Origin of the sequence: Pseudomonas sp. 102515, assembly GCF_031085165.1 — a bacterium.
In the GTDB taxonomy this organism is placed as follows: Bacteria; Pseudomonadota; Gammaproteobacteria; order Pseudomonadales; family Pseudomonadaceae; genus Chryseomonas.
The window spans coordinates 505,630-729,456 of the sequence record NZ_JAVHTY010000003.1; the positions used below are offsets into that span (position 1 = coordinate 505,630).

General features: G+C 63.4%; 207 protein-coding genes, 1 tRNA gene and 4 pseudogenes (2 of these 212 cut by a window edge). 102 read left to right on the forward strand and 110 right to left on the reverse strand.

The window, feature by feature from the left end:
* From RCF34_RS13700 to aspA, 6 genes are all read right to left on the reverse strand, one after another.
* Nucleotides 1–362 carry the 5' portion of a GGDEF domain-containing protein gene (locus RCF34_RS13700; RefSeq protein WP_308708654.1) on the reverse strand. It extends 844 nt beyond the left edge of the window, so only the first 362 of its 1,206 coding nucleotides appear in the window; the start codon lies at nt 360–362; the stop codon falls past the left edge of the window.
* A 143-nt stretch (nt 363–505) separates the two neighbouring features.
* Nucleotides 506–1,606 (reverse strand): polyamine ABC transporter substrate-binding protein, encoded by a 1,101-nt coding sequence (locus RCF34_RS13705; protein WP_308708655.1) that lies wholly within the window; start codon nt 1,604–1,606, stop codon nt 506–508.
* Between the two features lie 23 nt (nt 1,607–1,629).
* Nucleotides 1,630–2,661 (reverse strand): histone deacetylase family protein, encoded by a 1,032-nt coding sequence (locus RCF34_RS13710; RefSeq protein ID WP_308708656.1) that lies wholly within the window; start codon nt 2,659–2,661, stop codon nt 1,630–1,632.
* A gap of 114 nt (nt 2,662–2,775) precedes the next feature.
* Nucleotides 2,776–3,135 carry a cupin domain-containing protein gene (locus tag RCF34_RS13715; protein WP_308708657.1) on the reverse strand — a complete coding sequence of 120 codons (360 nt, stop codon included), beginning with the start codon at nt 3,133–3,135 and terminating at the stop codon, nt 2,776–2,778.
* Nucleotides 3,136–3,180: 45 nt separating this feature from the next.
* Nucleotides 3,181–4,182 (reverse strand): AraC family transcriptional regulator, encoded by a 1,002-nt coding sequence (locus RCF34_RS13720; RefSeq protein ID WP_308708658.1) that lies wholly within the window; start codon nt 4,180–4,182, stop codon nt 3,181–3,183.
* Nucleotides 4,183–4,281: 99 nt separating this feature from the next.
* Nucleotides 4,282–5,715, reverse strand: a complete 1,434-nt coding sequence (aspA, locus tag RCF34_RS13725) for an aspartate ammonia-lyase (RefSeq protein ID WP_308708659.1) — start codon at nt 5,713–5,715, stop codon at nt 4,282–4,284.
* A gap of 154 nt (nt 5,716–5,869) precedes the next feature.
* Here aspA and RCF34_RS13730 point away from each other — a divergent pair, with 154 nt between their 5' ends.
* The 11 genes from RCF34_RS13730 to RCF34_RS13780 all read left to right on the forward strand — a co-directional run bounded on the left by RCF34_RS13730 (nt 5,870) and on the right by RCF34_RS13780 (nt 15,045).
* Entirely contained in the window at nt 5,870–6,775 is a 906-nt protein-coding gene (locus RCF34_RS13730; protein ID WP_184289401.1) for a LysR substrate-binding domain-containing protein, read from the forward strand.
* A 106-nt stretch (nt 6,776–6,881) separates the two neighbouring features.
* Entirely contained in the window at nt 6,882–7,820 is a 939-nt protein-coding gene (locus tag RCF34_RS13735) for a 4-hydroxyproline epimerase (RefSeq protein WP_308708660.1), read from the forward strand.
* Complete coding sequence (locus tag RCF34_RS13740) at nt 7,817–8,932, forward strand: FAD-binding oxidoreductase (RefSeq protein ID WP_308708661.1); 1,116 nt, start codon at nt 7,817–7,819, stop codon at nt 8,930–8,932. The genes RCF34_RS13735 and RCF34_RS13740 overlap by 4 nt, the downstream gene beginning before the upstream one ends.
* Nucleotides 8,926–9,162, forward strand: coding sequence for a (2Fe-2S)-binding protein (locus tag RCF34_RS13745; protein WP_308708662.1), 237 nt, complete (start codon nt 8,926–8,928; stop codon nt 9,160–9,162). Before RCF34_RS13740 ends, RCF34_RS13745 begins: the two co-directional genes overlap by 7 nt.
* On the forward strand, nt 9,159–10,394 hold the full coding sequence (locus RCF34_RS13750) for an FAD/NAD(P)-binding oxidoreductase (protein ID WP_308708663.1): 1,236 nt from the start codon (nt 9,159–9,161) through the stop codon (nt 10,392–10,394). The genes RCF34_RS13745 and RCF34_RS13750 overlap by 4 nt, the downstream gene beginning before the upstream one ends.
* Nucleotides 10,391–11,182: an AraC family transcriptional regulator gene (locus tag RCF34_RS13755; RefSeq protein WP_133860158.1), complete on the forward strand. Its 792-nt coding sequence runs from the start codon at nt 10,391–10,393 to the stop codon at nt 11,180–11,182. The genes RCF34_RS13750 and RCF34_RS13755 overlap by 4 nt, the downstream gene beginning before the upstream one ends.
* Nucleotides 11,179–12,099: a dihydrodipicolinate synthase family protein gene (locus tag RCF34_RS13760; protein ID WP_308708664.1), complete on the forward strand. Its 921-nt coding sequence runs from the start codon at nt 11,179–11,181 to the stop codon at nt 12,097–12,099. Before RCF34_RS13755 ends, RCF34_RS13760 begins: the two co-directional genes overlap by 4 nt.
* Before the next feature lie 279 nt (nt 12,100–12,378).
* Complete coding sequence (gene purE, locus RCF34_RS13765) at nt 12,379–12,873, forward strand: 5-(carboxyamino)imidazole ribonucleotide mutase (RefSeq protein WP_007160060.1); 495 nt, start codon at nt 12,379–12,381, stop codon at nt 12,871–12,873.
* Entirely contained in the window at nt 12,870–13,952 is a 1,083-nt protein-coding gene (locus tag RCF34_RS13770) for a 5-(carboxyamino)imidazole ribonucleotide synthase (RefSeq protein WP_308708665.1), read from the forward strand. Before purE ends, RCF34_RS13770 begins: the two co-directional genes overlap by 4 nt.
* A 128-nt stretch (nt 13,953–14,080) precedes the next feature.
* A complete protein-coding gene (locus RCF34_RS13775; protein WP_308708666.1) occupies nt 14,081–14,329 on the forward strand; it encodes a GlsB/YeaQ/YmgE family stress response membrane protein in 249 nt (82 codons plus the stop codon).
* A gap of 167 nt (nt 14,330–14,496) precedes the next feature.
* Nucleotides 14,497–15,045 (forward strand): DUF3299 domain-containing protein, encoded by a 549-nt coding sequence (locus RCF34_RS13780; RefSeq protein WP_308708667.1) that lies wholly within the window; start codon nt 14,497–14,499, stop codon nt 15,043–15,045.
* A gap of 106 nt (nt 15,046–15,151) precedes the next feature.
* Here the strand turns inward: RCF34_RS13780 and RCF34_RS13785 are convergent, their stop codons facing one another.
* Nucleotides 15,152–15,529, reverse strand: a complete 378-nt coding sequence (locus RCF34_RS13785) for a glutathione S-transferase N-terminal domain-containing protein (protein WP_308708669.1) — start codon at nt 15,527–15,529, stop codon at nt 15,152–15,154.
* A 140-nt stretch (nt 15,530–15,669) separates the two neighbouring features.
* On the opposite strand from RCF34_RS13785, the gene RCF34_RS13790 reads away from it, so the two are divergent.
* Nucleotides 15,670–16,338: a uracil-DNA glycosylase family protein gene (locus tag RCF34_RS13790; RefSeq protein ID WP_308708670.1), complete on the forward strand. Its 669-nt coding sequence runs from the start codon at nt 15,670–15,672 to the stop codon at nt 16,336–16,338.
* Nucleotides 16,339–16,908: 570 nt separating this feature from the next.
* On the opposite strand, the gene radC is transcribed toward RCF34_RS13790, so the two are convergent.
* Nucleotides 16,909–17,583: a DNA repair protein RadC gene (gene radC, locus RCF34_RS13795; protein WP_308708671.1), complete on the reverse strand. Its 675-nt coding sequence runs from the start codon at nt 17,581–17,583 to the stop codon at nt 16,909–16,911.
* A 135-nt stretch (nt 17,584–17,718) separates the two neighbouring features.
* Here radC and coaBC point away from each other — a divergent pair, with 135 nt between their 5' ends.
* From coaBC to argB, 4 genes are all read left to right on the forward strand, one after another.
* A complete protein-coding gene (gene coaBC, locus RCF34_RS13800) occupies nt 17,719–18,942 on the forward strand; it encodes a bifunctional phosphopantothenoylcysteine decarboxylase/phosphopantothenate--cysteine ligase CoaBC (protein ID WP_308708672.1) in 1,224 nt (407 codons plus the stop codon).
* Complete coding sequence (gene dut, locus RCF34_RS13805) at nt 18,935–19,390, forward strand: dUTP diphosphatase (RefSeq protein WP_308708673.1); 456 nt, start codon at nt 18,935–18,937, stop codon at nt 19,388–19,390. The genes coaBC and dut overlap by 8 nt, the downstream gene beginning before the upstream one ends.
* A gap of 1,212 nt (nt 19,391–20,602) precedes the next feature.
* A complete protein-coding gene (gene algC / locus RCF34_RS13810) occupies nt 20,603–21,997 on the forward strand; it encodes a phosphomannomutase/phosphoglucomutase (RefSeq protein WP_218568701.1) in 1,395 nt (464 codons plus the stop codon).
* Between the two features lie 74 nt (nt 21,998–22,071).
* Nucleotides 22,072–22,974 carry an acetylglutamate kinase gene (gene argB, locus RCF34_RS13815; protein WP_017639223.1) on the forward strand — a complete coding sequence of 301 codons (903 nt, stop codon included), beginning with the start codon at nt 22,072–22,074 and terminating at the stop codon, nt 22,972–22,974.
* Between the two features lie 60 nt (nt 22,975–23,034).
* Here the strand turns inward: argB and RCF34_RS13820 are convergent, their stop codons facing one another.
* From RCF34_RS13820 to pyrE, 4 genes are all read right to left on the reverse strand, one after another.
* A complete protein-coding gene (locus RCF34_RS13820) occupies nt 23,035–23,886 on the reverse strand; it encodes a DUF1989 domain-containing protein (protein WP_308708674.1) in 852 nt (283 codons plus the stop codon).
* 15 nt (nt 23,887–23,901) lie between these two features.
* On the reverse strand, nt 23,902–24,567 hold the full coding sequence (locus RCF34_RS13825; protein WP_308708675.1) for a GntR family transcriptional regulator: 666 nt from the start codon (nt 24,565–24,567) through the stop codon (nt 23,902–23,904).
* Between the two features lie 145 nt (nt 24,568–24,712).
* Nucleotides 24,713–25,309 (reverse strand): DUF4124 domain-containing protein, encoded by a 597-nt coding sequence (locus RCF34_RS13830; protein ID WP_308708676.1) that lies wholly within the window; start codon nt 25,307–25,309, stop codon nt 24,713–24,715.
* Nucleotides 25,310–25,332: 23 nt separating this feature from the next.
* Nucleotides 25,333–25,974 (reverse strand): orotate phosphoribosyltransferase, encoded by a 642-nt coding sequence (pyrE, locus tag RCF34_RS13835; RefSeq protein WP_308708677.1) that lies wholly within the window; start codon nt 25,972–25,974, stop codon nt 25,333–25,335.
* 80 nt (nt 25,975–26,054) lie between these two features.
* Between pyrE and RCF34_RS13840 the strand changes: the two genes are divergently transcribed.
* On the forward strand, nt 26,055–26,834 hold the full coding sequence (locus RCF34_RS13840) for an exodeoxyribonuclease III (protein ID WP_027598631.1): 780 nt from the start codon (nt 26,055–26,057) through the stop codon (nt 26,832–26,834).
* Between the two features lie 58 nt (nt 26,835–26,892).
* On the opposite strand, the gene RCF34_RS13845 is transcribed toward RCF34_RS13840, so the two are convergent.
* The 3 genes and pseudogenes from RCF34_RS13845 to RCF34_RS23080 all read right to left on the reverse strand — a co-directional run.
* Nucleotides 26,893–27,321 (reverse strand): universal stress protein, encoded by a 429-nt coding sequence (locus tag RCF34_RS13845; protein WP_308708678.1) that lies wholly within the window; start codon nt 27,319–27,321, stop codon nt 26,893–26,895.
* 81 nt (nt 27,322–27,402) lie between these two features.
* Nucleotides 27,403–27,990, reverse strand: a complete 588-nt coding sequence (locus RCF34_RS23075) for a methyl-accepting chemotaxis protein (RefSeq protein WP_374941194.1) — start codon at nt 27,988–27,990, stop codon at nt 27,403–27,405.
* Nucleotides 27,991–29,064: pseudogene (locus RCF34_RS23080) on the reverse strand (PAS domain-containing protein); the annotation flags it as partial.
* Here RCF34_RS23080 and glyA point away from each other — a divergent pair.
* From glyA to purU, 6 genes are all read left to right on the forward strand, one after another.
* A complete protein-coding gene (glyA, locus tag RCF34_RS13855; RefSeq protein WP_308708680.1) occupies nt 28,978–30,231 on the forward strand; it encodes a serine hydroxymethyltransferase in 1,254 nt (417 codons plus the stop codon). The pseudogene RCF34_RS23080 and the gene glyA overlap by 87 nt on opposite strands.
* Before the next feature lie 78 nt (nt 30,232–30,309).
* The gene (locus RCF34_RS13860) at nt 30,310–31,560 is read left to right on the forward strand and encodes a sarcosine oxidase subunit beta family protein (RefSeq protein WP_017639231.1); all 1,251 of its coding nucleotides are present in this window, start codon (nt 30,310–30,312) and stop codon (nt 31,558–31,560) included.
* Between the two features lie 11 nt (nt 31,561–31,571).
* On the forward strand, nt 31,572–31,871 hold the full coding sequence (locus tag RCF34_RS13865) for a sarcosine oxidase subunit delta (RefSeq protein WP_308708681.1): 300 nt from the start codon (nt 31,572–31,574) through the stop codon (nt 31,869–31,871).
* Complete coding sequence (locus tag RCF34_RS13870; protein WP_308708682.1) at nt 31,868–34,888, forward strand: sarcosine oxidase subunit alpha; 3,021 nt, start codon at nt 31,868–31,870, stop codon at nt 34,886–34,888. The genes RCF34_RS13865 and RCF34_RS13870 overlap by 4 nt, the downstream gene beginning before the upstream one ends.
* 14 nt (nt 34,889–34,902) lie before the next feature.
* The gene (locus RCF34_RS13875; RefSeq protein ID WP_308708683.1) at nt 34,903–35,532 is read left to right on the forward strand and encodes a sarcosine oxidase subunit gamma family protein; all 630 of its coding nucleotides are present in this window, start codon (nt 34,903–34,905) and stop codon (nt 35,530–35,532) included.
* 98 nt (nt 35,533–35,630) lie between these two features.
* Nucleotides 35,631–36,488, forward strand: coding sequence for a formyltetrahydrofolate deformylase (gene purU / locus RCF34_RS13880; RefSeq protein WP_308708684.1), 858 nt, complete (start codon nt 35,631–35,633; stop codon nt 36,486–36,488).
* 280 nt (nt 36,489–36,768) lie between these two features.
* Here the strand turns inward: purU and choV are convergent, their stop codons facing one another.
* The 4 genes from choV to choX form a co-directional block, all read right to left on the reverse strand.
* Entirely contained in the window at nt 36,769–38,001 is a 1,233-nt protein-coding gene (gene choV / locus RCF34_RS13885) for a choline ABC transporter ATP-binding protein (protein WP_308708685.1), read from the reverse strand.
* 3 nt (nt 38,002–38,004) lie between these two features.
* Entirely contained in the window at nt 38,005–38,847 is an 843-nt protein-coding gene (gene choW, locus RCF34_RS13890; protein WP_308708686.1) for a choline ABC transporter permease subunit, read from the reverse strand.
* Between the two features lie 116 nt (nt 38,848–38,963).
* Nucleotides 38,964–39,902, reverse strand: a complete 939-nt coding sequence (locus tag RCF34_RS13895) for a choline ABC transporter substrate-binding protein (RefSeq protein ID WP_308708687.1) — start codon at nt 39,900–39,902, stop codon at nt 38,964–38,966.
* A 270-nt stretch (nt 39,903–40,172) separates the two neighbouring features.
* Nucleotides 40,173–41,111 (reverse strand): choline ABC transporter substrate-binding protein, encoded by a 939-nt coding sequence (gene choX / locus RCF34_RS13900; protein ID WP_308708688.1) that lies wholly within the window; start codon nt 41,109–41,111, stop codon nt 40,173–40,175.
* A 463-nt stretch (nt 41,112–41,574) separates the two neighbouring features.
* On the opposite strand from choX, the gene RCF34_RS13905 reads away from it, so the two are divergent.
* Entirely contained in the window at nt 41,575–42,672 is a 1,098-nt protein-coding gene (locus RCF34_RS13905; protein WP_308708689.1) for a GlxA family transcriptional regulator, read from the forward strand.
* 15 nt (nt 42,673–42,687) lie between these two features.
* On the opposite strand, the gene RCF34_RS13910 is transcribed toward RCF34_RS13905, so the two are convergent.
* The 3 genes from RCF34_RS13910 to RCF34_RS13920 form a co-directional block, all read right to left on the reverse strand.
* Complete coding sequence (locus RCF34_RS13910) at nt 42,688–43,473, reverse strand: N-acetylmuramoyl-L-alanine amidase (protein ID WP_308708690.1); 786 nt, start codon at nt 43,471–43,473, stop codon at nt 42,688–42,690.
* Between the two features lie 25 nt (nt 43,474–43,498).
* Nucleotides 43,499–45,286, reverse strand: coding sequence for a GGDEF domain-containing protein (locus tag RCF34_RS13915; RefSeq protein WP_308708691.1), 1,788 nt, complete (start codon nt 45,284–45,286; stop codon nt 43,499–43,501).
* A gap of 177 nt (nt 45,287–45,463) precedes the next feature.
* Nucleotides 45,464–46,093, reverse strand: coding sequence for a thiol:disulfide interchange protein DsbA/DsbL (locus tag RCF34_RS13920; protein ID WP_308708692.1), 630 nt, complete (start codon nt 46,091–46,093; stop codon nt 45,464–45,466).
* 201 nt (nt 46,094–46,294) lie between these two features.
* Here RCF34_RS13920 and yihA point away from each other — a divergent pair, with 201 nt between their 5' ends.
* Nucleotides 46,295–46,921, forward strand: coding sequence for a ribosome biogenesis GTP-binding protein YihA/YsxC (yihA, locus tag RCF34_RS13925; protein ID WP_308708693.1), 627 nt, complete (start codon nt 46,295–46,297; stop codon nt 46,919–46,921).
* Nucleotides 46,922–47,110: 189 nt separating this feature from the next.
* On the opposite strand, the gene argC is transcribed toward yihA, so the two are convergent.
* On the reverse strand, nt 47,111–48,064 hold the full coding sequence (gene argC, locus RCF34_RS13930) for an N-acetyl-gamma-glutamyl-phosphate reductase (RefSeq protein WP_308708694.1): 954 nt from the start codon (nt 48,062–48,064) through the stop codon (nt 47,111–47,113).
* A gap of 328 nt (nt 48,065–48,392) precedes the next feature.
* Here argC and RCF34_RS13935 point away from each other — a divergent pair, with 328 nt between their 5' ends.
* The 5 genes from RCF34_RS13935 (at nt 48,393) to RCF34_RS13955 (ending at nt 51,642) form a co-directional block, all read left to right on the forward strand.
* Nucleotides 48,393–48,536 (forward strand): DUF1127 domain-containing protein, encoded by a 144-nt coding sequence (locus tag RCF34_RS13935; RefSeq protein ID WP_308708695.1) that lies wholly within the window; start codon nt 48,393–48,395, stop codon nt 48,534–48,536.
* Nucleotides 48,537–48,609: 73 nt separating this feature from the next.
* Entirely contained in the window at nt 48,610–48,930 is a 321-nt protein-coding gene (locus tag RCF34_RS13940) for a DUF2388 domain-containing protein (protein WP_133860128.1), read from the forward strand.
* A 99-nt stretch (nt 48,931–49,029) separates the two neighbouring features.
* On the forward strand, nt 49,030–49,329 hold the full coding sequence (locus RCF34_RS13945; RefSeq protein ID WP_308708696.1) for a DUF2388 domain-containing protein: 300 nt from the start codon (nt 49,030–49,032) through the stop codon (nt 49,327–49,329).
* Nucleotides 49,330–49,363: 34 nt separating this feature from the next.
* A complete protein-coding gene (locus RCF34_RS13950; protein WP_308708697.1) occupies nt 49,364–49,684 on the forward strand; it encodes a DUF2388 domain-containing protein in 321 nt (106 codons plus the stop codon).
* Entirely contained in the window at nt 49,681–51,642 is a 1,962-nt protein-coding gene (locus tag RCF34_RS13955) for a DUF4105 domain-containing protein (RefSeq protein WP_374941185.1), read from the forward strand. Before RCF34_RS13950 ends, RCF34_RS13955 begins: the two co-directional genes overlap by 4 nt.
* A gap of 105 nt (nt 51,643–51,747) precedes the next feature.
* Here RCF34_RS13955 and RCF34_RS13960 read toward each other — a convergent pair whose 3' ends face one another.
* Complete coding sequence (locus RCF34_RS13960; RefSeq protein ID WP_308708698.1) at nt 51,748–53,208, reverse strand: YdgA family protein; 1,461 nt, start codon at nt 53,206–53,208, stop codon at nt 51,748–51,750.
* A 272-nt stretch (nt 53,209–53,480) separates the two neighbouring features.
* Here RCF34_RS13960 and RCF34_RS13965 point away from each other — a divergent pair, with 272 nt between their 5' ends.
* On the forward strand, nt 53,481–54,152 hold the full coding sequence (locus RCF34_RS13965; protein WP_308708699.1) for a nucleoside/nucleotide kinase family protein: 672 nt from the start codon (nt 53,481–53,483) through the stop codon (nt 54,150–54,152).
* Here RCF34_RS13965 and RCF34_RS13970 read toward each other — a convergent pair.
* Nucleotides 54,149–54,970, reverse strand: coding sequence for an AraC family transcriptional regulator (locus RCF34_RS13970; RefSeq protein ID WP_308708700.1), 822 nt, complete (start codon nt 54,968–54,970; stop codon nt 54,149–54,151). The two genes, RCF34_RS13965 and RCF34_RS13970, sit on opposite strands and share 4 nt — an antisense overlap.
* A gap of 123 nt (nt 54,971–55,093) precedes the next feature.
* Here RCF34_RS13970 and RCF34_RS13975 point away from each other — a divergent pair, with 123 nt between their 5' ends.
* Nucleotides 55,094–55,609: a peroxidase-related enzyme gene (locus RCF34_RS13975; RefSeq protein WP_308708701.1), complete on the forward strand. Its 516-nt coding sequence runs from the start codon at nt 55,094–55,096 to the stop codon at nt 55,607–55,609.
* Nucleotides 55,610–55,707: 98 nt separating this feature from the next.
* Here RCF34_RS13975 and RCF34_RS13980 read toward each other — a convergent pair whose 3' ends face one another.
* From RCF34_RS13980 to RCF34_RS13990, 3 genes and pseudogenes are all read right to left on the reverse strand, one after another.
* The gene (locus RCF34_RS13980) at nt 55,708–56,283 is read right to left on the reverse strand and encodes a PIN domain-containing protein (protein WP_042134822.1); all 576 of its coding nucleotides are present in this window, start codon (nt 56,281–56,283) and stop codon (nt 55,708–55,710) included.
* Nucleotides 56,283–56,747 carry a helix-turn-helix domain-containing protein gene (locus RCF34_RS13985; RefSeq protein ID WP_288355792.1) on the reverse strand — a complete coding sequence of 155 codons (465 nt, stop codon included), beginning with the start codon at nt 56,745–56,747 and terminating at the stop codon, nt 56,283–56,285. Before RCF34_RS13985 ends, RCF34_RS13980 begins: the two co-directional genes overlap by 1 nt.
* A gap of 194 nt (nt 56,748–56,941) precedes the next feature.
* A pseudogene (locus RCF34_RS13990) lies at nt 56,942–57,373 on the reverse strand (SDR family NAD(P)-dependent oxidoreductase); the annotation flags it as partial.
* A 97-nt stretch (nt 57,374–57,470) separates the two neighbouring features.
* Here RCF34_RS13990 and RCF34_RS13995 point away from each other — a divergent pair.
* Nucleotides 57,471–58,418, forward strand: coding sequence for a GlxA family transcriptional regulator (locus tag RCF34_RS13995; RefSeq protein WP_308708702.1), 948 nt, complete (start codon nt 57,471–57,473; stop codon nt 58,416–58,418).
* A gap of 105 nt (nt 58,419–58,523) precedes the next feature.
* Here RCF34_RS13995 and RCF34_RS14000 read toward each other — a convergent pair whose 3' ends face one another.
* From RCF34_RS14000 to RCF34_RS14025, 6 genes are all read right to left on the reverse strand, one after another.
* Nucleotides 58,524–59,282, reverse strand: coding sequence for a TraI domain-containing protein (locus RCF34_RS14000; RefSeq protein ID WP_308708982.1), 759 nt, complete (start codon nt 59,280–59,282; stop codon nt 58,524–58,526).
* A 64-nt stretch (nt 59,283–59,346) separates the two neighbouring features.
* Nucleotides 59,347–60,864, reverse strand: coding sequence for a conjugal transfer protein TraG N-terminal domain-containing protein (locus RCF34_RS14005; protein ID WP_308708703.1), 1,518 nt, complete (start codon nt 60,862–60,864; stop codon nt 59,347–59,349).
* A gap of 15 nt (nt 60,865–60,879) precedes the next feature.
* Nucleotides 60,880–61,224 (reverse strand): hypothetical protein, encoded by a 345-nt coding sequence (locus tag RCF34_RS14010; protein ID WP_308708704.1) that lies wholly within the window; start codon nt 61,222–61,224, stop codon nt 60,880–60,882.
* The gene (locus RCF34_RS14015) at nt 61,221–62,609 is read right to left on the reverse strand and encodes an integrating conjugative element protein (protein ID WP_374941186.1); all 1,389 of its coding nucleotides are present in this window, start codon (nt 62,607–62,609) and stop codon (nt 61,221–61,223) included. The genes RCF34_RS14010 and RCF34_RS14015 overlap by 4 nt, the downstream gene beginning before the upstream one ends.
* A complete protein-coding gene (locus RCF34_RS14020) occupies nt 62,606–63,565 on the reverse strand; it encodes a TIGR03756 family integrating conjugative element protein (protein ID WP_308708705.1) in 960 nt (319 codons plus the stop codon). Before RCF34_RS14020 ends, RCF34_RS14015 begins: the two co-directional genes overlap by 4 nt.
* Nucleotides 63,562–63,984, reverse strand: a complete 423-nt coding sequence (locus RCF34_RS14025; RefSeq protein ID WP_308708706.1) for a TIGR03757 family integrating conjugative element protein — start codon at nt 63,982–63,984, stop codon at nt 63,562–63,564. The genes RCF34_RS14020 and RCF34_RS14025 overlap by 4 nt, the downstream gene beginning before the upstream one ends.
* 332 nt (nt 63,985–64,316) lie before the next feature.
* Between RCF34_RS14025 and RCF34_RS14030 the strand changes: the two genes are divergently transcribed.
* Both RCF34_RS14030 and RCF34_RS14035 read left to right on the forward strand, forming a co-directional pair.
* The gene (locus RCF34_RS14030; protein ID WP_178118369.1) at nt 64,317–64,787 is read left to right on the forward strand and encodes an antitoxin Xre/MbcA/ParS toxin-binding domain-containing protein; all 471 of its coding nucleotides are present in this window, start codon (nt 64,317–64,319) and stop codon (nt 64,785–64,787) included.
* A complete protein-coding gene (locus RCF34_RS14035; protein ID WP_308708707.1) occupies nt 64,784–65,287 on the forward strand; it encodes an RES domain-containing protein in 504 nt (167 codons plus the stop codon). Before RCF34_RS14030 ends, RCF34_RS14035 begins: the two co-directional genes overlap by 4 nt.
* 271 nt (nt 65,288–65,558) lie before the next feature.
* On the opposite strand, the gene RCF34_RS14040 is transcribed toward RCF34_RS14035, so the two are convergent.
* The 10 genes and pseudogenes from RCF34_RS14040 to RCF34_RS14080 all read right to left on the reverse strand — a co-directional run bounded on the left by RCF34_RS14040 (nt 65,559) and on the right by RCF34_RS14080 (nt 73,179).
* Nucleotides 65,559–68,417 (reverse strand): conjugative transfer ATPase, encoded by a 2,859-nt coding sequence (locus tag RCF34_RS14040; RefSeq protein ID WP_308708709.1) that lies wholly within the window; start codon nt 68,415–68,417, stop codon nt 65,559–65,561.
* Complete coding sequence (locus RCF34_RS14045; RefSeq protein WP_308708710.1) at nt 68,417–68,845, reverse strand: TIGR03751 family conjugal transfer lipoprotein; 429 nt, start codon at nt 68,843–68,845, stop codon at nt 68,417–68,419. Before RCF34_RS14045 ends, RCF34_RS14040 begins: the two co-directional genes overlap by 1 nt.
* Nucleotides 68,826–70,220, reverse strand: a complete 1,395-nt coding sequence (locus RCF34_RS14050) for a TIGR03752 family integrating conjugative element protein (protein ID WP_308708711.1) — start codon at nt 70,218–70,220, stop codon at nt 68,826–68,828. The genes RCF34_RS14045 and RCF34_RS14050 overlap by 20 nt, the downstream gene beginning before the upstream one ends.
* Nucleotides 70,207–71,097 (reverse strand): TIGR03749 family integrating conjugative element protein, encoded by an 891-nt coding sequence (locus RCF34_RS14055; protein ID WP_308708712.1) that lies wholly within the window; start codon nt 71,095–71,097, stop codon nt 70,207–70,209. Before RCF34_RS14055 ends, RCF34_RS14050 begins: the two co-directional genes overlap by 14 nt.
* Nucleotides 71,094–71,762, reverse strand: a complete 669-nt coding sequence (locus tag RCF34_RS14060) for a PFL_4703 family integrating conjugative element protein (RefSeq protein WP_308708713.1) — start codon at nt 71,760–71,762, stop codon at nt 71,094–71,096. The genes RCF34_RS14055 and RCF34_RS14060 overlap by 4 nt, the downstream gene beginning before the upstream one ends.
* Nucleotides 71,759–72,097: a TIGR03750 family conjugal transfer protein gene (locus RCF34_RS14065; protein WP_374941195.1), complete on the reverse strand. Its 339-nt coding sequence runs from the start codon at nt 72,095–72,097 to the stop codon at nt 71,759–71,761. Before RCF34_RS14065 ends, RCF34_RS14060 begins: the two co-directional genes overlap by 4 nt.
* A pseudogene (locus RCF34_RS23085) lies at nt 72,070–72,178 on the reverse strand (DUF3487 family protein); the annotation flags it as partial. The pseudogene RCF34_RS23085 and the gene RCF34_RS14065, both read right to left, overlap by 28 nt.
* Nucleotides 72,179–72,199: 21 nt before the next feature.
* Nucleotides 72,200–72,571 (reverse strand): TIGR03745 family integrating conjugative element membrane protein, encoded by a 372-nt coding sequence (locus RCF34_RS14070; protein WP_374941196.1) that lies wholly within the window; start codon nt 72,569–72,571, stop codon nt 72,200–72,202.
* Between the two features lie 12 nt (nt 72,572–72,583).
* Entirely contained in the window at nt 72,584–72,823 is a 240-nt protein-coding gene (locus RCF34_RS14075) for a TIGR03758 family integrating conjugative element protein (RefSeq protein ID WP_308708716.1), read from the reverse strand.
* Entirely contained in the window at nt 72,820–73,179 is a 360-nt protein-coding gene (locus RCF34_RS14080; RefSeq protein WP_308708717.1) for an RAQPRD family integrative conjugative element protein, read from the reverse strand. Before RCF34_RS14080 ends, RCF34_RS14075 begins: the two co-directional genes overlap by 4 nt.
* A gap of 502 nt (nt 73,180–73,681) precedes the next feature.
* Here RCF34_RS14080 and RCF34_RS14085 point away from each other — a divergent pair.
* Nucleotides 73,682–73,939, forward strand: a complete 258-nt coding sequence (locus RCF34_RS14085; protein WP_308708718.1) for a hypothetical protein — start codon at nt 73,682–73,684, stop codon at nt 73,937–73,939.
* Between the two features lie 134 nt (nt 73,940–74,073).
* Here the strand turns inward: RCF34_RS14085 and RCF34_RS14090 are convergent, their stop codons facing one another.
* Nucleotides 74,074–74,961, reverse strand: coding sequence for an NAD(P)/FAD-dependent oxidoreductase (locus RCF34_RS14090; protein WP_308708719.1), 888 nt, complete (start codon nt 74,959–74,961; stop codon nt 74,074–74,076).
* 118 nt (nt 74,962–75,079) lie between these two features.
* Here RCF34_RS14090 and RCF34_RS14095 point away from each other — a divergent pair, with 118 nt between their 5' ends.
* Nucleotides 75,080–75,523, forward strand: coding sequence for an Rrf2 family transcriptional regulator (locus tag RCF34_RS14095; RefSeq protein ID WP_282280848.1), 444 nt, complete (start codon nt 75,080–75,082; stop codon nt 75,521–75,523).
* Between the two features lie 259 nt (nt 75,524–75,782).
* Here the strand turns inward: RCF34_RS14095 and RCF34_RS14100 are convergent, their stop codons facing one another.
* From RCF34_RS14100 to RCF34_RS14130, 7 genes are all read right to left on the reverse strand, one after another.
* On the reverse strand, nt 75,783–76,505 hold the full coding sequence (locus RCF34_RS14100; protein ID WP_308708720.1) for a DUF4400 domain-containing protein: 723 nt from the start codon (nt 76,503–76,505) through the stop codon (nt 75,783–75,785).
* The gene (gene traD / locus RCF34_RS14105) at nt 76,498–78,588 is read right to left on the reverse strand and encodes a type IV conjugative transfer system coupling protein TraD (protein WP_308708721.1); all 2,091 of its coding nucleotides are present in this window, start codon (nt 78,586–78,588) and stop codon (nt 76,498–76,500) included. Before traD ends, RCF34_RS14100 begins: the two co-directional genes overlap by 8 nt.
* Nucleotides 78,589–78,596: 8 nt before the next feature.
* Entirely contained in the window at nt 78,597–79,055 is a 459-nt protein-coding gene (locus RCF34_RS14110; protein ID WP_308708722.1) for an integrating conjugative element protein, read from the reverse strand.
* Nucleotides 79,056–79,117: 62 nt separating this feature from the next.
* Nucleotides 79,118–79,717: a transglycosylase SLT domain-containing protein gene (locus tag RCF34_RS14115; protein ID WP_308708723.1), complete on the reverse strand. Its 600-nt coding sequence runs from the start codon at nt 79,715–79,717 to the stop codon at nt 79,118–79,120.
* Nucleotides 79,702–80,415: a TIGR03759 family integrating conjugative element protein gene (locus RCF34_RS14120; RefSeq protein ID WP_308708724.1), complete on the reverse strand. Its 714-nt coding sequence runs from the start codon at nt 80,413–80,415 to the stop codon at nt 79,702–79,704. Before RCF34_RS14120 ends, RCF34_RS14115 begins: the two co-directional genes overlap by 16 nt.
* Nucleotides 80,412–81,056, reverse strand: coding sequence for a hypothetical protein (locus RCF34_RS14125; protein ID WP_308708725.1), 645 nt, complete (start codon nt 81,054–81,056; stop codon nt 80,412–80,414). Before RCF34_RS14125 ends, RCF34_RS14120 begins: the two co-directional genes overlap by 4 nt.
* 23 nt (nt 81,057–81,079) lie before the next feature.
* On the reverse strand, nt 81,080–81,598 hold the full coding sequence (locus RCF34_RS14130; protein ID WP_308708726.1) for a PilL N-terminal domain-containing protein: 519 nt from the start codon (nt 81,596–81,598) through the stop codon (nt 81,080–81,082).
* A gap of 444 nt (nt 81,599–82,042) precedes the next feature.
* Between RCF34_RS14130 and RCF34_RS14135 the strand changes: the two genes are divergently transcribed.
* The gene (locus RCF34_RS14135; RefSeq protein ID WP_308708727.1) at nt 82,043–82,279 is read left to right on the forward strand and encodes a type II toxin-antitoxin system Phd/YefM family antitoxin; all 237 of its coding nucleotides are present in this window, start codon (nt 82,043–82,045) and stop codon (nt 82,277–82,279) included.
* A gap of 418 nt (nt 82,280–82,697) precedes the next feature.
* On the opposite strand, the gene RCF34_RS14140 is transcribed toward RCF34_RS14135, so the two are convergent.
* The 9 genes and pseudogenes from RCF34_RS14140 to hemA form a co-directional block, all read right to left on the reverse strand.
* A complete protein-coding gene (locus RCF34_RS14140) occupies nt 82,698–83,909 on the reverse strand; it encodes an STY4528 family pathogenicity island replication protein (RefSeq protein ID WP_308708728.1) in 1,212 nt (403 codons plus the stop codon).
* A 2-nt stretch (nt 83,910–83,911) separates the two neighbouring features.
* Nucleotides 83,912–84,472 (reverse strand): DUF2857 domain-containing protein, encoded by a 561-nt coding sequence (locus RCF34_RS14145; protein WP_308708729.1) that lies wholly within the window; start codon nt 84,470–84,472, stop codon nt 83,912–83,914.
* Nucleotides 84,473–84,501: 29 nt separating this feature from the next.
* Entirely contained in the window at nt 84,502–86,070 is a 1,569-nt protein-coding gene (locus RCF34_RS14150; protein ID WP_308708730.1) for a ParB family protein, read from the reverse strand.
* 147 nt (nt 86,071–86,217) lie between these two features.
* Nucleotides 86,218–86,307 (reverse strand): annotated as a pseudogene (locus tag RCF34_RS14155) (LysR family transcriptional regulator); the annotation flags it as partial.
* A 14-nt stretch (nt 86,308–86,321) separates the two neighbouring features.
* Complete coding sequence (locus tag RCF34_RS14160; protein WP_077171168.1) at nt 86,322–87,521, reverse strand: MFS transporter; 1,200 nt, start codon at nt 87,519–87,521, stop codon at nt 86,322–86,324.
* A 69-nt stretch (nt 87,522–87,590) separates the two neighbouring features.
* Nucleotides 87,591–89,447, reverse strand: coding sequence for an asparagine synthase (glutamine-hydrolyzing) (asnB, locus tag RCF34_RS14165; RefSeq protein WP_308708731.1), 1,857 nt, complete (start codon nt 89,445–89,447; stop codon nt 87,591–87,593).
* An 18-nt stretch (nt 89,448–89,465) separates the two neighbouring features.
* The gene (locus RCF34_RS14170; protein ID WP_308708732.1) at nt 89,466–90,536 is read right to left on the reverse strand and encodes a Gfo/Idh/MocA family oxidoreductase; all 1,071 of its coding nucleotides are present in this window, start codon (nt 90,534–90,536) and stop codon (nt 89,466–89,468) included.
* Nucleotides 90,533–91,033, reverse strand: a complete 501-nt coding sequence (locus RCF34_RS14175) for a GNAT family N-acetyltransferase (RefSeq protein WP_308708733.1) — start codon at nt 91,031–91,033, stop codon at nt 90,533–90,535. The genes RCF34_RS14170 and RCF34_RS14175 overlap by 4 nt, the downstream gene beginning before the upstream one ends.
* Entirely contained in the window at nt 91,033–92,265 is a 1,233-nt protein-coding gene (hemA, locus tag RCF34_RS14180) for a 5-aminolevulinate synthase (protein ID WP_308708734.1), read from the reverse strand. Before hemA ends, RCF34_RS14175 begins: the two co-directional genes overlap by 1 nt.
* Nucleotides 92,266–92,418: 153 nt before the next feature.
* Here hemA and RCF34_RS14185 point away from each other — a divergent pair, with 153 nt between their 5' ends.
* From RCF34_RS14185 to RCF34_RS14195, 3 genes are all read left to right on the forward strand, one after another.
* Entirely contained in the window at nt 92,419–93,261 is an 843-nt protein-coding gene (locus tag RCF34_RS14185; RefSeq protein ID WP_308708735.1) for a helix-turn-helix transcriptional regulator, read from the forward strand.
* 1,110 nt (nt 93,262–94,371) lie between these two features.
* Nucleotides 94,372–94,506: an Lrp/AsnC family transcriptional regulator gene (locus RCF34_RS14190; protein ID WP_308708736.1), complete on the forward strand. Its 135-nt coding sequence runs from the start codon at nt 94,372–94,374 to the stop codon at nt 94,504–94,506.
* Nucleotides 94,493–94,816 (forward strand): Lrp/AsnC ligand binding domain-containing protein, encoded by a 324-nt coding sequence (locus tag RCF34_RS14195; RefSeq protein ID WP_308708738.1) that lies wholly within the window; start codon nt 94,493–94,495, stop codon nt 94,814–94,816. Before RCF34_RS14190 ends, RCF34_RS14195 begins: the two co-directional genes overlap by 14 nt.
* A 10-nt stretch (nt 94,817–94,826) precedes the next feature.
* On the opposite strand, the gene RCF34_RS14200 is transcribed toward RCF34_RS14195, so the two are convergent.
* Complete coding sequence (locus tag RCF34_RS14200) at nt 94,827–96,485, reverse strand: DUF4214 domain-containing protein (protein ID WP_374941197.1); 1,659 nt, start codon at nt 96,483–96,485, stop codon at nt 94,827–94,829.
* 682 nt (nt 96,486–97,167) lie between these two features.
* On the opposite strand from RCF34_RS14200, the gene RCF34_RS14205 reads away from it, so the two are divergent.
* From RCF34_RS14205 to RCF34_RS14270, 14 genes are all read left to right on the forward strand, one after another.
* Entirely contained in the window at nt 97,168–97,962 is a 795-nt protein-coding gene (locus RCF34_RS14205) for an ABC transporter permease (protein ID WP_308708740.1), read from the forward strand.
* Nucleotides 97,959–99,179, forward strand: coding sequence for an ABC transporter ATP-binding protein (locus RCF34_RS14210; protein ID WP_308708741.1), 1,221 nt, complete (start codon nt 97,959–97,961; stop codon nt 99,177–99,179). The genes RCF34_RS14205 and RCF34_RS14210 overlap by 4 nt, the downstream gene beginning before the upstream one ends.
* Nucleotides 99,176–100,711, forward strand: a complete 1,536-nt coding sequence (locus RCF34_RS14215; protein WP_308708742.1) for an FkbM family methyltransferase — start codon at nt 99,176–99,178, stop codon at nt 100,709–100,711. The genes RCF34_RS14210 and RCF34_RS14215 overlap by 4 nt, the downstream gene beginning before the upstream one ends.
* Nucleotides 100,711–103,248: a glycosyltransferase family 1 protein gene (locus tag RCF34_RS14220; protein WP_308708743.1), complete on the forward strand. Its 2,538-nt coding sequence runs from the start codon at nt 100,711–100,713 to the stop codon at nt 103,246–103,248. Before RCF34_RS14215 ends, RCF34_RS14220 begins: the two co-directional genes overlap by 1 nt.
* Nucleotides 103,249–103,296: 48 nt before the next feature.
* Nucleotides 103,297–105,348, forward strand: coding sequence for a hypothetical protein (locus RCF34_RS14225; protein WP_308708744.1), 2,052 nt, complete (start codon nt 103,297–103,299; stop codon nt 105,346–105,348).
* Nucleotides 105,349–105,437: 89 nt separating this feature from the next.
* A complete protein-coding gene (locus tag RCF34_RS14230; protein WP_308708745.1) occupies nt 105,438–105,803 on the forward strand; it encodes a hypothetical protein in 366 nt (121 codons plus the stop codon).
* 9 nt (nt 105,804–105,812) lie between these two features.
* Complete coding sequence (locus RCF34_RS14235; RefSeq protein WP_308708984.1) at nt 105,813–106,622, forward strand: glycosyltransferase family 2 protein; 810 nt, start codon at nt 105,813–105,815, stop codon at nt 106,620–106,622.
* Nucleotides 106,615–107,511 (forward strand): hypothetical protein, encoded by an 897-nt coding sequence (locus RCF34_RS14240; protein ID WP_308708746.1) that lies wholly within the window; start codon nt 106,615–106,617, stop codon nt 107,509–107,511. Before RCF34_RS14235 ends, RCF34_RS14240 begins: the two co-directional genes overlap by 8 nt.
* Nucleotides 107,501–108,964 carry a hypothetical protein gene (locus tag RCF34_RS14245; RefSeq protein WP_308708747.1) on the forward strand — a complete coding sequence of 488 codons (1,464 nt, stop codon included), beginning with the start codon at nt 107,501–107,503 and terminating at the stop codon, nt 108,962–108,964. The genes RCF34_RS14240 and RCF34_RS14245 overlap by 11 nt, the downstream gene beginning before the upstream one ends.
* On the forward strand, nt 108,957–109,355 hold the full coding sequence (locus RCF34_RS14250) for a capsular biosynthesis protein (protein WP_308708748.1): 399 nt from the start codon (nt 108,957–108,959) through the stop codon (nt 109,353–109,355). The genes RCF34_RS14245 and RCF34_RS14250 overlap by 8 nt, the downstream gene beginning before the upstream one ends.
* An 11-nt stretch (nt 109,356–109,366) precedes the next feature.
* Nucleotides 109,367–110,128, forward strand: coding sequence for a glycosyltransferase family 2 protein (locus RCF34_RS14255; protein ID WP_308708749.1), 762 nt, complete (start codon nt 109,367–109,369; stop codon nt 110,126–110,128).
* 97 nt (nt 110,129–110,225) lie between these two features.
* Nucleotides 110,226–111,257: a GDP-mannose 4,6-dehydratase gene (gmd, locus tag RCF34_RS14260; RefSeq protein WP_308708750.1), complete on the forward strand. Its 1,032-nt coding sequence runs from the start codon at nt 110,226–110,228 to the stop codon at nt 111,255–111,257.
* Nucleotides 111,258–111,271: 14 nt separating this feature from the next.
* Nucleotides 111,272–112,168 (forward strand): NAD-dependent epimerase/dehydratase family protein, encoded by an 897-nt coding sequence (locus RCF34_RS14265; RefSeq protein WP_308708751.1) that lies wholly within the window; start codon nt 111,272–111,274, stop codon nt 112,166–112,168.
* A 5-nt stretch (nt 112,169–112,173) separates the two neighbouring features.
* Nucleotides 112,174–113,310 (forward strand): glycosyltransferase family 1 protein, encoded by a 1,137-nt coding sequence (locus RCF34_RS14270; protein ID WP_308708985.1) that lies wholly within the window; start codon nt 112,174–112,176, stop codon nt 113,308–113,310.
* A 7-nt stretch (nt 113,311–113,317) separates the two neighbouring features.
* Here RCF34_RS14270 and RCF34_RS14275 read toward each other — a convergent pair whose 3' ends face one another.
* Entirely contained in the window at nt 113,318–114,424 is a 1,107-nt protein-coding gene (locus RCF34_RS14275) for a glycosyltransferase (protein WP_308708986.1), read from the reverse strand.
* Nucleotides 114,425–114,694: 270 nt separating this feature from the next.
* Here RCF34_RS14275 and RCF34_RS14280 point away from each other — a divergent pair, with 270 nt between their 5' ends.
* The 10 genes from RCF34_RS14280 (at nt 114,695) to RCF34_RS14325 (ending at nt 131,501) form a co-directional block, all read left to right on the forward strand.
* The gene (locus RCF34_RS14280; protein ID WP_308708752.1) at nt 114,695–115,627 is read left to right on the forward strand and encodes a cell wall-binding repeat 2 family protein; all 933 of its coding nucleotides are present in this window, start codon (nt 114,695–114,697) and stop codon (nt 115,625–115,627) included.
* A 24-nt stretch (nt 115,628–115,651) separates the two neighbouring features.
* Nucleotides 115,652–116,755, forward strand: a complete 1,104-nt coding sequence (locus RCF34_RS14285; RefSeq protein WP_308708753.1) for a DUF4214 domain-containing protein — start codon at nt 115,652–115,654, stop codon at nt 116,753–116,755.
* 105 nt (nt 116,756–116,860) lie between these two features.
* Entirely contained in the window at nt 116,861–119,365 is a 2,505-nt protein-coding gene (locus RCF34_RS14290) for a glycosyltransferase family 2 protein (RefSeq protein ID WP_308708754.1), read from the forward strand.
* Nucleotides 119,358–121,715, forward strand: coding sequence for a glycosyltransferase (locus RCF34_RS14295; RefSeq protein ID WP_308708755.1), 2,358 nt, complete (start codon nt 119,358–119,360; stop codon nt 121,713–121,715). Before RCF34_RS14290 ends, RCF34_RS14295 begins: the two co-directional genes overlap by 8 nt.
* A 117-nt stretch (nt 121,716–121,832) precedes the next feature.
* The gene (locus RCF34_RS14300) at nt 121,833–122,768 is read left to right on the forward strand and encodes a hypothetical protein (RefSeq protein ID WP_308708756.1); all 936 of its coding nucleotides are present in this window, start codon (nt 121,833–121,835) and stop codon (nt 122,766–122,768) included.
* Nucleotides 122,765–125,440 carry a rhamnan synthesis F family protein gene (locus tag RCF34_RS14305; RefSeq protein ID WP_308708757.1) on the forward strand — a complete coding sequence of 892 codons (2,676 nt, stop codon included), beginning with the start codon at nt 122,765–122,767 and terminating at the stop codon, nt 125,438–125,440. The genes RCF34_RS14300 and RCF34_RS14305 overlap by 4 nt, the downstream gene beginning before the upstream one ends.
* Nucleotides 125,441–125,567: 127 nt before the next feature.
* Nucleotides 125,568–126,884 carry a hypothetical protein gene (locus tag RCF34_RS14310; RefSeq protein WP_308708758.1) on the forward strand — a complete coding sequence of 439 codons (1,317 nt, stop codon included), beginning with the start codon at nt 125,568–125,570 and terminating at the stop codon, nt 126,882–126,884.
* A 138-nt stretch (nt 126,885–127,022) separates the two neighbouring features.
* A complete protein-coding gene (locus RCF34_RS14315; protein ID WP_308708759.1) occupies nt 127,023–128,786 on the forward strand; it encodes a type I secretion system permease/ATPase in 1,764 nt (587 codons plus the stop codon).
* A complete protein-coding gene (locus RCF34_RS14320; protein ID WP_308708760.1) occupies nt 128,783–130,102 on the forward strand; it encodes an HlyD family type I secretion periplasmic adaptor subunit in 1,320 nt (439 codons plus the stop codon). The genes RCF34_RS14315 and RCF34_RS14320 overlap by 4 nt, the downstream gene beginning before the upstream one ends.
* A 7-nt stretch (nt 130,103–130,109) precedes the next feature.
* Complete coding sequence (locus RCF34_RS14325) at nt 130,110–131,501, forward strand: TolC family outer membrane protein (protein ID WP_308708761.1); 1,392 nt, start codon at nt 130,110–130,112, stop codon at nt 131,499–131,501.
* A gap of 57 nt (nt 131,502–131,558) precedes the next feature.
* Here RCF34_RS14325 and RCF34_RS14330 read toward each other — a convergent pair whose 3' ends face one another.
* Both RCF34_RS14330 and RCF34_RS14335 read right to left on the reverse strand, forming a co-directional pair.
* Complete coding sequence (locus RCF34_RS14330) at nt 131,559–133,547, reverse strand: DUF4214 domain-containing protein (RefSeq protein WP_308708762.1); 1,989 nt, start codon at nt 133,545–133,547, stop codon at nt 131,559–131,561.
* A gap of 122 nt (nt 133,548–133,669) precedes the next feature.
* Nucleotides 133,670–133,745, reverse strand: a tRNA-Thr gene (locus RCF34_RS14335).
* A gap of 118 nt (nt 133,746–133,863) precedes the next feature.
* Between RCF34_RS14335 and RCF34_RS14340 the strand changes: the two genes are divergently transcribed.
* Nucleotides 133,864–134,208, forward strand: coding sequence for a hypothetical protein (locus tag RCF34_RS14340; RefSeq protein ID WP_308708763.1), 345 nt, complete (start codon nt 133,864–133,866; stop codon nt 134,206–134,208).
* Nucleotides 134,209–134,364: 156 nt separating this feature from the next.
* Here the strand turns inward: RCF34_RS14340 and betA are convergent, their stop codons facing one another.
* From betA to betI, 3 genes are all read right to left on the reverse strand, one after another.
* A complete protein-coding gene (betA, locus tag RCF34_RS14345; RefSeq protein ID WP_308708764.1) occupies nt 134,365–136,107 on the reverse strand; it encodes a choline dehydrogenase in 1,743 nt (580 codons plus the stop codon).
* A gap of 90 nt (nt 136,108–136,197) precedes the next feature.
* Nucleotides 136,198–137,670, reverse strand: coding sequence for a betaine-aldehyde dehydrogenase (gene betB / locus RCF34_RS14350; protein ID WP_308708765.1), 1,473 nt, complete (start codon nt 137,668–137,670; stop codon nt 136,198–136,200).
* Nucleotides 137,671–137,932: 262 nt separating this feature from the next.
* The gene (gene betI, locus RCF34_RS14355) at nt 137,933–138,520 is read right to left on the reverse strand and encodes a transcriptional regulator BetI (protein ID WP_007159951.1); all 588 of its coding nucleotides are present in this window, start codon (nt 138,518–138,520) and stop codon (nt 137,933–137,935) included.
* Nucleotides 138,521–138,714: 194 nt separating this feature from the next.
* Here betI and RCF34_RS14360 point away from each other — a divergent pair, with 194 nt between their 5' ends.
* Both RCF34_RS14360 and RCF34_RS14365 read left to right on the forward strand, forming a co-directional pair.
* Nucleotides 138,715–139,125: a helix-turn-helix domain-containing protein gene (locus RCF34_RS14360; RefSeq protein WP_133860060.1), complete on the forward strand. Its 411-nt coding sequence runs from the start codon at nt 138,715–138,717 to the stop codon at nt 139,123–139,125.
* On the forward strand, nt 139,109–140,110 hold the full coding sequence (locus RCF34_RS14365; protein ID WP_308708766.1) for an LLM class flavin-dependent oxidoreductase: 1,002 nt from the start codon (nt 139,109–139,111) through the stop codon (nt 140,108–140,110). The genes RCF34_RS14360 and RCF34_RS14365 overlap by 17 nt, the downstream gene beginning before the upstream one ends.
* Nucleotides 140,111–140,349: 239 nt before the next feature.
* On the opposite strand, the gene nfsB is transcribed toward RCF34_RS14365, so the two are convergent.
* The 3 genes from nfsB to RCF34_RS14380 are packed head-to-tail and all read right to left on the reverse strand — an operon-like array spanning nt 140,350 to nt 143,171.
* Entirely contained in the window at nt 140,350–140,997 is a 648-nt protein-coding gene (gene nfsB / locus RCF34_RS14370; RefSeq protein WP_308708767.1) for an oxygen-insensitive NAD(P)H nitroreductase, read from the reverse strand.
* Nucleotides 140,998–141,015: 18 nt separating this feature from the next.
* The gene (locus RCF34_RS14375) at nt 141,016–142,164 is read right to left on the reverse strand and encodes an L-dopachrome tautomerase-related protein (protein WP_308708768.1); all 1,149 of its coding nucleotides are present in this window, start codon (nt 142,162–142,164) and stop codon (nt 141,016–141,018) included.
* Complete coding sequence (locus RCF34_RS14380) at nt 142,164–143,171, reverse strand: zinc-binding alcohol dehydrogenase family protein (protein WP_263258638.1); 1,008 nt, start codon at nt 143,169–143,171, stop codon at nt 142,164–142,166. The genes RCF34_RS14375 and RCF34_RS14380 overlap by 1 nt, the downstream gene beginning before the upstream one ends.
* A gap of 104 nt (nt 143,172–143,275) precedes the next feature.
* Here RCF34_RS14380 and RCF34_RS14385 point away from each other — a divergent pair, with 104 nt between their 5' ends.
* On the forward strand, nt 143,276–144,184 hold the full coding sequence (locus tag RCF34_RS14385) for a LysR substrate-binding domain-containing protein (protein ID WP_308708769.1): 909 nt from the start codon (nt 143,276–143,278) through the stop codon (nt 144,182–144,184).
* 57 nt (nt 144,185–144,241) lie between these two features.
* On the opposite strand, the gene RCF34_RS14390 is transcribed toward RCF34_RS14385, so the two are convergent.
* The 3 genes from RCF34_RS14390 to RCF34_RS14400 form a co-directional block, all read right to left on the reverse strand.
* On the reverse strand, nt 144,242–145,267 hold the full coding sequence (locus tag RCF34_RS14390; protein WP_308708770.1) for an alpha/beta hydrolase: 1,026 nt from the start codon (nt 145,265–145,267) through the stop codon (nt 144,242–144,244).
* Between the two features lie 66 nt (nt 145,268–145,333).
* Nucleotides 145,334–145,750 carry an organic hydroperoxide resistance protein gene (locus tag RCF34_RS14395; protein WP_263258641.1) on the reverse strand — a complete coding sequence of 139 codons (417 nt, stop codon included), beginning with the start codon at nt 145,748–145,750 and terminating at the stop codon, nt 145,334–145,336.
* A 150-nt stretch (nt 145,751–145,900) separates the two neighbouring features.
* Nucleotides 145,901–146,335, reverse strand: coding sequence for a MarR family winged helix-turn-helix transcriptional regulator (locus tag RCF34_RS14400; protein ID WP_133860052.1), 435 nt, complete (start codon nt 146,333–146,335; stop codon nt 145,901–145,903).
* Nucleotides 146,336–146,422: 87 nt separating this feature from the next.
* Between RCF34_RS14400 and RCF34_RS14405 the strand changes: the two genes are divergently transcribed.
* Nucleotides 146,423–147,940: a sigma-54-dependent transcriptional regulator gene (locus RCF34_RS14405; RefSeq protein ID WP_133860051.1), complete on the forward strand. Its 1,518-nt coding sequence runs from the start codon at nt 146,423–146,425 to the stop codon at nt 147,938–147,940.
* An 18-nt stretch (nt 147,941–147,958) separates the two neighbouring features.
* Here RCF34_RS14405 and poxB read toward each other — a convergent pair whose 3' ends face one another.
* On the reverse strand, nt 147,959–149,683 hold the full coding sequence (poxB, locus tag RCF34_RS14410; protein ID WP_308708771.1) for a ubiquinone-dependent pyruvate dehydrogenase: 1,725 nt from the start codon (nt 149,681–149,683) through the stop codon (nt 147,959–147,961).
* 297 nt (nt 149,684–149,980) lie between these two features.
* On the opposite strand from poxB, the gene vapB reads away from it, so the two are divergent.
* The 5 genes from vapB (at nt 149,981) to gcvT (ending at nt 155,401) form a co-directional block, all read left to right on the forward strand.
* Complete coding sequence (gene vapB, locus RCF34_RS14415; RefSeq protein WP_007159939.1) at nt 149,981–150,211, forward strand: type II toxin-antitoxin system VapB family antitoxin; 231 nt, start codon at nt 149,981–149,983, stop codon at nt 150,209–150,211.
* Complete coding sequence (gene vapC / locus RCF34_RS14420) at nt 150,211–150,624, forward strand: tRNA(fMet)-specific endonuclease VapC (protein ID WP_263258644.1); 414 nt, start codon at nt 150,211–150,213, stop codon at nt 150,622–150,624. The genes vapB and vapC overlap by 1 nt, the downstream gene beginning before the upstream one ends.
* A 298-nt stretch (nt 150,625–150,922) precedes the next feature.
* Nucleotides 150,923–151,291, forward strand: coding sequence for a glycine cleavage system protein GcvH (gcvH, locus tag RCF34_RS14425; RefSeq protein WP_133860047.1), 369 nt, complete (start codon nt 150,923–150,925; stop codon nt 151,289–151,291).
* Between the two features lie 7 nt (nt 151,292–151,298).
* On the forward strand, nt 151,299–154,154 hold the full coding sequence (gcvP, locus tag RCF34_RS14430; protein WP_308708772.1) for an aminomethyl-transferring glycine dehydrogenase: 2,856 nt from the start codon (nt 151,299–151,301) through the stop codon (nt 154,152–154,154).
* A 137-nt stretch (nt 154,155–154,291) separates the two neighbouring features.
* Nucleotides 154,292–155,401 carry a glycine cleavage system aminomethyltransferase GcvT gene (gene gcvT, locus RCF34_RS14435; RefSeq protein ID WP_133860045.1) on the forward strand — a complete coding sequence of 370 codons (1,110 nt, stop codon included), beginning with the start codon at nt 154,292–154,294 and terminating at the stop codon, nt 155,399–155,401.
* A gap of 87 nt (nt 155,402–155,488) precedes the next feature.
* On the opposite strand, the gene RCF34_RS14440 is transcribed toward gcvT, so the two are convergent.
* A complete protein-coding gene (locus RCF34_RS14440; protein WP_133860044.1) occupies nt 155,489–156,103 on the reverse strand; it encodes a glutathione S-transferase in 615 nt (204 codons plus the stop codon).
* A 155-nt stretch (nt 156,104–156,258) separates the two neighbouring features.
* Between RCF34_RS14440 and RCF34_RS14445 the strand changes: the two genes are divergently transcribed.
* Nucleotides 156,259–157,164 (forward strand): LysR substrate-binding domain-containing protein, encoded by a 906-nt coding sequence (locus tag RCF34_RS14445; protein WP_308708773.1) that lies wholly within the window; start codon nt 156,259–156,261, stop codon nt 157,162–157,164.
* 18 nt (nt 157,165–157,182) lie between these two features.
* On the opposite strand, the gene RCF34_RS14450 is transcribed toward RCF34_RS14445, so the two are convergent.
* Nucleotides 157,183–157,374, reverse strand: coding sequence for a hypothetical protein (locus RCF34_RS14450; protein WP_133860042.1), 192 nt, complete (start codon nt 157,372–157,374; stop codon nt 157,183–157,185).
* Nucleotides 157,375–157,617: 243 nt separating this feature from the next.
* On the opposite strand from RCF34_RS14450, the gene RCF34_RS14455 reads away from it, so the two are divergent.
* Nucleotides 157,618–159,573: a DNA topoisomerase III gene (locus RCF34_RS14455; protein WP_308708774.1), complete on the forward strand. Its 1,956-nt coding sequence runs from the start codon at nt 157,618–157,620 to the stop codon at nt 159,571–159,573.
* Nucleotides 159,574–159,760: 187 nt separating this feature from the next.
* Here RCF34_RS14455 and RCF34_RS14460 read toward each other — a convergent pair whose 3' ends face one another.
* From RCF34_RS14460 to phoB, 6 genes are all read right to left on the reverse strand, one after another.
* Nucleotides 159,761–160,069 carry a hypothetical protein gene (locus RCF34_RS14460; protein ID WP_017642364.1) on the reverse strand — a complete coding sequence of 103 codons (309 nt, stop codon included), beginning with the start codon at nt 160,067–160,069 and terminating at the stop codon, nt 159,761–159,763.
* 175 nt (nt 160,070–160,244) lie between these two features.
* Nucleotides 160,245–161,552: an MFS transporter gene (locus RCF34_RS14465; protein ID WP_133860040.1), complete on the reverse strand. Its 1,308-nt coding sequence runs from the start codon at nt 161,550–161,552 to the stop codon at nt 160,245–160,247.
* 169 nt (nt 161,553–161,721) lie between these two features.
* On the reverse strand, nt 161,722–163,047 hold the full coding sequence (locus tag RCF34_RS14470) for a sigma-54 dependent transcriptional regulator (RefSeq protein ID WP_308708775.1): 1,326 nt from the start codon (nt 163,045–163,047) through the stop codon (nt 161,722–161,724).
* Nucleotides 163,048–163,153: 106 nt separating this feature from the next.
* On the reverse strand, nt 163,154–164,902 hold the full coding sequence (locus RCF34_RS14475; protein ID WP_308708776.1) for an ATP-binding protein: 1,749 nt from the start codon (nt 164,900–164,902) through the stop codon (nt 163,154–163,156).
* 54 nt (nt 164,903–164,956) lie between these two features.
* Nucleotides 164,957–166,270 (reverse strand): phosphate regulon sensor histidine kinase PhoR, encoded by a 1,314-nt coding sequence (gene phoR, locus RCF34_RS14480; protein ID WP_308708777.1) that lies wholly within the window; start codon nt 166,268–166,270, stop codon nt 164,957–164,959.
* Nucleotides 166,271–166,288: 18 nt separating this feature from the next.
* Nucleotides 166,289–166,978 carry a phosphate regulon transcriptional regulator PhoB gene (gene phoB / locus RCF34_RS14485; RefSeq protein ID WP_308708778.1) on the reverse strand — a complete coding sequence of 230 codons (690 nt, stop codon included), beginning with the start codon at nt 166,976–166,978 and terminating at the stop codon, nt 166,289–166,291.
* 159 nt (nt 166,979–167,137) lie between these two features.
* On the opposite strand from phoB, the gene RCF34_RS14490 reads away from it, so the two are divergent.
* The 7 genes from RCF34_RS14490 (at nt 167,138) to RCF34_RS14520 (ending at nt 175,009) form a co-directional block, all read left to right on the forward strand.
* Entirely contained in the window at nt 167,138–167,932 is a 795-nt protein-coding gene (locus tag RCF34_RS14490; RefSeq protein ID WP_208693493.1) for an IclR family transcriptional regulator, read from the forward strand.
* Nucleotides 167,929–168,882: a 2-dehydro-3-deoxygalactonokinase gene (locus tag RCF34_RS14495; protein WP_308708779.1), complete on the forward strand. Its 954-nt coding sequence runs from the start codon at nt 167,929–167,931 to the stop codon at nt 168,880–168,882. The genes RCF34_RS14490 and RCF34_RS14495 overlap by 4 nt, the downstream gene beginning before the upstream one ends.
* Nucleotides 168,875–169,501 carry a 2-dehydro-3-deoxy-6-phosphogalactonate aldolase gene (locus tag RCF34_RS14500; protein ID WP_308708780.1) on the forward strand — a complete coding sequence of 209 codons (627 nt, stop codon included), beginning with the start codon at nt 168,875–168,877 and terminating at the stop codon, nt 169,499–169,501. The genes RCF34_RS14495 and RCF34_RS14500 overlap by 8 nt, the downstream gene beginning before the upstream one ends.
* Before the next feature lie 38 nt (nt 169,502–169,539).
* On the forward strand, nt 169,540–170,688 hold the full coding sequence (gene dgoD, locus RCF34_RS14505; protein WP_017642356.1) for a galactonate dehydratase: 1,149 nt from the start codon (nt 169,540–169,542) through the stop codon (nt 170,686–170,688).
* Between the two features lie 325 nt (nt 170,689–171,013).
* Entirely contained in the window at nt 171,014–172,339 is a 1,326-nt protein-coding gene (locus RCF34_RS14510) for an MFS transporter (RefSeq protein ID WP_308708781.1), read from the forward strand.
* A gap of 107 nt (nt 172,340–172,446) precedes the next feature.
* Nucleotides 172,447–173,499, forward strand: a complete 1,053-nt coding sequence (locus tag RCF34_RS14515) for an SMP-30/gluconolactonase/LRE family protein (protein ID WP_308708782.1) — start codon at nt 172,447–172,449, stop codon at nt 173,497–173,499.
* A gap of 109 nt (nt 173,500–173,608) precedes the next feature.
* Nucleotides 173,609–175,009 (forward strand): sugar porter family MFS transporter, encoded by a 1,401-nt coding sequence (locus RCF34_RS14520; protein ID WP_308708783.1) that lies wholly within the window; start codon nt 173,609–173,611, stop codon nt 175,007–175,009.
* 44 nt (nt 175,010–175,053) lie between these two features.
* Here RCF34_RS14520 and RCF34_RS14525 read toward each other — a convergent pair whose 3' ends face one another.
* Nucleotides 175,054–175,491, reverse strand: coding sequence for a hypothetical protein (locus tag RCF34_RS14525; RefSeq protein WP_308708784.1), 438 nt, complete (start codon nt 175,489–175,491; stop codon nt 175,054–175,056).
* Nucleotides 175,492–175,723: 232 nt separating this feature from the next.
* On the opposite strand from RCF34_RS14525, the gene RCF34_RS14530 reads away from it, so the two are divergent.
* Nucleotides 175,724–176,932: an aldose 1-epimerase family protein gene (locus RCF34_RS14530; RefSeq protein WP_308708785.1), complete on the forward strand. Its 1,209-nt coding sequence runs from the start codon at nt 175,724–175,726 to the stop codon at nt 176,930–176,932.
* Nucleotides 176,933–176,950: 18 nt separating this feature from the next.
* On the opposite strand, the gene RCF34_RS14535 is transcribed toward RCF34_RS14530, so the two are convergent.
* Nucleotides 176,951–177,352 (reverse strand): acyl-CoA thioesterase, encoded by a 402-nt coding sequence (locus RCF34_RS14535; protein ID WP_026083995.1) that lies wholly within the window; start codon nt 177,350–177,352, stop codon nt 176,951–176,953.
* A gap of 481 nt (nt 177,353–177,833) precedes the next feature.
* Between RCF34_RS14535 and RCF34_RS14540 the strand changes: the two genes are divergently transcribed.
* The 5 genes from RCF34_RS14540 to gltP all read left to right on the forward strand — a co-directional run bounded on the left by RCF34_RS14540 (nt 177,834) and on the right by gltP (nt 183,721).
* On the forward strand, nt 177,834–179,147 hold the full coding sequence (locus RCF34_RS14540) for an MFS transporter (RefSeq protein WP_160924260.1): 1,314 nt from the start codon (nt 177,834–177,836) through the stop codon (nt 179,145–179,147).
* 311 nt (nt 179,148–179,458) lie between these two features.
* Entirely contained in the window at nt 179,459–180,658 is a 1,200-nt protein-coding gene (fdhA, locus tag RCF34_RS14545) for a formaldehyde dehydrogenase, glutathione-independent (protein ID WP_308708786.1), read from the forward strand.
* A gap of 144 nt (nt 180,659–180,802) precedes the next feature.
* Nucleotides 180,803–181,162, forward strand: a complete 360-nt coding sequence (locus RCF34_RS14550; RefSeq protein ID WP_308708787.1) for a hypothetical protein — start codon at nt 180,803–180,805, stop codon at nt 181,160–181,162.
* 67 nt (nt 181,163–181,229) lie between these two features.
* A complete protein-coding gene (locus RCF34_RS14555; protein ID WP_308708788.1) occupies nt 181,230–182,060 on the forward strand; it encodes an aldo/keto reductase in 831 nt (276 codons plus the stop codon).
* 311 nt (nt 182,061–182,371) lie between these two features.
* Nucleotides 182,372–183,721, forward strand: coding sequence for a glutamate/aspartate:proton symporter GltP (gltP, locus tag RCF34_RS14560; protein WP_308708789.1), 1,350 nt, complete (start codon nt 182,372–182,374; stop codon nt 183,719–183,721).
* A gap of 50 nt (nt 183,722–183,771) precedes the next feature.
* Here the strand turns inward: gltP and RCF34_RS14565 are convergent, their stop codons facing one another.
* Nucleotides 183,772–184,617 (reverse strand): NAD-dependent epimerase/dehydratase family protein, encoded by an 846-nt coding sequence (locus RCF34_RS14565; RefSeq protein ID WP_308708790.1) that lies wholly within the window; start codon nt 184,615–184,617, stop codon nt 183,772–183,774.
* Between the two features lie 151 nt (nt 184,618–184,768).
* On the opposite strand from RCF34_RS14565, the gene RCF34_RS14570 reads away from it, so the two are divergent.
* The 3 genes from RCF34_RS14570 (at nt 184,769) to RCF34_RS14580 (ending at nt 189,243) form a co-directional block, all read left to right on the forward strand.
* Nucleotides 184,769–185,701: a hydrogen peroxide-inducible genes activator gene (locus tag RCF34_RS14570; protein WP_007159908.1), complete on the forward strand. Its 933-nt coding sequence runs from the start codon at nt 184,769–184,771 to the stop codon at nt 185,699–185,701.
* Nucleotides 185,698–187,773, forward strand: coding sequence for an ATP-dependent DNA helicase RecG (gene recG / locus RCF34_RS14575; protein WP_308708791.1), 2,076 nt, complete (start codon nt 185,698–185,700; stop codon nt 187,771–187,773). The genes RCF34_RS14570 and recG overlap by 4 nt, the downstream gene beginning before the upstream one ends.
* Before the next feature lie 75 nt (nt 187,774–187,848).
* A complete protein-coding gene (locus tag RCF34_RS14580) occupies nt 187,849–189,243 on the forward strand; it encodes an HDOD domain-containing protein (protein WP_308708792.1) in 1,395 nt (464 codons plus the stop codon).
* A 95-nt stretch (nt 189,244–189,338) separates the two neighbouring features.
* Here RCF34_RS14580 and rpmG read toward each other — a convergent pair whose 3' ends face one another.
* Both rpmG and rpmB read right to left on the reverse strand, forming a co-directional pair.
* Complete coding sequence (gene rpmG / locus RCF34_RS14585) at nt 189,339–189,494, reverse strand: 50S ribosomal protein L33 (RefSeq protein ID WP_007159904.1); 156 nt, start codon at nt 189,492–189,494, stop codon at nt 189,339–189,341.
* Nucleotides 189,495–189,505: 11 nt separating this feature from the next.
* Complete coding sequence (gene rpmB / locus RCF34_RS14590; protein WP_007159903.1) at nt 189,506–189,742, reverse strand: 50S ribosomal protein L28; 237 nt, start codon at nt 189,740–189,742, stop codon at nt 189,506–189,508.
* Nucleotides 189,743–190,133: 391 nt separating this feature from the next.
* Here rpmB and RCF34_RS14595 point away from each other — a divergent pair, with 391 nt between their 5' ends.
* Complete coding sequence (locus tag RCF34_RS14595) at nt 190,134–191,711, forward strand: ABC transporter substrate-binding protein (protein WP_308708793.1); 1,578 nt, start codon at nt 190,134–190,136, stop codon at nt 191,709–191,711.
* A 51-nt stretch (nt 191,712–191,762) separates the two neighbouring features.
* Here the strand turns inward: RCF34_RS14595 and RCF34_RS14600 are convergent, their stop codons facing one another.
* From RCF34_RS14600 to RCF34_RS14645, 10 genes are all read right to left on the reverse strand, one after another.
* Nucleotides 191,763–192,092, reverse strand: a complete 330-nt coding sequence (locus RCF34_RS14600; RefSeq protein ID WP_308708794.1) for a Na+/H+ antiporter subunit G — start codon at nt 192,090–192,092, stop codon at nt 191,763–191,765.
* A gap of 14 nt (nt 192,093–192,106) precedes the next feature.
* Entirely contained in the window at nt 192,107–192,376 is a 270-nt protein-coding gene (locus RCF34_RS14605) for a K+/H+ antiporter subunit F (protein WP_308708795.1), read from the reverse strand.
* Complete coding sequence (locus tag RCF34_RS14610) at nt 192,361–192,864, reverse strand: Na+/H+ antiporter subunit E (protein WP_308708796.1); 504 nt, start codon at nt 192,862–192,864, stop codon at nt 192,361–192,363. The genes RCF34_RS14605 and RCF34_RS14610 overlap by 16 nt, the downstream gene beginning before the upstream one ends.
* Nucleotides 192,861–194,360 (reverse strand): monovalent cation/H+ antiporter subunit D, encoded by a 1,500-nt coding sequence (locus tag RCF34_RS14615; protein ID WP_308708797.1) that lies wholly within the window; start codon nt 194,358–194,360, stop codon nt 192,861–192,863. The genes RCF34_RS14610 and RCF34_RS14615 overlap by 4 nt, the downstream gene beginning before the upstream one ends.
* Complete coding sequence (locus tag RCF34_RS14620; protein WP_017642337.1) at nt 194,357–194,686, reverse strand: Na+/H+ antiporter subunit C; 330 nt, start codon at nt 194,684–194,686, stop codon at nt 194,357–194,359. Before RCF34_RS14620 ends, RCF34_RS14615 begins: the two co-directional genes overlap by 4 nt.
* A 1-nt stretch (nt 194,687) precedes the next feature.
* Nucleotides 194,688–197,495, reverse strand: coding sequence for a monovalent cation/H+ antiporter subunit A (locus RCF34_RS14625; RefSeq protein WP_308708798.1), 2,808 nt, complete (start codon nt 197,493–197,495; stop codon nt 194,688–194,690).
* A 433-nt stretch (nt 197,496–197,928) separates the two neighbouring features.
* Nucleotides 197,929–199,362, reverse strand: a complete 1,434-nt coding sequence (locus RCF34_RS14630; protein WP_308708799.1) for a TolC family protein — start codon at nt 199,360–199,362, stop codon at nt 197,929–197,931.
* Nucleotides 199,359–202,535, reverse strand: coding sequence for an efflux RND transporter permease subunit (locus RCF34_RS14635; RefSeq protein WP_308708800.1), 3,177 nt, complete (start codon nt 202,533–202,535; stop codon nt 199,359–199,361). The genes RCF34_RS14630 and RCF34_RS14635 overlap by 4 nt, the downstream gene beginning before the upstream one ends.
* A gap of 129 nt (nt 202,536–202,664) precedes the next feature.
* Nucleotides 202,665–203,882 carry an efflux RND transporter periplasmic adaptor subunit gene (locus RCF34_RS14640; protein ID WP_308708801.1) on the reverse strand — a complete coding sequence of 406 codons (1,218 nt, stop codon included), beginning with the start codon at nt 203,880–203,882 and terminating at the stop codon, nt 202,665–202,667.
* A gap of 197 nt (nt 203,883–204,079) precedes the next feature.
* The gene (locus RCF34_RS14645) at nt 204,080–205,000 is read right to left on the reverse strand and encodes a LysR family transcriptional regulator (protein ID WP_027597405.1); all 921 of its coding nucleotides are present in this window, start codon (nt 204,998–205,000) and stop codon (nt 204,080–204,082) included.
* Between the two features lie 149 nt (nt 205,001–205,149).
* On the opposite strand from RCF34_RS14645, the gene RCF34_RS14650 reads away from it, so the two are divergent.
* Nucleotides 205,150–206,166: a zinc-dependent alcohol dehydrogenase family protein gene (locus RCF34_RS14650; protein WP_308708802.1), complete on the forward strand. Its 1,017-nt coding sequence runs from the start codon at nt 205,150–205,152 to the stop codon at nt 206,164–206,166.
* 84 nt (nt 206,167–206,250) lie between these two features.
* Here the strand turns inward: RCF34_RS14650 and RCF34_RS14655 are convergent, their stop codons facing one another.
* Both RCF34_RS14655 and RCF34_RS14660 read right to left on the reverse strand, forming a co-directional pair.
* The gene (locus RCF34_RS14655; RefSeq protein WP_308708803.1) at nt 206,251–207,312 is read right to left on the reverse strand and encodes an acyltransferase; all 1,062 of its coding nucleotides are present in this window, start codon (nt 207,310–207,312) and stop codon (nt 206,251–206,253) included.
* Between the two features lie 302 nt (nt 207,313–207,614).
* Nucleotides 207,615–207,911 (reverse strand): YciI family protein, encoded by a 297-nt coding sequence (locus tag RCF34_RS14660; protein ID WP_027600646.1) that lies wholly within the window; start codon nt 207,909–207,911, stop codon nt 207,615–207,617.
* Between the two features lie 197 nt (nt 207,912–208,108).
* Between RCF34_RS14660 and RCF34_RS14665 the strand changes: the two genes are divergently transcribed.
* Complete coding sequence (locus RCF34_RS14665; protein ID WP_308708804.1) at nt 208,109–209,065, forward strand: sulfonate ABC transporter substrate-binding protein; 957 nt, start codon at nt 208,109–208,111, stop codon at nt 209,063–209,065.
* Between the two features lie 5 nt (nt 209,066–209,070).
* On the opposite strand, the gene znuB is transcribed toward RCF34_RS14665, so the two are convergent.
* From znuB to RCF34_RS14680, 3 genes are read right to left on the reverse strand one after another with little or no spacing between them, the layout of a single operon-like run.
* Entirely contained in the window at nt 209,071–209,856 is a 786-nt protein-coding gene (znuB, locus tag RCF34_RS14670; RefSeq protein ID WP_308708805.1) for a zinc ABC transporter permease subunit ZnuB, read from the reverse strand.
* Nucleotides 209,849–210,619 carry a zinc ABC transporter ATP-binding protein ZnuC gene (znuC, locus tag RCF34_RS14675; protein ID WP_308708806.1) on the reverse strand — a complete coding sequence of 257 codons (771 nt, stop codon included), beginning with the start codon at nt 210,617–210,619 and terminating at the stop codon, nt 209,849–209,851. The genes znuB and znuC overlap by 8 nt, the downstream gene beginning before the upstream one ends.
* Nucleotides 210,616–211,101: a Fur family transcriptional regulator gene (locus RCF34_RS14680; protein WP_308708807.1), complete on the reverse strand. Its 486-nt coding sequence runs from the start codon at nt 211,099–211,101 to the stop codon at nt 210,616–210,618. Before RCF34_RS14680 ends, znuC begins: the two co-directional genes overlap by 4 nt.
* Nucleotides 211,102–211,166: 65 nt before the next feature.
* Here RCF34_RS14680 and znuA point away from each other — a divergent pair, with 65 nt between their 5' ends.
* From znuA to RCF34_RS14700, 4 genes are all read left to right on the forward strand, one after another.
* Complete coding sequence (gene znuA / locus RCF34_RS14685) at nt 211,167–212,150, forward strand: zinc ABC transporter substrate-binding protein ZnuA (protein ID WP_308708808.1); 984 nt, start codon at nt 211,167–211,169, stop codon at nt 212,148–212,150.
* Between the two features lie 518 nt (nt 212,151–212,668).
* Entirely contained in the window at nt 212,669–213,346 is a 678-nt protein-coding gene (locus RCF34_RS14690; RefSeq protein ID WP_007159882.1) for a response regulator transcription factor, read from the forward strand.
* Nucleotides 213,343–214,737 carry an ATP-binding protein gene (locus RCF34_RS14695; RefSeq protein WP_273805656.1) on the forward strand — a complete coding sequence of 465 codons (1,395 nt, stop codon included), beginning with the start codon at nt 213,343–213,345 and terminating at the stop codon, nt 214,735–214,737. Before RCF34_RS14690 ends, RCF34_RS14695 begins: the two co-directional genes overlap by 4 nt.
* Nucleotides 214,738–214,798: 61 nt before the next feature.
* Nucleotides 214,799–215,251 carry a thioesterase domain-containing protein gene (locus RCF34_RS14700; protein ID WP_308708809.1) on the forward strand — a complete coding sequence of 151 codons (453 nt, stop codon included), beginning with the start codon at nt 214,799–214,801 and terminating at the stop codon, nt 215,249–215,251.
* A gap of 62 nt (nt 215,252–215,313) precedes the next feature.
* Here RCF34_RS14700 and RCF34_RS14705 read toward each other — a convergent pair whose 3' ends face one another.
* Nucleotides 215,314–217,017 carry a penicillin-binding protein 2 gene (locus tag RCF34_RS14705; protein ID WP_308708810.1) on the reverse strand — a complete coding sequence of 568 codons (1,704 nt, stop codon included), beginning with the start codon at nt 217,015–217,017 and terminating at the stop codon, nt 215,314–215,316.
* Nucleotides 217,018–217,146: 129 nt separating this feature from the next.
* Between RCF34_RS14705 and RCF34_RS14710 the strand changes: the two genes are divergently transcribed.
* Complete coding sequence (locus RCF34_RS14710; protein ID WP_158890356.1) at nt 217,147–217,461, forward strand: YkgJ family cysteine cluster protein; 315 nt, start codon at nt 217,147–217,149, stop codon at nt 217,459–217,461.
* Nucleotides 217,462–217,696: 235 nt separating this feature from the next.
* Here RCF34_RS14710 and RCF34_RS14715 read toward each other — a convergent pair whose 3' ends face one another.
* Together RCF34_RS14715 and RCF34_RS14720 are read right to left on the reverse strand one after the other, a co-directional pair.
* On the reverse strand, nt 217,697–218,101 hold the full coding sequence (locus tag RCF34_RS14715; RefSeq protein ID WP_093255091.1) for a YkgJ family cysteine cluster protein: 405 nt from the start codon (nt 218,099–218,101) through the stop codon (nt 217,697–217,699).
* Nucleotides 218,102–218,104: 3 nt separating this feature from the next.
* The gene (locus tag RCF34_RS14720; protein WP_308708811.1) at nt 218,105–218,677 is read right to left on the reverse strand and encodes a xanthine phosphoribosyltransferase; all 573 of its coding nucleotides are present in this window, start codon (nt 218,675–218,677) and stop codon (nt 218,105–218,107) included.
* A 1,593-nt stretch (nt 218,678–220,270) separates the two neighbouring features.
* On the opposite strand from RCF34_RS14720, the gene RCF34_RS23090 reads away from it, so the two are divergent.
* Nucleotides 220,271–220,915, forward strand: coding sequence for a methyl-accepting chemotaxis protein (locus RCF34_RS23090; protein ID WP_374941198.1), 645 nt, complete (start codon nt 220,271–220,273; stop codon nt 220,913–220,915).
* Nucleotides 220,916–220,967: 52 nt separating this feature from the next.
* Here the strand turns inward: RCF34_RS23090 and RCF34_RS14730 are convergent, their stop codons facing one another.
* The 4 genes from RCF34_RS14730 to bioC form a co-directional block, all read right to left on the reverse strand.
* On the reverse strand, nt 220,968–221,234 hold the full coding sequence (locus tag RCF34_RS14730) for a hypothetical protein (protein WP_058791715.1): 267 nt from the start codon (nt 221,232–221,234) through the stop codon (nt 220,968–220,970).
* 89 nt (nt 221,235–221,323) lie between these two features.
* On the reverse strand, nt 221,324–222,430 hold the full coding sequence (locus RCF34_RS14735; protein ID WP_308708813.1) for a hypothetical protein: 1,107 nt from the start codon (nt 222,428–222,430) through the stop codon (nt 221,324–221,326).
* Nucleotides 222,431–222,506: 76 nt separating this feature from the next.
* Entirely contained in the window at nt 222,507–223,178 is a 672-nt protein-coding gene (gene bioD, locus RCF34_RS14740) for a dethiobiotin synthase (RefSeq protein ID WP_308708814.1), read from the reverse strand.
* A gap of 5 nt (nt 223,179–223,183) precedes the next feature.
* Nucleotides 223,184–223,827 carry the 3' portion of a malonyl-ACP O-methyltransferase BioC gene (gene bioC / locus RCF34_RS14745; RefSeq protein WP_308708987.1) on the reverse strand. Its footprint extends 154 nt past the window's final position, so only the last 644 of its 798 coding nucleotides appear in the window; its start codon lies beyond the right edge, outside the window — the gene reads right to left on this strand; it ends in the stop codon at nt 223,184–223,186.

Genomic DNA, 223,827 nt, shown 5'->3' on the forward strand with positions numbered 1-223,827 from the left:
GTATCGGAAGCCTCGACCTCGAACAGCGGCGGGGCGTAGGCCAGCAGGCTGGGCAGGATGCCCAGCCACTCACGCGAGGGGTGTTCGGCCGGCATCAGCTTGAGGGCCAGCAGCACGGCGCCGCCACCCACCACGACCAGGGCGCTGAGCAGACTGATGAGCCAGAAGGCCTCGGTCATCAGGATCCAGTCCCAGACCGAGAAGCTGGCATAGGCCAGGATGGCCACGGTCAGGCTGATGCGCAGGTGCTGCCGCCGCGAATGGGCGATGTCGTGCTGGTAGTGCCGTTCCAATTCCGGCTCGAAGCGCAGGGCCCAAAAAGGGCGAGCCAGCGCTCGGGCGCGGGCGAGACCGAGGGACATGGTGCCGTACCTGGCGGGAAAATCCGATTGATCACTTCAGCACAATAAGTCCCTTAGCGCGATAGAGGGTTCCCGGATCGGGAGGGCAGCCGCCGAATGGTAGCCATTGGCTACCATGTGGTCCGTTGTGGACGCCTTGGCCTTCAACCACCGGACTTGATGCGGCTCCAGGCGCGCGTCCGCACCCGCTCGATGGGCTGTGGCAGCGGCTGCACCACATAGAGCTTCTTGAGCATGTCCGGAGTAGGCACCAGGTCGTGGTTGTCGCGGATGGCGGCGGTCACCAGCGGCATGCCGGGCTTGTTGGCGTTGGGATAGCCGAGGTAGTCGCTGATCCCGGCGATCACCTTGGGTTCGAGCAGGTAGTTGATGAAGGCATGGGCCTGGTCGACGTTGGCGGCGCTGGCCGGAATGGCCCAGGTGTCGAACCAGATCGGCGCACCCTCGCGTGGCAGGCGCCAGTCCACCACCACGCCGTTGCCGGCTTCCTTGGCGCGATTGCCGAACTGGTAGAAGCTGCCCGAATAACCCACCGCCACGCAGATGTCGCCATTGGCGATGTCGGTCATGTACTTGGTGGAGTTGAAGTAGGCCATGTAGGGGCGGATCTTGAGCATCAGCGCCGTGGCCTTTTCGTAGTCCTTGGCGTTGGCGCTGTTGGGGTCCAGGCCCAGGTAGTGCAGCACCACCGGCAGGATGTCCGAGGGCGAGTCCAGCATGGCCACGCCACAGCTCTCGAGCTTGGCCATGTTCTCCGGCTTGAACACCAGGTCCCAGCTGTCCACCGGTGCGTCCGCACCCAGCGCCGCCTTGACCTTGGCCGGGTTGAAGCCGATGAGGATGGTGCCGTACATGTAGGGCACGCCGTACTGGTTACCCGGATCGTTGACCTCCAGCAGCTTGAGCAACCCGGGATCGAGATTCTGCCAGTTGGGCAGCTTGCGCTTGTCCAGCTTCTGGAAGACCCCGGCCTTGATCTGGGTTTCCAGGAACTGGTTGGAGGGAATCACCAGGTCATAGCCGGAGCGACCGGTGAGCAGCTTGGCCTCCAGCGACTCGTTGCTGTCGAAGGTGTCCCAGGTGACGCGGATGCCGGTCTGCTTGGCGAAGTCCCTGGGCGTCTCGGGCAGGATGTAGTCGGCCCAGTTGTAGACCCGCAGCTCGCCGGGATCGGCGGCCTGGACGGCGGTGGCGAGCAGGGCGCCACCGAGCAGGGCGGTGAGCGGATGCAGGAGGCTGTGCATGGTCGGATTCCTCGCGATAGGGATCAGGCGCCGTCGAAGGCGGCCAGGACGTTCACCGTGTTGATGCCGATTTCCGCCACGGCGTAACCGCCTTCCATGACGAACAGGGTCGGCAGGCCGAGCCGCCCCAGGCGTTCGCCCAGGCGCAGGTAGTCGTCGCTCTCCAGCCTGAACTGGGAAATGGGATCGGCCTTGAAGGTATCCACGCCCAGGGAGACCAGCAGCAGGTCCGGGGCATAGTCCCGGAGTCGCGTCAGGGCCACCTCCAGCGCGGTGCTCCAGCTGTCCCAGGCGCTGCCGGCGGGCAGCGGCAGATTGAGGTTGAAGCCCTGGCCCGCCCCGCTGCCGGTCTCGTCGGCATAGCCGAGGAAGAAGGGGAATTCGAAACCGGGATCACCGTGCAGCGAGAGGAACAGCACATCGTCGCGCGTATAGAAGATGTCCTGGGTGCCGTTGCCGTGGTGGTAGTCGACATCGAGGATGGCTACCCGCCGGGCGCCACCGTCGAGGGCGGCCTGGGCGGCGATGGCGGCGTTGTTCAGATAGCAGTAGCCGCCCATGACATCGGCGGCCGCGTGGTGGCCCGGCGGGCGGCAGAGGGCGAAGGCGCTGCGGGCGCCTGCCGCGATCTCGGCCCCGGCGCTCAAGGCCACCTGGGCGGCGCTGTAGGCGGCCTGCCAGGTGCCGGCGGTGATGGGCGCGCCGCCGTCGAAGCTGTAGTAGCCCAGGCGTCCGTGCAGGCTGGTGGGCGGCAGCACCTGGCGCAGGGTACGCGCTGGCCAGGTATAGGGCAGCAGGTCCACGGTCTCGCCGCGGGCCGCCCATTCGTCCCAGGCGCCGGCGAGAAAGTCGAGATAGGCCGCGCTATGGATGCGTGCCAGGGGCGCCCGGCCGAAGTCCCGCGGTGCCACCACCTCGCCGAGCTGCCGGCGGTGACACTCGGCGAGGATGAATTCGACGCGCTGGGGTTTTTCGAAACAGGGCTGCAACTGGCCATCGATCAATTCGCAGCGACCGTGGTGCAGGGCGTGATCGGGACTGTGGTGGATGCGCATGGCGACTCCGGGCGGCGGGCTCTCCCCTGATTCTTGCCAGCCCGGCGCCCCTGGACGAGAGGCGCAGCGGCCAAAAGGGGATAGATCCGGCCAGATTGCGCCCGGCGTCGGCCATCAGCCGCCCTTGGCTTCGTAGACTACGAACCGCTTCAGGGTCGGCTCCAGCACCTCCCAGGTGCCCTGGAAGCCGCGCGGCACGACGAAGCTGCTGCCGGGGCCGAGACGGGTGGCGTGGCCCTGGTCATTGGTGACCAGACTCACGCCTTCGAGGATCTGGCAGTACTCCTCCTCGGTGTAGTTCACCCGCCAGGCGTCCACCTCGCTGTGCCAGTGGCCGACGGCGAAGACGCCACTGCCATCCTCGTAGTCGAGCCAGAGGCTCTGCAGCGGATCGCCTGCCAGGCGCTTTTCCGCCGGCAGGCGGTATTGATCGGTGGGTTGGCCGCGGTCCGCGAGCAGGTGCAGGGCTGGCATGGCAGAGCCTCTCATTGTGCAGGAGTCGCCAGCATACGCCAGCCGCTAGAGCCGATAACCCCGCGGCGATTGTCCGCTCCAGCGGCGAAAGGCATGACGGAAGCTGGCCGTCTCGCTGAAGCCCATCACTTCGGCGATGCGATAGATGGGCAGCCGCTCCTGGGCCAGCAGATCACGTGCCCGCGCGAAGCGCAGCTCGTCGAGCAGTTGCTGATAGCCGCTGCCACCCGCCTGCAGGTGGCGACGCAGGCTGCGCGGGGCCATGCCGAGGTGGCCGGCCAGGGCCGCGAAGGAGGGCGGTGCCGCGAGATCGGCGCCCAGCAGGGTGCGGATGCGGGCGAGCAGGGCGCGCTGGCGATCCTGTTCGGGAGCCAGGCGACCACACTGCTCCAGGGCGTCGCGATGGGTCACCGGATCGGCCAGCGGCAGCCCGCGTTCCAGCCAGGCGGCGGGAAAGGCCAGGCCATTGAAGGCGGCGGTGAAGGCCAGGGGCGTGGCGCCGAAGCAGTCGCCATAGCGCTCGCGATAGGCCGGCTCGGGGTGCCGAAAGACCACCTGCACCAGGGGCAGGGGCGTACCCAGCAGGTCGCAGCAGATCGCCCGCAGCGAGGCCAGGCAGCACTCGGCGTTGCAGCGCTCCAGGTCTGGCGCGAAGGGGTGGTCATCCGCCCTGAGCCAGGCCAGCTCGCCGTGGCGTTCCAGGCGCAGGGTGAAATAGGCACCGAGCAGGCCCTGGTGGGCCAGCGCCGCCTGCAGTGCCACGCCCAGGGTCGGGGCACTGAGCAGGGCATAGCCGAGCAGCCCATAGCCGGAGACCCGCAGCCGCCAGCCCAGCAGCAACCCCAGTTCGGGCGGCGCGACGGGCAGGGCGTTGGCGATGACCCGCTGTTCCTGGGCCAGGGTGATGAGCCGATGCGGCTGTTCGAGGTCGTCCAGCCGCAGGCCGCTGCCGGCCAGCAGGGGCGCCGCCCGGGCGGGCGTGTCGGCCGCCAGTTGCTGGAGCACCAGGGACACCAGGTTGAGATTGATCAGACCGGACTGACGCATGGGCAAACTCCCCGGGGCGGTGGCAGCCTTCCAAGCAAGAAGGATACCGCGCCCACGGGGAGTTGCCGTCGGTTGCCGCTCAGGTCTGGCGTGCGGGACTCAGACCTTGGCTTTGAGCGGTACCAGCCTTGGCGCGATCATGTTTTCCGGGCGCAGGATGTCGTCCAGGGTCGCCTCGTCCAGCAGGTTCTCCTCGCGCACCAGTTCCAGCACGCCGCGACCGGTTTCCAGCGCCGTCTTGGCGATGCGGGTGGAGGTCTCGTAGCCCAGGTAGGGGTTGAGCGCGGTGACCAGGCCGATGGAGTGCTCCACCTGGCGGCGGCAGTGCTCGACGTTGGCGGTGATACCGGTGATGCAGTGTTCGCGCAGCATGTCCATGGCGCGCTGCAAGAGGCGGATGGAGTCGAAGATCTTGTAGGCGATCAAGGGCTCCATGACGTTGAGCTGCAGCTGGCCGCCCTCGGCCGCCAGGGTCAGCGCCAGGTCGTTGCCGATGATCTCGAAGGCCACCTGGTTGACCGCCTCGGGGATCACCGGATTGACCTTGCCCGGCATGATGGAGCTGCCCGGCTGGCGCGGCGGCAGGTTGATCTCGTTGATGCCGGTGCGCGGACCGCTGGAGAGCAGGCGCAGGTCGTTGCAGATCTTCGACAGCTTCACCGCGGTGCGCTTGAGCATGCCGGAGAACAGCACGAAGGCGCCCATGTCCGAGGTGGCTTCGATCAGGTCGGCGGCCGGGGTCAGCGGCTGGCCGCTGATGTCCGCCAGGCGTTGCACGGCCAGGAGCTGATAGCCGGGGTCGGCGTTGATGCCGGTGCCGATGGCGGTACCACCCAGGTTGACCTCGGTGAGCAGTTCCGGCGCCAGGGTCTTCAGCCGCGCCAGGTCCTCGCCCAGGGTGGTGGCGAAGGCATGGAATTCCTGGCCGAGGGTCATGGGCACCGCGTCCTGTAGCTGGGTGCGCCCCATCTTCAGCACCTCGGCGAATTCCACGCCCTTGGCGGCGAAGGCGGTGATCAGGCTGTCCAGGCTGGCGAGCAGGGCGTCATGACCGAGCAGCAGGCCCAGGCGGATGGCGGTGGGGTAGGCGTCGTTGGTCGACTGCGCCATGTTGACGTCGTTGTTCGGGTGTAGGTGGCGATACTCGCCCTTGGCGTGGCCGAGCAGCTCCAGCGCCACGTTGGCGATCACCTCGTTGGCATTCATGTTGGTCGAGGTGCCGGCCCCGCCCTGGATCATGTCCACCACGAACTGGTCGTGGAATTCGCCACGAATGATGCGCGAGCAGGCGTCAACGATCGCCTGGTGCTTTTCCGTCGGCAGGTGGCCGAGCCGGTGGTTGGCGTCGGCCGCGGCCTGCTTGACCATGGCCAGGGCCACCACCAGCTTGGGGTAGTGACCGAGGGGCACGCCGGAGAGGCGGAAGTTCTGCACGGCGCGCAGGGTCTGGATGCCGTAGTAGGCATCGGCGGGGACATCGAGGGTACCAAGGAGATCTTTTTCGAGGCGGACGGATGATGCAGAGTCGGACATGATAGCGTTAGGCTTCGATCGAGCGGCGGGCGCCGCGATACCTTAGAATCTAGGCCTGCCAGCCGATCCCGGCCAATGCCGATCCGCCAAGCCTCATGCCGGATCGGCATAACTCTGGTTGTGACCTCACGAGATCCGACGACGTATGGGCGCCATGAACATCGAATTCAAATGGCTGGAAGACTTCGTGGCCCTGGCGGCCACCTACAGTTTTTCCCAGGCCGCCGAAAAGCGTTTCGTCACCCAGCCCGCCTTCAGCCGGCGCATCCGCGCCTTGGAAGAAAGCGTTGGCCTGACCCTGGTGGACCGATCCCACACCCCGATCAGCCTTACCGAGGCCGGTCAGCTGTTCCTGGTCACGGCGCGCAGCGTGGTGGAGCAACTGGGCGAGACGGTACGGCACCTGCACCACCTCGAAGGCGGGCAGGGCGAGGTGCTGCAGTTCGCCGCCGCCCACTCCCTGGCCCTGGGCTTCTTTCCGCAATGGATCGCCGGCCTGCGCGGCCAGGGCCTGGCGCTGGCCAGCCGGCTGGTGGCCACCAACGTCGGCGATGCCATCCACGCCCTGCGCGACGGTGCCTGCGACCTGATGCTGGCCTTCCACGATCCCGACGCGGCTCTGCAGATGGACCCGGAGCTCTTTCCTTCGCTGCACCTGGCGCACACCGCCATGCTGCCGGTCTGCGCCACCGATGGCGAAGGGCGGCCCATGTTCCAGCTGGACGGGCAGAGCAGCGTCCCCCTGCTGGCCTACAGCGCCGGCGCCTTCCTCGGCCGTTCGGTGAATCTGCTCTTGCGCCAGCGCAAGCTGCGCGCCGTGACCCTCTACGAAACCGCCATGGCCGACAGCCTCAAGACCATGGCGCTGCAGGGCCTGGGCGTGGCCTGGGTGCCGCAGCTGTCGGTGGCGGCGGAACTGGCTCGTGGCGAACTGGCCATCTGTGGCGACGCCGCCTGGCAGGTCGGCCTGGAGATCCGCCTCTACCGCTGTGCCCTGTTGCGCAAGCGCCTGGTGCAACAGGTCTGGCGGCATCTGGAAAGCCAGAGCCACGGCGGCTGATCGACGCTATTGAATTGTGCTGATTTCGGCATTCGGCTAGCCGACGTCCTGCAAGCCTTTTGCCGTTATCTGCGCGACACTGGCACCTCTCTCACGGAGGTCAGCCATGCAGCGCATCCGCGTCATCGACTCCCATACCGGTGGTGAACCCACCCGCCTGGTGCTGGACGGTTTTCCCGATCTCGGCCAGGGCAGCATGGCCGAGCGCCGCAGTCGCCTGGCCGGGCAGCATGACGCCTTTCGCCGGGCCTGCATGCGCGAACCGCGTGGCAACGAGGTGCTGGTCGGGGCGTTGCTCTGCGCGCCGGTATCGCCCGAGGCTAGCGCTGGGGTGGTGTTCTTCAACGAGGTCGGCTACCTGGGCATGTGCGGCCACGGTACCATTGGCCTGGTGGTCTCCCTGGCCCATCTCGGTCGCATCGGCCCCGGCGATCACCTGATCGAGACCCCGGTGGGCGACGTCACCGCCACCCTGCATGACGACGGCAGCGTCAGCGTGCGCAACGTCCCGGCCTATCGCCATCGCCATGCCGTCCAGGTGGAGGTCCCCGGCCATGGCCCGGTCAGCGGCGACATCGCCTGGGGCGGCAACTGGTTCTTCCTCTGTGCCGATCACGGCCAGCGCATCGCCGCCGACAACCTCGACGGTCTGCTCACCTTCAGCCTGGCCCTGCGTGGCGCGCTGGAGGCCGCCGGTATCACCGGCGACCAGGGCGGCCACATCGACCATATCGAACTCTTCGCCGAGGATCCGGACGGCGCCGACAGTCGCAGCTATGTGCTCTGCCCGGGCCGCGCCTACGACCGCTCGCCCTGCGGTACCGGCACCAGCGCCAAGCTGGCGTGCCTCGCGGCCGACGGTGACCTGGCACCCGGCGCCGTCTGGCAGCAGGCCAGTGTCATCGGCAGTCGCTTCGAAGCGCATTATCAGCCCGGCGACGAGGGCCGTATCCTGCCGGTGATCCGCGGCCGCGCCCACGTCATGGCCGAAGCGACCCTGCTGCTGGCCGCCGACGATCCATTCGCCTGGGGTATCCCGGGGTGAAGGCCGTGGCGGAGGTCCTCGTCGTCGGCGGCGGCATCGTCGGTGCCAGCTGCGCCGCGGCCCTGGCCGCGCGCGGCTGTCGCGTGCGGGTGCTGGACGCCGGCCTGCCCGGCGCCTCCGCCGCCGGCATGGGCCACCTGGTGGTAATGGACGACGACCCCGCCGAACTGACCTTGAGCGCCCGCTCCCTGGCACTCTGGCGTGAGCTGGTGCCCCAATTGCCCAGCGCCGCCGACTACCGCAACTGCGGCACCCTCTGGCTGGCCCGCGACGCCGCCGAACTGGATCTTCTCGAAGAGAAACGTCAGCGCCTGGACGCCCAGGGCGTCGCCAACCAGCCGCTCGACGCCGCGGCGACCGCCGCTGCCGAACCGGCGCTGACTGCCCTGGCCGGCAGCCTGGAGGTGCCCGGCGATGGCCTGCTCTATGCCCCGGTGGTGGCCGCCTGGCTGCTGCAACGCTCGCCGCTGATCGAATTCCAACGCGTCCGGGTGAGCGCCGTCGAAGGCCAGCGCGTACGCCTGGACGACGGGCGCTGGCTGACCGCGGATGCCGTGGTACTCGCCGCCGGCCTGCAGGCCGCCAGTCTCTGCCCGGACCTGCCCCTGGTGCCCAAGAAGGGCCATCTGCTGATCACCGACCGCTATCCCGAGCGGGTCCGCCATCAGTTGGTGGAGATCGGTTATGGCGCCAGCGCCCACGCCAGCAGCGGCGCCTCGGTGGCCTTCAATGTCCAGCCGCGACCCACCGGCCAGTTGCTGATCGGTTCGTCGCGGCAATTCGAGCGTCCGGATATGGCCGTGGAACCTGCGGTGGTCGGCCAGCTGCTGCGTCGTGCCCTGGACTTCCTGCCGGGCCTGACCCATACCTCGCTGATCCGTGGCTGGACCGGCCAGCGCGCCGCCAGTCCCGATGGCCTGCCGCTGATCGGCGCACACCCCGACCAGCCCGGTCTGTGGCTGGCGGTCGGTCACGAAGGCCTGGGCGTCACCACCGCTCCGGCCACCGCCGAAGCCATCGCCAACGGGTTGTTCGGTGAGCGCTCGACGTTCCACGTGGAACCCTTCGCACCTACACGCTTCACGCTCGCGCCGAGGAGCCAGGCATGCTGACCCTGTTCATCGATGGCGAACGCCTGGAGATCCGTCCCGGCAGTCTGCTCTCCGCCGCCCTGGCCAAGAGCGGCAATCCCGCCGCGCGCCGTTCGGTAGGCGGTGAAGCCCGGGCGCCTTTCTGCGGCATGGGCATCTGCCAGGAGTGCCGGGTGCAGGTCGACGGCGTGCGCCGCCTGGCCTGCCAGACGCCGTGCCAGGACGGCATGCAGGTGGAGCGCCTGTCATGAATGCCACGTGCTGTGATCTGCTCATCATCGGCGCCGGCCCGGCCGGTCTCGCCGCCGCCCGCGCGGCCAGTGGTCGGGGCCTGAGCCTGGTGCTGCTGGACGACAATCCCTTGCCCGGCGGCCAGATCTGGCGCGCCCGGGTGGGCCAGGTCGCCGCCGAAGTCGGTCAGCTGCCGGCCGATGTCACCCTGCTCACCCAGACCCGGGTCGCTGCGGTTCTGGGTTCACACCAGCTGCTGCTGGAGGACGCCACGGGCAGCCGAACGCTGGCCTTCGACACCCTCATCCTCTGCACCGGTGCCCGCGAACTGCTGCTGCCGTTTCCCGGCTGGACCCTGCCCGGGGTGACCGGTGCTGGCGGCCTGCAGGCGTTGATCAAGGGGGGCGTGGAAGTCGCCGCTGAACGCATCGTCGTCGCCGGCACCGGTCCGCTGCTGCTGGCCAGCGCCGCCACTGCGCGCCAGGCGGGTGCCCGGGTCGCCCTGGTCGCCGAGCAGGCCGCGCGCCGCGCCGTGCTCGAGTTCGGCCTGGGGCTCTGGCGCTGGCCGAACAAGTTGCGCCAGGCGCTGAGCTTGGCCACCCCCCGCTATAGCCCGGGCACCTGGGTCGAGGCGGCGCTCGGCAGTGATCGTCTCGAAGCCGTGCGCCTGCGCCAGGGCGACCGTCGCTGGGAGATCGCCTGCGACCGCCTGGCCTGTGGCTACGGCCTGGTACCCAATGTCGAATTGGCCCAGAGCCTGGGCTGCGCGACCCTGGACGGCGCCGTGGCGGTGGATGACCACCAGCGCACCAGCCAGCCGCACATCCTGGCCGCCGGTGAATGCACCGGCATCGGCGGCAACGAACTGGCCCAGGTCACTGGGCGGATCGCCGGCCTGGTCGCCAGTGACCGGCTCGACGCCATCGCTAGCGTGCAGACCGAGGCCCGTGCCTGGCGCCGCTTCGCCGCCCAGCTGGCGCGCACCTTCGCCCTGCATCCGGCCATTGCCCGTCTCGCCCAGCCGGATACCCTGGTCTGCCGTTGCGAGGACGTCGCCCTCGGCGCCCTGGTCGGTCATGCCGATTGGACCCAGGCGAAGCTGCGCAGTCGTTGTGGCATGGGCGCCTGCCAGGGCCGCGTCTGTGGCCAGGCCACTCGCGTCTTGCTGGGCTGGACGCCGCCGGCGCCGCGCTTTCCCCTGCAACCCACCCGTATCGACAGCCTGCTGGCCCTGACCGAGGACGAGAGATGAATGCCGCCGCCCACCTGGACGCCCTGAGCCGCGCCCGGCCCGCCGACCTGCCCGCGCTGCTCGCCAGCCTGAGCCTGGTGGCACCGCTGCTCGATGCCATCCCCGGCGTGGTGTTCTTCGTCAAGGACCTGGACGCGCGCTATGTGCTGGTCAACCTGACCCTGGCCCAGCGCTGCGGCTATGAAGACGTCAGCGAATTGCTCGGCAAGACCGCCGAGGAAGTCTTCCCGGCGCCTCTGGGTGGCGCCTACGCCGAACAGGATCGCCGCGTGCTGCGCGAAGGCCTGGCACTGGACGACCAGCTGGAATTGCACCTCTATGCCGGCCGTACCCCGGGCTGGTGCCTGACCCGCAAGCTGCCGCTGCATGACGCCCAGGGCCAACTGATGGGCATGGCCGGCATCTCCCACGATCTGCAGGCGCCCGCCGCCGATCATCCGGCCCACGCCAAGGTGGCCGAGGTCGATCGCTATCTGCGCGAGCACTATGCCCAGCCGCTCTCGGTGGGCGAGCTGAGCCAGCGGGTGGGCCTGTCGGTTTCCCAGCTCGAACGCCAGTGCAAGCGCATCCTGCGCCTCACGCCCCAGCAGTTGCTGCACAAGGCCCGGCTCGACGCCGCCTCGCGCCTGCTGGCCCGCGATCTGCCCGTCACCGAAGTGGCCCTGGCCTGTGGCTACACCGACCACAGCGCCTTCAGCCGCCAGTTCCGCCGTCTCACCGGCCTGTCGCCCCGGCAATACCGCGACTCTCTCAAGCCCCGTTCCCGTCTGGAGGAAACCCCCGCATGAGCACTCCCCGCGTTAACTGGAGCGGCGTCTTTCCCGCCGTCACCACCCAATTCAACGATGACTTCTCGGTGAACCTGGAAAAGACCCATGGCGTGATCAGCAACCTGGTGCGCGATGGCGTCTCCGGTCTGGTGATGTGCGGCACCGTGGGTGAGAACACCTCCCTGACCCTGGAAGAAAAGATCTCCCTGGTAGAGGTCGCCAAGGACGCCGCCGGCGGTCGCGTACCGGTGATCTGCGGCGTGGCCGAATTCACCAGCCTCAATGCCACCCGCACCGCCCAGGCGGTGGGTCGCGCCGGCGCCGACGGCATCATGCTCATGCCGGCGCTGGTCTACTCGGCCAAGCCCCACGAGACCGCTGCCCACTTCCGCAGCGTGGCCAGCGCCCTCGACCTGCCGCTGATGGTCTACAACAACCCGCCGATCTACAAGAACGACGTCACCCCGGACATCCTCATCTCCCTGGCCGACGTCGACAACATCGTCTGCTTCAAGGATTCCTCCGGTGACACCCGCCGCTTCATCGACGTGCGCAACGAGGTAGGCGATCGCTTCGTGCTCTTCGCCGGTCTCGACGACGTGGTGCTGGAAAGCATCGCCGTAGGCGCCGAGGGTTGGGTCTCGGGCATGTCCAACATCTTCCCCACCGAAGGCGAAACCATCTTCCGCCTGGCCAAGGCCGGCCGCTTCGCCGAAGCCATGCCGCTCTACGAGTGGTTCATGCCGCTGCTGCACCTGGACGCCCGTCCGGACCTGGTGCAGTGCATCAAGCTCTGCGAAGAACTCGCCGGCCGCGGCAGCGCCCTGACCCGTCCGCCCCGTCTGGCCCTGCCCGACGTGGACCGCGCCTTCGTCGAACGGCTGATGGCCAAGGCCCTGGAAACCCGCCCGCAACTGCCGGATGTGGGGATCTGAGGCCGACTTCCACCTGAGCCGATCCGCCCCCTCTCCCGCTTGCGGGAGAGGGCTGGGGTGAGGGCGCTCTTCAGGGCGATCCCACCCGAATCACCCAGGGCTCTAGCCCGCACCTCTCACCCTACGCCACCACCCATCCCATGGGCGCCACATCCTGGCCTGCAACCGACAAGCGATACCCGGCGCAGGAGCACGCTCCGCCCCGCTTTCGTCTATACTGTCCCGCTCATTTCCCAAGCCACGTCCACCGCGTGGCTTCTTCATTTCAGAGGCACGACGATGAGCGCACTCGTAGGCGTGATCATGGGCTCCAAGTCCGACTGGTCCACCCTGAGCCACACCGCCGACATGCTGGACAAGCTGGGCATTCCCCACGAAGTGAAGGTGGTCTCCGCCCACCGCACCCCCGACCTGCTGTTCCAGTACGCCGAAGAGGCCGCTGGCCGCGGTATCGAGGTGATCATCGCCGGTGCCGGTGGCGCGGCTCACCTGCCGGGCATGTGCGCCGCCAAGACCCACCTGCCGGTGCTGGGCGTGCCGGTGCAGTCGTCCATGCTTTCGGGCGTCGACTCCCTGCTGTCCATCGTCCAGATGCCGGCCGGTGTACCGGTCGCTACCCTGGCCATCGGCAAGGCTGGTGCCATCAACGCCGCGCTGCTGTCCGCCAGCATCCTCGGCGGCAAGTACCCCGAGTACCACGAGCGGCTGAACGCCTTCCGCGACGAGCAGACCCGCACCGTGCTGGACAACCCTGATCCGAGGGAGCAGGCATGAAGATCGGCGTCATCGGGGGCGGCCAGCTGGGCCGCATGCTCGCCCTGGCCGGCACGCCGCTGGGCATGAGCTTCGCCTTTCTCGATCCGGCGCCGGACGCCTGTGCCGCCGCCCTGGGTGAGCACCTGCGCGCTGACTACGGCGACCAGGACCACCTGCGCCAGCTGGCCGACGAGGTCGATCTGGTGACCTTCGAGTTCGAGAGCGTCCCGGCTGAGACCGTGGCCTTTCTCTCGCAATTCGTGCCGGTCTATCCGTCCGCCGAAGCCCTGCGCATCGCCCGCGATCGCCTGTTCGAGAAGTCCATGTTCCGCGACCTGGGCATTCCCACCCCGGCCTTCGCCGACGTGCTCTCCCAGGCCGACCTGGACGCTGGCGTGGCTCGTATCGGCCTGCCGGCGGTGCTCAAGACCCGCACCCTGGGCTACGACGGCAAGGGCCAGAAGGTCCTGCGCCAGCTGGAAGACGTCACCGGCGCCTTCGCCGAACTGGGCAGCGTACCGCTGCTATTGGAAGGCTTCGTGCCCTTTACCGGCGAGGTCTCCCTGGTCAGCGTGCGTGGTCGCGACGGCGAGGTGGCCTGCTATCCGCTGGTGCATAACACCCATGAGAGCGGCATCCTGCGCCTGTCGGTGGCCAGCTCCGATCATCCGCTGCAGGCCTTGGCCGAAGACTATGCACGCCGCGTGCTGGAACAGCTCGACTACGTCGGCGTACTGGCCTTCGAATTCTTCGAGGTCGAGGGTGGCCTCAAGGCCAATGAGATCGCTCCGCGTGTGCACAACTCCGGGCACTGGACCATCGAAGGCGCGGAGTGCAGCCAGTTCGAGAACCACCTGCGCGCCGTGGCCGGCCTGCCGCTGGGTTCTACCGCTAAGGTCGGCGAGAGCGCCATGGTCAACTTCATCGGCTCGGTGCCGCCGGTGGCCGCCGTCACCGCCCTGGAAGACTGCCACCTGCACCACTATGGCAAGGCCTTCAAGACCGGACGCAAGGTCGGTCACGCCACCCTGCGCAGCGCCGACGCCGCGACCCTGCAGACCCGCATCGCTGCCCTGGAAGCCCTGATCCAGGACTGATGCCAGACGGCTTCCGCACACGGAAGCCGTTTTCCCCTGAACCTCGGCGGATTACCGATGGTCGGAGAGTACAACGACGCCTGCTGACCGGCGTTGTCTTACCAGCACTCAAAAAGGGGATTTTTCACATGGGCATCATCGCAACCATCATCATTGGTCTCATCGTCGGCTTGATTGCCCGCTTCCTCAAGCCGGGCGACGACAGCATGGGCTGGATCATGACCATCATCCTGGGCATCGTCGGCTCCGTGGTCGCCACCTACCTGGGCCAGGCACTGGGCATCTACCGTGCCGGTGAAGGCGCAGGTTTCATCGGTGCCGTGGTCGGCGCCATCATCGTGCTGTTCATCTACGGCATGGTGACCAAGCGTCGCTAAGACGCCGCTTCGCCTCGGCGAAGCCAAGTAGCACAGCGTTTCCGCCCCTGGTGTCGCCCGTCGACCCAGGGGCTTTTTCATGGGCGAGGCTCGGCTTTGCCGCCTAGCGACTGGACCCCTGGCCTGGCGCGCCGCACACTCGGCCTTTTACCTCCGACCTGCCGACCATGCCCAGACTGCTCATCACCCTGCTGCTCGCCAGCCTGCCGCTGCTGACCCACGCCGCCCAGGGCGAACCGCCGGAAACCAACTGGCTCGACCTGCTCACCGCAGAAGATCGCCACGCCTTGGAAACCATGCCCGAGATCAGCCACAACAGCCCTGAGGCTCCAGGCGGCTTCGGCGCGCCCGGCGGACTTAAACAGAAGGACAGTGGGCTGCCCGAGGTGATGCACTCCACCCGCACCGTGGCCGCCCTGAATGGCAAGAACGTGCGTCTGGGTGGTTTCCCCGTGCCCCTTGAGACCGACGCCAAGGGCAATTTCCGCGAATTCTTCCTGGTGCCCTATCCGGGCGCCTGCATCCACGTGCCGCCGCCACCGCCGAATCAGATCGTCCTGGTGCGCTACCCGAAGGGCGTGCCGCTACCCGACATCTACGAGCCCTACTGGGTCATCGGTACCCTGCACACCGAGGCGGTCGACAACGCCCTGGCCGAAGCCTCCTATACCCTGGACGCCAGCAAGGTCCGCAAGGTCGAAGAAAGCGATCTCTAACGCCGTAGGTTGGATTGAGACGGCTCCACCGTCGAAGCCCGACAAGCACACCGCCGTAACCTGGACAACGACGCAGCCTTGTCCACCATCCCTCACCTGCTAAACCCTAGGCCGGCTGCCGCTCGCCGTAGCGCTGCTCCAGATAGGCGATGATGTCGTCCGACTCGTACATCCACACGCTCTGGCTGCCTTCGTCGATCCGCAGGCAAGGCACCTTCACCCGGCCACCCCCCTGTTCCAGCTCGGCGCGCAGTTGCGGCTCCTTCTTGATGTCCTTGAGGCGGACCGGCAGGTTCAGCCGATGCAGAGCCCGCCGCGTCTTCACGCAAAAGGGGCAGGCCTGGAACTGATAGAGCGACAGATTCGCCAGCTCCGCCTCGATGGCAGCCTGGGCCTGCTCGGTGCGCTTGAGCTTGCGCGGCCGGGTCACCAGATCCAGGCCGACGATCACCTGGCCGAGGCCGTTGCGTAGCAGATTGATCAACGGGATTCACCTTGAGGGTCGGTCGAGCCGGGCAGTTTACCCTATCGCCCCAGGGCTGCCGCTCCGCCAGTCGTTACGGAACGTCACCCGCAGGGCAGGGCTCTACTAGAGGGATTAATTCCTCGATGGAGACCTGTTGCATGCCGCTGTCTTCCGCAGAGCGCGAAGCCTTTCGCCAGCTCGCTGCCGATCTTCCAGGTGTCGATCTTCCGGTCTATGAACAGTTCGCCAAGGACCCGCTGGATCCCATCATCGGTCTGGGCGATCCCGAGGCGCCCCTGGGCTTCTTCGGTCGTGATCCGGGGCGGGAGGAAGTGAAGTACGGCGAGCCCTTCATCGGCAGTGGCGGCCAGATCGCCCGCAAGGTCCTCTACAAGCATCTGCACGGCCAGCCCCCGGCTGACTTCGATGCCACCCGCAGCCTGAGCCGGCAATTCTTCTGGGCCAACACCGTGCCCTACAAGCCGCTCGGTAACAAAGCCTGGTCGGAACGGGTGAAAAAGACCTTCCACCCCCTGATGCGCCGCCTGCTGGTGGAGCGCTGGCACGGCACCCAGCTCATCACCCTGGGCCGCGAAGCCTTCCTCTGGTTCGGCATCGGCCAATCCAAGGAAGAACGCGCCCGCCTGGAAGCCTTCTGGAAGAGCGAAGAGCGTTTCGACAGCAGCATCGAGGTCACGCTGGAAACGGAGGAGGGCACGTGCAAGACGCTGACCCTTTATCCACTGCCACATCCGTCGCCGCTGAATCAGACGTGGTATACGAGGTTTCCGGGGTTGTTGGAAAGCAGAATAAAAAAACTCGTATAGGCTTATCAGGAAGTTCTTAAGCCATCTTGGATGCCGCAATGGAAGGGTGCTGGTCTTTTGTATACTCCTTGTTGGGGCAGGTCTAGGTGCCTTACTTATAGGGCTTTTAGGAAAGGCCTGGATCGAAAATCGCTTGAGGACGAGTATAGATCACGAGTATTAAAGGATTTGGAGTGCATCAAGGGCGAGATAATTAGAGATCAAGCCAAGGCCATCGAAGAGCAAGAATTCAAATCAAGCATAGGGCCGCAAGGATTGCTGAAATCCTATTGGAGTGGTGCTCATGGCTGGAAAATCGAAAGCAGCTGAATGTTCTGGCTTTCGAAGCTTTTCCATGGCTGTCTGATGAAATTCTTGAAGAACTTTCCGCAATGCTTTTACATTCTCCAGATGCGCCTGATGTCAGACGGCTCTTGAGCAGTAAGAAAGCATTTGCTAGGGACTACAAGACTAGGTCCAGAAATCTATGGTTTTCAAGGACGACGCCAGTAAGTTTTCCAACGAGAGTGATCCGAAATAAAAAAATCAAAATGGCGCCCTGACTCGTTTTAACGACAGTAGATCCAATAGCTAAAGCCAACCATATTCGACCATTGACAGTGGCTCCCCATCCCCGACGATGAAATGATCCAGCACCCGTACATCGACCAGTGCCAGCGCCTCCTTCAAGCGGGTGGTGAGCAGGCGATCGGCGTGGCTGGGTTCGGCGATGCCGGAAGGGTGGTTGTGGGTGAGGATGACGGCGGCGGCGTTGTGGGCGAGGGCGCGCTTGACCACCTGGCGAGGGTAGACGCTGGCGCCGTCGATGGTGCCGTGGAACAGGGCTTCGAAGGCCAGCACCCGGTGGCGGGTATCGAGGAACAGGCAGCCAAAGATCTCGTGGGGTTCGTGGCGCAAGCGGGCCTTGAGATAGTCGCGGACCTGCTGGGGGCTTTCCAGGGCCGAGTCGCGCCTGAGGCCCTCGGCCAGGTGGCGGCGGCCCATTTCCAGCACGGCCTGCAACTGGCTGAACTTGGCCGGGCCGAGGCCGAGGTGGGTGCTGAAGGCGGCGAGATCGGCCTCCAGCAGGGCCCTGAGGCTGCCGAATTCCCCGAGCAGCTGGCGGGCGAGGTCCACGGCGCTTTTGCCGGCCACGCCGGTGCGCAAGAAGATCGCCAGCAACTCGGCGTCGGTGAGGGCCTGGGCGCCCTGTTCCAGCAGTTTCTCCCGCGGCCGTTCCTGGGCCGGCCAATCCTTGATGCTCATGGGCGCTCCTTGTCTGGCGGGGCGTCTGCGTCCTGCAGGCGCTGTGCTATCTTAACCGGATCATTCACGGGTGCGCACGGGCCTCGATTGGCCGTGCGATGCCCGTTCTAGACGCTTCGAGAACGGAAAGGCTATATGCAGCGGCTCCATCGTAAACGCATCGTGCTGGGCGTCGGAGGTGGCATCGCCGCTTACAAGAGCGCCGAGCTGGTGCGCCGCCTCAAGGATCAGGGCGCCGAGGTGCGGGTGGTACTGACCCGCGGCGGGCGCGAATTCATCACGCCGCTGACCCTCCAGGCGCTGTCCGGGCTGCCGGTGCACCTGGACCTCTTGGATCCGGCCGCCGAAGCGGCCATGGGTCATATCGAGCTGGCCCGCTGGGCCGATCTGGTGCTGGTCGCACCGGCCACCGCCGATGTGATGGCGCGCCTGGCCCAGGGCGTGGCGGACGATCTGCTCACCACCCTGGTGCTGGCCACCGATGCCCGGGTCGCTTTGGCACCGGCCATGAACCAGGCCATGTGGCGCGATCCGGCCACCCAGGCCAACGCCGAACTGCTGCGTAGCCGTGGCATCAAGCTATTCGGCCCGGCCAGTGGCAGCCAGGCCTGTGGCGACGTCGGCCCCGGCCGGATGCTGGAGGCCACCGACCTCGCCCAGCTCGCCGCCGACTGCTTCCAGCGCCTGGACCTGACCGGTCGCCACGTGGTCATCACCGCGGGCCCGACCCAGGAAAACATCGACCCGGTGCGCTACATCACCAACCACAGCTCCGGCCGCATGGGCTTCGCCCTGGCGGAAGCGGCGGCGGAGGCGGGCGCGCGCGTCAGCCTGGTGAGCGGTCCGGTACATCTGCCGACCCCCGATCGCGTCGAGCGCATCGATGTGATCAGCGCCCGCGACATGCTGGCCGCCTGCGAGGCGTTGATGCCCTGCGACGTGCTCATCGCCTCGGCGGCGGTGGCGGACTATCGCCCCGAGGTCATCGCGCCGCACAAGCTGAAGAAGGACCCCACCCGTGGTGACGGTCTCCTGCTGGAGCTGGTGCGCAACCCGGACATCCTCGCCACCCTGGCGGGGCGCCCGGATCGGCCCTTCAGCGTCGGCTTCGCCGCGGAAACCCAGAATCTGCTGGAGTACGCCCAGCGCAAGCTGCGTGACAAGAACCTCGACCTCATCGTCGCCAATGACGTGGCCAATCCAGCCATCGGCTTCAACAGCGAAGACAACGCGGTCACCGTGATCGACCGTGGCCTGCACGAGATCCGCTTCGCGCAGACCAGCAAGGGCAAGATCGCCCGGCAGCTCATCGCCCTGATTTCCACCCATCTCAAAGATACCGCCCAGAACCATGCATAGCCTTCAAGCCAAGATCCTCGACCCGCGCCTGGGGCGCGATTTCCCGCTGCCGTCCTACGCCACCCCTGGTTCGGCCGGCCTCGACCTGCGCGCCATGCTGCAGGAGGATCTGGTGCTGGAGCCGGGCCAGACCGCGCTGATCCCCACCGGGCTCGCCATCCACGTGGCCGATCCGTCCCTAGCGGCGCTGATCCTGCCGCGCTCGGGGCTCGGCCATAAGCACGGCATCGTGCTGGGCAACCTGGTCGGCCTGATCGACTCCGACTACCAGGGCGAGCTGATGGTCTCCTGCTGGAATCGCGGCCAGACCACCTTCACCGTGAGCATCGGCGAACGTATCGCCCAACTGATGCTCGTACCTGTGGTCCAGGCACACTTCGACATCGTCGAGAGCTTTACCGAGACCGAGCGGGGCGCCGGCGGCTTCGGGCATTCCGGTACCCGCTGACGCCAGACACGCAAGGCGCGCCGTGACATAAAGGAGAAGAACGGCATGGCAAGGGGCAAGAACGGCAAGGATGTGCGCAAGGCGGCCCCGCGGGGCGCGGCTTTGCCCGGCATGGGCGCGGGGCTGCTGCTGGCGCTCGCCGGCCTGCTGCTGGCCGCGCTGCTGCTGTGGTTCCTGGTGTTGCAGCCGCAGGGCGCGCGCAACCAGCAGCAGCAGGCGGATCAGGCGCTGCAGGCCCAGGCCACCTCCCTCAATCAGCTGCTGGTCGGCCTGACCCGGCGCCTGCAAGGCGTCGCCGGGGATGCCCTGGTGCTGCAGGCCCTGCAGGGCGACGACCCCACGGCGCGCGCGGCGGCAGAACGCCAGCTGCGCGAGCGCCTCGGCGTGGTCGATGTCCTGGTGGTACCGGCCGGCATGCGCCAGATCGAAGACGATCGCCCCGGTCCCCTCAACTATGCCGCCCTCGATCTGCTCAAGCGCCTGGAAGGCGGCCAGCGGACCCCGCCGGAAGCCTACCGGCTGGGCGATCGCTGGTTGGTCTACAGCGCCCAGCCCATCCGCCGCGGCGATCAGCTGCTGGGCAGTGCCGTATTGGTGGAAGAGCTGCCCGCCGTGCTGCAGGGCTGGGCCACGCCACCGGCGAATGTCGGCCAGTGGCGCCTACTGCAGCAGTTCCCCGGCGGCAGTGTGCAGGTGCTGGCCAATGGCGGCACCCCGGGTGATCCGTCTCTGATGCGGCGGCTCGCCACCGGCAGCCCGCTCTGGACGCTGGAGCTGGCACCTGCTGCCGAGGCCGGCGCCGATACACCCATCGGCATTCCCCTGGTGGCGCTGCTGCTGGCGCTGTTTGGCGTGCTGACGGGCTTTTGGCTGTTTTCCCGGGAGCTGTCACGCCGGCTCCGTGACGACGTCCGCAGTCTGACGGCCTATGCCGAGGAACTTGAATCCAATCAGATAGCCAAAAGCCCGACTTTGCGCCTGGCGGTAATGGAACCCGTGGCCAAGTCGACGGCCCGATTGGCCAGCCGATCGGCCGGGTCGTCGCCGGACCTGTACGCCACCGCTCCGAGCGATGCAGTGGCCAAGACCCTGGCGGAGTTTGCCGACAGAGGCCGCACCCAACAGAGCGAGCCGCTGTTCCAGACCACCGACATCCTCGATATCAGTATCCTCGACGAAGACCAGGATCTCCTGGGATTGGAGAAACCCCCGATGAGCACTACCCCGCAAGCCCCCCAACTCAACGCCAGCATCTTCCGCGCCTACGACATCCGTGGCGTGGTGGGTGACTCCCTGACCGCCGAAGCCGCCTACTGGATCGGGCGCGCCATCGGCTCGGAGAGCCTGGCACGTGGCGAGCCCAACGTGGCCGTCGGCCGTGACGGCCGCCTGTCCGGCCCCGAGCTGGTCGCCCAACTGATCAAGGGCGTGGCCGACAGCGGCGCCAATGTCAGCGATGTCGGCATGGTGCCGACCCCGGTGCTCTACTACGCCGCCAACGTGCTCGAAGGCAAGTCCGGCGTCATGCTGACGGGCAGCCACAACCCGCCGGACTACAACGGCTTCAAGATCGTCATCGCCGGCGAGACCCTGGCCAACGAATCCATCCAGCGTCTGCGCGAGCGCATCGAGACCGGCGACGTGGCCAGCGGCCAGGGCCAGATCAAGCAGGTCGACGTGCTCAAGAGCTACGCCGACTACATCCGCAACGACGTGGTGCTGGCCAAGAAGCTCAAGGTGGTGGTGGACGCCGGTAACGGCGTGGCCGCGGTCAACGCGCCCCAGCTGATCGAATCCCTGGGCTGCGAGGTCATCCCGCTGTTCTGCGAGGTGGACGGCAACTTCCCCAACCACCATCCGGATCCGGGCAAGCCCGAGAACCTGGAAGACCTGATCGCCAAGGTCAAGGAAACCGGTGCCGACCTGGGTCTGGCCTTTGACGGCGACGGCGACCGCGTCGGTGTGGTGACCAACGAAGGCAAGATCATCTATCCCGACCAGCTGCTGATGCTGTTCGCCAAGGACGTGGTCTCCCGTAACCCGGGCGCCGACATCATCTTCGACGTCAAATGCACCCGTCGCCTGAACAACCTCATCGCCGGCTACGGCGGTCGTCCTATCATGTGGAAGACCGGCCACTCGCTGATCAAGAAGAAGATGAAGGAAACCGGCGCCCTGCTGGCCGGCGAGATGAGCGGCCACGTGTTCTTCAAGGAACGCTGGTTCGGTTTCGACGACGGCATCTACAGCGCCGTGCGCCTGCTGGAGATCCTCAGCCAGGAGAAGAACAGCGCCCAACAGGTGTTCGATACCTTCCCGGTAGACATCTCCACCCCGGAGATCAATATCCAGGTGACCGAAGAGAGCAAGTTCGGCATCATCGAGACCCTGCAGCGCGACGCCCAGTGGGGCGATGCCCAGATCACCACCCTGGACGGCGTTCGCGTCGATTACCAGAACGGTTGGGGCCTGGTGCGTGCGTCCAACACCACGCCGGTGCTGGTGCTGCGCTTCGAGGCGGAAACCCTCGAGGAGCTGGAGCGTATCAAGACGGTGTTCCGCAAGCAGCTGCTGGCGGTGGAGCCGGATCTGAACCTGCCGTTCTGACCTCGGGTCAGCGGTAGCACAGAGGGCGCCTAGGCGCCCTTTGTCTTTTCTTAGTCGACCTTGAGAGGTGAGCCATGACCCTGAGCCGCGAGGATGCCTCGCACGTCGCCGAGGTGCTGTCCGAGGCGCTGCCCTATATCCGCCGGTTCGTCGGCAAGACGCTGGTGATCAAGTACGGCGGCAACGCCATGGAGAGCGACGAGCTCAAGGCCGGTTTCGCCCGTGACATCGTGCTGATGAAGGCGGTGGGCATCAACCCGGTGGTGGTGCACGGCGGCGGTCCGCAGATCGGCGACCTGCTCAAGCGGCTGTCCATCGAGAGCCACTTCATCGACGGCATGCGCGTCACCGACGCCCAGACCATGGACGTGGTGGAGATGGTGCTGGGCGGCCAGGTCAACAAGGACATCGTCAACCTGATCAACCGTCATGGCGGCAAGGCCATCGGCCTGACCGGCAAGGACGCGGGCCTGATCCGCGCCACCAAGCTCAAGGTCAGCCGGCAGACGCCGGAGATGACCAAGCCGGAGATCATCGACATCGGCCATGTCGGCGAGGTCACCGGGGTCAACATCGACCTGATCAACATGCTGGTGCGCGGCGACTTCATCCCGGTCATCGCACCCATTGGCGTGGGTCCGGACGGCGAGTCCTACAACATCAACGCCGACCTAGTGGCGGGCAAGGTGGCCGAGGCGCTCAAGGCCGAGAAGCTGATGCTGCTGACCAACATCGCCGGTCTGATGGACAAGCAGGGCCAGGTGCTCACCGGGCTGTCCACCGAGCAGGTCAATTCGCTGATCGCCGACGGCACCATCTACGGCGGCATGCTGCCGAAGATCCGCTGCGCGCTGGAAGCGGTGCAGGGTGGGGTGCAGAGCGCCCACATCATCGATGGCCGGGTGCCCAACGCGGTGCTGCTGGAAATCTTCACCGACGTCGGCGTCGGTACGCTGATCTCCAACCGCAAGCGCTGAGCGCTTGCGGTCGGACCAAAAACGGCGCCCCAGGGCGCCGTTTTCATTGCTGGCCCGGACTCACTGCTCCCAGCTGGGCCTGGGCAGCGTCAGGCCGTGCTGGCCGTTGTAGGCCGCCCGCCTGGGCGACTCCCAGCCCTGCAGCAGCTCCTCCTCGACCTGGTAGATCTCCACCCCCAGCGGACGGCAGACCTTGAGCGGGTCCTCGGCCTCCGGGCCCCACATCGCCAGGGACAGGTCGCCGCCCGGGCAGGTGGACAGGGCGCAGAGCACGTCGATCTCGGCGAAGAATTCCAGGTAGTCGCCGGGCTTGGCCGGGCAGGCCTTCATGAAGTACAGGTCGTCGTGGTTGAGGCCGGTGCACTGGAAGATGTTCAGGACATCGTGGACATCGAATTCGGTGAGGCCGTGGGGCAGCACCGCGCGGGTCAGGTTCGAGTGGCAGTGGTGGTGGAAGTCCTCGCCGGTGAGCATCTTGTTGACGTAGGGATCGCAGCGGGTGCCGAGCAGATCGTGCAGGCGGCCGCCGTGCTCGTCGATGCCATAGCCGGCCAGGCTGTCGTCGGTGATGGTCAGCAGCGGACGCAGGAAGGGCAGGTTCGACCAGAGGCGGTCATGGGTGCTGACATGGGCGCCCTGCAGTTGCCGCGTGCGCGCGGCCCACATGCGTTCGCGCGGATCCTCGGCGTTCCAGACGTTGAAGTCGCCGACCTGAGGCCCGTGCGGGGTGGTGACGCGGAACAGATGGCCCGCCGGGACCTTCCAGGCGCGACCGGTACGGATCGGGATCTCGAATTGCTCGATCAGGGTGCGCCCGTCCTTGCGTTCGCGCAGCCGATCGTAGAAGGCCTGATCGACCTGCAGGGCCGAGCCCTGGGTGGACTGGTAGGCGGCAGGGTAGTCCTTGTACATGGGAGGTCTCCTCGGTCAGAGCGGCCTGGCTGTGCTCAGCAGATCCAGCAGCCGGTTTTCGGAATCGTCGAGATAGCTGGTCATGGCCTCGGCCGCCGCCTGGCGGTGCCCGGCGGCGAGCAGGTCGTGGATCTGGCGGTCGCGGCTTATCCAGGGCCGCTGGAAATGTTCCTCGTCGGGTGCGAGGGAAAACAGCAGGCGCATCTGGGCGGCGACGGTGGCGAAGAATTCATCGAACAGCGGACTGCGCAGCAGGCCGACGATGTGCTGATGGAAGTGCAGGCTATGGGTCCCAAGGGCGCGCCAGTCCTCGCGCGACTGCGCCAGTTCTGCGGCCTCCAGGGCGTCCAGCATTCGATCGGACTGGTATTCGCGCAGCGGGCGGCTGGTGAGGATGGCCTGCAATTCCAGGGCGCGGCGCACGGTGAAGAGGTCGCGTACCTCGGCCAGGCCCAGGCGCCGCACCATCACCCCCTTGTGTCGCACGTAGGTGGCCAGGCCCTCGCGATCCAGCTGGTGCAGGGCTTCGCGGATGGTGTTGCGCGAGGCGTTGTAGGCCTTGACCAGCTCACCCTCGACCAGCGCCGTACCGGGTAGCAGGCGACCGCCGATGATGTCTTCGCGCATTTCCAGCAGCAGCTGAGCCCCTAGGGACAGCGCGCCTGCGTCTTTGCCACTCATGAGTCTTCACGCCCGATTGTTCAACAATGCGTTGAAAATCGGTTTGCACGGTGCGTGCCAGAATCTGACGCGAAAAGGCGGGCCTTTGTCGTGCTGCCCAGGAGGCAATCGGCGGAGGCAAGCGCTGGCAGCGCGCTCTGAATGACTAGTGATCCGCGGCCTGGGCTGCTTCCAGTCGCTGCATGCGCGCACGATCGGCGTCGAAGGCCGCGCTGGTACTGGTGCGCAGCTCGTCAAAGCGCTGCAGATCGGCCTGCAGACGCACCTGATCGGCCGCTGCGGCGTCGAGCCGAGACTGCAGATCCGCCGGGAGCGCCTGGCCATTGCGCTGCTGAACGGCCGCCTGTTCCATGAGTTGGCTCTGCAGCTGGCGCGTGGCCTCCAGATTGGCCTTCTTGATCTGCAGCAGGCCGTCGAGCTCGGCCAGCTTGCGCGCCTTGGCGCGGTCGACGTCCTCGACATTGCTGTAGAGCTTGCGCAACTGGCCATCGACCACGGCCTGCTGGCGCTCGCGTGCCTGGCGGTCGAGTTCGGCGGCGGGCAGGGCCGGGGCGACTTTGCGGATCACCCGGCCCTGCTCGTTGAGCACCTCGTAGCCCTTGCCGGCGTATTCCGGCGGCACGCCCTGGCGATCAATGACCAGGGTGCCGTTGCGGTCCAGATAGCGATACAGCTCGGCCGCCTGGCCGGCCAGCGGCAGGGCGATGAGCAACAGGCTGGCAGCGGCGCGACGTACGACCATGGCCAACTCTCCTGGGCGAACGGCTAGATGCCGTATTGAGCGCGATAGTCCTGGACGGCGGGCAGGTGACGCTTGAGCTCGGCGTCCTCGGCCAGGTATTCGAGCACCTGATCCAGGGCGACGATGCTGAGCACCGGGATGCCGTAGTCGCGCTCGACTTCCTGGATGGCCGACAATTCGCCGCGGCCACGCTCCTGGCGATTCAGGGCGATGAGCACCCCGGCCGCGCTGGCGCCCTGGCCTTCGATGATCTGCATGACCTCGCGGATGGCGGTGCCGGCGGTGATGACGTCATCGATGATCAGTGCCCGGCCGGTCAGGGGCGCGCCCACCAGCAGGCCGCCTTCGCCGTGATCCTTGGCTTCCTTGCGGTTGAAGCACCAGGGCACGTCGCGGCCGTGATGTTCGACCAGGGCCACCGCCGTGGCCGCAGCCAGGGGGATGCCCTTGTAGGCCGGACCGAAGAGGACGTCGAAGGGCAGGTTGGCCTGGACCAGCGCATCGGCGTAGCACCGGCCGAGCTGGGCCAGCGCCGTACCGCTGTGGAACAGGCCGGCGTTGAAGAAATAGGGGCTGATGCGTCCCGATTTCAGGGTGAATTCACCAAAGCGCAGAACTCCGCGCTCGATGGCGAAACGAATGAAATTACGCTGGTACGCCTGCATATAAGTCCTTGCGCGGCTTGTATTTAGCTAAACCGGTTTAGCTCGGGTATCATACATCCACGATTTTTTGGGGGCCATTTATGCGGATCATCAGCTTGAACGTCAATGGTATTCAGGACGCTGTGGAGCGGGGCCTGTTGCCTTGGCTCAAGGCGCAGAATGCCGACGTGATCTGCTTGCAGGATACCCGCGCCTCTTCTTACGACATGGACGACCCGGCCTATGCGCTGGAGGGCTACATCCTCTATGCCTGCGACGCCGAAGTGCCGTCCCAGGGCGGGGTCGCGCTCTATACGCGGGTCCAGCCGAAGGCGGTGATCAGTGGCCTGGGCTTCGAGTCCTGCGATCGTTTCGGTCGCTATCTGCAGGCGGACTTCGACAAGGTCAGCATCGCCACCCTGCTGCTGCCTTCGGGCAAGCGCGGCGATGAAGACCTGAACATGAAATTCAAGTTCATGGACGACTTCACCCACTACCTGAACAAGCAGCGTCGCAAGCGCCGCGAGTACATCTATTGTGGCTCGCTGTACGTGGCGCACCAGAAGCAGGACGTGAAGAACTGGCGCGACTGCCAGCAGATCCCCGGTTTCCTCGCCCCCGAGCGGGCCTGGATGGACGAGGTGATCGGCAACATGGGCTATGTGGATGCCCTGCGCGAAGTGAGCCGCGAAGGCGACCAGTTCAGCTGGTGGCCGGACAGCGACCAGGCCGAGCACCTGAATCTGGGCTGGCGCTTCGACTACAACATCCTCACCCCGGGTCTGCGCCGCTTCGTCCGCTCGGCGCGCCTGCCGCGGCAACCGCGCTTCTCCGAGCATGCGCCGCTGATCGTCGACTACGACTGGACCCTGAGCATCTGATCCAAGCGGCGCCCGGAAACGAAAAAACCAGCCCACGGGCTGGTTTTTTGTTGGGCGGCTATTTCACCAGGATCACCGGCAAGGGCACCTGGTGCACCACGCGATGGGCCACCGAGCCGAGCAGCAGGCCACTGAGCGATCCCAGGCCACGGGTGCCCATCACCACGGTGTCCACCTCCAGGCGCCGTGCCGTCTCGCCGATGGTCTCGGCGATGCCGCCGAAGCCGACGTGGGTCTGGGCCTCGATACCGGCTTCGAGCAGGGCCGGGCGCGCCCGGACCAGGATGTCTTCGGCCTTGTCCTGCAGGCTGCCGCGCCATTCGCGCAGGATGCGATCGTCGAAGGGCGCGCCGTAGATCTCCGGCTCGTTCTGGACGTTGAGCAGGTGCAATTGCAGCGACAGCCCGGCCTTCACCAGGTCGAGGATATAGCGCAGGGCGTTGTCGGCGCTGGGGGAACCGTCGTAGGCGACCAGGACAGTGTGCATGGGGCATCTCCACGAGAGGGGTATGCCTTCATGCTAGACCCTGGCTGTCAGGGTCGCTTGATCCCGATCAAGCCTGCGGCCTCAATGCCCCACCCAGTTGCGCGCGCCCTTGGGAATCACCTCGGATTCGTCCAGCTTGCTGGCGAACATGCTTACGGCTTCCACGGCGTCGCTGGCGCCATCGCGGATCTGCACGATCACCGCGCCGGCCTGGTCCGCCAGTTCGACGCCCTTGGCCGCCCGGCCCTGGGTGCTTTCCATGCTGGCGACCGCCTGCTGGGTTTCGTTGAGAATCCGGCCGATCATCTCGGCAATCTCGGCCGTGGCGCTGCTGGTGCGCCCCGCCAGCTGACGAACCTCGTCGGCGACCACGGCGAAGCCACGGCCCTGATCACCGGCGCGGGCCGCTTCGATGGCGGCGTTGAGCGCCAGCAGGTTGGTCTGGTCGGCGATGCCGCGGATGGTGTTGACGATGGCGGTGATCTGCTCGGAACGCTGGCCCAGCTGGCCGATCACCTCGGCGGATTGACTGACGTTGTGCGCGATCTCGCGCATCTCGCCGGCCGCCGCCTGGATGATCCGGGTGCCGTGCTCGGCGACCTTCTCGGTCTCGGCGGAGATGTGATAGGCCCGCGAGGCGCTGCGGCCGTCGCTTTCGTGCTTTTCCACCCGCTCGCTGATGTCGCTGGCGTACTTCACCACCTTGTACAGCCGGCCGGTGGCGTCGTACACCGGGTTGTAGCTCGCCTCCAGCCAGATCACCCGGCCGTGCTTGCCCAGGCGCTTGAACTGGCCGCGAAAGAATTCGCCGGCATTGAGGCGGCGCCAGAAGTCGGTGTATTCGCTGCTGTTGACCAGGGCCGGCTCGCAGAACAGTCGATGCGGCTGGCCCTGGATCTCCTTCAGGCCGTAGCCGAGGGTGGCCAGGAAGTTGTCGTTGGCGTCCAGGATGCGCCCGTCCAGGTCGAATTCGATCCGCGCCAGGGCGCGGTCCAGCGCCTTGAGCTTGCTCTGGGCTTCGCTGTCGCGCTCGACCTGGGCGGTGACGTCGAGGGCGTACTTCACCACCTTGGCGATCTTGCCGGTGCTATCAGGTACCGGGTTGTAGCTGGCTTCCAGCCAGAGCGTACGGCCCTGGGCGTCCAGGCGCTGGAAGGTGCCGGAAACGAAGTCGCCGCGCTTCAAGCGCGTCCAGAAATCGCCATAGTCGCGACCCTGGACCACGCTGGCGGGGCAGAGACGGCGATGGTGCTGGCCGACCAGGGCGTCGGCGCGGTAGCCGGTCAGCCGGAGGAAGTTGTCGTTGGCGCGCAGGATGGTGCCATCGGGATCGAACTCGATCACCGCCATGGAACGCTCCAGTGCCTGGGTCAGGCCCTGGTTGGCGTGCAGCTCGGCTTCCAGCCGAGCGATGGTCTTCTTTAGATGCGCATTGAACATGGCAGAACTCGCTGGCTGGGATAAAGACGTAGCCAGCCTATCGGCGCCAAGCGAGCCGACTTGACGGGACCCGGCGAACGGCAGAACCCGGCCGTTGAGTGGCTGTCGCAAACGCGCCGGCCCGGGGCGTAAACAGGCATCTTGGGGGTTGGGGCCGGGCCTACCATCGCGGCCAAGGGGGTGGTTTTCACCGCCACAGACTTTAGGAGCGCCGCGATGTTCAGCAAGCAGGACCAAATCCAGGGCTACGATGATGCGCTGTTCGCCGCCATGGGCGAGGAAGCGCGGCGCCAGGAGCATCATCTGGAACTGATCGCGTCCGAAAACTACACCAGCCAGCGCGTCATGGAAGCCCAGGGCAGCGTGCTGACCAACAAGTACGCCGAAGGCTATCCGGGCAAGCGCTACTACGGTGGCTGCGAGCATGTCGACAAGGTCGAGCAACTGGCCATCGAGCGCGCCAAGCAGCTGTTCGGCGCCGACTACGCCAACGTCCAGCCGCACTCCGGCTCCCAGGCCAACTCGGCGGTTTACCTGGCGCTGCTGCAGCCCGGCGACACCCTCCTGGGCATGAGCCTGGCCCATGGCGGTCACCTGACCCACGGCGCCAAGGTCAGCTCCTCCGGCAAGCTCTACAACGCCGTGCAGTACGGTATCAACACCGACACCGGGCTGATCGACTACGACGAGGTCGAGCGCCTGGCCCAGGAGCACAAGCCCAAGATGATCGTGGCGGGCTTCTCCGCCTATTCCAAGACCCTGGATTTCCCGCGCTTCCGCGCCATCGCCGACAGCGTGGGTGCCCTGCTGTTCGTCGACATGGCCCACGTGGCCGGTCTGGTCGCCGCCGGTGTCTATCCCAATCCGGTGCCCTTCGCCGACGTGGTGACCACCACCACCCACAAGACCCTGCGCGGCCCCCGTGGCGGCCTGATCCTGTGCAAGGCCAACGCCGACATCGAGAAGAAGCTCAACGCCGCGGTGTTCCCGGGTGCCCAGGGCGGCCCGCTGATGCACGTCATCGCCGGCAAGGCCGTGTGCTTCAAGGAGGCCCTGGAGCCGGGCTTCAAGACCTACCAGCAGCAGGTGATCAGGAACGCCCAGGCCATGGCCGGCGTGTTCAAGGCGCGCGGCTACGACGTGGTCTCCGGCGGTACCGACAACCACCTGTTCCTGGTCAGCCTGATCAAGCAGGGCATCACCGGCAAGGATGCGGACGCCGCCCTGGGTCGCGCCTGCATCACCGTGAACAAGAACGCCGTGCCCAACGATCCCCAGTCGCCCTTCGTAACCTCGGGTCTGCGCATCGGCACCCCGGCCCTGACCACCCGTGGCCTGGGCGTCAGCGAAAGCGAACGCGTCGCCGGCTGGATCTGCGACATCCTCGACCACCTCGGCGATGCCGATGTGGAAGCCCAGGTGGCGCGCCAGGTGGCCGCGCTGTGCCGCGACTACCCGGTTTACCGCTAGTCGCCGCGCGCCTGACGCAACCCCTATCCAACCCCTTTCCCCGCAGTGGCAAGGGGCGTCGTCTGCAGGAGTCTCCAGATGCAACGCTATTCCGGCTTCGGCCTCTTCAAGCACTCTCTGAGCCATCACGAGAACTGGCAGCGGATGTGGCGCACCCCGACGCCCAAGCCGGTGTACGACGTGGTCATCGTCGGCGGTGGCGGTCACGGCCTGGCCACCGCCTACTACCTCGCCAAGCAGTTCGGCGTGAAGAACGTCGCGGTGATCGAGAAAGGCTGGCTGGGCGGCGGCAACACCGCACGCAACACCACCATCGTCCGCTCCAATTACCTGTGGGACGAGTCGGCGCATCTCTATGAGCACGCCATGAAGCTGTGGGAAGGCCTGTCCCAGGACCTCAACTACAACGTCATGTTCTCCCAGCGCGGCGTCTACAACCTCTGCCATACCCTGCAGGACATGCGCGATTCCGAGCGCCGGGTCAGCGCCAACCGTCTCAACGGCGTGGACGGCGAGCTGCTCGACACCCGCCAGGTGGCCGAGGAGATTCCCTACCTGGACTGCAGCAAGAACACCCGCTATCCGATCTTCGGCGCCACCGTGCAACGCCGTGGCGGCGTGGCCCGCCACGACGCCGTGGCCTGGGGCTTCGCCCGCGCCGCCGACGCCCTGGGCGTGGACCTGATCCAGCAGACCGAGGTCACCGGCTTCCGCAAGCAGGACGGCAAGGTGATCGGCGTGGAAACCAATCGCGGCTTCATCGGCGCCCGGCGCGTCGGGGTGGTCACCGCCGGCAACTCCGGACACATGGCCAAGCTGGCCGGCTTCCGCCTGCCGCTGGAATCCCACCCGCTGCAGGCGCTGGTGTCCGAGCCGATCAAGCCCATCATCGACAGCGTCATCATGTCCAACGCGGTACATGGCTATATCAGCCAGTCCGACAAGGGCGACCTGGTGATCGGTGCCGGTATCGACAGCTGGGTCGGCTACGGCCAGCGCGGCTCCTACCCGGTGATCGAGCACACCCTGCAGGCCATCGTCGAGATGTTTCCGATCCTCTCGCGGGTGCGCATGAACCGCCAGTGGGGCGGCATCGTCGACACCTCGCCCGACGCCTGCCCGATCATTTCCAAGACTCCGGTGGAAAACCTGTTCTTCAACTGCGGCTGGGGTACCGGCGGCTTCAAGGCCACCCCTGGCTCGGGCAACGTCTTCGCGGCGTCCCTGGCCTCCGGCGAGATGCATCCGCTGGCCAAGCCCTTTTCCATCGACCGTTTCCACACCGGCGCGCTGATCGACGAACACGGCGCAGCGGCCGTCGCGCACTAAGGAGCCCGAGCATGTTGTACATCCACTGCCCCCACTGCGGGGAATTGCGCTCCGAAGAAGAATTCCACGCCGCCGGCGAGGCGCATATCCCGCGTCCGCTGGATCCCGAGGCCTGCAGCGACGCGGAGTGGGGCGATTACCTGTTCTTCCGTGACAACCCCCGCGGCCTGCGTCACGAGCTGTGGGTCCATGCGTCGGGCTGCCGCCAGTACTTCAATGCGACCCGTAACACCGAGACCTACGAAATTCTCGAAACCTATCCGATCGGCGAGCGACCCCGCTTCACCGCCGAGCGAGGAGAGCGCACATGAGCCAGGTCCATCGACTCACCCAGGGCGGTCGCCTGGACCGCAGCCAGGCCATCAGCTTCACCTTCAACGGTCAGACCTACCAGGGCTTCAAGGGTGACACCCTGGCCTCGGCGCTGCTGGCCAACGGCGTGGACGTGATCGGGCGCAGCTTCAAGTACTCCCGGCCGCGCGGCATCGTCGCCGCCGGTGCCGAAGAGCCCAACGCCATCATGCAGATCGGCGCCACCGAGGCCACCCAGGTGCCCAACGTGCGGGCCACCCAGCAGGCGCTGTACCAGGGCCTGGTCTCCGCCAGCACCAACGGCTGGCCGAGCGTCAACAACGACCTCATGGGCATCCTCGGCAAGGTCGGCGGCAAGATGATGCCGCCCGGGTTCTACTACAAGACCTTCATGTATCCGCAGAATCTGTGGATGACCTACGAGAAGTACATCCGCAAGGCCGCTGGCCTCGGCCGTGCGCCGACCCAGGTCGATCCGGATACCTACGACAACTTCAACCAGCACTGCGACGTACTGGTGGTGGGCGGTGGCGCTGCCGGTCTGGCCGCGGCCCTGGCCGCCGGTCGCAGCGGCGCCCGGGTGATCCTGGCCGACGAACAGGAAGAATTTGGAGGCAGCCTGCTGGACAGCCGCGAGCGCCTCGATGGCGCCCCGGCCGCCGACTGGGCCGCCAAGGCCGTGGCCGAGCTGCAGGGTCTGGACAACGTGGTGCTGCTGCCGCGCGCCACGGTCAACGGCTACCACGACCACAACTTCCTCACCATCCACGAGCGGCTCACCGATCACCTGGGTGATCGCGCGCCCCATGGCCAGGTGCGTCAGCGCCTGCACCGCGTCCGTGCCACCCGCGTGGTACTGGCCACCGGCGCCCACGAGCGGCCGCTGGTGTACGCCAACAACGACCTGCCGGGCAACATGGTGGCCGGTGCCGTGTCCACCTACATCCGCCGCTATGCCGTGGCTCCTGGTCAGCGCCTGGTGCTGTCCACCAACAACGATTACGCCTACCGCGTGGCCCTGGACTGGCTCGAAGCCGGTCGCCAGGTGGTGGCCGTGGCCGATGCGCGGCCCAATCCCCGCGGCGCCTGGGTCGAGGAAGTGCGCAAGCGTGGCGTACGCGTCATGGGCGGTACCGCCGTCAGCGAAGCCCGCGGCAACACCCGGGTGACCGGGGCCAAGATCGCCACCATCGACCTGACCGCCTTCCGCACCCTGGGTGGCGGCGAGTGGGTGGACTGCGACCTCATCGCCACCTCCGGCGGCTACAGCCCGGTGGTCCACCTGGCCTCGCACCTGGGCGGTCGCCCGCAGTGGCGTGATGACATCCAGGCCTTCGTGCCCGGCCCGGCACCGCAGAAGCGCGTCTGCGCTGGCGGCGTGAATGGCGTGTTCGCCCTGGGCGATGTCCTGGCCGACGGTTTCGAGGCGGGCGCCACTGCCGCGGCCGAAGCCGGCGCCAAGGTGGTCAGCGGTGAGCTGCCCCAGGTCGAATTCCGTCAGGAAGAACCGAGTCTGGCGCTGTTCCAGGTGCCCCACGACAAGCCCTCGTCGCGGGCCCCCAAGCAGTTCGTCGACCTGCAGAACGATGTGACCGCTGCCGGCATCGAACTGGCCTGCCGCGAGGGCTTCGAGTCCATCGAGCACGTCAAGCGCTACACCGCCATGGGCTTCGGTACCGACCAGGGCAAGCTGGGCAACATCAACGGTCTGGCCATCGCCGCCCGCGTGCAGAGCAAGGCGATCCCGGAGGTCGGCACCACCATGTTCCGCCCGAACTACACGCCCATCACCTTCGGCGCCATCGCCGGACGGCATTGCGGCCACCTGTTCGAGCCCAAGCGCTACACCGCGCTGCACGCCTGGCACCTCAAGCAGGGCGCCCTGTTCGAGGACGTCGGCCAGTGGAAGCGCCCCTGGTACTTCCCCAAGGCGGGCGAGGACCTGCACGCCGCGGTCAACCGCGAGTGCCTGGCCGTGCGCCGCAGCGTCGGCCTGCTCGACGCCTCCACCCTGGGCAAGATCGACATCCAGGGCAAGGACGCGCGGGAATTCCTCAACCGCGTCTACACCAACGCCTGGACCAAGCTGGACATCGGCAAGGCCCGCTATGGCCTGATGTGCAAGGAAGACGGCATGGTCTTCGACGACGGCGTCACCGCCTGTCTCGCCGACAACCACTTCCTGATGACCACCACCACCGGCGGCGCCGCGCGCGTCTTCGAATGGCTGGAGCTCTACCACCAGACCGAATGGCCGGAACTGGAGGTGTACTTCACCTCGGTCACCGACCACTGGGCGACCCTGACCCTGTCCGGCCCCAACAGCCGCAAGCTGCTGGCCAAGTTGACCGACATCGATCTGGACAACGCCGCCTTCCCCTTCATGGCCTGGAAGGAAGGCCAGGTGGGCGGGGTGCCGGCGCGGGTGTTCCGCATCTCCTTCACCGGCGAGCTCTCCTACGAGATCAACGTACCGGCCAACTACGCCATGGGCGTGCTGGAGCAGGTGGTCGCCGCGGGCAAGGAATTCGACCTGACCCCCTATGGCACCGAGACCATGCACGTGCTGCGGGCGGAGAAGGGCTTCATCATCATCGGTCAGGACACCGATGGTTCGGTCACGCCCCAGGACCTGGGCATGGGCTGGGCGGTGAGCCTGAACAAGAGCTTCTCCTTCATCGGCAAGCGCGGCATGCATCGCGTGGACTGCGTCCGCGAGAATCGCAAGCAACTGGTCGGCCTCAAGCCCCTGGATGCTCGCGACGTCCTGCCGGAAGGCGCGCAGCTGGTGTTCGAGCGCAACCAGCCGATCCCCATGGACATGGTCGGTCACGTGACCTCCAGCTACCACAGCGCGACCCTGGGCTACGGCTTCGCCATGGCCATGGTCAAGGGTGGGCTGGGCCGCATGGGGCAGACCGTCTACGCCCCGCTGGCCGATGGCCGCTACATCGCTGCCGAGATCGTCTCGCCGGTGTTCTACGACCCCAAGGGTGAGCGGCAGAACGTCGCCTAACGAGGATAGCGCCCATGAACAACATCAATGTGTACGACCAATACTCCGCCACGGCGCGCGCCGAATCCCCGCTGTTCCACGCCGAGCTGAACAAGCTCGTCGGTCGCGGCCCGGCCACCGCCGGGGTGACCCTGCGCGAGCGGGCCCTGCTGGGGCACCTGGTGCTGCGTGGCGACGCCCATGACGAAGGCTTCACCGGCGCCGTGCAGAGCGTGGTCGGCCTGGAAGTACCCGGTCCGCTGGCGATCACCCAGAAGGGCGAGAGCTCGCTGCAGTGGCTCGGCCCGGACGAGTGGCTGCTGGTGGTGCCCGGTGGCAGCGAGTTCGCCACCGAGCAGGCCCTGCGCCAGGCCCTGGGCGAGCGCCATGTCGCCATCATCAATGTCGGTGGCGGCCAGACGCTGGTCGAGCTCAAGGGGCCCAAGGTGCGTGAAGTGCTGATGAAGTCCACCTCCTACGACGTCCATCCGGACAACTTCCCGGTGGGCAAGGCCGTCGGGACGGTGTTCGCCAAGTCCCAGCTGATGATCCGCCACACGGCGCCGGACACCTGGGAGCTGGTGGTGCGCCGCAGCTTCGCCGACTACGTCTGGCTGTGGCTGCAGGACGCGAGCGCCGAGTACGGACTGCGCATCGAGGCCTGATCGGTCGCTGCGTTCAGTCGCTCTTTCGAACCCGACCTGCGTTGCGCGCAGGTCGGGTTTTGTGATTCTGGCTTCATCTCCATGCAAAGGAATTCATCATGAGCCGCACGCCCGATACCTGGATCCTCACCGCCCAGAGCCCGAGTCGCCTCGGCACCGTGGACGTGGTCACGCGCTACCTCTTCGAGCAGGGCTGCTATGTCACCCAGCACCACAGCTTCGACGATCGCGAGGCCCAGCGCTTCTTCATCCGGGTGGAATTCCAGGTGCCCAGCGACTTCAACGAAGGCCTGTTCCGCGTCGGCCTGGACCTGCGCTTCACGCCCTTCGACATGACCTTCGAGCTGACCCCGCCCGGCTATCGCGCCAAGGTCGCCATCATGGTCTCCAAGGCCGACCACTGTCTCAACGACCTGCTCTATCGCCAGCGCATCGGCCAGTTACCCATGGACGTGGTGGCGGTGATCTCCAATCACCCGGATCTGGAGCCCCTGGCGGCCTGGCACGGCATTCCCTATCACCACTTCCCGCTGGATCCCCAGGACAAGCCGGCCCAGGAGGCCAAGGTCTGGCAGGTGCTGCAGGAGACCGGCGCCGAGCTGGTGATCCTCGCGCGCTACATGCAGGTGCTGTCGCCCGAGCTGTGCCGTCGCCTCGATGGCTGGGCGATCAACATCCACCATTCGCTGCTGCCGGGCTTCAAGGGCGCGCGGCCCTATCACCAGGCCTATGCCAAGGGGGTCAAGCTGGTGGGCGCCACGGCCCACTACATCAACAACGACCTGGACGAGGGCCCCATCATCGCCCAGGGCGTCGAGTCGGTGGACCATGCCCACTATGCCGAGGACCTGGTGGCCCGCGGCCGTGACATCGAGTGCCTGACCCTGGCCCGGGCGGTGGGCTATCACCTGGAACGCCGCGTCTTCCTCAATGCCGGGCGGACGGTGGTGCTCTAAGGTCTTCCTGCTACCTCTCCTGGCAGGCTGCGAGATCGCCGAGGCGCTCGCAGCCTGCCTGTCTTGTATTACCTCGATCATGTCCCAGTCGCTCGGCAGCACTCATCAGGCGCTGCCAAAGAAGGCGCCTGCGCGTCTTTTGGCCAGGGCCAAAGGCGTAGCTCAGGATCACGGGAGGCGGGAGCCGGCCAGGCGAGCCTGCTGGCTCTGCCGACAGTGGGGCAGGAGGGGAGGTGCGCACCCGCCTCTGCAGCGGAGAGGCGGGTGGCGGGGCGGGCGGTCAGCCCGCCTGGGACAGGGTCGAGCGGATCGCGGGCGGGGCGACGTCTTCGCCGGCCTTTTCCAGATTCTTGCCCAGCAGGGCGTGGTAGAGCTCCTTGTCGCCGAGGATGCCCACGGCGCGGCCGTCGGTCTCCAGCACCAGCTTGTGCCCGGTGTGGTAGCGAATCTCCAGGGCATCGCGCATGCGGATGTCGGCCGGCGCCAGGGTCGGCTGGCGTTGCAGGCTGGTGACCGGCATGCCTGGGGTCCAGCGTTGCAGGGCCAGGCTTTCGCCGCCGCGGCGTATGGCCTTGACCGTCTGGTTGTCCAGGGCCAGCCAGATGTCGTGGCTGCGCTCCAGGCAGATCTCGTTGCCCTCGCGCCCGCACTTGTCCAGGCCGCGCATCAGGCTGTAGCCGCTGAGCACGTTGAGCGGATTGGTGTGGGCGACGAAGGTGCGCACGTATTCGTCCGCCGGATTGAGCACGATGTCCTCGGGACGGCCGTGCTGGATGATGCGGCCGTCCTTCATGATGGCGATGTTGGTGCCGATCTTGAGGGCTTCGTCGAGGTCGTGGCTGACGAAGACGATGGTCTTGTTGACCTTGGCCTGCAGCTGCAGCAGTTCGTCCTGCAGTTGCTGGCGGATCAGCGGATCGAGGGCGGAGAAGGGCTCGTCCATCAGCAGGATGTCGGCATCCATGGCCAGGGCGCGGGCCAGGCCGACACGCTGCTGCATGCCGCCGGAGAGGGAGTCGGGTTTCTTGTTGCGCCACTGGGTCAGGCCGACCAACTCGAGCTTCTCGTCCACCAGCTTCTTGCGCTCGGCGGCCGAGCGGCCCTGCATCTCCAGGCCGAAGCCGACGTTCTCGGCTACGGTCAGCCAGGGCATCAGGGCGAATTTCTGGAACACCATGGCGATGCGCGTGGTGCGCATGTCCTTGAGCACCGCGGGCGAGCAATTGGCGATGTCCACCTCGCTGCCTTTGTGCTCGATCAGCAGCTTGCCGCGGCTCACGGTATTGAGACCGTTGATGCAGCGTAGCAGGCTGGATTTGCCCGAGCCGGACAGGCCCATCAGCACGCAGATCTCGCCCTTCTGGACCTCCAGGCAGGCGTCCTCGACGCCCAGCACCTGGCCGGTTTCCTGGAGGATCTCGCTGCGACCCTTGCCCTGATCGAGCAGCTCCAGGGCACGCTTGTTCTGCTTGCCGAAGATGACGTCGACGTGTTCGAAACGAATGGCAGTCATGACTTATTTAACCTCGCGAGGGGCGGGTTGCTTGCACACCCGGTCGAGCAGGATGGCGATCAGGACGATGGACAGGCCGGCTTCGAAGCCCAGGGCGATGTCCGCGGTGTTGAGGGCGTTCACCACCGGCTTGCCGAGGCCGTCGGCGCCCACCAGGGCGGCGATCACCACCATGGATAGCGACAGCATGATGCACTGGGTGATACCTGCGCCGATGCTGGGCATGGCGTGGGGCAGCTCGATGCGGGTCAGCAGCTGCCAGCGCGAGCAACCAAAAGCCTTGCCGGCATCCATCAGCTCGGAGGGAACGTCCTGGATGCCCAGGCAGGTCAGGCGGATCGGTGCGGCCACGGCGAACACCACCGTGGAAATCAGCCCGGGGACCACGCCCAGGCCGAACAGGGTCAGGGTCGGAATCAGATAGACGAAGGTGGGGACCGTCTGCATCAGGTCCAGGACCGGGCGCAGACCGGTGTAGAACCAGGGCTTGTGCGCGGCGACGATGCCCAGCGGCACGCCCACGGCGATGCACACCAGGGTGGCGAAGACCACCTGGGCCAGGGTTTCCATGGTTTCCTGCCAGTACCCCAGGTTGAGGATCAGCAGCAGGGAGACGAGGGCGAAGATCACCAGGCCGATGCTGCGTTGCAGCAGATAGACCCCTACCGCGACCAGGGCAATGAAGGCCAGCGGGTTGAACCACATCAGGCCGGCGGTGAGGCCGTGGATGAGGCCGGACAGCACATCGGAGATCTTGTCGAAGACACTGGCGCCATGCAGCGTCAGCCAGTCGATGAAATCGGCGATCTGCTGGCCAAGAGGGAGCTTGTGGTCGGTGATTAACATAACGGTGCCCGTCAGGTAGGAGTGGACAGGTCGAAGCACGAGAACCGCTGATTCGTGCTTCGGCTGTGGCAGTACCCGCCCGAACTGGCGCGGGACAGTCGAATGTTAGTGTTCGCTCAGGGGGCTAGGGCGGTCTTCGCCGTCTCCAGCGCAGGCTTGCCATCGCGGGTGGTCACGCCGGCCAGCCACTGGTCGAGCACCTGCGGATGCGCCTTGAGCCAAGCCTTGGCGGCGGCACTCGCGGCTTGTTTTTCGTTGAGGACCTTGTCCATCAGCTGGTTTTCCATGTCCAGGGTGAAGGACAGGTTGGTCAGCAGCTTGCCCACGTTGGGGCATTCCTGGACGTAGCCCTTGCGGACGTTGGTGTAGATGGTGGCGCCGCCATAGTTGGGACCGAAGACGTCGTCGCCGCCCTGGAGATAGGCCATCTTGAAGCGAGTGTTCATCGGATGGGGTTCCCAGCCGAGGAATACCACCCATTGCTGGCGCCGCTCGGCGCGCTGGATCTGCGACAGCATCCCCGCCTCGCTGGACTCCACCAGCTTGAACTTGCCCAGGTCGAAGGTGTTCTTGTCGATCATGCCCTGGATCAGGCGATTGCCATCGTTGCCCGGCTCGATGCCGTAGATCTTGCCGTCGAACTTGTCGGCATTCTTGGCGATGTCGGCGAAGCTCTTCACCCCGGCATCGTAGACGTACTGGGGCACGGCCAGGGTGTACTTGGCACCCTCCAGGTTGGCGCGCACGGTCTCGACGCTGCCGTTGTCGGCATAGGGCTTGATGTCCGCCGCCATGCTCGGCATCCAGTTGCCGAGAAAGACGTCGATATCCTTGTTCTGCAAGGACTTGTAGGTGACCGGTACGGAGATCATGTTGGTCGTGGTCTGGTAGCCGAGGGCGTGCAGCACCTCGCTGGTCACGGCCGTGGTCACGGTGATGTCGGTCCAGCCGACGTCAGCAAAGCGCACCTTGGCACAGGAAGCCGGCTCGGCTGCCTGAACAGCGAGTGGCGCCAGCAGGGCGGCACTCAAGAGCCAATGGGAACAACCTTTCATGGACACATCTCCTTGCGTTTGGCGGGGTACCTTTCGGTGCGCCCCACGTGTATTTATCTGTAACCCATCCCCCCAGGCTCGCCTACCGCCTGCGTCGCTACCAGTGTACGCGGCGTCGTAACCAGAAGCGGAGATGTCGTATCCAGCGTGAGCCCCAGGGCATGTCCGCGCCCGGGGCGCGGCGGCAGAGCGAAAGAGGCGGGCAGCAGCGTCCTTCGCCGTGGCGGAACGCTGACCGGAGACGCTGGCGGCGGCCGGACCGGCCTTGTATCAATTGGCCAGACTGGCCTTCACCGCGGCGCTGCCCGGTGCGCTGCTGCGGGTGGTGACGCCCTTGAGCCAGGCGTCGAGCCGTTCGGGATTGCGCTTGAGCCAGTTGCGCACGGCGCGGCGCGGATTGTCCTTTTCGTTGAGCACCCGATCCATCAGCTGGTTCTCCATGTCCAGGGAAAACTCCAGGTTGCCCAGCAGCTGGGCTACGTTGGGACACTGCTGGGCATAGCCCTTGCGCACCACCGTATAGACCGTCGCCCCGCCCTGGTTCGGCCCGAAATAGTCATCGCCGCCGTCGAGGTAGGCCAGCTTGTGCCGGACGTTCATTGGATGGGGTTCCCAGCCGAGAAAGACGATCCACTGGTGGTCCAGCAATTCCTTCATCCGCACCTGGGTCAGCATGCCCTGCTCGCTGGATTCGTCGAGCCTGAAGTCGCCTAGGCCGAAGGCGTTGCTGGCGATCATCTTCTTGACCAGGGCGTTGCCGTCGTTGCCGGGCTCGATGCCGTAGAGGGTGTGATCGAAGCGGTCGGCGAAGCGGGCGATGTCGGCGACGTTCTTCACGCCAGCGTCATAGACGTACTGGGGTACCGCCAGGGTGTAGCGGGCGCCTTGCAGGTTGGCGTGCAGGCGTTCGACCGCCCCCGCATCGACCAGGGGCTGGCTGAGCTTGGCCTGCGCCGGCATCCAGTTGCCGAGAAAGACATCGGCCTCGCCCGCGGCCAGGGCGTCGTAGGTCTGCGGCAGGGACAGGCGCAGCACCTCGGTCTCGTAACCCAGGGCGCTGAGCAGATAGCGGGCCGTGGCGTTGGTGATATTAAGATCTGACCAGCCGACATCGGCCAGGCGGACCTGCTGACAACGCTCGGCCTCGCCCGCCTGCACGGTCGAACTCAGCAACAGACCGAACAACCACAGCGCTTGGGAGATTTTCATCCTGACCTCCAGGGTTCGCGAAGGGGAAGCCCGGGTCACTGCACGTACCGGTCCGTCTGGCTCGGGGCTTGGTCGCTTTTCGCTACAAGTAGCGAGAAGGGCGACAGATGGTTGAAACGGCTGACCTACAACCGTGCCCACTGGGTCGTCATGCCACATTTTGGCGCGCGTCGGTTACGTCCCGGTGTTACCGATGGAATACATCTGGCGAAGTGCCATCGGCAAAAGGTCGGTCTTGGACCCGAAAGGTCGCAATTAAAAACCCTATCTAATCAACGCCATTGACAGCTGCTGAATGGGTTGTTCATCCCAGACAGTCTGCCTGCGCGAGGGTTCACCCATTTTCGGCATGGGAATTGCGACATGACTTATGCGTCCGCGACACATCTTTCGCCCAACGTTGTCCGCCGCACCTCATTAGAGCCCAGCCAAGGGCCCAGCCTGCGTGAAGGAGATTCAAACCATGTCGCCCATTCCCACCTCGTCACAGGCCCGTGCGATCCAGTCCATCGGCTTTCTGCTGCTGGACAACTTCACACTCATTTCCCTGGCGTCGGTGGTGGAGCCGCTGCGCATGGCCAACCAGCTGTCGGGTCGGGAACTCTATCGCTGGTGCACCCTGAGCCTGGACGGTCGCCCGGTGCGCGCCAGCGATGGCCTGCAGATCACTCCGGACAGCGCTGTGAGCGCCGCTCCGGTCATGGACATGGTGATCGTCTGCGGCGGCGTGGGCATCCAGCGCAGCGTGTTGCGCGAGCATTGCACCTGGCTGCAGAGCCAGGCGCGCCAGGGCCGCAAGCTGGGCGCGGTCTGTACCGGCAGCTGGGCCCTGGCCCGTGCCGGCCTGCTCGATGGCTACGACTGCAGCGTGCACTGGGAAACCCTGGCGGCCCTGCAGGAAGCCTATCCGCGCGTGGTGCTCAGCACCCGGCTGTTCACCATCGACCGCAATCGCTGCACCGCTTCGGGCGGTACCGCGCCGATGGACATGATGTTGCACCTGATCGGTCGCGAGCACGGCCGTGAGCTGTCGGCGGCGATTTCGGAAATGTTCATCTACGAACGCATCCGCAACGAGCAGGATCATCAGCGCGTCCCCCTCAAGCACATGCTGGGCACCAACCAGCCCAAGCTGCAGGAAATCGTGGCGCTGATGGAGGCTAACCTCGAAGAGCCCATCGACCTCGACGAACTGGCGGTCTATGTGGACGTGTCCCGGCGCCAGCTGGAGCGCCTGTTCCAGAAGTACCTGCATTGTTCGCCGTCGCGCTACTACCTCAAGCTGCGGCTGATCCGCGCCCGGCAGCTGCTCAAGCAGACCACCCTGTCGATCATCGAGGTGGCCTCGGTGTGCGGCTTCGTCTCCACCCCGCATTTCTCCAAGTGCTACCGCGAATACTTCGGCATCCCGCCGCGCGACGAGCGCCAGGGCCCGACCATCCAGCAGCCCATCGCGCTGATGCCGCTGTCCCAGGAGCTGTCGCTGATGCCGGCCTCGTCCGCGCTGGCGGCTCTGAGTCAGGCCCAGGGCGAATCCACCTTTGCCAGCGTGCGGCTGTAAGCCGCCTCAGGCCGCCTAGCGACCGCCGGGCAAGCTGAGCAGCAGCGCCGCCGTCTGCAGATCCGGCTGGCCGTCGAAACGGCCCGGCCGGTACTTCATCTGGAAGGCGCCGATGACGTCGCGGGTGGCCGCATCGAGCACGCCGGTGCGGGGCACCGCGTAACCGATCCGTGCCAGCTGATCCTGGAACCAGGCCGGCGGCGGCAACACGCCGCCTAGGCTAGCCTGACGCTGGGCGACCACCGCCGGATCCGGCCAGTTGATCAAGCCCGCGGCGGCCAGGCGCGCCCAGGGAAACAGCGGACCCGGATCCTGCTTGCGCCCCGGGGCGATGTCGCTATGTCCGACGATAGCGCGGCGATCCAGGCCATGGCGTTGTTCGATGTCCTTGAGCAGCGGAATCAGCGCCTTGATCTGCGCTTCGCTGAAGGGATACCACTGGCGCCCGGCCGGGGTGTCGCGAAAGCCCAGGTTGACCATCTCGATGCCGATGGAGGTGGAATTGAGCCAGGTGCGGCCCTCCCACTCGCTCACGCCGGCATGCCAGGCGCGGCGATTCTCGTCCACCAGACGATAAATGGTGCCGTCGGTATCGATCAGGTAGTGGGCGCTGACGCCGGCCTGGGTCAGCAGCTTGAGCGACTGCTTGGAATCGGCCGCGGTGTAGTGCAGCACGATGTACTGCACCCGGCTGTCCTGATCGCGGGCGGTGTAGTCGTCATTGATACGCGGACCGCTGGAGCAGCCGGCTAGGAGCAGGGCGCAGAGCAGCCAGGGGAGGAGCTTGAAGGGCTTTCGCACGATTACCTCGCGAACGTGGAAGGGGTCAGGCCACGTCCAGGCGATCGCGTCCGGCACGCTTGGCGCGGTAGAGCGCCTGGTCGGCACGCTCGAATACGGTATCGGCATCCTCGCCCGGCGCAAAGGCCGCGAGACCAGCGGACAGGGTGATCACCACCCGCTCGCCCTTGAAATGGAAGGGGCAGGCGGCGACCGCGGCACGTAACTGCTCGATCAGGGTGACCCCACCGGCGACCGGCGTGGCACCCAGTAGCATGACGAATTCCTCGCCGCCGAAGCGGGCGATGAAGTCGGTCTTGCGCAGGCGGCGCTGCAATTCGCTGGCGATGATCTTGAGCACCTTGTCACCGGCCAGGTGGCCGTAGCCATCGTTGATGCGCTTGAACAGATCGACGTCGAGCACCGCCAGCAGCAGATCACCGCCATGGCGTTGCCAGCGGGCCACTTCAAGCTCCAGGCGCTCGCTCCAGGCGGCGCGATTGGGCAGGCCGGTGAGGGGATCGCAGAGGGCCTTGTGCCGTTGCTCTTCCAGATGGCCGCGATACTGCTGGGCTTCGCGCTCCATGCCGGCGACGCGCTCGGTGAGGGCACTGAGTCTTTCGCTGGCTTCCTGCTCGCGGGTCTCGCGCTGGCTCTGCTGGTCGGCCAGGCTGGTCAGCAGGCCTTCCAGGCGGCTGTCCAGCGACAGCTTGAGGCTGTCCAGGTCGGTCGCCTCCTGCACCTCGTTCTGCAATTCATTGACCTGGCCGCGTAGGGCGTCGCCGAAGGCGCGCTCCTGGGTCTGGCCGTCCTGGCGGCCGACATGGACGTCCTGCAGACCGGTCTGGAAGGCGGCCAGGCGCTCGTTGAGACGACGCAGGTAGAGCTGGAATTCGCTCTGCCCGGAATGGTTAAGGGCCAGGACTAGTACCGACAGATCGTCGAGCACCGGCACCAGTTCGTACCAGTTCAGACTGCCCTGGATGCGCTGGCGCAGGTGCTCGGCCTGGGGCTTGTGGCTGTCCGGTAGCGCCAGGTCGTCGAGCAGCCGCAGCAGGGTGGCTTCCAGATGGGGCGCGATGGCGCTGTAGCCAGGCTCGGGCACCGGAGGTAGGGCATAGGCCGGGTCGGCCTGGACGGCCAGGGGCTCTGCTGCGGTTTCAGGCGGCGCGGCGAGCGTACCTTCGACTGGCAGCGGCGGCGGTTCGGGCACTGCCAACGTTTCCGCCGCTGGCGCGGCGGCTGTCGCCGGCGAGGCGTCTTCAGCGACCGGACTCGGGATTGTCGCAGGCGCCTCTTCCGTCACCTCGCCCCGGCCGCCCAGCAGCCGCTGCAGGAAGCCAGCGCGGGCGGGCTGTTCGGGGTGCAGCCGACTCAGCGCCTGTTGCTGCAGACGACTGAATTCGCCCAGCAGCGCGGGCAATTCGCCCGGTTGTCCGGCGGCGGCCTGGGCACGCTTGGCGAAACCCTTGAGCGCCTTGCGCTGGTCGCGCGGCAACTCCAGGGTCTGTAGCAGCCGGCAGAGTTCGGCAAAGGCCTCGGCCACCTGGCGTGCGCGCATTTCCCGACGCTGCTCGGAATCGAGCACGGTGCGCTCCAGGCGCGGAATCAGTTTGGCGAGGTCGGCGTCGCTGTCGTCACGGCGGAGGATGTCGCGCAATTCGACCAGGCAGGCGTCCACCGCCGCGTCGTTACCTTCGGCGGCCAGGCTGCTGCGCACGAGGCCACGACGCACCAGGTCCAGGCGGTTTTCCCACCGGCTTTCCAGGCGCTCGAGATTCTCGAGGCTCTCCAGGTATTTGCTTTTCCAGCGTTCGACGTCCGCGCGCTCCATCCGCCCGCTCCAAAGGCTTGAGGGTGGCCAGCAGGCAGGCACGATGGGGCGGCCAGCCGACTTGATAATGGCTAGGGTATCGGCCGTTACGGGGAAAGTTTGAGCAGGACGACCGGAGGCCGCTTGAGAGGGACGAGCTGAGGAACCGCCGCCGCAGGACGCGGCGGCGGCGGGGTCTTACTTGGCGGCGCGCTCTTTCTGGATCAGGAAGTCGGCGACCTTCAGGGTTTCGTCCGGACCACCCGAGGAGCCCAGGTCGAAGCGGTACTTGCCATTGACCACCATGGTCGGTACGCCGGTGATCTGGTAGGCCATGGCCAGTTTCTTGTCCTTTTCCACCTGGCCCTTCACGGCGAAGGAGTTGTAGGTGCTGAGGAACTTGTCGCGATCCACGCCCTGGGTGGCAAGGAAGTCGGCCATCTCTTCGGGGGTGGCGAGCTTCTTGTGGTCCTTGTGGATGGCGGCGAAGACGGCGTCATGCACCTTGGCTTCCACGCCCATGGCTTCCAGGGTCACGAACAGCTGACCATGAACGTTCCAGACGCCACCGAACATGGCCGGCACGCGCTTGAAGGCGACGTCGTCGGGCAGCTTCTTGGACCAGGCGTTGAGCGTCGGCTCGAAGGCGTAGCAGTGCGGGCAGCCGTACCAGAACAGCTCAACCACTTCGATCTTGCCGGGTTCGGACACCGGAACCGGACTGCTCAGTTCGGTGTACTGCTTGCCGGCCTGGATGTCGTCGGCATGGGCGGCCGCGCCGAACAGACTGGCGGCGGCGAACACGGCGGAGAAAAGCAGGTTGCGCATGGGACTACTCCTGGAAGAAGGCACGCCCACCAACCGGGCATGACGGATTGCGGGCATTGTAGCCGGGTGCATCGCCGCGCCTAGTCGCCTGGGCACCCGAGGCCGGCCATGTTCAGGCTTCGTTCAGGTTACCGGGGGCGCGGCTCTCGCCCGGCGCATCCGATATACTGCTGGCTTTGCCGCGCCCTCGCGAGTACCCCCATGTCCAGCTTCAAGAATCCCATCGTCGGCCTGTGCCAGCAGGCGTCCTTTCTCATCAGCGCCGCCAAGGTCGATCAGTGCCCGTTCGACAGCGGCCGCGAAGTGGCCTTCGCCGGTCGCTCCAACGCCGGCAAGTCCAGTGCGCTCAACACCCTGACCCACGCCAACCTGGCGCGCACCTCGAAGACGCCGGGGCGTACCCAGCTGCTCAACTTCTTCACCCTCGACGATGAGCGGCGCCTGGTGGACCTGCCCGGCTATGGCTACGCCAAGGTGCCGATCCCGCTCAAGCAGCATTGGCAGGAGCACCTGGAAGCCTATCTGAGCAGCCGCAATTCGCTCAGCGGCGTGGTGCTGATGATGGACATCCGCCATCCACTGACCGAATTCGACCGTCTGATGCTGGACTGGGCCCAGGCCAGCTCTATGCCGCTGCACATCCTCCTGACCAAGGCCGACAAGCTGGCCTTCGGTGCCCAGAAGAATGCCCTGCTCCAGGTGCAGCGCGAGGTGCGTCAGGGCTGGGGCGATACCGCCAGCATCCAGCTGTTCTCGGCGCCCAAGCGCCAGGGTGTGGAAGACGCCCAGCGGGTGCTGGCCAGCTGGCTGGGCCTCGCCGAGGCATAAAAAAACTCCAGACTTCCATCGGGGGAGGGGAGAAGTCTGGAGCTCAAGACTGGACCGCCAAAGCAGGGGTCCAGCATCTGCCAACACTAAACAGCAAAGGAGCAGAACGGTTATCCGAACCGTTCAGCAATTCAGACGGGGCGCCTCGAGAAAGGTTCGCCCCGCCCGGGAAGAAAGCCGGCGCCCTGACTAGCGGCCGCTGGCGAGTCCCAGACCCTCGTCGACGCCTAGGTGCACGTTCATGCACTGGACCGCGGCGCCGGCCGCGCCCTTGCCCAGGTTGTCCAGGCGCGCCACCAGCGTCATCCGCTCGGCATTGCCATAGACGAAGAGATCGGCGCGGTTGGTGTCGTTGCTGGCCTGGACGTCGAAGAAGCCATTGTCCAGCTCCTCCTCGGCGGCCACCGGTGCCACACGAATGAAGGCTTCGCCGTCATAGTGACGGGCCAGCGCTGCCTGCAGGTCGGCGGCAGTGGTGCCCGGGCGCAGCTGGCTGGCGTGCAGCGGAATGGTCACCGCCAGGCCCTTGAGGAAGGGACCGACGATGGGGCTGAACACCGGCGCGGCGGCCAGGCCGCTCTGCACGCGCATTTCCGGCAGGTGCTTGTGGCCCTGGCCCATGGCATAGGGGCGCGGACTCAGCAGGCGGGCGTCGCCGCCGGCTTCGTAGGCGGCGATCATCTGCTTGCCGCCACCGCTATAGCCGGTCAGGGAGAAGGCCGACAGCGGGGTGTCCGGGGCCAGCAGGCCCGCGTCCACCAGCGGCCGGGCCAGCAGGATAAAGCCGGTGGCGTGGCAGCCGGGATTGGCGATGCGCTTGCTGGCGCGCAGCGCTTCGCGCTGACCGGGCGCCAGTTCCGGCAGGCCGTAGGTCCAGCCGCTGTCGGTGCGGAAGGCGGTGCTGGCGTCAATGATGCAGGTGTTGGGATTGGTCACCAGGCTCACTGCTTCGCGAGAGGCAGCATCGGGCAAGCAGAGAAAGGCCACATCAGCGGCATTGAGGAAACGCGCGCGTTCGGCCGGGTCCTTGCGCTTGCTCTCGTCGATGCGCAGCAGTTCGATGTCCGAACGGCCGGTCAGGTAGTCCAGCAGACGCAGGCCGGTGGTGCCTTCCTGGCCGTCGACGAAAACTTTGAAGCTCATGGCGGTGCCTCTCGCGGATGGGCGCTGAAAGCCTCGATTGTAGCGACTCAGGCAGATCAGGCATACGCCGCGCAAAGCGGATACAGCCGTGTCTCGTCCGACCGGCGCAGTGAGCCGGATCAGCGCGCTTCAAGCGAGACGGACAGGTACAGATCTAAAACTCAACTATTTGTACGGATACAGTACTGTGCAGCTGTAAGTGGTCTGGTCCTGCGCCAGCACCGAAGCTTGGGGTTACTCCACCGCTTCGCTGGATATCGCCATGGATCGCCTCTCGCCCGACACTGCCATTACCCGTTTCGTCTCCCCTCGGCGTGGATGCCGCGCCTTGTTCGCGCTGCTCTTGCGCTGGCGCTCGCGGGCGCTGGGCCGGCGGCAACTGCAGCAACTGGACGGCCGCGCGCTGGGCGATCTGGGGCTGAATCGGGCCGATCAGTACCGGGAAGGCGGCAAACCCTTCTGGCGAGAATGAAAATCTGCGCGGGGATGCGACTTCCTCGGGCGGACGGTAGTCTCACCCAGGCCTATCCAGACGGGAGTCCCCCATGAAAACCCTGCACCTGGGCGCCGCCGCGGCGCTGTTCTGCCTGTCCACCGCCGCCTCGGCGTCGAGCTTCTATGTCACCACCGACATCATCGTCAACGCCATCGATGCGACCTCGGACACCACCTCGTCCATCACCGGCTCCTTCAAGAACGACAAGCTGGTACAGGAAGCCCGTGACGATGCGGCTACTTTCGTCGGCAGCGCCGGCGACATCCGCGGCGTACGCCTGGAGGCGGCGCTGGACCACCTGCGCAGCCAGGCGCCCGAACTGCGTCAGGCCAGCGATGACCAACTGGCCCAGGCGATTCTCGCCATCTGACGCGCAACACTGCGATACCCCCGTACCCCGTGCCTGCTAGCCCGGAGCGGGGGGCTGCGTTAGCCTTGGCGACCATCTGCCACCGGAGGGTCGCCATCCATGTATATCCGTCGTTCTGCCGCGCTGTTGCTCGGTCTCTGTCTCGCCACGCCGGTCCTGGCGTTCGACTCCACCACCGAGGGGCTGGTGAAGACCATCTATGGCACCAGCCAGCTCACCACCGGCCCGTTCCAGAACAAGCTCGTCCTGGCGGCGCGTGACGATGCCGCGGCCTTCGTCGCCACCGACGGCGCCCTACGTGGTGCCCAGCTGGAGGAAACCTTCCGCGCCCTGCGCGCAGCCGATCCGGTGCTGCAGGCCTCCGACCGGGAACTCGCCCAGGCGATTCTGAGTCAGTAGTCCGTTTCAATTCCGTGACATCCCTGGAGTATCCATGCGCCGTTCCCTGCTTATCGCCGCTGCCCTGACCCTGGGCGTTTCGAGCCTGGCTCAGGCCCAGACCCTGGTGGCCACCAGTAACATCGTGGTGCGGGCGCTGCAGCGCAGCATCGACTTCACCTCCGATACCACCACCTCCATCCGCGACGCCAAGATGATCCAGGCCGCGCGTGGCGATGCCGCCAGCTTTGTCGCCACCGACGGCGATATTCGTGGCGTGCAGTTGGAAGAAGCCTTCCGCAGCCTGCGCGACCAGTTCCCGGTCGCGCGCCAGGCCAACGACCTGCAGCTGGCCCAGGCCATCCTGGCGCTGTGAAGAACCGCGCCGGCCGGCTGCGGCAGTGGCTGGCTGGCCTCGCGGCCGGCCTGGCCCTCGGTGGGGCCCAGGCCGCCCTGCACCTCGAACTCGATACCCAGGGCCTGACGCCCGCGCAGATCCAGGCGACCCAGCAACTGCTGGCTGAAGCCCAGGCCCTACTGCCACCCAAATTCAAGGCGGCGCTCGACGAACGCATCCCGGTGCGCTGGAGCAGCGAACTGCTGGAAGAGGCCTATGGCGAAGCGGATCGACGCAATCTGCTGCTCAATCGCCGCCTGCTGTCCAGTCTGGTGGACGGCAGCGACACCCGCATCCAGACCGGCCGGCCCCATGGCACCCAGCACCGCGAGCTGCTGGCGACGGTGCTGCACGAGCTGACCCACTTCTATGACCGCGAGCGCGTCTGGACGCCCGAGCAGCGCCAGCTGATCCTCTCCTGCGGCGGCCTGGGGCTGACCTCCGACCAGTTGCCGGTGAAATGCCAGGGCCAGGCCGGGCGCAGCTACACCCTGTCCGACGATCCACGGCTGCTGGACCTGGCCGGCTGGCAGGTGAAGACCCGCAAACACGGCAATCGCGAGTCGAAGAATCTCTTCATCGCCCGCAGTCCCGATCTCTATGAAGTCACCAACCCGAAGGAATTCGTGGCGGTGAACATGGAGTATTTCCTGCTCGACCCCAGCTACGCCTGCCGGCGGCCGGCGCTGCAGCGTTACTTCGCCAAGCACTTCGGCTGGTCGCCTGCGCACGACGCCTGCCCGGGGCGCTATCCCTATCTCAACGCTGGCAACGACTTCGGCGAGGCGCCTCTGGGCTGGCTTGATCCGGAGCGCGTCTATGCGGTCGACTACCTGCTGGCCGAGGGCAACGAACAGGTCATGAGCCGCTGGGGGCACAGCATGCTGCGCCTGGTGGTGTGCGCCCCGGGCCGGCCGCGTGGCCCGGATTGCCGGCTGGATCTGCAATACCATCTGGTGCTGTCGTTTCGCGCCTTCGTCAACGACGTCCAGCTTTCCAGCTGGCGTGGCCTGACCGGTTCGTACCCCTCTCGGCTGTTCGTGCTGCCGCTGGCCCAGGTGGTGGACGAGTACACCAAGGTGGAGCTGCGTGGCCTGCAATCCGTGCCGCTCAAGCTGACCCGCCCGGAGATCGCCGACTTCCTCGAACGAACCGCCCAGGTGCACTGGAGCTATGACGGCCAGTACTACTTCGTGACCAACAACTGCGCGGTGGAGACTTTCAAGCTCCTGCACGACGGGGTGCCACGCCTGGCCGATGCCCAGCTCGATGTCATCACCCCCACCGGGCTGATGGATGCCCTGAGGTTCAAGGGCCTGGTGGACACCTCGGTGCTGGACGATCCGCGCGAGGCCTTGCGGCTGGGCTATCGCTTCGACAGCTTCCGCGAGCGCTTCCAGGCCATGTTCAAGGTGGCCCGCGAGCGCCTGAAGCTGCCCCAGGCGGATGTCGAAGCCTGGCTGGCACTGACCCCGCAACAGCGCCGCGAGCAGTTCCAGCGCGCCGACCTGCGCGCCAGCGCCGCCTTGCTGCTGCTGGAGCAGGCGGCCTATCGCCGGGCGCTGCTGCAGGCGCAGACCGAGCTCAAGGATCGTTACCTGGGCCAGGACGCGGTGGACAAGGCGCGCTTCGGCAAGGCCGGTGGCGCCCTGGAACAGATCCTCAAGGACAGCGGCTACCTGAGCCGGCCGGCCGAGTTGCTCGGCACCGATGGCTATGGCCTGCCACAACCGGGCGAGTGGGAACAGCTGACCGCCGAGAGCCAGAAGCGCCAGGCGCACCTGCGCAGTCTCAGGGACACCCTCAACAACGAGGTCCGCCAGCTGCTTTCGCCGGAGGCCCGCGATGGCCTGGACCTGACCGAAGCCAACCTGGACCTGCTCGGCAAGCACCTGCGCGAGCTGAACAAGGCCAGTGGCGGGCTGGAGTTGAAGTAGGGCGGTTGGGGTGTTGGGCTTGGCATAGCTCAACCTACCTACCGGATTTCGCCGTAGGTTAGTTGAGCAGGCCTTATCGTCGAAGCCTAACGTTTCGAGCATCCGCTAGCGCTTCGGCGCCTTGTTCTGCGGTTTGGCGGGTGCGGCGGGTTGCGGACGCTCCAGCAAGGCCAGCAGCTGTTCTGGCGGGACTTCCTGGCCGTTGAGCATCAGCCGCCCGGCGCTGTAATTCAGGGTAGCCACCAGATCCTCACCGTCGGCCTTCAGCAGGCCGCTGTTCAGGCCGATGCCGGCCAAGGCTTCGGCGGTGGCCTGGGCCTGCTGCTGCATGGCCGGCTGGGTGCGCTGGGCGCCTGTCTGAAACAGGACGCCATCCACCAGGCTGCCTCGCGCCACCGACAGGCGCGCATCGAGACCGGCCAGCATCTGGGCCGCGAGTTGCTCGGGCGGCAGATCGTAGGTCGCCGGCTTGGCCAGGGTCAGGTCCAGGCGCAGGTGGTTGCTGCCGCTGGGGGTATCGAAACGCAGGTCATCCACCACCAGCTGGGGACGCGCGGCGAGCACATCGCCGAGATGCTGCTGCAGGGTCGCCTGGGTGGTGGGATCGAGACCCTGCTCGGCATCCAGCTGCAGGTGCTGCAGTAGGGTGTTGAGCTGAGCCAGGGCCGGGCTGTCGAGATGGCTGTAGTGGCTGCTCAGGGTCGCCTTGCCCAGGGTCTGGCCGGCGATGTCGAGCCGGCCGAGGCTGGCGTTGAGCGTACCCGCCAGTTGCTGGCCCTGTTGCTGGGTGTCGCCCTGGAGCTGCAGATCCCGCAGCTCGACCGCAGGCTTGCCGGGCATGGCCAGCAGCAGGCGCCCGAGGCGCAACTGACCCGGGCCGAGCCAGAAACCATCGGCATTGCGGCGGTTGTCGCCGGTCAGGCCGAAGCCTTCGGTTTCCAGCTTGGCCCAGCCATCCGGGGTGTGCACATTGAGGCTGAATTGCCCCATTGTGCTGTCCAGGCGCAGTCGGCTGGCCTCCATGTCGGTGCGGAAGGTGGCGTTCAGGCCGGAGAAGGCCACCGCGCCCTGTGACTGGTCCACGTGCAGGGCGGCCAGGGCGAGACCACCGTCCACCGCGCGGTCGTAGCCCAGGGTGGCGTCGAGCCGCACGGGCTCGGCGCCCTTGGCCAGGGTGAAGAGGTCGGCGGTGAGTGGCGTACGCGCCAGGGTGAAGCGGTTGACCGCCATGACCGGCGCCAGCTGCAGGGATTTGAGGCGGGTCAGGGGGAAGGGACCGTGCTGGATGTCGTCTTGGATCCGCAGCACCTCCACGGGCGGCCGATCCTCGGCCTGTACGGTCAGACTGAAGGTAGCAGTGCTGCTGAATACACCGCGCTGCAGCTCAACCAGTTGAAGTTGCAAGGGGTACCCAGGCAACTGAGTCTGCAGGGCTACCTGAGCCTGGCTCGCGGCCTGGCGCAATTCGCCTTCCAGCCGGGTGCCGGTATACCAAGCGCCGCCCACGGCGGTGCCGACGGCGACTAGGGCCACACCGGCGAGGGTGGTAAGTAGCAGTTTCTTCATGGTGACCAAATCCCTTTGTATGAGGCTCACGGCGGCGCGCGGCCGATAGGAAGCGGAGTGTACGAGAGCGCCGGGTGGATGCCGAGGGGGAGAGGCCGGGATCGGCTCGCCGGGCCGCAGACTGTGATGGCTTTCCGGCGGTGCCGGCGCCGAGTCGACGACCGCTCTGCTGGGTGCTAGCTTGCCGCGATCCCCATTGCCGGAACCTCCGCCATGACCGCTTCCCACTGCTTGCCTGCCCTCACTACCGTTTCGCTGAAGGGGGTGCCGGTATGAGCAGTCAGCGTCCGGTCGATGGCCTGCAACTCCCCGCCGAACTCCTCGCCCGCGCCGAGGCGCTGCTGGCCCAGGGTGGACGCCGCCTGCTGGGCATCGCCGGTACTCCGGGCGCGGGCAAGTCGACGGTGGCCGAGCTGCTGGCGGCGGCACTCGGCGAGCGCGCCGTGGTGGTGCCCATGGACGGCTATCACCTGGCCAATCGCGAGTTGGCCCGTCTAGGCCGCGCCCAGCGCAAGGGGGCACCAGACACCTTCGACGCCCGCGGCTATCACGCGCTATTGCAGCGGCTGAAAACGCCGGTGGCCGGCGAGACCGTCTATGCGCCGCTGTTCAATCGCGAGATCGAAGAACCCATCGCCAATGCCATTCCAGTCCACGCAGACACCCAGCTGGTGATCAGCGAAGGCAACTATCTGCTGCTGACCCAGGCGCCCTGGAGCGATGTCGCCGAGGTATTCGACGAGTGCTGGTACGTCCGGGTCGATCCTGAAGAGCGTCGCGAGCGGCTGGTCGCCCGGCACATGCACTTCGGCCGCAGCCGCGCGGATGCCGAGGCCTGGGTAGAAAGCACCGACGAGCCCAATGCACGACTGATCGACGGCGACCGGGCGCGGGCGGATCTGGTGGTGGAATGGCGGGATGGGGCGGCTGCCGGCAAGGCCTAGGCCTGTGCCCGCTGCCATTCGGTCGGACTCGCGCCGGTGATGCGGCGAAAGGCGCGGGCCAGGGCCGAGGGACTTTCGTAGCCGACCTCGTCGGCGATCAGCGCCAGGGGGCGGCGCTGCTGCAAGCGCTGTTGTGCCAGGGCGATGCACCAGCGGGTGAGGTAGTCGCCTGGGGCACTGCCGACGACACGTTGGAAATGCGCGGCGAAACCCGCGCGTGACATGCCGGCCAGGCCCGCCAGCTCGGCTACGGTCCATGCTTGATGGGGCCGTTCGTGCAGGGCGGTCAGGGCACGCGCGAGCCGTTGATCTGCCAGGCCTGCGAGCATGCCAGGCGTGGCGCTCGGGCGGGTCAGTAGCTGACGTAGCAGCTGGATGATCATCAGTTCGAACAGGCGGTTGAGCACCAGGCCGCGCCCGCAGTGGTCGCCAAAGGCCTCGGCAAACAGCCAATCGGCGCTGGCGGCGAGACCTGGCAGCTGGTGCAGCGGACTGACCAGGTAATCCGGCAGGGCGCGGGTCAGCGGGTTATCCGGGCCACCGCGAAAGGCCAGCGAGGCACACACCAGCTCGGCAGGGCTATCGTCCGGCGTGCTCAGCTGATGCGCGCGCGGGCGGATCACCAGCATGAGGCTGGGCTCGACCAAGTCCTGCCGCTCGCCCCGTGCGATTGCGAAGCTTAGGCGTCCGCCGCGCAGCAGGTGGATCTGGCCGGTCGCTTCACCGTCCTCATGGCGGCTCACGCCACAGAAGGCGCCCTGGTGGTAGCTATCCGTAGTAAAGGCGAAGTGGTCGAGCAAGACGGCGAGACGATCCATGGAAGAGGTACCGATTTGGACGATCTATCGCGATGTTTGGACGCTGGGCATCCAGGCGTCAAGTCGCTCCGCCTAATCTGGTTCCACGCCTGATGACCAGGCCGCAACCCAAGGAGCACCATCATGACCCGTATCGTCCCCCTTACCCTCGACCAGGCTTCCGCCGAGGCTCAAACCGCCCTGCAGGGTATCCAGAAAGGTCTGGGTTTCCTGCCCAATGCCTTCGCAACCCTGGCGCATTCGCCGGCAGCACTCAAAGGCTATCTGGCGCTGGCCCAAGCGTTAGGTAGGAGCGGACTCAGCGCCCAGGAGCGAGAGGTGGTTGCCTTGGCCGCCTCGGCGGTCAACGGTTGTGACTATTGCCTGGCGGCCCATGAATTCTTTGGCGGCAAGACGGGCCTGACCGCTGCGGAGCTGGCCGCCGCCCAGGCGGGTACGCACAGCGCCGTGGCGCGACTGGCGCGAGAGGTGACCGAGCAGCGTGGCCAGTTGCGTGACGAGCAGTTGCAGGCCGCCCGGGCAGCCGGTCTGGATGACGCCAGGATCGTCGAGGTGGTGGCCCAGGTCAGCCTGCTTACCCTGACCAACTACCTGAACAACCTGGCAGCGACCGAAGTGGATTTTCCACCCGTCGCCTGAGCATGAAAAAGGCCCCGGTCAGGGGCCTTTTTGTTGGTGATATCCCGTTCCAAACAAGGCCCGCACCTATCGTCCTAGAGCTCTGGCCCTAGCAGAAGTCAGATCAATGACTCGAAGTTGGAGAGATGCTTAACGAGCTCGGGGAGCTGCTGCTTAAGCAGCGTATCGAGTAGCTCGCAGGGCGTATGGGTAGGGTTCTTCAAAGAAGCACGCTGTCTTCGGGCTGCTTCAAGCACAGCTGCTTGATCCAAGTCCCATATGTCGGACAGGAAGACGTCGGGATGCAACGCCTCGATCTCGAAGCACTTGAGGATTTCAGCAGGAAAGTCCCTGAGGTTATAGGTGACGATGACCGAAGCACCGCATTTGATGGCAGCGGCTAATACATGCCGGTCGTCTTCGTCTGGTAGGTCGAGCCCTTTCACCAAAGGCTCATAGTCCTTTACAAGACAGTCAGGAACTGCCCGATTCATGAGTTCGACAGTGCGATCGAGCTGCGCGCTTGTCAGGTCGGGACGGTTCTTCAGCACGTTTCTCGTCCACTCATCATGGATCTGCTCGGACCAGCGCGCTCGATACGCTCCAGTGAGGGCCAGTTGCATCAGCAAATCGCGCAGAGGTGCGGGGTACAGAACACAGGCATCGTAGATGACAGTGAACGGTGAATGTCTCATCAATACCCCATGTTAAGCGCTTGGGCTTGCGCAGCCAGTTCTTCCATAGCGTCCTGACTCGCCCTATCACGGTCAGCTTTGTAGACCATGAGGTCGGTGAACTTAATGCGTCGATGACTACCGGTCTTGGTGTGTGGAATCTGGCCTTCGTCCAGCAGCTTAACAAGATGAGGACGCGAGACATTGAGCATGTCGGCGCATTCTTGGGTCGTCAGCTCTGCGTGAATCGGCACTACTTTCACGGTGTTGCCTAAGGCCAGCTCGCTGAGTATGTCCCCGAGCAATTTAAGCGCGAGCGTAGGTAATTCAACGACCTGGCGTTGCTGGGCCTCGTCAACCAGTTCAATACGCTGAGTATCGAGCTTCGTCGAAACGAAAGCAGCGATCTGACGGCTTGATTCAGTAGCCGCAGCGATTGCTTTCTCATCCGGGAGGATACTCCGAGCAAGATCGGCGGTGGTCATGATGTCTCTCCCAAAAGCAACGCACATTTCTAGCATCTCATACGCTGCTAGCGTTTATAGTCGAAATATACGAAACGCGCAATATTCGAAATAAACGAAATGGTGTCGATGCCTACGTGCCGCTGCTGGAGAGACGTTCACGTCGGCCGCTTATACCTGCCGACCGCGAGAGGCGCCCGGCAGCCTAGGTCAGGCAACAGGGAGGAGATGTTGATGATGGCGCCGCGACCGCGGGCGACGAAGGCCGGGACGGCGGCATAGGTCAGCTGGGTGAGGGCGGTGACATTGAGAGCGATCATTCGCGACATCTGCGCCGGATCGCTCTGCAGCAGTGGCGTGTGCGTACCCATCCCGGCGTTGTTGACCAGCAGGGTGAGGCTGGCGTCTTCACGCAGGGTGCGCTCCACTTCTACCAGGGCGGCGGGGTCGGCCAGGTCGGCGGGCAGGACCTCGACGCTCTGGCGGGTGGCGTCGGTCAGGCGCTCGGCGAGAGCATCTAAACGTGCGCGATCACGGGCAACCAGCATCAGGTCATAGCCGCGCTGAGCCAGTTGTTCGGCGTAGTGGGCACCAATGCCGGAAGAGGCGCCAGTGATCAGGGCAGTACCTTGTGAGGAGCGGGTCATCATCAAATCTCCAGGATGGGCGTGGAGTGATGATGAGCCGACTGGTCGATGGCGCAAATGACGCGTATAGTCATGATTTAGGACATTAGGGACAGCGATGCACCGGATCGGCTATGTATTAGGTGAGCGCTTCCAGGTGATGGCGCTGGCGACCCAAAGCGTCTTCGAGTTCGCCAATCTGGTGCTAGGCGAGACCTTCTATACCCAAGCGATCTTTTCCGAGCAGGGCGGCCTGGTGCGTTCCTCGCAGCAGCTGCTAGTGGAAACCGAGGCATTGGGCGCGCCGGGCCGCGCTGATACCTGGTTCATCGTCGGCAACCTCACGCCCCTGGCCACTGAGCCTTCGCCCACACTGCTGGATTTCGTCCGCCACGCCGGCGCCCAGGCGCGCCGCACAGCGGGGATCTGTACCGGTGGCTTTGCGCTGGCCGCGGCCGGTCTGCTCGACGGGCGCCGGGCTACCACCCACTGGTCCTTCGCCCGGGCCATGCAGGAGCGTTATCCACAGATCCGTGTCGAGGAGGACCGCATCTTCATTGTCGACGGCCCTGTGTGGACTTCCGCCGGCATGACGGCGGGGCTGGACCTGGCGTTGGGCATGGTGGAGAAGGACTTGGGTATGGAGGTGGCGCGCTCGGTGGCGCATCGGCTGGTCATGCAGCAATTCCGCTCGGGCGGCCAGACCCAGCACTCGGAATTGCTGACCCTCACGCCCAAGTCGGATCGCATCCAGACCGCCCTGGCCTATGCCCGCCAGCACCTGAGCCGGCCCCTGAGTGTCGAGGAGCTGGCTGAGGTCGCCCACCTTAGTCCTCGGCAATTCAGCCGCGTGTTCACCGCCGAAACCGGGCAGTCGCCCGCCAAGGCCATTGAAGGTCTGCGCCTGGAGGCGGCGCGTTTGATGATCGCGCAGACCCGTCACTCGCTGGAAACGGTGGCGCAGGAGACCGGCTTTCGTGATCGCCGCCATCTGCGCGAGGTGTTCATGCGCGGCTTCGGCGTGCCGCCACAGATGATCCGACGCGACGCCCGTCGTCTGGCCTAGCCCAGGTTTTACACGTTTCACGTGGAACCTGGTTAGTAGCGTAGAAATGGTTTATCCGCTTGCGCTATTCAAGCCGCAGCTTAGCCTAAATCCCCTTACGCGCGCTCAACAGGCGGCTTGATCTGCCACGGCTTGAGCGGCCTGAAAGGCCAGATCCCCCACGATGTCTGCGTGCGCTTCCTGGCCGCTGATCACGTACAGCATCTGTGTCCAGAGCACATCGTAGCTTGAGAGCCAGGCGAGCAGGTCCGGATCCAGCACGTGGACGTGGAGCAGTGCGGTGGCTGCAGCCTGTAGGCGATAGGGCCGCTCAGCCGGATAGTGAACGCGATAGGGCCGCTGCAGCGGGCCTTGCCAGGGTCGCCATGGCGTTCCGTCATCGTGTTCTACGTAGAAATCGACAACGAGCTTACCTAGATCCTGCAATAGCACGGCGTAGGCCACTGCGGCGGTCCAGGCTTCGGCTTGCTCTGCCTGCTCCTCGGGTGGCGCGCCTGCAGGTAACAGGCAGGCCTGACGCAGGCGAAGTGCGCAGATGACGCGGTGAAGTGCCTGATCGAGCATGCCTCCGGCGTACCGATAGTGTCCGTCCTGTGAAGCGGGAAATTCCTGAACCAAATGGGCGTACCGCTGCAAGGGCGCCAGGTACAGCTGTTTGAATTGCTCGCGTGAGACCGCAGTACGCTGCCAGATCTGTTCTACCAGGACAGCGCGGGCAGGACGTGCCAGCAAGACGTCTCCCGGTAGGGGGTGACGCAGGCGTTGAGCTGACTCTGTCGTCGGGTCTGGACCAGGCGGTGGAGAGGCGTCGGTGCGGCGATTGAACCAGCGTCTAAGCAGGCTGAGGTCTCCGGCTAATCGCATCACCTGATGGAAGAAGCGTATGTGCTGGTTCACGGGTTGTGCCTGGTGAGTCAGGAAAAAGCCTTTACTGCATCCCTTGTCGCAGCGCTTGCGTTCCCTTGCCGCCTGCGCCTCGTGCGTCTTGGGTGGCCGTCGCCAGCGCCTGAAGGGCCGCACCGGCCCGAAGGCCTGCCCAGGTCAGGGCGGTTATCCAGAACGTTGGAAAGGCGATGAACATCGTAGCCATGACGAAATTCAGCAGGAGGTCGCCGAAGGCGTTGTTCAAGCCGATCAGCGGATCGAAATTTCGGTGGGGACGTCCGGCGCCAAAGCCCCAACCATAGAGAGCATCCAAGATGGTGCTGTCGAGCCAGCGTGCCAGTTGAAACCAGAACTCCACAAAGAAGAGCGCGAACTGCACGGTGCTGAGCGTCATCGTGGTCTTGAGGTCGCAGGTGCCTATGACCAGCAGCAAGGGAAGGCTAATCACCAGCGCCATTTTCAGCAGCGACAGCACCATCGGCAGTGCCTGACGCACGACGTCCATGGCGGGAAAGAACCCCAGGGATCCCAAGGCTAATCCCGTGTCGCCAGCCAGGCGTGCGGCCATGTTGGGCAGAGACATATCCACCTGCCCACCATAGTCGGTATAGACCTGACCCTGATTGAGCTTCTGCTGGCGCGGCGCGACGACGGCGCGTATGACCGCATCGTCTACGGTCTGCCGGGAGGCAAAGCCTGCCCACTGCGCCAGACGGCTCAGCAGGCCGGCATCGACCTGGGCCAGCAATCGTTCGCGCAGCCCACGCTCCGGATCGGACCACCATTGGCGACAGGTCGGATAGCCCGCACCAGTTGCGCCCGGTGCCAGGCCTGCATCACGCGTCGCTTCGTAAGGCCAGGCGGCGCGTGGGGTACGCGCCCGGTCAATGTCATAAAAGCCGGGTGAGTTGAGAAAATAGCGAGAGCCGATCCAGGTGACGTCATAACGCTGATCCGCAGCCAGGCCAGGGCGCTGCATGAACAGCCGGGCGCGCGAGGGGCCGTAGCACTCACGGGTGAAGTCGGCTACCTCCTGTGCGAGCAGTGGATCGGCAATGCGGGTGGCATCAAGCTCCATACGGATCTGTCGCAAGTCCGTACCGCAGGGAATGGCCGCAATGGCCGCGCCGGTGACGGCCTTGGACAGCGCATGCACAAAGAACCACCAGACCGGTATAAGAGCCTGCTGTCCATTGAGCTGGGTATAGCTCAGGGCCCAGCCGGTCTTGGCAGGGGCCGCAACATCGACCTGGCATTGGCGGGAGCGGGTCATATCAAACTGAAGGGTGTTCAGCGATACCGGGATCATGGGAATCGCTGCAAAGGCGATGACGCCGATCGCCAGGAGCATGCGGCTTTCGATGCGCCGACTGGACAGCAAGCTCTGCTGACTTTCATCCGCGCTGACGGTACGGGCGTGTAGCCATTCCTGGACCACGATCAGCAGAAAGGGCAGCGCAAAGAGACCGCTGGCCAGCAAGAGATTCCAGATGCCGTTATGGATAAGCCAGCCGACCAGGGTGAGGTAGTACTCGAGGTACTCCGTGGTATAGAGCGTCATGACAGGTTGTCCTCACTACACGGCGTAGGCCCAAAGGCGCCATTCCGCAACCGCCAGCGTCGACAGGGCGAGGCCTTCCAGCAGATACAGCCGTACCACGCCGCGCAATGACCCTTCGCGGGCGCGTACCCGTTGGTGCAGCCCATACCAGCCCCACGCCGTGAGGCCATACAGACACAGCCGCCACAGCACCAGGAGCGTCGCGTGCGTCTCCAGCCAAGCAGTCCAGGCCTGTAGCCGGTCTAGGGAGGGTTGGCCGACCTGCGGTGCCAGAAGGAACACCACCAGGAGCACCAAGGCGGCCAGTGAGCGACGCCGCAGGCATTGCTCGCGTACCGCGCGCCAAATGAGTTGCCTCATGGCGCATCCTCCTGAGGGGCCTGAATCACATCCAGGCGGCGGGGCGTGGCATCTCCTTGGAAGATGCCGCCTGAGCGAGCGGCGCGTTCGCGTTGGCGATCTACCACGCGCGATGCCGCATTGGTCGTTAACGTCCTGCGCAGCTCCAGCTCGGTCTTCAGGTTACCGACCTCCTGGGTCAGGGTTTCCTGCTCGGTACGAAGGGTGCGCGTGGCGATCTCATTCGCGGCGACGTTGGGCTCCTTGAGACCGGTCAGCAGCAACCGCTGGAGCAACAGCGCTTGCTCCACGACGCGTGACAAGGCCACCTCGGAGGCGAGGCGCTCGCTCAGTACGTCTCGGTCCGGCTCATCGCGTAAGGCCTCGATGACGCCTCGGGTGACGGGCAGGGCGCGGCTACCGGCAGCGGCGAGCTGCTCGGAGGTGGTGGACGTGGTGCCCGCAACGAGGTCGCGCAGCGCGCGCAGGACCTTGTCGTACTCCTCCTGGATCAGTGGCGTCAGGCCTACGCCGGGTGTGGTTTGGGTCTTGGTGCACTGCGTACAGGTTCTAAGTTCGCGCTCTCCCAAGACCCGATTGGCCCAAGCCGTCGCAGCGTGGGGCGACGGCCAGACCTGACAGATCAACCGGTCGTGGCACTGCGCGGGGTCCAGGTCGGTGGTCTCTTGAGCATTTCTCCCGTTGAGCAGGTTGTAGCCTGCCCGGGTGACATCGCTGATCAGGCGGATCGGGGGCTGATCACGTCCTCCCGCTGGCGCGCCGGCAACCCAGGGCACGCCCTGCTGACCCCTGCGGGTTTCAGCCTGCTCAACCGCGGACACTCCATCGCGACTGGCGAGGGTTTGTTTAAGCGCCATGCCTTCTGCCAACTGATCCCACCCGGCGCTTCCGCCAGCGAGATCTGCCATGCGACTGGCCAGGGCGCGACAGCTGGCCTTGGAGCGATCGAAATCGAGGCGTGCCTGCAGGATGCCATTGGTGAGGAGGTTATACAGGGCAGGATCTGCCCGCTGGATAATGAGCGCGGGGAGTGAGGCCACCGCGCTCGTGGCGTTCTGGATGACGTTGTTCATCAGGGTGTGAAAGCCGTCGGTGATGCCATTGAGCTGGTTTTGCACCGTGGTCGATAGGCTCATGTCGCCGCAGACCAGGTTGCTGTTCCACCCAACGCCCACACCCAAGCTCTCCATGTTGCCCGCCGGGCTCATGGACACAGCCCGGCCGCCGCCAATGCTGTAGAACACCTGGTCACTGAAGACCGGTCCGCTGAGGTTGATGCCTGTGTTATCCACGCGGAGTGATTGCGCGCCACTGCTGGTGAGCAACAGCATGCCTGCGGCGAGGTGCAAGGCCCGCCAGAGGCCCATTCGATGAGGAGGGGTCATGGAGATACCTGCTGAGATCGCCACATAAAGTCCTGACTGCCTAGCAGCACCTGGCCCTGGCGCTCACAGCAGGCATAGGGGCGCCACAACGCCCAGGCATAGTCGCCTTGGGGCGCCTGTGGGCCCACTTGCTCATGCGGGAACACCACGCAGGTGGACGAAAGTCGAGGCGCCAAGGGCTGCCACCTACCGGTCTGGGTATCGCCCTCTTTGAGCGGGCCGGCGGGCCAGTAACCCGGTTGCGGCTGCGCCCGCAGCGGATGGTAGACGTGGGGCTGTCCCTCGCGTGTGACGATATCGCCTGCGCGTTGGGCGATAACGGCGGCGCCCTTGTAGTCATCGGCTTGATGCACAAAGCCGGTACGGGGATAGACGGTGCCCCAGAGGTTGGCCTGCGCGCGGGTGCCAATTTCCCGGAGGCCGGGTGACACCGCTTCAGGATAGGCGCGCTCGGGTACGCCATATCGCCACGCCAGGGTATCGAGGGTGCTAAGCAAATAGGGTTTGAACGGCGTGCCGGCGCCACCGCAGGTGTAGTCAAACTGGTCGGCGTACTGACCCAGGGCAGCAGCGCCGGGATGACCGATCACATCAGCGTTCTTGAACAGGGCGAGGTTGTTTTCATGAGCATCGGCGCTGGTTCCTGCGCCGCCTGAGCGCGCCATGGAAGTCGCCGGGCTAAGCGCACGCAGGGCCTGCCACGGGTTTTCACCGGTGTTTGAATAGCTGGCAACGACGGCGTCCGGAACGTAATGCCTGACCTTGAGCGAGGTGCGGACGCTACAGCCGCTTAAGGTGCAATAAAGCCAGTAGCAGATGCCGACAACGCGATACTGCAGACAGTCGGGTGAAGCCACTGAAGCCACGATCACCGGGGTATCCAGTGCCAGTGCTGCGGTCGTGCTGGCAAGGGTGCCGGCCAGCAGCAGAGGACGCAGGCGAGCAGAACGCTTCATGGCCGGCGGCCCTGCTGGCGTTCGATGCGTGCCACGGCCCGGGCCACGTTCGTATCGCCATAGACGACGTAGCGGTGATCAATCACTACGGCCGGCAGGTGGGTAAGGCCCAGATGCCAGGCCTGTAGAAGATCTTGGTAGGCATGGGCCAGTTGCGGGGCGAGGGCCGGCCTCTGTTCTAGGCGATGGCGAACCCGTTGTTCAGCAGTCGCAAGGTCGGGTGGTAGGTCTCGAGAAAGCTCTCCTTGCAGCCACGAGGCCTCGTCGAGCAGAACGACACGGGTACCCTGAGTCTGGGTGAGTGGATGGTGGCGGTCCGTATAGGCCACAACATTCACTGCCTCTGCGCGAAGGCAGGCTAGCCCCAGGACCAAGGGGCCCAGACAGATAGGGCGATACCGGGCGTTACGATGGGTCATGGCGGCAGTCGTCTCCAGGCGCGGGAATATGCCTAGTTCAAAAGACGACGAAGCCGAGTACCAGAAAGAATAGGGAAGCGAGCCTTACCGGATTTTTAGCGACGTTTTTGCTTGACCGCGCATGCGGTCAGCACCGGAGAACACCCTTTGTGAGCTGCAGTGATCGACGCTCAACACATACTCAACTGGCAGCGGGTCTGGATCACACTGCCCCGTGCTGCGTTGTAAGGCTGGAATGAGCGCTAGGCCAGCGCACAATCGCTCATAGGTATAGTGCGTCAGGCGCCAAATGACGGTAATGTATACGCCAAATGACGCTAGAGGGTTTTGTCATGACTACTGTCACCAGCCGGTCGACCAAAGATTACAACCTAGCCAAGCCGACATGGTTTCTCATCCATATTGATGCTGGCCAGCTTAGTGATTACGACATCTACAAACGCACTACAGAGGGCTTTCACCGTCACGACGTAGATGCATTGATTTCGGCATATCAGCCTTTGGCGCACAAAAAGATCACCAGCCGCATCATTGGCAAATCGATCCGTACGCTGCAACGCCAGAACAGCTCAGGCCGCTCCGAAAGGCTGGATGCTCTTCAAAGCGCTGTCGCGTTCCAGTACGCCAAGGTGCTAGAGGACGCGATCAATGTGTTCGGTGACCAGCAGCTTGCAGAGCAGTGGTTGAGTCGGCCCTGTAAGTATCTCGACGGAGACATTCCTTTAGATGTTATCCATAACCCGATGGGGTTTCAGGCGGTCGAAGACTATCTAGAGCGGATTAAGTACGGGGTCTATCAGTGAATGCTTTGCCTTGGTCGGGAGCGTGGCATGCCTGGCGCCTCGACCGTGCTGAGTTTGCGGACACATGGGACAAAGGAATCGGAGCCCATAAGGTGGGTGGCCGATGGAATCCGCCGGGGCGCCACGTTGTGTACGCGGCTGCGGATCCTGCTACCGCGATCTTGGAAGTCGCGGTCCACACCGGGTTTGACCTGCTGGATATCGTCCCGCATGTGCTGACTTGCTTCACTGTACTTGATCCAGACCTGATCAAGGTCGTGCAACCCGAGGACGTTCCTAACCCCAATTGGTTAACAAGTGCCCGGCCTTCTCCGAATCAGTGTCAGTTCGGGGACAACCTGTTAGATAAGCATCCGTTTGTCCTCATACCCTCCACAGTGTCTAGACACTCGTGGAATCTGCTCATGAGTTGCGATTTGGCAGAAGGCTCATACCGGTTGGAAAGCCAGGAGCGGTTTGGCCTCGATACGAGATTGCTTAAAAAAGTGGGCGAAGAGTAGAAAGATCAAAAGCTTGCTAACGCAAACTCATAACTCTGATTTGCGTTTCGCGTGCTTTCGGGTGGATTTTCCAGCGTGAAACCAGCCTTACGGATGTGAAGCACCGCTCCTGCTGACGGTAAATTACCGCCTCGCTTTGATAAATCGATTTGGCCACGCTTGGGTGGAGCATGCAGATTAGGGCATGCGTTTTCTATAAAGCCTATGGCAGTGCGGCGACTGATCATCCCTGCGGATAATGAGCGACAGGTCTGCCTGAGCGGCCGCTCGTTCAGTTAGGCTGCGGCCTAGGAGGGTCAAGGAGGGCCGTGGTAATGCCACGCTGCCGGTCAAGCGCCTCTGCCATTTTGAACGCTGCGTCCAACTCGCTGAGCCCGTCCTGTTGCATATAGCGGTAGCGTTCGGCCTTTTCTTCCGGGTCGGTCATGGCCAAGGCTAGAACCAGGCTCGGTGGTACCACGCGAAAGAGCGTTTCCATCGACTTGGACAGGATAACCCCTTCGCTAAACTTGCCCGCTTCCTTGCGCGCCGAACGCATCAAGGCCTTCTGCGCCGGCGTCAGCTCGCGGAAGCGAGCGATCTTCTCGACCTCGTCGGGAGGCATTGACAGGCAGATCCACCACTCGATCATGTTGAGCATGGGTTCGGCCGCTGCTGGCAAGTCGTCCAGGTTTTGAGTGGCCAGCCAGAACCAGGCGCCGAGCTTTCGCCACATCTTGGTGATCTTGACCACATAGGGTGCCAGCAGTGGGTTCTTGGTGATGATGTGTCCTTCGTCGGTGACGTTGATCAAAGGACGTCCCCGAAACTGATCGCGCTCAGCCAGGTTGTTCACGGCGTTGATGAGGCTAACGTAGGCCACGGCAAGCTGCGCGCCATAGCCCTCCCGGGCAAAGGTCGCCAGATCCACCAGGGTGATGTCAGCCTCAGGCCACGGCGTGCCAGGGCGATCAAAGAGTTCGCCGTCGCTGCCCTGACAAAACAGGCTCATGGCTTCGGCCATTTCCAAGAGGCGGGCGCGTCGAGGTTCGGGAAGGGCGTCGTCGAGCGCCTGCTCGCGCAGCGTGGTGCAGAGGTCACGGGTCAGCACGGGCTGTCCCTGTGCTACACAGCGCTCGGCGGTGGCCAATAGGCAATGGCGCAGCAGGCTTAGGTCGGCACGGGTCATGCGGGCATCTTCGCGTGGATCCCCGCCGGTAATCATCAGGCGCGCGATGATCTCCAGTTCGCCCAGCACATCACGCTGCTCATCCGACGGCTCATCCTCTGCACTGTCGAGCGCTTTGGAGGAGGTCGGTGTGACCAGCCGCCAGGCATCAGCGAAGGGGGCCAGGCTGATGCCGCTGCCCGGTGTAAGGGTTACGCGGTGAACGGATAACCCCAGGCGGGCGGCGAAGTCGGCAAACAACCCAAAGGAGTTACCGGCCTCGACGATGAATAATCGAGGTCGGTACAGCGCGGTCACCTGCTGCAGCAGGTAGTTCAAGGTCGCGCTCTTGCCCGACCCAGTTGGGCCGAACAGAAACAGGTGGGCGTTCATCTGGCGATCCAGGCGGTTGAGCGGGTCGAAGGTCACCAGGCCCCCACCTCGATTGAAGAAGGTGATGCCGGGATGACCCGTTCCGCTACTACGGCCCCAGACCGGCGCAAGGTTCGCGGCATGCTGCACGAACATCAGTTGGCTATACCAATGCCGGCGGTCGGCCGCAGGATCAAAGACGGCGGGTAGCCAACGAAGGTAGCTGTTAAGCGGCGCAACCTCCGCGTCTTCGCGTACCACTTGCAGGCCCGCTGTCAGCAGCACGTTGGTCAGCGTGTGGCAGCGTTGGCGCAGGCTCTCCATCGCCGGTGCGCGCACATAGAACGCCAGCGCGCCTCGATACAACTTATGCTGTCCACCGATTAGGGCTCGGGCCTGCTCGACGTCCTGGCGAGTGTGCAAGGAGGCGAGGGTATCGCCCACGGCCTTGCGCGCCAGGGTATTGAGCTGCGCTTCCAATCCATCCTGCGGCGTTGCGACTACCGTCAGGCACATCACCGTGCCCTCTGGTAGCTGATCCATTACCGCATTGAGGGCCTCACCATGCCGCATCTCACCGCTCAGGTGACCTGCTTCCGGAGGCTGACGCAGTCGATCAACCACCAGGACGCGATGAGGCTGATCGTCGAAGTACCACACCCCTGTTGTTCGGTCTGAGCGAGGTGGCGTGAAGAAAAGGCGCTGCGCAAAATCGGTCCCGCTGGCCAATTCCAAGGCGTCGGGTGGTGTCGTGTCCGGATAGCGGGTCAGGGCGTAGAAGCGTGCCTTGTCGGCATCGGTATGGCCCAGGTGAGTGGGATCGGGATTGAACCAGCGCAGCAGCCAATCGTGGATGGCGGCAGCGTCCAGGCGTGTGCTGGACACACCCGCGCTGGCAAGCGCTGCGGTAAGGCGGTCGCAGGTTGCATTCAGATCCTGCTCAGGCGCTGAGACAGGGCTGCGGCGCGCGGTGGTAGGAATTCGCCGGTAGACAACCATCCGGGTACGGCGGTGCTGCCCACGCCAGGGCAAATGGGTCACGGTGGTGTCGTCGAACAGTCCGCCGGGCTTGCTGACCGCCTGCAGGTGGCGGGCGGTCAGGCGCAGGTAGTAGTCCGTGAAAACGCTGTGGCGGGCGTGAGGGCGGACGTAGTCGGACAGTGTGTCGAGGTAGGTCTCGAAGGCGGGTTCGTCCTGTGAATAGAACTGCACGACCCAGGGGCTCTCGTCGTGCTCATCGAGCGTTTCCTGCAGGGCGGTTTCTACGGCGTCGCGCGCTTGCGCGAACCAGTCAGGCTCGCGTCCTTCTGTCTCCAGCGGTTGCAGCTCGAAGAAGGCTGCCACCGAGCGGCCATCATCCAAGAGCATGCACTGTGAGTCCGGCAGGTATTCCACCCACGGCAAGAGATCGACGAGCGAGGGCGCCTGTGCGTACAGCCTGTCCTGATCCGCCTGGGTAGCGGGCCGGCGTCCGGCCTGGTCCAGGCAGGCGCCTGGGGCGGCCAGCCCGTGCTTGGCCAGCCGCATGACATGGGCCTGCCAGGCATCCGACGAGCGAGGGTCCGGTGTCGTCTGGCGCAGGCGCGGCCAGCGGAGCCAAGCGCGGCGCATCAGTAGTCCTCCACGCGCTCACCGGGCAGGGCGTAGGGTGCGTATCGATAGAGCGGAAACACCGTGCTGTAGCCTGGCACTGGAACAGCCTCCTCACCGGCCAAATGCGGAAAGACATACATCACCAGGTCCGGGTTGGGCAGACGGGGAAATTGCTGATTGAGGGCCTGAGCGCGCTGGCGCAGGTTCGTACGCATGCTGCTGGAGAGGTGCTCATCCCCGACGGACAACGGACGACGAACCAGCTGCCGGGCCTCGTTTAGGCGAGCCTCGGCGCCCTGGACACTGCTCGTGTGGGTACGCCAGAGGTCGAGCATGGTGTGATCACCGGGCGGCAGTAGCGTGTCCTTGCTGGCGCAGCCCGCCAGCGCTAGGGCTAGCAGCGGAGTGGCAAGCGCGAAAGTCACATCAGTCCAAGGGTGCTGCATGGAAGCCTCCTGTCAGGTGATGAACTCGTCGCCCCTGAGGGGCGTAATCCAGCGTGACGGGCCGCTCCAGGTGCACCGCAACCTGGGCGCCGGGCTTGACGTACACCGCCGCGAAGGCTTGGCCATAGAACCGATTGACCCACTGCGACAGGTCCTGCATGCCACTGGCCAGGATTTGGTTGAGCGCCCCCTGTCCGGACGTGCTGGTGGTGCCGAACGTGCCGGCGCCGCTGAAGACGGCATGCGTGCCCTTGTCGGCTGACAGGAGCGATGCCGCGCCGGCACCTGCAGCGGTGATCAAGGCTTGCGAGCCCAGGTACTGAGCGGCATTGCTACGCCGCTCGCCTGCTACGCAGGGAATGCCCTGGTCATCGCTGATCCAGCCCAGGGCGTTGTCCGCCGACTCACCGCGCCGGGCCTGGCCGCTGGGCAGGTCATCGTCAGGCAGAGTGCGGATCGTGCCGTCGGTAAAGACGAAGGTCAGGCTGCGGATCTGTCCGCGGACGCAGGACAAGGTCCAGTCGCCAGAGGCCGTTCCGCTAACCACGGCGCCGGCCACGTCGGGTAATTCGATGCCGTTGGCGGTCAGGTTGTCCGGGCCGATCAGCACCTTAAAGGGGTAGGGGTCATTCACCGTGCCGTCGACGGGAACGCGGCCGATCAGGGCCGTCATGGCGACCGAGCCCACCAGGGTGGCATTGGCTGGCAAGGTATAGACCGGTTTGGCCGGAGCATCAGGCGCGTGGCTCATTCGGTCGTCAGGGACTGGGGCAGGTGGCGACTCAGAGGCTAATCCAAGCTGCAGTGGGTGCGCTTGGCTCTTGCCGGGCGCAGCGTCAGGCGGCACATCGCTTGGCTCAATCCAGCGCAGTGGTACTTCAGTCGACCCCTCTTGGGTGGGCTCCAGGCCGAGTCCTACCGGCAGCTCCGTGGCATCGCCCTGTGCGGGGGTGTGCAGGCGCTGCTTGACGTCGTTGAGCAGTTGTTCGGTCTGCTGCCGTTCACGCGCCAGCTGCTCCTGAGCCTGCTGCCGCTGCGCCCGCTCAGCCTGCAGGGCGTGTTCGATTCGCTGATCGACCAGCGCGGTTGCATCCTCAGGACGGCCGGACGCCTGACGCGAGTGCTGCACATCGCGCGTCGCAGTCTCCAGTTCCTGACGCAGCTGCTTGACCTGCGCCACCAGGGTCGCGACGGTATCCCGAGGGGAGTCACCTTCAATCCCCAGGGCGGCGCGTTCCTCGCGGGTCAGCGCATGAGCGGTTTCGGGGTCAACATCAGACGTACTGGATGACCCGGTGCATCGCGTAAGGCCGATAGCAGCCATCATTCCGGCCAGGGGAATGGCTGCCCATTTGAGTAGGCTACTGATCTTCATCGACATTACCGTGGCGCAGCGCGGGCAAGACAGGAGGGCGAGGTGTGACGTCTGGGAAGGGCGTGATCCTGGGGAGCAAGGCGCCCCGCAGTCCCTGGTGGCGAGTGACGAGATAAACCACTGTGGTATCGGTAGCCTGACCGGACGGGCCAAGGTCGGGGTGCTGGAAGGTGGCGGCCACAAAGTCGCCCTGTAGTGCCTCGGGTACCAACGCGATAGGACGTGCGCTTTGATTGCTCAGGCGAACTGCGGTGACTCGCAGGTGCTGCAGTTGCCAGACGGCAAGGGCGTGTGCCCTAACCAGTAGCCCCGGCAACAGGCTGTCCAGCGGCAGCGCTTTCTCCACCGCGACGGAGCGAATGCCCTCGACCGGCTCGAGGGTGCGTAAGGGTGCATAGAGACGCTGCGCGGCATAGCGGGTCAGGGTCATCGCAAGGGCCGCGTCCGGAACGCTCTGCGCAGTACCGGCTTCAGGCGTAGTCGGCGCGGGCCGCGACTCTTCGTCTGGCGCATCCAGAACGATACGAATCGGCTCCGCTGCCGGTCGCCCCGATTTGGCCGGCTCTGCGGCGACGTCGAGCAGGATGATCATGCCCGTCTGCACATCCTGTACCTGCAGCCGCGTGGGCGGAAGCACGGTGCTGGCGCTTAGGTACAGCGCGCCGCCGGTACTTTGGATACGCAAGCGATCACCTAGAGCTGTAGGGATGCCAACGCGCACCTTGCGGTCGAGGAACACGACACGCTCCTGACCTACCGTGAGCGGCACTGCGAGGGGCAGGCGCTTCCAGTGGAGGATCTGTGTGGCCTGACCGGGTGCTGCCACACCGAGCCCAAGGAACAGCGCGGCGAGCAGGGATAGGGGCTGGCGAGTCATGTGGCGGCTCCTGGGGCTTGAGCAGGCGTCGGGTCCGGATGGATGTCGATGCGTTGTGGCGGCTGGGCATAGCAGTCCAGCGCAAGGCCGAACGGGTTGTGCTCAGGATCTTGATCCAGCCTTACGACCTTGAGCTGGTAGCGCACCAGCGCCCGCTTGATCTGCTCGCTGCTGTAGTACTCGTCCGCCGTCAGATCCAGCGTGACGATCCAGTCGCGAGTCGAGATCACCCTGACCCGACCCGCCGGGTCCTCGCCGTAGCCGCGCCCTGGGATCTCGTAGACTCCCCGGACGCGTAACCGCAGCTCGCCGTTGGCGCGGCGACGCTGATAGTCCTGCTCGAGGAAGGCCTGGCAGGCGGGCGTAAGGTAGGCCGAGAGGGTTTTGAGGTTGCGCGGGTAATCCGCCTCGCCATCGCTGGGCCAGCGTTGCAGCTGCTGCCAGATGTAGAAGGCGAAGGCATAGACGTTTTCGGGCGGTACGTCCCACCAGGGTCGGGTGCTGCCTGAACGCAGGTCAGGCGGGATGTGGATGGTCAAATCTCGCGGTGCGCTCCACCAGCCAAGGCCCAGTAGCAATGCCAGTAGGGCCAGGGCACCGGCGGCCAGGCGAAGGGTGCGTATGTGCGCCTGCAGATGCACGATTTCGTGGCGAAAGCGGCTCATGACCAGCGCTCCCCTTCACGCAGGACCGGCCGGGAGCGTCGTGTGCTCCAGGTGCCTGAGCGCAGGATCAACGCCTGTCCGCCGACCCAGGCGGCCAGGAGGGGGAGGCGGGTTGCTACCTGCCATTGCAGGTGCCGATGCAGCCAGGTGTCAGGTCGTCCGCGCTTGAGGGTCTGCAGCGCTCCGCTACTCAGGTAGAGCCCAATCGCCAGGGTGATGAGGATGCCGGTGGGCAGCACCGCCAGCTGCCCAACCACAACCGCCAGTGGCAGACTCAGCCCTAGCCCGACCAACGCAAACAGCGTGGTGGCAAACCAGAGCTCGTCCGCGGTCAGCCCTCGGACAACGGCCGGTTGGCGATTGAGTCGGTGGGGCAGGAACAGAACCTGGCCGTCTTCGGCGCGTACGGTCTCCATGGTGAGGGGCAGCTCCTCGTGTCAGAGCACACCGATGGCGGTGGTCAGTAGCCAGATCCCCACGACCAACAGCATGGCGCCTACGGCTACGGTGAGACCAAATTGCCCCCAGGTGGCGCGGCCGGTATGGATCTCGGAGTAGCGGGTATAGGCGTGGTAGCACACGCCTATAAACATGGACGCCACAACCAGCAGAGCGACCAGCATGACGATGTCGTAGCCATAGTTCTGCAGGGTTTGCAGGATGCCGGTGCCCTGCCCCCGGGTGGGCGCTTCCATCTTGGGCAGGCCAGCGGCGTGGGCTCCTTCAATCAACCCGATACCGCTGACGGCCGTCAGGGGTTGAGCAAGATGGCGAGGGCAGGTACGCAACAACGACGTAGACACGTTCAGGTCCTCCATGGGTCAGGAGAGCAGTAGAAAAATCAGGGCCACGTACAGGAAGAAAAAACGCACCGCGACGCCCAGCAGCTGGCGTTGGGTCATGCGGTGTTCGGCCCAGCTCACGAAGGCCGTGCGTAGGGCCCACACGCCCCAGAGCTGAAAGACGGCAAAGACCAGGCTCAGCACGACCGTGGAGACGGCAGCAGGGGTGAAGCCACCGCTGGCCTGAAAGGCCGTGCTTTGTGCGGCGGAGAGGGTCATGGCGAGGACGCCTCATGTGGATCAACCTCGCGAACGTAGTCACCTGCCAGCGGTTGCAGATCCCTGGGCTGGGCACGAGACGGTGTTAGGTAGTGTTCGATGCCCTGCCGGACGCGCTGCAGGTCTTCCTGCAGACGGGCATAGTCGAAGTGGTAGCGCGTACCTTCGGGCGTTGACAACGCAGCGGTCTGGACGGCCAAGCGTTCGGTGATCGTTAGTTGCCGGATGACGGCAGCTAGCTGCTCACGTTCAGCGTCACTGTCGCCCGCCCGCGCATGGGGGGTGCTTAGGGCAACCGAGAGCGATGTGAGGAGGAGTGGCCAGTGAAGTAGGGCAGGGCCTTTGCGCGTTGCCATCTTGCTCGCATCCTGAGCGATTCGATGGCGCGAAGGTGCCGTTTACTGGAGCGTTACACCGCAGAAAATCCGATTCAGCGCGTACCCAGTTTTCTGTGGACGGCGGCCTCACCGAGAAAGCGGAGCGCATGCCAGCCGGTTTGTTGGTTGCAACCGATAACTACGGACGTTAGATTTTGGCTGTCGTGGTCAATCCCGCGACCGGGCGTCAGAACCCGTTAAACCAGGGCGCGGCAGCGTCATAGCCAGGCGAATATGGGTCGTTTGATCCGTTCCGCTTTTCTATGGCAGGCCGTGCGGGGCAGGCTATTGCCTGGCCGGTTCCCTTGGTTTCCGGTTTCTGACCCCCGTACGGTCTGCCACCACTTCTGCGTCAGAACGGATGGTGGCAGCTCCTTAATCAAACCAGGGAGCATAAGTAGAATGCCTCGTCCTCCTTTTAAGCTCGGGCTCCGCCTGGCACATCCAACTACGTGTCTTACCTCTCGCACGGAGGTGTGCCATGACTAGTCGCACCAGCACCATTGTTCCTTTTCCAACGCCTCTGCTTCGGGCGCGCCAGCCAGACTTCGAGTCAGATACGCCGGAAGCCGAAGCGGAGTTGCGCGTGTCAGTGCTGAACGATCTGCTGGATCAGTTGGCGTCTGAGTCGGTAGAGAACGGAGAACTTCGTCAGCAACTGCTTGCGTCGATGATGCGCGAGTTGCTTAACGATGTTGTCGTGCTTTACCGCCAAGCCCTGACAGAAGCACGACGTTAACAACCCTCTTGAGCAATGACGCTGCACCTGTCAGATAAGGTAGCGCTGGCAGGTGCGCTACTGTCTTTGCCAAGAAGACAGGTTAATACGTGCTAGTGCTTTGGTAGAAAGCCGGCGGCCCGAAGTTGCTTCGCTCAGCGAAAGATCAACGACTGGTGAGCTGCGCCACCTGTGCGAGCACCGTCGCCGACTGCGATCGCCACGTTACCGGCAGCCACTGCCGCATCTCCGCAGGCAAACACCCCTGCTACGCTGGTTTCCCGCATCTGGTCTACGGTGAGGAAGTTGCCCAAGGGACCGCTTTCAACGGCAAGGCCCAACTGCTTGATCAGGGGGTTGTTCAGATGCGTGCGTGGTTGGACGAACAGTCCTGCAAGAGTAATCACACGACCACTGGCCAGCGTTACTTCCAACCGCTCCCCGCCAATAGAAACAACCTGCTCTTGCTCGAGCGAAACGCCACGCTGTGCAAGCTTCTCGCTTTGCTCTGCATCGGGCTGGAAGGTGCCGTTAAGGAACAAGGTTGTTGCTCCCCAATCAGGCAGCATTAGGGCCTGATGGATAGCGAGTGGTGAGCTAGCCAGGACACCGATGTTTCCTTTGTCCAGCTCATACCCATGGCAGTAAGGGCAGTGGAAGACCTGTCGCCCCCAGCGCTCAGCCAAGCCAGGAATATCTGGTAGCTCATCGGTGACGCCGGAAGCCAGAATCAGCCGACGGGCATTGAAGGTGAGGCCATCGCTTGTAGCGATAGAGATCACATCGGCCTGTTTCTCTGCTGCAACCGCAGACGCGTCATGCCAGGTGACGGATGGGTAGGCGAGTAGTTGCCGACGTGCTTGGTCAGCAATTGCATCTGGGCTGTTGCCGTCTTGCCCCAGGAACCCATGAGACATGGCAGCAAATCGATTACGGCGTTGCGCAGCATCAATCACCAATACAGAACGGCGCGCCCTAGCCAGTTGCATGGCAGCGGACACACCGGCGTAGCTACCCCCCACAACGACCACATCGTAGATCATGGAATTTCCCTTTTGAATTTCAGGAAACAACATAAGTTACGTGATGAGCGAAAGTCTAGGTCTTGTAACTTTTCCTGTGTCGAGAGATGCTGGCCGGCTTGAATGAGGCTTTTGAGCTATGAGAAATGACACGCGCCTATCGCGGATGCTGCATACGCTGATTCACATGGCTCGCCATGAACAGCCTGCGACGTCTGACACCTTGGCTCAGATGCTGAGTACCAATCCGGTAGTAGTGCGCAGGACGATGGCCCTGCTCAAGGAGCAGGGGTACGTTCGTTCTGAAAAGGGTCATCGGGGAGGGTGGATGCTGGCAAAGCCCCTTGCACAGATCACACTGCTAGATATCCATCAGGCGCTCGGGTCGTCGTCGATTTTCGCCATAGGTTTGGCGACCGATCATCCTGAATGTCTGGTTGAGCGAGCCGTAAACAATGCGCTGACCGAGGCATTCGATGCCGCGCAGGCTTTGCTGCTGACGCGCCTGCGAAGTATCACGCTGCAGCAGCTAGCGGATGACTTCGAACAGCATGCTGAGCTACTTGAGACGACCAGAGCGTAACGTCTTCATGAGATTCCGGCTGATCCCTAAAGCCCTGTCTGGAAGCAGCTTCTATCCTCAGGTGATGAAGTAAAAGGACCGCTCGTTGGGCGGCTTATCGTGCTTGGCTTGATGAGCAAACAGCTGGAAAACTGCTAAGGGTTATATCTAGGCTCGCACGATCAATAAACAGTGCAGGGTTCCACGTGAAACGTGTCTTAGCCTGGCTGGCGATCACTGCCCTAGATGTCTTGCTTGATGGAATAGCCAAAGCTGTTCATCAGAGATGCTTCTTGAAAGTCCCAATGGCAATTGCGGCCATCAGGCCTGACAGGATCGCACTCACAATCGCAAAGCTGGCAATAGACAGGCTGATGGGCAGTACCAGGTACATGAACCCTGGCAGCAGTGTCAGTGGAACGAAGAGGGCCTTCGCGCGGTGATGGAGATAGCCCGATTCACGCTGTACGTTGAAGCGACGCACTTGCCGTCGGACCAAGCCGTCTACGGTACCGACGAGCACGCTCAGTATCAGCAGAGGCAGTGCCTGAAGCAGCAGTAGGCTTCGTATGCCAACGCTCAGCGTGCTGTGCCGAGCTGCAGATAAAGCCTCTTTTAGCCCCGAACGTTCTTTTGCCCAAGGCAAACGCGGCGTCTTATAGCCAAGGATGCTGGGTACGGCTGGGAGCCTGCCCTGCAGCTCGATCCATGGGTTGGATAGCGCCATGAGCTGCACTGAGCGTTTGGTATTTAGCCACGTACGGGAGATCGACTGCCATCGATCCGGCCAAGGCATGCGGGCGAGATCGCGTCGATCCTGCTCGTAAAGGATCTGCGCGTGCAGATCGCGGTTATCCGGCCAAACGAACAGCATGCCGAAGCCTTCCAGCAAAAGCCGAAGGAGCAGCGCGGCGCACAGCAGGCCCAGGACGGTAAAGGGCAGTAGCAGAAGCTGGGTAAACCCTCCGTAACGACGCGGCTGGGCGTCTACAGCTTCACTCATGAGGAGATGCCTCAGCAATCGAAGTCACCGGTGGCTCTGGGGCGGTCGGGAGTGGTGAGTCTGGTTCGCCAGATGGCTCAGCCGTCTTGGGTCCGAACGGGCGCCGACGCATGGCAGCGGTCAACGCGCGAAGATCAGCCGGTAAATCATCATCGGTGTCTGGTAGCGGTAAGGGCATGCGCACCTTCCAAAGCGCGCCGCCTTCAAGCAGCGCAAAGCACTGCCCCTTGGGTAACGCGACGAGATGAGCAGGCTCAATCAGAGGCCGGCGGGAGCCCACGAGCTGATCTTGGGTGCTGGAGGTGAAGACACTGGCGGCCTGTGGATCAGAGGTATCGGTGACGCTACTGGATTGCGCGGGTGTATAGACGTCGACCTGGGGGAGTTGGCGGGTCAGCAGTTCGGCTGTGGCTGTTTCGCGTACCCGCAGCATGAACAGGTTGTTGAAGTTGCCAATCACCTGACCTGCCTTGGCGCGATTACCTAGGCGCGCCTCGATATCCGACAGGGTCTGGGTATAGGCCGTCACCTGAACGCCAGCGCCGCCGCCCTTGTTGACCAGGGGAATAAACTCATCACCCATCAGTTCGTTGAACTCATCGGCGTGCAGATTGATGGTTGGCTTGGTGCCTGGCTTGCCACCGGGTAATCCACTGTCGACGCCGAACTTGTAGAGGTGTCCCGCCACCGAAACCAGATCCGCGAACATGGAATTGCCTACGGCTGCGGCGACCTCGGCATCGGACAGGGCATCCAGGCCCACATAAACAATGGCGCGTTGGCGAACGACTTGCAGCCAGTCGAAGATCGGCCGCGGATCTTGCAGATCCTCATAGTCCGGCGAGAGCAACTGGACGATCTTGCCCGTGGTGAGCTTCTCCAGCAGCGGCAGGAGGGACGCCACAATCTTGTCGAAAAAGCTGCGCTCGTAGCGCACGGCGCTGCGCAGGCCATCGAGCACCGGATCGAAGTGATGCGTACTGGAAAGGTACTGCTCGAGGGCAACGACTCGGATCTCCCGCCCAATCATGTGCCGCGGCAGATTACGGTTGTTCAATCCCGCCTCAAGCTTGAGGATCGCCTCCCACGCCTCGGGCTCACGTGTGGCGAAGTAGTGTTCGGCGTACTGAATAAACAGCGCATCGATGTTGATGACATAGCGCTGGATCAACCGATAGTCAGGGCGCTGACCCAGCTCCACTAGAGCGCGCGCGATGATGTTGACGAAGCGCCAGGCAAACTCGCGAAAGGCGGCGCTATCGCCTTCACCTGAGAGTTGCCCGGCAAGACGAGTAGCCACCTCGGAGATACGACCAAAACGGCCGACGGCGTTGTACCGAGCCGAGCTGTCGGGCCAGCCCAGGTGGAACACCAAAAACTCCTGTTCACGGCCGGCGCGTTTGGCTTCGGCGTACATCCGCTTGAGCAGATCTGCATCGCCTTTGGGATCGAACACGATGACCACTTCATGCTCGCCCTGCGCATTGCGGCGGCGGATGTCCTGCGCAATGAAGAGCTCGGCCAGCCGCGTCTTGCCGACCCGCGTTGTACCCAGTACCAGCGTATGGCCCACACGCTCGTTCAAGGGTAGGCAGACGTCTTGCTCGTCAGGCTCGACGCCATGCAGGCGAGGTAAACCGCCAATGGCGGCTTGAGTCAGGTGACCGCGCCGCGAAGGCTGTTTGAAAAGGTGTTGGATAAAGCGGTCGTACCGGCTTGGCTCGACATAGCGGCGGCACTGCGGCAAATAAGTTTCGAGCAAGCGTTGGGTATGCCGCGCCTCCCAGCGAAACCCACGGCCGATGAACAGCGTCTGCGTGCTGACCGGTATCGCAGCGCTGGACAAGGTGTAGGCAGGCAGCCGCCGGAGATTACGTCGGTAACGCAGGATGCGATGGGCCTGATACAGCCGTACAGCGGCGAGGCATAGGAATGCCATTGTGGCGAACGAGGCCATTGGGGCTGGAAGCCCAAGCGTCTCGGGGAGGAAGACAACAAGGCCAGCCGCTAACGTGCAGGCGGCGACGCTGTAGAACTCCACGGCTGGACGAAGCCAGCGCTCATAGCCGGTTGGATGGGACATGGCCTGCGCTACCTGTCATCCGCAATTGGCAGGAGCAGCACAGGGTAGTGGTGCAGCCCCAGGCGTTGGGCGAGGTCATCCCCCGAGGTTGGAATGAGAGTGAGGTCGGGGGCCAGGCGCCGAAGTTCGGCCAAGGCCGCGGCAGTGTCGATATTTACCACCAGGCCAATAGCCTGCTGGTCCTTCAGCTGCCGCTGCTTCTGGCTCAGCCAATGACGTGAGTACTCATCATCACCGATGAGAAACAGGGGGCTAAGCCCAGGTGCTTGGAGCGCTCGTGTCGAAGCTTCGCCTGGAGTCAGTCTTTGCGACCGCACCGGTAGCATTGCGGTCTCAGCCTCGTAAGCATCGGCAGGAAATAGGGTCACAGTGGCCGTGCGTGGTGGAGCTGTTCGTTTGAACGGCTCGAAGTACGGCCGGGTGGAAACACCTCCCTCGTGACCCACCACGATGAGTGGGTCCGCCATTGCCTGCAGGGATAGCCATCCCGTACCGAGTACGAACAGCGAGCGTCTTCCGAACCCAGGTCTCACGGCAGCTCTCCCACCTGCAGTCCACTGGCTACCTGACCCTGTAGGCGATCCAGATGCGCCTGGACGAGGCGCTGATAGCGTGCGGCAAGTGCGCCGCCGGCCGGGCGGTGATAGCGGCCGATGGCGGCTGGCCAGTCAGGCGCGGCTGCGCGCTGCTCGACGAGGATCGCAGCGGCAATCGCAAGGTTTTGATAGGGGTCTACCAAGTCACACGGATGGGTGACGCGATGGCGGTGGTAACCCAGGTTGATCTGGCCGAGACCCACGTCGATTTTGCGGTCTGGGGTGCTGTCCATGGCCTTCACCAGGCCGCTGCACGCCGTATGGCGATTGGCAAACCGCTTGGCCTCGCCAGCCACGTTCAGGGTCCAGGGCCATGGCACTGATCGTCCTTGCCAGCGTCGGCCGCTTTCCTGCAGTGCTATGGCATACAGAACCAGAGAGGGAACGCCGGCATGCTGGGCCGCAAGCTGATAGGCCGGTGGCGGCAGCTGAGGTTGCGCCCAGGCGGCGACACTGGCCAAAGCCAACAACAAAAACCCCAGGCCAGCGACTGCTTGATGACGCCTTGCTGGCGTGGCTACTGGCGCTGCCATTGTCCATTCACCCGCTGTGCGACGAAGGGCAATTCGCCGGTAAGGCCTAGCGACTGAAAGCGGCCATTGTCATGGTTAAGGGTAATGGTCCGCTGCTGAACGCGCGTGGGATCCAGGCGAGCCTGACGCGCCCAACGCCGTAGTCGTGCGTCATCGCCTTTGCTATCCACCAGGTACAGGTCGAAGGCCCGACCCTGTGCCTGCATCTGCCGAACACGTTCAAGGCAGGGCGGGCAGTCCGCTTTGACGAATACGGAAAGGCGCGCTTCCTCGGCCACCTTGTCATCCTCGAGCGTGACCCGCTGCAAGTCAGGCGCAAGGCGCTGCCAGGCAGCGTCGTAGGCGCGCTGATAGGTCAGCAGTTTCTCGACGCGTCGGGCCTCAGCTCTGACCTGCAACTCCGCATAGCGCGTACGCTCTTCGTCACTGCGCGCCTCGATACCCAAGGCGGTTAACGGGTCCAGGTGCGGCGCGTAGATACCCAGCGGTCCCTGCATCAGCTCGCGATAGCGGGCCCATTCATTGGCCTGCAGACCCCAGGCCTGGGCCTGTGCGTCCTCGCTCAGGATGAGTCGGCTGTGTTGGGTATCGCTCCAATGCGTCTGGTCGTGGGAGGCGGGCGCAGGAGATGCCTGAACAGCCTGAAGAGAGCTGAGGATCAGGCTAAGCAACGCGGTAGCAGGTAACCGTTGTGTCATCGCGTGTCTCCTCCAGGCAGCGGCAGACGCCGCACCAGGCCATCCACCCGAAATGTCGCGGTGTCCTGGGTCAAGCCGGTGAGCTGCCATTGGCCCAAGGACTCACCCACGCGGAGCAGCGTGACGGCGTTGAGCCCTTCCTGGTGAACTGGTAACAGGGACAGAAAGGTGTGGCCGCCACGTTGCTCTGCACCGAGTAGCTGAAAGGGCGGTTTGGACGCCTTGGCCTTTGGTGCAGGTCGTGCCGGTGTTTGGCGCTTCTCGCGAGGCGCCGTTGCCTGGTGCTTCAGGGCGTGCAACTGAGCCTCAAGTCGGTCAGTGCGTTGTTGCAAGGTCAGCACGTCCGCAGCCTGGGCATGCTTTTCTTGTTGCTGGACAACGGCAGCCAGGCTGGCTTTAAGGTCCTCGCGTACTGCGCTTAGCTCGGTCAGGCTGACCAGGCGCTCTGGCGTTGGCAGGGCATCCAGTCGGGCAGTGAGGGTGGCCATATCTGCCTGCAGCGCATGAAGGTTCGGCTGGTCATCGTGTTGAGCTAGTTGCTGACGCAGGCGCGATTGGCCCATGTGGTCATGCACGATCAGGATGCTGAGTGCGAGTAACCAGGCGGCGCCGCCCAGGCGTTGTAGGCGATCAGCACGCATGGCCAAAAAGGACGCTCGCACCCTCACGATGGTCGGCCCTCGGTTGGGTAGGTCGGCGCAGGTGCAAAGCACACACGCCGAGCGAGCGAATCAACCTGTAGCGTCCAGGCAGGGCCTGCCAGGGTCTGCAGGGCGTCACGCAGCGGCAGCGGCCCCAACTGCAGGTGTGCGGCCGGCAAGGGCAGCGCATAGAGCTGAGCCGCCTCTTGCGTCTCGCACAGCGAAAAGCCGGAGCGGATCAGCACATAGCGCAGGGCATCGCCCACAGTACGGTCGGCGCCGGCGGGGATGGAAATGTCCACAACCTGGCGCATCAGGTTGCGTTGAGCGAGTTCAGGTCCTTGCTCGACCAAGGTGTAGCGTCCCTGGCGGACAACCAAAAGATCCTGTTCCGACACGGGCGCGGGCGAGCGCGCAAGAGGGGTGTCGGACAGCACGCTTGCTGGGTCGGATGGCAGCGGGGTGCAGCTTTGGAGCAGTAGGCCTAGGGCCGCCCCGGTGCAGGCAGGGATAAGGCAAGCGGTGGCGTAGGGTGCGCGCATGGAAGACTCCCGAGAAGGCGAGTCCCTACTTTCCAATGCAGGGCCGTCTTGAGGCTGCGATTAAGGCGTACTGGGGCTTTACCCGTTTTCGCTAGGCGTTAGCTAAGCAGGTTGGTTGCGTGCCACGCGATAGCTATCCCCTGGGGATAGCTATGAGCAGGTCGTACGGTAATTCTTGCGACGTTCCAGCGAGTACGTGTGGCTGCTGTATCGATCCACACAATTTGTCCGCATGCCCTCAGATCGACGGCATGAACGATCTGCGGCTCCATGGATTTCATGGGTAGCTCAAGCCAGAATCTTCGATCTGCGTACAATGTCGAGAGGCATTTCTGCTTGCAAAAAAAACCTCTGCTGCGGTTTTAGGACCTACGGTAATGCTTCTAAGCCGGCCGAAGGGCTTTTAGCACCGAATTCAAGCGACGTTTGAGACGGGAGTGAAGAATGCGTGTACTGACCTTTAGCCAGGCTTACGCCGACCTTGAGCAGGCGATGGACGAGGTTTGCCGAAACCACGAGCCTGCTGTAATCACGCGTCAGCGTGGCGAACCTGTTGTGATGATTTCTTTGGACGATTACAACGGTATGCGCGAAACCATATACCTCCTGGGATCGTCGGCTAACGCCAAGCGCCTTCGCGCCTCCATTGATCAGCTTCGGGCCAGCAAAGCCATCTCATAGGAGTGACCATCAATGAGCCATATGGCGATGCGATGTCACAAAGAAGGCTCAACAGCGTCTGAATCTCTTTACGTAGGATGGCCTGAAGGACGACGCCGAGGTGACCAACGTTGTCTCAGATGAGCCTTACCCGCACTATCGCCTGGGGATAGATACCTTCGGCGCCTGCTCCAGACTGAGCAGCATTGTCTCAGGCTATCCTCGGGGGATAGCTTTCCATAGAGAACACAGCAGTGCTGAGCAAAGCTGCGCCCTGTGAGCCAATTCCAAACTATCCCCCGGGATAGCTTTCAGGAGTGAACGCGGCGGTGCTGAACAATGTTGCGCCCGTTAAACCTGCCTAATCTATCCCCTGGGGATAGCTTCTCTGGAAGCGTACTGCCGTGCTGAGAACGTTTCCAAATGATCCTGCCCCGAGCTATCCCCTGGGGATAGCGTCCCGGGGAGGAAGACGCAACGCTGATCGCAGTTGATCTAAGTGAGCCCGGCCTACCTCAGGATTTCGCGACGTCTGGCACGCCGCACGCGCGGGTGGCGCTTCGGCAGGAACGATCGGGGTCGGCTCAGGCGGCAGCGGTGGTGGGGTTGGGGTGGACGCTGCAGCGCGGTTGAATTCGCCACGCAAAGCTTTCTGGATGATGCCGAACAGATAGCCCGCTGGATTGCGAACCGTTGAGCGTTCGCAGCGGGCCGCCCATTCATCAAGAATCGCCTGTCGCTGTGCAGGCTCCACGGGCTTGAGGGCCGCCAGGGCGCCGGACTGTTGCTCACGGTCAAGAGCAAGAAAGCGTGGGGGGAGTACGAGGTCGTTAGACAAGGTCATCTTCGTACGTACTAATTCTTTATCTACTTTACGTACAGTACGGTCTGCCTTCGGATTCCGAAGGGCGTCGTCAGAATTAGGGATTGCACCTGCTTCGGAATCCGAAGACGGTGCGGGCGTACTGTCTTCGGATTTCGGGATTTCACGGTCCGTTACCGCCAGTACGCTTTTGTCCGTCCAGCCCTGCTGAGCGAGACGTTGAGCAACAATCTGCAGGCGAGTGGGAAGGCTCCGCTGGTTGACCTGCGGATCTTCAGTTACCTCCTTTAGCACCTGTCGCGCGACCACCTGCACTGCCTTCGCCGCGTGGCTCAGTGCTTGGCTCACCAGCTTCAGATAGTCCGGATCCAGCTGGATTGCTTCGAACGGCGTGAGAGGCTCATCGTGCAGGACATAGAGGTTGCCCTGGATACGGCCGGTGTGAGGATCACGTTGTCGCCTGACGAGGCTCAGCCAGCGCGTCAGTCGGAGGAGGGCCAGAGCGCGGGCGACGGTTTCATTGGACGCTTGCGCGGCGCAAGGCATGACCGCTAAATACGGACGGAGCCGCTCGTAGGTCGGAAAGGCTGTCAGGCCGCTGCGATCCAGCAGCACGTGCAAAACCTGCCAGGCGTTGCGCTCTAGCGGCGTCAGGCGCCGATCAAGCAGGAGCGCGCGCGGCAGGCTGTCGTGGCGGTTACCGCTGTAGAGGAAACCATCCTGGGGCGTGCCGTCCGCCTTTGGGGATGGTTTGAGGGTGCGCAGGACGTCATTGAAGACAGCTGTCAGGGGCGCGGGACTCGCGCGCCGCAACGCCTCGTGGGCCATGCCTACGCTCCCTGTTGGCCGGTCCAGCGACGAACCGACGACCAGAGAAGGGCCAGCGGTACTTCATGCGCCTCAGCGAGCTCCATGGCCAGCTCAAGCATGGCGGTCTCGTCGTCGGTTGATAGCCCTCGCTGCGCTACCTCGGTTTTCCATTGCCGCCAAAGTGCAGCGTCCTGCGCATCGTCCAGTGCGGGATAACGGCCTTTGCGCTTGGGTAAGCCCAGCACCTTGCGGCGTAAGGCAACCTCTTGGTGGGTGAGCCCGAAGCGGTGACTGACCATCTCGCTGCTACTGCCCAGGCGCAGCATGCGATCAATCTGCGCGATTTCCTGACTCACATCGGCAGATTGTCCAAGCAGACGTTTGATCACGTCGCGATTGATCGACACCGTGCACCATGAGACTGGCGCATTCACCAGAAGGCTGACCAGGTCTGGCTGCTTCAGAGCGGCGAGCTCCTCCTCGTCAAATCCCATCGCTTGGCAGCGGCGAAGCTCGCCGTGATGTAAGTGGTGCAGGGCTTGGGTCAGGACGGCTTGGTTCAGAGGGTGGCTGGTCGACATGACAGAGGTTCTCGGAACATTGCACAGGATCAAGAGAAAGAACCGGCCTTTAGGCGGTTGAGGCGACGGGTGTGGCGGATGAGCCGGAATAGCAGTGAGAGCGAAGATCCACTTAGCGGAGCGATCTTGCCCGCCTGACCCTGCAAGAGCGCGCCGAGTCCATCGGCAAGGGCTGCACGGTCGGCCTGGGGTAGCGTCTGAGCGGTGCCGTTGAGCGCGTGCAGCAGAAGCAACACGGTACGCGCGGCGGGCTGCAGGGCATGAGCATCGGTCGGCCACGTACAGGAGAAGCCCAGGTGACTTGTCTGGTCGCTCACGTAGGGCTCGACACCTGCGTCTCGAGCCAGCTGCTGCGCAAGGTGTGCAATCTGCTCCCGCAGGTGCTCAGGTTGGGTGCGCACAGATTCAGGGGGCGTCGCATGGCCGCTGGATTTATCCCTGCCCAGAGAAGGTTGAGCCATGTGGGACTTGTTTCCCGCCTGCGCGAAGGGCTCACCGGTATGGCGGGCAATCAATTGCTGAATGGCCATGAGCCGTGGGGTGGTACCCGAATCAGTCTCATTGGGTGTCTGTCCCGGCACATGCGAAGTGCGCGGTGGCGTTTGCGAGAGCGCACGTTGGCGCATTTCCTGTTGATCGATGTCCAGTGCCAGCGCCTCGTAATGCATCCCGAGCGCTGCTGCCATTTGTGCGATCAGCTCGTCCTGTACGCGTCGTGGGCAAAAGTGCTCGCCCGTGGAATCAAACTGCGCCAATACGTGTTGGAACAATTCGGCAAAGGTGTGGCGCTCGCGGTGGTTTGCCAGACGCTGCCAGGTGCGTTCGCACGCCCGTCTTAGAATCGCAAGGCGTTCCACTTGATGCCGTCCAAGGCCGGCGTACAGCACGGTGGGTATGGCCGGTAGCAGATAGCGCAACGCTTCCTGCATACGACTGATGTGGGATTGGCGAACGGGGTAGCCATCCGCGTTGAGGCGCCGCGAGAGTTCGGATTGGGAGAGGGTGCGTCCGGCTTCTTGTTCGTAAAGCGCTTGCGCCCGTTGGATGGCCTTAGCGCGTTCGATGAACGTCAGGCCGCCACGGAGCTCGTTTTCGGCCAGGTGGCCCGTCAGTGCCTCCAGCTCGCCACGCTCAGTCCACGGACGATACCGGCAAGTCAGCCGGAAAAAGCGCTCTTCGCCAGTTTCGGCATAGAGCTCGCGCAGGATCGACAGGCGCGTATTACCCCCGCTGTAGATGATGTAGTGAGACTCGCCAGTACGCCGCGTGATGACAGGTACGCTGTCCAGACCACGCTCGCGGATCGAGGCCTTGATCTCGTCATAGGCCGGATTCCTTACCGTACGGGGGTTATGATCAAAGGGACGCAGTTCGTCGAGGGTGACAATCCGGAGTGACTCGTAGGCCGTTCCTGCCTTGTACGTTTCGGGCTCCAGGCGAGAATCTTCTACCGGGCTATCTTGGTGAGCCTTGGCAGGAACGCCCTGTCGGGAGGCATGGGATTCGGCATCGCCGGAAACTGTTCGGGCCAGCGGGTCAAGTGAGTCAGGTTTGATCGGCTCGTCAGAGCCGGCGGCTTTATGAGGATACGTGTGCATGGCAGACGTAAGGTCAATTGAGTTGGAGTGAATAGGTCCGGTCTCCGTGGCGCCTGCAAACGGTGCCACCGTCGGTGGAAACGCCCTCATAGCGCACGACCAACAGGAGATACCAGGGTTAAATCGCTTCTGGCGCTCTCCCTAAACCGACTGCTCGATATGCAGTCGTGCCGCTGCCCGGGCAACATGACGTTCTTTTGCCGCGGCAATGAAACAGCGTAAGTGGCGCAGTTCCACAGCCTTTCCTTCAGTCAGTGTTTAGAGTCGAGATAGGTGTGATTGGATGCCGTGCCTTTCTGGCGTAGTAGGAGCAGTTGGGCAAAGGCGCCAAGTGCGGCTACGCCGGCAGCGTAGAGCGCCAGATTACCGACCGGTTGTTCGAGCAGTAGAACGAACCCGCCTGCAGCCGCACCAAGAGCGCTCCCCAAGTACAAGGCTGATTCATTCAAGGCCACGGCAAGGTTGCCATCACCATGGTGTTGGCGCGCCTGGATCAGCTCGTTGTTCTGCGGTACCTGCAGGGCCCAGCCGACCGCGCCCCAAGCGGCAATGGGTAGCATGACAAGCCACTGATTCCACTGCGCGGTTTGAGGAAGAAAAAGCAGAGACAGTGCCAGAACGACCATGATCCCTAGGGTCAGCACCGCACCACGAACGCGATCAACCAGGGGGCCAATTAAGAAACTTCCTAGTACACCGCCGATACCCCATACCCAGAGGTAGGGCGTGACAGAGTGGATACCACCGTAGGCAGGGTCGGACAGCAGAGGGGCGATGAAGGTATACATGCCGAGGCTGGATACGGCCGCCAGCAACGACACGAGCAAAATGGTCAGGACTCGGCCATCGCTGAGCATGGCGAGTTTTTGGCCAAGGGAGCTGGCGGTCGCCTTGGGTAGCGCTGGCAGACGCAGGTAAAGGCCCGCCCAGCTCACAGCGCCCAGGAGCGTGATCAACCATAGAGCTGCTTGCCAGCCCCATTGGTCAGCCAATAGCAAACTCAGCGGTACACCAAGGACCACACCGCTGGCCATGCCGCCCAAAATTACGGCGATACCTTTGCCGCGGCGCTCCGGAGTAGAGAGCGATGCGGCGGCAGCAATGCCCATGGCGAGGTAGACACCGGCACCAATACCGGCGATTGCGCGGCAAACTACAAGCGTCAGAAAGCTATCAGAAAGGGCGCTTCCTGCGTTCGCAAGTACGAAGACCAGTAGGGCGAGTAACAGTCCAGCACGTTGCCGGTTGGGCGGCACAAGGGCGACGAACACAGGCGAGCCGATGCCATAAGCAAGGGTAAAGGCGGTAACCAGTTGGGCCGCCATGGCTACTGACACTGAGAGGGAGCTTTGGATGAGCGGGATGAGCCCTGCTGTCACATAGGAGGCCATCCCAAGGGCGAAAGCGCCCAGAGCGATGAGATAGGTAGGTGAAGTACGATTTGAAGGCATGACAAAGTCCTCACGGAGGTGAGTCGGTAAATAGGAAGTGAAGGGGCGACGCGGCGGTCGCCCAAGTAGCTAGAAAAGCTCGACGCTGACGTCGTACTCGCGCAACCAAGTATCAAGCCCGACCGCGAGTTCCATACCCATGCGGTCATACATAGGCGAGTGGGCGCCAAGGGGCCTTTCTAACGCTGCCTCTACACGGGTGAAGTCGAGGAAGGGGCGGACGGGCGCATTCGAGTCATCCTGGATAGCGGCTAGGGCTCTGCGTAGCCCCTGCTCGTAAGCGGGATCTTGCGTCGAGGGGTAGGGGCTCTTCACGCGCTCGACGATAGACGCTGGCAGAAGGTCGCGTGTCGCCGCGCGCAGAATGCTCTTTTCTCTACCGTCGAAGGCCTTCATCTGCCAGGGGATGTTGAATGCATATTCGACCAAGCGGTGGTCACAGAACGGCACCCTTACTTCCAGTCCAACCGCCATACTCATCCGGTCCTTGCGATCTAGTAGCGTCTGTACAAAACGGGTCAGGTTAACGTAGCTCATCTCCCGCATCCGGCGATCACCGGCGGCCTCACCCGGCAAGCCGGGCGCTTCAGCAATAGCCTGCGAATAGCTGTCCTGCAGGAAGCTGTGCATATCCAGATGTTTTAATAGTCCTGGATCGAACAACGTCTTGCCGTCGAAATATTTTTCCGTCACGGAAGTCAACCAGGGAAAAGTGCGCGCTTGGATGGCAACTGGATCGTGGAACCAGCGGTAGCCGCCGAACACTTCGTCTGCGCTTTCTCCGGACAAGGCGACAGTAGAATGCCGTCGGACCTCTTCAAAGAGTCGGTAAAGCGACGGCCACATATCGCCCCAAAAGGCGGGGGGTAGGTCCAACGCTCGGATAACCTGAGCTCGCAGTTGCGGATCGGCAAGTTCCCGACTGTCGAGGACGACCTCGCCATGGTGGGACTGGATCTGCTGCACCAAGTCCGTCACGAAGGGTGCATCGGCCGTGCCTCGAACAGCATCGCTTGCGAAGCCCTGGCCATGATCAGCGAAATCCAACGAGAAAGAACGGATGTTCTCTTTTCCCGCTGCAAGTAGCTTGCGCGATGCCAGCGCTGTGATGATAGAAGAGTCGAGTCCGCCTGAAAGCAGACTACACAAGGGCACATCCGAAACGACCTGACGCTCAACTATGTCTTCGAGTAGATCACGCGTGTGGCCAATGGTCTGGTCCAACGAGTGCTCGTGCTCCCGTGCTTCAAGCTTCCAGTAACGCTGCCGTTGCAGACCACTGCGGGCAATCCTGATCCATTCGCCGGGTAGCACTTCGCGCATGCCAGCAAAGATGGCCTGCCCTGGGGTTTTCACCATCTCAAGGATTTCACGCAGACCGTCTGCTTGAATCTTGCGAGGTACCAGAGGGTTCGCCAGCAAGGCTTTGGGCTCGGAGCCAAAAATCACGCCATCGGCAGTTGGAAAGTAATAAAGCGGCTTGACCCCCATCCGGTCACGGACCAGTAGCAGTTCTTGCTTGCGTCTGTTCCAGATCGCGAAGGCGTACATGCCATTGAGTCGTTCGACGAAGTCATAGCCCCACTCCAGATAGGCGTGCAGGACTACCTCGGTGTCGCTGCGAGTCTCGAACTGATGTCCGAGTACTTGCAGATCACGCCGGAGGTCCTGGAAGTTATAGACCTCGCCACTGTAGGTGATGGCTACCGCCTCAGGGTCGCAGCCGAAGGCCGCCGTCATTGGCTGGCGACCGCCTTCGAGGTCAATGATGGAGAGGCGTCGATGTCCGAATCCAATTGGTCCATCAATCCACAGGCCGCCCGCGTCAGGTCCTCGTCGCGTCATCGTTGCGGTCATGCGCTCCAAGGTAGAACGCTGGAAGTTAAGATCTTGGCTGAAAGACAGCCAGCCAGTAATGCCACACATTGGCGGTCTCCTTTGAAATCAGCCCAGAGTTTCCAAGTCACTCGTTTCCGGCAGCAGGCTGCGGTTCCCGTAAGGGACATAGCAGGCCGGAGCAGGGCAGCGGGCTGAGGACTCAATCAGGTTAAGCTGGTGCTGTAGAGCGATAGCCGTTTGCAGGTCGGCAAAGGGCTGTGAGGGCATCTCGCGAAGGGATACCCATCGCACTACGTGGCGGCAGAGGCGACTCAGCTTGTGTAGGGTTTCGAGTCCGGGTTGGGCAGGGCTAAAACACTGTTCATCGATCAGTTGCTCCCGCCCTTGATCATTGCGCGTCCAAATTCGCAGATAATCCTGATCCCAGGACGGCGTATCGAAGACCAGGCGCGTCTGAATGACTCGCTGTTCTTGATCGATGAAGCTGAAGTCCACCGTGCGCTGACGCACAATGTTCACGAAGCTGGCATAGCCTGCGAGTGTGGCCTGGCCCAACGTTCCGGTGAGAGAGACGGTATCCAGCACGGAATGTCCGGAAATCGAGAAGTCCGAACGTACTCCGATCACATCGTGAATCTGCAAAGGATCAGCGGAGGAACAGATCCACGACACCAAATCCAGCGCATGGATGACTTCACTGGTGACACCGCAGGTAGGGCGGTAGTCATTGAGCCGGTCCTTACCCCAGTGAAAGCTGGCCCTCACCAGCGACCAACCCTGTGCGCTGATCTGCCGACGCAGAGATTCTGTGGCGGGTGAGTACCGTTCTACCAAGTCCAAGGCAAAACCACTTACCTGACTTAGCTGCTCGGCAACAAGTGTCAGGTCGTCAGCGGGAGTAACGAGTGGTTTCTCGCACAGCACGAAGCCACGATATCCGCTTAGCTCCGTCAAGATTCGTGCATGACTTTCATCGTTGACGCTGACCACGACGATGTCGGGCTCGAAGTGATGAAGCGCGGACGCCACCGTAGGAAAGAATGGCAGTTCTGATGCCTTGGGTTTCCGATCAACATACGCCAAGCGCAAGGGCATGCCAGTACTGACGCACAGGTGTTCAAAGGCACGCCAAAAACGGTGACCGGCATAGCCCAGACCGATGATCAGGACGTTCATGGCCGGCCCTCCGCACGTACCAATAGGGCTTCGCCAGTCGAGGCGAATCCGAGCCTCTGGTAGAGCGAGGTAGCAGCAGGCGTAGTTTGTAGAGCGACCGAGTTCACTTGGCGCGTCCTGAACCAGTCTAGAAGCCGCTGCATGAGTGCCTTTGCGATACCGCAGCGGCGTAGCTCAGGCGCTACGGCAACCGATTGAACCCAACCCGATCGGCCATTAAGACAGTCGGGAGCCGGGGCACGGTCATCAATGATGCCTGTGGCGCAGCCGAGTATGGCTTGGGTGTACTTATGCTCAGCGCACAGGATGAGTACCCGATCTGACCCTTCAAGACAGGTGGCCAGCCAAAGCGGGTAGGCCCTGCGCCAACGCTCAGTGTCTGTGGGTGTACGGCTGGCGTAAGGCGCTCCGCCGGCATCGAGTAGATGGGCTCTGAGCTCGATGAGCGCAGGGATGTCGTCAGGCGTAGCACGACGGATGTCGTAGGAGATGCTCATCACGCAACCTCCGCACCAACCCGCTGGGAGGCAAAAGGAATGGCGAAGTGCTCGAAGGTTTCCCGTAGGGCAAGGGCCAGTTGCTCGATCTGCTCATCGCTATGGTTGGGCGTTGCGTTAACGCGGAAGCGTTCCGTGCCTACGGCGACCGAAGGAAAATTGATCGGCTGGAGATAGATGTGATGGGTTTGCAATAGGCGTCCTGCAGCCGCTTTGCAACGCTCGGCATCGCCGATTAGTACCGGCAAGATGTGGGTGCGTGAGCAGGGCATGACGGGGATGTCTTGTTCCAGAAGCTTGCCGCGCAGCTTGGCGGTATGCGCGTGCAGTCGCTGCCGTTCTGCGTCACTGTCCTTGAGGTGTTCGATACTCTTGATGCAGCCTGCCGTTACCGCGGGCGGCAGCGACGTGGTGAAGATGAAGCCCGTTGCAAAGGAACGTACAGCATCAATGATGACGGAGTTTGCGGTGATGTAGCCACCGATTACACCGATGGCTTTGGCCATAGTGCCTTGAATAATGTCTACCTGCTCCGCAACGCCTAGTTCAGCCGCAACACCGGCGCCCTGAGGCCCGTACATGCCTACCGCATGTACCTCGTCGAGGTAGGTTAGAGCGTTGTATCGCTTGGCCAGCGCAACAATTTCTTTAACGGGTGCGACATCGCCGTCCATGGAGTAAATCGACTCGAAGACAATGATCTTGGGTCGGTCAGAAGAGTAGGTTTGTAGCAGTTGCTCCAAGTGCTCGAGATCGTTGTGCCGGAAGATGTGGCGCTCATTCGAAGTTGAGCGGATACCGTTGATGATCGAAGCATGGTTACGCTCATCACTGATCACCACGCAATCGGGCAGCTCTCGCAGCAGACACTGCAAAGTGGCTTCGTTAGACCCGAAGCCGGTAGGGAACACTAGCGCCGCTTCCTTGCCGTGCCAGTCGGCCAAGCTTTGCTCTAATTGTCCGTACAACGCATGGGAGCCCCCAATGTTGCGGGACCCCCCCGAACCTGCACCGTAGGTGTCCAAGGCCTCGTGCATGGCGTTACGTACCTCGGAATGCTGGGACATTCCGAGGTAGTCATTGCTGCACCACATTACGACCGCTGATTGCGAGTCGTCGGCCAAGCGAGCCAAAGGGTAACGACCACATAAGCGGTCCAAGGTCGTAAAGGTGCGGTACTGGTTGGCTTGTTTCAGGGCTTCCAGCTTCTGATGCAAGAGTGTGTTGTACATCGGTGTGACTCCTAGGCAGTAATAGCAAGCGCGTCTATTTCTCCTCGCGCGGCAGCCCTGACGTAAGGCACTCGGCGCCAGGACGCGCTATTCTTCGCACCCTTTTGAGCCTGTTACAATTTGGTTGCTTATACTATTACTGGGAGTAATTGCATGTCGGCGGCGCGGTCTTTCGAACGTTCTCGGATTGAGCTTGCAGAGTTTCTAAGAAGCCGCCGGGAGCGGCTGACGCCTGAAGAGGTTGGGTTGCCGTCCGGTGGTCGACGACGGACACCTGGGTTACGGCGTGAAGAGGTAGCGACGCTGGCACGAGTGGGTCTCAGTTGGTACACCTGGCTCGAACAAGGCCGAGAAATCAGCGTGTCCTCGACTTTTCTGGACAATCTATCCCGTGCACTCAAGCTCGATGCCACGGAGCGTCGTCATCTCTATCTACTCGCCCAACAGCGGCCACCGTGTGAGCCCGGCAGGACGTGGTGCGTGGTTCCGCCCCTGATTATCCGGTTGATAGAGGATCTGAATGCCCGCCCGTCCTACGTCTTGAACCTGCGCTGGGATGTGTTGGCTTGGAATGACGCGGCCGACCGACTGTTTGGCTTTTCGGAGCAGACCCCTGAGCGACGTAATTTGCTTTGGATGCTGTTTACGTCCAAGCGGTTACGCCAGCTTCTCGATCCGTGGGAGGGCCAGGCAGTCCAGATCTTTTCGAGCTTTCGGCGCGATTTTGTTCAGGGAACCCAGGACGCAGACATCGTGGGACTGGTAAAGGACCTGGAGCGGGTAGCGCCGGAATTTTGTGACTGGTGGAATCGCCAGGATATCCATGGGCCCTGCCAAGGCATCCGGTACTTCCAATTGGACGGGATAGGCAAGGTGGTGTTCGAACACACGACGCTCACTGTCGATGTGGACCGCCATCTACGGCTGGTTTACTACGCTCCACAGATGGATGGAGCACAGGACGCGACGTTCGAGCGCTGGCTTAAGGAAGGGTAGAAAGAAGCTTAAGTCACGAAGCCAAGTGACCTGGCTGCGGAGTATCCATGACCAGGTCGCGTCTCGACTACAGATTTGCAGCCTACGCTGATGAAAAAGCGGTGGTAGCTGCCTTAGAGAAATCCCTCGCCAAAGCCCATAGGCTTTTCTAGTCGTCATAACCTCATGGACAGCTGAGCGCCACACGAGCGACGCTCAGCTGTCTCCTCACCTAGGGGTGACGTGCCTCTGATAGCGCTCTGCGATAGAGCGTCACCATTTCATCGAGTAGATCTCGAGCCATATAGGCCGAAATTCGCTGACGTAGGTCTGTTGGGCTATCCGCGTTGCCCTGATCGTTGGCTAGGCGATCCAACAGGTCGCTGAGCATTGAAGCCCGTATATCCGCGTCTGCCTCTGGTGACTCCCGGGTGAGTTCGGGTTGTCGCAACGAGGCTAGGTTGGCGGGGAAGGGAAGGACCGCGCCTTTCATCTCAGCCATTGTTCACCTCCACCATGGAGGTACAACGCAACGAGCTAAGGTTGGGGAGGGGCGCGAGCTTAAAAGGAAGACGATGCATGTTCATGCTGCTCCTTGGTTCGGTTAAGGAGCCGCCACCACCGTTGCTACGCGGTATGGAGGCGGACCGTACGGGGGTAGCAAACCGGGAACCAAGGGAACCGGCCAGGCCGAAGCCTGCCCCGCACGGCCCGCCATAGAACGCGCACAACCAGATGCTAAGCATTGGCTGTGAGCTATGACGCTGCCGCGCCTTGGTTTGTCAGGTTGCTACACCCGGCCACGGGATTGACCGTGACCCGTAAAATCTAACGTTTAGGCCCAGCGACTGCAAATAGTTGCCACGGATTGCGCCCCCGTTTCCGCCGCGTCTACTGTGGCCAGACCTTCTTCCCGCCTTGTTCATCCAACGCATAGGGTTTGGGTGCTGATAGAGCCTCACCTTCTGCCTCGGCCATTACTGTCAACGCAGAAGATGTGGCCCTTTAGGTTAGTTAGTGAGTGTCCATAGACTGCGCAGACTGTCCAACCAACACGACGCCGAAAGAGCTAATGGAGGCGACATTGCCGGCTTGAGCGAAGCCCCCGCCCGCCCCTGTCAGGCAGCCACGATGTTCACAAGACTCGATCCGACCGACTGGCAGCTCATCCACATGCTGCGACAGAACGCCCGCATCTCCTACGTCACCCTGGCCCACCAGCTGGGCGTGGCGCACCACCGTGGTGACCTGCTTGGCGCGGCTTGAGCGCGACGGCATCATCCAGTGCCTGGGCTCCGAATTAGAACAGGCCACCGTCCGCGTCTACTGCGCCATCAGCGTCCTGCCGCGCAGCACCGTCGGCGTCATCCGCGCGCTGGAAAAGATGATCGAGGTGGAGGAAGTCTCCTCCGTCAGCGGCCAGTTCGACTACCTGGTCTTCCTGCGCTGCACCACCCACGAAAAGCTCGACGACCTGCTCGACCGCATCGGCAACCTCGAAGGGGTCAAGCAGATGCAGACGTCAATCATCCTGAATCGGAAGATCGATCGGCGGGGTGGGGCAGGGGCTGCCTAAGCAGGCTCGGTCAGGATTGTCGGTTACGATATTCGGCGCTGCCTTTAATAGCTGTCACCACATCATCCAGCGTCATGGAGCCGCTGGTGACCTGAGACATCCAAGTGTTCATGCCGCCACTATCGGCATCACGGCCCAAATAGGTTCGATACAACTGCTGGATCGCCGACTGGGCATGAGCAACACCCTCCGCACTGCCAGCAATAGCTGCCTTCACGGCTGCAGTCGTCATTGCTCCGCTGGATATTTGCTGGACCCAACCGGTTAGGCCCGGCTGATCGGCATTGCGTCCTAGATAGGAGACGTAGAGCTGATTAACTGTTGCCTGGAGGTTACCTTGATATTCGGAGCTTCCTATTAAGGCTGCTGCGACGGCATTGGTCGTCATGGCGCCACTGTTCAGTTGGCCTGACCAATAATTTAAGCCAGCACTATCGGCAGTACGACCCAGATAGGTCTGGTATAGCTTTTCGACAGCTGAGCGGTTCTGATATTCAGCGCTACCCATTATTGCGTTGATGACGCTTGCTAGAGTCATGCCACCATTAGCCAATTGCGTTGACCAATACACGAGGCCAGCCTGTTCGGCCTCTCGGCCTAAGTAGTCACGATATAGCCCAGCAACGGTATCAACATAATTTGCACTAGCTAGCGCTGTGGCCGTTTCATTAGTCCCAGTCAGAGGGCCGATCCTCGTGCAACTTGAATCATCCAGATAGGCCTTCAGGGTGGCCCATTGAGGCCGATCCACGCCATTGATAGGCTCAACGGAAAGATTGTAATTGGCCCAGCCTGGGCCGGCAGCCCAATAGGTCGCTGGTATGCAATTCTGTTTCAGGTAGGCCAGCATCCGGCCCATGATCACATTCCAACGAGGATCGCTGTCCGGGATCCCGAATTCACCGATCATACCGCGTTTGCCGTTCTTCTTTAGCCAGTCGACGAAAGGCTTCACCCGCTGGACACCGTAGTCGTCCGGATAGGCACTGGCACTGGTCACCGCGTAGTTACCACCGCCTCCCTCGCCATCGAAGTAGGTGTGTGCCTGGAAGATCAGATTGTTGGCTGGATCCTTCAAGGCAAGCAGGGAGTCGTTCCACTGTGGCCAACGGGTAGCTTCCGCCCAACCATTGCCTTCGATCATGATCGGCCGGGTCGAATCGACTGAGCGAACGCCGTTGATGCCGTACTGGGCGGCTACAGACCACTGAGCCACGGCGTCGTGAGGTTCGTTCATGATGTCGTAGGCATAAAGCGAAGGCTGAGCACTCCAGCGCTGCGCAATACGTGCCATGACGTCCTGGTAGGCGGCATAGGAGACATTGCCAGTGCCAATCACCACACCGCGATAGCGCATGTAATTGTGGAGGTCCAAGACGACCTTCATACCGTACTTATTGGCGTAACCGAACGTACGGTCAATAAGTGCCGCATAGGTCGGATCGAACGAGCTACCCAGTGTTGGCTGCAGACGCTCCCATAGAATGGGAAAGCGGATCAGTTTCACTCCCCGGCCGCTCCATTGGCTGAAGTGCGCTTCCACGGGAAAGATGTAGTTCGTGCCATTTATCCCGGGCAGCACCTGGGAGGCAAACCCAGCGCCGGAAAGGTTGAGGCCGACCAGCGAGACCTGTTCGGCCTTGACCTTGGCGCATAGGGCGCTGGTCATGCAGATGATGGCCAGGGTACTGCACAAGAGCTTCGAATAAATCATCGGTGGGGGCTGCCATGTCAATTCTGGAATGTCATGGCCACGTCTGGAATCGAGCGTCGACACGCAAGTCTGCGGCGCGAGATACCGGAGTGATGGGCTGACCAGCGAGATATCTGCTGGTACCGAAGCTTTCTTGAGCCTTGCTCGACGAATGGACGATGGGCTACTCCACGGCTCCTTACCGCAGTAGGAGCAGGCAAGGCCGAAGCCACTGCGTGTGCTACGTCTAGCCAATCCGTAGGGGAAAATACGCAAAGCGCGATCCCTTAGGAGGTCAGTGCCAACGCTATGGGTTAACATCACGCGCCGCGTTATTTAGGTGCCACCGAGCCTCTAGATGCAGGCTACCGGACTGTACAGAGGCCTATCCGCATTTCAGGGAGCTCATGTTCACTTCAACTGCACCTCACTGCCTCCGCCTCAGCGGCTTCATGGCGGGGTACCGTCGGCATCGCGAGCCGCTATCTGACCATCAGGGGGTGGTCGGATCAGCGTTCGGTAGAACCTATGGCAGTCATTCTGCTCTATCTCCCTCCACGCCGCCGACCGCAGCCATTACGTCTGGATGGCCGCGAGTGATCACTCGGCGCGACGATGCGTTTTCCCATCACTCAGAACCTAATTTGGATGGTAATTGATGCTTGGCATGTTCAGGAGCGTCATCGCTTATCGGGAATTCATCCTTTCTTCTATCCGAAATGAATTCCTGACTCGCTTTTCTCGTAGCAAATTGGGTGGCCTGTGGATGATTATCAATCCGCTAGTCCAGGTTGCTATCTATGCCATCATTCTGTCGAACGTTCTCTCGGCCAAGCTGCCTGGTATTCAGAACAAGTATGCCTACGCGATCTATCTAATCGCTGGAACGCTTGGCTGGACGTTATTTTCAGAAATTGTAGGGCGCTGTCTGACTCTCTTCATCGATCAAGGCAACTTGATGAAGAAAATGAGATTTCCGAAGATAGCTCTGCCGGTTATCGTCGTCGGGAGTGCAACTCTAAACAATATTCTGTTGCTTGTTTCAGCCTTGGTAGTCTTCCTGTTGATGGGGCATTATCCGGGATGGAATGTCTTTTGGTTGTTACCCCTTACACTCGTTGTCATTGCCCTTGCCACTGGGGTCGGTTTGCTACTGGGAGTATTAAATGTCTTCGTACGGGATGTGGGCCAGGTCGTGCCCATCATTCTGCAACTGCTATTCTGGTTCACTCCCATTGTTTATCCCGCCAGCATCATTCCTGAAACGTTGCGCCCCTATCTGAGCTGGAATCCATTGGTACCCGTCATCGAGGCTTATCACCAAGTACTGGTCTTCAATAGCGCGCCCGATTCCCTGGCATTGCTAACCGTGGTCTGCGTGGCCAGTCTGCTGTTGTTAATTGGCCTGTTTGTCTTTCGGCGAGCCAGTCCAGAGATGGTGGATGCACTATGAGCCTGCTTAAAATATCGGGACTCGGAAAGTCCTATCGGACCTATGCATCCGAATGGTTTCGCTTTGCTCGCTGGTTTGGCTTCAAAGGTGGAGTACTCGAAGAAAAGTGGGTGCTGCGCAACATCAGCTTTACCGTAGAGCCTGGCCAAGCGATCGGCATCGTCGGACAAAACGGGGCAGGCAAGAGCACTCTGCTCAAGATGATTACCGGAACGCTTCAGCCTACCGAAGGTAGCATCCAGCTCAATGGTCGGATCTCTGCCATTTTGGAGCTGGGCATGGGGTTCAACCCCGAACTCACCGGTCGGCAGAACGTGATGCATGCTGCAGGCCTCATGGGATTCGGTGGCGAGCAAGTCCAGCGCGAAATGGGTAACATCGAGGCCTTCGCGGAGGTAGGTGACTATTTCGACGAACCTGTTCGCACCTATTCCAGCGGTATGCAGATGCGAGTTGCCTTCGCCGTGGCTACTGCGTTTCGTCCGGAAATTCTTATTGTCGACGAGGCCCTGTCGGTCGGCGATAGCTATTTCCAACATAAGAGCTTCGCCAAGATCCGAGAATTCCAGCAGCAGGGTACGACCCTGCTGATCGTTTCCCACGACCGTGACTCGATCCAGGCGCTTTGTGATCGTGCGATCCTGCTGGAGCGGGGGGGCATTATTAAGGATGGCGCCCCGGAAGAGGTCATGGATTTCTACAATGCCCTGATCGCCGAAAAGGAAAACTCGACGGTACAGCTCAAGACGCTCGAAGATGGCAAGGTACAGGTCAGCTCTGGTACCGGCGAAGCACGTGTTGAGCATATCGCGCTCTATAACGAAGCAGGCCAGGCAGTTGAACATCTGAATGTTGGGGAGCCCGCGCGTCTACGGATCAAGGTGAAAGTCTACCGAGATCTGGACAGTCTGGTTCTGGGCTATGGCATCAAGGATCGTCTCGGCCAAGTCATGCACGGGACCAATACCTGGTACACCCAACAGTCGATCGAGCAGCCCCGCGCAGGGGATCTCTACACTTTCGATATCATCTTCAAGGCAAATCTGGGGCCGGGAAGCTATTCCGTGCAGACGGCGCTGGTGGACAAGGAAACCCATCTGACGGCGAACTACGAGTGGCGTGATCTGGCCTTGGTATTCACCGTATCTAACTTCGACAAGATTTATTTCGCTGGCTGCAACTGGCTCAATCCGGATATCGAGATTTCCAAGGCATGACTTTCATTTCATTCGCACAGAACCGGGAAGACGTCATTCTTTGGCGCGCGCTCGGACATCTGGAAAAGGGTTTCTACATAGATGTGGGGGCCAACGATCCGGTCGAGCACTCCGTGACCAAGGCGTTCTACGATCGTGGCTGGCATGGCCTCAATGTCGAGCCCGTGCAACAGTGGCATGACCGCTTACGTGAGGCACGTCCGCGCGATATCAATTTGCAAGTCGCCGCCGGCTCCCGTGAGGGTGTTATGACTCTCTACGAGGTGGCTGACAGTGGCCTGTCTACATCCAGCAAGCTCGTAGCCGATCGGCATGGAGAAAAGGGCTTCGATCATCGCGTGACGCAAGTGCAGGTCGATACCCTAGGGCACCTTTGCAGCCTCTGGGAAATCGACGAGGTGCATTTCCTCAAGATCGATGTCGAGGGTGCGGAACGTGAGGTCCTGCTTGGCCTCGACCTCACGCGACTTCGTCCTTGGATCATCCTGGTCGAGTCGACCGAGCCCCTATCGCAGCGGCGGAATCACGAGGAATGGGAAGATCTCGTCACGAATCAAGGTTACACGTTCGTTTATTTCGATGGTTTGAATCGCTTTTATCTGGCGGATGAGCGCGCGGAGCTGGGGTGCCACTTCGACGCCCCTCCCAATGTCTTCGATGACTACTTGCCAATCGGTCACTTGAGCGTGATGGAGCAAGTTGGCGAGCTGTCGCACAGGTGCCACGAGTTGGCCCGTCGGGGCGAAGAACTTGCCCAGCAGGGAAAAGAGCTTGCCCAAGCTCTGGCTGAAGCCGAGCAACGCAATGTGGATGTGAGTATCAAGATCGTTGCTTTGGAAAACGAGTATTTGAAGGCCGAGCTAGAGCACCAGAAGTCCTTACTGGGCCAGGAAACGCTCAGGCATAGACTGGAGAGTGCTGAAGCACAGCTGGCGGAATCCGGTCTCAAACTCGCGCAATTGGAGCAGAGTGATAAAGAATTACTAGGCCTGCGCCAAATCTTAAGCGAATGCTTTCCGACGCTGGTATCTCCCGACCGAGACATCGCTGGAAGCATTCGCCAGCTAAGTGCTGAGCTGGCCCGCTACAGGTCCGAGCAGTTGGACGCGCAGGCCCGTTATCAGCGGCTGATCACCAGCCAGTCTTGGCGACTGACCCGACCGCTACGCGAGGCTCGGCACCGGGTACTGCGCCTTCGTCAACGGCCGGGAGGTCTGAGGCTGGCGGCCAAGAAGACCCTTCGTCCTTGGTTGATGCGATTGATGCGTCAGGTGCTGGTCCGCCCTGGGCAGCGCCAGCGCGCCTCGGCGCTGCTGCGGCGTTTCCCGGGACTTTATGCACGCCTTGCTGCTATGGCCACCCGGGACAACCTCCTACATGAGGTTCAGCGCGCCTCTCAGCCACCCCACGATCCCCACCACTATATCCAGGGATTGGAGCCCGATCTTTCAGAGATGAGCGTAGCTGCGCGCGAGCACTACCAGTTCCTCAAGTCGGCGCTGGAAAACAAGCCTCCAAAGGAGAGCAACTGATGCGCATCGTACTCGATCTGCAGGGCGCCCAGACCGAGAGCCGCTACCGGGGCATCGGGCGCTATTGCCTTTCCCTTGCCCAGGGAATCGCCCGGAACCGTGGAGAGCATGAACTCATCCTGCTGCTCAACGGACAGTTTGCAGACACCATCCTTCCTATCCGGCAGCAGTTCCAGGACTTGCTACCTGCTTCAGCCATTCAGGTTTGGTACGGTACTCAACCTACCGCAGTCTGCCTACCTGGGAACGAGTGGCGACGTGCAGCTGCGGAACTGCTCAGGGAAGCGTTCATTGCTACCCTAGAGCCGGATGTCGTGCTGATCTGCAGTCTTTTCGAAGGTACGGCGGACAATGCCATCGTTAGCCTCGATCGCTTTCAGGCCGGCTGTCCTACCGCAGTCATCCTGTATGATCTGATTCCGCTCATGAATCCCGAGCAGTACCTGGATCCCCACCCGGTATTCAAGAGCTTCTATCTGGACAAGATCGAACAGCTGCAGGCCGCAACCGGATGGCTCGGTATTTCCGAGTCTTCCTGCCGTGAGGGACGAGAGATCATCGGGTTGCCGCAGGAGCGCCTATTCAACATTTCCACCGCTGCCGATCCGCAATTCGCCCCTCAGGTTTTAGAGCCTGAGCGCCGGGCGTTGCTGTTGGAGAAGTTCTCCATCCAGAAGGACTTTGCCCTTTATACCGGAGGAGCCGATGCTCGCAAGAACCTTGAGCGTCTAATCGAGGCCTATGCTCGCCTGTCGGCACCGTCCAGAGCTGCGCACCAATTGGTACTCGCTGGCAAGATGCCTGAGCAGAGCATCGCCGCATTCAAGGCTCATGCTGCCCGGGTTGGCATCGCCGAGCACGAACTCATTTTCACTGGCTACATCACCGATCATGAGCTGATAGGACTTTACACCTTATGTAAGGTGTTCGTGTTTCCCTCTTGGCATGAGGGTTTCGGATTGCCGGCGCTCGAGGCCATGAGCTGCGGTGCGCCCGTCATAGGCTCCAACAGGTCTAGTATTCCTGAGGTTATCGGCAACCCAGATAGTCTGTTCGATCCGCTGGACGTGACGGGTATGGCTGAGATGATAGAGCGCGTCCTGGACGACGAAATTTTCCGTCAAGAATTGATCCGCCGCGGTCTTGAGCAATCTGGTCATTTTTCCTGGGACCTTACTGCCAATCGCTGCATCCATGCGCTTGAGCAATTGGCTACTCTTGCGGAAACGTCGTTGCAGCTGGCGCCGGAGTCTCGGTTGTCCCTGCTGCGGGAACGGGTTGTTGCCATCGAGACTGGTGTGCCTACCTATGACGACCTCAAGGCCTGTGCCGTCGCCATGGCCAGAAACTTCCAATCGCGGTCGAGCAGAAAGTTGTTCGTGGATATCTCGCAACTCGTCCACGTCGACTCGAAAAGCGGTATCCAGCGAGTCGTCCGTAGCATTCTCAAAGAGTTGCTCGTCGCACCACCCGTGGGGTACGAGGTCAAGCCTGTATATGCGACCATGGATAGTCGTGGCTATCGACATGCCAATGCCTTCGTGAAGGAAAGTCTTGCGGAATTCGTATCTCTGGATTCCAGCGAAGATACCGCCATTGATTACGGGGCCGGCGATGTCTTCTTCGGTCTGGACCTGCAGCATCACGTCGTGATGCGCCAGCAAGAAGAGCACCTGGCCATGCGCAATGCTGGCGTAAAGGTCGTCTTCGTCGTTTACGACCTGCTGCCCATCACCATGCCTGAAGTGTTCCGCGACTTCATTGGCGAGTTGCATCAGGATTGGCTGACCGCTATCGCCCAGAATGATGGACTGCTCTGCATCTCTGCGGCGGTGGCTGACGACATGCAGCGGTGGCTCGCGCAGCACTTGCCCGAAGGATGCCCACGACCGGAGGTTGGTTGGTTCCACTTGGGGGCCGACGTGGAAGGCTCCATCCCGACGCGAGGCTATCCTGAGGATGCCGAAAGTGTTCTCGCGCGGCTGCGTGAGCGACCGACTTTTTTGTCGGTGGGCACGATAGAACCACGCAAGGGGCACGATCAGACCCTTGCTGCCTTTGAGGTGCTCTGGCAGCGCGGCGTAGACGCAAACCTGGTTTTGGTGGGACAGGCAGGCTGGAACGTCGATGCTCTCATCGAGCGACTCGATTCCCACCCCATGAGGGGAGCCAAGCTGTTCTGGTTGAAGGGGATAAGCGATGAATATTTGACTGACATCTATAATACGGCAAACGGCCTAATATTCAGCTCCAAGGGAGAGGGCTTTGGCCTGCCGCTCATCGAAGCTGCCCAGCATGGGTTGCCAATCATCGCAAGAGACCTTCCTGTTTTTCGTGAGATTGCCGGCGAGCATGTTACCTATTTTCGCGGTATAGATGCTCAGGTATTGGCAGATTGCATTTCACAATGGATGGAGTCTAAAAAGTTAGGCCGACCGATGCCAGATTCTTCAAAAATAAAATGGCTGACGTGGAAGGAAAGCAAACTTCAAGTAGAGGCTATGTTGCTCAAGTTTAGGGCGGATAAAGCTAAATAACGCGCCAGCGACGATTTGCTAAATACTTTGAGAGAAACCCTTGGTGATATGCAAATGCTACGTCTTGTTTTTGGTTGGTTTGTCCTTTTATTAATATCGTCTTTACTGTTGTTTAAGACTTATCTCCATAGTGATTTGCTATTCTTGGATAGCGTAATGGTGGATATATTTCAGAACAATGGTAGCTGGCGTGACTGGAAAATAACTCCTGCGCCTGCCTATTTTCCAGATGTACTCAGCTACGCGATCGGTTACTGGTTACTGCCTAATCCAGCGTTAAGGGTCGTTTTCGTCTGTGTGATACAGGCTATAACCTTGGCCATGGCTTGTCTTCGCCTTGCCAGAGTATTGCAGCCTGATCTTTCTGTTAATACCAGATTGGTAGTACTTGGATCGCTCGCACTATTAACATTTGTTGCCTCTCACTCAGGGATGTGGTTGTTTTTTAACAGCACTAATAATCATTTTGCAGCACTACTCTTCCCAATTCTTGCGCTATCACTAATTTTAGGTATTGTGGAGAGGGATCGTGGTTTTGACTACTTGCTATTGGCCATTTGTGTCGTTGCCGGTACAGTGTCGACTTCCATATTTATCTTGTCTTTCACATTGCCCATGGTGATCATGAGCTTCACGAGCATGTTGATTAGTCGTCGCTCGAAAGCCAAGGTGAAAGTTTGGGCGAAAATTCTGGCCGCTCTTTGCCTTGGACATTTGCTCTCGACTGGTGTCAGTCGCCTGTTGATCTCGTATGATGCTCTTAGCGGTCGAGCTCCGATGACTGTTGAAGGTGCCCTAGTCGCGGCAAAATATCTATATGCCGCAACCCTGGGAGTATTTGGAAGAGATAATCTCTACACCTTTACTTTGGCCCTAGTAATTGTTGTGGCTATGGCTTGGCTGTCAATTGACTGTGCTCGGCGTTTGTCTTTGAGTAATAAACAGACATCAGATGGAGCCTCTGCTTTAGTTTTTCAATTTCCACGTGAACAATGGCAGTTATTCCTTTGCTTCGCGTTCCTCTGCTTAGTCATTCCTGTGTCAGTGGTTGGGGTCGTTGCCTCAGGTGGCTTCCTCGATTTGGCAGGTTATCGGTATTTCGCTTTCCCTCTTGTTCTAGCAATTTTGCTATCGATCGTAAAGTTGAGTTTTTGTGATGCTTTCGAGAGGAAGACCGCTCAGTTAGCAATCCAATCTTCGCTAGGGTTGATAGCCGTTTTGGGTGTGCTTTCGTTTAAGCCGCTCTTGGTAAGCAGTGGTCAGCCGGACTACGCTACCCTAGTGAAGAAAGGGGTAAAAGGGCCTTCTGACTATGTTGCTAGCTGTATAGATGGGATTGCCAGGCAAGGTTTAAACCTAGGATCTGGAGTCGCGGATTTTTGGAATGCTCGTAGCGTCTCCTATAAATCAAGTTTTTCCCCTTACATTCTACCAGTGCTGCAAAACGCTGATCCTTTTTTTCATATGATGACTCTGGGTCCATTGAAGGATCGGGGGCGCTATGATTTGAAGCCTTACAATTTTGCGATCTTGAATCGCTCAGGTACGCGCTCTCAGTTCGATTTGTTACCCGAGACAATAGGTCGAAGCTTGCCAAAACCTGAGCAGGTATTCACCTGTGCGGGCACTGACCTCGAAATTTGGTTTTACTCTGATCAAAGCCTCAACGATTTTATGCAGGCTAAAATTGATAGCTTTCTCGGTCAAACTGGGCAGTTTCGTCGATATGAAGTTGAAGGAGATAAAGTGCTTGGCCTCATAGGAGGCGCCGAACAGCATGAGCGGACCGCTGTAGCTGGTAGAAGCGGTGAAGGCTTTCTAATGTATGGACCCTATATCGATCTTCCTCCGGGTGAGTACCAAGTGACCATTGACTACAGCGCTAGTGCTTCGGGAAGCCGTTGGGATGCAGGTAGATTCAACGATCCAGAAAAAAATTTAACGATCTCTTCGGGGAATTTTCTAACCACAGTAAATTCCACCGCAAAGCGGTTTACCCTAAAAAACAAAATAGAGCAATTTGAAATACGAGCTTGGTATAATGGTCAGGGCAATTTATCTGTACGCAAAGTTAGTATTTTGCGAGTATCTGAGCAATGATACTGGCGCGCAAACTTGAGTGGCGACCAGAAATAAGACTGATTCTAGGGTTTGTGTTGGTATCTGGGCTGGGGTGGATTAGTGATGTCATGGCATATTTCGTGGCAACGCATGTCTTCTTGGCGTCTGCCTTTTCAGCCAACATTTTGTCTTCTTTCATAGGCGTCACGCTTGTGTGGTTCCTGTCAATAAAGTCACTTTTTAAGGTGACCTCTAAACGCAGGCGTTATTTCTTGATTTTGTACTGGGGTTGGCAGGCTGTTTCTATCTTTTTTTATTCTAAAATCATACAGGGAGTAGATGGTTTTATGGCCGAATACTTCGCGGGTGGAATGTGGCTTTCATATTCATCGATAACTGCCAAGATAGTAGTCACGCCAATTAATTTATTGTCCAATTTTCTGTTTATGCGCTGGCTTAGCGGTTTGATTAAGACAGTCATTAAGGAGGCTTGAGTGGATCAAATGAAAGGAAATGAACGCGTTCTGGTTTTTATTCCCGCCTATCGTTGTCAGGCGCAGATTACCAGAGTGATCGGTCAATTCGATGCTGAGGTCCAAGCGTTAATCGATACCGTTATCGTTGTCGATAATATCTCTCCAGATGGAACCCTGCAAGCTGCGATAGATTCGGCCGTAACTATCAATAGTTGTAGATTCATCGCCTGGAAAAATGATGATAATTATGGTCTTGGCGGCTCGCACAAGGCAGCTTTCCGTTATGCTTTGGAGGAAGGCTACGAATACCTGGTTGTTTTGCACGGTGACGATCAGGCAGATATACATGACCTTATTCCTGCATTTAAAAAACAGACTCACAGAAAAGTGGATTGCTTGCTAGGGGCCCGCTTTATGAAAGGTAGCCGCTTGATGGGATATTCGAGGTTCCGCACCCTCGGCAATAGGGTCTATAATGTGCTATTCGGATTAGTGGCAAACAGGCGAGTCTATGATCTCGGGTCTGGTTTGAATCTGTATAGATTGGATGCGTTTAAAGAGTTTTATTATAAAAAATTTCCTGATGATTTGACTTTCAACTACGTCATGCTGTTGGCTAGCTTTCATCGCAAGCAGAATGTTGCTTTTTTTCCAATTAGCTGGAGAGAGGAAGATCAGGCATCTAATGTAAGACTGTTTCGTCAGGCTTTCAAAGTTCTAGGTTTGCTTGGGGGCTGCCTGTTTAAAGGTAATGCTTTTTTTGAGGAAGAGATGCGTAGCAAAGTAGTTTCTTCTTATAGCGGAAAGATTGTGCACGATAAAAATGCTCATGAATAAGCGCGCGCTATTGGGCTTCTTCTTGTTGTTTGTTTTTGCCTCACTTGCGGCGTGGCTTTTTTTATTCGGATTTTCTATACTTCATCTTTTGGCAAGTGAGCAGCCTTTTGCGCTATTTTGTATAATTGCACTTTATTTTTCTTCGCATAGTGTCCGTATGTTACGGCTGTCTTTGTTGACGTTGGATGAAAGAGAAAAGGCATTGCCACTTATGGGGGCTCATGCACTAACCGCATTTCCAAGTGCTTTTTTGCCTTTTAAAATAGGTGAATTTTTGCGGTTAGGGGGATTTTTCTATGTTTATAGTGGAAGAAGGAAAGCCCTGGCGATTTGGCTGGCTGAACGATTCTCGGACATTGTTGTACTCGTCGTTTGCATTGTTGGATTGTATATTTTTAACGTTGAAGTTCCAGCCGAAATGCGTGTGGTTTTTATGGTGTTCCTCTCGGCTTGTCTCCTTGGTTTGTTTGGAATGTTCGCCGTCTCAAAGGTATTCGTCTATCTTAATAGGCATCTCGTATTGGTGAGCCGTAGTAGCCACGGTCTTTCACTCCTTAAGGTTAGTCATGGTTTGCGTCTTTTAGAAACTGACGTCGTCAAATCTGTCGAAGGACGGTTGTCTGGTATTCTTCTGCTAACTATTCTTGTTTGGGCCCTTGAAATGCTGGCTATCGCTGTATTTGTGAAAGTTATAGAAGCAAGTGAGCCGAGTATGGCCAGTTTATTTTATTCGGTTTTGTTAGGTGGTTCAGCAGATGGATCTAATACTCAATTGAGCGTGTTTGGGCTACATCAATCACTGGCGCTTGCCTTATTAGCGTCCGTTTTTCTGATGCTTGCTGGCACAGCTACTTGGCTAAAGGAATCTAGGTCTCGAGATGCTAGATAAGCAGAAAAATATAATACTAATATTCGACGATCGCGAGATAGTCAGCGGTGACGTTAGGAACTTAGTTGGCCATCGTCGATACGGAGAAATTGTCTTTAAGCGAAAAACGCTTATTCGACATTTTTTTAGTGCTGTTCCGGATTGGATGAGTAAAAACTTTATTCATTTGCGAAGTGCGGACGATCTCCCTGAGTTGCGGAGGACTCTAGAAACAAGCAGCGAGTCTACAGCGGTCTGCGTAGTGGCAGGGCGAGCAGGGTTTCGCCAATTGCAGTATTTGAATCAACTCATGCAGCGAATGCCCTATGCCGAAGAGGATTTCATAGATCGCCTGTATAAACCATTAATATTGTTCCTCCAAAATGCTCACTTTTTGGTAGAGAATTGGTCAACCTTCGTAGCTAGTCCGCTGCACATGTGGGACCGTGCATGGCAAGGTTTTCAGCGAGTTCAATCTATTGAGCCATTTGATCTTTCCAATATAAGAGATTTTCTGTCCTTTACCTGCGACTCTACGGCTACTCGGCACTTCAACGAGGTGCAGATAGATACGTTCTTTTACACGAAGCGCTCGACAGATAAGCGCAAGATGTTAGCCGAATATTCTTTTTACAATCTTGTTCCTGAGTCTATGCGACCTTGGCTGATTCAGCCGTTTGATTATCAAGACGAAGGTGGGCGGGCCTCATATAAAATGATGCGTTACTACCTTGCTGACGCAGCATTGCAATGGGTACATGGAGCATTTGAAAGAGATACTTTCGAGCCCTTTGTTGAGCGGATTTTATTTTTTCTCGCGTCTCGACCGCAGCAGTTACAAAATAAAGAAGACGTTGCGAAAATTGCAAAAAAGTTATTCGTTGACAAGGTCAAGCACAGGGCAGAAGAATTTCTTTCCATTGAGCGGGGTCGTAGCATAAATGATTTAGTGAAGAGCGCTACTCCACATCTTGAGTTGAATAGTCAAGTTGAGCGCTATCTTCGACTGTATCATCGTCATCAAAAATCATTTGAACAAGCCCATTTGGTTGTTGGTCATGGTGATCCATGTTTTTCAAATATTCTGTACGATCAGCAGCGCTATTTGCTTAAGCTTATAGATCCCAAAGGGGCTATAAGCCAGGACGAGATTTGGACTCATCCGCTCTATGATCTTTGCAAGATTTCACATAGCATCATGGGTGATTATGATTTCATTAACAATGGGCTTTTCGAAGTTGGATTTACAGAGGAGAGCGCTCTTAAGCTAACAATCAATCAAGGCAATATGTCGAGTCTCAAACAACTTTTCTTGAAGTCTATAGCGACCCAAGGCTACAACGCAAAAGTCATGCGCTTAGGGGAGGCATCATTATTCTTATCCATGCTGCCGTTACATCTAGATCACCCTAAGAAAATAATGGCTTTCCTAGTAACGTCTGGGAAAATACTTGACGAGATTGAATATGGATAGCTATCAAGAGGAGTTAGATGGAGTTTTGATAGTGGATGTCGACGGTACGCTGTGCGAGATTAAATCGGCAGGACAAACATATGCCGACGTCGAACCAAAACTTGCGATGATCGAAAAGCTCAAGGAGTATAAGAGTAAAGGTTATAAGATACTGTTGTTTACCGCGCGTAATATGCGAACATTTAATGGCAATATTGGTTTGTTGAACAAGCATACTGCTCCCGTTCTGTTGGAATGGTTAGATAAATGGGAGGTGCCATATGACGAGATTTTGTTCGGTAAACCATGGCCTATGAGGCGCGGATTCTATATTGATGATCGCGCTATTCGGCCCGATGAATTTCTTTCCCTTAGCGAGGAAGAAATTCAGACCTTGTTAGGTCAGGACTAGGAGCGGCATAAATGTCAATTAATATTGTTATTACAATGGCTGGTCGAGGGTCCCGCTTCACCGAAGCCGGATTTACGGTGCCGAAATATGAAATACTCGCGCATGGTAGAAGTCTGTTCGATTGGTCGATGCTGTCGCTGAAAAATTTTTTCTCCCCTGATTGTCACCTGATTTTTGTATGCTTGAAAAGTAATAGGTCTTCTGAATATGTCCTTAGCCGCTGCCACAGTCTAGGTTTAAAAAATGTCCAGATAGTTGAGCTGGATGGCCTTACAGATGGACAAGCAACTAGTGCCTACCTGACAAGAAATCTTTGGCGAGTAGATTTGCCGTTACTCGTGTACAATATCGATACATTTGTCACGCCGTCCTCTCTTGGTCCCAAGCAAATTAGAGAAGGATCTGATGCATGGATTCCATGTTTTCAGGTCCCCGGTGATCACTGGAGTTTTGTGAAGCTTGGCTCAGACCAATGGGCGATTGAATTTTCAGAGAAAAAAAGAATATCTGATTTCGCTTCGATTGGGCTTTATTGGTTCGCGCGAGCAGATTATTTTTCTCAAGCCTATGAAAACTTCTTCTCCAAGCCCGATAGCTTAGTTCGAGGCGAGCGTTATATTGCTCCGCTCTATCAAGAATTGCTTCTTCAAGGGCTGAAAATTTCGATTCTCGATTTACCAGTCGAAGACGTCCATGTATTAGGTACTCCCCAAGAGCTTAATTCCTTCATGCAAAAATCTCCTGACCAACTAGAAGGCATCGGCGATCTCTGAATTTGTCGTGGAAGCTGCCGAAACAACAGGTATCCTGTAATACGGCGTCTTTGCGTTCTAGGTTCTAGTTAGGGTTCAATCGACTTTAGGTACATTTATGAAAGCAATCATCACCGGCATCACTGGCCAAGACGGCGCCTACCTGGCGCAACTGCTGCTGGAAAAAGGCTATACGGTCTATGGCACCTACCGCCGTACCAGCTCGGTCAACTTTTGGCGTATCGAGGAGGTCGGTGTCGCCGGCCATCCCAACCTGCACCTGGTCGAGTACGACCTGACCGACCTGTCCGCCAGCATCCGCCTACTGCAGACCACCGAAGCGACCGAGGTTTACAACCTCGCTGCCCAGAGCTTCGTGGGGGTGTCCTTCGACCAGCCGGTGACCACCGCCGAGATCACCGGCGTTGGCCCGGTGAACCTGCTCGAAGCCATTCGTATCGTCAATCCGAAGATCCGCTTCTACCAGGCGTCCACCTCGGAGATGTTCGGCAAGGTCCAGGCCATTCCGCAGATCGAGAGCACCCCCTTCTATCCGCGCAGTCCCTATGGCGTGGCCAAGCTCTATGCCCACTGGATGACCATCAACTACCGCGAGTCCTACGGCATCTTCGGCACCAGCGGCATCCTCTTCAACCACGAATCCCCGCTGCGCGGCCGTGAGTTCGTGACCCGCAAGATCACCGACAGCATCGCCAAGATCAAGCTGGGCAAACTGGACGTGCTGGAGCTGGGCAACCTCGACGCCAAGCGTGACTGGGGCTTCGCCAAGGAATACGTCGAAGGCATGTGGCGCATGCTGCAGGCCGACAAGCCCGACACCTACGTGCTGGCCACCAACCGTACCGAAACCGTACGGGACTTCGTCAGCCTGGCGGCCAAAGCCGTGGACATCCAGCTGGAATGGAAGGGCGAAGCGGACAAGGAAGAGGGCTACTGCACTCGCAGCGGCAAGAAGATCGTCGCCGTGAATCCCAAATTCCACCGTCCCGCCGAAGTGGACCTGCTGATCGGCAACCCCGAGAAGGCCAAGCGTGAGCTGGGCTGGGAGCCCAAGACTACCCTGGAGCAACTGTGCCAGATGATGGTCGAGGCTGACCTGCGTCGCAACGAACAAGGCTTCTCGTTCTAACCAAGGGGATAGGCATGCCAACTGCTCTGGTCACAGGCGCATCGGGTTTCACAGGACGCTATCTCATCCAGGCGCTCAAGGCGCGGGGATTCAAGGTAGTCGGATTCGGTAGTGGTACTACCTATGCGGATGTCACCTTGGCATGCGATCTCACCGACAAGGCGGCCGTCGCTGCCGCCGTGGCGCAGGCGCAACCGGATTGGGTCATCCATCTGGCGGCGCTGGCCTTTGTTGGCCATGCCGATCAGGAGGCCTTTTACCGGGTGAACCTGTTCGGCACGTTGAATTTGTTGGAGGCGCTCGGCGCACTCGAGCGTCAACCGCAGCGGGTACTTATCGCGAGTAGTGCCAATATCTACGGTACTCCTGGTATCGAGGTGATCGACGAGTTGGTCTGTCCGGCGCCCGTCAACCACTACGCCTGCAGCAAGCTGGCCATGGAACACATGGTCGCCACCTGGTACGACCGTCTGCCCATCGTCCTCACCCGGCCGTTCAACTACACCGGGCCAGGCCAGGACGAGCGCTTCCTCATCCCCAAGATCGTCGGTCATTTCGCCCGCGGCGAGCGGGTGATCGAGCTGGGCAATCTGGATGTGAGCCGGGACTTCTCGGACGTCCGCGACCTGGCCCAGGCCTATCTGGGGTTGCTCGACAGTGACTACCGTTCGAACCCCGTCAACGTCTGCTCCGGCAACGCGACGGCGCTGCGGACCATCGTCGAGATGATGGAGCGCATTGCGGGTTATTCGATAGAAGTCAGGGTCAATCCGGCCTTTGTAAGAGCCAATGAAATTCCCACGCTCCGCGGCAGTGATGCACGCCTGCGCGAAGTGGTGGGGGGTAGGGAGCTGATTACTCTGGAGCGAACGCTCCAGGATCTCTACGCGGCCCTGGGGGGCGCTCGTTGACGGCCTTGAAAGTCGGATTGGGCACTACGGTCTGGTCTTCCGGTGTAGCCAAAGGTCATCTCGATGGCATCGGTATCTATACCCAGTCGCTATCCAAAGGATTGACCGCGGTCGCAAATGTCGAGGTCAAGCCCTACACCTTCGGCATCCATACACCGACGCTGGAGTGCGGGCTGCCGGTCAGCCTTGCGCCCCATTTCCCCAAGTTCGTCCTGAAGAACGCGCTGCTGGGTGCCGATTCCAAGGTCGACCAACGCCTGGCAAGCGACGTCGATATTTTCCACGCGCCCGACCACCATATCCCTCGGCTCAAGAATGTCGCCATGGTGGCCAGCGTGATGGATCTGATTCCGCAGATCCATCCCGAATGGGTCACGCTCAAACTGCGCCGTTTGAAGAACTGGCTGTTCAATCAGAGTGTGGGTTGGGCCGATCAGGTCATCACCATCTCGGAGTATAGCAAGAGAGATATCGTCAGGCTGCTCGGCATCGCGGATGAGCGGGTCCATGTCACCCCGCTTGGCGTCGATACGCAGTATTTCGTTCGGCAACCCGAGCTCACGCGCCAGGAGGTGTTGCGCAGGCACGGCTTGGAGCCTGGCTTCTTCCTGTTCGTCGGCACGCTGCAGCCGCGCAAGAACCTCGCGGCCGTCCTGGCTGCCCATGCCCAACTACCGGAGGCACTGCGCAAGCGGCATCCCCTGGTCGTGGTAGGACGCAACGGCTGGCGTGCCGAAGTCTTGGTCGAGGAGTTGCGTGCTCTGGAAGCCAGGGGAGAGGGCAAGTGGCTGGAATATCTACCGCAGGCAGACGTCATTGCCTTGCTCCAGAGTGCGGCAGCCCTGGTATTCATGTCGCTGTTCGAAGGCTTCGGACTACCGGCCATCGAGGCCTTTGCCGCGCGGTGTCCCGTGATCTGCTCCAACACCACGTCGCTGCCGGAAGTGGTCGGCGAGGCGGCCTTGCAAGCCGATCCAGAGCACTCCAAGGCCATAACCCAGGCTATGCTCGAAGTCCTCGACGATCCTCTAGCTGTGAGCCAGCGAGTGGAAGAGGGCGAACGCCGGGCTCGTCACTACACCTGGGACGCCTGCGCTGCTCGGACGCTAGAGGTTTATCGCCTCGCCCTGCAAGGGCGCTAGGCCCTGCTCAGGCAAGGGCCTCGCGATAGACCTCGATGAGCTTGCTGGCCATGATCTCGCTGCGGAAATGCGCCTCGAAGCGTGCCCGGGCGGCTTGGCCGTAGCGGGTCCGTAGCTCGGCATCCTCCCACAGTGTCATCAGCGCCTCGCGCAAAGCCGCAGGCTCCGGTGGCACGCCGATCCCTGTCCGCCCGTTGAGGTTGATCTCACTCATGCCTGAGCCGATCTCGCAACTGAGCATGGGCTTGCCGTACATGGCCGCTTCCAGCAGCGCCATGCCAAAGGCCTCGGAGCGCAGATGCGAGGGGAAGACGAAGCTTTCACAGCCGGCATATAGCGCTGCCAGGTCTTCTTCACTCTGACGTCCCAGGAAATGGCAGTTCTTCAGGCCCAACCGTTCGCACTGAGCGCGAAGGGCTTCGCCTTCCGGCCCGTCGCCAACGATGGCCAGCGGATAGTCGAGCCCCTGCAGCGCTTCGAGTAGCAGGTGCAGCCCCTTGTAGTAGCGCAATACCCCCACGAACAGCAAATAGCGCGGTCCGAGACGCCCGCGCCAGCTTGCCATGCGCTGCGGATCCGCCTCGGGATAGCTGGCTGGATCCAGGCCATAGGGAATCACCCTTACCTTGCTGCCCAGGCGCTGTAGGGTAGGGCTGGACCGGCGATAGGGCTCGGTCGCCGCTATCACGCGGGCCGCCTTGCCCAGGAAGCCGTGCATCAGCGGTGAATAGAGCTTGAGTAGATGGCGCTGCTTGACGATGTCCGAGTGATAGCTCACCACATAGGGCTTGCCTGGCCGTATCGCCAGCTGCAGGACGTCCATGAACGGCCAGGGAAAATGGAAATGAATCAGGTCGACCGCACGGGTCTCCTCGGCGAAAACCCGGAAAGCGCTCAAGGAAAGACCCGTCGAAGCCAGGTCGAGATCCTGTTTGATACGCCGGATAGGAATGCCATCCACCTCCACGCGTTCCGGAACGGGATGCTTGCTGAGCGTCAGAATTCGATGATCGATTCCGAAGCCTTTCGTAGCCAGGCACATCTGGCGAATGACGTGTTCGACGCCGCCATGGGTGTCGGGCAAGTAGGTCTTGAAGACATGCAAAATGCGCATGGCGAAGGTGAACTCAAAAGGAAGGCACCCTAGCACAGCTGTCTAGTATGCAGCTCTGAATCTAGGTGCTAGGAATCAATGACTTGCGCGCTAATCGATCCTTTTTATGGCTTTTTGCTATCAAATCGATTGAACTTTTCTACCGAACGGTAGTGCCTGGGCTACGATTTGACGTTGAGATTGAGTGATTTTCTTCTATCCTGACCTCGTCAAGAAGCTGGCGCGGTCACACAAGATGTGTGATAGGGTTGGCACCTGACCAAGGCCCAGATGCGTTCATCCTGGGCTTCCAAGGACATCGGTCACGAACGAATGGATCTTATGGATGATTCACCCTTCACCTTCAAGACTCGGCTGCTCACTCTCGAGCCCGGGATGTATATCCTCAGATATGCCTCCCAGGACAACGCCGAGCAGCCCTGCCTCATCAGCCTGCAGCCTGCCCCCATCGGCAAGAGCTCGGTCGATTTCTTTCCAGGCGAAACCGTCGTCCGCAATACCCTCTCCCGTCTGGGTGACACCCTGATCGTGCGCGTCAAGAACGGCGCCGGCACCCTGCTCATCACCGAATATCAGCGTGCCGATCTGCCGGTACGCAAGGTCGACCTGCGCGTCGATCGGATCGATACCTCCGTCGACATCATTCGTCCCGAACAGCAGCAGGCTCCCGTCGTCGCGAGCCAGGCGCTGGAATCGGCAGCGCGGGCCGAGCGGCATGGCAGCCCCCTGCTGCTCGAGCTCCTCGGTCATGTTCAGGCCAAAGGGGACGTCAAGGCCCACGAGTGGGTGGGCAATACCGAACAGGAAGCCCGCCTCGAAGGTTTCGCCATCATCTGGCCGAACAAGCCCCAGGGTGTGGATATCGCCTACAGCTGCAAGGTCGCCGATGTCTTGCAGCCCGCTGTGCTCAGCGGCAATTTCTCCGGCTCGCGCGGCAAGCGCGCGCCCATCACTGCGGTGGCCATGGCCCTGGTCGGGCCACGCCGCGCCGAATACGTTCTGGATGCCCAGGCGGTCTTTGCCGGATGTGATCCGCAAGACCTCGTGGACGGCCAGGAAGTTACTGCCCAACAGGGGCAGGCCAAGCTCGTCGCTCTACATGTATCGATCACCCCCCGCATCGAGATGAACGCTGCCCGCTACCAGTCTCCCAGGGAAGATCTCACCCAAATCCCGCTTCATCCCGCGCAAGTCACCACCTGACGCGCGACCTAGGAGATTCTTTTCATGCAATACGATGCCGCCATTACGTCCGCTGCTTTCACTACTGCTCTGGCCGCCACTTCGCTGAACGTCACCACCAAGAGCGTCATTGCCGACCTCCTGGACCTGGACGTGTCCAACTCCACCGTCACTGCCGCTGGCTACAACGGCAAGTCGCTGAGCCTGACCGTCGACCCGGTCACTGGCGCTCTGCAGACTCCTGAATTCGTCTCCCTGGATGTGGCTGGTGCTGCTGGGACCGACGTCAACATTCCGGTTGGCCCGACCTTGGCGAACGCCTCGGTGTTCCTGATCAACTCGGCCGCCAACGTCACCTTCACCGTGGGCAACGCCGTCACCACTCAGGCCACCGTCGATGCCAGTGGTATCAATCGCGCGATTATCAGCGGCTCGGGCAATGACATCATTGCCGTGACCGATAACGTCAACACCCTGGTGGATGCTGGCGCGGGTAATGACAAGATCACGACTGCTGGTGGTAATGATGTCGTCATCCTCAATGGTGGCAACAACACCGTCAGCACTGGTGCCGGCGCCGACCTGATCTATACCGGAAATGGCAACGACATCGTGGACGCTGGTACCGGCTACGATGTGGTCAGGGTCAGTGGAAGCCTGGCGGATTACACCGTGACCTCGACCAGCAACTCGGTGGTACTGACCAGCAGCACGGGTACCGTGACGCTCAGCAACGTGCAGTTCGTGACGGATACTTCGGGCACCAGCTCTGTCGCTATTGCGTCGTCGCAGTCCGAAGCGACTGTTCTGCGGCTGTACGAAGGTCTGTTCAATCGCAACGCCGATGCCAGTGGTGCTCAGGCTTGGACTGAGGCGTTCGCTGGCAACGGCGGTGATCTCAAGGCCATCGCTAACGGCTTCCTCGGTTCTGCCGAATTCGCCAGCCTGGGTAACTTGAGCGATGCCCAGTACATCCAGAGTTTGTACAGCAACGTTCTGGACCGTACCGCTGATGCCGAAGGTTTGGTCACCTGGGCTCAGTTGCTGGCTACCGGTGGCACCCGCGCCGATGTCGCTATCGGCATCGTGGGTTCCGCGGAGGCTCAGACTCACGACACCAGCGTCATCTTGGTCACCGGCCAGGTCTAACGGCGTTTCGTTGACCTGAGACAAGACTTCCGGCCCTAGGGCCGGAAGTCTTTTTCAAACCAGTAACCTTCTGATCCACCTGGCTTTTCGCGGAGACCGCTGCCCATGAGCCAATCGACACTCATGGAGCACTATCAGGCTCTGCTCCAGGCCGGACAGTCAGACGAGGCTCAACGTCGTCTCGAGCTGGCACTCCAGATTCCCGATCAGCGCCCGGTAGCGCTGGTCTCCGCCGGTCTTGCGGCGCTCAACAGAGGCGCGCTGGATCAGGCTTTCCTGACCCTGGCCGAAGCCAACGCCAACGCCAGCCTGGCACGGCAGGGCGAAACGGCAGCATTGCTCGCCCACGTGCTCCTGCAAAAGGGCGAGTCCCAAGCCGCCTACGACTTTCTCGCCGACCCGGCCAATCCTGCCCGTAATACCCCTGCGGTTCGGCTGTTGCGCTTGCGTGCACTCATCGCGCTACCTGGCGTCAAACCGGCGCGACTGGTCGAGCAACTACCCTACTTCAACAGCGCCGACGAACTGGCCGTGCTGTTGCAGCAGCTACCGCCTCGGCGTTGGGGACACGTCGAGTTCGATCCGGCCACCCAGGAAATCCGTGGCTGGGTGCTGGATACCCGGCATCCACAAACGCCGGTCAAACTCACGTTGAAACTGGGTGATCGTCAACAGACCATCGTCGCCAACCTACCCAGTCCGTTACTGGCCAAGTCGATCAATGGCGGGCGTCATGGTGGCATTCGCCTCCGTCTGCCTGCTCCGCTCGGCCGTGTGCGCCTGTGCTGGGCGGATGGCAGCGAGGTTCTGGGCAGTCCGCTGGCGGCCGTCGAAGCGCTACGGCCCATTCCGGTTGAAGCGCCGGTGGAATCCATCGACCCCGTCGTGGATGTGCTCATTCCCATTTACCGCGGGCGCGAGGCATCGCTCGCCTGTATCCAGGGCGTGCTCGATAGCCTGGACGCCAACCAGACCCCGATGAACGTGGTGGTGCTGGACGACGAAAGCCCCGAGCCCGAGTTGAGCCAGGCGCTGCGCGAATTGGCCGAGACGGGCCGGATCGAACTCCATCGCAGCCCGGCCAACCTTGGCTTCATCCGCAACATGAATCGGGGCATGGCCCTGCATCGCGGGCGCGATGTGGTGTGGTTGAACGCCGATGCGCGGGTCTGCGATGACTGGCTGGACAGGCTGCGCGACGCGGCCTACTCCGCAGCCGATGTCGCCACCGCCACGCCTTTCAGCAATAACGGCGAGCTGCTCAGCTTCCCGGAAAGCCGCAAGAGCCATGTCATGCCCACGCTGGACGAACAGCGCGTCCTGCATCGCCAGGCAGCCAGCGACCTCTCGGCGCCGCCCGATATCGAGGTGGGTTGTGGCTTCTGCTTCTATATCAAGCGCCGGGCGCTGGAGCAGGTCGGCCTGCTCGACGAGATCCAGCTCAAGCGCGGTTATGGCGAGGAAACCGATTGGTGTCTCAGGGCCAAGGCGCAGGGCTGGCGGCACGTGGCGGCGCAGCGGGTCTTCGTCGCACACCGGGGCGGCGTTTCCTTCGGTGCGGAAAAGCTCGAGCGGGTAGCCTTCAACAACGCCATCCTGCGCCAGCGTTATCCCGGCGCAGAGCGTGCTTTCGAGCGCTTCTATCGTCACGATCCGCTCAAGCCCTATCGTCAGCGGCTGCAGCGCGAGCGACTTACCGAGCTCGGCGCACAACTGGCGTCGGCCAACACCTGCGCAACGATCATCGCGGCCGACCGGCTCGATCTTCTCGCGGCGCTGGGCGGCGACGAACCTGCCTTTGTCCTCGCCTTTCGGCAGACGGATACCGAGCTGGAGGTCAGCCTGCAGGTTGACGGCCAGGGGCTGCCGGTGCTCCTGGACTACCGTCTAGCCGCGGACGTGGAGCAACTGATCACGGACCTGCAACGGTTGCGGCCTAGCGCCTTGGATTACATTCAGCCCGAGCGCTGTCCTGCGTTGCTGCAGACCCTTCCCGCGCGGCTCGGCGTGCCCTATCGCCTGATCGATCCGGCCGCCGATACCGGTTCCCCAGCCACTGGCTTCCGCGAGGCAGCTAGCGAGCAGCGCGTGACCTTCGCCGCGCTGGCCACCACGCTGCTGATGAGCAATCCCCAGGTCCCCGTTGCGGCGGGCGCGCCTTTTGCGTCGCTCGACCAGCCACCGACCCCGCGCCTGGGCAATATCCTGATCGCTGATTCCCTCGCGGATCCACGACTGGCCCAGGCCTGGTTGCAGCTGGTTCGCCTGAGCCGGCGGCAGGGCCTGGCCTGTCGCTTCCTGCTCCTCGAGCGCACGCCTTGGGAAAGGAGCCTGCTTGCCAGTGGCAATGTCAGCCCCCTGATCGAGTTACCTGGTATCGCCCGGTCCCGGATACCTGCCTTGGCCGGCTGTACCCTGGCCTTGAGTCTCGAGGCCGCACCAGCCAGTGTCTGGTTCGCGCCTCAAATTGCCCGGCATACCGCCTTGCCCCTTTATGCACCCGCAGGGGTGGTCGCGACCGAAGTGGGCGCCCATCCCCTCGGTCTGCTGCCCGCGCCCCTGAACGCCCTGCTAGGCGACGCCCTTCCCGACAGGTTTCTCCATGACTGAACTCTTCCAAGCTCCCGCCCTGGTCACCGTGCAAGGCCAGATCCAGGGTCTTCACGGCAACGTGCTCGAGGGCTGGGCCTTCGATCCTGCCCAGCCCGATCTGCGTCTGGCGCTGGAAGTCGTCATCGATGGGGCGTGCGTAGCCTTGGTACGTGCGGACACCTATCAGCACGATCCGCTGGCTGGTGACGGCTTTCATGGCTTCGCCCTCCAGTTGCAACCGGCCTGGCTCAGCCGGGCTCGGCGTATCGCCGTGCGGTTGGCCAACGAGGGCCCCTGGATCGGTGAGCCCTTCGAGCTACCCAACGAGAAGCCTGTCAAGGGCGAGTCCCAGGTGCCGGGCAGTCAGGTCTGGTACGGCGGTGGCCTTGTCGTAGCGGGTTGGATCTGGGATGACACCACCCCGGGACGTCACGTCGAGGTACGGGCGCGCCTGGGCGATCAGATCGTCGCCCGTTGCCTGGCGGATCTGCACCATCCGGCACTCATCTATCGCGCCGATGCCGATCACGGCTACAGCCTGGAGCTGCCCTGGCAGTTCGGTGACGGCGAGCGCCGCGAGGTGCATATCGAGGACGATCAAGGCCGACCGCTGCACGGCAGCCCCATCACCGTCTGTTGCCACGCCGAAGGACTCGGCGCCCTGGTGGCCGCGCACTGGCCTGCGCAGGCCGACCCGGCACCCCGCGACCTGCTCATTCGCCTGGCGCGCGATTACGAGCAGCGCTGTCCACGTAGCGCCGGCTTCGGCCATTACCCCGAGTGGTTCGCTCACTACCAGCGCGCCCCTGAGTACCCACAAGCCGTGGCCGGTAGCAGGATCGCCGTTCTGCTCCATGGCGAAGCCGGTGAAACCGAGCGGCAGGCGTGCCTGGACAGCCTGAGCCAACAACGCCTGCGGCTCTTCACCCAGGCCGTTGCCGATCCCGCTGACGTATCCACCTCCTTGCAGCTGCTGCTGGAGGAGGGGGCCGACGCCGTGCTGTTCCAGCCACTGGATAGTCGTCTGCTACCCCACGCCCTCGATCAACTGGCGTTGGCACTGCAACCGAAGGAGGCAGGCAAGCACGTTGCCTGGGCCTTCGCCGATAGCGATCAGGACGCAGCGGATGGCCAGCGTAGCAACCCCTGGTTCAAACCGAGCTGGGACCTGGACCTCTACCTGGGGGCTGACCTCTTTACCGCCGGTGCCCTGTTTGGCCGCGACATCATCCAGCGCGCCGTCCGATTGCTGAACGCAGCGCCCGAGCTGCCACGCGATCAGGAAGGGGTACTCGCCGCCCTTATCCTGGCCACGGAGCAAGACAGGCTAGGCGTTGCCCGCGTGACCCAGGTGCTCAGCCATCGTAGTGCCAAGAGCCCCGCCACGCCGGCCGGCTGCGACGCCGGCAAGCCGCAGCGTTTGGAGCGCCTGACCTGGCTGGTGGGCAAGCTGCGTCCGGGTACCCGTCTGAGCCGCCAGTCCAAGCTGCCCGGTGCGCTACGCACCCACTGGCCGCTGCCCGAGCGTCTACCCAAGGTCAGCCTGATCATCCCCACCCGGGATGCCTACCAGCTTCTACATGCTTGCATGGAGGGTCTGCTGACCCAGACCGACTACCTGGACCTGGAACTCATCATCGTCGACAACCAGACCAGCGATCCCGAAACGCTCGCCTACTTCGACGAACTCAAGGGGCGCGGCGTACGCATCCTGCCGCATCCCTATCCCTTCAACTACGCCACCTTGAACAACGTCGGTGTCGAGTTCGCCACCGGGGAATACATAGGTCTCATCAACAACGACATCGAGATCCTGCATCCGGATTGGCTCAAGGAAATGATGAGTCTGGCCGTACGACCTGATGTTGGAGCGGTGGGCGCCAAGCTGCTGTGGAAGAACGACATGGTCCAGCACGCCGGTGTCGTCATCGGCATCAACGGCCTGGCCGCCCACACGGGCAACAACTGGATGCGCAACGATCCGGGCTACCTGGGTTTTAACCACCTTGTCCGCCGCCAGAGCGCCTGCACCACCGCCTGCCTGATCCTGCGTCGTGATCTCTATCTGCAGATCGAGGGCATGGACGAGGTCCGGCACCCTGTTGCCTTCAACGACGTGGACATGTGCCTGCGCATCAATGAGCTCGGCCTGAAGATTCTCTGGACGCCGTTTGCCGAGCTGATTCATGCAGAGTCGGCGAGTCGGGGAAAGGATAGTTCCAAAGATAAACAAGCCCGTTCGATAAGAGAACAGCTGTTTTTGATTGAAAGGTGGGGCGAGCGCTTTAGGTACGATCCGTCGTATCACCCGCTATTAGCAGCCGAGTGGGCCTTGGGGAATTATAATGGATTATCATTTGAATATTGATGGTGGTGGAACGTGAGATCTATTTGCTATGTGTCGGAAACTGGAAGAATCGACAGGCCAATATTGGATCCCTCCGTTAGATACAGATGTTTCCACCCGGGTGAATTGTTCGGGAAGATGGGTCGTACGGTAGCTATCTATTCAGCTGCCCGATTCTACGATGCTCCATGCTTGGATTATGATGTTTATATATTTCACCGGCCCAACGTGGCTCGTAAAAGATTTTCTCAAACAGTTGGTAAGCTCAAGTTTTTAGGTAAAATTTTGGTTGCTGATTATGATGATCTGATTTTCGGCGGTGAAAAACTTGCGCTAGTAAGTTCTGCGGTCAAAAATGGAACATTGAGCGAATCAGCAGCCATTACAGCTTTCGGCTCAAATCTAGAGGCGCTAGGGTTCTTTGACCTAGTAACCACGTCGACCCAGGCGTTGGCACAAAAAGTTTTAGAATTCAATCCTTCAGCCCGTGTCAATGTACTGCACAATTTCATACCTCCCTCCGTTCTAGAGGTACACGATAACTTAGACACGTCCTCAACCCCAAGGAGCGAGTTTAGATTAGGCTACTTTTCGGGCACTAAAAGTCATAACAGTGATTTTCCGATTGTCTCGGACGTATTGCATAAGATTTTGAGTGAAAACCGAAAGTCGAGCCTTTTAGTTGTCGGTCCAGTGGACTTGCCACCTGGGATTAGTTCCCTTCCTAATGTGACAAAGTTATCAGCCGTTGGCTATTGGCGTCTGCCAAGCTTGATGAAACAGTGCAGTATTGTCATTGCGCCCTTGGAAGAGACTAGTTTCAATAGGTGTAAGTCCAGAGTCAAGTATCTGGAGTCGGCTTTGGCAGGCTGTCGACTTGTTGCTTCCCCTATACCTGATATGTCTGAAATCGGATCAGATTTCATCGATCTCGCTTCAAGCAAAAACGACTGGTATAACTTTTTATCAACTCGCAGCTCAAAAGAAGAGCTAGTGGCTTCTGCAGACGTTAACAGGTTAAATCTGGAAAAGTTGACGGCTAGCGCTAAAAAAGATCTTGAGGCTTTTTTATGAGAATCTTGTTCTATGTTGAGCCTTATCCGATACGAAATTCAATGTTGCACTTTGTGGATGTCGCAAAAAAAGCAGCATTCCTGATAAAAAACAATGTGCATTTTGATCTACGTATATTTTCTAACAGTGAAACTTTAGATCAACTTTCCTCAATAACCGGCTTGATTGAAGAAAAGTCTTTGATAAGGCCGACCAGAGAGGAGGCTGAGATATTCAAAAGCCATGAGTTAGATTGGGATGAGCTAGGTATTGCGCATTGGCAAGATCTTATGCAAGGGACAGGCTTGGCCAGCGTCTATGAAGATATTTTGGATGACTTATGGAACAGATTTCCATTTGAAGCGATAATTCACTGGGGCGAGAACGGCGCGATTGAAGCGTTCTGCAGGAAGAAGCCTATAGTAAAACTCGCTATGGAGCTAGGTTGTACTAGAGAGCCTTTTCTAGAGTCATATGTTCTCGATCTTCTAGGGACTAATGGCGCAGCAGCTATTTCAAAAGTAACGATTGAACAACTGGCAAGCATTGTAGGTAACGAATCAATGTCTGCTAGCTACGCGTTGATGGCTTACTCATCATCGTTAGATAGCCTCGGCTACGAGCGCCAGTTCGAGGCATTCGATTCTGAGCTATCTTCAATGTTGCTGAAGACTAGAAAGAAAGTCGCATTCCTACCTCTTCAACTGTACGATGATGCCAATTTACTACGCTTTTCGAGCTATAAAACAGTTTCTGAGGTCGTGCGTGATGTAGTGCCTAAGCTTATCGATGCTGGCTATTTTTTAATAGTTAAGCCACATCCGAGTGCTAAACATCGGATAAATGCGAAACTGGAAAATCTTGCCGCCAAAGCCAGTGTTAGCTTTACCTCGGATGAATTGTACTGGTGCGATACGGAGAGAGGGGATTTTTCAAATCCAAGATTGCTAGCTGTGTCCGATTTAGTCGTGACAGTCAATAGCTCGGTTGGGTTTGAAGCGCTATATTATGATAAAACGGTAGTTGTTCTAGGGGACGCTATATACAAGCCCAAAAACCTTTTCCCTACTCTAGATGATGTTATCACTGGGAACTTTGACAGAGGTACCTATTTAGAGAAAATTGGCGTCCTCAGGAAGTTCTTTTTTGAGGCATATCTGATACCGAAAAATATAGTAAAGGATTCTGCGCTTTTCTATAGCCGACTCTGTACTATGGTAGGGATATGGAAGTCAGGACTTCGAACTCCGTACGAGATCTGCGAAGCTTTATATGCCTCCGTCAGGCATAGCCAGTCGAGCCACTATGAAAGTGCTATGGTTTACGGAATATCTAAAGCCGGAGTCAACGATTATTCTCTACCAAAAGTCAATGTAGTGAAAACGGCTAGCTCAGCCGAAAAACTCGGAGATAGCCCATTTTTTGAGTTAGGTCTGGCGCGAGAGAAAACAATCTTTGAGAAGCTGAGAAGCATATCCGGCCTTGAGCGATCCGATGACATCGCCGCTTGGCTAAATGAATGCTGGGCGGTAATTGGAAAAAAAGCTCAGTTACTGACTCTGCTTGAACTATTCGATGCTGAATATTATTTGCGTTCAAACCCAGACGTGGAAAGCTCAGGTATAGATCCTCTAACGCATTTTTGTATGTTCGGCGAAGCCGAAGGAAGATTGCCTATGAGTATCATACGTCATGGTTATAAGGCATCTTTTGAAAAGGCAAAAAGTCGACCGGCTTTGTTGTCGATGCTGACCGAGCTATGCACGCATCTTGTAAAAAATCTAGATAGTTCAGTCTTTCATTTTTCCCTAGAAGAAAAAGAAGCTATAGACACAAAAAATAGGCTAATTGAAGGGGCTGGTTTCAGTAAGGCACGTTATGCTTTAGTAGCGCATCTCTATTATTTTGATCTTTTGGAAGAGTTGTTTAGTCGCATAGATAATATCGAAATAGAATGCGATTTAATATTTACCCTTCCACTATGGGGTAGTGACCAAATCGAGAAAAAAGCTAAGGCGAGATATCCGAAGGCTCTAATTCTGAGATACCCAAATAGGGGAAGAGACATTGGTCCCTTTATCGATTTGATTCCTTACCTAATTGATCGGAATTATGTGGCAGTTCTGAAGATTCAAACTAAAAAAGGATACTATGAGGCGGGGAAGCTGAGAGTGGATATGGGGGACGCATGGCGCAAGCTTGCGTTGAATCATTTGGCAGGCACTCCGCGCGTTATTGAGGAGGTCGCGAGATGTTTCGAGCGATACTCTACGCTAAATATGATCGGCCCGGCGCCACTCTTGGTGTCTTTGGAAAAGTATCCGATGACAGGTCATGAGGTTTTGGTTGATAAGCTGATCGGTGAATCGAGAAGTAATTTTAATTTCTTTGCGGGCACAATGTTTTGGGTGAGGCCGCAATGTCTAAAGCATCTAGTCGATCATTTGGATTTAAGCTCTTTTGCGCCAGAAACGGGTGAGAACGACGGTAACATAGCTCACGTAATAGAGAGAGCGTTTGGCTGCCTTTGCATGTCTCGTGGTGGAGTCATGGGTGCTATAGAGGTTAATGATATTCGTTTCAATGTTGTTTTAAATCCAACTGCTATTGCAGGCACTATTCATGAGCAGCTCGAAGATTACCTAAGAGCACAAAAAAAACGTCTTCCCTCGAGTCGCCAGTTGATATGGTAGATTCGAATTGATTCTATGCCTTTTATAAATTAAGGCGTTAGATTCTAATTTTCGGCGCTGCTATAGCTTTGTCTATAATTTGGTACTAGTATAGAATATCAGCGCGCTTTTAATCTATGGTGAAGAAATGTACCTGAAGGGCTCAAAAGCTTGGGATCTTATAAGTAAAAAATTCGATAAAGCAGAGCCCTTTTCTATGATCAGACTAGGTGATGGCGAAAATTCCATTATTCAATATCCGAATTATTGCACGAAATCCCGAATTCAATATGTCATGAGCCGTGCTTTAGAGGGTAGGGAGTACCAAGGCCATGAAATAAATAACATAAAATTCAGAATTTTGGATGCGATAAACGACTCTGATTTGTTGGGTATATATTCTTCAAAAGAAGAGAATGTTCTGAAAAGATTTTACATAGACTACCTAGAGGGTGAGCTGGAGCTTTTAAAAAATACGTTCTGTGATCCTAATATACATTTCTATCTTCAAACACATGGATGTATAGAAGATCTTTTAAGTCGATGTGATTCGGTATCGGTTATTTCGGGAAGAGACGTCGCTGGCAGTATTGAACGTCTATATCCTGGGAAACTGAAAGATTACGTTTTAATACCTTCTGAAAGAAATTTCAGATTGTTAGGCGAGCAAGCTAGTAGTGAGCACTATCCTTACGTTTTTGAAGAAACAATAAAAGGAATAAAGGTCTATCCTGGTAGACATTTGTTTCTGGTAGGGGCAGGTTTCCTAGGGAAAATATATTGCTCTGAAATAAAAAAGCGTGGAGGGTTCGCTCTAGATATAGGCAGCGTATTAGACTACTGGGCCGGAGTTCCTTCCCGAGAAGCGGAAAATCCAGTGGTAGATGGGGTTTTAAAAAGCGGTTATAAAAGTCTACGAAAAAATATGGCTTTCTTAGAAAAAAATTCGGTCCACGTCGAACTCGGGGATGAATGTTTTTCTCTACAAAAATCACCAAGTGGACTTGTCAATAAATTTTCAATAGGACGGCTTGAAGGCCAAGGGTATGCCTTATGTAAAGAGATTCCTGATAGAGGCTTGCCATTGCCTTTTGGGGGAATTATATCTTGGCTAACGTTCACCGATATCTCCCAGTTAAAAATTATAGATAGGACGAAATTTGTTCATTCGTTGGATATGATAAAGAATTTCATTAGCCAGTCAGGCACAAACAGAACAGGTTTATTATGTTTGGCTAGTGAAAAGGACTTAACAGAGCAAGACTCTGAGTTTTTATCAGAAAATTTGAATGGGTTTGATAGCACCTACTTTTTTGATTTTAGGGTTTATAAAAATATTTTGAGCAAGCAATACAGCAATACCTTGCATGAAGTGGATTTGAAGCTTTTTACAAGTACCGATTTCGGCCTCAGCTCCGGTTTTGTTTTAAAAAATCATCTTGCAGAGGCTCTAGGCTTCCATTGACGGTTGGCAAATGATAGCTTATGAGTTGTTGCTTTATACAATCTAGGCCATAGTCCAGGCGTGGCTTTTGGCGCTACGAGAGAACTGTCATTAAATACGCAAATTTAGTTTTGAAATCACTATCCGAGTTTGAATCTTATGGTTGAGCCAAAGTCAGAAATACTCAAGGCTTTAGCAGATTGTAAAAGTAGCTTTATTGCGGTAGGTTTTTTCGGCTTTTTTATAAACATATTACTGCTAGCTCCGTCTTTTTACATGCTTGAGGTGTATGATAGAGTTGTCAGCAGTAGAAGCGTAACAACGCTTGTGATGCTGACAATTCTTATCATCATTCTGATGTCGACCTATGGCGCATTAGAGTGGGTGCGCTCGAGAATTATGATAAGAGTTTCAGCTCAGCTTGATCTGAAGCTTGGTCCGCGGGTTTTCGAGGCGAGTTTCAAGCAAGCTTTGTATAGCAATGGAGCGAGGTCGTCAGCGCAGCCTATAAGTGACTTGGCAGGTTTACGTCAATTTCTAACGGGTAGCGGACTTTTTGCTTTCTTCGACGTTCCATGGCTACCAATTTATATTGGAGTTATGTTTTTTTTTCATCCATGGTTTGGTTGGTTAACTCTCGTAGGTGCCCTAGTCGCGATTGCCCTGGCACTCGCTAACGAAAAAGCTACCGGCAAGCGTCTCGCTGAAGCTAACCGCGAACAGGTGTCGGTTCTTAATATAACTAGCAAAGGGCTACGTAACGCGGAAGTTGTTGAGTCCATGGGTATGCAGGGCCATCTTCGAGACAGATGGCGCAAGCATAGCTTTGCAGTGCTGGCCCTGCAGGGACGTGCCAGTGAGTTGGGCGGTACTGTCAGCAATGTATCGAGAACGTGGCGCCTGCTCTTGCAATCCTTTGTCTTAGGCCTTGGTGCCTATCTAGTTATTAATAACGAAATTACTCCCGGATTGATGACTGCCGCCTCTCTTCTAGTAGGGCGAGCGCTGGCACCAGTAGATCAGATGATTGGAAACTGGAAGGGTTTTGTTGCAGCGAGGGAGCAGTACGCGCGACTCAATGAAATATTCAAGAACGTTCCGCCTACACCAGAGCGAATGTCGTTACCTGCTCCTAAAGGCGACCTCCTTGTAGAGCAGATAGTTGTCACCCCTCCCGGTGCTCACGGCCCTGTGTTAAAAGGAATCAGCTTTCGTGCCCCGCCTGGCGCCTCGGTTGGCGTGTTAGGCGCAAGCGCTGCTGGTAAATCGACACTGGCCCGCGCGCTCTTGGGCATCTGGCCGGCACAGAGCGGCAAGGTCCGATTGGATGGAGCGGACATGTTCCAGTTGGATCGTGCTGCCGTAGGCCCGTATCTGGGCTATCTACCCCAAGACATCGAACTGTTCGAAGGCTCCATCGGCGAGAATATCGCCCGCTTTGGCGAGGTCGATGCTGCCAAGGTCGTCGAGGCGGCCCAGATGGCCGGTGTACACGAGATGATCCTGCGTCTACCGCAAGGCTACGACACGGTCATCGGTGCCCATGGTGGTGTTCTTTCCGGTGGTCAGCGTCAACGGATCGGGCTCGCGCGGGCGCTTTACGGTGATCCGAAGTTGGTCATTCTCGATGAGCCCAATTCCAACTTGGACGACGTTGGTGAGCGAGCACTCGGAGAAGCGCTGATCAAGCTCAAGCAGAAGGGCACGACGCTGTTCATCATTACCCACAGGGTCAGTGCCCTGGCCTATGTGGATAACCTCCTAGTGCTGAGCGAGGGCCAGATTGTGATGTCTGGCGCCCGTGATCAGGTGCTCGCCCAGCTCAAGGCGCAACAGTCGGGTGGACCGCAGGCTGTGCCCAACCCGGGTTCGGTTACTCCGCTGCCACCCAAGCCCGGTAGTACAGGAGGAGCGCCTGCATGAAGGACGTCTATCTGGAAGCTAAGGCGGCGGGCCTCAAGGTCGATGATGCTCCCGTACGCCGACTGGGCTTCATCATTCTGTTCTTCGTGTTCGGCATCGGCGGTGGCTGGGCAGCCTTGGCGCCGCTGAACAGTGCGGCCTATGCCACCGGCGTGGTGGCAGTGGATAGCTATCGCAAGTCGGTCCAGCACCTGGAGGGCGGCATCGTCCGCGAGGTGCGGGTACACGATGGTGACGAGGTCAAGGCCGGAGACGTGCTGATCGTGCTGGACAGTACCCAGGCAGGCTCAGAACTGGAAGCGACCCGCGGCCAACTGATCGCTACCCAGGCGCAAGAGGCACGGCTGATCGCCGAGCGCGACGATGCCAATGACATCACCTTTGGCGCGAGCGACTTTCCAACCGCGGACAAGCGTGTCCAGGAGGCCAGGGCCAGTGAGCGGCAGATCTTCCTGGCCGGGCGTGATGCTCGCCGTGGTGAGATCGACGTCCTGAAGAATCGCGCCGCTGAACTCGAACAGCAGATCCGTGGTTACAACGACGTCATCGCCAGCAAGGAGAGCCTGGCTAAATCCTATGCCAGCGAGATCAAGGATCTCACCGGGCTGTTGAAGGAAGGCTTCGTCAGTAACGAACGCCTTCGCGATCAGGAGCGCAACCTCTCCCGTTTGCAGGCGGAGATTGCCGATAGCCGTTCTTCCATCGCGCGGGCCAAGGTTCAGATCGGCGAGACTCGTCTGCAGATCCTGCAGGCCACCCAGAAATTCAAATCGGACGTGGCTGGTCGGCTGGCCGATGCTCAGTCGCGGATCTATGAGGCCCGTGAACGGGTGGGTGCCTTGCAGGACAAGTACAACCGGACCGAGGTCAAGGCACCGGTCAGCGGGATGGTGATGAACCTGGCGGTGCATACCATCGGGGGCGTCGTTCAGTCAGGCACCACTCTGCTCGATATCGTGCCGGATGCCGCCAAGCTCATCGTCGAGGTGCACATCGAACCCAAGGATATCGACCGGGTGGAGTTGGGGACCAAGGCGGAGGTGCGCTTCAGTGCCTTCAGCAATGCCACCACACCCATCATCGAGGGCGAGTTGATCTATGTGTCGGCCGACCGCATCACCAATGAGCGTGACGGTACGCCCTATTACCTAGGCCGGGTGAAGCTGACCGACCAGGGTCGTAAGGATCTGGGCCATCGCGAACTGGTCGCGGGCATGCCGGCCGACGTGCTGATCAACACCGGGTCCCGCACCATGCTGCAATACCTGCTCAAGCCAGCGCGCAATGCGATGGCTCGCTCGCTGATCGAGGAGTAGGGCAACCATGAACGGTAAACGTATCGCTCTGGCCTTGCTGTTGAGTGGCTGTAGCTTGGCGCAGGCACAGACGTCCGAGGCACCCAGCGCGCAGGACTATATCGATCTCTGGAAGCTCTACCAGGACAGTGCCGTATCGGACCCGCGCATTCGCGGAGCCGAAGCTCAGGTGAAGAACCTGGAGGGCCAGGAGCGTTCCGCGTTTGGCCAGGTTCTTCCGCAGCTGAGTGGTGGGGCTTCCACCAGCCGGGTTCGACGCGAAGAAGGCCTGCAGACGCTCAATTACAATGGCGAGAGCTACAACCTCAGCCTGAGCCAGGCGCTGTATAACGCGGCCGCCTGGCGCGGCTTCAAGCGCTACGAGCAACTCACCGAGCAGTATCGTGCCCAATACGCGGATGCCAAGAGCCAATCGGCTGCGGATCTGGTGCAGCGTTATTTCGCTGCCTTGGCGGCGGAAGATACCCTCGAGTTGGTCACCGCCGAGCGCAAGGCGACCCAGCGTAATCTGGATCGTGCCCAGGCCCTGTTCGACAAGCAGATGAGCACCGTCACCGACGTCCTGCAGATCTCCGCCAAGGTGGACAGCCTGAAAACCCAGGAGATCGAAGCGCGCAATCAGATCCAGGTAACCCGTGAGGCCCTGGGCGAGTTGATCGGCCGCGCGGTCTATCAGCCGCTCAAGCGCCTCAACGAAAAAGCCCAACTGGCCATGCCGCAAGGTGACGAAGAACAGTGGGTGAGTTCGGCAGTGGCGAACAACCCTGCACTGGAGGCCAAGCAGCGCGCCGTGGATGCCGCCAACTACAGTATCTCCGAGGCCAAGGCCGGTCATCTGCCGACCCTGAGCTTCAACCTTGGCGCGCAACGCAGCGACTTCGCTTATGACAATGTCATCGCCTCCTCTGCGATCAACACCTATTCCGCCACCATCAGCGTGCAGATTCCGCTTTATAGCGGCGGCTCGACTAGCGCCCGTGTCGCCAGCTCCTATGGCTCGCGCGATGCCGCTGAGCAGGAGTACGAATCGATCCGCCGGCAGGTAGTGAAGGAAACGCGCACGGCCTATATGAAGAGCGCTGCGGACCTGGCCAAGATCGGCTCTTCGCGGAATGCACTGGATTCGGCGATCAAGTCCCGCACCGCCAGCGAGCGCTCGCTCGGTCTGGGGGTGGCGACTGCCGTTGATGTGCTCAATGCGGTGCAGCAGGAATACAGCGCCAGGCGGGATTACCTGCAGGCGCAGTACGACTTCGTCACCAATCAATTGGTGCTGTTGCGTTGGAGCGGCGGCTTCCGTGACACTGACATCCAGAAGATCAATGGTTGGCTGGCGGTACCGACCCCCGGAGAAGAGCGCAAGACTGGGGTGAAGGAAGGGGAAGTGGCAAAGGGATGATCCGCGTGTCGGATAAAGAAGGACCCGCCATTTGGCGGGTTTTTCTTTATATACCTATTAGACCCAATCGCTTTGCCCGATGATCTGGATGAAACCGTTGGCGCCTTCTGTTAAAAGCTGATTTTCCTGAGAGTTAGTAAAGTTGATCATGGCATCTCCACGACTCATGCCGGCATCTAGCTGCTGTGTCCAATGGGCGAGGCCCGCTGCTTCACCATCCCGTCCCAGAACGGTCTGGTAGAGCTGATTGGCAAAGCCCTGGTTATCCACGGCGTTGTAACGAAGAGCAAACTCCTGCGACTGTGCGAAACCATTAGCGATGCTATTGAAGGTCATACCATGGCTATTCGCGTTCAGCCAGTTTTGTAGCCCATCGAAATCGGGTGCCCGATCAAAGACGGTGTAGAGACGGGCAATTTGTGCCTGGGCATCAGTCAATACGAAGACGTTCTTGTCCGTGAAGCTCAACATGTTTATGTCGTTCAGTAGCATCCGGTCGCCTGAGCTGACATTGCTCAAACTAAGGGTGTTGGGGCTTCCGAGACTACGCTGATAACTAGTCGAGGATCCTTCTAGATAAAGAATATCTCCACCCTGATAGCCAAACAACTCCGCACGATTACCTGCATCAAAACTGAGCTGATTTTCCTGAATTCGATCATTGTAGGAACTGCCAAAGGCAACTCCACTCTGGATGACCGTATCAGCATCAGACCAAGCGCTATGGCTGACAATCTTAATAAAGCCATCGCTACCCGAAGTGCGGTTGATGCTTTCTTGTGAATTAGTGAAAGCAACTACTGCATCGTCGCGACTCATGCCATGATTCAATGCCCAGGTCCAATTCGCTAGCCCAATACTATCACCTGTGCGGCCTAGGACGGCGCTATACAGCTGAGAAACGAAACCTTGACTATCAACAGCGTTATAGTGATTAGCAAATTCCTGAGACTGCGTAAATGTAGAGGTGATAGCCTTGAGCGAGGCTCCGTGTTCATAAGCATTTACCCAGCTTTTCAGGCCGGCCAGATCGGGGGTGCGCCCAAACACTGTGTATAGACGCGCAATCTGCGCTTGCTCTTCACTCATTACATAGAGCGTTCGATCGTTAAAAATCAAGGCATTGATATCGTACAACGCAAGATGTGCACCGTTGTAGTGGTCTGATACCCACAAATCTCCTTCTCTGGTTGTCATGCTGTAGTCTGCGAAGTTTCCACGCATGATCAGGCTATCCGTCCCTTTGTAGCCATAGACGAATGAAGTATTTGAGGAATCGTAAGCAAGACGCGTCTCTAGTAGGAGGTCATCTTGATCACTACCACTGGAGACACCGGCTCCCATTGGCCGGTAGACGCTACTGGCATTAAGCATTACATCATTGGCGGCGGAAACGGACTGATACCACGTCAAATTGGCGCCGGTCATCGCCGCGTAGATCGCATAGGTATAGGCACTGTCTCCCGCGGACAGCACACCGCTGACAGTAGGAGTACCCTGGCTGAAGTCGACAAGTGCGCCACCTGAAGCACCCGCGCCCAGAGAACCATCGACCCACAAAACGGATTCATTGGGCAGGTAGGTAGCGTTTACCTGCTCCTGCATCAGACCGTTGCCCCGTACGGGATAACCAACGATGGTCCCGTTAAAATTCTGTTGGGTATCCGTGACCGCCAAATTGCCTGTCAGGTTGGCCAGATTCAGATCAAAATTGAGCAAGGCGAGATCATGGCCGGATTCGGCGAGACTGGGAGTGCCGTCGTTATTGGTATCCCAGTTCGAGGAGTAGCCCGTCCAGCTGGCGGCTGAATAGGTACCCAGGGGAGCGGAAAACGTACTGCCACTGATTAAAGCACCTGGAGTCACGATGACCTGAGTAGCCCATCCGCCGTGGCTGGCGTTATAGATGACATGCAGGGCGGTGAGTACATCGTTCGCACCTACTACGGTGCCGGATCCGCGCAGTATGGTTCCATCGGCGTAGATGGCCTGAACGAAATAGCTTTCCTTGTAGGGGGAGGTACTACGATTAAGTACTTGGGCCATGGTCAGGTCCATTCGTGGCAATGACCATGGATCATACAGAGGCAGTCGTATGACAGCGGCAGTAGGATCCGACGGAAGGCAAGCGGATGTGCGCGATCAGTACGAGAAATGCGGAGCGTAGATGGTGCCGGCACCAGGAGTCGAACCCGGGACCTACTGATTACAAGTCAGTTGCTCTACCAGCTGAGCTATACCGGCAAGGGGGAGGCCATTATAGCCATGGAAAAGCCCTTGTAAACCAAGGATGTGCGGCGGTTAAGGCTGGCGTAAGCCAGGGGCGGTTAAAATGAAGCGAAGAGTTTGCGAGGAGCCGCTGATGAGAACGAAGACCTTGGCCATCCTGGCCGCTGCGCTGGCGGGTTGTACCAGCCAGGCGAACCTCGAGCGCAATCCATCGATGGAGTTGCGCACGGGTAAGAGCGCCGAGGACTATCGCGGTTGCCTGGTCGCCGGACTGGAGAAGGAAGGCCGCCACGTGGTTAGCCAACCGCAGGGCAATGGCCAGCGGGTGCTGGTGGACAGCAAGGTGCCGGGAGCTACTGCGGCGATCATTGATATAGGGTCGGCGTCTCGCGGGACACGGGTGGAGTTGCGGGAGCAGATGGCCAACAATCCGCTACGACCGCGCACCATTTTGACGGCGGTGAAGGATTGTCTGTGAGGTGAGCTGCAGGGCGGTCCCTCACCCCGACCCTCTCCCAGGGGAAGAGCGGGTTGCCGGCAGCTGCTTGGCTTGGCCAGGCTACCGCGGCCAGTCAGAAAGCTAGATAGAAGAAGGGCGCCCTCAGGCGCCCTTCTTGCGTTCGGCTGCCTGGAATCAGGCGGCCGGCTGGTTGCGACGTTCCGGTACCGGCTCGGCGGCGCGCTGACCGTTGACGTCACGCAGCGGGGTACCCCGTACCGGGGCGCCGTTGGCGACGTAGTAGGCGGCGTTGCTGCGTGGCAGCGGGGCGCGACCGCGGATTTTGTCGGCGATCTTCTCGGCGATCATGATGGTCGGGGCGTTGAGGTTGCCCGTCGCGATGATCGGCATGATGGAGGCGTCCACCACGCGCAGGCCTTCCAGGCCGTGGACGCGACCGGCGCCGTCGACCACTGCCATGTCGTCGGTACCCATCTTGTTGGAGCAGGACGGGTGGTAGGCGGTCTCGGCATGGGAGCGCACGAAGGCGTCCAGCTGGGCGTCGGTCACGCAATCGCGGCCCGGGTTGATCTCTTCGCCACGATAGGGGTCCAGCGCCGGCTGCTGCATGATCTCGCGGGTCAGGCGGATGCCGTCGCGGAATTCGCGCCAGTCCTGCTCGCTGCTCATGTAGTTGAACAGGATGCTCGGATGCTGGCGCGGATCGCGCGAGGTCAGTTCGATGCGGCCGCGGCTGGGCGAGCGCATGGAGCCGACGTGGGCCTGGAAACCATGGGCCTCGATGGCATTGGTACCGTTGTAATTGATGGCGATCGGCAGGAAGTGGTACTGGATGTTGGGCCAGTCGAACTCCTCGCTGGAGCGGATGAAACCGCCCGCCTCGAAGTGGTTGCTGGCGCCCAGGCCGGTGCCCTTGAGCATCCATTCCAGACCGATCTGCGGCTGGTTGTACCACTTCAGCGCCGGGTACAGCGAGACCGGCTGCTTGCACTCGTACTGCAGGTACATCTCCAGGTGGTCCTGCAGATTCTGGCCGACGCCGGGCAGGTCGTGGACCAGCGGGATGTCGAAGCGACGCAGCAGCGGCGCGGGGCCGACGCCGGAGCGCTGCAGGATCTGCGGCGAGGCGATGGCGCCGGCGCAGAGCAGCACCTCGCGGCGGGCGCGCACGGTGATGGCTTCCAGGGAATCGCCCTTCATGTAGGCGACGCCGTTGGCGCGCTTGCCCTCGAAGAGGATGCGATCGGTGGTGGCGTGGGTGACGATGGTCAGATTCGGGCGACCCTTGGCCTGGTCCAGATAGCCGCGGGCGGTGCTGGAGCGCCGGCCGTTCGGGGTGACGAAGCGATCCATCGGGCCGAAGCCTTCCTGCTGATAGCCGTTGAGGTCTTCGGTGCGCGGATAACCCGCCTGGACACCGGCTTCGACCATGGCTTCGAACAGGGGATTGGTGTTCGGCTTGGCGGTAGTCACCGAGACCGGGCCGTCGCCGCCGTGCCAGTCGTTGGCACCGGCATCGCGCTTCTCGGCCTTGCGGAAGTAGGGCAGGCAGTCGAGGTAGCTCCAGTCGTCCAGGCCATCGAGTTGCGCCCAGTTGTCATAGTCCAGGGCGTTGCCGCGGATGTAGCACATGCCATTGATCAGCGAGGAGCCACCCAGGCCCTTGCCGCGACCGCATTCCATCCGGCGGTTGTCCATGTGCGGCTCGGGCTCGGTCTGGTAGGCCCAGTTGTACTGCTTGCCCTGCAGCGGATAGGCGAGGGCGGCCGGCATCTGGGTACGGAAATCCAGGCGGTAGTCGGGGCCGCCGGCTTCCAGCAGCAGGACGGTCACGTCCTGGTCTTCGGTCAGCCGGGTGGCCAGGACGTTGCCGGCCGAGCCGGCGCCTATGACGATGTAATCGAATTCGTGTGCCATGAAAAAGTCTCCTCCTGACGGCGGGTGGGGTCTGGCCCCAGCCCCGGGCCCTCTCCAGCGGAGAGGGGAGAAAAGCGCTGCCTGAGCGGCCTAGAAGATCGAGGCGTAGTCGCCCAGCTCGACCTGCACCGACTTGATGCGGGTGTAGTGGCCGAGGGTGGTGAGGCCGTTTTCGCGACCGACGCCGGAGTGCTTGTAGCCACCCACCGGCATCTCGGCGGGGGATTCGCCCCAGGTGTTGATCCAGCAGATGCCGGCTTCCAGTCGATGGATCATGCGGTGGGCGCGGGCCAGGTCACGGGTGACCACGCCGGCCGCCAGGCCGTACTCGGTGTCGTTGGCGCGACGCACCACCTCGTCTTCGTCGGCATACGCGAGGATGCTCATGACCGGGCCGAAGATCTCTTCACGGGCGATGGCCATGTCGTCACGGCAATCGGTGAAGACGGTGGGGGCGACGAAGTTGCCCTTGGCCAGTGCGCCCTGGGTGACGCGCTCGCCACCGGTGAGCAGGCGGGCGCCTTCGGCCTGGCCCTGGGCGATGTAGCCCAGCACCTTTTCCATGTGCGGGGTGCTGACCAGCGGCCCGAAGTTGGTCTCGGCGGCCAGGGGATCGCCCAGCTTGATGCGCTTGACCCGCTCCACCACCTTGGCTTCGAAGTCGGCCTTGAGCGCCTGGGGCACGAAGACGCGGGTGCCGTTGGTGCAGACCTGGCCGGAGCTGAAGAAGTTGGCCATGACGGCGATGTCGGCGGCGCGCTCCAGGTCGGCATCGTCGCAGACGATCAGCGGCGATTTGCCACCCAGTTCCATGGTGACTTCCTTGAGGGTCGAGCCGGCGGCGCTGGCCATGACCTTCTTGCCGGTGGCGACGCCGCCGGTAAAGGAGATCTTCTCGATGCCGGGATGCTCGGTCAGGGCCACGCCGACCTCCGGACCGACGCCATTGACCACGTTGAAGACGCCATTGGGCAGACCGGCCTCGGTGTAGATCTCGGCCAGTTTCAACGCGGTCAGCGGGGTGACTTCGCTGGGCTTGAAGATCATGGCGTTGCCGGCGGCCAGGGCCGGAGCGGATTTCCACAAGGCGATCTGGATCGGGTAGTTCCAGGCGCCGATGCCGGCGACCACGCCCAGCGGCTCGCGGCGGGTATAGACGAAGGAGGTCTCGCGCAGCGGGATCTGCTCGCCTTCCAGCGCCGGGACGAGGCCCGCGTAGTACTCGAGCACGTCGGCGCCGGTGACGATGTCCACGGCCTGGGTCTCGGACAGGGCCTTGCCGGTGTCGAGGGTTTCCAGTAGCGCCAGTTCGTCGTTGCGCTCACGGAGGATGTCCACGGCCTTGCGCAGGATGCGCGAGCGCTGCATGGCGGTCATCGCGGCCCAGACCTTCTGGCCGGCGGCGGCGGCGGCTACCGCCCTGTCCACGTCGGCACGGCTGGCGCTCTGCACAGTGGCGAGCACCTCGCCGGTGGCGGGATTCAGGGTTTCGAAGGTGGCGCCACCGGTGGCGGCGACATAACGGCCACCGATGTACAGCTGCTGTTCGGCGAAACGGGCCATGGACGTTCTCCCAATCTGGGCGGGCGCCGTGGCACCCGCAAGGAACACAGGGGGCGCGAAAGAAAGGGCTCTCTGCGCCAGCGATGGATCCAGTCTACTTAATTTTTATTGAACGTTCAATCAATGAAAAATTCAGAGGCATGCCGAAACGGGGCGATGGCGGCCCAGAGCGGTTCTGTCGAAGAGAGGGAGGTGTGGGAAACGCGAGAGGAAAGCCCCGAGCCGAGTGGACGGGTCGGGGCCTAGGAGGCGAGAGAGGAGGTCAGGCCTTGGCCAGTTGCAGGTCCAGGTAGTCGTAGGCGATCTGCAGGGCCTGCTGGGTGTTGAAGGTGTCGCCGGAGAGGGCGCCGCGCAGCCACAGGCCGTCGATGATGGCGGCCAGGCCCTTGGCCGAGGCGCGGGCCTGCTCGTGGGGTAGCAGGCGACGGAATTGCCAGCAGAGGTTCGAGTAGAGGCGCAGGTCGTTGATGCGTTGCAGCCGGCGCAGATTGGGCTGGTGCATGCTGGTGGCCCAGAAGGCCAGCCAGGTCTTCATGGCCGGGCCGCTGACCTGGGTATCGTCGAAGTTGCCCTGGATGATGGCGCGCAGGTTGGCGGCGGGATCGTCACCGGGCAGGGCGGCGCGGCGTTCGCGCACGGCCTGGCGCAGGGCATTCATCAGATGCCGCATGGTGGCTTCGAGCAAGCCGTTCTTGTCTTGGAAGTAGTGGCTGATGATGCCGTTGGAGACGCCGGCCTTGCGGGCGATGAAGGCGATACTGGCGTCGCCCATGCCGACTTCGTCGACGGCTTCGAGGGTCGCGGCGATGAGCTGCGAACGGCGGATGGGCTGCATCCCGACCTTGGGCACGAGGCATCTCCTGAACAGAGCGGAAGGAGCCTCGGAGGGTAACTATTTTTTATTGAACGTTCAATCAATAAAAACGGTCACGACCTCCTGGATTGTGCCCTGGCCAAAGCCACAATACCAGTCCTGACAGGTGGTTACTTTTAATAACCGCCCGAAAGGCGTAGGCTGGAACCAGTTCTGCTTCGAGGATCGCCATGGACGCCGTGGTCAGTCGTATCTCCAGCCGTCGCCGCCTGCATGCCCATGCCTGTCCCATTCGGGATGTGCTGGACCGGATCGGCGATGCCTGGTCCTTGCTCACGCTCTTCACCCTGGAACCCGGTCCGCTGCGCTTCAACGAATTGCGCCGGCGGGTCGACGGTATATCCCAGCGCATGCTCAGCGTGACCCTGCGCCAGCTGGAGCGCGACGGCCTGGTGTCCCGCACGGTGACGCCGACCAAGCCGCCCCAGGTGGAATACGCCCTCACCGAGCTGGGTCAGAGCCTGATGGTGCCGGTAGGCGCACTGGCCGCCTGGGCTTCCGCGAAGCAGCCTTTCATTCAGCGCCACAGGGCGGCCTACGACCAGGTCGCCGAGGAGAATCCTGATGACCCGTCTCTCTAAGACCGCCCTGTCGGTCCTCGACCTCGTCCCCATCCGCGACGACGGCGATGCGACCCAGGCGCTGCACAATGCCCTGACCCTGGCCCGCCATGTCGAGCAGCTCGACTTTTCCCGCTACTGGGTGGCGGAGCACCACAACATGGATGGTATCGCCAGCTCCGCGACCAGCGTGTTGCTGGGCTACCTGGCCGCCGGCACCAGTACCCTGCGCCTGGGTTCGGGCGGCATCATGCTGCCCAACCACGCGCCCCTGGTGGTGGCCGAGCAGTTCGGCACCCTGGCCTCGCTGTATCCGGGCCGCATCGAGCTCGGCCTGGGCCGCGCGCCGGGATCGGACCAGCGCACCGCCTATGCCCTGCGCCGTGATCGCCTGGGCAGTTCCGACGACTTCCCACGGGATGTGGAAGAGCTGCAGCACTACTTCGGGCCGCAGCAGCCGGGGCAGGGCGTGATCGCCATGCCGGGCGTGGGCACCCAGGTGCCGATCTGGCTGCTGGGTTCGAGCCTGTTCAGTGCCCAGCTGGCGGCGGCCAAGGGTCTGCCCTATGCCTTCGCCTCGCACTTCGCGCCGCGCTATGTGCACGAGGCGATCCGTCTCTATCGCGAAAACTTCAAGCCGTCCGCGGTGCTCGATCGCCCCTATGTGATGCTCGGGGTGCCCCTGGTGGCGGCCGACAGCGACGACGAGGCCAATTACCTGGCCACCACCGTCTACCAGCGCATCCTGGCGCTGTTCCGTGGCGACACCATGCGTCTGCAGCCGCCGGTGCGCAGCATGGAAGGGGTCTGGTTGCCCCACGAGAAGGAGTCGGTGTCGAGCTTCCTCGGCATGGCGGTGATCGGCGGGCCCGACAAGGTTCGCGAGCGCCTGGAGCTGCTGCTGGAGAAGACCGATGCCGACGAGCTGATCTTTACCTGCGACGTCTATGAGCAGGCGGATCGGCTGCGCGCCTTCTCGATCCTGGCGGATCTGAAGGGCGGTTGATTGACCGTAGGGCAGGTTGAGACGGCTCGTTCGCCTACGCCCGCCAGGTCCCAACGAAAAAAGCCGACCGTTTGTAACGGTCGGCTTTTTCATGTCCGTAAGAAAGCTGCGCTGCTGCCCATGTTGGACGTCGCTGTACTCAGCTCCGCCTACGGCATGTGGAGTGTTTTCCACTGACGGCTACCGGTGCGCACTGTGGATAAGGCTGCGCCGTTATCCACGCTACGGAGCGGTAATTTTTACAGGAAGGTGAAGACCTGCTCACGGGTCAGGCGGGACTTGGGCAGGGCGGCGTTGAAGTCACTTTCGCCGCGATAGCCCAGGCCGACCACCACCAGGGCGGTGTAGCCCTGCTCGCGCAGACCCAGTTCCTGATCCAAGCTGTTGGCGTCGAAGCCCTCCATGGGGGTGGCATCGATGCCCAGCGCGGCGGCACCGAGCAGCAAGGTGCCCAGCGCGAGGTAGGTCTGCTTCTCCATCCAGTGCTGCACGTCCTGGCGCTCATGACGATGCAGATCGACGAAGTGGCGGCGGGTACCGTCCTGGGTGACGCGGGCTTCAGGCTTGGCGAAGCGACCGTCCTGGGCTTCCTGCTCCAGCACCTGGGCCAGATGGGCTTCGGTCATCTCCAGGCGGGTGCAGAGCACGATGACGTGGGAGGCCGGTAGCACCTTGGGTTCGTTGTAGGGACTCTGCATGCCACGGGCGATGCGGGCCTTGGCCTCGGCGTTGGCAGCGACCACGAAGTGCCACGGCTGCGAGTTGACCGAGGAGGGCGCCTGGCGCAGCAGCTCCAGCAGTTCCTCTACCTGCTCGGCCGGGATGCTGCGGGAGCCGTCGAAGGCCTTGGTGGTGTAACGGGTGCGGGCGATCTGGGACAGCTGCATGGATAACTCCTGATCGGATCAGTGGGTAGGGGCCGGCTGGGCGTCGATCTTGACGCGGAACAGGCTGTAGGGCTTCTCGCGCAGGTCTTTTCCATCGTGGAACTGGGCCTGGCGATGGAGCTGGTTGGCGGTGAAGTAGAGGTAGCCGTCCGGGCCGATGCTGAAGGTGTCGGGCCAGAGCACGCGCGGATCGTGGACCAGGGTCTTCCAGCTGCCGTCGGCCTGGCGCTGGCGCACGGCGTTGTGCTCGTAGTCGCCGGCATAGACGCGGCCCTGGGCATCGGCTTCGAGGCCGTCGGAGGCGCCTTTCTCGCCGAGATCCTGTACCCCGGCGCGCACCTGGGCCTCGCTCGCCGTGGGATCACGCAACAGGGCGGTGGGCACGGCATAGAGATGGCGGCTGGACAGCGGGCTGAAGTAGAGGGTGCCGCCGTCCGGCGACAGGGCGATGCCATCGCTGGCGATGGCCGGGCGCACGGTGCTGCCATCGGGAAGCCGCATCAGCAGCGGCTCGCCTTCCGCCACCGGGACGAAGCTGGGATCGACGTTGGCCTGGGGCGCGCCGGTCAGGCGCCGCTGGGCCTGGCCGGTGGCGAGGTCGAGGATGATCAGGCCGCCCGGCGGCGCCGAGTCGGTGACATAGGCCACCCCGGCCCGACCGACGCGAAAGTCGAAGCGCACGTCGTTGACGTAGCTCTTGGACTGAAGCACCGAGGCGGGGAAGGCCAGGGTCCTGGCGACCTTGTTGGTCTTGAGGTCGATGGCCACCAGCTTGACGCCACCGGCCTTGGGCGCGGCGAAGCCGGGGGCGGCGGTGTCCAGCACCCACAGGTGCCCCCGACCATCGGCCACCACGCTCTGCACGCTGATGAAGCCCTTGCCCGGCTGGCCCGGGGTCTCGACGTTCAACGCGGCGTCCGGGTAGGGCACGGCCTTGCCGTCCTTGAGTTCGGCGACGGTGAAGGGCACCTCGTCGCCCCAGCGGGGATAGTTGACGAAGATCCGGCCGGTCTCGCTGACGGTGACCCCGGTGGGCATGGCGTCGTGGAAGGCGAAGACCTGCTCCAGCTGGCCAAGGGTGCGCTCCTGGGGCAGCGGCGCGGCCTGGCCCGTCAGGCTACCCACGGCCAGGGCGACGGCGAGGGTCAGGGCGCTGAAGCGAGGCATCAGAAACCCTCCAGCACGAGCTTGCCGCGGGCCTGGTGGCTTTCCAGCTGGGCATGGGCGCGGCGCAGGTTGGCGGCATCGATCCGGCCCAGGTGCTCGCCCAGGGTGGTCTTGAGGGTGCCTTGGTCGATCAGCCCGGCGACGCGTTCGAGGATCTCGTGCTGGCGCACCTTGTCCGGGGTCTGGAACAGCGAGCGGGTGAACATCAGTTCCCAGTGCAGCGACAGCGACTTGGCCTTCATCGGCACCACGTCGAGTTGCGCCGGATCGTCGATCACGCCCAGACGACCCTGGGGCCGCAGGACATCCACCAACTGGGTGAAATGCACATCGGTGTGGGTGAGGCTGGCGACCAGGGTCACACCATCCAGACCCAGGGCTTCGAGTTGGGGCCGCAGCGGCTGGTGGTGATCGATGACGTGATGGGCGCCAAGGGTACGCACCCAGTCCTGGGTTTCCTGCCGCGAGGCGGTGCCGATCACGGTCAGCTCGGTGAGTTGGCGGGCCAGTTGGACCAGCACGGAGCCGACGCCGCCTGCAGCGCCCATCACCAGCAACTGCTGGTCCGCGCCGCCGCCCTCGGTTGCGCCGAGACGGTCGAACAGCAATTCCCAGGCGGTGATGGCGGTCAGCGGCAGGGCAGCGGCCTGGGCGTGATCCAGGCTCCTGGGCTTGTGCCCGGCCAGGTGTTCGTCGACCAGATGCAGCTCGCTGTTGCAGCCGGGGCGGAACAGTTCGCCGGCATAGTAGACCTCCTCTCCCACGGCGAAGCGGCTGACGGCGCTGCCCACGGCGCGAACCACACCGGAGACGTCCCAGCCCAGCACCTTGGACTCCCGCTGCACCAAGCCCTGGCGCACCTTGGTGTCGACCGGATTGACCGACACGGCACGGACCTCTACCAGCAGGTCGTGGGCCTCGGGCGTGGGATCGGGCAGCACCGCGTCCTGCAGGGCGCGGGGATCGCTGGCGGGCAGGGTGGTGTCACCGTGGATGATGGCTTTCATGGGCGGATTCCTTGGTACGATGAGAAACGTGAGGCCATGGTCGTCTTCATTGTCGGTCGGAAAAAGCGGCAGAATCGGATAGCACCTTCACTGCAGGAGTGAAAATGATCCGCTTCGACGACCTCGGGCTCTTCGTGCGCTCCGCCGCCCTGGGCAGCTTTTCCCGCGCCGCCCGCGAGGCAGACCTGTTGCCGGGCCAGGTGAGCGCCGCCATCGGGCGGCTGGAGCGCGAACTAGGCATTCGCCTGTTCGCTCGCTCGACCCGCAGCCTGAGGCTCACCGCCGAGGGCGAGGCCTATCTGCCCTATGCCCGGGAGGTGCTGGAGACCTTGCGCGAAGGACGCGAGCGGCTGCAGGGGGAGAGCCCGGAATTGCGGGGTGTGCTGCAGGTGGCGGCGCCTTCGGATCTGGGGCGCAATCTCTTGCTGCCCTGGCTGGCCGAGTTTCGCCAGCGGCATCCCGGCCTGACCCTCAGGCTGTACGTCTCGGACCAGCAGGCCGACGTCTATCGCGATCCGGTGGACATCGCCATCCGCTACGGCCGCAGCCAGGACGACAGCCTGGTCGCCCTGCCACTCGCCCCTGACAACCGCCGGCTGCTGGCGGCGGCCCCGGCCTACCTGGCGCGCCAGGGTACGCCCCGCTGCCTGGATGACCTGGTCGGGCATGCCTGCCTGCTCTACCAGCTGCATGGTCGCACCTATGACAAATGGAGCTTTCCGCTGCCCGAGGGTGGCCAGCGGCAGGTCGGTGTCAGCGGGCCCTTGCAGAGCGACGATGCGGAGGTGGTGCGGCGCTGGGCGGTGGCCGGGGAGGGCATCGTCTACAAGTCCTGGCTGGACATGCGCGACAATCTCGAGACCGGACGGCTGGTGCGGGTGTTGCCCGACCAGCCTGGCGAGGCCCTGCCGCTGCAGCTGTTCTGTCCGCACCGGCGACAGTTTTCACCCGCCGTGCGGCAGCTGCATGGCTGGCTGGCGGAGCGCTTCGCCGCCCTGGGCAAGCAGCCCTGAAACGCAAAGGGGGTAGCTCCGCGAACGGAACCACCCCCTCGGGTACCAGGCCTGGTCTTACTGCAGATGCTGCTTGAGCAATTGGCCCGCCTGGGTTAGCGACGCCTGGACCTCAGGCACCTTGGCCAGGACATTGAGCAGCCCGTAGTCGTGGATCATGCCGTTGTAGCGCACCTGGACGACATCGACACCGGCCGCGTTGAGCTTGCGCGCATAGGCCTCGCCTTCGTCCCGCAGCACGTCGTTCTCGGCGGTCTGCACCAGCGCCGGCGGCAGGCCCTTGAGCTGGGCCTCGCTGGCCCGCAACGGCGAGGCATAGATGTTGGCGCGCTCGGTTTCGCTGGTGGTGTAGTTGTCCCAGAACCACTTCATCATGTTGCGGGTGAGGAAGCGGCCCTCGGCGTAGGTCTGGTAGGAGCCATTGTCGAAGCTGGCATCGGTCACCGGCCAGAACAGCACCTGGTAACGCAGCGTGGGCGTGCCCTTGTCCTTGGCCATCAGGCTGACCACCGCGGCCATGTTGCCGCCGACGCTGTTGCCGGCCACCGCCAGGCGGCTGCCGTCGACGTCGATCTCCTTGCCATGCTCGGCGACCCATTTCGTCGCGGCATAGGCCTGGTTGATGGCCACCGGGAAGTGGGCTTCCGGGCTCGGGGTGTAATTGACGAACACCGCCGTGGCACCGGAGGCCACCACCAGGTCACGCACCAGCCGCTGGTGGGTGGGGAAGTCACCCAAGACCCAGCCGCCACCGTGGAAAAACATGAAGGCTGGCGTCTGCCCCTTGGCGTTGGCCGGGCGGACGATGGTCAGCTGCAGCGGCTTGCCGTCGACCTGGATGGTCTTTTCGCTGGTCTTGACCCCCGAGAGGTCGACCTTGACGCCGGACTGGGCGCCGGACAGCACCGCGCGGGCGTCCTTGGGGCTCAGGGTTTCCAGCGGTTGGCCACCGCTGCCGTTCAGGGCATCGACGAAGCCCTGGGTGGTGCGCTCCAGGGCGGGATCGGGCTGGGGCGCGGCGAAGGCGCTGCCCAGGGCCAGGGTGAGTGCGGACAGGCCAAGCAAACGAGAGACGGTACGCATGACAGATGACTCCTCGAACGGGAAAGGCCGGGCGCCTCGGCTGAGGCGCCTGGGGTGCCGCGACCCTTAGGCCAGGGTCAGGCGCACGTCCACGTTGCCGCGGGTGGCGTTGGAGTAGGGGCAGACCAGGTGGGCTTTCTCGACCAGGTCTTCGGCCACGGCGCGCTCCAGGCCCGGCAGGCTGACGACGAGCTCGACGTCCAGGGCGAAGCCGGTGGGGATCGGGCCGATGCCGACCTGGGCGGTCACGCTGACGTCAGCCGGCACGGCGATCTTTTCCTTGGCGCCGACGAATTTGAGCGCGCCGATGAAGCAGGCCGAGTAGCCGGCGGCGAAGAGCTGCTCGGGGTTGGTGCCGGCACCACCGGCGCCGCCCAGCTCCTTTGGCGTGGACAGCTGCACGTCCAGGGCCTTGTCGCTGCTGATGGAACGGCCGTCACGGCCACCGGTGCTGGTTGCGGAAGCGGTGTAGAGGATGTTCATGGCGTGCTCCTGATTTAAGTATCGCGATAACTAATTGGTTGGGCTGTTACCGAGGGGTTGGCCCGGGTACGGATTTAAGTTATCGCGATATTCGTTATCGCGCAAATATATTTTCGGGAGCAGCCGACCAGTGGCAGCGGTCGGCGAGGATCAACGCTCCAGCTTGGCGCGCAGGGTCATCAGGTTTTCGCGCAGGCGGGTCATCTCCGCATCACCCAGCGCGCAGTAGCCGCTGATGGTGCCGTTGATCTTCTGGGCCTGGTCGCGCAGGGTCCGGCCAGACTCGGTGAGTTCGATGGACAGGTTGCGCTCGTCCTCGGCATTGCGTTGCCGGCTCACGTAGCCCTCGGCCTCCAGGCGCTTGAGTACCGGGGTCAGGGCGCCGGAATCCTGGTGCAGCCGACGCGCCAGCTCCTTGAGCGGAAGGCGGTCGTTTTCCCAGAGCACCAGCATCATCAGGTATTGCGGGTAGGTCAGGCCCACCTCTTCGAGCAGCGGCTTGTACACCTTGGTCATCGCCAGCGAGGTGGAATACAGCGCGAAGCACAGCTGCTGATCGAGTAGAAGAGGGTCTTTATGGGTCATGGCGGTCCCGCCTGGTAAATGAGAAATGATTCTACCCCGAGCATTTGGGTAGCATTAGCCCTTTCGCTTTCAGACCCCAGGGTTTCCATGCGTATCCATGTGTCGTTCATCGATCGTGTCGGCATCACCCAGGAAGTCCTGGCATTGCTCGGTGCGCGCAATCTCAACCTGGACGCCGTGGAGATGGTGCCCCCCAACGTCTACATCGATGCGCCGACCCTGAGCGCGGCGGTGCTGGAGGAGTTGCGCGCCGCCTTGCTCACCGTGGTGGGGGTCGAGGCGGTGCGGGTGGTGGACATCCTGCCCGGCCAGCGGCGTTCACTGCAGCTCGACGCCTTGCTCGCCGCCATGGCCGACCCGGTGCTGGCGGTGGACGGCGAAGGCCGTATCCTGCTGGCCAACCCGGCCTTTGCCGCCCTGGCGGGCGAAGGCGCCGGCAATACCCTGGCCGAACTCTTCAACGACAGCGAATTGCCCACTGAACTGCTGGACCAGGGCTTTCGCCTGCCGCTGCGCGAAGTGGTGCTGCGCGGCCAGGCGCTGCTGCTGGACGCCACCCCCATCGGCGAACCCGTAGGCGGACTGGCCGGCGGGCTGCTGACCCTCTATGCGCCCAGTCGCATCGGCGGCCGCCTCTCGGCGCTGCGCCATGACACCCCCGAAGGCTTCGATTCGCTGCTCGGCGACTGCGCCGCCATCCGCACCCTCAAGGCTCGGGCCCAGCGCCTGGCTGCCCTGGAGGCGCCGTTGCTCATCCTCGGCGAGACCGGCACCGGCAAGGAACTGGTCGCGCGTGCTTGCCACGCCGCCAGCGCCCGCCGCGAGGCGCCCTTTCTGGCGCTGAACTGCGCGGCCCTGCCGGAGAGCCTGGCCGAGAGCGAACTGTTCGGCTATGCCCCGGGCGCCTTCACCGGCGCCCAGCGCGGCGGCAAGCCGGGCCTGCTGGAGCTGGCCGACCAGGGCACGGTGTTTCTGGACGAGGTCGGGGAGATGTCGCCCTATCTGCAGGCCAAGTTGCTGCGGTTCCTCTCGGATGGCACGTTTCGCCGCGTTGGCGGGGCCCAGGAAACCAAGGTCAATGTGCGCATTCTCGCCGCCACCCATCGCGATCTGCAGGCCATGGTCGCGGCCGGCACCTTTCGCGAAGACCTCTTCTATCGCCTCAATGTGCTCAGCCTGCAGGTGCCGGCGTTGCGCGAGCGTGGCCAGGATATCCTGCTGCTGGCGCGGCACTTCCTGCAGCAGGCCTGCGCCCAGATCGGTCGGCCGCCGTGTCGCCTGGCCCCGGCCACCTATGGCGTGCTGCTGGGCAACGCCTGGCCGGGCAACGTACGGCAATTGCAGAACATCCTCTTTCGCGCCGCCGCCATCAGCGAGAGTGGCCAGATCGACGTCGACGACCTCGACCTGGCCGGCACTGCGGTGGCCGGCCAGGTCGAGACCGAGGTCAGCACCCTGGAGGCCGCCGTCCAGGGCTACGAGGCGGCGCTGCTGGAGCGGCTCTATCCGCAGTATCCGTCCAGTCGCCAGCTGGCCGCGCGCCTGCAGACATCCCACTCGGCCATCGCCATGCGCCTGCGGCGTTACGGCATCCCGCGGCGCTGAACGCCGCGGGCGTCCGGATCAGCGCAGCACGTTGGTCTTGGCCAGATCCACCACCTCGCTGCCGCGACCACTCATCACCGCGCGCAGCATGTAGAGGCTGAAGCCCTTGGCCTGGGCGGCCTCGATCTTCGGTGGCAGCGACAGCTCCTGCTTGGCGATGCGCACGTCCACCAGCGCCGGACCGGGGTGGGCGAAGGCCTCTTCCAGGGTGGCGTCGAGCAGACTGGCCGACTCCACTTTCCAGCCGCGCACGCCGCAGGCCTCGGCTACCTGGGCAAAGTTGACGCCACCAAGGTCCGTAGTCTCATCAATCATGCCGGCGGCCTTCATCTCCATCGCGACGAAGCCCAGGGAAGCGTTGTCGTAGACGATGACCTTGACCGGCAGCTTTTCGCTGGCCAGGGTCGCCAGTTCGCCCAGCAGCATGGACAACCCACCGTCGCCGGCCAGGGCCACCACCTGGCGCCCGGGATAGGCCGCCTGCAGACCCATGGCCTGGGGCAGGGCGTTGGCCATGGAGCCGTGGCTGAAGGAGCCGGCCAGCTTGCGTTCGAAATTCATCGCCAGATAACGTGCGGCCCACACCGTGGGCGTGCCGACGTCGCAGGTGAAGAGAGCGTCCGCCGCGGCCAGTTCGCTGACGCGGGTGGTGACATACTGCGGATGCAGCGGCTCGCCATCGGCCGTAGCGGTAGCCAGTTCGTCCAGCTCGGCGCGGGTCTTGCGGTAGTGCTGCTGGGCCTTTTCCAGGAAGCGGCCGTGGCCGTTGGGCTTGAGCCGCGGCAAGAGGGCGTCCAAGGTGGCACGGACATCGCCCACCAGGCCCTTGAGCAGGGGAGTGCGGACGCCCAGGTGGGCACCGCGCACGTCGATCTGCACCACCCGGCCGTGGTCCGGGAAGAAGTTGCGATAGGGGAAGTTGCTGCCCAGCATCAGCAGCAGGTCACACTCCTTGAGCGCGTGATAGCCGGAGGAAAAGCCGATCAGCCCGGTCATGCCCACGCCATAGGGATTCGAATACTCGATATGGGCCTTGCCGCGCAGGGCATGGACCACCGGGGCCTGCAGCCGCTCGGCCAGGGCCACCACCTGGGCATGGGCACCGGCGCAACCGGCGCCGCAGAGCAGGGTGATGCGCTTTTCACCGGCCAGCAATTCGGCCAGGGCATCCAGTTCGGCCTCGGGCGGCACCACCACCGGACGCACCGGCTCGCTCCACTGGGCTTCCTTGATCGGCGCCTCGGCCAGGGCTACGTCGCCGGGAATCACCACCACCGACACCGAACGGTTGAGGATGGCCGAGCGCATGGCGGTTTCCAGGATGCGCGGCAGCTGTTCGGGGTGGGAGACCACCTCGCAGAAGTCGCTGCAGTCGCGGAACAGGCGCTCCGGGTGGGTCTCCTGGAAGTAGCCCAGGCCGATCTCGCTGGAGGGAATCTGGGCGGCGATGGCCAGCACCGGCGCACCGCTGCGCTGGGCGTCGAACAGGCCATTGATCAGGTGCAGGTTGCCCGGGCCGCAGGAGCCGGCGCAGACCGCCAGGCGCCCGCTGGTGTCGGCGGCGGCGCTGGCCGCGAAGGCCGCGGCTTCTTCATGCCGCACGCCGCGCCAGCGGATACGGTCGCGCTTGCGCAGGCTTTCGGTGAGGCCGTTGAGCGAATCGCCCGGCAGGCCCCAGATGGTGTCCACACCAGCGGCTTCGAGGGTGGCGACGAGCAGATCGGCAACGGTTTTCACAGCCATGACAAAGACTCCAGACAAGGATGGGAGAGGGCAAAGCCGCTTGGCAGAGGTCTTGTTGTGCCTTCTTGGTCCGACGAAGCGGGGCGGAAGTTCGCGTTGGGTGCTCTTGTCCGAATCTGGCCCCGGGCTCAGGTGACGTTTCCACCTCCGGCGTTCTTGCTCAGGCTTCGCCAGGTGCCATTCGCGCGGAGAGCGCTATACCAGCCGTGTCGCCTAGGGTCGAGAGCGTGCCGATTGACAGATCCAGCCTCTTCCCTAATATGGGATATACACCTGATATATCCCAGGAGGCCGATCGTGGATCAAGGTGCCGTATTTCAAAGCAATCGCAGTCAGGCGGTGAGACTGCCAAAGGCGGTTGCCCTGCCCGAAGATGTGAAGCGCGTCGATGTGGTTGCTGTCGGCCGCACGAGGATCATTACCCCGGCTGGGGAATCCTGGGATTCCTGGTTCGAGGGAGAGGGTGTCACGGCGGATTTCATGGCGGAACGGGACCAGCCCGCCGAGCAGGAGCGCGAAGGCTTCTAATGCTCAAGTTCATGCTCGACACCAATACCTGCATCTTCACCATCAAGAACCGACCGGTGTCGGTTCGCGAGGCCTTCACTCGGCACCAAGGACAGTTGTGCATCAGTACGATCACCCTGATGGAGCTGATCTACGGTGCGGAAAAGTCCTCCAGCCCGGAGCGTAACCTGGCGGTGATCGAAGGCTTCGCCGCGCGTCTAGAGGTGTTGAAGTACGGTCACGAAGCCGCGGCGCACACCGGGCAGTTGCGTGCCGAATTAGCCAGACTAGGTCAGCAAATCGGTCCCTACGATCAGATGATCGCGGGACATGCGCGCTCCATGGGCCTGATCGTGGTCACCAATAACCGTCGCGAGTTTGACCGAGTGCCAGGCTTGCGTGTTGAAGACTGGGTTACCGCTACAGGGAATTAGCGAGCAAGACGCTCGATCCGCCTTTGTCTGCATCACATGAATAAGGAGCGGCGTGCTCCATAGCGTACAGCCCAGCTGTCAGGCCTAGGAGCATAGCTAATGTCGTAACGATTTCGATACGTCGTTTGTTAATCGATACGGCTGTAGTGGGGTAGCGGGTCAATTGTAACGATTTCGCTACAGCGCAATGCGGGTTCTTTAGCTAACCCCTTGAAAACACTGGCCTTCACTCCTGGCATCACCCTTGCACCACCAGACCCATCTATCCATCAGGACAAAGGTCCGCAGGAGTCTGGCAATGAGTCTGCGCTATACCGAAGAACACGAATGGCTGCGTCAGGAAGCCGATGGCAGCATTACCGTCGGCATCACCGACTATGCTCAGGACTCGCTCGGCGACCTGGTCTTCGTGCAACTGCCGGAGCTGCGCAGCTACGCCCAGGGTGATGAGGTGGCGGTGCTGGAGTCGGTCAAGGCCGCCAGCAACATCACCATGCCGCTGGCGGGCGAGGTCCTGGCTGTCAACGAGGCGCTCAACGATGCGCCCGAGACCATCAACAGCGATCCGCTGAACGCCGGCTGGTTCTTCCGCTTCCAGCCCGCCAATGCCGAAGCCTTCGCCGCGCTGCTCGACGAAGCCGCCTATCAGCAACTGATCAAGGGGTAAGACCGCCATGTCGCTGCACGACACCCTCAGCACCGCCGACGAATTCGTCCCGCGCCACATCGGTCCGCGCGAGCTGGACGAGATCGCCATGCTGAATCTGCTCGGGTACGAGTCCCTGGACGCCATGACCGCCCAGGTGATCCCCGAGAGCATCAAGGGCACCAGCGTGCTGGACCTGCCCGCCGGGCTGTCCGAAGCCGACGCCCTGGCCGAGCTGCGCACCATCGCCGGCAAGAATCGCCTGCTCAAGAGCCTGATCGGCCAGGGCTACTACAACACCCACACCCCGGCGCCGATCCTGCGCAACCTGCTGGAAAATCCGGCCTGGTACACCGCCTATACCCCCTACCAGCCGGAGATCTCCCAGGGTCGCCTGGAGGCCCTGCTCAACTTCCAGACGCTGATCGGCGACCTCACCGGCATGCCGGTGGCCAACGCCTCGCTGCTGGACGAGGGCACCGCCGCCGCCGAAGCCATGACCTTCTGCAAGCGCCTGGCGAAAAACAAGGCCAGCGCCTTCTTCGCTTCCGTGCACTGCCATCCGCAGACCCTGGACGTGCTGCGCACCCGTGCCGAGCCCCTGGGCATCGAGGTGGTGGTGGGCGTGGAAACCGAGATCGAGGACCACGGCCGCTTCTTCGGCGCGCTGTTCCAGTATCCGATGACCACCGGTGAGATCCGTGACTACCGCGAGAGCATCCAGGCCTTCCAGGCTGCTGGTGCCCTGGTGGCCATGGCCGCCGACCTGCTGGCCCTGACCCTGCTCACGCCGCCCGGCGAACTGGGTGCGGACGTGGCCATCGGCACCGCCCAGCGCTTCGGCGTGCCGCTCGGTTTCGGCGGCCCGCACGCGGCGTACTTCGCCACCCAGGACAAGTACAAGCGCGACATGCCCGGTCGGGTCGTCGGCGTCTCCATCGACCGCCACGGCCACCCGGCCTATCGCCTGGCCCTGCAGACGCGTGAGCAGCACATTCGCCGCGAGAAGGCTACCAGCAACATCTGCACCGCCCAGGTACTGCTGGCCAACATCGCCAGCATGTACGCGGTCTACCACGGTCCCGAAGGCCTGACCCGCATCGCCACCCGGGTGCAGCGCCTCACCAGCCTGCTGGCCGCCGGCCTGCAGCGCCTGGGCCACGAGACCCAGCACACCGCCTTCGACACCCTGACCCTGGTGTTCGGCGCGCGCACCGCTGCCCTGCACGAGGCCGCCCGTGCCCGTGGCTACAACCTGCGCGACGTCAGCGCCGAGGCGCTGGGTGTGTCCCTGGACGAGACCAGCACCCTGGCCGACGTCCAGGCACTGCTGGAGATCCTGGCCGACGGCAAGCCCGCCCCCCAGGTCGCCGAGCTGGGCGATGCCCAGGGCGTGGAAGTGCCCGCGGCACTGCGGCGCCAGTCGGCCTTCCTGACCCACCCGGTATTCGCCAGCCACAGATCCGAGACCGAGCTGATGCGCTACCTGCGCAAGCTGGCGGACAAGGACCTGGCGCTGGATCGCACCATGATTCCGCTGGGCTCCTGCACCATGAAGCTCAACGCCGCCAGCGAGATGATCCCGGTCACCTGGGCCGAGTTCGGCGGTATCCACCCCTTCGCCCCGGCCGACCAGGCCGAGGGCTATGCCCAGCTCACCACCGAGCTGGAGGCCATGCTCTGCGCCGCCACCGGCTACGACGCCGTCTCCCTGCAGCCCAACGCCGGCTCCCAGGGCGAGTACGCGGGCCTGCTGGCCATTCGCGCCTATCACCAGAGCCGCGGCCAGGGGGAGCGCGACGTCTGCCTGATCCCGGCCTCGGCCCACGGCACCAACCCGGCCACCGCCAGCATGGTCGACATGCGCGTGGTGGTGGTGGCCTGCGACAAGCGCGGCAACGTCGATCTCGACGACCTGCGCGCCAAGGCCGAGCAGCACAGCGAACGCCTGGCCGCGCTGATGATCACCTATCCCTCCACCCACGGGGTGTTCGAAGAGGCCATCCGCGAGATCTGCCAGGTGGTCCATGACCACGGTGGCCAGGTCTATATCGACGGCGCCAACATGAACGCCATGGTCGGTCTCTGCGCTCCGGGCCAGTTCGGTGGCGACGTCTCCCACCTCAACCTGCACAAGACCTTCTGCATCCCCCACGGCGGTGGCGGTCCGGGCGTCGGCCCCATCGGCGTCAAGGCGCACCTGGCGCCCTTCCTGCCCGGCCATGCCCGGCTGGAACGCAAGGAAGGCGCGGTCTGTGCGGCGCCCTATGGCAGCGCCAGCATCCTGCCGATCTCCTGGATGTACCTGAAGATGATGGGCAGCGCCGGTCTGACCCGCGCCTCGCAGATCGCCATCCTCAGCGCCAACTACATCGCCCGCCGGCTGGAAGAGCACTATCCGGTGCTCTACAGCGGTACCGGTGGCCTGGTGGCCCACGAGTGCATCCTCGACCTGCGTCCGCTCAAGGACAGCAGCGGCGTGACCGTGGACGACGTGGCCAAGCGCCTGATCGACTTCGGCTTCCATGCGCCGACCATGTCCTTCCCGGTGGCCGGCACCCTGATGATCGAGCCCACCGAGAGCGAGTCCAAGCAGGAACTGGATCGCTTCTGCGACGCCATGATCGCCATCCGCGAAGAGATCCGCGCCCTGGAAGCCGGCACCCTGGATCCCCAGGACAACCCGCTGAAGAATGCGCCCCATACCGCGCGCGAACTGGCGGGCGAGTGGACCCACCCCTACAGCCGCGAGCAGGCGGTCTTCCCGCTGCCAAGCCTGGTGGACGGCAAGTACTGGCCGCCGGTGGCGCGCATCGACAACGTCTATGGCGATCGCAACCTGGTCTGCTCCTGCCCGCCGATCGAAGCCTACGGCGAGGCCTAGGCCCTCACCCTCGGCTCTCTTCCCCTGGGAGAGGGCCGAGGTGGCGATCGCGTTAGACGTTGCGACCCGACAGTTCAGCGCTTGCTCGCTCCTCTTGCCAGGAGTGAGCAAGCCGCCACCCGACACGGAGCCCCACCATGTCCCTGCTCAAGACTTCGCTGCACGCCCTGCACCTGGAACTCGGCGCCCGCATGGTGCCCTTCGCCGGCTACGAGATGCCGGTGCAATACCCGCTCGGCGTGCTCAAGGAGCACCAGCACACCCGCGCCCAGGCCGGGTTGTTCGATGTGTCCCACATGGGCCAGGTCATGCTCGAAGGCGAGGAAGCCGCCGAGGCGCTGGAGACCCTGGTACCGGTCGACATCATCGACCTGCCCAGCGGCATGCAGCGCTATGCCCTGCTGACCGACGACAACGGCGGCATCCTCGACGACCTCATGGTCGCCAACCTGGGTGACTGCCTCTACCTGGTGGTCAATGCCGCCTGCAAGGAAGCCGACCTCGCCCACCTGGAAAAGCACCTGGGCGATCGCTGCCAGGTGCTGCCGCAATTCGATCGCGCCCTGCTGGCCCTGCAAGGTCCCGCCGCTGCCGCGGTGCTGGCGCGCCTGGCGCCGGAGGTGGCCGAGATGACCTTCATGCAGGTGCGCCGCGTCAAGCTGCTGGACCAGCCCTGCATCGTCAGCCGCAGTGGCTACACGGGCGAAGACGGCTACGAGATCTCGGTGCCGAGCGCTGCCGCCGAAGCCCTGGCACGCCAGCTGCTGGCCGAGCCGGAAGTCGAGGCCATCGGCTTGGGCGCGCGCGACTCCCTGCGCCTGGAAGCCGGTCTGTGCCTCTATGGCCATGACATGGATGCCGGCACCACGCCGGTGATGGCCAACCTGGGGTGGGCGCTGTCCAAGGTGCGTCGTGAAGGCAACGGTCGCGCCGGCGGTTTCCCCGGTGCCGAGCGTATCTTCACCGAGCAGCGTGAGGGCGTGAGCCGCAAGCGCGTCGGTCTGCTGGTGCAGGAGCGGGTGCCGGTGCGCGAAGGCGCGGAGCTGGTGGATGCCAGCGGCGCCAGTATCGGCCGTGTCACCAGTGGCGGCTTCGGCCCGACCCTGGGTGCGCCAGTGGCCATGGGTTATGTCGACAGCGACTTCGCCGCCCTGGATACCCAGCTGTTCGCCGTGGTGCGCGGCAAGCAGGTGCCGGTCAAGGTCGCCAAGACCCCCTTCGTGCCGCAGCGGTATTACCGCGGTTGATCTGCGTGTTGGGCTTCGCGTTGCTCACCCCAACCTACGGCCATGCTCTCTTAGGTTGGGTTGAGCGAAGCGAAGCCCAACGGCCCCTCAAGCCACCGGATAATCCCGGAACACCGACAGGGCCTCCGCTTCGGCGGCCAGGGCCTCCAGCGTCGGGTAATTGCGCCGCTCGATCAGCCCCGGTAGGGCGAAGTGCAGGAAGGTCCAGGCCACGGCCGTGTCGATGGCGTCCTGGCCAATACTGTCTTCACCCAGCGGTGGACGCGGGCCCAGCCAGGCCTTGTCCAGGGCGCCACAGGCCGCGCGCAACTGCCCTTCCACGCGCTGCTGCCAGGGTGCATGTCGCTTCTCCTCCGGCCGCAGGTCACGCTCGTACACCAGTTGCACCGCCTTCTCCGACAGGGCCAGGGCCAGGCCGCTGCGACCGAGGGCGGTCGCCCGGGCCGCATGGCCGCTCGGCCGCAGTTGCCGACTGCCGCAGGCGAGATGCTGGGCATAGTCCAGAATCAGCGACGAATCCATCAACCGCTGACCGTCCAGGCAGATCAGCGTGGGGGCCTTGAGTACCGGATTGAAGCTGCGAAAGCGCTCGACCTCGCGAAACAGCGACACCTGGCGCAGTTCGAAGGGCAGCACCAGCAGGCGAAGGGAGATCGCGACTCGCCGTACATAGGGGGAGTCGAGCATGCCGATGAGTTGCATGGGGGCGTCCTGTCAGAAAGAGTGAATCCTGTTTCACGTGGAACGTCACCCTTGCCGTTTGCTTCACGCTGGGTGCCGCTCTGGACAAGACATTAAGGATTCGGCGAAGCTGCCACCAGCAAGAAATTCTGACCGGATCGTTAAGGAAGGCTTACATGTCGCGCGTGCCGCCGCTGAATGCCCTACGTTGCTTCGAGGCGGTTGCCCGTCTGGGCAGCGTGACCCGTGCCGCCAGCGAACTGAACCTCACCCATGCCGCGGTGAGTCAGCAGGTGAAGGGCCTGGAGCATCAGCTGGGCATGGTGCTGTTCGAGCGCCAGGGGCGCGGGATCGAGGTCACGGGCGACGGTCGGGTCTATGCCGAGCAGGTTCGCCAGCTGCTCGACGACCTGGGCGAGGCGACCCGGCGCCTGCAGGCCCGCCCGCGGCGCAACGAACTGGTGTTCGCCACCTTTCCCTCCTTCGCCACCCACTGGCTATTGCCCCGGCTGCCGCGCTTTCGCGCCCTGCATCCGGAGTACCGCATCCGTATCCAGACCAGCCTGGATTTCCAGGATCTGCGCCAGGGCATGGTGGATATCGGAGTGCGCATGGGCGAGGGACATTGGGATGGCCTGACGGCGCTGCGACTGTTCCAAGACGATGTGCTGCTGGTGGCGGCGCCTGGTTACAACGGTGGGCAACTGCCGCGCAGCCTGGAGGAGGCCCTCGCGCAGCCGCTATTGCACACGGAGGAAACCTGGCAGCACTGGGGCGAAATGGCCGGTCTGGGCGAAGCGGCGCCCAATCGCGGCATCAGCGTGAACGATTCCAATGTGGTGCTGGAGGCGCTGCGCCTTGGACAGACGTTGGCGCTGGAGCGGCGCAGCCTGGTGCAGGCCGCGCTGAACGAGGGTCGCCTGGTCCAGCTCAGCCCGGTGATGGCGCCCTATCCCTATGCCTACTGGCTGGTCTGGCCGGAACGCGTCGAATCGGCGGAAAAGCAGGAGCGCTTCAGCGCCTGGATCCAGGCCGAGGTCGCGACCTATCTGGCCGAACTGGCTACGCCGACGCCCCCTTAGGGCGTCGGGTAGAGGATTTTAGCGCAGCAGCAGCTTGCGACGACCATCCGGCCAGACTTCCCAGAGTTGATCGTTGATGCGCTGCACCTGGCTGGTGGTACGGCGCATGGCCGAAATGCTGGCCCGCAGGGCCTGGCCGCTGGCGGTGTCGACGAAATTTCCGGCGCCGGTGCTCTCGGCCGTGGCGCGATCCATAGCTACAGTGTTCATTGACGCCTCCCAGAGCTCGGCTAAAGACGGCGAAAGTGCCGTAGCCCAAGGACTGTCCAGCACCGGCAAGATTCCGCGTCCGCGGCGGCCACCGTTCAAGCTGTGATCCACGTCCTGAGTGCGCTGTGGCCTATTGGGCGAATTTGCGCAAAGGCCATTTTCTGTACGGATATACAGATTAGGCCTTGCGCCACTCGCGCAGGCTTTGCATCCTGTGGCGATTCCCCTCTTGCGACGTCCGCCATGCAGCTGTATCTCTGCGAAAAACCCTCCCAGGCCAAGGACATCGCCCGTGTCCTCGGCGCCAGCCGCCGCGGCGAGGGCTGCCTGCAGGGGCAGGGCGTGACCGTGACCTGGTGCATCGGCCACCTGCTGGAAACGGCGCCACCGGACGCCTACGACGCCCGCTACAAGCGCTGGTCGCTGGACGACCTGCCCATCGTCCCCGAGCAGTGGAAGTTGCAGGTCAAGAAGACCACTGGCAGCCAGTTCAAGGCGGTCAAGCGCCTGCTGGGCGAGGCCAGCGAACTGGTGATCGCCACCGACGCCGATCGCGAAGGCGAGATGATCGCCCGCGAGCTGGTGGAGCACTGCCGCTATCGGGGGCCGATTCGCCGGCTGTGGCTGTCGGCGCTGGATGACGTCTCCATCCGCCGCGCCCTGGCCGCGCTCAAACCCGGTGCCGAGACCTATGGGCTCTATCAGTCCGCCCTGGGACGCTCGCGCGCCGACTGGCTGATCGGCATGAACATGAGCCGGTTGTTCACCCTGCTGGGGCGTCGCTCCGGCTACCAAGGCGTGCTCTCGGTCGGGCGGGTACAGACCCCGACCCTGCGCCTGGTGGTGGACCGTGATCGCGCCATCGCCGCCTTCGTGCCAGTGCCCTTCTGGACCGTGGAGGCGACCCTGGACGCCTCGGGTAGTCGCTTCCAAGCGCAGTGGCAGCCGCCAGAGGACGTCTGTGACGACCAGGGTCGCTGCCTAAAGCCCGAGGTGGCCCAGGCGGCGGCGAAGGCCATCGAGGCGGCCGGGCAGGCGCGACTGATCAAGCTCAAGACCGAGCGTATCCGCGAGGCAGCGCCCTTGCCCTTCGATCTGGGCACCCTGCAGGAGGTCTGCTCCAAACGTTTTAATCTCGGCGCCCAACAAACCCTGGACGTGGCCCAGGCGCTCTACGAAAAGTACAAGCTGATCACCTATCCGCGCAGCGATTGCGGCTATCTGCCGCTGTCGCAGCACGGCGAGGCGCCGGCGCTATTGGCCGCCTTGCTGAGCGCCGATAGCAGCCTCGCACCCCTGCGCGACCATCTGGATGCCAGTCGCCGCTCACGGGCCTGGAACGATGCGAAGGTCAGCGCCCACCACGGCATCATCCCGACTCGGGTGACCCGCGACCTGGGACGCCTGAGCCCGCAGGAGCGCAATGTCTATGGCCTGATCCGCGCCCGTTACCTGGCGCAGTTCCTGCCGCAGCACGAATTCGATCGCACCCAGGCCGACTTCGAGGCGGGCGGCGAACGGCTGCGGGCCACCGGCAAGCGGTTGGTGGAAGCGGGCTGGCGTCGCGCCTTGCCCGAGTCGCTCACGCCGCCCAAGGGGCGCGAGGCCCCGCCGCCCCAGGCACTGCCCGCCTTGCGCGAGGGAGAGTCCTATCCGGTGGTGGAGGTGCGCTGCAAGGATCAGTTGACCCAGCCGCCTAAGCCTTTCACCGAGGGTGATCTGATCAAGGCGATGAAGAATGTCGCCAAGCTGGTGGAGGATCCGGCGCTCAAGCAGAAGCTCAAGGACACCACCGGCATTGGCACCGAGGCGACTCGCGCCAGCATCATCCAGGGCCTGCTGGACCGCGGCTACCTGATCAAGCAGGGCAAGGCCCTGGCGGCGACGCCGGCGGCCTTCGGCCTGATCGACGCCGTGCCCCGGGCCATCGCCGATCCAGGCACCACGGCGCTCTGGGAGCAGGCGCTGGATCGGGTGCAGGAAGGCGAATTGAGCCTGGCCGAATTCGTCACCAAGCAGTCGGCCTGGATGGGCAAGCAGGTGGAGCGCTGTCTGGGCCTGACCCTGACCATCAGCGGTCCGCCGCCGGCGGGCAAGGGCGCGCCCTGGAAGAAGCGGCGTACGGGCGGGACCAAGGCCAAAGCCAAGCCGGGTGGTGCGCCGACGCGCGCGCGCAAGCCGAGGGTCAAGCCTGGCTGAGGGCGGCGTGGAGATCAGGAGGTGCAGTCGCTGGAGCTGGCCTTAGCCTGGGCGTCGCGAATCACTATCGCAGTAACACTGGAACAATATTGAGACTCACGTCTGGAGGAGAAGCCCACTACCGCTCCAGACCGCTCCCTCTCCCAGTGGGAGAGGGTCGGGGTGGGGGCGCGAGGCCCCGCGTGACTTATTTCTTCTCGAACGCCGCCGCGGCAGTGGCATAGGCCGCTTCGTGATAGTCGAATTCGGCGGACTGCACCAGCAGGGTTTCCTCGTCCTCGGTGAAGGCGATCACCGGGCGATAGGACAGGCCGTCGGCCTTGATCTCGGCTTCGTCGATGAGCTTGGAAAGATCGAAGGCGAAGTCGCCGCAGATGGCCTTGGCCTGGGCGTCGGTGATGCCGTGCTTCTTCAGGGCATCGCGTAGCAGGGTGCTCCACTGGTATTGAAACTGGATACCCAGTTTGGCGTAGCTGGGACCGTAGTCGATTTCCATGAGTGTGTAACCGGGGCTTGGGAGGAGGGGGCGAACTCGCCACAGTGGCCAGCGAAATGACCGTTGTGAGCGCTGCCGGTGGCACTACGATGGCGTGCCCCAAAGCCCAGGCAAAGGGGGGCGGGCCGGACGGCCAAATCTAATGACCGAGAGGCCCGCACCCAGGGACGAGCGGTTATTCGTGGACGATGCGCGAGTGATCGCGGGTGTCCTTCATGAAGACGTAGACCAGCAGCGAGCAGGCGATGCAGCCGGTCACGTACCAGTAGTAGCCGCTTTCCATGCCGATGCTCTTGAACCACAGCGCCAGGTATTCGGCGGTGCCGCCGAAGATGGACACGGTCAGCGCATAGGGCAGGCCGACGCCCAGGGCGCGGATCTCGGTGGGGAACAGCTCGGCCTTCACCACGGCGTTGATCGAGGTGTAGAAGCTGACGATCACCAGCGCCACCATGATCAGGCCGAAGGCGCCCCACCAGGTGGTGACGCTACCCAGGGCGGTCAGGATCGGATAGGTGAACAGCGTGCCGAGCACGCCGAAGGCGATCAGCACCGGGCGCCGGCCGACGCGGTCGGAGAGGGCGCCGACGACGGGCTGCAGCAGCATGAACAGGAACAGCGTCGCCGCCGAGATGGAGGTGGCGTCGGTCTTGCTCATGCCCACCGAGTTGACCAGGTACTTCTGCATGTAGGTGGTGTAGGTGTAGAAGGCCAGGGTACCACCCATGGTCAGGCCGACCACGGTGAGGAATTCCTTGGGGTGGCGTGCCAGGGTGCGCATCAGGGATTCCTTGGACTTCTCGGCCTTCTTGAAGGAGCTGGTCTCTTCCATGCCGCGGCGCAGGTAGAGCGCGGTCACGGCGCAGGCGGCGCCGATCAGGAAGGGAATGCGCCAGCCCCAGCTTTCCAGCTGTTCGACGGTCAGGGTCTGTTGCAGCACGATCAGGGTGGCCAGGGCCAGTAGCTGGCCGGAGATCAGGGTGACGTACTGGAAGCTGGAGTAGAAACCACGGCTTTCCTTGGTCGCCATCTCGCTCAGGTAGGTGGCGGAGGTGCCGTATTCACCTCCGACCGAAAGGCCCTGCAGCAGCCGCGCCAGCACCAGCATGATGGGGGCGGCGACACCGATGGTGGTGTAGCTGGGGGTGAGGGCGATGATCAGCGAGCCGGCGCACATCATGATCACCGAGACCATCAGCGCGGACTTGCGGCCGGCCTTGTCGGCATAGAGGCCCATCAGCCAGCCGCCGATGGGGCGCATGAGAAAGCCCACGGCAAAGATGGCGGCGACGTTGAGCAGCTGGGCGGTCTGGTCGCCCTTGGGAAAGAAGGCCTTGGCGAAATACAGCGAGAAGGCGGCGTAGACGTACCAGTCGTACCATTCGACCAGGTTGCCGACGGAACCGCTGAAGATGGATTTGATGCGCTGCGAGGTGGTCTTGGGCGCGGTCTGGCCGGCCGCGAGGGTAGCGGTGCTATCCACAGGGATGTTCCTCTTGTCGTTGTTATTAGGGCGCTCGGGGCGTCGACAAGGGCTATAGCAGGGGGCGTGCCAGGTCACGAAGCCGCGTCCTGACTGGGTTTTTCAGCGGGGATCGGCGAAAGATCGCCGAAACCCATCTAGCAATGAGCGGATTTCCGCCTATGGCGCCTCAGTCGTCGTCGCGGAAGTCGGCGCGCACCAGACCATGGCGCTGCATCTTCTCGTTGAGGGTGCGCCGCGGCAGTTGCAACTCGTCCATCACCGCCTTGATCTCGCCGCCATGGCGAGCCAGGGCCGCGCGCAGACACTGGGCCTCGAAGGCTTCCAGCTGATCGGCCAGGGAATGGCCCTGGGCCGCGGCCGGCGTGCCCAGGCCGAGCACCTCGCGTTCGGCGGCGTTGGCCAGTTCACGGACATTGCCCGGCCAGCCGTGACAGAGCAACTGGGCCAGCCGCGCCGCGCCGGGCGGGGTGACCGGGCGCCCCAGGCGGGCGCCGGCCTCGGCGAGAAAGTGATCGAACAGCAGCGGAATGTCTTCGCGCCGCGCCCGCAACGGCGGCAGGTGCAGCTCGGCGACGTTGAGGCGGTAGGCCAGGTCCTCGCGAAAGCGCCCGGCGCGGGCCTCTTCCAGCAGGTCCGGCTTGGTGGCGGCGACGATGCGCAGGTCGAGGTCGATGCTCTGGTTGGAACCGAGGCGCTCCAGGCGCTGCTCCTGCAACACGCGCAGCAGCTTGACCTGCTGCGCCAGGGGCATGCTCTCGATCTCGTCGAGAAACAGGGTGCCGCCGTTGGCGTATTCCAGCTTGCCGATGCGCTTGCCCTGGGCGCCGGTGAAGGCGCCGCTCTCGTGGCCGAACAACTCGCTCTCGAACAGCTGCTCGGGAATGGCCGCGCAGTTGAGCGCGACGAAGGCCTTGCCGGCTCGGGGACCGAAGTCGTGCAGGCAACGGGCGACCAGTTCCTTGCCGCTGCCGGTCTCGCCGCGCAGCAGCACGTTGACCGGTGTCGGCGCCAGATCGAGGATCTGCTGGCGCAAGCGCACGAGGCCGGGCGAGACGCCGAGCAGCCGGCGGGCGAGGGCGCTCTGGTCGTCGACCCGTCGGTGCAGCTGGCGGTTCTCCAGCACCAGCCGGCGCTTTTCCAGGGCGCGGCCGAGATCGCCGAGCAAGGCCTCGGGGCTGAAGGGTTTTTCCAGGAAGTCGTAGGCGCCCTGGCGCATGGCGCTGACCGCCAGGGCGACATCGCCGTGGGCGGTGAGCAGGATCACCGGCAGGTCGGGATCCAGCGCCTGCAGCCGGTCCAGCAGGGCCAGGCCGTCCATGCCGGGCATGCGCACGTCGCTGACCACCACGCCGGCGAAATCCGGCGTCACGGCCGCCAGGCAGTCTTCGGCGCGGGCGAACAGCCGCACCTGATGCCCCGACAGCTCCAGCCACTGGCGCACCGCTTCGCGGATGCTGGCTTCGTCGTCGACCAGATAGACCTGGGCTTGCATGGGGGCGTCCTCTCGCGGCCGGTGGCCGCTACCTTGCCCGAACGTTGGCAGCCGGTCGAGTCCCCGACTGGGCGCCGGTTCAGCGGTGCGGTAGTCCGCGTGGGCGCTAGCCGGTTTCGGCCACCGCAGGCAGTCGCAGCTGGAACACCGCGCCCTCGGCGCCGTTGCGCGCGTCCAGGCTGCCGCCCTGAGCCTGGACGATGGCCGAGGACACCGCCAGGCCGAGGCCCAGGCCTTCGCCGACCGGCTTGGTGGTGAAGAAGGGATCGAACACCTGGTCGAGGTGCTCGGCGGCGATGCCGCCGCCGTTGTCGGCCACCTCCAGCAACCAGTTTTCCCCCTCCCGCGCGAGGCTGACTCGGACCTGCGGCCGGGGTCGCTCCGCCACGGCGTCCAGGGCGTTGCGCAGCAGGTTGACCAGCACCTGCTCGAGGCGGATGGGATCGCCCAGCAGCCAGGCCGGGCGCGGCAGTTCCAGCACGAGTTCGACGGCCAGCTCGGCGCGCCGCGCCTCCAGCAACTCCAGCGCCTGGTCCACCACCCGGGCCAGATCGACCCGCTCGCGCAGCCCGGCAGGCGTCTTGCGCGCATAGGTCTTGAGGTGGGCGGTGAGGCCGCTCATGCGGGTCAGCAGGCCATCGAGGCGCTCCAGGGCGGCGCGGGCTTCGTCCAGCCGACCGTGATCCAGCAGCAGGCGCAGACTCGCCAGGTGCATGCGCTGGGCGGTGAGTGGCTGGTTGAGTTCGTGCACCAGGGCCGCCGACATCTGCCCCAGGGCGGCCAGCTTGGCGGCCTGCACCAGGCCATCCTGGGCGGTGCGCAATTCGGCGGTGCGGGCCTCCACCAGCTGCTCCAGTTCCAGGCGACTGCGCTGGCGCAGGCGCTGCAGGCGGCGCCGTTGCGCCCACAGGAGACCGGCGCAGACCAGCAGCAGCCAGACGCAGGCGGCGGCCAGCGCCGCGCCCGGGCCGCCGCCCTGCAGGTCCTGGGTAGGCCGGAGCAGGTGCAGGGTCCAGCCTTCGCTGGGCAGCGGCAGGCTGTCCCAGAGGTAGTCGGCGCTGCCTTCGGGGGCCTGGATGTGCGCTACCTGGCGCTGCTCGCCGAGCACCCGCTCCTGGCGATAGGGCAGGGGTTGCAGGGTGCGCCTGTCGTATTGGCGGGTGGTGGCCAATTCGGCGCGATCGGCCGGGGTCAGCTCGCGCAGCAGGCGATAACGCCAGGCCGGGCGATTGGCGGCAAAGACCACACCGCGGGCATCGCTCACCAGCAGGACCTCGGGATGCTCGCCCCAGCGTGCCTCGATGGCGGGAAATTCCAGCTTGACCACCACGGCGCCGAGAAAGCGCCCCTGGGCGTCCAGCACCGCGTGGGAGAGGAAATAGCCGGGAATGCCGGTGGTGACCCCCACGGCATAGAAGCGGCCGCTGCCGCCGGCGAGGGTCTCGCGGAAATAGGGCCGGAAGCCGTAGTTGTGGCCGACATAGCTGGAGGGCAGCCGCCAGTTGCTGGCACCGATGGCCAGCCCCGTGCGATCCAGCAGCTCCAGGGTCGAGGACTGGGCGGCCGTGTTCAGGCGCTCCAGCTTGAGATTGAGGCGCTCGGTGGCGGCGGCATCGGGCGGGGTGGTGAGCGCGGCGATCAGCTCCGGGTCCTGGGCCAGCACCGTCGGCAGGGCGCGAAAGCGGTCGATCAGGGTCTGCAGGCCGCTGGCATGCAGGCGCAACTGTTCCTGGCCGAGCAGGCTGGCCTCGGCCAGGCTCGCCTGTTCGGCGCGGTGCCAGGCCTGGCTTCCCAGCAACAGGCAGCCGAGCAGGGCGAGCAGCAGGACCGGCAGCAGGCGTAGGGCTTGGGGCATGGCAGGGGACCGCGACAGGGATGGCCGGACGATAGCACGGCGGGAGAGGCCGGCTCAGGCCGAGGCGGCGGTGCGCTGGGCGATCTGCTCGGGCTGGAAATCGCAGGTGAAGCAGCTGCCCTCGCCGGGCACGCTGTGGATATCCAGGCCGCCGCGATGGCGGATCAGCACGTGCTTGACGATGGCCAGGCCCAGGCCGGTGCCGCCGGTGCTGGAGGCGCGGCTGGCGTCGAGGCGATAGAAGCGCTCGGTCAGGCGCGGCAGGTGGCGGGCGTCGATACCGGGACCATTGTCCTGCACCGCGACGTGGGCGCCTTCGGCGTCCTGCCAGGCACGCACCCGCACCTCGCCGCCCTCGGGACTGTACTTGACCGCGTTGAACACCAGGTTGGAAAAGCAGCTGCGCAATTCGGTCTCGCTGCCCAGCAGCGCCAGGCCCGGCTCGCACTCCAGGCTCAGCCGGTGGCCAACAGCGCCGGACAGGGCGCGGCCGTCCTGCAGGATGGAGGCGAGCAGCGGCTCCAGGGCCACCGGGCGGTTGTCGGCGGGATAGTCGGTGGCTTCCAGGCGCGCCAGCAGCAGCAGGTCGTCGATGGTGTGCTGCATGCGTCCGGCCTGCTGCTGCATCTGCCCCAGTGCTCGCCGCCAGCGCGGGGTGGCATGGTCGGCGTTGTCCAGCAGGGTCTCCAGGTAGCCGGTGATCACCGTCAGCGGAGTGCGCAACTCATGGGAGACGTTGGCGACGAAATCCTTGCGCATCTGTTCCAGCTGGTGGAGGCGGGTCACGTCGCGCACCAGCAGCAACCGATCGCCCTCGCCGAAGCGGGTGACCAGGATGTGCAGGTATTCATCGTCGTTGAGCGGCGAGGCCAGTTCCAGCGGCTCGCCGTAGTCGCCGCCGAGGAAGTAGTCGGAAAAGCGCGGATGGCGCACCAGGTTGGTGATGGGTTGGCCAAGATCCTGGGGCTGGCGCAGGCCCAGCAGGGTTTCCGCGGCGCGATTCCACCACTCCAGGTTGCCGTGGCGATCCACCAGGATGATGGCGTCGCGCAGGGCCTCGGTGGAGGCCTGGGCGCGGCCGATGACGGCGAGCAGTTCCTCGCGCTGACGCTGTTCGTGGCGCTGGCGGCGATAGAGCCGGTCGAGCACCTCGCCCCATAGCCCTTCGGCTTCCGGCGGCGCGCCCGGGGCCTCGCTCAGCAGCCAGGCGTGCAGGCGCAGCAGGTGCCTCAGGGTCACCGCCAGGTAGACCGCCAGTCCCAGGGCCACCGCCAGGCCGACATGGCCGAAGAGCCAGCCGGCCAGGGCGCAGCCGGCGACCACGGTCGACAGCTGGGTGGCCAGACGGGAGCGCCAGTTGATGTTCACGTCGGCGGTGATCCCGCGTCAGAGTTTGGTGGAAAAGCGATACCCGGTGCCGCGCACTGTCTGTACCAGGCTTTCGTAGGTCTCGCCGAGGGCCTTGCGCAGGCGGCGGATGTGCACGTCCACGGTGCGCTCCTCGACATAGACGTTGCCGCCCCAGACCTGATCCAGCAACTGGCCGCGGGTGTAGGCGCGTTCCTGGTGAGTCATGAAGAACTGCAGCAGCCGGTACTCGGTGGGGCCCATCTCGGCGGGAGCACCGTCGATGGTCACCCGGTGACTGATCGGATCGAGGATCAGGCCGTTGACCTCCAGCGGACCGTCGCTCTCCATGTGGCCGGTGCGGCGCAGCACGGCTTTCAGGCGCGCTACCAGCTCGCGGGGCGAGAAGGGCTTGGTGATGTAGTCGTCGGCGCCGGTTTCCAGCCCCTGGACCTTGTTGTCCTCGTCGCCCTTGGCCGTGAGCATGATGATGGGAATGGCGTCGGTCAGCTCGTCGCGCTTGAGGCGGCGGGCCAGTTCCAGGCCGGAGGTGCCAGGCAGCATCCAGTCGAGCAGGATGAGATCGGGCTTGCGATCGACGATCAGGGCGTGGGCGTCCTTGCTGTTGTCCGCCTCCAGGCATTCATAGCCCGCCATTTCCAGGGCCACGGCGATCATCTCGCGAATGGGCGCCTCATCGTCGACGATCAGGATGGATTTACCCGTCATGGAGCGCTCTGCCTCTCGAGTCCTTGCAATGTGCCGTGCATTAGATAGCGCCAATATTGCAGCTATGTGACAAGGCTGTCATATCTAACTGAAATCCCACAATATGGGATCACGTATCACATATTGAGATTTGCCCGTGAGGCTTCTAAAGTGAAGGCCATGAACGACAACAATTCCAACAAGGGCGAAGCGCCCAGCGGGGCCCAGGCACTGTTTCGCGGCCTGGCCGTGCTCGAAGCCGTGGCCGCCGGGGCCGACAGCCTGGCCCAGGTCGGCGCCGCCATCGGCTGCACCCGCAGCACCACCCATCGCCTGGTCGCCGCCCTGACCCAGGCCGGCTACCTGCGCCATGACGGCGGGCGGCTGATCCTGGGCAGCCATCTCATCGCCCTGGGCTACCAGGCCCGCGAGCAGCTGCCGCTGACCGGCGTGGCCCGCCCCCATCTGCAACGGCTGGCCCAGCACTGTGGCGACACCGTGCACCTCGGCGTGCGCGAGGGCGGCGATGTGCTCTATCTCGACAAGCTGCCGGGCAGCAGGGGGCTGGAGATGAGATCTCGCGTCGGCCTGCGCATGCCGCTGGCGCTGACCGGGGTCGGCAAGGCGCTGATGCTCGATCTCGCCGAGGGCGAATGGGAAGCCCTCTATGGCGAGGGCGTGGCCCGGCGTACCGGCCAGCCCGGCCTGCGCGAGGACTTCCTACCCTGGGCGGACTACTGCGCGCGCCTGCGGCGCCACGCCGCCGAGGGCTATGCCCTGGATCTGGAAGAGAACGAACTGGGCATCCGCTGCGTGGCCGCGCCCATCCGCGGCGCCGATGGCGTCATCGTCGCGGCCCTGAGCGTGGCCAGTGCCATTCCCTACATGCCCGAGGCGCGGCTGCATGAATTGCAGCCCGAGGTCACTGCCTGCGCCCGGGCCATTTCCCGCGAACTCGGCTGGAGTCCTGCATGACCGCCACCCCGCACCTCATCGGCCTCGACTGGGGCACCTCGTCCCTGCGGGCCCAGCTGTTCGACGCCCAGGGCGCCGTGCTGGAAACCCGCAGCCGCCCCTGGGGCATCATGCATGTGCCGGATGGCGACTTCGCCGCGGCGTATCGCACCCTGGTGGGCGACTGGCACGACGCCCAGCCGGACCTGCCCGCCATCGCCTGCGGCATGGTCGGCAGTCGCGGCGGCTGGCGCGAGGTGCCCTATGCCGACTGCCCGGCCGACGTCCACAGCCTGGCCGCCGGCCTGCTGCGCCTGGACAGCGGCTGCGGCGAGCTCCATCTGGTGCCCGGGGTAATGCAGCGCGGCGAGTTGCCCAATGTCCTGCGCGGCGAGGAAACCCAGGTGTTCGGCGCCCTCGAACTGGAGCCGGACCTGGCTGCCGAAGCCCTGCTGGTGCTGCCCGGCACCCACAGCAAGTGGGTGCGGGTGCGTGACGGCCGCTTGACCGACTTCGCCACCTACATGACCGGCGAGTTGTTCGCCGTGCTGCGCGACCACTCGATCCTCGGGCGTCCGGCCACCGAGGCCGGCCCCGAAGCCAGTGCCGAGGCCTTCCGCCTGGGCCTGGTCACCGCCCGCGACGCCGGGGCCGAGGGCCTGTTCGGCCGCCTCTTCACGGCCCGCAGCCGGGTGCTGGCCGGCGAACTGGGGGCGACGCACAGCCTCGACTACCTCTCTGGCCTGCTGATCGGCGAAGAGCTGCGCAGCCAGGTCGCCGCCCTCAAGGGCGCCACCTGCCCACCCCTGGTGCTGATCGGCGATGCGGCGCTCTGCCAGCGCTATCGCGACGCCCTGGCGCTGTTCGATATCCACCAGGTCCGCCTGCTGGAGCAGGCCACCCGGGCCGGGCTCTGGCGCCTGGCCCAGGCCGCCGGCCTGCTCCCTACCTCTGGAGGCTCCCATGCTTGATACCTATCTCAAGGACCTGCCGCTGATCGCCATCCTGCGCGGCGTCACCCCGGACGAGATCGTCCCGGTCGGCCGTGCCCTGTACGACGCCGGCTTTCGCGTCATCGAGATCCCGCTCAACTCGCCGCAGCCCTTCGACAGTATCCGCCGGCTCACCGCAGAGCTGGGCGAAAGCTGCCTGATCGGCGCCGGTACGGTGCTCACCGAGGCCCAGGTGGCCGAGGTGGATGCCGCCGGTGGCCGGCTGATCGTCTCGCCCAACGCCAACCTGGCGGTGATCCGTGCCAGCAAGGCCGCCGGCCTGGTCAGTGCCCCGGGCGTGGCCACCCCCTCGGAAGGCTTCGCCGCCCTCGACGCCGGCGCCGACAGCCTCAAGCTGTTTCCCGCCGAGCAACTCGGCCCGGCGGTGGTCAAGGCCTGGCGCGCGGTGTTTCCCAAGGAGCTGGCGCTCCTGCCGGTGGGCGGCATCACGCCGGACAACATGGGCCCCTACCTGGCCGCCGGCGCCAACGGCTTCGGCCTCGGCTCGGCGCTGTACAAGCCGGGCTTGACCGCTGCCCAGGTAAGCGCCAATGCCCAGGCCTTCGCGGCCGGCTGGCAGGCTACCAAGGGCGTCTGATCCCTCGATCCAATAATTACAGTCGAGATTTCCACACCATGAAGATCACCAAACTCACCACCTACGTCGTCCCGCCGCGCTGGTGCTTTCTCAAGATCGAGACCGACGAGGGCATCCACGGCTGGGGCGAGCCCGTGTTGGAAGGCCGCGCCCATAGCGTGGCGGCGGCGGTCGAGGAACTGGCCGACTACCTGATCGGCAAGGATCCGCGCAACATCGAAGACCACTGGACGGTGCTCTATCGTGGCGGCTTCTATCGCGGTGGCGGCATCCACATGAGCGCGCTGGCCGGCATCGACCAGGCCCTGTGGGACATCAAGGGCAAGGCCCTGGGCGTACCGGTGCACGAACTGCTCGGCGGCCAGGTGCGCGACAGCATCCGCGTCTATTCCTGGATCGGCGGCGATCGCCCGGCGGAGACCGCGGCCCAGGCCCTAGAGCGCCAGGCCAAGGGCTTCACCGCCATCAAGATGAACGCCAGTGAGGAGATGCAGTTCGTCGACACCTACGACAAGGTCGACCAGGTGATCGCCAACGTCGCCGCCATCCGCGACGCCTGCGGTCCGCACTTCGGCATCGGGGTGGATTTCCATGGCCGGGTGCACAAGCCCATGGCCAAGGTGCTGGTCAAGGAGCTGGAGCAGTTCCGCCTGATGTTCATCGAGGAGCCGGTGCTCAGCGAGCACCACGAGGCGCTCAAGGAGATCGCCCTGATGAGCAACACGCCCATCGCCCTGGGCGAGCGGCTCTATTCGCGCTGGGACTTCAAGCGCATCCTCCAGGAAGGCTACGTCGACATCCTGCAGCCCGATCCCTCCCATGCCGGCGGCATCACCGAGACGCGCAAGATCGCCAACATGGCCGAGGCCTATGACGTGGCCATCGCCCTGCATTGCCCCCTTGGTCCCATCGCCCTGGCGGTCAACCTGCAGCTGGACGCCAACTGCTACAACGCCTTCATCCAGGAGCAGAGCCTGGGCATCCACTACAACCAGGGCAACGACCTGCTGGACTACATCAAGAATCCCGAGGTCTTCGACTACGCCGATGGCCACGTGAAGATCCCCCAGGGACCAGGGCTTGGCGTCGAGGTCAACGAGGAATTCGTCAAGGAACAGGCCGCCATCGGCCATCGCTGGCGCAACCCGATCTGGCGGCACAAGGACGGCAGTTTCGCCGAGTGGTAACTCTTCGATGCAACGCTGCTGCGCTTGCCGGAGCGGCGTTGAAAGCCGGTTCGAAATGCTCATGCACTTGATGTGCACTCCGCTTTCTCACCGGCTTTCGCCTTGCTCCGCCTGCGCTCGCGACGCGTTGCTTTCGAAGATTGGCGCCGCTGCTCTCTCACCCCAACCCTCTCCCGAGGGGAGAGGGGGCAAGAGCGGAAGCACCTGCCTCGACTACCGCACCGACCATCCCCTCTCCCTCTGGGAGAGGGCGAGGGCCGCACCCGCGCCCTGACCCCCAGACAGCAACAACGCTCGCCACAACGTCAATTACAGGACCCGAGCCATGCCAACCCCTACCCACGCCGCCCCGGCGGCAGCCGCGGCCGCGCCGACCCTGGCCAAGCCCAGCCGGGCGCGCTTCTTCATCATGACGCTGCTGTTCGTCACCGTGGTGATCAACTACCTCGACCGCAGCAACCTCTCCATCGCCGCCCCGCATCTGGCCCAGGACCTGGGCATCGAGCCGGTGCAGATGGGGCTGATCCTCTCGGCCTTCGGCTGGACCTATGCCGCCATGCAGATCCCCGGCGGCTGGTTGGTGGACAAGGTTGCCCCGCGCATCCTCTATCCGGTGGCCATCGCGCTCTGGTCGTTGGCCACCATCGGCCTGGGTTTCGTCGGCAGCTTCATCGGCCTGATCATCCTGCGTCTCGCCGTGGGCGCCCTGGAAGCACCGGCCTATCCGATCAACAACCGCGTGGTCACCACCTGGTTTCCCGAGCGCGAGCGGGCCACCGCCATCGGCTTCTACACCTCCGGCCAGTTCGTCGGCCTGGCCTTTCTCACCCCGGTGCTGATCTACCTGCAGCAGACCTTTGGCTGGCACATGGTCTTCGTCGTCACCGGTGGGGTCGGTATCCTCTGGGCGGCCATCTGGTACCTGGTCTATCGCGAACCCAAGGACTTCCGCGGCGCCAATGCCGCCGAGGTCGCGCTGATCCAAGAGGGTGGTGGCCTGGTCGATCTGGAGCAGAAGAATCGCAGCCGTGCGGCCTTCCAGTGGCGTGACCTCTGGAGCGTGCTCAACAAGCGCAAGCTGTGGGGCATCTACATCGGCCAGTTCTGCCTCAATTCCACCCTCTGGTTCTTCCTGACCTGGTTCCCTACCTACCTGGTGAAATACCGTGGCATGGACTTCATCAAGGCCGGCTTCCTCGCCTCGCTGCCGTTCCTGGCCGCCTTTCTCGGCGTGATCTGCTCGGGCCTGCTGTCGGACTGGCTGATCCGCCGCGGCGCCTCCGTGGGCCTGGCGCGCAAGCTGCCGATCATCGGTGGCCTGCTGATCTCCACCAGCATCGTCGGCGCCAACTTCGTCGACTCGCCCGCCCTGATCATCGCCTGCCTGGCGCTGGCCTTCTTCGGCAACGGCCTGGCCTCCATCACCTGGTCGATGGTCTCGGCCATGGCGCCGGAGCGACTGATCGGCCTCACCGGCGGAATGTTCAACTTCATCGGCAACCTCTCGGCCATCTGCGTGCCCATCGTCATCGGCTTCCTGGTCAAGGACGGCAGCTTCGCCCCGGCCATCGCCTTCATCGGCGTGACCGCGCTGATCGGTGCCCTCTGCTACGGCCTGGTGGTGGGCAAGGTGGAACGTCTGCCGGAATAAGGGCGACTAAAGAAGCACTCGCAGGAGGCGCCTTCCATCCTGGATGCGGAGGCGCTCCGCCACCGGCCTTGCCGGACCCATAACGACAACAACAAAGGAGTCTCCTCATGCCTCTCGCCCGCCGCACCTTTCTTGGCGTGTCCCTGGCCGCCTCGGCCGGTCTGGTCGCCAGTCGCGCCCTGGCCGACGACAAGTTCGGTCTCACCCGCAACTGGGAGGGCAAGCCGCCCATCGTCATGCCCGATCCCGCCTGGGAGATACACGACCAGGCCTTCAAGGGCCGCCTGGGCAACGCCTTCGTCGAGCGCCTCTGGTCCGGTGGTCTCTGGACCGAGGGCCCGGTGTGGATGGCCGACTGGCGCTGCCTGCTGTTCAGCGACATCCCCAATGCGCGGGTGATGCGCTGGAGCGCCGACGACGGCCATGTCAGCGTCTATGACGACCAGTCCCACAACGCCAACGGCCACACCCGCGATCGCGAGGGTCGGCTGATCAGTTGCGAGCACGACAGCCGCCGCGTGACCCGCCGCGAGTTGAACGGCAGCGTCACGGTGCTGCTCGACCGCTTCGACGGCAAGCCGCTGAACGCCCCCAACGATGTGGTGGTCGGTGCCGACGGCGCCATCTGGTTCACCGATCCGGGCTACGGCATCCTCGGCGCCTACGAGGGCCACAAGGCGGAATTCGAATTGCCTACCAACGTCTATCGCATCGATCCCCAGGGCAAGGCGACGGTGGCGGCGGGGGATTTCGGCCGCCCCAACGGCCTGGCCTTCGCCCCCGATGGCAAGCGCCTCTACATCAGCGACACCGCCGGCGGCGGCAACCCCGGCAAGCCCAATCATGTCAGGGCGTTCAACGTGAAAGACGACGGCACCCTGGGCGGTGGCGAGGTGCTGATCGACGCCAAGGAGCAGGGCGTGATCGACGGTTTCCGCGTCGACAGCGACGGCAATCTCTGGTGCAGCTGGGCCGGCTCGGCGGAGCAGAACAGCGTGCGGATCTTCAATCCGAGCGGCCAGCCGCTGGCCACCCTGCACCTGCCGGAAACCGTCTCCAACGTCGAATTCGGCGGCCTCAAGGACAATCGCCTGTTCATCACCGGCGGCGGTTCGCTCTATGCCACCTATGTGAACGCCCAGCCCGCCCGGCTCTGGTAAGGACTTCTTACCAGCCGAACCAAGGGTCGTCGGACGGGTCTGTAACAAACGGATACGGAACGACCCGCGACGACAAGATCGCCCACAAGGCGAGCGAGGAGCCTCTGCCATGAGCAACACCACCACCAACGCCGACGGTCACGTCACCGAAAAGGCCCAACCCAAGGCGATCTTCGCCTGCTTGATGGCCGCCCTGGCCGGCCTCATGTTCGGCCTCGACATCGGTGTCATCTCCGGTGCCACCAAATTCATCCAGCAGGAATTCCAGATCTCCGATCAGGTGATCGAATGGATCGTCTCCAGCATGATGGCCGGTGCCGCGCTGGGTGCCCTCGGCGCCGGCTCGCTGTCGGCCAAGCTGGGGCGCAAGAAGTCGCTGATGCTGGGCGCCGTGCTGTTCGTGATCGGCTCGATCCTCTGTGGCCTGGCCACCTCGCCGACCATGCTGATCTTCGCCCGCTTCCTGCTGGGCCTGGCCATCGGCATCGCTTCCTTCACCGCTCCGCTGTACCTGGCCGAGGTCGCTCCGGAAAACATCCGCGGCTCGATGATCTCGCTGTATCAGCTGATGATCACCGCCGGCATCCTGATCGCCTTCCTCTCCAATACCGCCTTCAGCTACTACGAGGCCTGGCGCTGGATGCTCGGCATCATCGCCATCCCCGGGGTGCTGTTCCTGATCGGCGTCTTCGCCCTGCCCGACAGCCCGCGCTGGCTGATCATGGCGGGTCGTCGGGAGGAGGCGATCAAGGTCCTGCACCGGCTGCGCGGTGACGAAAAGGTCATCCAGCAAGAGGTCGCCGAGATCGAAGAGCAGCTCAAGGTCCCGCAAAAGGGCTGGTCGCTGTTCAAGGAAAATCCCAACTTCCGCCGCTCGGTAGGCCTGGGCGTACTGCTGCAGGTAGTGCAGCAGTTCACTGGCATGAACGTGGTGATGTACTACGCGCCGCGCATCTTCGAAGGCATGGGCTACGACACCGCCCCCCAGATGTGGTTTACCGCCGCGGTGGGTCTGACCAACGTGCTGGCCACCTTCATCGCCATCTTCCTGGTCGACAAGTGGGGCCGCAAACCCATCCTCTATACCGGTTTCGTGGTCATGGCCGTGGGCCTGGGCGTGGTCGGCACCATGCTCGGCATGGGCAACCTGAGTCATGGTCAGCAGACCTTTACCGTGGTCATGCTGCTGATCTTCATCGTCGGCTTCGCCATGTCGGCCGGTCCGCTGATCTGGACCCTGTGCTCGGAAGTCCAGCCGCTCAAGGGCCGCGACTTCGGCATCGGCTGCTCCACCTTCACCAACTGGATCGCCAACATGATCGTCGGCGCCACCTTCCTGACCATGCTGGGCACCCTGGGGCAGGGCACCACCTTCTGGATCTATGCCGGACTGAACGTGGTGTTCATCTTCCTGGTGTTCCTGCTGGTACCGGAAACCAAGGGTGTCACCCTGGAGCGCATCGAACGCAATCTGATGCAGGGCAAGCGCCTGCGCGACCTCGGCCAGTAGGTTCGAGCGCAAAAGAAAACGCCCGGCGATGCCGGGCGTTTTTGTTAGCGATCCCAGTGCTTGTGTCTGTGCTTGGCGTGCTTCCAGCCCTTGCCGGGATGGTCGCGATAGCGGCGGTCGTCGCGGCCGCTGTCGCCCAGGTTGTTGCCCAGGGCACTGCCGGCACCGCCACCCAGGGCCGCGCCGACCAGGCCACCGGTGCTGCCACCGATCCGATTGCCGATCACGTTGCCGCCCGCCGCGCCCAGACCGCCGCCGATAGCGGCCTCGGTCCGATTGCGACGGTCAGCGCCCAGTACACCACCTGCTGCACCCCCCACGCCGGCACCGATGGCCGCACCAGTGCTGCCGCCGACCTGCTGGCCGACCAGAGTACCGAGCACACCACCCACGGCGCCGCCGAGTCCGGCTTCGGTATTGCCCGCATAAGCCGGGGCAACGCCCGCCAGGGCAAGCAACAAGAACAGGGCTGAAGGTTTCATGGAGTCCACTCCGTGGTAGAGACGAGCCGATCCTCGGCAAAAATCGCTGCCATGGCAAGTACCGAACGGTCGTTTGAATGGTAAAGGTTTCCTTTACCCATTCCTTTGTTTTCCTTGAACAAATCTATACGGGAATAGTGGGTCTCACGCCTTTGACCGCGTCTGGAGCAGGGTCTGCAGCCTGGGGCAGGCTGGTCTAGACTCAGGACGATCGCGCTGCCAAGGGGACTTCATGATCCGCGCTCGTCTGTTGTCTGGCTGTCTCCTGCTCCTTGTCAGTGCCGGCGCCGCGGCCTGGGAATACACCCTCATCGCCCCCGACAAGCCGGTGCGGAACTGGAGCATCAGCAGCGATCGCCTGGGCCTGCGCGATGGCCTGGCCTTTGCCGTCGGCGTGCACCGCCTGAGTGGCGGGCGCCAGGAGGACTCGGTGCTGATTGAGATCGACACCGGCGCCCTGCAACTCACCGTGGTGGCGACCCGTGGCATGAACGTCCTGCGCGCCCAGGCCGGCACCCTGCGACTGGGCTGGGATTCCCCGGTGCGCGAGGTGGTCAATCCGGCCTTCGTCAACCTGGAAAGCCGCAATGGCCTGGGCTGGCTGGAAGGCTTCAACGAACTGGTGGCGCGCGCCGGCTTCGAGTGGGTCGGCCATCCGGGCCTGGACCGGGGGCAACTGCTGACCCTGCATGGGCGGGCCAGCTACCTGCCGGCCAGCCAGGTGGTGCTGACCATCGACGAACAGCCGCCGCACCGCATCAGCCTCAAGGGCGTGCTGCACGAAGAGGCCTTCAAGCAGGCCAGCTTTCGCATCGACACCGAACTGGTCACCCACGCCGGGGCCACCGGCTTCACCCTGCACGACCGCCTGACCAACCAGGGGGCGCATACCGCCGAGTACCAGGTGCTCTACCACAGCAACTTCGGTCCGCCGCTGCTCGGCGAGGGCTCGGCATTCGCCGCCCCGGTGCGGGAGGTGTCACCCTTCGATGCACGGGCGCGCCAGGAGCTGGGGGAATGGCAGACCTATCGCGCGCCCACGCCTGGCTATGGCGAGACGGTCTACAACCTCTATCCCTGGGGCGACAATCAAGGGCGCAGCCTGGCGGTACTGTACGATCGCAGTGCCCACCAGGGCGTGGCGCTGGCCTTCAATGTACGGGAGCTGCCGGTCTTCACCCTGTGGAAGAACACCGATGCCAAGGCCCAGGGCTATGTCACCGGGCTGGAGCCGGGTACCAGCTTTTCCTACAACCGCAGCCAGCAGCGGGCCCTGGGGCTGGTGCCGCGGATCGAAGCCGGCGGCACGCGCGACTTCACCCTCGACTATCGGTTGCTGGCCACCGCTGCCGAGGTCCGGCGGGCGCTGGATCAGGTCGAAGGCATCCGTCACGGACGGCCGACCAAAGTGCGCGAGACGCCGCTGGTCCAGGAGCGCTAGCGGTCGGGCAAGCTTGCGCTAGCGCCGCGCAGGTAGCGGCCGGGTGCGACCGCTGCCGTCGATGGCGACAAAGACGAACACCGCCTCGGTCACCTTGCTCCATTCGCTGGACAGGGGATCGTCGCTCCAGACCTCGATGAGGATCTGGATGGAGCTACGGCCCACCTCCAGGGTGTTGGTATAGAAGGAGAGCTGTGCGCCCACGGGCACCGGCGTCATGAAGGCCATGCGGTCGATGGCCACCGTGGCCACGCGCCCGGCGGCCAAACGACTGGCCATGGCGCTGCCGGCCAGGTCCATCTGGGCGACCAGCCAGCCGCCGTAGATATCGCCGAAGCCATTGGTCTCGCGGGGCAGTGCGGTGATCTGCATGGCCAGGTCGCCCTGGGGGATGGGATCTTCTTGTTCGAGCTCTTCGATCATGACAGGGCCCTCGGGAGCCCGGATAGGTAGGTAACGTTCAGCATCTGCACGCAAGAATGCTGCCAATCTCTCGGCGGAGATCGTTAGGGGGCTACAGTATAACGCCTGGGGCAGGGCGGCTCGACCGCTTTTGCACCAGGATGGAACAGCCATAGCTCGGCAGATGAGCCCTGAATGGGCACTGAATGAATAGCGGAAATTCCTTGCAGATTTGCTATCGTGGAGACCGTGCACGGCCAGGCAATCCAGAGGGTCGTGCACGTCCGATGATCAGGTAATGATCGGTAGACCTGCTGCTGCCGTGCTCCACAAGAGCGCTGGCGGCGCGGTGCAGGTCCGGCGCCCATCCGGCGACCCGCCCGATCCCTGCCAGCCGCTCCAGGCGGACGGTCACTCGGGGCCGCGTCTTGTCCGCTACACCCGGAGGGATGCCAGAGGCCGAATTTCCTTTGCGCTCCTCTCTTGTCCGGGATCCTCGATGAAACTGCAATCCGCCTCCGCGCCGCTCACGTCGCGCCCTCTGGGCCGCAACGACTACAAGACCCTCTCGCTGTCCGCCCTGGGCGGTGCGCTGGAGTTCTACGACTTCGTCATCTTCGTCTTCTTCGCCGCGGTGGTGGGGAAGCTGTTCTTTCCCGCCGACATGCCCGACTGGCTGCGGCAGATGCAGACCTTCGGCATCTTCGCCGCGGGCTACCTGGCGCGCCCGCTGGGCGGCATCATCATGGCCCACTTCGGCGACCTGCTCGGGCGCAAGAAGATGTTCACCCTGAGCATCTTCATGATGGCGCTGCCGACCCTGGGCATGGGCCTGATGCCCACCTACGCCCAGATCGGCGTGGCCGCGCCGATCCTGCTGCTGGTGCTGCGCATCATCCAGGGCGCGGCCATCGGCGGCGAGGTGCCCGGCGCCTGGGTGTTCGTCTCCGAACACGTCCCCGGCAAGCACGTTGGCTATGCCTGCGGCACCCTGACCGCCGGCCTCACCTTCGGCATCCTGCTCGGTTCGCTGATGGCGACCCTGATCAACACCGTCTTCACCCCGCTGGAGGTGGCCGACTACGCCTGGCGCTTCCCCTTCCTGATCGGCGGGGTCTTCGGCCTGTTCTCGGTCTACCTGCGCCGCTGGCTGCACGAGACGCCGGTGTTCGCCGAGCTGGCGATCCACAAGTCGCTGGCCGAGGAAGTGCCGCTCAAGGCGGTGCTGCGCGACCACCGCAGCAGCGTGATCCTGTCCATGCTGCTGACCTGGATGCTCACCGCCGGCATCGTGGTGGTCATCCTCATGACCCCGACCCTGCTGCAGACCCAGTACGGCTTCTCGGCCGCCCTGGCGCTCAAGGCCAACAGCCTGGCCATCGTCTTCCTGACCCTGGGCTGCATCGTCTCCGGCGCCCTGTCCGATCGCTTCGGCAGCGGTCCGGTGTTCATCGTCGGCGGCCTGATCCTGGCAGTGGCCAGCTGGGCGCTCTATGCCGGTCTGAAGGTCCATCCGGAATGGCTGTTCCCGCTCTATGCCCTGGCCGGTGCGGCAGTCGGCGTCATCGGCGGCGTGCCGCGGGTGATGGTGCTGGCCTTCCCGCCCAAGGTGCGCTTCTCGGGGCTGTCCTTCTCCTACAACGTCGCCTACGCCATCTTCGGCGGCCTGACGCCCATGGTCGTCACCCTGATGCTCAAGGAGCATCCGCTGGGCCCGGCCTGGTACGTCATGGGGCTGGCCCTGCTGGGCGTGGGCATCGGCTGCTACCTGCTCAGCCGCGAACGCCGCGCTGCTGCCCTGGCGCCCGCGTGATCCCGCCCGGTCGCGCCGCCCGCACCGGCGGCGTGACCGGGATCGCCAGGCCAACCCGCAAGCACGACCTCGGCATCACCAAAAACGCCATCCCCACAGACGCCACGCTTCGCGAGGACTAGGCTCGAACCGCTACGGCTTGTTTGAAAAGTCGCCGAGCGAAGGTGAGGCAAGGAAGAAATCGGCGAGGAAGCGGCGTTTACGACCGGTAAATGAGCATTCCGAGCTGATTTTTGACGCCGCATCGCCGAGGCCCAGGCACTTTTCCGACAACGCCCAGAGCCAGTCCAACAATAAGAGCGAGGTGCAACATGTCCGGTAATCGTGGCGTCGTCTATCTGGGCGCGGGCAAGGTCGAGGTGCAGACCATCCCCTACCCGAAGATGGAAACCCCGCAGGGCAAGCGTATCGACCACGGCGTCATCCTGCGCGTGGTCTCCACCAACATCTGTGGTTCCGACCAGCACATGGTGCGTGGCCGGACCACCGCGCCCGAAGGCCTGGTGCTCGGCCACGAGATCACCGGCGAGGTCATCGAAGCGGGCCGTGACGTCGAGACGCTCAAGGTCGGCGACCTGGTCTCGGTGCCCTTCAACGTCGCCTGCGGTCGCTGCCGCACCTGCAAGGAGCAGGACACCGGCGTCTGCCTGACCGTCAATCCCTCGCGTGCCGGCGGTGCCTATGGCTACGTCGACATGGGCGGCTGGGTCGGTGGCCAGGCCGAATACGTGCTGGTCCCCTATGCCGATTTCAACCTGCTCAAGCTACCGAATCGCGACGCGGCCATGGAAAAGATCCGTGACCTGACCTGCCTGTCCGACATCCTGCCCACCGGTTACCACGGCGCCGTCACCGCCGGCGTCGGTCCGGGCACCAGTGTCTACGTGGCCGGTGCCGGCCCGGTCGGTCTGGCCGCGGCGGCCTCGGCGCGCCTGCTGGGCGCCGCCGTGGTCATCGTCGGCGACGTCAACCCGGTGCGCCTGGCGCACGCCAAGGCCCAAGGCTTCGAGATCGCCGACCTGTCCCAGGACACCCCGCTGCACGAGCAGATCGCCGCGCTGCTGGGCACGCCTGAAGTGGATTGCGCGGTCGACGCCGTCGGCTTCGAAGCCCGTGGCCATGGTCACGAAGGCGCCAAGAGCGAGGCCCCGGCCACGGTGCTGAACTCGCTGATGGGCGTTGTACGCGTAGCTGGCAAGATCGGCATTCCCGGCCTCTACGTCACCGACGACCCAGGCGCCGTGGACGCCGCGGCCAAGGAGGGTGCCCTGAGCATCCGCTTCGGTCTGGGCTGGGCCAAGTCCCACAGCTTCCACACCGGCCAGACCCCGGTGATGAAATACAACCGCCAGCTGATGCAGGCGATCATGTGGGATCGCATCAAGATCGCCGACATCGTCGGCGTGCAGGTGATCACCCTGGACGAGGCCCCGCGCGGCTACAGCGAATTCGATTCGGGCGTGCCGAAGAAATTCGTCATCGATCCGCACAGGCTGTTCAGCGCGGCCTAGCTATTGCACTAAGGATTTTGCCCGAGACTGCTGGCCATTTGGCATTTCTCGGGCAAGCCGTGCAGTCGTTTGTCGTACCGGAGGGTCTACCTCCGCAGCGTCCGCCCCGGGCGCTGTTTTTTTGGTGCCACAGACGAGGCCAGTATGATCCCGAATGTCCTTTCGACCCTTCGCCGTATCGTCCCCGCGCTATTCGTGGCCTTCTTGCTGCTAGGCAGTACCGCTGTTCGCGCCGAGGGCGGTGTGTCCTTTCGCTTCGCCGAAGAAGGGCAGGGCTGGATGCTGCGTGGTCCGGTCGACGTGCTCAAGTGGCCTTTCGTCTATGACCGCAGCCGCGAGCGCGCGCGCAATACCCTGGTGCGGCTGGATGGCGACACCCAGGTGCGGGTGATCGAGACCCGCTCCTTCCAGCGCTGGAAGCGCATCGAGCTGCAGCAGGATGGCCGTACCGTGCTGGGCTGGGTGGAAAGCTACAGCGTGCCCGAGGCCATGCGCCTCGATTGATCGGGAGCAAAAGGCCACCGCCGCCAGTCACACCTCTGGTATCCCATCCATTCCAGAGGAGCGACGCATGTCCGCGATCACCCGTCTTCAGCTCAACGACGGTCACCACATTCCGCAATTCGGTCTGGGGGTCTGGCAGACTCCGGCCGAAGAGACCGCCCAGGTGGTCAAGACGGCCCTCGACCTGGGCTATCGACACATCGATACCGCCGCCATCTACGGCAATGAAGAAGGCGTCGGCCAGGCCATCGCCCAGGCCGGTCTGCCGCGTGACGAGCTGTTCGTCACCACCAAGCTGTGGAATGCCGACCAGGGCTACGACAGCGCCCTGCGCGCCTTCGACACCAGCCTGGCCAAGCTGGGCCTGGAGCATGTCGACCTCTACCTGATCCACTGGCCGCTGCCGGAAAAGGGGCTGTTCCTCGACAGCTGGAAGGCGCTGATCGAATTGCGCAACCAGGGCCGGGTGAAGTCCATCGGCGTCTCCAACTTCCGCCAGGCCGACATCGAGACCCTGCTGACCGAGACCGGCGTGGTGCCCGTGGTCAACCAGATCGAGTGCCATCCGCTGCTGCAGCAGCACGAGCTGCGCGACTTCAACACCTACAAGGGCATCGCCACCGAAGCCTGGAGTCCGCTGGCCCAGGGTGGCGAGCTGCTGGGCAGCCCGGTGCTGCAGCAACTGGCCGCCAAGCACGGCAAGACGCCGGCCCAGGTGGTGCTGCGCTGGCACATCCAGCTCGGCAACATCATCTTCCCCAAATCCAAGACGCCCAAGCGCATCGAAGAGAACATGCAGATCTTCGACTTCGCCCTGGACGACGAGGACCTGCGGCAGATCGCCGGGCTGAACCAAGACAAGCGCCTCGGCCCCGATCCCTCCACTTTCAACGGCTGACGTTCACGGGGCGCCGCGATGAGCGGCGCCTCTGTATGCCTGGCGCGCAAGGCGCCAGTGCCTGTATGCTGCGCGGCCCTTTCGGGACACCTCATGCCGGATCGGCATAGGGCAGGCGACAGCGGCATTAGACATACCCCGTTACCCTCTGGCAAAAGTGTGACGCCTTGGTGCTCCTCGTCCTTTTCGAGCACCGTTTCCGCAGCCTGAACGCACCCTCCACGTTGGCGTTGCATGCGCTTCGCGCATCACGACCCGGCACGGTGACGTTCGTCCCGAACTCCATCCAAATAGAACAAAGGTGTCGGTACATGACCAAGCCCAAGCTCAGCCTCGCGTGGCAGATCCTCATCGGCCTCGTGCTGGGGATCGCCGTCGGCGCACTGCTCAACCACTTCAGCGCCGAGAAGGCCTGGTGGATCTCGAACGTCCTCAAGCCGGCCGGCGACATCTTCATCCGGCTGATCAAGATGATCGTGGTGCCCATCGTCATCGCCACCCTGGTGGTCGGCATCGCCGGGGTCGGCGATTCCAAGAAGCTCGGTCGCATCGGCCTCAAGACCATCCTCTACTTCGAGATCGTCACCACCCTGGCCATCGTCGTCGGCCTGTTCTTCGCCGACAGCGTGCAGCCGGGTGCCGGCATCGACATGAGCACCCTGGGCACCACCGACATCTCCCAGTACCAGAAGACCACCGCGGAAGTGCAGCATGACCACGCCTTCATCGCGACCATCCTCAACCTGATCCCGTCCAACGTCTTCGCCGCCGTCGCTCGCGGCGAGATGCTGCCGATCATCTTCTTCGCCGTGATGTTCGGCCTAGGCCTGGGCGCCCTGCCGGAAGCCACCCGCGAGCCGGTGGTGCGGGTCTTCCAGGGCATTTCCGAAGCCATGTTCAAGGTCACCCACATGATCATGAACTACGCCCCCATCGGCGTCTTCGCCCTGATCGCGGTGACCGTGGCCAATTTCGGCTTCGCCTCCCTGCTGCCGCTGGCCAAGCTGGTGGTGCTGGTCTACGTCGCCATCGGCTTCTTCGCCCTCGGCGTCCTGGGCATGGTGGCCAAGCTGTTCGGCTTCTCGATCTTCCGCATCATCCGCATCCTCAAGGACGAGCTGATCCTGGCCTATTCCACCGCCAGCTCGGAAACCGTGCTGCCGCGCATCATCGAGAAGATGGAGGCCTATGGCGCACCCAAGTCCATCACCAGCTTCGTGGTGCCCACTGGCTACTCCTTCAATCTCGACGGTTCCACCCTCTACCAGAGCATCGCGGCGCTGTTCATCGCCCAGCTCTATGGCATCGACCTGTCGCTGAGCCAGCAACTGCTGCTGGTGCTGACCCTGATGGTCACCTCCAAGGGCATCGCCGGCGTGCCGGGTGTCTCCTTCGTAGTGCTGCTGGCCACCCTGGGCAGCGTCGGCATCCCGCTGGAAGGCCTGGCCTTCATCGCCGGTGTGGACCGCATCATGGACATGGCGCGCACCGCCCTGAACGTGATCGGCAATGCCCTGGCCGCGCTGGTCATCGCCAAGTGGGAAGGCCTCTACGACGCCGAGAAGGGCGCCGCCTACTGGGCGGCTCTGCCGCACCTGAAGCGCACCGCCAAGGTCGAGGAGCGTCCTCAGGCCACCCGTGGCGACGCCCTGCGTGATTGAGTGGATCGCTAGTTGAATCTAGAGCCCGGCCCGTGCCGGGCTCTGTCGTTTCAGCGGTCGAGAATGGCCGCGTAGCCTTCGCGATAGCTGGGGTAGCGGGGCGTCCAACCCAGCGCCCGGGCGCGGGCGTTGCTGCACCTCTTGCTGCCGGCGCGGCGCAGCTGGGCTGCGTCGGACCAAAAGGTGATGCCCAGTCGCGCCCGCAGCCAGTCCACCACCTCGTCCAGCGGCGCCGGATCGTCGTCCACGCCCAGATAGAGAGCGTCCAGGGCGATCCCTTCGCGATCCCGCTGCAGCAGCAACGCCAGCAGGCCGGCGGCGTCCTCGACATGGATGCGATTGCCATACAGCGGCGGCTCGCGGGTCACCCGGGAGCCCTCGCGCACCTGGCGCAGCAGCGCCTCGCGGCCTGGGCCGTAGATGCCGGTCAGGCGGACCACGCTGGCGGGCAGGCCACTGCCCAGCGCCAGGTCTTCCGCCTCGCGCAGGATGCGCCCGGAAAAGCGCTCGGGTTCGGCGGGGGCGGTCTCGTCGACCCAGGCGCCGTCGCCCTGGGCATAGACGCCGCTGCTGGAGACGAACAGCAGGCGCTGTGGACGCTGGCCGCAGGCGGCCAGCCAGCCGAGCAGGTGGCGCAGGCCATCGACATAGGCGGCGCGATAGCCGGCCTCGTCATGGTGGATCGCGGCGGTGGCATAGACCACTTGATCGATAGACTCCCGCGGCCAGGCGGCCGGTGGCGTGGGATCGGCGAGATCGCCCGCGACCGGCAGCAATTCGGCGGGGAGGGCGGCGACGTTGCGCCTGAGGCCGAAGACGCGGTGGCCCTGGGCGACCAGTTGCAGGCCGAGACGGCTGCCGACATCGCCGCAACCGGCGATCAGGATGGTGCTCATCGGTGTTTCCTTCTGCAAAGGCCTGGACAGACGGCCAGGGTAGCCTGTGCCTGGCCGTGGTCCAATCATGGCGAGTAGGCTCCTGCCCGTCGCGCTTGGCCGTTGATAGAGACAGCCGCTAAGATTGGCCGGCACCCCATGGAATTTGACTATGACCCTGACTGAACTGCGCTATATCGTCACGCTCGCCCAGGAACAGCACTTTGGCCGAGCTGCCGAGCGTTGCCACGTCAGCCAGCCGACACTGTCGGTGGGCGTCAAGAAGCTCGAGGACGAGCTGGGCATTCTGATCTTCGAGCGCAGCAAGAGTGCCGTGCGCCTCACGCCCACCGGCGAGGGCATCGTCGCCCAGGCGCAAAAGGTGCTGGAGCAGGCCCAGGGCATCCGCGAACTGGCCCAGGCCGGCAAGAACCAGCTCACCGCGCCGCTGAAGATCGGCGCCATCTATACCATCGGGCCCTATCTCTTTCCGCACCTCATCCCGCAGCTCAACCGGGTGGCGCCGGAGATGCCGCTGTACATCGAGGAAAACTTCACCCACCTGCTGCGCGACAAGCTGCGCACCGGTGAGCTGGATGCCGTCATCCTCGCCCTGCCGTTCAACGAGCCGGACGTCCTGACCCTGCCGCTGTACGACGAGCCCTTCTACGTGATGATGCCGGCGCGGCACCCCTGGACCAAGCTCAAGGCCATCCCGCAGAACCAGCTGAGCGACAAGAGCCTGCTGCTGCTGGGCGAAGGCCACTGCTTCCGCGACCAGGTCCTCGAAGCCTGCCCGACCGTGCGCAAGCACGAGGAAAACAAGAATTCCACGGTGGAATCCTCTTCGCTGGAAACCATTCGCCACATGGTGGCCTCGGGCCTGGGTGTCTCGGTGCTGCCGTTCTCGGCCGTTGAGAGTCACCACTATGCCCCGGGGATCATCGAGGTGCGCCCCTTCGAGCGGCCGGTGCCCTACCGCACCGTGGCCATCGCCTGGCGCGCCAGCTTTCCGCGGCCCAAGGCCATCGAGGTGCTGGCCGACTCGGTCCGCCTGTGCTCGGTGGCGCGGCCTGAAGCCAAGGGCGTCGTGCAGCCGGCATGAGTGAACTGGCCGCGACGCCGGTCACCGCCCTCAAGGGGGTCGGCGCCGCCCTGCAGGAAAAACTCGCGCGGGTCGGCCTGGAAACCCTGCAGGACGTGCTCTTCCACCTGCCGCTGCGCTACCAGGACCGCACCCGCATCGTGCCCATCGGGGCCCTGCGGCCCGGTCAGGACGCGGTGGTGGAGGGCATGGTCGCCTCCGCCGAGGTGCTCATGGGCCGCCGCCGCAGCCTGCTGGTGCGCTTGCAGGACGGCAGCGGCACCCTGTCGCTGAGATTCTTCCACTTCAGCCAGGCGCAAAAGGACGGCCTCAAGCGCGGCACCCTGCTGCGCTGCTATGGCGAGGTGCGCCCCGGTGCCTCGGGCCTGGAGATCTACCACCCCGAATACCGCGCCCAGGACGAGAACGCCCCGGCGCCGGTCGAGCAGACGCTGACGCCCATCTACCCGACCACCGAAGGCCTCACCCAGCTGCGCCTGCGCCAGCTCAGCGCCCAGACGCTGGAGCGGCTGGGGCCCGAATCCCTGCCGGACTGGCTGCCGCCGGAGATGGCCGAGCACTATCGCCTGGGGCCGCTGGCCGACGCCCTGCGCTATCTGCACCGACCGCCGCCGGATGCGGACCTGGAAGAGCTGGCCGAGGGTCGCCACTGGGCCCAGGAGCGGCTGGTCTTCGAAGAATTGCTGACCCACCAGTTGTCCCTGCAGCGCCTGCGCGAGACCCTGCGCGCCCAGCGTGCGGTGCCCTTGCCGGCCGCCCGCCGACTGCCGCAGCTGTACCTGGACAACCTCGGCTTCACCCCCACCGGCGCCCAGCAGCGCGTGGGTCGCGAGATCGCCCATGACCTGGCCCAGTCCGAGCCCATGCTGCGGCTCGTGCAGGGCGACGTCGGCGCGGGCAAGACGGTGGTCGCCGCCCTGGCCGCCCTGCAGGCCATCGAGGCTGGCTACCAGGTGGCGCTGATGGCGCCTACTGAGATCCTCGCCGAGCAGCATTTCCTCAACTTCCAGCGCTGGTTCGCGGCCCTCGACATCGAGGTGGCCTGGCTGGCCGGCAAGCTCAAGGGCAAGGCCCGCGCCAGCTCGCTGGAACGCATCGCCGCCGGCGCGCCCATGGTGGTGGGCACCCATGCGCTGTTCCAGGACGAGGTACGCTTCGCCCGCCTGGCGCTGGTGGTGATCGACGAACAGCACCGCTTCGGCGTGCAGCAGCGCCTGGCGCTGCGCCAGAAGGGCGTCGAAGGCCGCCTGGCGCCGCACCAACTGATCATGACCGCCACCCCCATCCCGCGTACCCTGGCCATGAGCGCCTATGCCGATCTGGACACCTCGGTGCTCGACGAACTGCCGCCGGGACGGACGCCGGTCAATACCGTGAGCGTCACCGACAGCCGTCGCGAGGAGGTGGTGGAGCGGGTGCGCGCCGCCTGTCACGAAGGGCGCCAGGCCTACTGGGTCTGCACCCTGATCGAGGAATCCGAGGAACTCACCTGCCAGGCGGCCGAGACCACCTACGAGGAATTGCAGCTGGCCCTGGCCGAACTGCACGTCGGGCTGATCCACGGGCGCATGAAGCCGGCGGAAAAGGCCGCGGTGATGGCCGAGTTCAAGGCCGGCCACCTGCAATTGCTGGTGGCCACCACGGTGATCGAGGTCGGGGTGGATGTGCCCAACGCCAGCCTGATGATCATCGAGAATCCCGAGCGCCTGGGTCTGGCCCAGTTGCACCAATTGCGGGGTCGCGTCGGGCGGGGCAGTGCGGTCAGCCATTGCGTGCTGCTGTTCCATCCGCCACTGTCGCAGATCGGTCGCGAGCGGCTGGCTATCATGCGCGAGACCAACGACGGCTTCATCATCGCCGAGAAGGACTTGGAATTGCGTGGCCCGGGCGAGATGCTGGGGACCCGCCAGACCGGCCTGCTGCAGTTCAAGGTGGCCGACCTGATGCGCGACGCCCACTGGCTGCCGGCGGTCCGGGATGCTGCCCAGGAGCTGCTGGCACGCTGGCCGGGTCATGCCGGTCCGCTGCTGGAGCGCTGGTTGCGTCACGGGCAGCAATACGGCCAGGTTTGACAAAGCTTATACAGACGACGCTACCTACGAGGCCGAATGGTTATACTCCGAAGCGTACGTGAGGAAGAAAATGCCATGACCGATGTAGCGCTCGCTTCGCCCCTCCCTGAAGTCCCCCCTTCGATCCAGCAGTTGCTTGCCCAGCTGAACCTGGCTTATCGGCCGACACCGGCGACGACGCGCCAGCCGCAGGCGAATCGGGTACACACGGTGCTCTTGAGCGACAGCGTCGGCATGCTGCTGGTGCTGCTGCCCGAGGATCAGCTGCTGGATCTGCGCCGGCTGGTGGAGTTCACCGGGCGGCAGCTGACGGTGGTGGCGCCGGAGCGACTGATGCGCACCCTCGAGCGCTATGAACTGGATGTCCTGCCGGGGCTGCCGTCGCTGACCAATTCCCCCTGCCTGTATGACGAGCGCCTGCTGGAGGCGCCTCGACTGCTGCTGGAGTCCGGTGAGCGCTCGCTGCTGCTGGAAGTTGAAACATCGGACTATAGGCGCCTGCTGAATCAGGCCACCGCCGGCAGCTTCGGCATCCCGGCGGCCGGTATCCAGCCGAATCTGCGGCAACCGGAGCGTGACGAAGCGGAAATCCTCCATGCCGCCACCGCCTTCACCGCGCGGCGCATCCGCCAGCGCCTGGAGGAGACCCTGGAGATCCCGCCGCTGTCCAAGACCGCGGAAAAGGTCATCAAGCTGCGGGTCGACCCCGACGCCACGGTGGACGACCTCGCCAACGTGGTGGAGACCGATCCGGCGCTGGCGGCCCAGGTGATCAGCTGGGCGGCCTCGCCCTACTATGCCGCACCCGGCAAGATCCGCTCGGTGGAAGACGCCATCGTGCGGGTGCTGGGCTTCGACCTGGTGATCAACCTGGCCCTCGGCCTGGCGCTGGGCAAGACCCTGAGCCTGCCCAGCGACCAAGCCCAGCAGGAAACGCCCTACTGGAAACAGGCCATCTACACCGCCGCCCTGATCGAGGGCCTGGCGCGTTCCATGCCACGCGCGGAGCGACCGGAGATGGGCCTGGCCTATCTCGGCGGCCTGCTGCACAACTTCGGCTACCTGGTGCTGGCCCACGTCTTCCCGCCACACTTCTCGCTGATCTGCCGCCATCTGGAGGCCAACCGCCAGCTGGATCACCAGGTGATCGAGCACCACCTGCTGGGCATCACCCGCGAGCAGATCGGCGCGGCCCTGATGCGCTGCTGGGAGATGCCCGAAGAGGTGGTGACGGCGCTGCGCTTCCAGGGTGATCCGGGCTACCAGGGCGAGCAGGCGCTCTATCCCAACCTGATCTTCCTCGCCGTGCAGCTGCTGCGCGCCGAGGGCATCGGCAACGGCCCGGCCCAACCCATTCCCGACGCGCTCTATGCGCGGCTGAGCATCGATCCGGCCAAGGCCCGGGAATGCATGCAGAAGATCCTGGGCGCCGAAGCCGCCCTGCGCGAGCTGACCGGCCAGTTCAAGTGAACCGCTGACCAGACTCCGGCGGCACCCGCCGCCGGGCCAGACGCCAGACAACAAAAAACCCGCCGAGGCGGGTTTCTTGTCCAAGGGGCGATCAATTACTTGATCTTGCCTTCCTTGTACATGACATGCTTGCGCACGACCGGATCGAATTTCTTGATTTCGATCTTTTCGGGCTTGGTGCGCTTGTTCTTGTCAGTGGTGTAGAAGTGACCGGTGCCGGCACTGGAAATCAAACGGATCAATTCACGCATGACGAATCCCCTTAGAATTTTTCGCCGCGGCTACGCAGCTCGGACAGTACGGTTTCGATACCGCGCTTGTCGATGATACGCATGCCCTTGGCAGAAACGCGCAGACGCACGAAGCGCTTCTCGGATTCTACCCAGAAACGGTGGTGCTGCAGATTCGGCAGGAAACGACGACGGGTTTTGTTGTTAGCGTGGGAAACGTTGTTCCCAGTAATCGGACCCTTACCGGTTACTTGGCAAACTCTCGACATGGCTCAGCCCTCATAAACCTCATGCCAAACCCGGCATGGGTTGGCCGCTTGTAACTGTATTGATTCCTGTTTTGACGGGGAAAGCCGGCAAATGCCGGGGACCTTAGGCGGCCATACCCCGAAAAAAGAGCGCTGTTTTATACCAGAAGTACTCTGGCATAACAAGGTAGGGCGACGGATGAAACGCCCGCGCACCGGGTGCCGTGCGAGCCCGGCTGGAATGCCAACCGTTCGTCGGTCAGAAGCATTGTGACGGACGGACGGGTGGTCTAGTTTAGAGCGACCGCCATTTTCAATCCACGTCCGTCAGACGACCGCCCGCAGCGCCCCGTCATCCGTTGCCAGCCATTCGGGCGCCGTCTGCCACTTCGGATCCACAAGGAATCGTTCTATGCGTTTCGCCGCCTTGCCTCTGCTCTTCGCGCCCCTGCTGGCGCAGGCCGCCACGCTCAGCGTCTGCACCGAAGCCAGTCCGGATGGATTCGACGTGGTGCAGTACAACTCGCTGACCACCACCAATGCCTCGGCCGACGTGCTGATGAATCGCCTGGTGGAATACGACGCCAGCGAAGCCAAGCTGGCGCCGAGCCTGGCGCAGAGCTGGACGGTGTCGGGCGACGGCCTGACCTATGACTTCGCCCTGCGCCCGGACGTGAAGTTTCACCAGACCGACTACTTCACCCCTAGTCGTACCCTGACCGCCGACGATGTGGTGTTCAGCTTCCAGCGCATGCTGGACAAGGATCACCCCTGGCACGCGGTGGCCAAGAGCGGCTATCCCCATGCCCAATCGATGCAGTGGCCCAAGCTGATCAAGAGCGTGGAAAAGACCAGCGACCTCGGCGTGCGCATCGTGCTCAACACCCCGGACGCCACCTTCCTGCCGACCCTGAGCATGGGCTTCGCCTCCATCTACTCCGCCGAGTACGCCGAGCAGTTGCTCAAGGCCGGCAAGACCGCCCAGCTCAACGACGAACCCATAGGCACCGGCCCCTTCGTCTTCAAGCGCTACCAGAAGGATGCCGCGGTACGTTACGCCGCCAATCCGGACTACTTCGCCGGCAAGCCCAAGCTGGATGGGCTGATCTATGCCATCACCCCGGATTCGGCGGTGCGCCTGCAGCGACTCAAGCGCGGCGAGTGTCAGATCGCCCTGTCGCCCAAGCCCCAGGATCTGCAGAGCGCCCAGGAGGACAAGAGCCTGCAGGTAGTGCAGACGCCGGCCTTCATGACCGCCTTCGTCGGCATCAACACCAGCCATCCGCCGCTGGACAACATCAAGGTGCGCCAGGCCATCAACCTGGCGTTCGACAAGCAGAGCTATCTGAAGGCGGTGTTCCAGGACACCGCGGTAGCCGCCGACAACGTCTATCCGCCCGCCACCTGGGGCTATGCCAAGGACGTGCCGGCCTATCCCTATGACCCGGCCAAGGCCAAGGCGCTGCTGGCCCAGGCGGGCCTCAAGGACGGCTTCAAGACCACCATCTGGACGCGCCCCAGCGGCAGCCTGCTCAATCCCAATCCGCAGCTGGGTGCCCAGATGCTGCAGGCCGACCTGAAGAAGATCGGCGTCGATGCGCAGATCCAGGTGATCGAGTGGGGCGAGCTGATCCGCCGCGCCAAGAACGGCGAGCACGATCTGTTGTTCATGGGCTGGGCCGGCGACAACGGCGATCCGGACAACTACCTAACGCCGCAATTCTCCTGCGCTTCGGTGCAGTCGGGCCTGAACTTCGCGCGCTATTGCGACAAGACCCTGGATGGCGCCATCAGCAAGGGCAAGACCCTGTCCGACCAGATGGCGCGCGCCACGGTGTACCACCAGGCGCAGCGCATCATCCACGACCAGGCGCTGTGGCTGCCGCTGGCGCACCCGACGGTGACGGTGCTGGCCAGGAGCGGCGTCGAGGGCTACCAGCCCAATCCCTTCGGCCGCCAGGACTTCAGCAAGGTCAGCGGCGGTCGCTAGAACCGCCTGCGGCTCGCCCGTTCCGGTACGGCGAGCGGTGCGCGGCCAGCCCTAGCGCCAGGGCTGGCCGTCGGTACGCTCTACCTGCTTGACCTTCTGCTGGATGGCGGCGCGGGCCAACATGTGGGCGCTTACCGGCGCGGTGACGAAGATGAACAGGGCGATCAGCAGTTCGTGCAGGCTGAGGCCCTCGCCCTGGACGCTGAAGAACAGCATCGAGGCGACGATGGTGCTGCCCACGCCCAGGGTGGTGGCTTTGGTCGGACCATGCAGGCGCATGAAGAAGTCCGGCAGCCGGTACAGGCCGATGGCGCCGATGAGGGCGAAGCTGCTGCCGATGAGCAGCAGGGCGCAGATGAGGAGTTCGAGCCAGAAGGGCATGGGGCAGCGCTCCGTTAATCGATGATTTCGCCATGCAGCATGTGCTTGCCCAGCGCCACGGTGCCGACGAAGCCGGTCACGGCGATGAGCAGCGAGGCTTCGAAGAAGACGTCGGTGGCCAGCCAGATGCCGAACAGGATGATGATCGCCAGGACGTTGATATAGAGCGTATCCAGCGCCAGTACCCGATCCGGGATGTCCGGTCCCTTCACCAGGCGATAGACGTTGAGCACGGCGGCCGCGCCCATCATCCCCATGCACAGCAGGGTCACGTAGGTGAGCATTCGAAGATCTCCTTGAGCGGGGCTTCATAGCGCGTCTTGACCTGGCGGATCACCTCGTCCTTGTCCGCGACATCGAGGCCGTGCAGCAGCAGGGTCTTGCGATCGCCGCTGAGGCCGGACGAAACGGTGCCGGGGGTGAGGGACACCACGCAGGCGAGCAGGGTGAGCAGGAATTCGTCCTCGATGTCGATGGGGACCTCGATGAACGCCGGCCTGAGCGCCTCGGTCCGGCCCAGCACCAGGCGCGCGACGTGCAGGTTGGCGACGATGATGTCGTACACCACCATCAGCATGTAGCGCAGCAGGAGCAGGGGGCGGCGCAAGCGGGGGGCGTGCAGCAGGAAGTCCTGGCAGAGCAGCGGGATGCCCCAGCCGAGCAGCAGGCCCAGCAGCAGCTGGCCGAGGCCCAGGCTGTTGTTGAGCAGCAGCCAGGTCAGGGTCAGCAGGACGGTGAGCAGCGGGTGTGGCAACAGGCGCCAGCGCTTCATGGGCCAACCCCCCGGACGATGTCGAAGTAGGGTGTGACGTCCAGCAGTTGCCGGGCGGTCTCCAGGGCATAGCCATGCAGCGGCGCCGCCAGCGCCATCAGCAGCGGGCTGCCCAGCAGCAGGCCGAGGGTGGCGGCGAGCTGGACGGGATCGAGGCGGACATCCAGGGCTGCGCCCTTACCGCGCCAGAACAGCGTGGTCCCGGCGCGGGACAGGGCGATGATCATGCCCAGCCCGCCGAGCAGCACCACCGGCCAGATGATCAGTGCCGGCCAGGCGGTGCCGGTGGCCTGCAGCAGCATCACCTTGCCGAGAAAGCCGGGGAAGGGCGGCAGGCCGGCGACGGATACCGCGCCGAGGAAGAACAGTCCGCCGAGCAGCCGTGGATGCGCCAGCGGCGGACCGCTGCCCAGGGTATCGCCCTGGGGGCCGCGCTGCTGGGCGACGAGATCCGCCAGCAGGAACAGGGCGCCGGCGATCCAGGTGCTGTGGACCAGGTAGAAGAGGCTGGCAGCGAGCCCGGCGACGTTGCCCAGGGCCACGCCGGTCAGCAGCATCCCCACCGAGATGACCACCAGATAGCCGAACAGCGCCTTGAGGTGATGAGCCGCCAGGGCGCCGAATACCCCGGCGGCCAGGGTGACCGCTGCCAGTGGCCAGAGCCAGGGCAGTTCATAGTGGGCCAGGGGCCCGGCAGCCGCGCCGAACACCAGCAGGAAGACGCGGACGATGGCGTAGAGCCCGACCTTGGTCATGATGGCGAACAGGGCGGCGACCGGCGCACTGGCCGCCGAGTAGGCGCTGGGCAGCCAGAAGTACAGCGGCAGGAGCGCACCCTTGAGGCCGAACACCACCAGCAGCAGGAAGCCCGCCGCCGCCAGCAGCGGCGCCTGCGCGGGATCGGCGTTGGCGACCCTCAGGCCGAGGTCGGCCATGTTCAGGGTGCCGAGCAGGCCGTAGAGCAGGCCGATGCCGATCAGGAACAGGGCCGAGCCCACCAGGTTGAGCACCACGTAGTGCAGGCCGGCGCGCACCCGTGCGGGGCCGGCGCCGTGCACCAGCAGGGCATAGGAGGCGATCAGCAGGATCTCGAAGAAGACGAAGAGGTTGAACAGGTCGCCGGTGAGGAAGGCGCCGTTGATGCCCAGCAACTGGAACTGGAACAGCGCATGGAAATCCGGACCGCGCTCGTCGTCGCCGCGGCAGGCGTAGAGCGCCGCGCCCGCGGCCAGTACCGCCACGGTAGCCAGCATCAGCGCGGCCAGGCGATCCAGCAACAGAACGATGCCGACGGGCGCCGGCCAGTCGCCGAGGGCATAGACCTCCAGCTGGCCGCTGCTGGCCCGTTGTAGGAGCAGCAGTGCCAGCGGCAGCAGGGTCGCGGTGGCGAGCAGCGACAGCCCGCGCGCGGTGCGGGCGGACAGCCGCGGGCGCATGAGCAGGAAGGCGCCCATGAACAGCGGCACGAGGATCGGCAGGATGATCAGGTGCTTCATCGGCGCGGCTCCTCGCCATCCACGTGGTCGGTGCGCAATTCGCCCAGGGCACGCAGCGACAGGGCGACCACGAAGGCGGTCATGGCGAAGCCGATGACGATGGCGGTGAGCACCAGGGCCTGGGGCACTGGGTCGGCCTGTTCGGCGGCCTTGCCGATCACCGCCGGCACGCCGGTGCGCAGGCGGCCCATGGCGAACAGGAAGAGGTTGACCGCGTAGGACAGCAGGGTGAGGCCGAGCACCACCGGATAGAGGCGCGCCCGCAGCAGCAGGTAGACGCCGCTGGCGGTGAGGACCCCGAGGGCCGTGCAGAACAGGATTTCCATGCTAGAGCACCTCCTGGCTGGAACCGTCCGTGTCCTTCTCGTCCCGGCTGACGTGGCCCAGGTTGGAGAGGATCAGGAGGGTGGCGCCGACGACGGCGAGGTAGACCCCGAGATCGAAGATCAGCGCGGTGGCCAGTTCGGTCTTGCCGATCAGGGGGATGGCGAAGTAGTCGAAGGCGGTGGTCAGGAAGGGCCGGCCGAAGGCCAGCGAGCCCAGCCCGGTGAGGGCGGCGATCAGCACCCCGAGGCCGCAGAGGGCGTGGTAGCTGATCGGCAGGCGCCGCTGGGTCCAGGTCACGCCATGGGCCACGTACTGCAGGATCAGGGCGATGGCGGTGATCAGGCCGGCGATGAAGCCGCCACCGGGCAGGTTGTGGCCGCGCACGAAGATGAAGGCCGACACCAGCAGCGCCAGCGGCAGGAGCACCCGCGCCACGTTGTTGAGGATCATCGGATGGCTGTCGCGCGACCAGGGCGTGCCCTTGGGATCGACCAGCGGATGCGGCAGGTGCAGGTGCTTGAGCAGGCCGTAGACGCCCGCCGCAGCGATGGCCAGCACGGTGATCTCGCCGAGGGTGTCGAAGCCGCGGAAGTCCACCAGGATGACGTTGACCACGTTGTAGCCACCGCCACCAGACACCGAATTGGCCAGGAAGAAGTCGCCGATGCCCTCGTAGGGGCGGGTCAGCACGGCATAGGCCAGCAGCGCCACCAGCAGCCCCAGGCCGCCGGCCAGCAGGACGTCGCGCAGGCCGCGCAGGCTGCTGGATTCGATGGGGGTGCGATCGGGCATGAAGAACAGCGCCAGCACCAGCAGGATGATGGTCACCACCTCCACCGACAGCTGGGTCAGCGCCAGGTCCGGCGCCGAGTAGCGGGCGAACAGCAGGGAGACGATCAGGCCCACGGTGCTCAGGGTCATCAGCGCCTTGAGTCTATTGCGGTGGAAGAACACCGTCAGCACCGCGGTCAGCATCAGGATGCCCAGGCCCAGGGCGGTGAGCGGATCGAAGGGCGACAGGGCCACCGGGCCTTCGAGGCTGTCCAGGCCGGACAGCGCCGCCACCAGCAACACCAGAGTGGCAGACAGCATCAGGGCGATATAGCCCTGCAGCGAGCCGCTTTCCAGGCGCCCAGTGAGCCGCTGGGCGAAGCCGATCAGGCGGTTCAGGCCCTGTTCGAAGACCAGCCGGGCATCGACGTCAGGCAGCCCTGCCTGCCAGCGGAACAGCGGCCGGCGGAAGGCATAGACCAGCACCCCGCCGACCATGGCCAGGATGCTCATCACCAGGGCGGTGTTGAAGCCGTGCCAGATGGCCAGGCTGTAGTCGGGCAGGCTGCCGCCGAGGGCGGCACTGGCCCCGGCGGCCAGCAGCGGCGCCACGGTATAGCCGGGCACCACGCCCACCAGCAGGCAGAGCAGCACCAGGATCTCCACCGGGATCTTCATGTAGCGCGGCGGCTCGTGAGGCGGGTAATGGGGCAGGTCGCGCGGCTCGCCGTTGAAGAAGACGTCGTGGATGAAGCGCAGCGAATAGGCCACCGAGAAGACCCCGTAGAGCACCGCCACCGCCGGCACGATCCAGCTGAAGCTGCCGAACAGGCCGTGGTTGAGGGTCTCGTTGAAGAACATCTCCTTGCTCAGGAAGCCGTTGAGCAGCGGCACCCCGCCCATGGCCGCGGCGGCGACCATGGCCAGCACCGCGGTATGCGGCATGTAGCGCCAGAGTCCCGCCAGGCGGCGCATGTCGCGGCTGCCGGTCTCATGGTCGATGATGCCGGCGGCCATGAACAGCGAGGCCTTGAAGGTGGCGTGGTTGAGGATGTGGAACACCGCCGCCACGGTGGACAGCTGGGTGTCGAGGCCGAACAGCAGGGTGATCAGGCCGAGGTGGCTGATGGTGGAGTAGGCCAGCAGGCCCTTGAGGTCGTGCTGGAACAGCGCCAGGATGGCGCCCACCACCAGGGTGGTGAGGCCGGTGAGGGTGACGATGTAGAACCACCACTCGGAGTCGGCCAGTGCCGGATAGAGCCGCGCCAGCAGGAAGACCCCGGCCTTGACCATGGTCGCCGAGTGCAGATAGGCCGACACCGGCGTCGGCGCGGCCATGGCCTGGGGCAACCAGAAGTGGAAGGGAAATTGCGCGGACTTGGTGAAGACGCCGAGCAGCACCAGGATCAGCGCCAGCGGATAGAGGGCATGGCCGGTGATCAGCGGGCCGGCGGCGAGCACGTCGGTCAACTCGAAGCTGCCGACGATATGGCCGAGCAGCAGGATGCCGGCGAGCAGGGCCAGGCCACCGCCGCCGGTGACGGTCAGGGCCATGCGCGCGCCCTGGCGGGCTTCCTTGCTGTGGCTCCAGAAGCCGATCAGCAGGAAGGACGACAGGCTGGTCAGCTCCCAGAACACCATCAACAGCAGCAGATTCTCCGCCAGTACCACGCCCAACATGGCGCCCATGAACAGCAGCAGGTAGGCGAAGAAGCGCCCGACCTTTTCATCCTTGCTCAGGTAATAGGTGGCGTAGAGGATCACCAGCAGGCCGATGACCAGGATCATCAGGGCGAACATCAGCCCCAGGCCGTCCAGGCGCAGGCTGAGATTCAGCCCCAGCGCCGGCAGCCAGTCGACCCGGTGCAGCAGCACGGCGCCGTCCAGGGCCGCGGGCAGTTGCGTGGCCAGCAGGGCCAGGGCCAGGGCGGGGGCCACGGCGGTGCCCAGGGCGCAGGCGCGCCGGCCGAAGCGATCGGTCGCCAGCGACAGCAGTGTTCCCAGGAAGGGCAACGCGATGATCAGCGCCAATACCATGCCTGCATCCTTTAGCTGAGCCGCCTCATGGCGGTTGGTAGATGGGGCTCCCTAGAGGCCTCGAGTGGCATTCGATCCCCGCGCCGGGAAGCTTGCCAGGACGGCAAGGGGCACGCGGATCGATCTCTGAGTTTCGTACAAGAACCGACGGTTTAATAACCTACGGTGATAATAAAAGAGAGACCACAGATTCCTAGGCCTGTCTCCCTTACAAAATATTAGGAAACAGCCGCAAGGCGTCCAGTCTGGGATATATCCGCCGGGCAGCGGCGCTCCAGGTCTCTCTGAGACCTCTGGAGCGGGCTTTTGCTCAGGTCCGCAGGAAGGGGGGACCCAGTGCCGCGCCAGGCGCGCCGCACCGGGTAGCGGGAAGAAAAAACCCGACACGCCAAAGGAGCAAGAGAACACGCGTGTCGGGGGTAAGCGCCGGCGGTCAGAGCGCCGGCGCGGGGGAAGCGTTGCCCTGGGCGAGACGGGCGGGTCGCACGTCCCAGCCGCCACCCAAGGCCTTGTAGAGGGCGACGATGCCGCGATAGAGCTCGATCTCGCCCTGGGCCTGCTGGTCTTCCGCGGCCAGGCGTTCGCGCTGGGCGTCGAGCAGCACCAGGAAGTCGGTGCCCCCTTCGCGGTAGCGGATCTCGGCCTGGTCGGCGGCGGCGCGGCTGGCCACCGACTGGCGGATCAGCGCCTGCAGGCGCTCCTGGCGACGGCCGTAGTCGCTGAAGGCGTTGGCACTTTCTTCCAGGGCGGTCAGCACCTGCTGCTCGTAGTTGGCCAGGGCCTCCTCGGAACCGGCGCGAGCGCCGCGCAGGCGGGCGCGGACGCTGCCCAGGTCGAAGGCCGGCCAGGTGATGCTCGGGCCGAGTCCCCAGGCCCGGGCGGCACTGCTGCCGATCTGCGACCCGCGTCCGGCGGTGAAGCCGAGAAAGCCCGAGAGACTGACCCGCGGGAAGAGATCGGCGGTGGCCACGCCGACGTCGGCGGTGGCGGCGGCCAGTCGCCGTTCGGCGGCGGCCACGTCCGGACGGCGGCGCAGTAGTTCGCCGGGATCGCCGATGGGCAGGCGCTTGGCGATGGCCGGCAGGGCCTTGGGCGCGAGATCCACGCTGAGGGCATCCGGGCGCTGGCCGAGCAGGGTGGCGATGCGATTGCGCGCGCGGGTGGCCTGGGCCTGGAATTCCGGCAGGCTGGCTTCGGTGGCGGCCAGGCGCGCTTCGCTGCGCTGCACGTCCAGGTCGCTGCCCATGCCTTCGTCTCTCAGGGTCACGGTCAGGCGGCGCGCTTCGCGCTGGTTGCCCAGGTTGTCGCGGGCGATGCGTTCGCGCAGCTGGGCGCCGCGCAGGTCGCCATAGGCATCCACCAGCTCGGCGATCAGGCTGACCTGCAGCGCGGCGAGATCCGACGCCGCGGCTTCGGCACGGGCATCGCTGGCTTCCAGGGTATGGCGCACGCGTCCGAACAGGTCCAGCTCCCAGGCCATGTCCAGGCCCAGGTCGTAGCGGTCGCTGTTGACCCGCTCTTCGGTGAAACCGGGTTGTTGGGCCTTGCCGAGCTGGCTGCTGGCACGGCTGGTGACCGTGGGATAGAGGTCGTTGGCATCGTCGTCCCGCAGCGCGCGGGCGGCGCGCAGCCGGGCGAAGGCAGCGCGTAACTCGCGGTTGCCGTCCAGGCTGCTGGCCACCAGGGCGTCAAGGGTCGGGTCCTCGAACTGGCGCCACCAGAGCGCCTCGAAGTGGCCCTGGTCGTAGGCCGCGGGCTGCTGGCTGGCCTTGAGCTGGGCGGGCGCCGGTTGTGGTGCCTGGTAGTGCGGGCCGACGGCGCAGGCGGAGACCGCCAGCGCCAGCAGCAGGGGAGCGAAAGCCTTCATGCCTGGGCCTCCTGGGCAACGGCGGAGCGGGCCTGGCGACGCTCCACGAAGGCGCGTACCAGCACATAGAACAGTGGCGTGAGCAGCAGGCCGAAGAAGGTCACCCCGAGCATCCCGGAGAACACCGCGACGCCCATGGCGTGGCGCATCTCGGCGCCGGCACCGGTCGAGGTCACCAGGGGCACCACCCCCATGATGAAGGCGAAGCTGGTCATCAGGATGGGCCGCAGCCGCAGGCGGCAGGCCTCGAGTACCGCGGCGACGCGGTCCTTGCCGGTGGCCTGCTGGTCCTTGGCGAATTCGACGATGAGGATGGCGTTCTTGCACGCCAGGCCCACCAGCACGATCAGGCCGATCTGGGTGAAGATGTTGTTGTCGCTGCCGGCCAGGATCACCCCGGTGATGGCCGAGAGCAGGGTCATGGGCACGATCAGGATCACCGCCAGCGGCAGGCTCCAGCTCTCGTACTGGGCGGCCAGCACCAGGAAGGCCAGCAGCACGCAGAGCGGGAACACCAGCAGGGCGGTATTGCCGGAGAGGATCTGCTGGTAGGTCAGCTCGGTCCATTCGAAGGTCATGCCGTTGGGCAGCTCCTGCTTGAGCAGTCCCTCGATGGCCGCCTGGGCCTGGCCGGAGCTGTAGCCCGGCGCCGGCGCGCCGTTGATCTCGGCGGTGAGGAAGCCGTTGTAGTGCATCACCCGGTCGGGGCCGGCGGTGTCGCTGATCTTGACGAAGGTGGACAGGGGCACCATCTCGCCGCGGTCGTTGCGCACCTTGAGCTGGCCGATCTGCTCGGGCTCCAGGCGGAAGCGCTGGTCGGCCTGGACGTTGACCTGGAAGGTACGGCCGAAGCGGTTGAAGTCGTTGGCGTAGACCGAGCCCAGGTAGGCCTGCAGGGTGTCGAAGATGGCGTCGATGGGCACCCCGTGGGTCTTGGCCTTCTCGCGATCGATGTGGGCATCGATCTGCGGCACGTTGACCTGGTAGCTGGTGAACAGCGACTCCGGCGCCAGTTCCGGCAGCTGCCGGGCCTTGGCCAGCACGCTCTGGGTCTGGGCATAGAGTTCTTCGTAACCCAGGTTGCCACGGTCCTCCACCTGCAGGCGGAAGCCGCCGATGCTGCCCAGCCCCTGCACCGGTGGCGGCGGGAAGATGGCGATGATGGATTCCTGGATGGCGGCGAATTCGCCGTTCAGCTGGGCGGCGATGGCGCCGGCCGACAGCGAGGGATCACGGCGCTCCTCGAAGGGCTTCAGGGTCACGAAGACGATGCCGCTGTTGGGGCTGTTGGTGAAGCCGTTGATGGACAGGCCGGGGAAGGCCACGGTGCTTTCCACGCCCGGGTGCTTGAGGGCGATGGCCGACATGCGGCGGATGACCTCTTCGCTGCGATCCAGGGTGGCGGCGTCGGGCAACTGGGCGAAGGCCACCAGGTACTGCTTGTCCTGGGGTGGCACGAAGCCGGTCGGTGTCTTCGCCAGCCCCAGGCCGGTCAGGCCCAGCAGCACCCCATAGAGCACCAGCACGATGGAGCCGCCGCGCAGCACCCGGCGCACGGCGCCGACATAGCCGTGGCTGGCCTTGTCGAAGAAGCGGTTGAAGGGGGCGAACAGCCAGCCGCCGAACAGCCGGTCGAGCAGGCGCGAGAAACGGTCCTTGGGCGCGTCGTGGCCCTTGAGCAGCACCGCGGCCAGGGCCGGCGACAGGGTCAGGGAGTTGAAGGCCGAGATCACCGTGGAGATGGCGATGGTCAGGGCGAACTGGCGATAGAACTGCCCGGTGAGACCGGAGATGAAGGCGGTCGGCACGAACACCGCGCAGAGCACCAGCGCGGTGGCGATGATGGGCCCGGTCACCTCGCCCATGGCGCGCCGGGTGGCGGCCACCGGATCAAGGCCGAGGCCGATGTTCCGCTCGACGTTTTCCACCACCACGATGGCGTCGTCCACCACGATGCCGATAGCCAGCACCAGGCCGAACAGCGACAGCGCATTGAGCGAGAAGCCGAAGGCGTGCATCACCGCGAAGGTGCCGATCAGCGACACCGGCACCGCCGCCAGGGGAATGATGGAGGCGCGCCAGGTCTGCAGGAACAGGATCACCACCAGCACCACCAGGATGATGGCTTCGAACAGGGTGTGCACCACGGCCTCGATGGAGCCGCGCACGAAGATGGTCGGGTCGTAGACGATCTCGTAGTCCATGCCCTGGGGGAAGCCCTGCTTGAGCTCGGCCATCTTGGCGCGCACCTGGTTGGACAGGTCGATGGCATTGCTGCCGGGGCGCTGGAAGATCGGGATGGCCACCGCCGGCTGGTTGTTCAGCAGGGATCTCAGGGCGTACTGGTTGGAACCCAGTTCGATGCGGGCGATGTCGCGCAGCCGGGTGATCTGGCCGTCGCTGCCGGCGCGCACGATGATGTTGGCGAATTCTTCCTCATCCACCAGGCGGCCCTGGGTGTTGATGGCCAGCTGGAAGCTGGTGCTGCCGGGGGCCGGCGGCGCGCCAAGGGCACCGGCGGCGACCTGGCGATTCTGCTCGCGGATGGCGGTGACCACATCGCTGGCGGTCAGGCCGCGCGAGGCCACCTTGTCCGGATCGAGCCAGACGCGCAGGGAATAGTCGCCCATGCCGAACAGCTGGACGTCGCCTACCCCGTCCAGTCGCGCCAGCTCGTCCTTGACGTTGATCAGGGCGTAGTTGGACAGATATAGCATGTCGTAGCGCTGATCCGGCGAGGTCAGGTGCACCACCATCGCCAGGTCCGGCGAGGCCTTGTCGGCGGTCACGCCGAGGCGCTGCACCTCTTCCGGTAGCTTGGGCAGGGTACGGGTGACGCGGTTCTGCACCTGCACCTGGGCGGTATCCAGGTTGGTGCCCAGGGCGAAGGTGATGGTCAGCGTCAGCTTGCCGTCGGCGGTGGACTGGGACGACAGGTAGAGCATGTGCTCCACGCCGTTCATGGCCTGCTCCAGGGGCGCGGCGACGGTCTCGCCGATCACCTTGGGGTTGGCGCCGGGGAAGGTGGCGCGCACCACCACGGTGGGCGGGACGACCTCGGGGTATTCGCTGATCGGCAGCTGGAACAGCGAGATGGCTCCGCCGATCAGGATGATCAGCGAGAGCACGGCGGCGAAGATCGGCCGGTGGATGAAGAACTGGGAGAAGTTCATCGGAAATGTCCTGGCAAGGAGGCGTACAGAACGCAGCCACACGGGGTCGCTCCCGCCTCACGGTGGAGGCAGGAGCGACCGCTGAGGTCGCGTTGTCGATCGGATCTGGGAAGCGGGGTACGGCGTCGGTTAGCGACTACCCACCTTGAGCGGCTGCGAAGGCGCGGGCAGGCTGGCCAGGACCGCGTCGCGCTGGCGCTTGAGGGCAGTCAAGGTGGTGGCATCGGCCATGGGCACCGACTGGGCGTCGACGGTCATGCCCGGGCGCACCCGCTGCAGGCCGTTGACCACGATGCGATCGCCGGCTTCCAGCCCCTTGCGCACGATGCGCAGGCCTTCCAGGCGCGGGCCCAGGTCGACGGTGCGATAGACCGTCTTGCTCTGGCCATCCACCACCAGCACGAATTTCTTGCCCAGGTCGGTGCCCACGGCGGCGTCCTGGATCAGGGTGCCGTCGTAGGTGCCGCTGCCCACCAGCCGCAGCCGGGCATAGAGCCCCGGGGTGAAGCGGCCGTCGACGTTGTCGAACACGGCGCGCCCATGAATGGTGCCGGTGCGCGGATCGAGCTGGTTGTCCATGAAGTCCATGTGGCCTTCATGGGAGAAGTCGTCCTCGTTGGACAGCGCCATATAGACCGGGCTGGCCGCGCCGCGCTGACCCTGGCGGGCCAGGGCCTGTTGCTTGAGGAAGACGCGCTCGTCGGCGTCGAAATAGGCATAGACCTTGTCGGTGGAGACCAGGGTGGTGAGGCGGGTGTCACCGGCGTTGACCAGGTTGCCGGCGGTCACCTCGGCGCGGCCGACACGTCCGTCGATGGCCGCGCGGACCTCGGTGAAGCCCAGGTTCAGGCGCGCGGCGTCCAGTTGCGCCTGGGCGGCGGCGACGCTGGCATTGGCCTCCTGGGCGGCGCTGCGGCGGGCCTCGACGATTTCCGCGGAGATGGCGTTGCTGCTGCGCAGGCGTTCGCCGCGGGCGGCTTCGTCGGCGGTGCGATTGGCGTTGGCGCGAGCCTGTTGCAGCTCGGCCTCGAGGCGCTTGACCTCGGCCTGGAAGGGCCGCGGATCGATCTGCAGCAAGAGGTCGCCGCGCTTGACCCGGGCTCCCTCGTGGAAGAGCACGCGGTCGACGTAGCCGGAGACGCGGGGCCGCACCACCACGGACTCGGGCGCTTCCAGGCGGCCGGTCACCTCGTCCCACTCCACCACCGGCTGGCGTAGCACCTCGGCGGCGCTCACCTTGGGCGCGGGCGGCGCGGCGCTGGCCTGGGGATGGGAATCGCCGCAGGCGGCCAGCAACAGTGTAGAGGTCAGGGCCAGGGGGCCGAGGGTTTTCGCGAAGAGATCCATGTTCGAGTCCGCCCGAGGTGGAAAGAGGTCAGGGAGGCGAGTCTGCCGCTGGTCGGGGGCGACGACGAATCGAAGGGCTCGAACTTATTTATCGATGGCGATGATGGTTTTACTGTAGGTATCGCTGGCAGTGATGTCCCTGGCTGGAAAGGGCCGCTGTTGAGCCCTTCCGCCGGATCAAGGGCAGGGGCTTCGCCTCAAAGGCTGTCCGGGTCGCCAATGAACATCTGGATACGCGACCTCAGCCAGCGCTCGCCGGGGTCATGGTCCTGGGCGCCGCTCCAGGCCATGGGCAATTCATGGCTGCCGTCGCGCAGCTCTTCCGGCGGGTCCTCGTACCTCAGGCCCCCGGTGCTGGCCAGCAGGCGCGCGGTGTAGTCCGGCACCATCACCAGCAGGTCGGTTTCCGCCAGCAGCGATCCCAGGCCGTTGAACTGGGGCACCGCCAGCACCACCCGGCGCTGGCGGCCGAGCTTGTCGAGCAATTCGTCGATATAGCCGGTGAGATCGCCGGCATAGGACACCAGGGCATGGGGACGGGCGCAGTATTCGTCCAGGGTCAGGCGCCCGGGCTTGCTGTCGGCGCGCAGCACCTTGAAGCCGAAGCGCCGCACCGGCCGGCGCTTGGCATTGGCCGGCAATTCCTCGGTATAGCCCACCGCCACGGTGATCTCGCCGGAGGCCAGCATGCCGGCGGCGGTCAGGTAGTTCATCCGGCGTACCACAAGGGTGGTGCCGGGTGCTTCGATGCGGATCCGCCTGAGCAGCGGCGGCAGCAGGGCGAATTCGACGTCGTCGGACAGGCCGACGCGGAATACCCGGTCGGCGCTGGCCGGCTCGAAACTCTGGGTGCGGCTCACCGCACTGGATATCTGGTCCAGCGCCGGCGACAGCAGGGCGGCGATCTCCTGGGCCCGCGGGGTGGGTTCCATGCTGCGCCCGGTGCGGACGAACAGCGGATCGTCGAACAGGGTGCGTAGCCGCGCCAGGGCCGCGCTGATCGCCGGCTGGCCGAGAAACAGCTTTTCCGCGGCACGGGTGACGCTGCGCTCGAGCATCAGGGTCTCGAACACGATGAGCAGGTTGAGGTCGACGCGACGCAGATCGGTACGGTTCATTCAGGCACCGGCAGGGAGTGGATCGATACCCCCGATGTCCATTATCGATGGGGATGCATAGAATCCTAAGGGAAGGCTGGTTAGAGTCCTAGTCATAGCAGTCCGCCTCGGCAAACGTCCCGGGGTTGGCATCAACGCGAGGTAATGCCATGTCCCGCCTGATCCAGTTCACCGAATTCGGCCCGCCGGAGGTGCTCGCGTGCATCGACCGGCCCACGCCCGTGGCGGGTCCAGGCGAGGTGCTGGTGCGGGTCCAAGCCATCGGCGTGAGCTGGTACGACGTGCTCTGGCGGCAGAATCTGGCCCCCGAGCAGGCCGTGCCGCCGGCCGGTCTCGGCTGCGAGCTGGCCGGGGTGGTTACCGCTCTGGGCGAAGGCGTGGCCGACCTGGCGGTGGGCGATCACGTGGCCAGTTTCCTGGGTCACGACATCAATCGCTACCCCGCCTATGGCGACGACCTGGTCTATCCGGCCACCTCGCTGGTGCGCTATCCGGACGTGCTCACCCCGGTGGAAGCCGCGGTGCACTACAACCCGCTGCTCACCGTCTATACCGCGCTGATGCACCAGGCCCGGCTGCAACCGGGCGAATGGGTGTTGATCACCGATGCCAGTCGCTGCTGCGGCCCGGCCTCCATCCAGCTGGCCAAGGCCCTGGGTGCCCGGGTCATCGCCAGTACCCACGACGCCGGCGACCGTGACTACCTGCGGGGACTGGGCGCGGAAAGGGTCATCGCCGCCGAGGAAGAGGATCTGGTCAGCCGCATCGCCAGCATCACCGACGGCGTCGGCGTGCACGTGGCCCTGGATGCCCTGGGCGGTCCGCAACTGGCGCTGCTCGGCGAGGCCATGGCGCCCCGCGGCCGGCTGCTGCTCTACGGCCTCAACGGTGGCAACCAGACCCCGCTGCCGGCCTGCGCGGCCTTCAAGAAGAAATTCAAGCTCTACATCCACTGTGTGCAGGACTTCACCGGCCAGCCGGAAATGGGCCTGGAAGCGGATTGCGCCGCGGTACGCGAGGCTTTGCAGCACATCGACCAGCTGACCCGCGATCGCCTGCTCAAGGCGCAGATCAAGCAGGTCTTTCCCTTCGAGCAGTTCGTCGAGGCCCATCGCTGCATGGAGCAGTGCCCTACCCGGGGGCGTGTCGTGCTCAGCGTCGAGTGATCTTCGCCTCCATGAAAAAACCCACGCCTTGGCGTGGGTTTTTTTCATGGAGGGTCTTCCGAGCCAGATGCCCTTGCAGGCGTCCTAGGCGGTGGCTTTCTTCTGCAGCGGCGGCGTGGCGCGGTTGACCCGCGTCTTGGCGCCGAAGAAGGCCACGCTGAGGAAGTGCAGCGGACTGATCCGTTCCAGCACCAGCTTGAGCGCCACCGGCAGGAACAGTCCCATGACCATGCTGACGGTAAAGACCACCCAGACGTCGTGCACCTGCAGCTTGTTCAGCACGATGCGCGCGCCGGCGGTGCCGAAGACGTGGAACAGGTAGATCTCGAAGGAGAAGTAGCCCAGCCAGGCCAGCGGCTTGAAGTAGAAACGGCGGGCGATCAGCAGGCTGATGGCGGCCAGGCCCAGGGCGGTGCCGACCACAGCCATGTCGTTCTCGTCGAGATCGACCAGTTCGAACAGATAGGCCTGGTCGATCGCCACCAGGATCGTCAGGGCCACGGCCATGGTGATCACGTTGCTACGGGTGATGAGCTGTGCGCCGAAGCGGTAGAGACCCAGGCCCAGGAGGAAGAAGGGGAACAGCTGCACGGCCTTGTAGAGGCTGAACAGGTCCGGGAAGCTCTCCCAGGCGAAGGACGCCGCCAGGGCCACGGCGAACACCAGGCCGAAGTTGCGCAGGGTCAATAGCAGTCCGGCCTTCTCCAGCAGGGCGATCACCACGAAGATGCAGAAGATCGATTGCAGGAACCAGAAGTGCGCGTAGCTGAAGAAGTAGATGCTGAAGATGTCGGTCAGCTGCGGCTTGTAGTTGGTGTTGGGCACCGCCATCTGCAGCGCGAAGAACAGCGTCGACACCACCAGCAGGGGAATGCCGATGCGTTTGAACTTGCCTTGGTAGAAGCGCGACAGGTCGCTGCCGGTATTTACCGGGCGCAGCGCATAGACGTAGCCGGAGATGGCGGTAAACAGCGGCATCCGGACATAGACGAGAGAATCGTAGAGATAGCGCAGCACCGATTCGTCGGGCACCTTCATGCCCAGGGTCGACGAACTGCCGATGACATGGCCCGCTACCATCAGAAACAGCGCCAGTCCGCGAATCGTCTCGATGCGCAGATCCTTTTCAGGCGTGGTCTTGGTCATGCTGAGTCCTCTGTACTAGCTAAGCGAGACAGCGTTTCCACGGGAGTGGGAAAGGATGTCGGCGCATCAGATCATCTGAGCCCGGTGAGCTTAGGCTAGTTCGTTAGCTTCCTTGTGGTGAGGGCGGGAAAAGTCCGGCTTTTCTTGCGCTGCATCACTTTTCTGTGAATCGATTCCTGGAAGTGTGAACTTGCAACGGCAGCGAACGCCGTTGATTAAGGTGGCATTGTGCCAGTCTTAAGGGGTTCCTAAGCCAAGGTGCGGTAAGGCGGAGGCGGCCGGTCAGGCCGCCGCAGGCAGGCTCAGACGAACGCCTTGCCGTCCAGAATCGCCTTGCGCCACCGAGTGATGCGGACCTCGCCCGGCAGACCGGCGCTGGTGAAGGGATCGCGGGCGATGAAGGCTTCGGCCTCGGCGCGGGTTTCCACATCGACGATGTAGACGCTGCCGGTGGCGGTCTCGCCATCGTCACTGAGCTTGGCGCCGCAGGCCAGCAAGGCAGCGGCGTTCTCGCGCAGGAAATCCAGGTGGGCCGGGCGATGCTGCTGGCGCAGGGCCAGGCTGTCCGGCTTGTCGAAGGTCTCGATCAGAAAAGGCATGGCAGGCTCCGATAGGGTCGACGGCCCCGGTGGCCGCCGCTGGCGCAGGGTGGCGCGATCCTGGTGTCAGCGTCAATCGGACCTTGGCCTGCGCTCCGTACCGGGCCAGGGCATAGCCTTAGTAGAGAAACGTATTAAACATTCCGGTCTAGATGAGCCAGGCTGACCTTTCCAAATGGAATATAAGGAAGGTCGCCATGTTTCATTGCTCGCTTCGTCGACTCTTGGGAGGCAGCAGCGCGCTGCTGCTGGTGCTCGCCGTCCTCACGCCGGCGCAGGCCGCCGACCAGGCCTTGCGCATCGGCTATCAGAAGGGCGGCGGTCTGCTGGCCGTGCTCAAGGCCCAGGGCACCCTGGAACAAGCCTTGGGCGCCCAGGGCTATCAGGTGAGCTGGCGCGAATTCCAGGCCGGCCCCCAGTTGCTGGAGGCCCTCAACGCCGGCAGCATCGACGTCGGTTACACCGGTTCACCGCCGCCGATCTTCGCCCAGGCGGCGGGGATCGATCTGGTCTACCTGGGCGCCGAACCGGCCAGCGAGGCAGTGGAGGCCATCCTGGTACCGGCGGCCTCGTCGATCCGCGACGTCGCCGGCCTCAAGGGCAGGAAGGTGGCGGTGCAGAAGGGATCGAGCGCCAACTTCCTGCTGGTCGCCGCCCTGGAAAAGGCCGGGCTGAGCTTCAAGGACATCCAGCCGGTCTATCTGCCACCAGCGGACGCCCGCGCTGCCTTCGTCAACGGTTCGGTGGACGCCTGGGTGGTCTGGGATCCTTATCTCGCGGCCATCCAGCAGAGCCAGCCGGTGCGGATTCTCGCCGACTACCAAGGGCTGCTGCACGCCAACAGCTTCTATGAGGGTTCACGCCGCTTCGCCGACGCTCATCCGGAGGCGATCCGCCTGCTGCTGGCGGAACTGGCCAGGGCCGGCGCCTGGGCCAATGCCCACAAGCCGGAGGTGACGCGCATCCTGGCCGCCCAGATCGGGCTGCCGGAAGCGGTGATCGCCACCTGGCAGGCACGCACCGGCTACGGGGCGACGGCGCTGACGCCGGAAATCATCGCCACCCAGCAGCAGACCGCCGACATCTTCAAGGCCCAGGGGCTGATTCCCCGGGCGGTGGACGTCAGCCAGGCGGTCTGGCGGGCGCCGCGCTAGTACGCCTAGGCGCGGCGGGGCAGGAGGTAGCCCAGCAGAAACATCCCGGCAGCGGCCACCACCACCGAGGGCCCGGCCGGGGTGTCTTGGTACCAGGACAGGGTCAGGCCCAGGCAGACCGCCGCCATGCCCAGCAGGCTGGCACCACAGGCCATCTGCTCGGGGCTGCGGGCATGGCGCTGGGCGGTGGCGGCGGGAATGATCAGCAGCGAGGTGATCAGCAGCACCCCGACGATCTTCATGGCCACGGCGATGACGATGGCCACCAGCAGCATCAGCGCCAGGCGGATCCAGGTCACCGGCAGGCCTTCGACCTGGGCCAGTTCCTCGTGCACGGTGATGGCCAGCAGCGGCCGCCACAGGCAGGCCAGGGCCGCCAGCACCAGGGCGCTGCCGCCGAGGATCCAGCGCAGATCGCCAGGACCCACCGCCAGCAGATCGCCGAACAGGTAGCTCATCAGGTCGATGCGCACCTCGTGCATGAACGACAGCGCCACCAGCCCCAGCGACAGGGTGCTGTGGGCGAGGATACCGAGCAGGGTATCGGCGGCCAGGCCGCGACGGCGCTGCAGCACCACCAGCACCACCGCCAGCGCCAGGCAGCCAACGGTGACGGTCAGGGTCGGACTGACATCCAGCAGGAAGCCCACGGCCACCCCGAGCAGGGCGGCATGGGACAGGGTGTCGCCGAAATAGGCCATGCGCCGCCAGACCACGAAGGAGCCGAGGGGGCCGGCGACGAGGGCGAGGGCGAGACCGGCGAGCAGGGCATACAGCAGGAAATCAGCCATGCTTGCAGTGGGCTCCATGGACATGCGGGGTCTTGACCACGCCGCCATGCAGGTCGTGGGCGTGATCGTGGTGATGGTGGTAGACGGCGAGGTTGCGCGCACTCTGGCCGAACAGTGCCTGGTAGGCCGGATCGCCGCTGACCTGCTCGGGATGGCCGGAGCAGCAGATGTGGCGATTCAGGCAGACCACCTGGTCGGTGGCGCCCATGACCAGGTGCAGGTCGTGGGAGACCATCAGCACGCCGCAGCCATGGCGCTCGCGCAACTGGCCGATCAACCGGTACAGCTCGCTCTGGCCGTTGATGTCGACGCCCTGCACGGGTTCGTCGAGCACCAGCAACTCGGGCTGGCGGAGCAGGGCGCGGGCCAGCAGCACCCGCTGCAACTCGCCGCCGGAAATGCTCTGCAGGGGGCTGTCGATGACGCCTTCGGCGCCTACTTCACCCAGGGCGGCCAGGGCGCTGGTGCGGGTCACACCCGGCACCAGGCGCAGGAAGCGCAGCACCGACAGCGGCAGGGTGGCATCCACCTGCAGCTTCTGCGGCATGTAGCCGATGCGCAGCCGCGGGCGACGCCAGACGCTGCCGCGATCGGGCGTGAGCAGGCCGAGCACGCTGCGCACCAGGGTGGTCTTGCCGGCGCCGTTGGGGCCGATGAGGGTGACGATGCGGCCGGGATCCAGGGTCAGGCTGACCTGGTCGAGCACCGGCTGCCCGGCAAAGGTCACGCCGACATCCTGCAGCCGGATCAGCGCCTCGCTCATGCCTGTTTCCGGCAGGCGGCGCACTGACCGACCACTTCCACGGTCTGGCCTTCCACCTGGAAGCCCACGGCACTGGCGCCGTCGAGGATGGCCTCGTGCACGGCCGGCTGTTCCAGCTCGATGCTCACCTGGCAGCTGCGGCAGATCAGGAACTGGCCCTGGTGGGCCTCGCCGGGATGGTTGCAGCCGACGAAGGCGTTGAGCGAGGCAATGCGGTGCACCAGGCCGTTCTCGACCAGGAAGTCCAGCGCCCGGTAGACGGTGGGCGGCGCGGCGCGGCGACCGTCCTGTTCGCTGAGCACGGCCAGGATGTCGTAGGCGCCGAGCGGCTTGTGGCTTTGCCAGACCAGCTCCAGCACCCGCTTGCGCAGATCGGTGAGGCGCACGCCGGCGCGGCTGCAGAGTGTGTCGGCCTCGGCCAACGCGTGGGCGACGCAGCGCGAATGATCGTGGGGCCGAAAGGCCAGGGGGGCGTCGGACATGAAACGGTACCTTGGGAGCCAGGACGTTATTATATTGCACCTCTCTTAAGAATCGGGATTTTCACGTGCCGCGCCTCCTACCCCTCGTCGCCTCCCTGCTGCTCGCCTGCACCCTGCTGCCCGCCCAGGCCGAGGTGAAGGTGCTGACCAGCATCAAACCCCTGCAACTGATCGCCGCGGCCATCCAGGACGGCACCGGCCAGCCCGCCGTGCTGCTGCCGCCGGGCGCCTCGCCGCACCATTACGCCCTGCGGCCCTCGGACCTGCGCCAGGTGCGCGAGGCCAACCTGGTCTACTGGATCGGCCCGGACCTGGAAGCCTTCCTGCCGGCGGTGCTCAAGGAGCGCCAGGGCCCAAGCCTGGCCGTCCAGGAGCTGCCTGGCCTGCACCTGCGCCGCTTCGGCGAAGAGCATGCGGACGCCCATGACGACGATGAGCACGAGCACGAGCACGAGCACGAGCATGCGCACGGTGATGAACAGGGCGGCGAACCCGAATACGCCCACGACCACGACCACCGTCCGGGCAGCCTGGATGCCCACCTCTGGCTGAGCCCGGCCAACGCCCGGGTGATCGCCGCCCGGCTGGCCGCCGACCTGAGCCAGGCCGACCCGGCCAATGCGCAACGCTACGCGGCCAACCTCAAGACGTTCGAGAACGGACTGGCCGTCAAGGACCAGAGCCTACGCACCCAGCTGGCGCCGTTGGCCGGCAAGCCCTATTTCGTCTTCCACGAAGCCTTCGACTATTTCGAGGAAGCCTATGGCCTGAGCCATCGCGGCGTCTTCGCCCTGGGCGCCGACGTCCAGCCCGGCGCGCGCCACGTGGCCGCCATGCGCGAAGAGCTCAAGGCCGCCGGCCCGACCTGCGTCTTCACCGAGCCGCCGCTGCAGCCGAAGATCGCCACCACCCTGGGCAGTGGTCTGCCGGTGACCCTGGTGGAACTCGATCCCCTCGGCGCGCACATTCCGGCCGGTGCTGATGGCTATGCCCAGCTCCTGCAGAGCGTGGCCGATACCCTTGGCGGCTGCCTGGGCAAGCTGCCCTGAGCCTCCGCCGGGCGACGGATCGGCAACCGCTGCCGTCCGTCGCTCTCGCGCCACTTCACGGCCGTTCAGCTAGCGTTCAGGACGAGTTCAGGCAGCGTTCAGGGCCATTGGCCTAATCTGCAACTGTCAGATCAGCAACGCCGAGGTCGCCCGGACATGTTCACCCTAGCGCAGCTCCCGCTACGGCAGATCGCCCGGACACTTCGACCCGACCTGGCGATGTTCATCCTTGTAACTCCACTGCAGGGTCACCAAGTCAGCTCTGGTCCCCTGTAGCCGTCTCGCGACGGAGCCGTCCCCCAACGGCAGTTTCCGATCCCCATGAAGTGCTCCTTACCTCTCCAACTGGAGAGGTTTTTTTTGCCTGGAATAAAGTGAGTGACCCCGTCCATGCCTTACCCGCGCTCGCCGTCAGCCCGCCAAAGCCGCCATAATCGGTACCCGGGCGCCGCTGCGCGAAGCGTGAGCTACGTGCGGTCGCAGCCACAGAGAGTCTCGTTAGCTGTTCAGGAGTCTGCATGAAGATCCTCGTCGTCGAAGACGAAAACCTGCTGCGCCACCACCTCAAGGTGCGTCTGGGTGAAGCCGGTCATGTGGTCAATGCCGTGGCCGATGCGGAAGAAGCGCTCTACAGCGCCCGCGAATTCCATCACGATCTCGCCATCATCGACCTGGGCCTGCCCGGCATGAGCGGCCTCGATCTGATCCGTCAGCTGCGCAACCAGGGTGCCACCCTGCCCATCCTCATCCTCACGGCCCGCGGCAGCTGGCAGGACAAGGTCGAGGGCCTCGGTGCCGGGGCGGACGACTACGTGGTCAAGCCGTTCCAGTTCGAAGAGCTGGAGGCGCGCCTCAATGTGCTGCTGCGCCGCTCGGCGGGTTTCGTCCAGCCGAGCATCCGCGCCGGCTCGCTGAAGCTGGACCTGGGCCGCCAGCAGGCCTTCAACGAAGAACAGCCGCTGCAGCTGACCGCCTACGAATACCGCCTGCTGGAATACCTGATGCGCAACCACCAGCAGGTGATCACCAAGGAGCGGCTCATGGAGCAGCTCTACGACGATGACGGCGAGCACGACAGCAACGTCATCGAGGTGCTGGTCGGCCGCCTGCGGCGCAAGCTGGAGGCCAGCTGCCAGATGCAACCCATCGAAACGGTCCGGGGCCGCGGCTACCTGTTCACCGAGCGCTGCCAGTGATCCGCTCCTTTCGCGTGCGGCTGCTGCTCAGCGCGGCGCTGCTGGTGATCGTCTGCCTGGCGCTGATCGTGCCGGCGATCCGCAATGCCTTCGACCGAACCGTGGAAAATTTCGTCGCCGCGCGGCTGGAGGCCAATGCCAACACCCTGATCGGCGCGGCGCGGGCCATCGACGGGCGCCTGGCGATGCCGGAGATGATCGCCGAAGAGGTCTTCGACCGACCCGGTTCGCCGATCCTCGGCTACGTCTACGACCAGAACGGTCGCCTGCTCTGGCGCTCGCGCTCCGCGATCAAGGAGCGGCCCAACTACCGGCCGACCTTCGATGGGGGCGGGGTCAAGCTGGTCAAGGCCACCGACGACCAGGGCCAGGGTTTCTTCGTCTTCGATCGCGAGGTGCTGCTGGGCAATCCGCCGGTGGCCGGCTTCAGTGTCGTCACCATGCAGCCCGCCGAGGAATACGAACGGCTGCGCGCGACCTTCGTGCACCAGGTGATTCTCTGGCTGGTCGGGGTGCTGGGCGCGCTACTGGTATTGCTGGCCCTGGTCATGCAATGGAGCCTGCGCCCGCTGCGCCGCCTCAGCCAGCAGCTGGACGCGGTGGAAACCGACCAGCGCGAGCTGCTCGACGAAAAGAACGTACCCAGCGAGATCAGCCGGCTGATCCGCTCGCTGAACCGCCTGCTCGACCACGAACGGCTGCAGCGCGAGCGCTATCGCGACACCCTGGGCGATCTGGCTCACAGCCTGAAGACCCCCTTGGCGGTGTTGCAGGGGGTGACCGAAGAATTGCGCCGGCGGCCGCAGCTGGATCAGGAGGTCGGCACCCTGCAGACCCAGATCGAGCGCATGAACCAGCAGGTGATGTACCAGTTGCAGCGGGCCACACGCCAGGGCGGCGCGGTGCTCAGCCGGCCGCTGGAACTGGCGCCGCTGCTGGAATCCCTGTTCAGCACCCTGGACAAGGTCTATGCCGAGAAACGCGTCCAGGCCGAAATGGACCTGCCGCCGAATCTGCGGGTGCAGGCCGAGGAAGCCGCCATGCTGGAGGTGTTCGGCAATCTCCTGGAAAACGCCTATCGCCTCTGCCTGACCCAGGTGCGGGTCAGCGCCCGCCGCCATACCGAGCACTGGGTGCTCGACATCGAGGATGACGGTCCCGGCATCCCTGCCGAACGGCGCGAAAGCGTGCTGCGCCGCGGCATGCGCATGGACAGTCGGCATCCCGGGCAGGGCATTGGCCTGGCGGTGGTGCAGGACATCCTCGAAGGCTATCGCAGCAGCCTGACCATCGACGAGTCGAGTCTGGGCGGCGCCCGTATCCGCTTCCGCCTGCCGGCGGCGATTTCCCCGGAGCGGCCTTCCTTGGTGCACAATGGCGCCAGGACGTGACCCATGGGTCATGGCTTGCGTCTGCTCCTGATAGTGAAATTCTGTCTGTAAGGACCCCGGCATGAGCCGCGACTGCCGTCACCTCGAATCCCTGTTGCACCACGATATTCCCATCACCAAGGCCCTGGGCCTGGAAGTCCGCGACTGGAGCGAGCAGCGCCTGCAGCTGCATGCTCCGCTGGATGCCAACATCAACCACGCCAGCACCATGTTCGGCGGCAGCCTCTATTGCGTGGCCGTGCTGGCCGGCTGGGGCTGGCTGTACCTGCGCCTGCGCGAAGCCGGCATCGAGGAAGGCCACATCCTCATCCAGGAAGGCCAGATCAGCTATCCGCGGCCCATCACCGCCGATGCCCTGGCCTATGGCGAGCCGCCCGAGGCGCGCGCCTGGGACCGCTTCGAGACCACCTTCCGCCGCCGCGGTCGCGCGCGCATCACCCTGCAGTCGCGCATCGTCACCGAGAGCGGTGACGATGGGGTGCGCTTCACCGGTCAGTACGTGCTGCACCGCTGACAGAGGGCGCGGCATGCAAAAGGGCGACCCCGGGGTCGCCCTTTTTTGTGGCCGTTCCCCGGCTAGCCGTGGGGGTGCGGCTCGGATTTCGCCTGCTGGGCGGTATTGGTGTCGGGCAGGTTGTCCGGCGGTACCGCCAGGGCACGCAGGGCGCCGGACATGATCTCGCTGAAGGTCGGCGCCGAGACCAGGCCGCCGAAGTAGCCTTCCTTGGTCGGGGTATCCAGCATCACCGCCAGCACCAGCTTGGGATCGGCCGCCGGCGCCATGCCGACGAACATCGAACGATAGGCGTGCTCGGTGTAGCTGCCGGAGCCGGCCTTGCGCGCGGTACCCGACTTGCCGGCCACGTGATAGCCAGGGACCCGGGCGCGGATCACGCCGCCCTCGTCTTCCACCACGTGGTTGAGCATCATGCGGATGCGCCGGGCGATGGTCGGGTCCATGGCCTGCACGCTCTGCTGCTTCTGGTCCTTGAGCAGGGTCAAGGGGGTGAGCAGGCCATCGTTGGCAATCACCGAGTAGGCCTGGGCCAGCTCCGCGACGTTGACCGCCAGGCTGTAGCCAAAGGACATACTGGCCGTGGCGATCTGCGACCACTTGGTGTGGCCGGGCAGGTAGCCCGCGTTCTCGCCAGGGAAGCCCAGCGCCAGGGGGTTGCCGAAGCCGACCCGGCTGAGCTGCTCGTAGATGGGCAGCGGCCCGATCTGCAGGGCTACCTTGCTCATACCGATGTTGGACGAGTTGAGCAGCACCCCGGTCATGGTCAGCACGCCGCGCTTGGCCACGTCGTGGATGGTATGACCGTCGATGGTCATCCAGCCCGGCGCCACGTCCACGGTGCTGTTCTCGTTGAACTTGCCCGAGGCCAGGGCCACCGACATGCTGAACGGCTTGATCACCGAACCGGGCTCGAAGGCGTCGGTCAGGGTGCGGTTGCGCATGTTGGGGATCTGCAGGGTGGCGCGGTTGTTGGGGTTGTAGGAGGGGAAGTTGGTCATCGCCAGGATCTGGCCGGTCTTGGGATTGACCAGCACGGCGGAGCCGGACTGGGCGCCGAACTTCTCCACCGCGGTCTGCAGGGCGCGATAGGCGATGAATTGCAGGCGCAGGTCGATGGACAGGGCCACGTCCTTGCTCGGTTGCGGCTGGCGCACCACGCGGATGTTCTTGACCACCGAACCGCGCGGATTGATCAGCACCTCGCGTACCCCGCCGCGACCGGCCAGCCAGTCTTCGAAGCCCAGCTCCAGGCCCTCCTGGCCATGGCCGTCGATGTTGACCATGCCGATCACCTGGGCCACCAGGTCGGAGCTGGGGTAGTAGCGCTTGTATTCCTTGATCTGGCGTACCCCGGGTACGCCGAGAGCCATGATGTTCTCGCCGTCGATGGGCGACAGCGCCCGGGCCAGGTAGAGGAAGTGCTTTTCCGGATGGCCGAGGATCAGGTTGCGCAACTCGGCCTCGGGCTTGTGGATGGCCTGGGCCAGGCGACCCAACTGGTCGGCGCTGTCCTGCATCTCGGCTGGATTGCACCAGATGGTCACCACCTCGGTGGAAACCGCCAGGGGCGCACCGTTGCGGTCGGTGATCATGCCACGGGTGACCGGAATGGGAATGTGGCGCACCGAGCGGCGGTCGCCCTGGTCGCCGAGGAAGGCGGCGTCGATCAGCTTGAGGTAGGTGATGCGGCCAGCAACCACGCAGGTCAGCAGGATCAGCACGGCGACCACGACATAGAAGCGATAGCGGGGTGCGGCCGTCATGGCGGCTCCTGCGCGAGAAGAGGGCTTGGGCATGGTCACAACTGGTTACAACCGTCAGGGACGCGCATGGTAACTGGTCCAGCCATCGGCCGGAAACCGCTGGGCGGTCAGGGGCGGTACACTGCGCACATGAGCGACATCCCCCTGCACGATCTTTCCACCCCTACCGTGACCTGCGAGAGCTGTCAGGCCTGGTGTTGCCGCCAGGAAGTCCTGCTGTTCGACGATGCCGGCGTGCCTGCCCGCTACATCGAGGAAGACTGGACCGGCACCCGCATGAGGCGCCTCGATGACGGCTGGTGCGCGGCCCTGGATCGCGAGCAGATGAATTGCAGCATCTACGAGGTACGCCCCTGGGTCTGCCGGATCTTCGACATGGCCGGTCCGGAATGCCTGGAAGAACGGGCGGACATGAAAAGGGCGATGGAGAGCGGCGAGTTCTGAGCGCCGCCCTGGCCATGATCTGTGTGTAGAGTGGATAACGGCGCCGGTCTTATCCACCTGGTATTGGCGAGCAGGCCTGTGGAAAACGCTGCGCGGTTTTCCACGCTACAGGGCTTTGGGTACCCGTAGGTTGGGTTGGGACGGCTGCTTCGTCGAGGCCCAGCAATGCGGGCATGCCGTGACACGCCCCGTTGGGCTTCGCTGGCGCTCAGCCCAGCCTACGACGGGCCGCCCTCTAACGCAGCTTCTGCGGCTTGTAGGCGCAATAGTTCGGACGCGGGCCGACCCTTGGGTGGTTGCGGCAGGTTTCCGGACGCTGGTCGTAGATGGTGCACAGCCGCGTCTTGGGATGCAGATAGATGCAGTCGTTGTTGGACAGCCGCACCAGGGTGAACAACCCGGTCTTGGCGTTGAGGCGTTCGACCACGCCGTCCTTCTTGAGCCGCTTGGCGATGTCCTTGAGCGGCTCGCCCTTCTCGAATTCGTCCACCACGCCCATGCGGATCAGATCGGACAGGCGGGCTTCCACCGGCAGGGTGCAGCAGCTGGACACACAGTCCAGGCACATGGCCTTGTCGTAACGGATCCAGGTTTCGGTGCGATCGAGATCGGCCCCGAGAATGCGCAGTATCTGAGCCATGGCTTACTCGGCGAAGGTGACCTGACCATCGGCCAGGGAGGCGACACGGGCCAGGGATTCGACGCGATAGCCCTGGGCGTCCAGTTCGGCGCGACCGACCTGGAAGGACTTCTCGATGACGATGCCCAGGCCTACGACCTGGGCCCCGGCCTGACCGATGATGGAGATCAGCGCCTTGGCCGCCTTACCGTTGGCGAGGAAGTCGTCGATGATCAGCACCCGATCGTCGGCCGAAAGGTGCATGGTCGAGACGGCTATGGTGCTCTCCGTCTGCTTGGTAAAGGAATAGACGCTGGCCACCAGCAGGTTGTCGGTCAGGGTCAGCGACTGGTGCTTGCGGGCGAAGATCACCGGCACGCCCAGCTCCAGTCCGGTCAGCACCGCCGGGGCGATCCCCGAGGCTTCGATGGTCACGATCTTGGTGATGCCGGCGTCGGCGAAGCGGCGGGCGAACTCCTGACCGATGTCGCGCATCAGCGCCGGATCGATCTGGTGGTTGAGGAAGGCATCGACCTTGAGCACCTGCTCGGAGAGTACTTGGCCTTCGCTGCGAATCTTGGCTTTGAGGCGTTCCACGCGGACGGTCCTTTAACGGCAACGCCCGGGCCTGAGTACAGGACCGGGTCTGGGAATACGGGAGGGCGGCGATTGTGCCCTATCTTTCAAGAAAGTCGTTAGTTTGCCGACAAATCGTCTTATAGCTATCCGCAACGGATAGCCGACGCTTGCCGGTGGCTGGCACAGGAGTGGTCGAACATGGGTGTTTTGTTGTCACCGGGGATTCGCGTGCTGAGCCAGTTCGGCTTCGCCCGCAAGTTCGCCCTGCTGCTGGTGCTGTTCATCCTGCCGCTGGCGGTCAGTCTCTGGCTGCTGGGCGCCGATTTCCAGGCCAAGCTGGCCACCGTCAGTGGCGAGCGCAGTGGCGTGCGGCTGCTGCAACGGCTCGACGCCGTGGAAGAAGAACTCACCCTCCGGCGCAACCTGACCGCGCGCTGGAAGGCGATCGACACCAGCCGTCAGGAAACGCCAGCCGTGCAGGCCGCCATCGCCGCCCTGGAAAGTCGCAACGACAGTCGTCGCGAGCGGCTCGCCCGGCTCGAACAGCAACTGGAGATCGAAGGGGTCGGCGCGGATGTGCGGGCCCGCTTCAAGACCCTGCAGCAGGCGCTCGCCGGGCTCGAGGTCGCGGATCTGCGTGGCGTGGGCTGGTGGCCGAACGGCTATGACAAATTCACCGCCGCCCTCGGCGCCGTCCAGGCGCTGCGCGAGGAAATCGCCCTGGACAGCGGCCTCATCCTCGATCCCTGGATGGAAACCTATCTGCTGATGCAGATCGGCACCACCCAGTCGGTCGAGCTGTACGAACGCCTCGGCCGCCTGGCCAGCGTCGGCCAGGCCAGTGTGGTTTCCGGCCAGTTCAGCCTGCAGAGCCGCCTGCAGCTGCGCGACCTGCGCGCCCGCGTCGGCGACTCCAACGAGAGCCTGGCCAAGGTCGCCGTCCTGCTCGGCAACAAGCTGCCCGCCGACATGGCCGGCTGGAAGGACGATTACCAGAAGGTCGGCAGCCAGCTGGACGCCAGTCTCAAGACCCTCGATCAGGGGGTGTTCGGCGGCGAGATCACGCTCAAGCCGGAGCAGTTCGAAGCCACCCTGGACGGTGTCCTGCAGGGTCTGCAGACCTTCCGCCAGCAGACCCTGAAGAACCTGGATCAACGGCTGCAATACTATGGCGCCGATGCCGTGCGCCGCTTTGGCGCCATCGCCGCCGGCTTCGGCCTACTGCTGGTGGTGACCTGCTATCTGCTGCTGTGCATGCAGGTCGCCATCCGCGGCAGTGCGCGGCGCATCACCACCCTGGCCGAAGGCCTGCGCGACGGCGATCTGACCCGCTCGGCCCAGGTGAGTGGGCAGGACGAACTGGCCGAGATCGGGCGCGCCCTGGACCTGGCCGTGGTGCAGCTGCGGGGCAGCCTGCAGGCGGTCGAGCAGGAGAGTCGCCAGGTGGGTACGGCTTCCGGCGAGTTGGGCCAGCAGGCCGAGGCGGCGCTGGGCGCCGTGGAAGCCCAGCGCCAGCAGATCACCCAGATCGCCACCGCGGCCACCGAACTGGCCGCCACCGCCCAGGGCGTGGCGCGCAGTTGCGAAGAGGCCGCCGGCCGCGCCGAGCAGATGCGCGACATCGCCGAGGCCAGCCAGAGCGACAGTCGTCAGACCACGGCCAGCATCCAGCGCCTCAACCAGCGCCTGGACGAGACGGCTGCGGCCATGGCCCAGGTCAATGCCCAGGCTGGGCAGATCCAGCAGGTGGTGGACGTCATCCGCGGCATCGCCGAACAGACCAACCTGCTGGCCCTCAACGCCGCCATCGAGGCGGCCCGGGCGGGTGACCAGGGAAGGGGGTTCGCGGTGGTCGCTGACGAGGTGCGCTCGCTGTCGCAGCGCACCCAGGCTTCCACGGCGCAGATCGCCGGGACCGTCGGCAGCCTGAGCGGCACCGTGGCCCAGGCCGTGTCCCTGATGCAGGATGCCTGCGGCCAGGCCGCCAGCGACGCCCAGTCGATCACCGGGCTGGGACGGCGGCTGGAAGAGATCGCCGAATCGGTACAGGGCGTCTCCGACACCCTGGTGCAGATCGCCACCGCCGCCGAACAGCAGGCGGTCACCGCCGATCAGGTCAGCGGCAACATCCAGCAGGTCGATGGGGCCGCGGCCGATCTGCTCGGCAACGCGCGCACGGTGCAGAGCACGGCGGTGGGTCTGGAGGCGGGCAGTCGCACCCTGACGGCCAATACCACCCGTTTCCGTCTTGGCTAGAATGCAGCAGGGGCGCCTCTCAGGGCGCCCCTTTCACTCAGAGAATTGCTGATCAGGCCCGGGTATCGAGCAGCCGGCCCAGGGTTTCCTGCGAGGCCTGCATGACCTTGGTACCGGCCAGCGCCTGGTATTTGCCGACATCCAGATTGACCAGTTCGCTGGCCAGGTCGGCCTGGCTGTTGGTGGTCGCGCCCAGGGCTTGCTGCTCGTTGCGCGCCGTCTGGGAGGCGAGAGCGGCACCGGCCTTTTCGACCGTGCGGCTACCGTTCTGGTAGGCCTGCACCCCGGCGTAAAGCGAATTGCTTGAAGTCACGTTCATGGACAGGGTCCTCGACGGTGATGTCAAAGGGCTATTGAAGCAGCTTTGACGCCAAAGAACCAGCGGCCCGTGTCGCCGCCTGTGTCTGGCTATTGCCGGATGGTCGCCCGGTTGCCCTGGCCGCTCTGGCGCAGGTCGAGGCTGTTGCCCGGGGCTGCCTGACTGATCGCGGCGTACTGGCCGGCCCCCTGCTGGCTGGCGCTGACTCGGGCGTCGCTGGCCAGCCCTGCCTGCAGGAGATGGCCGTCGCCCAACTGCTCGACGCCGAGTTCGACGTTGTCGCCCACCCAGACCGCACTGATCTCGTTATCGTGGCCTTGGGCAGCCAGGGCCAGCCGGGAATCGTCACCGCCGATCAAGACGCTGGCGCTGTTGCGATTGCCCTGCTGTTGCAGTTCGAGGCGGTTGCCCGTGCCGGTCACGCTCGCCTGGACAGCGTTGTCGTCGCCCAACTGTCGCACGCTGACGCTCTGGGATCGATCGGCGAGGCTGTTCTGCTGCACCGTCGCGCTGTTGCGCTGGCCGATCTGGACCAGTTCCGCCTCCTGCTGTCGTGTGCTCTGGCGAATCGCGGCCCGGTTGTCGTCACCCCGCTGCTCGACCACCGCCCGGTTGACACCGCCGCCCTGCAGCAGCTCGACCTCGTTGCGGGCGCCCAGGCTCAGCACGTCCTGGACATGATCGTCGCCCACCTGCCTGAGTCGCACAGCGCTGTCGCGACCGTCCTGGAACAGCTTCAGCCCGTTGCGCGCGCCCTGTTGCTCGATGCGCAGCCGCTGGTCGTCACCGCCCTGGCGCACCAGGGCTTCGTCGAGCAGGCCGCGCTGAACGATTTCCACCGCGTTGCGCTGGCCATGGCCCTGATAGACATAGGCGTGGCTCTGGCTGGCCTCGCGCTGGTCGATGAGCACCTCGCGCGCGCCGCCGGCGGCCTGGGTGACATTGGCGAAATTGCCGACGCCACCCTGCTCGACGCGGGTACGGTCGCCCTGGGAGGCGCTCTGGGTGAGATAGGCCTGGCTGGCAAGACCGCTCTGGCTGACCTCCAGGGTGCCCTGGCGGGTATCCGGCTCCTGGCTCAGGAAGGCGCCGAGGCGCTCGCCGCGCTGCTCCACCAGGGTCTGGTTGTCCAGTGCCCAGGTTGTGCTGGTCAGGCCAAGCAAGCCCAGGCAGGTCAGGAATTCGAAGGTGGGCACTGGGGCGATCCGGCAGCGGTGGACAGGGCAGTCTGCCGCCGGCCTGGCCCTGCGGCCATCGCCCGAAAGACTGATATCAGCCAGGCAGGCGCAGGTGCGCGGCGACTGCGGCGGGCGTGGCCGTGGCCAGATGCGGTACGGTGCCCAGACAGGGCGCCGGCAGGCGCTCGTGCAGGGTGGCGAGGTTGTCGTCCAGGCGCAGGGTAGCCGGCGTCACCAGATTGGCGACCCAGCCGGCCAGGGGCAGGCCGTCGGCGCGGATGGCCTCGGCGCTGAGCAGGGCGTGGTTGATGCAGCCCAGGCGCACACCCACCACCAGGATCACCGGCAGACCCAGCTCACGGGCGAGATCGGACAAGGACTCCCGGCCGGCCAGGGGCACGCGCCAGCCGCCGGCGCCTTCCACCAGGCTGAAGTCGGCCTGCAGCGCCAGGATCCGCCGCACCGGTGCGGCCAGGGCGGCGACGCTGAGGTCGATGCCGGCTTCACGAGCCGCCAGGTGCGGGGCGATGGCCGGTTCCAGGGCGATGGGGTTGATGTCGCTGTAGCCGAGCGGCAGCGAGGTCTCGCCGAGCAGGGCCAGGGCATCGCCGTTGCGCAGACCCTCGGCGGTGCGTTCGCACCCGGAGGCCACCGGCTTGACCCCGGCGGTGGCGAGACCCTGCAACCGGGCCCGGTGCAGCAGGCCGGCGGCGATGGTGGTCTTGCCGATCTCGGTGTCGGTGCCGGTGACGAAGTAGGCGGACATGGGGGTCATTCCTTGCGTAGCAGGACGTGGATCACCTGGTAGGTGGCGGGCAGCCCGGCGGACTCGCGCAGGCCCTCGTAGGCCTGGGTGAAGGCGGCCAGGCGCTGGCGCCCGGTGAGGCCTTGGGGACGCCCCTGGTTGAGGTTGTGGGCGCCGATGGCCTTGAGGTGCTGGGTCAGGGCGCGCAGATCGGGGAAGTGCAGCCGCTCGGGCGCGACCTCCAGCGTCAGCACCTGCAAGCCGCTGGCCTGGGCGGCTGCGGCATAGGCCGTCCGGTGACGGAAGCGATTGACGTGCACCTGATCGTCCACCCGGGCCCAGCTCTGGCGCAGCTCGTCGAGGGTGCCCTCGACCAGGCTGCTGAAGGCCACTACGCCGCCCGGACGCAGTATACGGCGCGCCTCGGCGAGTACGGCGGGCAGGTCCGGGCACCACTGCAGGGCCAGACTGGAGAGGACGAGATCGCAGCAGGCGTCGCGCAGCGGCAGGCGTTCGGCGTCGGCATTCAGGTAGTGGCCGGCACCGGCGCCCTGGGCACGAGCATGGCGGAGCATGCCGGGCGCCAGGTCCAGGGCCAGGCCTTCGGCCTGCGGATGGTGGCGGGCCAGGGCGCGGCTGCAATAGCCGGTGCCACTGCCCAGGTCCAGCC

Bases quoted from the DNA above. Each gene is read 5' to 3' on its own strand.
- RCF34_RS13875 (WP_308708683.1), top strand. From the start codon at position 34,903: ATGAACAACATCAATGTGTACGACCAATACTCCGCCACGGCGCGCGCC.
- RCF34_RS14680 (WP_308708807.1), bottom strand. From the start codon at position 211,101: ATGTCCGACGCCCCCCTGGCCTTTCGGCCCCACGATCATTCGCGCTGC.
- RCF34_RS14000 (WP_308708982.1), bottom strand. From the start codon at position 59,282: ATGCGATTAGCCGGAGACCTCAGCCTGCTTAGACGCTGGTTCAATCGC.
- RCF34_RS14060 (WP_308708713.1), bottom strand. From the start codon at position 71,762: ATGAGCCGCTTTCGCCACGAAATCGTGCATCTGCAGGCGCACATACGC.
- znuB (WP_308708805.1), bottom strand. From the start codon at position 209,856: ATGGCTGATTTCCTGCTGTATGCCCTGCTCGCCGGTCTCGCCCTCGCC.
- RCF34_RS13975 (WP_308708701.1), top strand. From the start codon at position 55,094: ATGACCCGTATCGTCCCCCTTACCCTCGACCAGGCTTCCGCCGAGGCT.
- RCF34_RS14360 (WP_133860060.1), top strand. From the start codon at position 138,715: ATGGACGCCGTGGTCAGTCGTATCTCCAGCCGTCGCCGCCTGCATGCC.
- RCF34_RS14390 (WP_308708770.1), bottom strand. From the start codon at position 145,267: ATGCGTACCGTCTCTCGTTTGCTTGGCCTGTCCGCACTCACCCTGGCC.
- RCF34_RS14310 (WP_308708758.1), top strand. From the start codon at position 125,568: ATGTACCTGAAGGGCTCAAAAGCTTGGGATCTTATAAGTAAAAAATTC.
- RCF34_RS14510 (WP_308708781.1), top strand. From the start codon at position 171,014: ATGCCAACCCCTACCCACGCCGCCCCGGCGGCAGCCGCGGCCGCGCCG.
- RCF34_RS13750 (WP_308708663.1), top strand. From the start codon at position 9,159: ATGAATGCCACGTGCTGTGATCTGCTCATCATCGGCGCCGGCCCGGCC.
- RCF34_RS14085 (WP_308708718.1), top strand. From the start codon at position 73,682: ATGACTAGTCGCACCAGCACCATTGTTCCTTTTCCAACGCCTCTGCTT.
- RCF34_RS13965 (WP_308708699.1), top strand. From the start codon at position 53,481: ATGAGCAGTCAGCGTCCGGTCGATGGCCTGCAACTCCCCGCCGAACTC.
- RCF34_RS13760 (WP_308708664.1), top strand. From the start codon at position 11,179: ATGAGCACTCCCCGCGTTAACTGGAGCGGCGTCTTTCCCGCCGTCACC.
- RCF34_RS14380 (WP_263258638.1), bottom strand. From the start codon at position 143,171: ATGAAAGCCATCATCCACGGTGACACCACCCTGCCCGCCAGCGATCCC.
- RCF34_RS13995 (WP_308708702.1), top strand. From the start codon at position 57,471: ATGCACCGGATCGGCTATGTATTAGGTGAGCGCTTCCAGGTGATGGCG.
- RCF34_RS13720 (WP_308708658.1), bottom strand. From the start codon at position 4,182: ATGCGTCAGTCCGGTCTGATCAATCTCAACCTGGTGTCCCTGGTGCTC.
- RCF34_RS13775 (WP_308708666.1), top strand. From the start codon at position 14,081: ATGGGCATCATCGCAACCATCATCATTGGTCTCATCGTCGGCTTGATT.
- znuC (WP_308708806.1), bottom strand. From the start codon at position 210,619: ATGAGCGAGGCGCTGATCCGGCTGCAGGATGTCGGCGTGACCTTTGCC.
- argC (WP_308708694.1), bottom strand. From the start codon at position 48,064: ATGAGCTTCAAAGTTTTCGTCGACGGCCAGGAAGGCACCACCGGCCTG.
- RCF34_RS14495 (WP_308708779.1), top strand. From the start codon at position 167,929: ATGACCGCCACCCCGCACCTCATCGGCCTCGACTGGGGCACCTCGTCC.
- traD (WP_308708721.1), bottom strand. From the start codon at position 78,588: ATGTCCCATCCAACCGGCTATGAGCGCTGGCTTCGTCCAGCCGTGGAG.
- RCF34_RS13920 (WP_308708692.1), bottom strand. From the start codon at position 46,093: ATGCGCAACCTGCTTTTCTCCGCCGTGTTCGCCGCCGCCAGTCTGTTC.
- RCF34_RS13950 (WP_308708697.1), top strand. From the start codon at position 49,364: ATGCGCCGTTCCCTGCTTATCGCCGCTGCCCTGACCCTGGGCGTTTCG.
- vapC (WP_263258644.1), top strand. From the start codon at position 150,211: ATGCTCAAGTTCATGCTCGACACCAATACCTGCATCTTCACCATCAAG.
- RCF34_RS14005 (WP_308708703.1), bottom strand. From the start codon at position 60,864: ATGACGCTCTATACCACGGAGTACCTCGAGTACTACCTCACCCTGGTC.
- RCF34_RS14655 (WP_308708803.1), bottom strand. From the start codon at position 207,312: ATGACCAAGACCACGCCTGAAAAGGATCTGCGCATCGAGACGATTCGC.
- RCF34_RS13830 (WP_308708676.1), bottom strand. From the start codon at position 25,309: ATGGTCGTACGTCGCGCCGCTGCCAGCCTGTTGCTCATCGCCCTGCCG.
- RCF34_RS14320 (WP_308708760.1), top strand. From the start codon at position 128,783: ATGAAGGACGTCTATCTGGAAGCTAAGGCGGCGGGCCTCAAGGTCGAT.
- RCF34_RS14620 (WP_017642337.1), bottom strand. From the start codon at position 194,686: ATGGAAATCCTGTTCTGCACGGCCCTCGGGGTCCTCACCGCCAGCGGC.
- gltP (WP_308708789.1), top strand. From the start codon at position 182,372: ATGACCAAGCCCAAGCTCAGCCTCGCGTGGCAGATCCTCATCGGCCTC.
- RCF34_RS14045 (WP_308708710.1), bottom strand. From the start codon at position 68,845: ATGCAGCACCCTTGGACTGATGTGACTTTCGCGCTTGCCACTCCGCTG.
- choW (WP_308708686.1), bottom strand. From the start codon at position 38,847: ATGTTAATCACCGACCACAAGCTCCCTCTTGGCCAGCAGATCGCCGAT.
- RCF34_RS13730 (WP_184289401.1), top strand. From the start codon at position 5,870: ATGAACATCGAATTCAAATGGCTGGAAGACTTCGTGGCCCTGGCGGCC.
- RCF34_RS14280 (WP_308708752.1), top strand. From the start codon at position 114,695: ATGCGTTCATCCTGGGCTTCCAAGGACATCGGTCACGAACGAATGGAT.
- RCF34_RS14055 (WP_308708712.1), bottom strand. From the start codon at position 71,097: ATGACTCGCCAGCCCCTATCCCTGCTCGCCGCGCTGTTCCTTGGGCTC.
- RCF34_RS14235 (WP_308708984.1), top strand. From the start codon at position 105,813: ATGAAAGGAAATGAACGCGTTCTGGTTTTTATTCCCGCCTATCGTTGT.
- betB (WP_308708765.1), bottom strand. From the start codon at position 137,670: ATGGCCCGTTTCGCCGAACAGCAGCTGTACATCGGTGGCCGTTATGTC.
- RCF34_RS14125 (WP_308708725.1), bottom strand. From the start codon at position 81,056: ATGCGTGCTGATCGCCTACAACGCCTGGGCGGCGCCGCCTGGTTACTC.
- RCF34_RS14555 (WP_308708788.1), top strand. From the start codon at position 181,230: ATGTCCGCGATCACCCGTCTTCAGCTCAACGACGGTCACCACATTCCG.
- RCF34_RS14100 (WP_308708720.1), bottom strand. From the start codon at position 76,505: ATGAGTGAAGCTGTAGACGCCCAGCCGCGTCGTTACGGAGGGTTTACC.
- RCF34_RS14175 (WP_308708733.1), bottom strand. From the start codon at position 91,033: ATGAGCATCTCCTACGACATCCGTCGTGCTACGCCTGACGACATCCCT.
- RCF34_RS14220 (WP_308708743.1), top strand. From the start codon at position 100,711: ATGCGCATCGTACTCGATCTGCAGGGCGCCCAGACCGAGAGCCGCTAC.
- RCF34_RS14135 (WP_308708727.1), top strand. From the start codon at position 82,043: ATGCGTGTACTGACCTTTAGCCAGGCTTACGCCGACCTTGAGCAGGCG.
- RCF34_RS14625 (WP_308708798.1), bottom strand. From the start codon at position 197,495: ATGGTATTGGCGCTGATCATCGCGTTGCCCTTCCTGGGAACACTGCTG.
- RCF34_RS14110 (WP_308708722.1), bottom strand. From the start codon at position 79,055: ATGGCGGACCCACTCATCGTGGTGGGTCACGAGGGAGGTGTTTCCACC.
- rpmG (WP_007159904.1), bottom strand. From the start codon at position 189,494: ATGCGTGAATTGATCCGTTTGATTTCCAGTGCCGGCACCGGTCACTTC.
- algC (WP_218568701.1), top strand. From the start codon at position 20,603: ATGAGCACTACCCCGCAAGCCCCCCAACTCAACGCCAGCATCTTCCGC.
- RCF34_RS14115 (WP_308708723.1), bottom strand. From the start codon at position 79,717: ATGGCAGCGCCAGTAGCCACGCCAGCAAGGCGTCATCAAGCAGTCGCT.
- recG (WP_308708791.1), top strand. From the start codon at position 185,698: ATGAGTGAACTGGCCGCGACGCCGGTCACCGCCCTCAAGGGGGTCGGC.
- RCF34_RS14330 (WP_308708762.1), bottom strand. From the start codon at position 133,547: ATGGCCCAAGTACTTAATCGTAGTACCTCCCCCTACAAGGAAAGCTAT.
- RCF34_RS14605 (WP_308708795.1), bottom strand. From the start codon at position 192,376: ATGCTCACCTACGTGACCCTGCTGTGCATGGGGATGATGGGCGCGGCC.
- RCF34_RS14565 (WP_308708790.1), bottom strand. From the start codon at position 184,617: ATGAGCACCATCCTGATCGCCGGTTGCGGCGATGTCGGCAGCCGTCTC.
- RCF34_RS14530 (WP_308708785.1), top strand. From the start codon at position 175,724: ATGATCCGCGCTCGTCTGTTGTCTGGCTGTCTCCTGCTCCTTGTCAGT.
- dgoD (WP_017642356.1), top strand. From the start codon at position 169,540: ATGAAGATCACCAAACTCACCACCTACGTCGTCCCGCCGCGCTGGTGC.
- RCF34_RS14145 (WP_308708729.1), bottom strand. From the start codon at position 84,472: ATGTCGACCAGCCACCCTCTGAACCAAGCCGTCCTGACCCAAGCCCTG.
- RCF34_RS14640 (WP_308708801.1), bottom strand. From the start codon at position 203,882: ATGGATCTCTTCGCGAAAACCCTCGGCCCCCTGGCCCTGACCTCTACA.
- RCF34_RS14030 (WP_178118369.1), top strand. From the start codon at position 64,317: ATGACTACTGTCACCAGCCGGTCGACCAAAGATTACAACCTAGCCAAG.
- purU (WP_308708684.1), top strand. From the start codon at position 35,631: ATGAGCCGCACGCCCGATACCTGGATCCTCACCGCCCAGAGCCCGAGT.
- RCF34_RS14500 (WP_308708780.1), top strand. From the start codon at position 168,875: ATGCTTGATACCTATCTCAAGGACCTGCCGCTGATCGCCATCCTGCGC.
- RCF34_RS14600 (WP_308708794.1), bottom strand. From the start codon at position 192,092: ATGCCCTTCTGGCTCGAACTCCTCATCTGCGCCCTGCTGCTCATCGGC.
- RCF34_RS14090 (WP_308708719.1), bottom strand. From the start codon at position 74,961: ATGATCTACGATGTGGTCGTTGTGGGGGGTAGCTACGCCGGTGTGTCC.
- pyrE (WP_308708677.1), bottom strand. From the start codon at position 25,974: ATGCAGGCGTACCAGCGTAATTTCATTCGTTTCGCCATCGAGCGCGGA.
- hemA (WP_308708734.1), bottom strand. From the start codon at position 92,265: ATGTACAACACACTCTTGCATCAGAAGCTGGAAGCCCTGAAACAAGCC.
- RCF34_RS13940 (WP_133860128.1), top strand. From the start codon at position 48,610: ATGAAAACCCTGCACCTGGGCGCCGCCGCGGCGCTGTTCTGCCTGTCC.
- rpmB (WP_007159903.1), bottom strand. From the start codon at position 189,742: ATGTCGAGAGTTTGCCAAGTAACCGGTAAGGGTCCGATTACTGGGAAC.
- RCF34_RS14460 (WP_017642364.1), bottom strand. From the start codon at position 160,069: ATGGAAATCGACTACGGTCCCAGCTACGCCAAACTGGGTATCCAGTTT.
- RCF34_RS13970 (WP_308708700.1), bottom strand. From the start codon at position 54,970: ATGGATCGTCTCGCCGTCTTGCTCGACCACTTCGCCTTTACTACGGAT.
- RCF34_RS13755 (WP_133860158.1), top strand. From the start codon at position 10,391: ATGAATGCCGCCGCCCACCTGGACGCCCTGAGCCGCGCCCGGCCCGCC.
- RCF34_RS14275 (WP_308708986.1), bottom strand. From the start codon at position 114,424: ATGCGCATTTTGCATGTCTTCAAGACCTACTTGCCCGACACCCATGGC.
- RCF34_RS13870 (WP_308708682.1), top strand. From the start codon at position 31,868: ATGAGCCAGGTCCATCGACTCACCCAGGGCGGTCGCCTGGACCGCAGC.
- gmd (WP_308708750.1), top strand. From the start codon at position 110,226: ATGAAAGCAATCATCACCGGCATCACTGGCCAAGACGGCGCCTACCTG.
- RCF34_RS14470 (WP_308708775.1), bottom strand. From the start codon at position 163,047: ATGCAAGCCCAGGTCTATCTGGTCGACGACGAAGCCAGCATCCGCGAA.
- RCF34_RS14080 (WP_308708717.1), bottom strand. From the start codon at position 73,179: ATGGCAACGCGCAAAGGCCCTGCCCTACTTCACTGGCCACTCCTCCTC.
- dut (WP_308708673.1), top strand. From the start codon at position 18,935: ATGCATAGCCTTCAAGCCAAGATCCTCGACCCGCGCCTGGGGCGCGAT.
- RCF34_RS14290 (WP_308708754.1), top strand. From the start codon at position 116,861: ATGAGCCAATCGACACTCATGGAGCACTATCAGGCTCTGCTCCAGGCC.
- RCF34_RS14185 (WP_308708735.1), top strand. From the start codon at position 92,419: ATGTCGGCGGCGCGGTCTTTCGAACGTTCTCGGATTGAGCTTGCAGAG.
- RCF34_RS13980 (WP_042134822.1), bottom strand. From the start codon at position 56,283: ATGAGACATTCACCGTTCACTGTCATCTACGATGCCTGTGTTCTGTAC.
- RCF34_RS13845 (WP_308708678.1), bottom strand. From the start codon at position 27,321: ATGCACACTGTCCTGGTCGCCTACGACGGTTCCCCCAGCGCCGACAAC.
- RCF34_RS13790 (WP_308708670.1), top strand. From the start codon at position 15,670: ATGCCGCTGTCTTCCGCAGAGCGCGAAGCCTTTCGCCAGCTCGCTGCC.
- RCF34_RS14660 (WP_027600646.1), bottom strand. From the start codon at position 207,911: ATGCCTTTTCTGATCGAGACCTTCGACAAGCCGGACAGCCTGGCCCTG.
- RCF34_RS14315 (WP_308708759.1), top strand. From the start codon at position 127,023: ATGGTTGAGCCAAAGTCAGAAATACTCAAGGCTTTAGCAGATTGTAAA.
- RCF34_RS14140 (WP_308708728.1), bottom strand. From the start codon at position 83,909: ATGGCCCACGAGGCGTTGCGGCGCGCGAGTCCCGCGCCCCTGACAGCT.
- argB (WP_017639223.1), top strand. From the start codon at position 22,072: ATGACCCTGAGCCGCGAGGATGCCTCGCACGTCGCCGAGGTGCTGTCC.
- RCF34_RS14050 (WP_308708711.1), bottom strand. From the start codon at position 70,220: ATGAAGATCAGTAGCCTACTCAAATGGGCAGCCATTCCCCTGGCCGGA.
- RCF34_RS13735 (WP_308708660.1), top strand. From the start codon at position 6,882: ATGCAGCGCATCCGCGTCATCGACTCCCATACCGGTGGTGAACCCACC.
- RCF34_RS13985 (WP_288355792.1), bottom strand. From the start codon at position 56,747: ATGACCACCGCCGATCTTGCTCGGAGTATCCTCCCGGATGAGAAAGCA.
- RCF34_RS13905 (WP_308708689.1), top strand. From the start codon at position 41,575: ATGTCGCCCATTCCCACCTCGTCACAGGCCCGTGCGATCCAGTCCATC.
- RCF34_RS14015 (WP_374941186.1), bottom strand. From the start codon at position 62,609: ATGACCCCTCCTCATCGAATGGGCCTCTGGCGGGCCTTGCACCTCGCC.
- RCF34_RS14665 (WP_308708804.1), top strand. From the start codon at position 208,109: ATGTTTCATTGCTCGCTTCGTCGACTCTTGGGAGGCAGCAGCGCGCTG.
- RCF34_RS13705 (WP_308708655.1), bottom strand. From the start codon at position 1,606: ATGCACAGCCTCCTGCATCCGCTCACCGCCCTGCTCGGTGGCGCCCTG.
- RCF34_RS14450 (WP_133860042.1), bottom strand. From the start codon at position 157,374: ATGAACACTGTAGCTATGGATCGCGCCACGGCCGAGAGCACCGGCGCC.
- RCF34_RS14550 (WP_308708787.1), top strand. From the start codon at position 180,803: ATGATCCCGAATGTCCTTTCGACCCTTCGCCGTATCGTCCCCGCGCTA.
- RCF34_RS14075 (WP_308708716.1), bottom strand. From the start codon at position 72,823: ATGACCCTCTCCGCCGCACAAAGCACGGCCTTTCAGGCCAGCGGTGGC.
- RCF34_RS14120 (WP_308708724.1), bottom strand. From the start codon at position 80,415: ATGACACAACGGTTACCTGCTACCGCGTTGCTTAGCCTGATCCTCAGC.
- RCF34_RS14025 (WP_308708706.1), bottom strand. From the start codon at position 63,984: ATGACCCATCGTAACGCCCGGTATCGCCCTATCTGTCTGGGCCCCTTG.
- coaBC (WP_308708672.1), top strand. From the start codon at position 17,719: ATGCAGCGGCTCCATCGTAAACGCATCGTGCTGGGCGTCGGAGGTGGC.
- RCF34_RS14200 (WP_374941197.1), bottom strand. From the start codon at position 96,485: ATGACCAGCGCCCTATGCGCCAAGGTCAAGGCCGAACAGGTCTCGCTG.
- RCF34_RS14645 (WP_027597405.1), bottom strand. From the start codon at position 205,000: ATGAACCGTACCGATCTGCGTCGCGTCGACCTCAACCTGCTCATCGTG.
- phoB (WP_308708778.1), bottom strand. From the start codon at position 166,978: ATGACGGGTAAATCCATCCTGATCGTCGACGATGAGGCGCCCATTCGC.
- RCF34_RS14245 (WP_308708747.1), top strand. From the start codon at position 107,501: ATGCTAGATAAGCAGAAAAATATAATACTAATATTCGACGATCGCGAG.
- RCF34_RS13895 (WP_308708687.1), bottom strand. From the start codon at position 39,902: ATGAAAGGTTGTTCCCATTGGCTCTTGAGTGCCGCCCTGCTGGCGCCA.
- RCF34_RS14210 (WP_308708741.1), top strand. From the start codon at position 97,959: ATGAGCCTGCTTAAAATATCGGGACTCGGAAAGTCCTATCGGACCTAT.
- RCF34_RS13865 (WP_308708681.1), top strand. From the start codon at position 31,572: ATGTTGTACATCCACTGCCCCCACTGCGGGGAATTGCGCTCCGAAGAA.
- RCF34_RS14490 (WP_208693493.1), top strand. From the start codon at position 167,138: ATGAACGACAACAATTCCAACAAGGGCGAAGCGCCCAGCGGGGCCCAG.
- RCF34_RS14040 (WP_308708709.1), bottom strand. From the start codon at position 68,417: ATGCGCCGCGCTTGGCTCCGCTGGCCGCGCCTGCGCCAGACGACACCG.
- RCF34_RS14475 (WP_308708776.1), bottom strand. From the start codon at position 164,902: ATGCCCCAAGCCCTACGCCTGCTGCCGGTCCTGCTGCTCGCCCTGCTC.
- purE (WP_007160060.1), top strand. From the start codon at position 12,379: ATGAGCGCACTCGTAGGCGTGATCATGGGCTCCAAGTCCGACTGGTCC.
- RCF34_RS14375 (WP_308708768.1), bottom strand. From the start codon at position 142,164: ATGCCTCGCTTCAGCGCCCTGACCCTCGCCGTCGCCCTGGCCGTGGGT.
- RCF34_RS14405 (WP_133860051.1), top strand. From the start codon at position 146,423: ATGCGTATCCATGTGTCGTTCATCGATCGTGTCGGCATCACCCAGGAA.
- RCF34_RS14690 (WP_007159882.1), top strand. From the start codon at position 212,669: ATGAAGATCCTCGTCGTCGAAGACGAAAACCTGCTGCGCCACCACCTC.
- RCF34_RS14710 (WP_158890356.1), top strand. From the start codon at position 217,147: ATGAGCGACATCCCCCTGCACGATCTTTCCACCCCTACCGTGACCTGC.
- gcvT (WP_133860045.1), top strand. From the start codon at position 154,292: ATGTCCCTGCTCAAGACTTCGCTGCACGCCCTGCACCTGGAACTCGGC.
- betA (WP_308708764.1), bottom strand. From the start codon at position 136,107: ATGGCACACGAATTCGATTACATCGTCATAGGCGCCGGCTCGGCCGGC.
- RCF34_RS14630 (WP_308708799.1), bottom strand. From the start codon at position 199,362: ATGAAGGCTTTCGCTCCCCTGCTGCTGGCGCTGGCGGTCTCCGCCTGC.
- RCF34_RS14400 (WP_133860052.1), bottom strand. From the start codon at position 146,335: ATGACCCATAAAGACCCTCTTCTACTCGATCAGCAGCTGTGCTTCGCG.
- RCF34_RS14305 (WP_308708757.1), top strand. From the start codon at position 122,765: ATGAGAATCTTGTTCTATGTTGAGCCTTATCCGATACGAAATTCAATG.
- RCF34_RS14170 (WP_308708732.1), bottom strand. From the start codon at position 90,536: ATGAACGTCCTGATCATCGGTCTGGGCTATGCCGGTCACCGTTTTTGG.
- RCF34_RS14160 (WP_077171168.1), bottom strand. From the start codon at position 87,521: ATGCCTTCAAATCGTACTTCACCTACCTATCTCATCGCTCTGGGCGCT.
- RCF34_RS14240 (WP_308708746.1), top strand. From the start codon at position 106,615: ATGAATAAGCGCGCGCTATTGGGCTTCTTCTTGTTGTTTGTTTTTGCC.
- RCF34_RS14700 (WP_308708809.1), top strand. From the start codon at position 214,799: ATGAGCCGCGACTGCCGTCACCTCGAATCCCTGTTGCACCACGATATT.
- RCF34_RS14295 (WP_308708755.1), top strand. From the start codon at position 119,358: ATGACTGAACTCTTCCAAGCTCCCGCCCTGGTCACCGTGCAAGGCCAG.
- RCF34_RS14440 (WP_133860044.1), bottom strand. From the start codon at position 156,103: ATGCAACTCATCGGCATGCTCGACTCCCCCTATGTACGGCGAGTCGCG.
- nfsB (WP_308708767.1), bottom strand. From the start codon at position 140,997: ATGCAGCTGTCCCAGATCGCCCGCACCCGTTACACCACCAAGGCCTTC.
- RCF34_RS13745 (WP_308708662.1), top strand. From the start codon at position 8,926: ATGCTGACCCTGTTCATCGATGGCGAACGCCTGGAGATCCGTCCCGGC.
- radC (WP_308708671.1), bottom strand. From the start codon at position 17,583: ATGAGCATCAAGGATTGGCCGGCCCAGGAACGGCCGCGGGAGAAACTG.
- RCF34_RS14365 (WP_308708766.1), top strand. From the start codon at position 139,109: ATGACCCGTCTCTCTAAGACCGCCCTGTCGGTCCTCGACCTCGTCCCC.
- RCF34_RS14615 (WP_308708797.1), bottom strand. From the start codon at position 194,360: ATGAAGCACCTGATCATCCTGCCGATCCTCGTGCCGCTGTTCATGGGC.
- RCF34_RS14010 (WP_308708704.1), bottom strand. From the start codon at position 61,224: ATGAGGCAACTCATTTGGCGCGCGGTACGCGAGCAATGCCTGCGGCGT.
- RCF34_RS14250 (WP_308708748.1), top strand. From the start codon at position 108,957: ATGGATAGCTATCAAGAGGAGTTAGATGGAGTTTTGATAGTGGATGTC.
- RCF34_RS14540 (WP_160924260.1), top strand. From the start codon at position 177,834: ATGAAACTGCAATCCGCCTCCGCGCCGCTCACGTCGCGCCCTCTGGGC.
- RCF34_RS14285 (WP_308708753.1), top strand. From the start codon at position 115,652: ATGCAATACGATGCCGCCATTACGTCCGCTGCTTTCACTACTGCTCTG.
- choV (WP_308708685.1), bottom strand. From the start codon at position 38,001: ATGACTGCCATTCGTTTCGAACACGTCGACGTCATCTTCGGCAAGCAG.
- RCF34_RS14715 (WP_093255091.1), bottom strand. From the start codon at position 218,101: ATGGCTCAGATACTGCGCATTCTCGGGGCCGATCTCGATCGCACCGAA.
- choX (WP_308708688.1), bottom strand. From the start codon at position 41,111: ATGAAAATCTCCCAAGCGCTGTGGTTGTTCGGTCTGTTGCTGAGTTCG.
- RCF34_RS14515 (WP_308708782.1), top strand. From the start codon at position 172,447: ATGCCTCTCGCCCGCCGCACCTTTCTTGGCGTGTCCCTGGCCGCCTCG.
- RCF34_RS14705 (WP_308708810.1), bottom strand. From the start codon at position 217,017: ATGACGGCCGCACCCCGCTATCGCTTCTATGTCGTGGTCGCCGTGCTG.
- RCF34_RS14610 (WP_308708796.1), bottom strand. From the start codon at position 192,864: ATGAAGCGCTGGCGCCTGTTGCCACACCCGCTGCTCACCGTCCTGCTG.
- RCF34_RS14020 (WP_308708705.1), bottom strand. From the start codon at position 63,565: ATGAAGCGTTCTGCTCGCCTGCGTCCTCTGCTGCTGGCCGGCACCCTT.
- RCF34_RS14130 (WP_308708726.1), bottom strand. From the start codon at position 81,598: ATGCGCGCACCCTACGCCACCGCTTGCCTTATCCCTGCCTGCACCGGG.
- RCF34_RS13820 (WP_308708674.1), bottom strand. From the start codon at position 23,886: ATGTACAAGGACTACCCTGCCGCCTACCAGTCCACCCAGGGCTCGGCC.
- RCF34_RS14340 (WP_308708763.1), top strand. From the start codon at position 133,864: ATGAGAACGAAGACCTTGGCCATCCTGGCCGCTGCGCTGGCGGGTTGT.
- aspA (WP_308708659.1), bottom strand. From the start codon at position 5,715: ATGTCCGACTCTGCATCATCCGTCCGCCTCGAAAAAGATCTCCTTGGT.
- RCF34_RS14445 (WP_308708773.1), top strand. From the start codon at position 156,259: ATGTCGCGCGTGCCGCCGCTGAATGCCCTACGTTGCTTCGAGGCGGTT.
- RCF34_RS14095 (WP_282280848.1), top strand. From the start codon at position 75,080: ATGAGAAATGACACGCGCCTATCGCGGATGCTGCATACGCTGATTCAC.
- RCF34_RS14595 (WP_308708793.1), top strand. From the start codon at position 190,134: ATGCGTTTCGCCGCCTTGCCTCTGCTCTTCGCGCCCCTGCTGGCGCAG.
- RCF34_RS13780 (WP_308708667.1), top strand. From the start codon at position 14,497: ATGCCCAGACTGCTCATCACCCTGCTGCTCGCCAGCCTGCCGCTGCTG.
- RCF34_RS14230 (WP_308708745.1), top strand. From the start codon at position 105,438: ATGGCATATTTCGTGGCAACGCATGTCTTCTTGGCGTCTGCCTTTTCA.
- RCF34_RS14190 (WP_308708736.1), top strand. From the start codon at position 94,372: ATGTTCACAAGACTCGATCCGACCGACTGGCAGCTCATCCACATGCTG.
- RCF34_RS14520 (WP_308708783.1), top strand. From the start codon at position 173,609: ATGAGCAACACCACCACCAACGCCGACGGTCACGTCACCGAAAAGGCC.
- RCF34_RS14395 (WP_263258641.1), bottom strand. From the start codon at position 145,750: ATGAACATCCTCTACACCGCTTCCGCAACCAGCACCGGTGGCCGTGAC.
- RCF34_RS13915 (WP_308708691.1), bottom strand. From the start codon at position 45,286: ATGGAGCGCGCGGACGTCGAACGCTGGAAAAGCAAATACCTGGAGAGC.
- fdhA (WP_308708786.1), top strand. From the start codon at position 179,459: ATGTCCGGTAATCGTGGCGTCGTCTATCTGGGCGCGGGCAAGGTCGAG.
- RCF34_RS14580 (WP_308708792.1), top strand. From the start codon at position 187,849: ATGACCGATGTAGCGCTCGCTTCGCCCCTCCCTGAAGTCCCCCCTTCG.
- RCF34_RS13840 (WP_027598631.1), top strand. From the start codon at position 26,055: ATGCGGATCATCAGCTTGAACGTCAATGGTATTCAGGACGCTGTGGAG.
- asnB (WP_308708731.1), bottom strand. From the start codon at position 89,447: ATGTGTGGCATTACTGGCTGGCTGTCTTTCAGCCAAGATCTTAACTTC.
- RCF34_RS13710 (WP_308708656.1), bottom strand. From the start codon at position 2,661: ATGCGCATCCACCACAGTCCCGATCACGCCCTGCACCACGGTCGCTGC.
- RCF34_RS13945 (WP_308708696.1), top strand. From the start codon at position 49,030: ATGTATATCCGTCGTTCTGCCGCGCTGTTGCTCGGTCTCTGTCTCGCC.
- RCF34_RS13715 (WP_308708657.1), bottom strand. From the start codon at position 3,135: ATGCCAGCCCTGCACCTGCTCGCGGACCGCGGCCAACCCACCGATCAA.
- RCF34_RS13825 (WP_308708675.1), bottom strand. From the start codon at position 24,567: ATGAGTGGCAAAGACGCAGGCGCGCTGTCCCTAGGGGCTCAGCTGCTG.
- RCF34_RS14650 (WP_308708802.1), top strand. From the start codon at position 205,150: ATGTCCCGCCTGATCCAGTTCACCGAATTCGGCCCGCCGGAGGTGCTC.
- RCF34_RS14215 (WP_308708742.1), top strand. From the start codon at position 99,176: ATGACTTTCATTTCATTCGCACAGAACCGGGAAGACGTCATTCTTTGG.
- glyA (WP_308708680.1), top strand. From the start codon at position 28,978: ATGTTCAGCAAGCAGGACCAAATCCAGGGCTACGATGATGCGCTGTTC.
- RCF34_RS14255 (WP_308708749.1), top strand. From the start codon at position 109,367: ATGTCAATTAATATTGTTATTACAATGGCTGGTCGAGGGTCCCGCTTC.
- RCF34_RS14325 (WP_308708761.1), top strand. From the start codon at position 130,110: ATGAACGGTAAACGTATCGCTCTGGCCTTGCTGTTGAGTGGCTGTAGC.
- RCF34_RS14730 (WP_058791715.1), bottom strand. From the start codon at position 221,234: ATGAACGTGACTTCAAGCAATTCGCTTTACGCCGGGGTGCAGGCCTAC.
- RCF34_RS14300 (WP_308708756.1), top strand. From the start codon at position 121,833: ATGGGTCGTACGGTAGCTATCTATTCAGCTGCCCGATTCTACGATGCT.
- RCF34_RS14265 (WP_308708751.1), top strand. From the start codon at position 111,272: ATGCCAACTGCTCTGGTCACAGGCGCATCGGGTTTCACAGGACGCTAT.
- RCF34_RS14570 (WP_007159908.1), top strand. From the start codon at position 184,769: ATGACCCTGACTGAACTGCGCTATATCGTCACGCTCGCCCAGGAACAG.
- RCF34_RS14385 (WP_308708769.1), top strand. From the start codon at position 143,276: ATGATCCGCTTCGACGACCTCGGGCTCTTCGTGCGCTCCGCCGCCCTG.
- RCF34_RS14635 (WP_308708800.1), bottom strand. From the start codon at position 202,535: ATGAACTTCTCCCAGTTCTTCATCCACCGGCCGATCTTCGCCGCCGTG.
- RCF34_RS14150 (WP_308708730.1), bottom strand. From the start codon at position 86,070: ATGCACACGTATCCTCATAAAGCCGCCGGCTCTGACGAGCCGATCAAA.
- gcvH (WP_133860047.1), top strand. From the start codon at position 150,923: ATGAGTCTGCGCTATACCGAAGAACACGAATGGCTGCGTCAGGAAGCC.
- yihA (WP_308708693.1), top strand. From the start codon at position 46,295: ATGTCCAGCTTCAAGAATCCCATCGTCGGCCTGTGCCAGCAGGCGTCC.
- RCF34_RS13770 (WP_308708665.1), top strand. From the start codon at position 12,870: ATGAAGATCGGCGTCATCGGGGGCGGCCAGCTGGGCCGCATGCTCGCC.
- gcvP (WP_308708772.1), top strand. From the start codon at position 151,299: ATGTCGCTGCACGACACCCTCAGCACCGCCGACGAATTCGTCCCGCGC.
- RCF34_RS23090 (WP_374941198.1), top strand. From the start codon at position 220,271: ATGCGCGACATCGCCGAGGCCAGCCAGAGCGACAGTCGTCAGACCACG.
- poxB (WP_308708771.1), bottom strand. From the start codon at position 149,683: ATGGCTGTGAAAACCGTTGCCGATCTGCTCGTCGCCACCCTCGAAGCC.
- RCF34_RS14225 (WP_308708744.1), top strand. From the start codon at position 103,297: ATGCAAATGCTACGTCTTGTTTTTGGTTGGTTTGTCCTTTTATTAATA.
- RCF34_RS13960 (WP_308708698.1), bottom strand. From the start codon at position 53,208: ATGAAGAAACTGCTACTTACCACCCTCGCCGGTGTGGCCCTAGTCGCC.
- RCF34_RS14525 (WP_308708784.1), bottom strand. From the start codon at position 175,491: ATGAAACCTTCAGCCCTGTTCTTGTTGCTTGCCCTGGCGGGCGTTGCC.
- RCF34_RS13860 (WP_017639231.1), top strand. From the start codon at position 30,310: ATGCAACGCTATTCCGGCTTCGGCCTCTTCAAGCACTCTCTGAGCCAT.
- RCF34_RS14205 (WP_308708740.1), top strand. From the start codon at position 97,168: ATGCTTGGCATGTTCAGGAGCGTCATCGCTTATCGGGAATTCATCCTT.
- bioD (WP_308708814.1), bottom strand. From the start codon at position 223,178: ATGTCCGCCTACTTCGTCACCGGCACCGACACCGAGATCGGCAAGACC.
- RCF34_RS14455 (WP_308708774.1), top strand. From the start codon at position 157,618: ATGCAGCTGTATCTCTGCGAAAAACCCTCCCAGGCCAAGGACATCGCC.